234 protein-coding genes and 3 tRNA genes (1 of these 237 running past the window's edge) are annotated in these 227144 nt (G+C 60.8%); 87 read left to right on the top strand and 150 right to left on the bottom strand.

Going from position 1 to position 227144, the window contains the following annotated elements:
• The 32 genes from F1002_RS09960 to F1002_RS09810 form a co-directional block, all read right to left on the bottom strand.
• Nucleotides 1–238 carry the 5' portion of a hypothetical protein gene (locus F1002_RS09960; protein ID WP_150428882.1) on the bottom strand. It extends 71 nt beyond the left edge of the window, so only the first 238 of its 309 coding nucleotides appear in the window; it begins with the start codon at nt 236–238; its stop codon lies beyond the left edge, outside the window.
• 43 nt (nt 239–281) lie between these two features.
• Complete coding sequence (locus F1002_RS09955) at nt 282–1475, bottom strand: hypothetical protein (protein WP_150428881.1); 1194 nt, start codon at nt 1473–1475, stop codon at nt 282–284.
• Nucleotides 1472–1795: a hypothetical protein gene (locus tag F1002_RS09950; protein ID WP_150428880.1), complete on the bottom strand. Its 324-nt coding sequence runs from the start codon at nt 1793–1795 to the stop codon at nt 1472–1474. Before F1002_RS09950 ends, F1002_RS09955 begins: the two co-directional genes overlap by 4 nt.
• Nucleotides 1792–2184, bottom strand: coding sequence for a hypothetical protein (locus F1002_RS09945; protein ID WP_150428879.1), 393 nt, complete (start codon nt 2182–2184; stop codon nt 1792–1794). The genes F1002_RS09950 and F1002_RS09945 overlap by 4 nt, the downstream gene beginning before the upstream one ends.
• The gene (locus F1002_RS09940) at nt 2184–4073 is read right to left on the bottom strand and encodes a hypothetical protein (protein WP_150428878.1); all 1890 of its coding nucleotides are present in this window, start codon (nt 4071–4073) and stop codon (nt 2184–2186) included. Before F1002_RS09940 ends, F1002_RS09945 begins: the two co-directional genes overlap by 1 nt.
• Nucleotides 4073–4501 (bottom strand): hypothetical protein, encoded by a 429-nt coding sequence (locus F1002_RS09935; protein WP_150428877.1) that lies wholly within the window; start codon nt 4499–4501, stop codon nt 4073–4075. Before F1002_RS09935 ends, F1002_RS09940 begins: the two co-directional genes overlap by 1 nt.
• Before the next feature lie 2 nt (nt 4502–4503).
• The gene (locus F1002_RS09930) at nt 4504–4944 is read right to left on the bottom strand and encodes a hypothetical protein (RefSeq protein ID WP_150428876.1); all 441 of its coding nucleotides are present in this window, start codon (nt 4942–4944) and stop codon (nt 4504–4506) included.
• A complete protein-coding gene (locus F1002_RS20965) occupies nt 4945–7143 on the bottom strand; it encodes a hypothetical protein (protein WP_191090361.1) in 2199 nt (732 codons plus the stop codon).
• A 72-nt stretch (nt 7144–7215) separates the two neighbouring features.
• The gene (locus tag F1002_RS09920) at nt 7216–7560 is read right to left on the bottom strand and encodes a hypothetical protein (protein ID WP_150428875.1); all 345 of its coding nucleotides are present in this window, start codon (nt 7558–7560) and stop codon (nt 7216–7218) included.
• Between the two features lie 3 nt (nt 7561–7563).
• Nucleotides 7564–8307 (bottom strand): hypothetical protein, encoded by a 744-nt coding sequence (locus tag F1002_RS09915; protein ID WP_150428874.1) that lies wholly within the window; start codon nt 8305–8307, stop codon nt 7564–7566.
• 2 nt (nt 8308–8309) lie between these two features.
• The gene (locus F1002_RS09910) at nt 8310–8783 is read right to left on the bottom strand and encodes a hypothetical protein (protein WP_150428873.1); all 474 of its coding nucleotides are present in this window, start codon (nt 8781–8783) and stop codon (nt 8310–8312) included.
• A complete protein-coding gene (locus tag F1002_RS09905; protein ID WP_150428872.1) occupies nt 8783–9061 on the bottom strand; it encodes a hypothetical protein in 279 nt (92 codons plus the stop codon). The genes F1002_RS09910 and F1002_RS09905 overlap by 1 nt, the downstream gene beginning before the upstream one ends.
• A 3-nt stretch (nt 9062–9064) precedes the next feature.
• Nucleotides 9065–9331 carry a hypothetical protein gene (locus F1002_RS09900; protein WP_150428871.1) on the bottom strand — a complete coding sequence of 89 codons (267 nt, stop codon included), beginning with the start codon at nt 9329–9331 and terminating at the stop codon, nt 9065–9067.
• Nucleotides 9332–9415: 84 nt separating this feature from the next.
• Complete coding sequence (locus tag F1002_RS09895; protein WP_223879531.1) at nt 9416–10492, bottom strand: hypothetical protein; 1077 nt, start codon at nt 10490–10492, stop codon at nt 9416–9418.
• Between the two features lie 36 nt (nt 10493–10528).
• Complete coding sequence (locus tag F1002_RS09890) at nt 10529–10873, bottom strand: capsid cement protein (protein WP_150428870.1); 345 nt, start codon at nt 10871–10873, stop codon at nt 10529–10531.
• A 12-nt stretch (nt 10874–10885) separates the two neighbouring features.
• The gene (locus tag F1002_RS09885; RefSeq protein WP_150428869.1) at nt 10886–12169 is read right to left on the bottom strand and encodes a S49 family peptidase; all 1284 of its coding nucleotides are present in this window, start codon (nt 12167–12169) and stop codon (nt 10886–10888) included.
• 78 nt (nt 12170–12247) lie between these two features.
• Nucleotides 12248–12469, bottom strand: a complete 222-nt coding sequence (locus F1002_RS09880) for a hypothetical protein (RefSeq protein WP_150428868.1) — start codon at nt 12467–12469, stop codon at nt 12248–12250.
• The gene (locus tag F1002_RS09875) at nt 12469–13002 is read right to left on the bottom strand and encodes a hypothetical protein (protein ID WP_150428867.1); all 534 of its coding nucleotides are present in this window, start codon (nt 13000–13002) and stop codon (nt 12469–12471) included. The genes F1002_RS09880 and F1002_RS09875 overlap by 1 nt, the downstream gene beginning before the upstream one ends.
• Nucleotides 13003–13010: 8 nt before the next feature.
• The gene (locus tag F1002_RS09870; RefSeq protein WP_150428866.1) at nt 13011–14492 is read right to left on the bottom strand and encodes a hypothetical protein; all 1482 of its coding nucleotides are present in this window, start codon (nt 14490–14492) and stop codon (nt 13011–13013) included.
• A 5-nt stretch (nt 14493–14497) separates the two neighbouring features.
• Nucleotides 14498–16288: a hypothetical protein gene (locus tag F1002_RS09865; protein WP_150428865.1), complete on the bottom strand. Its 1791-nt coding sequence runs from the start codon at nt 16286–16288 to the stop codon at nt 14498–14500.
• Entirely contained in the window at nt 16289–16666 is a 378-nt protein-coding gene (locus F1002_RS09860; protein ID WP_150428864.1) for a hypothetical protein, read from the bottom strand.
• Nucleotides 16659–16955, bottom strand: coding sequence for a hypothetical protein (locus F1002_RS09855; protein ID WP_150428863.1), 297 nt, complete (start codon nt 16953–16955; stop codon nt 16659–16661). The genes F1002_RS09860 and F1002_RS09855 overlap by 8 nt, the downstream gene beginning before the upstream one ends.
• On the bottom strand, nt 16955–18916 hold the full coding sequence (locus F1002_RS09850; protein ID WP_150428862.1) for a phage portal protein: 1962 nt from the start codon (nt 18914–18916) through the stop codon (nt 16955–16957). The genes F1002_RS09855 and F1002_RS09850 overlap by 1 nt, the downstream gene beginning before the upstream one ends.
• A gap of 2 nt (nt 18917–18918) precedes the next feature.
• Nucleotides 18919–19146, bottom strand: coding sequence for a hypothetical protein (locus F1002_RS09845; RefSeq protein ID WP_150428861.1), 228 nt, complete (start codon nt 19144–19146; stop codon nt 18919–18921).
• 67 nt (nt 19147–19213) lie between these two features.
• A complete protein-coding gene (locus tag F1002_RS09840; protein ID WP_150428860.1) occupies nt 19214–19486 on the bottom strand; it encodes a helix-turn-helix domain-containing protein in 273 nt (90 codons plus the stop codon).
• A complete protein-coding gene (locus tag F1002_RS09835) occupies nt 19483–21720 on the bottom strand; it encodes a terminase gpA endonuclease subunit (RefSeq protein WP_150428859.1) in 2238 nt (745 codons plus the stop codon). The genes F1002_RS09840 and F1002_RS09835 overlap by 4 nt, the downstream gene beginning before the upstream one ends.
• Before the next feature lie 23 nt (nt 21721–21743).
• On the bottom strand, nt 21744–22160 hold the full coding sequence (locus F1002_RS09830) for a hypothetical protein (RefSeq protein WP_150428858.1): 417 nt from the start codon (nt 22158–22160) through the stop codon (nt 21744–21746).
• Complete coding sequence (locus F1002_RS09825) at nt 22160–22624, bottom strand: terminase small subunit (protein ID WP_223879570.1); 465 nt, start codon at nt 22622–22624, stop codon at nt 22160–22162. The genes F1002_RS09830 and F1002_RS09825 overlap by 1 nt, the downstream gene beginning before the upstream one ends.
• 114 nt (nt 22625–22738) lie before the next feature.
• Nucleotides 22739–23383 (bottom strand): phage tail protein, encoded by a 645-nt coding sequence (locus tag F1002_RS09820; protein WP_191090360.1) that lies wholly within the window; start codon nt 23381–23383, stop codon nt 22739–22741.
• A complete protein-coding gene (locus tag F1002_RS20960; RefSeq protein WP_191090359.1) occupies nt 23380–23658 on the bottom strand; it encodes a hypothetical protein in 279 nt (92 codons plus the stop codon). The genes F1002_RS09820 and F1002_RS20960 overlap by 4 nt, the downstream gene beginning before the upstream one ends.
• A 288-nt stretch (nt 23659–23946) precedes the next feature.
• Entirely contained in the window at nt 23947–26484 is a 2538-nt protein-coding gene (locus F1002_RS09815) for a virulence-associated E family protein (RefSeq protein ID WP_150428855.1), read from the bottom strand.
• A gap of 2 nt (nt 26485–26486) precedes the next feature.
• Entirely contained in the window at nt 26487–26975 is a 489-nt protein-coding gene (locus F1002_RS09810; RefSeq protein ID WP_150428854.1) for a phage regulatory CII family protein, read from the bottom strand.
• A 198-nt stretch (nt 26976–27173) separates the two neighbouring features.
• Between F1002_RS09810 and F1002_RS09805 the strand changes: the two genes are divergently transcribed.
• Together F1002_RS09805 and F1002_RS09800 are read left to right on the top strand one after the other, a co-directional pair.
• The gene (locus F1002_RS09805; RefSeq protein ID WP_150428853.1) at nt 27174–27470 is read left to right on the top strand and encodes a hypothetical protein; all 297 of its coding nucleotides are present in this window, start codon (nt 27174–27176) and stop codon (nt 27468–27470) included.
• 96 nt (nt 27471–27566) lie between these two features.
• Nucleotides 27567–27782, top strand: a complete 216-nt coding sequence (locus F1002_RS09800) for a hypothetical protein (protein WP_150428852.1) — start codon at nt 27567–27569, stop codon at nt 27780–27782.
• An 89-nt stretch (nt 27783–27871) separates the two neighbouring features.
• On the opposite strand, the gene F1002_RS09795 is transcribed toward F1002_RS09800, so the two are convergent.
• A complete protein-coding gene (locus F1002_RS09795) occupies nt 27872–28096 on the bottom strand; it encodes a hypothetical protein (RefSeq protein ID WP_150428851.1) in 225 nt (74 codons plus the stop codon).
• Nucleotides 28097–28149: 53 nt separating this feature from the next.
• On the opposite strand from F1002_RS09795, the gene F1002_RS09790 reads away from it, so the two are divergent.
• From F1002_RS09790 to F1002_RS09715, 16 genes are all read left to right on the top strand, one after another.
• The gene (locus F1002_RS09790) at nt 28150–28512 is read left to right on the top strand and encodes a helix-turn-helix transcriptional regulator (RefSeq protein ID WP_150428850.1); all 363 of its coding nucleotides are present in this window, start codon (nt 28150–28152) and stop codon (nt 28510–28512) included.
• 116 nt (nt 28513–28628) lie between these two features.
• Nucleotides 28629–29087: a DUF4124 domain-containing protein gene (locus F1002_RS09785; protein WP_150428849.1), complete on the top strand. Its 459-nt coding sequence runs from the start codon at nt 28629–28631 to the stop codon at nt 29085–29087.
• Nucleotides 29088–29296: 209 nt separating this feature from the next.
• On the top strand, nt 29297–29872 hold the full coding sequence (locus F1002_RS09780) for a hypothetical protein (protein ID WP_150428848.1): 576 nt from the start codon (nt 29297–29299) through the stop codon (nt 29870–29872).
• Between the two features lie 77 nt (nt 29873–29949).
• Nucleotides 29950–30147, top strand: a complete 198-nt coding sequence (locus F1002_RS09775) for a hypothetical protein (protein WP_150428847.1) — start codon at nt 29950–29952, stop codon at nt 30145–30147.
• 9 nt (nt 30148–30156) lie between these two features.
• Nucleotides 30157–30363, top strand: a complete 207-nt coding sequence (locus tag F1002_RS09770; protein ID WP_150428846.1) for a hypothetical protein — start codon at nt 30157–30159, stop codon at nt 30361–30363.
• Complete coding sequence (locus tag F1002_RS09765) at nt 30351–30776, top strand: hypothetical protein (RefSeq protein ID WP_150428845.1); 426 nt, start codon at nt 30351–30353, stop codon at nt 30774–30776. Before F1002_RS09770 ends, F1002_RS09765 begins: the two co-directional genes overlap by 13 nt.
• A 64-nt stretch (nt 30777–30840) precedes the next feature.
• Nucleotides 30841–31200, top strand: coding sequence for a DUF1566 domain-containing protein (locus F1002_RS09760; protein WP_150428844.1), 360 nt, complete (start codon nt 30841–30843; stop codon nt 31198–31200).
• A gap of 24 nt (nt 31201–31224) precedes the next feature.
• The gene (locus F1002_RS09755; RefSeq protein ID WP_150428843.1) at nt 31225–31704 is read left to right on the top strand and encodes a DUF1566 domain-containing protein; all 480 of its coding nucleotides are present in this window, start codon (nt 31225–31227) and stop codon (nt 31702–31704) included.
• 18 nt (nt 31705–31722) lie between these two features.
• On the top strand, nt 31723–32097 hold the full coding sequence (locus F1002_RS09750) for a four helix bundle protein (RefSeq protein WP_150428842.1): 375 nt from the start codon (nt 31723–31725) through the stop codon (nt 32095–32097).
• Between the two features lie 223 nt (nt 32098–32320).
• Complete coding sequence (locus tag F1002_RS09745; RefSeq protein ID WP_223879530.1) at nt 32321–33442, top strand: RNA-directed DNA polymerase; 1122 nt, start codon at nt 32321–32323, stop codon at nt 33440–33442.
• Nucleotides 33439–35841 carry a ParB/RepB/Spo0J family partition protein gene (locus F1002_RS09740; protein ID WP_150428841.1) on the top strand — a complete coding sequence of 801 codons (2403 nt, stop codon included), beginning with the start codon at nt 33439–33441 and terminating at the stop codon, nt 35839–35841. The genes F1002_RS09745 and F1002_RS09740 overlap by 4 nt, the downstream gene beginning before the upstream one ends.
• Nucleotides 35842–35858: 17 nt before the next feature.
• Complete coding sequence (locus F1002_RS09735; RefSeq protein ID WP_150428840.1) at nt 35859–36140, top strand: hypothetical protein; 282 nt, start codon at nt 35859–35861, stop codon at nt 36138–36140.
• Nucleotides 36141–36142: 2 nt separating this feature from the next.
• Nucleotides 36143–36754 (top strand): hypothetical protein, encoded by a 612-nt coding sequence (locus F1002_RS09730; RefSeq protein ID WP_150428839.1) that lies wholly within the window; start codon nt 36143–36145, stop codon nt 36752–36754.
• Nucleotides 36751–37215 carry a hypothetical protein gene (locus F1002_RS09725; RefSeq protein ID WP_150428838.1) on the top strand — a complete coding sequence of 155 codons (465 nt, stop codon included), beginning with the start codon at nt 36751–36753 and terminating at the stop codon, nt 37213–37215. The genes F1002_RS09730 and F1002_RS09725 overlap by 4 nt, the downstream gene beginning before the upstream one ends.
• Nucleotides 37216–37230: 15 nt before the next feature.
• Nucleotides 37231–37452, top strand: coding sequence for a hypothetical protein (locus F1002_RS09720; RefSeq protein WP_150428837.1), 222 nt, complete (start codon nt 37231–37233; stop codon nt 37450–37452).
• Between the two features lie 50 nt (nt 37453–37502).
• The gene (locus tag F1002_RS09715; protein WP_223879529.1) at nt 37503–37778 is read left to right on the top strand and encodes a helix-turn-helix domain-containing protein; all 276 of its coding nucleotides are present in this window, start codon (nt 37503–37505) and stop codon (nt 37776–37778) included.
• On the opposite strand, the gene F1002_RS09710 is transcribed toward F1002_RS09715, so the two are convergent.
• From F1002_RS09710 to F1002_RS09685, 6 genes are all read right to left on the bottom strand, one after another.
• Nucleotides 37779–38801, bottom strand: a complete 1023-nt coding sequence (locus F1002_RS09710) for a tyrosine-type recombinase/integrase (protein WP_150428836.1) — start codon at nt 38799–38801, stop codon at nt 37779–37781.
• 143 nt (nt 38802–38944) lie between these two features.
• A tRNA-Leu gene (locus F1002_RS09705) sits at nt 38945–39030 on the bottom strand.
• Between the two features lie 66 nt (nt 39031–39096).
• Nucleotides 39097–39172 (bottom strand) — tRNA-Gly (locus F1002_RS09700).
• Between the two features lie 53 nt (nt 39173–39225).
• Entirely contained in the window at nt 39226–39804 is a 579-nt protein-coding gene (pgsA, locus tag F1002_RS09695) for a CDP-diacylglycerol--glycerol-3-phosphate 3-phosphatidyltransferase (protein ID WP_150428835.1), read from the bottom strand.
• Nucleotides 39805–39807: 3 nt separating this feature from the next.
• Nucleotides 39808–41619: an excinuclease ABC subunit UvrC gene (uvrC, locus tag F1002_RS09690; RefSeq protein WP_150428834.1), complete on the bottom strand. Its 1812-nt coding sequence runs from the start codon at nt 41617–41619 to the stop codon at nt 39808–39810.
• Nucleotides 41620–41625: 6 nt separating this feature from the next.
• Entirely contained in the window at nt 41626–42273 is a 648-nt protein-coding gene (locus F1002_RS09685) for a uracil-DNA glycosylase (protein ID WP_150428833.1), read from the bottom strand.
• A 15-nt stretch (nt 42274–42288) separates the two neighbouring features.
• Between F1002_RS09685 and earP the strand changes: the two genes are divergently transcribed.
• On the top strand, nt 42289–43383 hold the full coding sequence (gene earP, locus F1002_RS09680) for an elongation factor P maturation arginine rhamnosyltransferase EarP (RefSeq protein ID WP_223879528.1): 1095 nt from the start codon (nt 42289–42291) through the stop codon (nt 43381–43383).
• A gap of 38 nt (nt 43384–43421) precedes the next feature.
• Complete coding sequence (gene efp / locus F1002_RS09675; protein ID WP_150428832.1) at nt 43422–43979, top strand: elongation factor P; 558 nt, start codon at nt 43422–43424, stop codon at nt 43977–43979.
• Between the two features lie 57 nt (nt 43980–44036).
• Here efp and nagZ read toward each other — a convergent pair whose 3' ends face one another.
• Genes nagZ through rpoE form a run of 13 tightly spaced genes read right to left on the bottom strand, consistent with a single transcriptional unit; the run spans nt 44037 to nt 54198 of the window.
• Nucleotides 44037–45029 carry a beta-N-acetylhexosaminidase gene (gene nagZ, locus F1002_RS09670; protein WP_255584483.1) on the bottom strand — a complete coding sequence of 331 codons (993 nt, stop codon included), beginning with the start codon at nt 45027–45029 and terminating at the stop codon, nt 44037–44039.
• Between the two features lie 23 nt (nt 45030–45052).
• Complete coding sequence (acpS, locus tag F1002_RS09665; RefSeq protein ID WP_150428830.1) at nt 45053–45430, bottom strand: holo-ACP synthase; 378 nt, start codon at nt 45428–45430, stop codon at nt 45053–45055.
• Entirely contained in the window at nt 45427–46182 is a 756-nt protein-coding gene (locus F1002_RS09660) for a pyridoxine 5'-phosphate synthase (protein ID WP_150428829.1), read from the bottom strand. Before F1002_RS09660 ends, acpS begins: the two co-directional genes overlap by 4 nt.
• On the bottom strand, nt 46179–46907 hold the full coding sequence (gene recO / locus F1002_RS09655; protein ID WP_150428828.1) for a DNA repair protein RecO: 729 nt from the start codon (nt 46905–46907) through the stop codon (nt 46179–46181). Before recO ends, F1002_RS09660 begins: the two co-directional genes overlap by 4 nt.
• Nucleotides 46904–47788, bottom strand: a complete 885-nt coding sequence (gene era, locus F1002_RS09650; RefSeq protein ID WP_150428827.1) for a GTPase Era — start codon at nt 47786–47788, stop codon at nt 46904–46906. The genes recO and era overlap by 4 nt, the downstream gene beginning before the upstream one ends.
• Nucleotides 47785–48453 carry a ribonuclease III gene (gene rnc / locus F1002_RS09645; protein ID WP_150428826.1) on the bottom strand — a complete coding sequence of 223 codons (669 nt, stop codon included), beginning with the start codon at nt 48451–48453 and terminating at the stop codon, nt 47785–47787. The genes era and rnc overlap by 4 nt, the downstream gene beginning before the upstream one ends.
• 4 nt (nt 48454–48457) lie before the next feature.
• Complete coding sequence (locus F1002_RS09640; RefSeq protein ID WP_150428825.1) at nt 48458–48811, bottom strand: DUF4845 domain-containing protein; 354 nt, start codon at nt 48809–48811, stop codon at nt 48458–48460.
• A 10-nt stretch (nt 48812–48821) separates the two neighbouring features.
• A complete protein-coding gene (gene lepB / locus F1002_RS09635) occupies nt 48822–49610 on the bottom strand; it encodes a signal peptidase I (RefSeq protein WP_150428824.1) in 789 nt (262 codons plus the stop codon).
• A gap of 13 nt (nt 49611–49623) precedes the next feature.
• On the bottom strand, nt 49624–51414 hold the full coding sequence (lepA, locus tag F1002_RS09630) for a translation elongation factor 4 (RefSeq protein WP_150428823.1): 1791 nt from the start codon (nt 51412–51414) through the stop codon (nt 49624–49626).
• A 59-nt stretch (nt 51415–51473) separates the two neighbouring features.
• Nucleotides 51474–51698, bottom strand: a complete 225-nt coding sequence (locus F1002_RS09625) for a glutaredoxin family protein (protein ID WP_150428822.1) — start codon at nt 51696–51698, stop codon at nt 51474–51476.
• A 10-nt stretch (nt 51699–51708) separates the two neighbouring features.
• Complete coding sequence (locus F1002_RS09620) at nt 51709–53133, bottom strand: DegQ family serine endoprotease (RefSeq protein ID WP_150429262.1); 1425 nt, start codon at nt 53131–53133, stop codon at nt 51709–51711.
• A 24-nt stretch (nt 53134–53157) separates the two neighbouring features.
• A complete protein-coding gene (locus F1002_RS09615; protein WP_150428821.1) occupies nt 53158–53592 on the bottom strand; it encodes a SoxR reducing system RseC family protein in 435 nt (144 codons plus the stop codon).
• Between the two features lie 6 nt (nt 53593–53598).
• Nucleotides 53599–54198: an RNA polymerase sigma factor RpoE gene (rpoE, locus tag F1002_RS09610; protein WP_150428820.1), complete on the bottom strand. Its 600-nt coding sequence runs from the start codon at nt 54196–54198 to the stop codon at nt 53599–53601.
• Between the two features lie 170 nt (nt 54199–54368).
• Between rpoE and nadB the strand changes: the two genes are divergently transcribed.
• Nucleotides 54369–55952 carry an L-aspartate oxidase gene (gene nadB, locus F1002_RS09605; RefSeq protein ID WP_150428819.1) on the top strand — a complete coding sequence of 528 codons (1584 nt, stop codon included), beginning with the start codon at nt 54369–54371 and terminating at the stop codon, nt 55950–55952.
• On the opposite strand, the gene F1002_RS09600 is transcribed toward nadB, so the two are convergent.
• From F1002_RS09600 to F1002_RS09560, 9 genes are all read right to left on the bottom strand, one after another.
• Nucleotides 55921–56358: a protein YgfX gene (locus F1002_RS09600; protein ID WP_150428818.1), complete on the bottom strand. Its 438-nt coding sequence runs from the start codon at nt 56356–56358 to the stop codon at nt 55921–55923. The two genes, nadB and F1002_RS09600, sit on opposite strands and share 32 nt — an antisense overlap.
• A 27-nt stretch (nt 56359–56385) precedes the next feature.
• Nucleotides 56386–57621: a beta-ketoacyl-ACP synthase II gene (fabF, locus tag F1002_RS09595; RefSeq protein ID WP_150428817.1), complete on the bottom strand. Its 1236-nt coding sequence runs from the start codon at nt 57619–57621 to the stop codon at nt 56386–56388.
• Between the two features lie 75 nt (nt 57622–57696).
• Nucleotides 57697–57933: an acyl carrier protein gene (gene acpP, locus F1002_RS09590; RefSeq protein ID WP_027458475.1), complete on the bottom strand. Its 237-nt coding sequence runs from the start codon at nt 57931–57933 to the stop codon at nt 57697–57699.
• Nucleotides 57934–58006: 73 nt separating this feature from the next.
• A complete protein-coding gene (gene fabG, locus F1002_RS09585) occupies nt 58007–58747 on the bottom strand; it encodes a 3-oxoacyl-ACP reductase FabG (protein WP_150428816.1) in 741 nt (246 codons plus the stop codon).
• A 3-nt stretch (nt 58748–58750) separates the two neighbouring features.
• A complete protein-coding gene (gene fabD / locus F1002_RS09580; protein WP_150428815.1) occupies nt 58751–59677 on the bottom strand; it encodes an ACP S-malonyltransferase in 927 nt (308 codons plus the stop codon).
• A 17-nt stretch (nt 59678–59694) separates the two neighbouring features.
• Nucleotides 59695–60654 carry a beta-ketoacyl-ACP synthase III gene (locus tag F1002_RS09575; RefSeq protein ID WP_150429261.1) on the bottom strand — a complete coding sequence of 320 codons (960 nt, stop codon included), beginning with the start codon at nt 60652–60654 and terminating at the stop codon, nt 59695–59697.
• A gap of 1 nt (nt 60655) precedes the next feature.
• Complete coding sequence (gene plsX / locus F1002_RS09570) at nt 60656–61681, bottom strand: phosphate acyltransferase PlsX (RefSeq protein ID WP_150428814.1); 1026 nt, start codon at nt 61679–61681, stop codon at nt 60656–60658.
• A gap of 57 nt (nt 61682–61738) precedes the next feature.
• A complete protein-coding gene (gene rpmF, locus F1002_RS09565) occupies nt 61739–61918 on the bottom strand; it encodes a 50S ribosomal protein L32 (RefSeq protein ID WP_150428813.1) in 180 nt (59 codons plus the stop codon).
• 18 nt (nt 61919–61936) lie between these two features.
• Nucleotides 61937–62425: a DUF177 domain-containing protein gene (locus F1002_RS09560; RefSeq protein ID WP_223879527.1), complete on the bottom strand. Its 489-nt coding sequence runs from the start codon at nt 62423–62425 to the stop codon at nt 61937–61939.
• Nucleotides 62426–62536: 111 nt separating this feature from the next.
• On the opposite strand from F1002_RS09560, the gene F1002_RS09555 reads away from it, so the two are divergent.
• Together F1002_RS09555 and F1002_RS09550 are read left to right on the top strand one after the other, a co-directional pair.
• Entirely contained in the window at nt 62537–63118 is a 582-nt protein-coding gene (locus F1002_RS09555) for a Maf family nucleotide pyrophosphatase (RefSeq protein WP_150428811.1), read from the top strand.
• Nucleotides 63118–63825 carry an SAM-dependent methyltransferase gene (locus F1002_RS09550; protein WP_150428810.1) on the top strand — a complete coding sequence of 236 codons (708 nt, stop codon included), beginning with the start codon at nt 63118–63120 and terminating at the stop codon, nt 63823–63825. The genes F1002_RS09555 and F1002_RS09550 overlap by 1 nt, the downstream gene beginning before the upstream one ends.
• A 1-nt stretch (nt 63826) precedes the next feature.
• On the opposite strand, the gene F1002_RS09545 is transcribed toward F1002_RS09550, so the two are convergent.
• From F1002_RS09545 to F1002_RS20955, 5 genes are all read right to left on the bottom strand, one after another.
• Nucleotides 63827–64789 (bottom strand): S49 family peptidase, encoded by a 963-nt coding sequence (locus F1002_RS09545; RefSeq protein WP_150428809.1) that lies wholly within the window; start codon nt 64787–64789, stop codon nt 63827–63829.
• 2 nt (nt 64790–64791) lie between these two features.
• Complete coding sequence (locus F1002_RS09540) at nt 64792–65142, bottom strand: Rieske 2Fe-2S domain-containing protein (protein ID WP_150428808.1); 351 nt, start codon at nt 65140–65142, stop codon at nt 64792–64794.
• Entirely contained in the window at nt 65121–65771 is a 651-nt protein-coding gene (locus tag F1002_RS09535; protein WP_150428807.1) for an HAD-IA family hydrolase, read from the bottom strand. The genes F1002_RS09540 and F1002_RS09535 overlap by 22 nt, the downstream gene beginning before the upstream one ends.
• Nucleotides 65768–66772, bottom strand: coding sequence for an RluA family pseudouridine synthase (locus F1002_RS09530; RefSeq protein ID WP_150428806.1), 1005 nt, complete (start codon nt 66770–66772; stop codon nt 65768–65770). Before F1002_RS09530 ends, F1002_RS09535 begins: the two co-directional genes overlap by 4 nt.
• 250 nt (nt 66773–67022) lie before the next feature.
• Nucleotides 67023–67181 carry a hypothetical protein gene (locus F1002_RS20955; RefSeq protein WP_191090358.1) on the bottom strand — a complete coding sequence of 53 codons (159 nt, stop codon included), beginning with the start codon at nt 67179–67181 and terminating at the stop codon, nt 67023–67025.
• Here F1002_RS20955 and F1002_RS09525 point away from each other — a divergent pair.
• The gene (locus tag F1002_RS09525) at nt 67171–69810 is read left to right on the top strand and encodes an Rne/Rng family ribonuclease (protein WP_150428805.1); all 2640 of its coding nucleotides are present in this window, start codon (nt 67171–67173) and stop codon (nt 69808–69810) included. The two genes, F1002_RS20955 and F1002_RS09525, sit on opposite strands and share 11 nt — an antisense overlap.
• A gap of 69 nt (nt 69811–69879) precedes the next feature.
• Here F1002_RS09525 and F1002_RS09520 read toward each other — a convergent pair whose 3' ends face one another.
• Nucleotides 69880–70362 carry a low molecular weight protein-tyrosine-phosphatase gene (locus tag F1002_RS09520; RefSeq protein ID WP_150428804.1) on the bottom strand — a complete coding sequence of 161 codons (483 nt, stop codon included), beginning with the start codon at nt 70360–70362 and terminating at the stop codon, nt 69880–69882.
• 1 nt (nt 70363) lies between these two features.
• Entirely contained in the window at nt 70364–72430 is a 2067-nt protein-coding gene (uvrB, locus tag F1002_RS09515; protein ID WP_150428803.1) for an excinuclease ABC subunit UvrB, read from the bottom strand.
• A gap of 76 nt (nt 72431–72506) precedes the next feature.
• Between uvrB and F1002_RS09510 the strand changes: the two genes are divergently transcribed.
• Nucleotides 72507–73715, top strand: a complete 1209-nt coding sequence (locus F1002_RS09510) for an amino acid aminotransferase (protein ID WP_150428802.1) — start codon at nt 72507–72509, stop codon at nt 73713–73715.
• Nucleotides 73716–73766: 51 nt separating this feature from the next.
• Here F1002_RS09510 and F1002_RS09505 read toward each other — a convergent pair whose 3' ends face one another.
• Nucleotides 73767–75470, bottom strand: coding sequence for an AsmA-like C-terminal region-containing protein (locus F1002_RS09505; RefSeq protein ID WP_150428801.1), 1704 nt, complete (start codon nt 75468–75470; stop codon nt 73767–73769).
• Between the two features lie 79 nt (nt 75471–75549).
• Between F1002_RS09505 and F1002_RS09500 the strand changes: the two genes are divergently transcribed.
• Nucleotides 75550–75625 (top strand) — tRNA-Asn (locus F1002_RS09500).
• Nucleotides 75626–75713: 88 nt separating this feature from the next.
• Here F1002_RS09500 and F1002_RS09495 read toward each other — a convergent pair.
• A complete protein-coding gene (locus tag F1002_RS09495; protein WP_150428800.1) occupies nt 75714–75962 on the bottom strand; it encodes a hypothetical protein in 249 nt (82 codons plus the stop codon).
• A 231-nt stretch (nt 75963–76193) separates the two neighbouring features.
• On the opposite strand from F1002_RS09495, the gene F1002_RS09490 reads away from it, so the two are divergent.
• From F1002_RS09490 to moaA, 3 genes are all read left to right on the top strand, one after another.
• Nucleotides 76194–76652 carry a DUF2846 domain-containing protein gene (locus F1002_RS09490; RefSeq protein WP_150428799.1) on the top strand — a complete coding sequence of 153 codons (459 nt, stop codon included), beginning with the start codon at nt 76194–76196 and terminating at the stop codon, nt 76650–76652.
• A 227-nt stretch (nt 76653–76879) separates the two neighbouring features.
• Entirely contained in the window at nt 76880–77194 is a 315-nt protein-coding gene (locus F1002_RS09485) for a hypothetical protein (RefSeq protein WP_150428798.1), read from the top strand.
• Between the two features lie 169 nt (nt 77195–77363).
• On the top strand, nt 77364–78434 hold the full coding sequence (gene moaA / locus F1002_RS09480) for a GTP 3',8-cyclase MoaA (protein WP_150428797.1): 1071 nt from the start codon (nt 77364–77366) through the stop codon (nt 78432–78434).
• 222 nt (nt 78435–78656) lie between these two features.
• On the opposite strand, the gene typA is transcribed toward moaA, so the two are convergent.
• A complete protein-coding gene (typA, locus tag F1002_RS09475) occupies nt 78657–80498 on the bottom strand; it encodes a translational GTPase TypA (protein WP_150428796.1) in 1842 nt (613 codons plus the stop codon).
• A gap of 360 nt (nt 80499–80858) precedes the next feature.
• Here typA and F1002_RS09470 point away from each other — a divergent pair, with 360 nt between their 5' ends.
• The 6 genes from F1002_RS09470 to F1002_RS09445 all read left to right on the top strand — a co-directional run bounded on the left by F1002_RS09470 (nt 80859) and on the right by F1002_RS09445 (nt 89088).
• Nucleotides 80859–82262 carry an MFS transporter gene (locus F1002_RS09470; protein WP_150428795.1) on the top strand — a complete coding sequence of 468 codons (1404 nt, stop codon included), beginning with the start codon at nt 80859–80861 and terminating at the stop codon, nt 82260–82262.
• 63 nt (nt 82263–82325) lie between these two features.
• Nucleotides 82326–83771 (top strand): pyruvate kinase, encoded by a 1446-nt coding sequence (pyk, locus tag F1002_RS09465; protein WP_150428794.1) that lies wholly within the window; start codon nt 82326–82328, stop codon nt 83769–83771.
• Nucleotides 83772–83867: 96 nt separating this feature from the next.
• Nucleotides 83868–85208, top strand: a complete 1341-nt coding sequence (locus tag F1002_RS09460; RefSeq protein ID WP_191090357.1) for an ABC transporter substrate-binding protein — start codon at nt 83868–83870, stop codon at nt 85206–85208.
• Nucleotides 85209–85317: 109 nt separating this feature from the next.
• On the top strand, nt 85318–87081 hold the full coding sequence (locus tag F1002_RS09455; protein WP_150428792.1) for an iron ABC transporter permease: 1764 nt from the start codon (nt 85318–85320) through the stop codon (nt 87079–87081).
• Entirely contained in the window at nt 87062–88195 is a 1134-nt protein-coding gene (locus tag F1002_RS09450; RefSeq protein WP_150428791.1) for an ABC transporter ATP-binding protein, read from the top strand. Before F1002_RS09455 ends, F1002_RS09450 begins: the two co-directional genes overlap by 20 nt.
• Nucleotides 88196–88203: 8 nt before the next feature.
• Nucleotides 88204–89088, top strand: a complete 885-nt coding sequence (locus F1002_RS09445) for a LysR family transcriptional regulator (RefSeq protein ID WP_150428790.1) — start codon at nt 88204–88206, stop codon at nt 89086–89088.
• Between the two features lie 40 nt (nt 89089–89128).
• Here F1002_RS09445 and F1002_RS09440 read toward each other — a convergent pair whose 3' ends face one another.
• Nucleotides 89129–89527 (bottom strand): group II truncated hemoglobin, encoded by a 399-nt coding sequence (locus F1002_RS09440; RefSeq protein ID WP_150428789.1) that lies wholly within the window; start codon nt 89525–89527, stop codon nt 89129–89131.
• A gap of 15 nt (nt 89528–89542) precedes the next feature.
• Nucleotides 89543–91765, bottom strand: a complete 2223-nt coding sequence (locus F1002_RS09435) for a YgiQ family radical SAM protein (RefSeq protein ID WP_223879568.1) — start codon at nt 91763–91765, stop codon at nt 89543–89545.
• 173 nt (nt 91766–91938) lie between these two features.
• On the opposite strand from F1002_RS09435, the gene F1002_RS09430 reads away from it, so the two are divergent.
• The 3 genes from F1002_RS09430 to F1002_RS09420 are packed head-to-tail and all read left to right on the top strand — an operon-like array spanning nt 91939 to nt 95371.
• Nucleotides 91939–92286 (top strand): STAS domain-containing protein, encoded by a 348-nt coding sequence (locus F1002_RS09430; protein WP_150428787.1) that lies wholly within the window; start codon nt 91939–91941, stop codon nt 92284–92286.
• Nucleotides 92283–93245 carry an MBL fold metallo-hydrolase gene (locus tag F1002_RS09425; RefSeq protein WP_150428786.1) on the top strand — a complete coding sequence of 321 codons (963 nt, stop codon included), beginning with the start codon at nt 92283–92285 and terminating at the stop codon, nt 93243–93245. Before F1002_RS09430 ends, F1002_RS09425 begins: the two co-directional genes overlap by 4 nt.
• A gap of 14 nt (nt 93246–93259) precedes the next feature.
• Nucleotides 93260–95371, top strand: coding sequence for a CHASE2 domain-containing protein (locus F1002_RS09420; protein WP_150428785.1), 2112 nt, complete (start codon nt 93260–93262; stop codon nt 95369–95371).
• Here the strand turns inward: F1002_RS09420 and F1002_RS09415 are convergent.
• Together F1002_RS09415 and F1002_RS09410 are read right to left on the bottom strand one after the other, a co-directional pair.
• Nucleotides 95368–95949, bottom strand: coding sequence for an OmpA family protein (locus F1002_RS09415; protein WP_150428784.1), 582 nt, complete (start codon nt 95947–95949; stop codon nt 95368–95370). The genes F1002_RS09420 and F1002_RS09415 overlap by 4 nt on opposite strands.
• On the bottom strand, nt 95942–96400 hold the full coding sequence (locus F1002_RS09410) for a FecR domain-containing protein (protein ID WP_223879526.1): 459 nt from the start codon (nt 96398–96400) through the stop codon (nt 95942–95944). The genes F1002_RS09415 and F1002_RS09410 overlap by 8 nt, the downstream gene beginning before the upstream one ends.
• A 22-nt stretch (nt 96401–96422) precedes the next feature.
• On the opposite strand from F1002_RS09410, the gene F1002_RS09405 reads away from it, so the two are divergent.
• On the top strand, nt 96423–96821 hold the full coding sequence (locus F1002_RS09405; protein ID WP_150428783.1) for an ATP-binding protein: 399 nt from the start codon (nt 96423–96425) through the stop codon (nt 96819–96821).
• Between the two features lie 8 nt (nt 96822–96829).
• Here F1002_RS09405 and F1002_RS09400 read toward each other — a convergent pair whose 3' ends face one another.
• From F1002_RS09400 to F1002_RS09380, 5 genes are read right to left on the bottom strand one after another with little or no spacing between them, the layout of a single operon-like run.
• Nucleotides 96830–99319, bottom strand: a complete 2490-nt coding sequence (locus F1002_RS09400; protein ID WP_150428782.1) for an ABC transporter permease — start codon at nt 99317–99319, stop codon at nt 96830–96832.
• The gene (locus tag F1002_RS09395; protein WP_150428781.1) at nt 99316–101403 is read right to left on the bottom strand and encodes a bifunctional diguanylate cyclase/phosphodiesterase; all 2088 of its coding nucleotides are present in this window, start codon (nt 101401–101403) and stop codon (nt 99316–99318) included. Before F1002_RS09395 ends, F1002_RS09400 begins: the two co-directional genes overlap by 4 nt.
• A 27-nt stretch (nt 101404–101430) precedes the next feature.
• Nucleotides 101431–102792 carry a DNA repair protein RadA gene (gene radA / locus F1002_RS09390; protein ID WP_150428780.1) on the bottom strand — a complete coding sequence of 454 codons (1362 nt, stop codon included), beginning with the start codon at nt 102790–102792 and terminating at the stop codon, nt 101431–101433.
• The gene (gene alr, locus F1002_RS09385; RefSeq protein ID WP_150428779.1) at nt 102793–103902 is read right to left on the bottom strand and encodes an alanine racemase; all 1110 of its coding nucleotides are present in this window, start codon (nt 103900–103902) and stop codon (nt 102793–102795) included.
• Complete coding sequence (locus F1002_RS09380; protein WP_150428778.1) at nt 103899–104801, bottom strand: LysR family transcriptional regulator; 903 nt, start codon at nt 104799–104801, stop codon at nt 103899–103901. Before F1002_RS09380 ends, alr begins: the two co-directional genes overlap by 4 nt.
• A gap of 263 nt (nt 104802–105064) precedes the next feature.
• On the opposite strand from F1002_RS09380, the gene lplT reads away from it, so the two are divergent.
• Nucleotides 105065–106330, top strand: coding sequence for a lysophospholipid transporter LplT (lplT, locus tag F1002_RS09375; protein WP_150428777.1), 1266 nt, complete (start codon nt 105065–105067; stop codon nt 106328–106330).
• 53 nt (nt 106331–106383) lie between these two features.
• On the opposite strand, the gene F1002_RS09370 is transcribed toward lplT, so the two are convergent.
• From F1002_RS09370 to F1002_RS09355, 4 genes are all read right to left on the bottom strand, one after another.
• Entirely contained in the window at nt 106384–107166 is a 783-nt protein-coding gene (locus F1002_RS09370; protein ID WP_150428776.1) for a uracil-DNA glycosylase family protein, read from the bottom strand.
• Entirely contained in the window at nt 107163–107591 is a 429-nt protein-coding gene (rimI, locus tag F1002_RS09365) for a ribosomal protein S18-alanine N-acetyltransferase (protein ID WP_150428775.1), read from the bottom strand. The genes F1002_RS09370 and rimI overlap by 4 nt, the downstream gene beginning before the upstream one ends.
• A gap of 32 nt (nt 107592–107623) precedes the next feature.
• Nucleotides 107624–108313, bottom strand: coding sequence for a tRNA (adenosine(37)-N6)-threonylcarbamoyltransferase complex dimerization subunit type 1 TsaB (gene tsaB, locus F1002_RS09360; protein WP_150428774.1), 690 nt, complete (start codon nt 108311–108313; stop codon nt 107624–107626).
• Nucleotides 108314–108376: 63 nt separating this feature from the next.
• Nucleotides 108377–108658, bottom strand: a complete 282-nt coding sequence (locus tag F1002_RS09355; protein WP_150428773.1) for a hypothetical protein — start codon at nt 108656–108658, stop codon at nt 108377–108379.
• Nucleotides 108659–108820: 162 nt separating this feature from the next.
• Here F1002_RS09355 and ompR point away from each other — a divergent pair, with 162 nt between their 5' ends.
• Both ompR and F1002_RS09345 read left to right on the top strand, forming a co-directional pair.
• Entirely contained in the window at nt 108821–109546 is a 726-nt protein-coding gene (ompR, locus tag F1002_RS09350; RefSeq protein WP_150428772.1) for a two-component system response regulator OmpR, read from the top strand.
• 4 nt (nt 109547–109550) lie between these two features.
• Nucleotides 109551–110852: an ATP-binding protein gene (locus tag F1002_RS09345; protein WP_150428771.1), complete on the top strand. Its 1302-nt coding sequence runs from the start codon at nt 109551–109553 to the stop codon at nt 110850–110852.
• Here F1002_RS09345 and F1002_RS09340 read toward each other — a convergent pair.
• The 6 genes from F1002_RS09340 to ispD form a co-directional block, all read right to left on the bottom strand.
• Entirely contained in the window at nt 110842–111684 is an 843-nt protein-coding gene (locus F1002_RS09340) for an HDOD domain-containing protein (protein WP_150428770.1), read from the bottom strand. The two genes, F1002_RS09345 and F1002_RS09340, sit on opposite strands and share 11 nt — an antisense overlap.
• Entirely contained in the window at nt 111681–111995 is a 315-nt protein-coding gene (locus tag F1002_RS09335) for a hypothetical protein (protein ID WP_150428769.1), read from the bottom strand. Before F1002_RS09335 ends, F1002_RS09340 begins: the two co-directional genes overlap by 4 nt.
• The gene (locus F1002_RS09330; RefSeq protein WP_150428768.1) at nt 111992–114988 is read right to left on the bottom strand and encodes an EAL domain-containing protein; all 2997 of its coding nucleotides are present in this window, start codon (nt 114986–114988) and stop codon (nt 111992–111994) included. Before F1002_RS09330 ends, F1002_RS09335 begins: the two co-directional genes overlap by 4 nt.
• Before the next feature lie 106 nt (nt 114989–115094).
• Entirely contained in the window at nt 115095–115691 is a 597-nt protein-coding gene (thpR, locus tag F1002_RS09325; protein WP_191090355.1) for an RNA 2',3'-cyclic phosphodiesterase, read from the bottom strand.
• Nucleotides 115666–116148 carry a 2-C-methyl-D-erythritol 2,4-cyclodiphosphate synthase gene (ispF, locus tag F1002_RS09320; protein ID WP_150428766.1) on the bottom strand — a complete coding sequence of 161 codons (483 nt, stop codon included), beginning with the start codon at nt 116146–116148 and terminating at the stop codon, nt 115666–115668. The genes thpR and ispF overlap by 26 nt, the downstream gene beginning before the upstream one ends.
• Complete coding sequence (ispD, locus tag F1002_RS09315; protein ID WP_150428765.1) at nt 116145–116831, bottom strand: 2-C-methyl-D-erythritol 4-phosphate cytidylyltransferase; 687 nt, start codon at nt 116829–116831, stop codon at nt 116145–116147. The genes ispF and ispD overlap by 4 nt, the downstream gene beginning before the upstream one ends.
• 41 nt (nt 116832–116872) lie before the next feature.
• On the opposite strand from ispD, the gene F1002_RS09310 reads away from it, so the two are divergent.
• Genes F1002_RS09310 through F1002_RS09290 form a run of 5 tightly spaced genes read left to right on the top strand, consistent with a single transcriptional unit; the run spans nt 116873 to nt 121165 of the window.
• Nucleotides 116873–118129 (top strand): MgtC/SapB family protein, encoded by a 1257-nt coding sequence (locus tag F1002_RS09310; protein WP_150428764.1) that lies wholly within the window; start codon nt 116873–116875, stop codon nt 118127–118129.
• 10 nt (nt 118130–118139) lie between these two features.
• Nucleotides 118140–118943 carry an AmmeMemoRadiSam system protein B gene (gene amrB, locus F1002_RS09305; protein WP_150428763.1) on the top strand — a complete coding sequence of 268 codons (804 nt, stop codon included), beginning with the start codon at nt 118140–118142 and terminating at the stop codon, nt 118941–118943.
• Entirely contained in the window at nt 118936–119484 is a 549-nt protein-coding gene (gene amrA / locus F1002_RS09300) for an AmmeMemoRadiSam system protein A (protein WP_150428762.1), read from the top strand. Before amrB ends, amrA begins: the two co-directional genes overlap by 8 nt.
• Entirely contained in the window at nt 119481–120575 is a 1095-nt protein-coding gene (gene amrS, locus F1002_RS09295) for an AmmeMemoRadiSam system radical SAM enzyme (protein ID WP_191090354.1), read from the top strand. The genes amrA and amrS overlap by 4 nt, the downstream gene beginning before the upstream one ends.
• On the top strand, nt 120572–121165 hold the full coding sequence (locus F1002_RS09290) for a hypothetical protein (protein WP_150428760.1): 594 nt from the start codon (nt 120572–120574) through the stop codon (nt 121163–121165). The genes amrS and F1002_RS09290 overlap by 4 nt, the downstream gene beginning before the upstream one ends.
• Before the next feature lie 301 nt (nt 121166–121466).
• On the opposite strand, the gene F1002_RS09280 is transcribed toward F1002_RS09290, so the two are convergent.
• Nucleotides 121467–121664 (bottom strand): hypothetical protein, encoded by a 198-nt coding sequence (locus F1002_RS09280; RefSeq protein ID WP_150428758.1) that lies wholly within the window; start codon nt 121662–121664, stop codon nt 121467–121469.
• Nucleotides 121665–121944: 280 nt separating this feature from the next.
• Here F1002_RS09280 and F1002_RS09275 point away from each other — a divergent pair, with 280 nt between their 5' ends.
• Together F1002_RS09275 and arsC are read left to right on the top strand one after the other, a co-directional pair.
• Nucleotides 121945–122628: a DUF3334 family protein gene (locus tag F1002_RS09275; protein ID WP_150428757.1), complete on the top strand. Its 684-nt coding sequence runs from the start codon at nt 121945–121947 to the stop codon at nt 122626–122628.
• Between the two features lie 8 nt (nt 122629–122636).
• Entirely contained in the window at nt 122637–122987 is a 351-nt protein-coding gene (arsC, locus tag F1002_RS09270; protein ID WP_150428756.1) for an arsenate reductase (glutaredoxin), read from the top strand.
• A gap of 78 nt (nt 122988–123065) precedes the next feature.
• On the opposite strand, the gene F1002_RS09265 is transcribed toward arsC, so the two are convergent.
• Nucleotides 123066–124715 carry a nucleotide sugar dehydrogenase gene (locus tag F1002_RS09265; RefSeq protein ID WP_150428755.1) on the bottom strand — a complete coding sequence of 550 codons (1650 nt, stop codon included), beginning with the start codon at nt 124713–124715 and terminating at the stop codon, nt 123066–123068.
• 200 nt (nt 124716–124915) lie between these two features.
• On the opposite strand from F1002_RS09265, the gene F1002_RS09260 reads away from it, so the two are divergent.
• The 5 genes from F1002_RS09260 to serB all read left to right on the top strand — a co-directional run bounded on the left by F1002_RS09260 (nt 124916) and on the right by serB (nt 131298).
• Nucleotides 124916–125494 carry a hypothetical protein gene (locus tag F1002_RS09260; protein WP_150428754.1) on the top strand — a complete coding sequence of 193 codons (579 nt, stop codon included), beginning with the start codon at nt 124916–124918 and terminating at the stop codon, nt 125492–125494.
• Between the two features lie 136 nt (nt 125495–125630).
• Complete coding sequence (gene mfd / locus F1002_RS09255) at nt 125631–129071, top strand: transcription-repair coupling factor (protein WP_150428753.1); 3441 nt, start codon at nt 125631–125633, stop codon at nt 129069–129071.
• The gene (locus F1002_RS09250; protein ID WP_150428752.1) at nt 129068–130138 is read left to right on the top strand and encodes a 3-deoxy-7-phosphoheptulonate synthase; all 1071 of its coding nucleotides are present in this window, start codon (nt 129068–129070) and stop codon (nt 130136–130138) included. Before mfd ends, F1002_RS09250 begins: the two co-directional genes overlap by 4 nt.
• A gap of 13 nt (nt 130139–130151) precedes the next feature.
• Nucleotides 130152–130451 carry a helix-hairpin-helix domain-containing protein gene (locus tag F1002_RS09245; protein ID WP_150428751.1) on the top strand — a complete coding sequence of 100 codons (300 nt, stop codon included), beginning with the start codon at nt 130152–130154 and terminating at the stop codon, nt 130449–130451.
• Nucleotides 130452–130458: 7 nt separating this feature from the next.
• Nucleotides 130459–131298, top strand: coding sequence for a phosphoserine phosphatase SerB (gene serB, locus F1002_RS09240; protein ID WP_150428750.1), 840 nt, complete (start codon nt 130459–130461; stop codon nt 131296–131298).
• Nucleotides 131299–131426: 128 nt separating this feature from the next.
• Here the strand turns inward: serB and F1002_RS09235 are convergent, their stop codons facing one another.
• The 5 genes from F1002_RS09235 to F1002_RS09215 form a co-directional block, all read right to left on the bottom strand.
• Nucleotides 131427–132434: a hypothetical protein gene (locus F1002_RS09235; RefSeq protein WP_150428749.1), complete on the bottom strand. Its 1008-nt coding sequence runs from the start codon at nt 132432–132434 to the stop codon at nt 131427–131429.
• 62 nt (nt 132435–132496) lie between these two features.
• Nucleotides 132497–134323: a DUF2235 domain-containing protein gene (locus F1002_RS09230; protein ID WP_150428748.1), complete on the bottom strand. Its 1827-nt coding sequence runs from the start codon at nt 134321–134323 to the stop codon at nt 132497–132499.
• Nucleotides 134320–134871 (bottom strand): DUF3304 domain-containing protein, encoded by a 552-nt coding sequence (locus F1002_RS09225; protein WP_150428747.1) that lies wholly within the window; start codon nt 134869–134871, stop codon nt 134320–134322. Before F1002_RS09225 ends, F1002_RS09230 begins: the two co-directional genes overlap by 4 nt.
• A complete protein-coding gene (locus F1002_RS09220) occupies nt 134868–135806 on the bottom strand; it encodes a DUF4123 domain-containing protein (RefSeq protein WP_150428746.1) in 939 nt (312 codons plus the stop codon). Before F1002_RS09220 ends, F1002_RS09225 begins: the two co-directional genes overlap by 4 nt.
• Before the next feature lie 8 nt (nt 135807–135814).
• On the bottom strand, nt 135815–138676 hold the full coding sequence (locus F1002_RS09215; protein ID WP_150428745.1) for a type VI secretion system Vgr family protein: 2862 nt from the start codon (nt 138674–138676) through the stop codon (nt 135815–135817).
• A gap of 303 nt (nt 138677–138979) precedes the next feature.
• On the opposite strand from F1002_RS09215, the gene tssA reads away from it, so the two are divergent.
• The gene (gene tssA, locus F1002_RS09210) at nt 138980–140065 is read left to right on the top strand and encodes a type VI secretion system protein TssA (RefSeq protein WP_150428744.1); all 1086 of its coding nucleotides are present in this window, start codon (nt 138980–138982) and stop codon (nt 140063–140065) included.
• A 36-nt stretch (nt 140066–140101) separates the two neighbouring features.
• On the opposite strand, the gene F1002_RS09205 is transcribed toward tssA, so the two are convergent.
• From F1002_RS09205 to F1002_RS09180, 6 genes are read right to left on the bottom strand one after another with little or no spacing between them, the layout of a single operon-like run.
• Nucleotides 140102–140896, bottom strand: a complete 795-nt coding sequence (locus F1002_RS09205) for an OmpA family protein (RefSeq protein ID WP_223879525.1) — start codon at nt 140894–140896, stop codon at nt 140102–140104.
• Between the two features lie 2 nt (nt 140897–140898).
• Complete coding sequence (gene tagF, locus F1002_RS09200) at nt 140899–141882, bottom strand: type VI secretion system-associated protein TagF (protein WP_150428742.1); 984 nt, start codon at nt 141880–141882, stop codon at nt 140899–140901.
• Nucleotides 141879–145676: a type VI secretion system membrane subunit TssM gene (gene tssM, locus F1002_RS09195; RefSeq protein ID WP_150428741.1), complete on the bottom strand. Its 3798-nt coding sequence runs from the start codon at nt 145674–145676 to the stop codon at nt 141879–141881. Before tssM ends, tagF begins: the two co-directional genes overlap by 4 nt.
• Nucleotides 145677–145692: 16 nt before the next feature.
• Nucleotides 145693–147114 (bottom strand): hypothetical protein, encoded by a 1422-nt coding sequence (locus F1002_RS09190; protein WP_150428740.1) that lies wholly within the window; start codon nt 147112–147114, stop codon nt 145693–145695.
• A 16-nt stretch (nt 147115–147130) separates the two neighbouring features.
• Nucleotides 147131–147397, bottom strand: a complete 267-nt coding sequence (locus F1002_RS09185) for a PAAR domain-containing protein (RefSeq protein WP_150428739.1) — start codon at nt 147395–147397, stop codon at nt 147131–147133.
• Nucleotides 147398–147441: 44 nt separating this feature from the next.
• A complete protein-coding gene (locus tag F1002_RS09180) occupies nt 147442–148290 on the bottom strand; it encodes a M15 family metallopeptidase (RefSeq protein WP_191090353.1) in 849 nt (282 codons plus the stop codon).
• A gap of 198 nt (nt 148291–148488) precedes the next feature.
• On the opposite strand from F1002_RS09180, the gene F1002_RS09175 reads away from it, so the two are divergent.
• Nucleotides 148489–149067: a hypothetical protein gene (locus F1002_RS09175; protein ID WP_150428738.1), complete on the top strand. Its 579-nt coding sequence runs from the start codon at nt 148489–148491 to the stop codon at nt 149065–149067.
• A 204-nt stretch (nt 149068–149271) separates the two neighbouring features.
• Here the strand turns inward: F1002_RS09175 and F1002_RS09170 are convergent, their stop codons facing one another.
• Genes F1002_RS09170 through mltG form a run of 6 tightly spaced genes read right to left on the bottom strand, consistent with a single transcriptional unit; the run spans nt 149272 to nt 153710 of the window.
• Nucleotides 149272–149931 (bottom strand): ankyrin repeat domain-containing protein, encoded by a 660-nt coding sequence (locus F1002_RS09170; RefSeq protein WP_191090352.1) that lies wholly within the window; start codon nt 149929–149931, stop codon nt 149272–149274.
• A 2-nt stretch (nt 149932–149933) separates the two neighbouring features.
• Entirely contained in the window at nt 149934–150710 is a 777-nt protein-coding gene (locus tag F1002_RS09165; protein WP_150428736.1) for a TatD family hydrolase, read from the bottom strand.
• Between the two features lie 8 nt (nt 150711–150718).
• Nucleotides 150719–151081 carry a PilZ domain-containing protein gene (locus tag F1002_RS09160; RefSeq protein ID WP_150428735.1) on the bottom strand — a complete coding sequence of 121 codons (363 nt, stop codon included), beginning with the start codon at nt 151079–151081 and terminating at the stop codon, nt 150719–150721.
• Between the two features lie 6 nt (nt 151082–151087).
• Entirely contained in the window at nt 151088–152047 is a 960-nt protein-coding gene (holB, locus tag F1002_RS09155) for a DNA polymerase III subunit delta' (RefSeq protein ID WP_223879524.1), read from the bottom strand.
• Between the two features lie 56 nt (nt 152048–152103).
• The gene (tmk, locus tag F1002_RS09150; RefSeq protein ID WP_150428733.1) at nt 152104–152718 is read right to left on the bottom strand and encodes a dTMP kinase; all 615 of its coding nucleotides are present in this window, start codon (nt 152716–152718) and stop codon (nt 152104–152106) included.
• Entirely contained in the window at nt 152715–153710 is a 996-nt protein-coding gene (gene mltG / locus F1002_RS09145) for an endolytic transglycosylase MltG (protein WP_223879523.1), read from the bottom strand. Before mltG ends, tmk begins: the two co-directional genes overlap by 4 nt.
• Before the next feature lie 92 nt (nt 153711–153802).
• On the opposite strand from mltG, the gene F1002_RS09140 reads away from it, so the two are divergent.
• Together F1002_RS09140 and F1002_RS09135 are read left to right on the top strand one after the other, a co-directional pair.
• Nucleotides 153803–154819 carry a folate-binding protein YgfZ gene (locus tag F1002_RS09140; RefSeq protein ID WP_150428732.1) on the top strand — a complete coding sequence of 339 codons (1017 nt, stop codon included), beginning with the start codon at nt 153803–153805 and terminating at the stop codon, nt 154817–154819.
• 8 nt (nt 154820–154827) lie between these two features.
• Nucleotides 154828–155577, top strand: a complete 750-nt coding sequence (locus tag F1002_RS09135; protein ID WP_150428731.1) for an NRDE family protein — start codon at nt 154828–154830, stop codon at nt 155575–155577.
• Here the strand turns inward: F1002_RS09135 and F1002_RS09130 are convergent.
• The 3 genes from F1002_RS09130 to F1002_RS09120 are packed head-to-tail and all read right to left on the bottom strand — an operon-like array spanning nt 155547 to nt 157581.
• Nucleotides 155547–156029: a L,D-transpeptidase gene (locus F1002_RS09130; protein ID WP_150428730.1), complete on the bottom strand. Its 483-nt coding sequence runs from the start codon at nt 156027–156029 to the stop codon at nt 155547–155549. The genes F1002_RS09135 and F1002_RS09130 overlap by 31 nt on opposite strands.
• Nucleotides 156026–156484, bottom strand: a complete 459-nt coding sequence (gene tadA, locus F1002_RS09125; RefSeq protein ID WP_150428729.1) for a tRNA adenosine(34) deaminase TadA — start codon at nt 156482–156484, stop codon at nt 156026–156028. The genes F1002_RS09130 and tadA overlap by 4 nt, the downstream gene beginning before the upstream one ends.
• Nucleotides 156481–157581: a trypsin-like peptidase domain-containing protein gene (locus tag F1002_RS09120; RefSeq protein WP_150428728.1), complete on the bottom strand. Its 1101-nt coding sequence runs from the start codon at nt 157579–157581 to the stop codon at nt 156481–156483. Before F1002_RS09120 ends, tadA begins: the two co-directional genes overlap by 4 nt.
• Nucleotides 157582–158147: 566 nt before the next feature.
• Between F1002_RS09120 and F1002_RS09115 the strand changes: the two genes are divergently transcribed.
• From F1002_RS09115 to F1002_RS09095, 6 genes are all read left to right on the top strand, one after another.
• A complete protein-coding gene (locus F1002_RS09115; protein WP_150428727.1) occupies nt 158148–158981 on the top strand; it encodes a WYL domain-containing protein in 834 nt (277 codons plus the stop codon).
• Nucleotides 158963–160459: a Wadjet anti-phage system protein JetA family protein gene (locus F1002_RS20950; protein WP_191090351.1), complete on the top strand. Its 1497-nt coding sequence runs from the start codon at nt 158963–158965 to the stop codon at nt 160457–160459. Before F1002_RS09115 ends, F1002_RS20950 begins: the two co-directional genes overlap by 19 nt.
• Nucleotides 160456–161118, top strand: a complete 663-nt coding sequence (locus F1002_RS09110) for a DUF4194 domain-containing protein (protein WP_191090350.1) — start codon at nt 160456–160458, stop codon at nt 161116–161118. Before F1002_RS20950 ends, F1002_RS09110 begins: the two co-directional genes overlap by 4 nt.
• Nucleotides 161115–164558 carry an SbcC/MukB-like Walker B domain-containing protein gene (locus F1002_RS09105; RefSeq protein ID WP_150428725.1) on the top strand — a complete coding sequence of 1148 codons (3444 nt, stop codon included), beginning with the start codon at nt 161115–161117 and terminating at the stop codon, nt 164556–164558. Before F1002_RS09110 ends, F1002_RS09105 begins: the two co-directional genes overlap by 4 nt.
• A gap of 20 nt (nt 164559–164578) precedes the next feature.
• Nucleotides 164579–165742 (top strand): Wadjet anti-phage system protein JetD domain-containing protein, encoded by a 1164-nt coding sequence (locus tag F1002_RS09100; protein ID WP_150428724.1) that lies wholly within the window; start codon nt 164579–164581, stop codon nt 165740–165742.
• 82 nt (nt 165743–165824) lie between these two features.
• Nucleotides 165825–167414: an LA2681 family HEPN domain-containing protein gene (locus F1002_RS09095; protein WP_223879522.1), complete on the top strand. Its 1590-nt coding sequence runs from the start codon at nt 165825–165827 to the stop codon at nt 167412–167414.
• Nucleotides 167415–167574: 160 nt separating this feature from the next.
• Here the strand turns inward: F1002_RS09095 and F1002_RS09090 are convergent, their stop codons facing one another.
• The 14 genes from F1002_RS09090 to F1002_RS09025 form a co-directional block, all read right to left on the bottom strand.
• Nucleotides 167575–167877: a DUF2274 domain-containing protein gene (locus tag F1002_RS09090; protein ID WP_150428723.1), complete on the bottom strand. Its 303-nt coding sequence runs from the start codon at nt 167875–167877 to the stop codon at nt 167575–167577.
• On the bottom strand, nt 167874–169163 hold the full coding sequence (locus F1002_RS09085) for a TrbI/VirB10 family protein (protein ID WP_150428722.1): 1290 nt from the start codon (nt 169161–169163) through the stop codon (nt 167874–167876). The genes F1002_RS09090 and F1002_RS09085 overlap by 4 nt, the downstream gene beginning before the upstream one ends.
• Nucleotides 169164–169165: 2 nt before the next feature.
• Nucleotides 169166–170170, bottom strand: coding sequence for a P-type conjugative transfer protein TrbG (gene trbG, locus F1002_RS09080; RefSeq protein WP_150428721.1), 1005 nt, complete (start codon nt 170168–170170; stop codon nt 169166–169168).
• On the bottom strand, nt 170167–170871 hold the full coding sequence (gene trbF, locus F1002_RS09075) for a conjugal transfer protein TrbF (RefSeq protein ID WP_150428720.1): 705 nt from the start codon (nt 170869–170871) through the stop codon (nt 170167–170169). The genes trbG and trbF overlap by 4 nt, the downstream gene beginning before the upstream one ends.
• Before the next feature lie 24 nt (nt 170872–170895).
• On the bottom strand, nt 170896–172272 hold the full coding sequence (gene trbL / locus F1002_RS09070) for a P-type conjugative transfer protein TrbL (protein WP_150428719.1): 1377 nt from the start codon (nt 172270–172272) through the stop codon (nt 170896–170898).
• A gap of 11 nt (nt 172273–172283) precedes the next feature.
• Complete coding sequence (gene trbJ / locus F1002_RS09065) at nt 172284–173012, bottom strand: P-type conjugative transfer protein TrbJ (protein ID WP_150428718.1); 729 nt, start codon at nt 173010–173012, stop codon at nt 172284–172286.
• On the bottom strand, nt 173009–175459 hold the full coding sequence (trbE, locus tag F1002_RS09060) for a conjugal transfer protein TrbE (protein WP_150428717.1): 2451 nt from the start codon (nt 175457–175459) through the stop codon (nt 173009–173011). Before trbE ends, trbJ begins: the two co-directional genes overlap by 4 nt.
• Before the next feature lie 10 nt (nt 175460–175469).
• Nucleotides 175470–175739, bottom strand: a complete 270-nt coding sequence (locus tag F1002_RS09055) for a VirB3 family type IV secretion system protein (RefSeq protein ID WP_150428716.1) — start codon at nt 175737–175739, stop codon at nt 175470–175472.
• Complete coding sequence (locus tag F1002_RS09050; protein WP_150428715.1) at nt 175736–176113, bottom strand: TrbC/VirB2 family protein; 378 nt, start codon at nt 176111–176113, stop codon at nt 175736–175738. The genes F1002_RS09055 and F1002_RS09050 overlap by 4 nt, the downstream gene beginning before the upstream one ends.
• A complete protein-coding gene (gene trbB, locus F1002_RS09045; protein ID WP_150428714.1) occupies nt 176110–177150 on the bottom strand; it encodes a P-type conjugative transfer ATPase TrbB in 1041 nt (346 codons plus the stop codon). The genes F1002_RS09050 and trbB overlap by 4 nt, the downstream gene beginning before the upstream one ends.
• Nucleotides 177147–177611, bottom strand: coding sequence for a ribbon-helix-helix protein, CopG family (locus tag F1002_RS09040; RefSeq protein WP_150428713.1), 465 nt, complete (start codon nt 177609–177611; stop codon nt 177147–177149). Before F1002_RS09040 ends, trbB begins: the two co-directional genes overlap by 4 nt.
• Nucleotides 177608–179611, bottom strand: coding sequence for a conjugal transfer protein TraG (locus tag F1002_RS09035; RefSeq protein ID WP_150428712.1), 2004 nt, complete (start codon nt 179609–179611; stop codon nt 177608–177610). The genes F1002_RS09040 and F1002_RS09035 overlap by 4 nt, the downstream gene beginning before the upstream one ends.
• A gap of 222 nt (nt 179612–179833) precedes the next feature.
• Nucleotides 179834–180109, bottom strand: coding sequence for an EexN family lipoprotein (locus F1002_RS09030; RefSeq protein ID WP_150428711.1), 276 nt, complete (start codon nt 180107–180109; stop codon nt 179834–179836).
• The gene (locus tag F1002_RS09025) at nt 180106–181050 is read right to left on the bottom strand and encodes a LysR family transcriptional regulator (protein WP_150428710.1); all 945 of its coding nucleotides are present in this window, start codon (nt 181048–181050) and stop codon (nt 180106–180108) included. The genes F1002_RS09030 and F1002_RS09025 overlap by 4 nt, the downstream gene beginning before the upstream one ends.
• Before the next feature lie 217 nt (nt 181051–181267).
• Here F1002_RS09025 and F1002_RS09020 point away from each other — a divergent pair, with 217 nt between their 5' ends.
• The 13 genes from F1002_RS09020 to F1002_RS08960 all read left to right on the top strand — a co-directional run bounded on the left by F1002_RS09020 (nt 181268) and on the right by F1002_RS08960 (nt 193157).
• The gene (locus F1002_RS09020) at nt 181268–181876 is read left to right on the top strand and encodes a TetR/AcrR family transcriptional regulator (RefSeq protein ID WP_150428709.1); all 609 of its coding nucleotides are present in this window, start codon (nt 181268–181270) and stop codon (nt 181874–181876) included.
• On the top strand, nt 181873–183024 hold the full coding sequence (locus F1002_RS09015) for an efflux RND transporter periplasmic adaptor subunit (RefSeq protein ID WP_150428708.1): 1152 nt from the start codon (nt 181873–181875) through the stop codon (nt 183022–183024). Before F1002_RS09020 ends, F1002_RS09015 begins: the two co-directional genes overlap by 4 nt.
• A complete protein-coding gene (locus F1002_RS09010) occupies nt 183021–184226 on the top strand; it encodes an ABC transporter permease (protein WP_150428707.1) in 1206 nt (401 codons plus the stop codon). Before F1002_RS09015 ends, F1002_RS09010 begins: the two co-directional genes overlap by 4 nt.
• 1 nt (nt 184227) lies before the next feature.
• Nucleotides 184228–184938, top strand: coding sequence for an ABC transporter ATP-binding protein (locus F1002_RS09005; RefSeq protein ID WP_150428706.1), 711 nt, complete (start codon nt 184228–184230; stop codon nt 184936–184938).
• Between the two features lie 25 nt (nt 184939–184963).
• On the top strand, nt 184964–185554 hold the full coding sequence (locus F1002_RS09000) for a hypothetical protein (protein WP_150428705.1): 591 nt from the start codon (nt 184964–184966) through the stop codon (nt 185552–185554).
• Between the two features lie 46 nt (nt 185555–185600).
• Nucleotides 185601–186020, top strand: a complete 420-nt coding sequence (locus F1002_RS08995) for a hypothetical protein (RefSeq protein WP_150428704.1) — start codon at nt 185601–185603, stop codon at nt 186018–186020.
• On the top strand, nt 186017–186898 hold the full coding sequence (locus F1002_RS21210; protein ID WP_223879521.1) for a hypothetical protein: 882 nt from the start codon (nt 186017–186019) through the stop codon (nt 186896–186898). The genes F1002_RS08995 and F1002_RS21210 overlap by 4 nt, the downstream gene beginning before the upstream one ends.
• Nucleotides 186895–187626 carry a type 1 glutamine amidotransferase gene (locus F1002_RS08985; RefSeq protein ID WP_150428703.1) on the top strand — a complete coding sequence of 244 codons (732 nt, stop codon included), beginning with the start codon at nt 186895–186897 and terminating at the stop codon, nt 187624–187626. The genes F1002_RS21210 and F1002_RS08985 overlap by 4 nt, the downstream gene beginning before the upstream one ends.
• A complete protein-coding gene (locus F1002_RS08980) occupies nt 187623–189059 on the top strand; it encodes an MBL fold metallo-hydrolase RNA specificity domain-containing protein (RefSeq protein ID WP_150428702.1) in 1437 nt (478 codons plus the stop codon). The genes F1002_RS08985 and F1002_RS08980 overlap by 4 nt, the downstream gene beginning before the upstream one ends.
• A complete protein-coding gene (locus tag F1002_RS08975; protein WP_150428701.1) occupies nt 189046–189918 on the top strand; it encodes a TIGR00730 family Rossman fold protein in 873 nt (290 codons plus the stop codon). The genes F1002_RS08980 and F1002_RS08975 overlap by 14 nt, the downstream gene beginning before the upstream one ends.
• Nucleotides 189919–189995: 77 nt before the next feature.
• Nucleotides 189996–191123: a lipid A deacylase LpxR family protein gene (locus F1002_RS08970; protein WP_223879520.1), complete on the top strand. Its 1128-nt coding sequence runs from the start codon at nt 189996–189998 to the stop codon at nt 191121–191123.
• 74 nt (nt 191124–191197) lie between these two features.
• Nucleotides 191198–191662, top strand: a complete 465-nt coding sequence (locus tag F1002_RS08965; protein WP_150428699.1) for a cytochrome c — start codon at nt 191198–191200, stop codon at nt 191660–191662.
• Nucleotides 191649–193157, top strand: a complete 1509-nt coding sequence (locus tag F1002_RS08960) for an efflux transporter outer membrane subunit (RefSeq protein ID WP_150428698.1) — start codon at nt 191649–191651, stop codon at nt 193155–193157. Before F1002_RS08965 ends, F1002_RS08960 begins: the two co-directional genes overlap by 14 nt.
• Nucleotides 193158–193218: 61 nt before the next feature.
• Here the strand turns inward: F1002_RS08960 and F1002_RS08955 are convergent, their stop codons facing one another.
• From F1002_RS08955 to F1002_RS08905, 9 genes are all read right to left on the bottom strand, one after another.
• Nucleotides 193219–195177, bottom strand: coding sequence for a relaxase/mobilization nuclease and DUF3363 domain-containing protein (locus F1002_RS08955; protein ID WP_150428697.1), 1959 nt, complete (start codon nt 195175–195177; stop codon nt 193219–193221).
• A 448-nt stretch (nt 195178–195625) separates the two neighbouring features.
• The gene (locus F1002_RS08945; RefSeq protein ID WP_150428695.1) at nt 195626–196234 is read right to left on the bottom strand and encodes a S26 family signal peptidase; all 609 of its coding nucleotides are present in this window, start codon (nt 196232–196234) and stop codon (nt 195626–195628) included.
• A complete protein-coding gene (locus F1002_RS08940) occupies nt 196231–196776 on the bottom strand; it encodes a DUF2840 domain-containing protein (RefSeq protein ID WP_150428694.1) in 546 nt (181 codons plus the stop codon). The genes F1002_RS08945 and F1002_RS08940 overlap by 4 nt, the downstream gene beginning before the upstream one ends.
• Nucleotides 196773–197033 (bottom strand): chromosome partitioning protein ParB, encoded by a 261-nt coding sequence (locus F1002_RS08935; RefSeq protein WP_150428693.1) that lies wholly within the window; start codon nt 197031–197033, stop codon nt 196773–196775. The genes F1002_RS08940 and F1002_RS08935 overlap by 4 nt, the downstream gene beginning before the upstream one ends.
• The gene (gene parA, locus F1002_RS08930) at nt 197030–197668 is read right to left on the bottom strand and encodes a ParA family partition ATPase (protein ID WP_150428692.1); all 639 of its coding nucleotides are present in this window, start codon (nt 197666–197668) and stop codon (nt 197030–197032) included. Before parA ends, F1002_RS08935 begins: the two co-directional genes overlap by 4 nt.
• Nucleotides 197669–197933: 265 nt before the next feature.
• Complete coding sequence (locus F1002_RS08920; protein WP_191090385.1) at nt 197934–198800, bottom strand: replication initiator protein A; 867 nt, start codon at nt 198798–198800, stop codon at nt 197934–197936.
• 26 nt (nt 198801–198826) lie between these two features.
• A complete protein-coding gene (locus F1002_RS08915; RefSeq protein ID WP_150428691.1) occupies nt 198827–199120 on the bottom strand; it encodes an AlpA family transcriptional regulator in 294 nt (97 codons plus the stop codon).
• Nucleotides 199121–199245: 125 nt separating this feature from the next.
• Nucleotides 199246–200001, bottom strand: a complete 756-nt coding sequence (locus F1002_RS08910) for a DUF2285 domain-containing protein (RefSeq protein WP_150428690.1) — start codon at nt 199999–200001, stop codon at nt 199246–199248.
• 365 nt (nt 200002–200366) lie between these two features.
• Nucleotides 200367–200717: a DUF2958 domain-containing protein gene (locus F1002_RS08905; RefSeq protein WP_150428689.1), complete on the bottom strand. Its 351-nt coding sequence runs from the start codon at nt 200715–200717 to the stop codon at nt 200367–200369.
• 298 nt (nt 200718–201015) lie between these two features.
• On the opposite strand from F1002_RS08905, the gene F1002_RS08900 reads away from it, so the two are divergent.
• Nucleotides 201016–201306, top strand: a complete 291-nt coding sequence (locus tag F1002_RS08900; RefSeq protein WP_150428688.1) for a helix-turn-helix domain-containing protein — start codon at nt 201016–201018, stop codon at nt 201304–201306.
• A gap of 65 nt (nt 201307–201371) precedes the next feature.
• Here F1002_RS08900 and F1002_RS08895 read toward each other — a convergent pair whose 3' ends face one another.
• From F1002_RS08895 to F1002_RS08870, 5 genes are all read right to left on the bottom strand, one after another.
• Entirely contained in the window at nt 201372–201686 is a 315-nt protein-coding gene (locus F1002_RS08895) for a DUF736 domain-containing protein (protein WP_150428687.1), read from the bottom strand.
• 738 nt (nt 201687–202424) lie between these two features.
• Nucleotides 202425–203177, bottom strand: coding sequence for a hypothetical protein (locus F1002_RS08885; protein WP_150428686.1), 753 nt, complete (start codon nt 203175–203177; stop codon nt 202425–202427).
• A 270-nt stretch (nt 203178–203447) separates the two neighbouring features.
• On the bottom strand, nt 203448–203654 hold the full coding sequence (locus F1002_RS08880) for a hypothetical protein (protein WP_150428685.1): 207 nt from the start codon (nt 203652–203654) through the stop codon (nt 203448–203450).
• Between the two features lie 64 nt (nt 203655–203718).
• Nucleotides 203719–205773 carry a ParB N-terminal domain-containing protein gene (locus F1002_RS08875; RefSeq protein WP_150428684.1) on the bottom strand — a complete coding sequence of 685 codons (2055 nt, stop codon included), beginning with the start codon at nt 205771–205773 and terminating at the stop codon, nt 203719–203721.
• 69 nt (nt 205774–205842) lie between these two features.
• Complete coding sequence (locus tag F1002_RS08870; protein WP_150428683.1) at nt 205843–206670, bottom strand: DUF932 domain-containing protein; 828 nt, start codon at nt 206668–206670, stop codon at nt 205843–205845.
• Between the two features lie 624 nt (nt 206671–207294).
• Between F1002_RS08870 and F1002_RS08860 the strand changes: the two genes are divergently transcribed.
• Nucleotides 207295–208527 carry an SIR2 family protein gene (locus F1002_RS08860; protein ID WP_150428682.1) on the top strand — a complete coding sequence of 411 codons (1233 nt, stop codon included), beginning with the start codon at nt 207295–207297 and terminating at the stop codon, nt 208525–208527.
• A gap of 149 nt (nt 208528–208676) precedes the next feature.
• Here the strand turns inward: F1002_RS08860 and F1002_RS08855 are convergent, their stop codons facing one another.
• Nucleotides 208677–209072, bottom strand: a complete 396-nt coding sequence (locus F1002_RS08855; protein ID WP_150428681.1) for an ATPase — start codon at nt 209070–209072, stop codon at nt 208677–208679.
• A 277-nt stretch (nt 209073–209349) separates the two neighbouring features.
• A complete protein-coding gene (gene radC / locus F1002_RS08845) occupies nt 209350–209856 on the bottom strand; it encodes a DNA repair protein RadC (protein ID WP_150428680.1) in 507 nt (168 codons plus the stop codon).
• A 454-nt stretch (nt 209857–210310) separates the two neighbouring features.
• On the opposite strand from radC, the gene F1002_RS08840 reads away from it, so the two are divergent.
• The 5 genes from F1002_RS08840 to F1002_RS21495 all read left to right on the top strand — a co-directional run bounded on the left by F1002_RS08840 (nt 210311) and on the right by F1002_RS21495 (nt 217269).
• On the top strand, nt 210311–211084 hold the full coding sequence (locus F1002_RS08840) for a Hachiman antiphage defense system protein HamA (protein WP_150428679.1): 774 nt from the start codon (nt 210311–210313) through the stop codon (nt 211082–211084).
• Nucleotides 211071–214475 carry a DEAD/DEAH box helicase gene (locus tag F1002_RS08835; protein ID WP_150428678.1) on the top strand — a complete coding sequence of 1135 codons (3405 nt, stop codon included), beginning with the start codon at nt 211071–211073 and terminating at the stop codon, nt 214473–214475. Before F1002_RS08840 ends, F1002_RS08835 begins: the two co-directional genes overlap by 14 nt.
• A gap of 308 nt (nt 214476–214783) precedes the next feature.
• Complete coding sequence (locus F1002_RS08830; RefSeq protein ID WP_150428677.1) at nt 214784–215479, top strand: helix-turn-helix domain-containing protein; 696 nt, start codon at nt 214784–214786, stop codon at nt 215477–215479.
• 13 nt (nt 215480–215492) lie between these two features.
• On the top strand, nt 215493–216773 hold the full coding sequence (locus tag F1002_RS08825; protein WP_150428676.1) for a hypothetical protein: 1281 nt from the start codon (nt 215493–215495) through the stop codon (nt 216771–216773).
• 91 nt (nt 216774–216864) lie between these two features.
• On the top strand, nt 216865–217269 hold the full coding sequence (locus tag F1002_RS21495; protein WP_370452137.1) for a helix-turn-helix transcriptional regulator: 405 nt from the start codon (nt 216865–216867) through the stop codon (nt 217267–217269).
• A 32-nt stretch (nt 217270–217301) separates the two neighbouring features.
• Here F1002_RS21495 and F1002_RS08815 read toward each other — a convergent pair whose 3' ends face one another.
• From F1002_RS08815 to guaB, 5 genes are all read right to left on the bottom strand, one after another.
• Nucleotides 217302–218249 carry a nucleotidyl transferase AbiEii/AbiGii toxin family protein gene (locus tag F1002_RS08815; protein WP_150428675.1) on the bottom strand — a complete coding sequence of 316 codons (948 nt, stop codon included), beginning with the start codon at nt 218247–218249 and terminating at the stop codon, nt 217302–217304.
• A complete protein-coding gene (locus F1002_RS08810) occupies nt 218233–219198 on the bottom strand; it encodes a type IV toxin-antitoxin system AbiEi family antitoxin domain-containing protein (protein WP_223879519.1) in 966 nt (321 codons plus the stop codon). The genes F1002_RS08815 and F1002_RS08810 overlap by 17 nt, the downstream gene beginning before the upstream one ends.
• Nucleotides 219199–219210: 12 nt before the next feature.
• Nucleotides 219211–220467 (bottom strand): tyrosine-type recombinase/integrase, encoded by a 1257-nt coding sequence (locus tag F1002_RS08805; protein WP_150428674.1) that lies wholly within the window; start codon nt 220465–220467, stop codon nt 219211–219213.
• Nucleotides 220468–220768: 301 nt separating this feature from the next.
• A complete protein-coding gene (gene guaA / locus F1002_RS08800; RefSeq protein WP_150428673.1) occupies nt 220769–222403 on the bottom strand; it encodes a glutamine-hydrolyzing GMP synthase in 1635 nt (544 codons plus the stop codon).
• A 61-nt stretch (nt 222404–222464) separates the two neighbouring features.
• Nucleotides 222465–223928 carry an IMP dehydrogenase gene (gene guaB / locus F1002_RS08795; protein ID WP_150428672.1) on the bottom strand — a complete coding sequence of 488 codons (1464 nt, stop codon included), beginning with the start codon at nt 223926–223928 and terminating at the stop codon, nt 222465–222467.
• Nucleotides 223929–223984: 56 nt separating this feature from the next.
• Between guaB and F1002_RS08790 the strand changes: the two genes are divergently transcribed.
• Nucleotides 223985–224488 (top strand): DUF4124 domain-containing protein, encoded by a 504-nt coding sequence (locus F1002_RS08790; RefSeq protein ID WP_150428671.1) that lies wholly within the window; start codon nt 223985–223987, stop codon nt 224486–224488.
• Nucleotides 224489–224500: 12 nt separating this feature from the next.
• On the opposite strand, the gene F1002_RS08785 is transcribed toward F1002_RS08790, so the two are convergent.
• On the bottom strand, nt 224501–224827 hold the full coding sequence (locus tag F1002_RS08785) for an RnfH family protein (RefSeq protein ID WP_150428670.1): 327 nt from the start codon (nt 224825–224827) through the stop codon (nt 224501–224503).
• Nucleotides 224820–225263, bottom strand: a complete 444-nt coding sequence (locus F1002_RS08780) for a type II toxin-antitoxin system RatA family toxin (protein ID WP_150429252.1) — start codon at nt 225261–225263, stop codon at nt 224820–224822. The genes F1002_RS08785 and F1002_RS08780 overlap by 8 nt, the downstream gene beginning before the upstream one ends.
• Before the next feature lie 58 nt (nt 225264–225321).
• On the opposite strand from F1002_RS08780, the gene smpB reads away from it, so the two are divergent.
• Together smpB and F1002_RS08770 are read left to right on the top strand one after the other, a co-directional pair.
• Nucleotides 225322–225771 carry an SsrA-binding protein SmpB gene (gene smpB / locus F1002_RS08775; RefSeq protein ID WP_150428669.1) on the top strand — a complete coding sequence of 150 codons (450 nt, stop codon included), beginning with the start codon at nt 225322–225324 and terminating at the stop codon, nt 225769–225771.
• 83 nt (nt 225772–225854) lie between these two features.
• Nucleotides 225855–226490: a response regulator transcription factor gene (locus F1002_RS08770; protein WP_150428668.1), complete on the top strand. Its 636-nt coding sequence runs from the start codon at nt 225855–225857 to the stop codon at nt 226488–226490.
• A gap of 12 nt (nt 226491–226502) precedes the next feature.
• Here the strand turns inward: F1002_RS08770 and F1002_RS08765 are convergent, their stop codons facing one another.
• A complete protein-coding gene (locus F1002_RS08765; RefSeq protein WP_150428667.1) occupies nt 226503–226904 on the bottom strand; it encodes an Hpt domain-containing protein in 402 nt (133 codons plus the stop codon).
• Nucleotides 226905–227144 lie beyond the last annotated feature (240 nt).

The following is a 227144-nucleotide window of genomic DNA, read 5'->3' as shown; positions in this document are numbered from 1 at the left end:
AGGCCGCGACGCCGATCTGTCCGACGAGCGGCAGATCGGGAACCAGGACAAGCACCGCGCCGGCCGCCATGGCAATGCCGGCAGTCGACAGCGAGCGGCCGATGATGATGCGTAACGTCAGCACCTCGCCGCTGGCCAGCAACTGGCCGACGCCGATAATGATCCCGACAAAGGCAAACAGCAGGGGCGACGCGAATGTCTGTATCCAGTGCCACAAGGATGAGATTCGTTCCGGCATGGTCTTCTTCCTTTCTGCCCTCTGCGGGGCCGATGCTAAGCTACTAAAAAAAATGCCCTGCTAACGTGATTTCGCCGGTGATCGGATGCTGACACCATTCACCGCTCTGGTATTCCTGAAGCGTCACGGAATTGATCTGCTGACCAAGCCCTCCAATGACTCGAAAAACGCCATTGACCTCGAATTTCTGGACTGCCCCATCAAGCGATGAGGCATGTGATATTCCAAATTGCGCCTGTGTATTGGTTGTTGTTCCAGGTGGCGTTGAGGTAGTTGTGGTTGACAGATAACCGCCACTTCCCGATACGGTGGCATTTGACGAAAGGGTGAGAATCTGGACCTCGCCACTGGGCATGAAAAGCTTGCCGACAACATTGACCCCTGTCAGGGCGGACCATGTTCCATTCCCACTCAGTGTCCTGGTGATATCAACATCGAGATATGTCCTGGCAACCGTTCCGTCCGGCCGCATCCAGGCACCGACCATCCATTTTGCGTGATCTCGCACGGTGGCATTGCTGTGCGCTGAATAGGATTGACGACTGAACTCATCGGCGCTGCTCAGAAGGCTGACCGATACGGTCGGAGGATTGGTCGAGTCGCCGCCGCTAACATTGATCTCGGCAAACTTGGCGCTCGTCGGCTGGAAATTTATCGCGTAGGTATCGATCCAGTTCGGATTCGATGTGATTGAAATCGAGGCCGTATAGATCTGGCGAAGATTGACAATTGCCGTTGCGCCAGTCTTTGAAGCAGATAGCGCAGTGATCTGACTATTGGTTATCTGACGTATGACTGACTTGTAATCATCCAGACCGGTGTAGACGGTCTGGAACATATCGCCATTCTTGTTAACGTTTCTTGCCTGGATAACTACAGGATCATTGATACCTGAGCAATACAACCGCAAGCACCACACTGTTCCGTCGGCCGTTCGATAAAGCCAGGTGTTAGCCCCGAATTTGTAGTCGATCAGTGGCAGATACTGCCGACTGTTTCCGGCCAAAATAGCCCAGTTTTTCCACGATGCACCCTCAGCTATATCGCATGCACGATCAACCGGAACAGGGAGTCCGTCAAATTGCACCAGCTGCGCCTGTCCTCCATTTGGAATATATGAACTGATCTTGGTCTTCCCGCCGCCGAGGTCGAGAACCCCGGCCTGATCCATTAGGCCATGCCAAGGCTGCCCCCAGACTTCGATGCGATCAAAGATCGTTCCGCGCAAAGTAGTCATTGCGGCGCCTTGAATTCATAGACGACCTGATTTCCCCCTGCATCTACGAACTTAACCGTCTTTGCCGGCACAAGGCGCGCAAACAGGATACCGTCAGTACTCGGCATTAAAACAGCATCGTGCCAAGTCCTGCTTGCATAGGAAAGTTCTGTCAGGTCAGCACCTGACGACCCGCCACGACCTGTAGCAGCACCACCAGGCAACAATGCAGATGACTTCGTAGAGGTGACTGAACCGCGGGGTACCATGGGCTCCTTTTTCGAGGAAACACCCTGCTCCGTCAGGGCCGCTAAAGCCTCTGTCAGATCCTTGCTGCTCATTGAGACCACTCCTCAAAAATCGCCGTGCTGATAAAAAAACTGCGCTCGCCGGAAACGTGGGTGCTATCGAGCGCGCGGATATAAATGGGGACAACGCCAGCGGGACCGCCATCCACCCGGGCCGCGATCGGCAATGCAGCCCCTGGGTTCCTGACGCCAAGATCAGCTTCGGACAAGGCCAGGGTGACATTGGAGGCCGCCGGGCCACTGATCGATGCCGTGATGTCGCTATCGTCAGCCATCACCGCAAACCGACCAGCCAGCGGACTGCCAAAGTAGACGACACGCTTATCCGGTGACGGATTGGATATCGCCTGAACAAACTGGACCGATGACACGATGGGCGTGGTGCATGCCGGGTCCAGGAAAAATCCGAAGCTGGTTTCCATCAGAAAGTAACCTCGACGCCGCTGCCGGCGATATTGATGGTCGCCGTAATGGTCTGGTCGATTACAAGCGGGTCCCTGACATTGGCCGGAATTCCAGGCATCACGATTCTGAATTGCTGGTTGTACACCGGTGCAGCCGCGTCATAAGTGCTGTAGGCCGGGAAAGTTGCCTCGGACAACGGCTGCACGTTGAACAGGAAGCCGACCAGCTGGTCTTCCGGAGGATTTGGCAGCGTCCGCGTACTGGCGCCGAACCAGTTGCTCAGCGGATACATGCCAAAATTGTGCTGAACATCTGGCAGCGGCAGCACGATGCTGGAAGAAAAATTGGTCTGGCTTGAATTTCCCTTGGGGCAGGCCAGCACAAACTGGCTGACAGCCTCTCCCGAGTCGTGATCAAGTGAATCTTTGAACGATACCAGCTGACCTACGCCTGAAACGCCATATGCATGGGCGCCGATGACACTACCGATTTCCCAGCGAGGATCGAGCGGTCGCTCGAACTGGATTGTTTGCTTTCGGGCTCCAGCCGCCGCCTTGTGTAACGCCTTCGCGACGACATACTCGACACTGATCGATATATCAGCCGGTGTCAGATCGGCATAGTGATCCAGCGCCCGGTTGATCTGTGGCCAGGGCGCCTTGAGCCCTTCATACCCGGTCTTTTGAACGGAGACGACCGGGGCATTGGCGGCATAAATGCCGTTCGACGTTTCTGCAGTCGGAGTGGACTCCCAGGAGGCTGCATCGAACGTCGACTCAATATTGGCAGTGATCGACTCATCGCGCTCCGACGCGCCACCCGTTGCGACGGTGACACGATAACGAACCTCAACCTGCTGATACCACCTACGGTACATCCAGGCTGTAAAGGACTGGCAAGTCAAGGCGGCCTGCTGTGAAGATGTCAGATAGGAGACAGAATGCGGACCAACCTGAACGAGCGATCCGCCAACAGGCGGCTCCGTCATGGCGACCTCGCCTTTTACCAGCCAGCCACTCGCGTTATTGAGTGCCGACATGATCATTGATTTGGGCGCCGCCGGAAGTCCATCGATGACCATGTCGTACCGACTAACACAGGACCAGTCCAAATGAACCGCTGCAGCGTGCAGGCGGTAAAAACGATGGTTGAGCGTTGCCACGATCGACTCAGGGACATCGGCACGATCTGGCCGGCTTAGCGTCATGCTGCTGTCCATGATTTCGCTGTCATCGAACGACACCGATGGCGTGCCGATGTTCCATGGAATGGCTTGCCATAAACCGGACGAATCAATCGCGACACAACCCCGCATGGTCTGCAGGAGGTTGTTGAAATATCCGACGGGGTCAGGATCGCTATCGATCCACGCCATGACCTTCTGATCGGAAACGGCCAGCCCGCCCGTCAATGCCGCGGCCTCCGCCGCCGACCTGATGGCCTTGATGCGTTCCTGATAGCCATCCCGACAAGCGATGCTTGCAAGGCGCTCCGCCGGATTGAAATTGACCGTCTCAACGCGACCAGTAAAGCGACGATAAGTCGCTGTCTGACCAGGCCTGAATAATGTCAGATCAATGGTAACCGGCGCCGACTCAAACGAATCAAGTTGCGCGACTGACTGCGGTATCAATGAGAACGAAGCAACTCTCGACTCCGACTCGCCGCCACTGATCTGAACCTGCCCGCATAGATGGCTTGACACATCCAGACCACCGACCATAACCGTCGCATACCAACTCACTGCGCCAGCTGACGAGTCGAACAACAGCGGATTAACAACTGAAATTCGACATTGAAACGAGACAGATAGCGACCCGACAAGAACTGGGTCAGGAACAACTATACCGCCGCCACCGGACGCGACATCAAACGACGAATCGAATGCCGAGTCGAACGCAGACATCAGACAACCTCGGCAAATAAAGCGCCTTCAACGCGCCATGTAAAACCAGGGTCAGCCGGGTCATTGTTATACAAAAACTGGAAATCAATTGCCCCGTCTTCGGCATAACAATCAAATGACCAGCCGGCCGGCAAAGGCAATGGAAAAATAGATGCAACGCCGGAAAACCTCACTGTCGCGCCAATCGGAACCGGCAATTGGTCACGATCGACAAGCAACTTATAGCCGCCATCCTGTGTTTTATTAAAATAAAAAAACGATGAAGACTGGTTTTTTGCCAGCGTCGAACCATCGAAAAAGGCTGAGAAGCGACCAGCGACAAATGGCGTACCGGCCGTGTATAGATGGTTATCATCCCAGTCTCCGCCGCCTATATGCTGGAAATCAACATTCGGCGCACCGGATACCTTCTTATGCTTGATTGCCATGACTATATTTCCTCGCAAACGAGTTCCCACGACCGCGTCGCGCTCTGATCGCTGGATTTGATCGGACCGTCTGTGATCACGGTCATTTTTGGCCAGACCAGGCGCATAGCGACGCCAGCCTGGTCAGTCACAAACTTTTCATCCCATGGCGCAGCACGTTGAGACCATCCGGCCGGCAATTGCTCGCCAATCCGGAAAGACTCGGGATACGGTAATTCGATCTCAAACGACTGACCGTAATCGATGGCATTAAGCGGCGCTGGAACCCAGCCGGCAGCAGACAGGGTGATGCGATGCTTACCCCAGTGCTTCATCTTGAACGCCGCGCCATTCGCCATGCGACGCGTAGTTGATCCACCAATCGGTTCGATGCGCTGGGAGAATTCGAGCCAGCCAATGATGGACAGATCGATGCCAGCGATTATCAAGGACGGAATCGCCATTTATCTTATCCCCGCAGCCAGAGCAGCCTTCTTGAATACATTGACGATCCTCTGGGCATCGTCGACCTTTGCCTCTGCCTGGTAGCGGCCCTGCTTCCCGAAGTCGAATACCAGTGTGGTGCTGGACTTGGCGGCGACTGGATCCGACACGGCAGGCAGATTCATACGCGTCACCAGGCCGCCATCGGCATACCCGGCCAGCGCCTTCATGCCGATCTGGTTGAAACGCGCCAGGAAGGCCAAGGCGCCCGGCTGGCGAACGACTTCCTGCCGATGGACATACTCTCCGGCATGCACGATGCCGGCGACCTGATACTTGCCGCCGGGCCCGGTGTAACCGCCGGATGACAAGCCGGGAAGGTCAGCGGCTGATATGTTTGAAGTCTTCGCTGCAGCAATCGCCTCTGGCGATCCGACCGGATTGAATTTGATGGGCATGGTGGCGCCCTTCTCGATCTCGGCCCGGATCTTCCCGATATCTGATTCCAGGTTGGTGATGTCAGCTTTGATCTCGAAATTCGTGGCAGCCTTCTTGAGATCACTGATCTTGGCTTCGACGGCATTGAGCGTCGCCATCTGATCGGCGGCACGTTTCTCGAGATCCTTAGCCTCCTGTTCCTTGGCCTTGGCCTGCGCATCGATCGCGCGGGCCTGTGCCTCACCAATCTGGGCCATCAAATCAGTATTTCCTGATTTATCGGCATACGATTCGGCCCGCGACAGGAATTCGTCAGCCTTCTTGGCGTACTGCTCCATTTGCTTGAGACGGCCGTCCAGCTGGGCAGCAGCGGCTGCAGCGGCGTAGTATCTTCCCTCGTCGTACAGATTCTGTGCCTGCTGGGCATTCGCCGCGGCCTTTTCTTCTTCAGACAGGCCATTGAGCGACTTGTCATAAATCTTGTCCGCCGTGCTGTTGCGTTTTGCGCGGGCCTTGTCCGTGAGCCTGGAAGCCTCATCGGATGCCTTTCGTGCCTCCTCGACCGACGACTGGTAAGCAGCGCGCAACGCATCCCGCAGCGACTCCGCCTCTTTTAGCCGCGCCGCATTGAGTTCCTTGTCGGACTTCAGAATATCCGCTGAAGCTTCGCCAGCCGCGATTGCGCGCAATTTCTCGAGCTTCTGCAACTTGAGAGCCAGCTGCGCCTGTTGGTTCAGGCGCTTATTGTTCAATGCATCCTGGTCGCCATCGATCAGCTTTTGCTGGTCGCGCAGGTAATTCATCAGCTTCTGCTGCTTGGCGATCTCCGCATCGATATCGGCATCGGTCATGCCGGAGAATGCTTGTTTCGTCTTGTTGCCCTTGGTGGAATTGAGACTATCCAGCTGGGCCTGAACTTTCTTGATCTGTTCGGCAATCGTCGCGCCCTGATCGGGCAGCACATCAAAAAGAATCTGCCCAATAGACAGCTTGTTCGACCGGGCAAAGACCAGTTTTTGCAGGAATGTATTGACCGCAGGGACCAACAGCGTACCGATGGACACACCGGCAGCCTTCGACATCGCAGCTAGTCGATCGAGGTTGTCATTGAAATCTGCGGCCGCCTTTGCCTGTTCCGGTCCAAGAACTAGACCTATACGCTCCGCCTCGTCACCAAGCGCCTTTAATCCTGCGCTTCCTTGATTCAACAGCGGAATAAGTTCAGCCCCCATCTTCTTGCCAAAGAAGTCGACGGCCAATGCCGTTTTGTTCGTGCCATCGGGAAGAGCCGCAAAAATATCCGCCAGGTCGTACATGACCTCATTGATATCGCGAACAGAACCATCGGTATTACGGACAGCAATGCCATACTTTTCAAATAGGGCAGCTGATTCTTTGGTTCCATTGGCCGCTGAAACAACCAGACCAGACAGGTAGGCAAGTCCTTTTCCCAGCGACTCAGTCGTTGTATCGGAAAGCTTGGCGGCATATTGCAGTTTGGCAAGCTCCTCAACAGCCACCCCTGTACGCTGGCTCATGTTGTCCAGCTGATCACCGTAGTCGGCAGCAACCTTTACTAGAGTAGCGAGCGATGCGGCAGCAACAGTGGCAATTCCAGCAACGGAACCTAAACCAAGCGAAGGAAATGCCGTTGCTGATAATGCCTGCAAGGCTGATAACTGCTTTTGCAGCTGGCTCAGCGACCCTTTGGCAACGGCGACAGCCTTGGTGACACCCGTGGCGTCGGCGCTGATAGTGATGTTGGCTTCAGGCTTTGCCACGGTTACGAATCTCCAGTGCCGCTATGTAGAGTCGATAGGGGTAGCCGAGCAGATTGGGATGCCCGGCCGTGGTCATGATTGCGATGTCGCGGTCGAATCCAGCGAGGCGAGACCGGCCGTGATCTGGAGGGAGACGCGGGCAAGCGCCTCCCTCACCCTGAAAAAATGGGGATTCAGTGCCCTTGCCTTGTCGCGGATGGCGAGCAGTTCGGCATGCGTGAATTGCTCGAGATCGTCACCACTGAAGTCGCACATGCGCGCCAGATCATCGAGCGTGCAATCGTCGAGAACCAGTGCGCGCAGGGGGTCGACAATGTCGCCGGCCTCCACTGCGGCAATCCATTCGCGAACCTGCAAAACGGTCAGTTCGATGACATTGACCGTTTTGCTGCCGACCGGGACGGGAAACGAGGCCATCGCTTAAGTCTCGATTTCCAGCTTCAGGAACTGGCTGATGCCGGCGCCGGTGACGGTCGTATCCTTCTGGACCGTGAAACTTATATCGAGCGACGCGAAGTCATCGCCGATACGCGAAATGTTGCTGGCCGTGCCGAGCTTGATCTTGAACAGTCGGTCGGTGCAGTACTTGCCGTCAACGGCGTTGACCCCTTCGAAGAAGAGCGACATGTCGGGCGCGCTGCTGACCAGGGCCTGCACGTCGAGCGAGGCAAGCGGGGTGTAATCGATCGTGATCGAATCGCCATTGACAACGCCAGCCGTGCCAATCGTTGCGGCAATCGTGATACCGCCCTTCGAGACGGTGTAATCGCCAGCGGCGACAACCGTCGCACCTTTTTTGACCACCGGCGCGACGCTGGTGTTGATCAGGCGGTTGGTCGGAATGAAGGAATCCGCATTGATGACATGCGCCTCACCGGTGATCGCCGTGGTGTTCAGCACGCTGCTTGTTCCCCACAGCGCCATCGCCAGATTGGCCGCGCTGATCTTGCGCAGCGTCATCTTGCCTTCGACCTTGTCCACCTTCGAGACCGATGCCGCCACGCCGCCGGCCGGATCCTGATAATCCTTGAGCTCCTTCTTTTCTTCGGAGAAGGTGTATTCGAGCGTCGACGCATTGCCGGTATCGATGAATTTGCGCAGAGCGAACGATACGCCGGAAGCGTAGGCGGCAAGCTTGATCTTGCCGGTGCCGATAAAACTCATGATTAAAGCTCCTTCTCGGTTTTGCCCGGCTGGTCCGAGCGCAGGTTGTAAGTGCAGGTAACGGGAATTCGCCAGCCGCCGACCGGCTGCTGCAGCGATTCGGAATCAGAAAACAGGGAACCGCCATGGACCATCAATCCACGGGTCAGCAGCCCATTGAGGCTGACAGCGGATTCGGAGCCGACCAGAGCCAGCTCAACAAGCTCATGCAGGCCGCCGATCAGCAGCTTGAAATCAGTGGCGGCTGCCATCAGGCAAACCTTCACGACGAATGACAGCTTGCGGGTTGTATCGACGGGGAAATGACCCGGCAGGTAACCGGACTGCACTTCATCGTCGATCTCGTCGATCAGTACCGCCGGCAGTTGATCTTCCTCGAGAAGATCCAGCGGCTTGATGTCGACGGTTGCGATGCCAGGAATACCGGACAGATTGTTCAGAACGGCGGCAAGAATGCGGTCGGCAACGTGGGACATCAGACCTTCTCCAGGTCAAGCGACACGAAGCCCTGCCCATCCGGACTCCTTCCGGCGACCCGATAGGTAACCGAGTCAATCACCAGGGATTCGTTGCGAAGCGGAGCGGGCGACTCTTCGCAGAAAAAGACCGGGTTGTTTCCCCGAACGATGCCAAGGGCGTCGGAAGGGGTACGGCGAAACAAGCCGGCGACCACGCTCAGATCGGTCTTGACGGCGAGCGCGTAGCCCGGCAGGTCCGGATCGATCAGCGCAGCGCGGTCGGCGGCATTCCACATGCTCTATTGATCCTGCCCGGGTTCGTTCGATTGATTGCGAGCAGCAGCTTCAGCTTCAGCAGCAGCGGCGGCTTCAGCGGCAGCGGCGGCTTCAGCTGCGGAATCCGTTTTTGCTTTACTCGCCACCTTGACGACTTTTCCATCCGCGACGGCGCCATCGGTCAGCAGATAGTGATCGTCTGGAATGTCGAGATCGATGGATTCGCCCGGCGCGTAATCCTTGCCATCGTGGCGTACAGGCGTCTGCACTACGTATTTTTTCTTGGCCATTGAATTCTCCTTGATCGCCCAACCGGCCGGCAGTGCTTCCCGGCCGGGGCGATGCGGTGCGGGCGAAATGCCCTTCAGGGGTTATTAGGCGACGGCGTTGCTGATCAGATAACCGGACAGAGCCGCCGTCAGAACCGGTGCGACTTCATCCGTCACCGGATAGATGTCGGACTTGGCATTCTTGTCGGCGTAGCCTTCCTCGACGAATGGCGCGCCATCCAGACGGTAGGTGTAGCCATAGGTTGGCTCACCGAAATCCGCCACGCCACTGAGGTTGGTATAGGCAACGACCACAAACTTGCCCCAGACATCGGTCAAGGTGCCGCTAGCGTCCGCATAAACGGCATCGCCGACCACCACGCGATCGACATCCCACAGCGCAGCAAGCATTTCGGCAGTAATGACATCGCGACCGGTGTACTTGATCCGGTCAATGATGGACGGATGCTGCTTGGCCGCCTTGAAAGCCTGAGCGGACAGCACGACGGTATTGCCACGGCGACCGATCTGGGAGCGAATGGCTTCCTTGCCGGTCTCGATATCCTTGGAAGGATTGGAGGTGCCGGAGTAGTCAGACCACTGGCTGGCACCGGACAGGGTTATCTTGTTGGTAGCGGCGTAGCTGGCGGCCGTGGTCGCGATATCGGCCTGAGCCTTTTCCAGACGCAGAGCGATGATGTTCTGCACCTTGCGGACGGCCATGTTGGCCAGATTGACCTGGGCAACGACCGAGGCTTCCTGCTGAAGCTCCCACGGAGCGACCGCCTCAAGGGCATGCTGCTCGAGGGTATAGTTTCCGGCCGCATAGCCAAACTGAATACGCTTGGTGTTGGCACCCGGCGCACGTTGCGTGTTGTACAGCGCGAAATCTTCCTTGCCGAAGGCAATGATCTTGCCACCGCGCGAGGTAACCGGCACATACGGGAAGAGGTTGAGGCCGACCATGTCGGCATTGCGATAGCCCTGCGCAACTTCCGACAGGATCGGATCGATGACGCGGGCCTGGCTGTTGCTCATCTGCGTGGCGCCGATGGCACCGAACGCAATGGCCATGTTCGGATCAACCATGTTCGGATCAATCCAGCCCGCGTGAGCGGAGAGAGCCGCGACGACAAGACCAACGGCCAGCCACAGATTGCGGCCAGTAAGAATTTTTTGCATTTCCATTCTCCTTGTGAACTCGGATATCCGTCGCGCTTAGGCGACGTTGGGGATGAGCAAGACTTCGATGGCCTGACCCGCTGCAGTGGCAGCTTCGAGCGCCAGGGCAACCTTGGCTCCAGAGGCCCAGGTGACGGCGCGACCGGTGGCATCAGAGGCGATGGTGGCCCCCGCCGCAACAGCACCACCGGATTCGAGCGTCGCGGTACCCAACACATCGATGGCGGCCATGTCACCGGCAACCCCCGATTGACGGCTGACGCCGAGGGTGTTGGCACCGGCGCCGGCTTGTACGCCAGCCGGGGTGACAAAGCGATTGTTAGTTACCGTACCCGTCAGCTTCAGGGACAGCGAGAGAACAGCGAGGTTTTGATTTGACATGGGACTGTCTCCTTATTGAGCCTCGACGGCACGCAGGGCGGCCATCAGGTCAGTTCCGGGATGGGCGGCCTGGTAGGCCTTGGCTTTGGCATGCAAGGAGGCTCGATCATTGCCCCCGGCATTGAGTTCGTCCTCGACGGGCGCAGCGGCGTGTTGCACCGGATTCGGCGCATCAGACGACAGCCTGGAAGCCATGGCACCGAGCTTTTCGCGTTCGGAAGACAGAATCTGCATGGCAGCATCGGCAGGGGTGGTTTTGCCGTCAGCCTTCAATGAGGCGATCAGCTTTTCGTGGCCGGGCATGGCCTGCGCTTCGATGCCCAGGATGCGCTCGCGCTCGGCGGTCGCACCTTCGGCACGGAAGGCGTCGGCAATCTCGGGATGAGACGCCAGGATGGATTCACGATCCATGATTTCTCCTTCGGCTTTCGGGGAGGTTGTCGAGTTCGCTACAGCACCGGCAGCGAGTTGCTTGACACGGGCAATCGCGCCGTCCAGCGTGGAAACACCGTCCACGAGTCCGGCATCGATGGCCTGTTGTCCAATGAAGACGCGGCCATCGGCCATGTCTTGCAAGACCTTTTCCTCGGAGACGCCGCGCGCCTGGGCGACAGCGCCGATGAAAAGGGAATAGAGGTAATCGGCTGTTTCCTGCATCGTGGCGCGGCCGGGTTCCGACAGCGGCGCATAATTCGAGGCGATGCGCTTGAACTTGCCAGCAGTGACTTCGGTGGTCTTGACGCCCTGCATGGCCTCGGCGGCCGAGATGTCCTTGTGGGCGAAGACGATGCCGATGGAACCGACCTGATCGGTTGCCGAAGAGATGTAGACTTCCTGAGCCGCAGCGCCAATCCAGTAAGCGGCGCTACACATGGCGCCATCGACAACGGTGACGACCGGCTTTTCAGCGCGGGCACCGCTGACGATATCGGCCAGGGCCTGCGTGCCATCAACCGTGCCGCCCGGTGAATCGACAACCAGCACAATGCCGGCGACGGAGCCATCGGCGGCAGCCTGGCGAATATCGCGACCGATGATCTCGGTACTCGCCATGCCGGAAACTTGCGTAAACAGGTTGGCTTTCTTGGAGAGGACACCTGAAACCGGAATGACAGCCACGCCATCAACGATCTGGTAGCCCTTCGGCTCATTGTTCAGCGGGCGGCCGAGGCGCTTTTCGACGGCCTCGATGTCGATCTTTTCGCCACGCAGATGAGTGGCGTAGATCGCCTGGATCTCGACCAGCTTGTCCGGTTGGATGGCCCAGGGGCCGGTGACGACATCGATCAGTTTCATGGGCTATCCCCGAATTGAACTGATCGCAGATTAGGGAGTTGGGTGTCTCATTTTTAGGGAAAACTGAGACGAACCGCGCTAGAGCAGCAGCAGTTCCTCTTCGCGGCGCTTTTTGGTACGCCGCTTGAACGGGCTGGAAATGGTCGACGAGGCACGCGACAAGGGAGCAAACGCCCCGGGCTGGATGGGCTCAGCACCGCCCGGCTGTTCGACGATACCGACCGGCCACAGGCCAAGCCGGGCCACCGCGGCGGCACCATGGCCGATGCCGAGCGTTGCGATGGCGCGCGATGAGAGCATTACTGCCGCGTCACGGTAACCGCACCACCTGCCTCGCTCAGCGCCATGAGCACCGCACCGAAGCTGATCTGCGTTTCGTTCTGCATCAAAGGCCTTGACGGATCAAGGCCAAGGCGCGCCCAGGCTTCGGCAAGCCGGTTGGCAAGTTCCACTGCCTGCGTGTGCGACCAGACTGCGGCAGCGATATCTTCAGCGTTGGGGCCGCTGCCACCGACTGCCGTGGTGACATAGGCCACACTGCGATTGCGCTCGACATAGACGCCGGGAGCCGGGACGATGACGGCATTGAGATTGCCGCTGATCGTGTAGTTTCCGGCATTCGGAAACTTCAGCTGATAGCCGTTGATCAGGTCCAGCTGGTACATGAATGCGCCGCCACCGAGGTCCAGCGCCTTCCAGGTGTGAGTCACCGGGTAAATCGCGCCGGTCGCGTCATCCTCAAGGTCGCGCAACACGGCGTGAAATGCCGGCAGATCGGGAATGGAAGCCGTGCTGTTGATGATCCTGGTCTGCCAGTCGACAGTGATCGTCATGACATCCCTTATTGGTCGGCGTTGCGCACGGCCGTGCCGCTGCCACCGTTGGACGTGACGGCCAGTGTCGACTCAAACGGTACGATGGGCGAGCCACCGCCGTTCCGCACGCGATAGCGACAGGTGAAATTGCTACCGAACTGCATCTGGGCGGAGTTGATCGTCGGACCGGATGCCACGGCATCGATCAGCGGAATGAACGCCGGGCGGTTGGTATAGGTCTTGGACAACGCGGGTGCCAGGCCGGAAACGGTCGTTCCGCTCCACCCCGTGTAGATGTAGCGGTCACCGTCAATACGGATCACGCCGGATGCCGGGGTATCGGCCTTCAGGCCGGTGACAGTGATCGAGGTCGCGCCAGAGGAACCGCTGACCGTATATTCAGTATCGAGGATTCCTCCTGAGCCGTTGTCACGACCAACCAGCACATAGTCACCCGCCACCACGCCACCGATCTGGACCGCGATGGAAGTCGGCGGTGTTTCGGTCACGCCGGTATGCGAGACAAGCTGGTAGTTTTTCGAGTCAGCCGCCTGAACGCCAGTCAACCACCAGCCTTGCGCGACGAACCACTTGCCACCGGCGAATGTTCCGAACGGCGCGGCGATGTTTTCGGCGTAGGCCTGCCCCGGCAACACCCGGTATCGCCAGCCAGGAATCGCGTTGAAATTGATCGTGCTGGATTCCGAGCATGCCCACATCAATGCCTGATAAGCTTGTGCCAGCGTGATCGAACCGTCGAGCGTGATCGTGCCCTTGTGCAGCAGCGCTCCTTGCCCTCCGCCGAGGTCTTGTGTGGTGTCGCCGTAGGCCAGCGTGATTTTTGGCGTGCCACCCCCCGTACCACCGATAGCCGTGGCGAAGTAGCTGGCGCAGACTGCCGGGGTCATCGTGCCGGTATCGACGTTGCCATCGATCGACGTGGAAAGCGCTGCAGCCTGTTCGCCACCAGCCGCCAGATTCACATCGAAATGCGAATAGGTCTGGCCGTACTTTCGAGAAAAAACCGTGATGTTTCCCGAATCGATCAGCGCGCCGCCGGACTTCGCCTTGACCAGAATCTGGAAGTTTGCCGCGTCGGCATCCTGCCAATATTTCGTGATCTTGGCCGCGTTCTGAATGATGTAGATCGGGCTGGAGGCCACCAGCGAGCCCAGAACTTTCAAGCCGGTATAGAGATCGTTTCCGCTGTTCTGCTCGATGGATCCGAACTTGAACCACTGCGCCGTCGCATCGTTGATATTGAAATTCGGCAGCAGGGTCAGTGCCATCGGGCGGGAAGCATTTCGCTTACCGGCCAGCTCGGAAGGATTGTTACCGAGGATGGATACCAGATCGTCACCGGCCGGCGCCGAGTTGTCCGCCAGGTCTTGCAACCAGGCATGCAGCTCGAGCGTCGAGTAACGAGAATGCGTTCCCGGCACGAATGCGGTCGCTTGCCGGATGTTTCCAGAGGCGTCGATTGTGAAGTCAGTTGCGTTGATTGCCATGGCGGTCACTCATCAAGTTGCTGCAGACATTTAATGGTCGTGGTCTGGTCGGCAACCGTCGTACCGGATGCCTGAAACTCACGATAAAAGGGAGAAGCGGTTGCCTTGCGCACGATCACGTTGAAATCGCCGATGTGCGACGTGTTGAAACTGAGCGAAGTACCCGGAACGTCGTTGTACAGCACGGTTCCGCCGATTGCCTTGGTGATCAGAACCCGCGATCCGCTGATGATGTTGGTCAAGGCGATCGTGCCGGACGCGGGCCTTGGACCATACCCACGGTCGTATTCGAACGGTCCGGCATCCTTGTACTCGGCGCCGCCGTTGTTGTAGTTCGGCCGCTCGTTGTCGCCGATGTCTGATGCCAGATTAACCAGCGCCGTGACAATCGAATAGTCGACCATCTTCGCTTGCGCGGCCGGGGTGGCACCGGTCCCGGCTGGCCGGAAATCGTTGTTCGCGTAATCCTTGAAGACAAGCGACGGGTCCGTCATGTCAATCCATGCGTTCACGGCCTCGTAGGTTGCCCACACCAGACGGAGATTGTGCGTTCCAGTACCAGCACCATTGAACGTCAGCGCAACGCCGTTGTAGGTCGTTGCAATCGTGACGTTATTTCCGGTCACCGAGCGGATGTAATAGACCTTGCTAGGATCAAGGGCAACGCCGCCGACGGTCGGCAGCGATCCGGTTGTGTCGAACATGACCGGCTGATTGATAGCGAGGTTTGGTGTTCCTCCGCATGTCATCGTGGTTGTACCGGGCGTAACCGCGAACGACAGCTTGTCGGTCGTCTGGCCGATGTTTCCACGGAATCGGCTGGCCGTGTAGGTCGGCGAAGCCCCCCAATTCAGCGTATTGCCGACAGACACCGTGTTATAGACAGACGCGGAACAACTCGCAGAGCCGGTGATACCCGTTCCGCCCTTGACGACCAGGCAATGCGCAATGGTCGATCCGCTATTGCCGTTCCAGTAGATTCCGCCGTAGGTTCCGGTGAATCCAATGACGATGCAGTTCAGGATGTAGCACGGGCCACCGACGTTGATCCCCTGACTGCCGCCGCTTCCAGTCTGCCTGACGATGCACTTTTGAACGTAGCTATTCGAGCCGGATGGCGCGATGCAAAACGTCGCGGCAGAAGTCGCGTTGTTGCGGCAGAACTCAAGGCCGTCTGTCGTGATGTTGTTGCCGCCGTGATACCAGCAACCTGCACCGGTTGTCGTCAGAGTGTAGCCGAGGCCTGGAAATCCGCCGTGAAATGCCTCGGTGCGCACGCCATCCATCGTGCTGGTCCAAAGCGTGGTATCGGCCAGGCCGTAGGAAAGATTCATCGCCGCCGTGACGAAATCGTCGAAAGCCTCAATGAACTCGATGACATCTTCGTCACCCGGCAGGGAGTTCGTGGAGCGGGCTAAATTTGCGGCCGCCATCGAAGCGTAAGCACGCTCAGACCCCGCAGTACCATAGCGAGCTTTTTGCGCCGTTGAGAGCCCCATCCACAAGGCCGACTTGAGAATCAGCCCAGCACCGGTCGACGTGAAATCGATCTTCGAAGTCAGGCTAGCGTCGTAATACAGCTCGAATGTGGATGTGCTGATCCACTTCGTGTAGTAGGTCGTGTTGAGCGCAAGCGCAGCACCGGCGACACTCGGCAATGTGCCCGACGCGAACTGAAGGCCTTTACCGTTCCGTGTTCCGTGGTCCGTCAGAGAGACGAGGTCGGTTGTCGCGTTGATCGTGACGGATTTTCCCGTCAAGCCGCCCCAGACAACGCAGGAATAGACCTTTGCCATTTAGGCAAGCACCTCGGCGGCTCGACCGGGCGCCAGAAGACCGGACTGCTCAAGCAGGTTGACGGCGGCAACCGTGTCGGGATCATCGAGATTGATGACGCCTCCCTGTGCAATTGTGGCATCGAGCAGCTTCAGGTAGTCGTCAAGCACCGAGCTTGTTTTAGCCGCGTCCCGGATGGCGATCCGCTCTTCCTGGGAAAAACGGCGCAGGTAAGAAACGCCAGTGATTTCACGCTGCGGCGCCGGTGCGTCTTCAGGTTTGTGCGGAATGTGGTTGTATCGCGAGAACGGGAACTGTTCGAAATCCGTCGCGTCATCAGCCGGATAGACATGCACGACTTTGCCGGTTTTACGATCCTGAACGATCCATTCAGCCACGGCGGTACTCCCGGGCATTTTGGTCGCCGCGCATCTCGCTCACATAGGCCAATGCGCAGTGGTTCGGATCGCGAAATATCCAGTTGATGAAGCGCTCCAGGCGATGATGCTGGCAGCGATGCGCCCAGGCGCTAATGGTCTCGTCGGCCATGTGGCCTCGCCGCAGGCAGGTACCGACGAACTGATCGAGCGAAATAGCGCACTGCTTTCCGTTCATCAACAGGCCAGCAATCAAGAGCACGATAAATCCCGCACCGATAATGGCGAGCGCATTCGAAATATAGGTCATCAGCCATCCCCATTCGGAATGTCAGGCAGCCCATCGAACTGATAGGCCGTGACGGTTGCAACGATTTCCTGCGAGGCCGCATCGCGCTCTACGGTCTGGCGAGCGGCGACCGGATGCTGCACGACTACTTGGGCCGGCGGCGTCTCGATGGTGGCTTCAAGCGTGACCGGTGTCGGCGATACTTCGACAGTGATACTCGGCGCATCGGCCTTCGGCATTACGGCTTCGACCGTGACGTTCGGCGTCGGCTGCTCCGGCATGATGGCCTCGACGGCAACTTCGACCGACGGCGCGGCCACGCTGATCTGTGGTGCAGCGGCAGGCGGAAGATGATTGTGCAGATGAAGCAGCATCTGCGGCTTGTCGGTTTTTGTTTTCTGATCAGCCTGGTCATCGCTGTCCGGTTCGACGGCTGGCGCGGCTGCAGGCTGGCCAACGGCATCGAGGCCATGTTCGCGACGGGCATCAACCTCGACGACGCGCTGCTTGTGCTTGACGCGCCAGTCGATACCGTCATGCAGCAAGCTCTCGGCCGCGACGGTGCTGATGCCGACATTGATGCGCTTCTCGGCGGCATTGACTTCCTTCTCGGGATCGATGCTGCCGGGCCCGTCGCCGATCCACAAAGCATGACACCAGGCCTTTCGAATGATCGGGTCGGCAAAGAAGCCGGGCGCCCGGATGCGGCCGGTGGCGACGGCTTCTTCCAGCCAGGTCTCGTAGATGGGCTGGCAGAAATAGGTGGCCAGCCATTCCCGACGCTTTTTGAAGAATCGCCAGGCATCGAGCAAGGCGGCACGGGCAGCGGAGTAGCTGGAGGTGAAGTGCTTGATCAGCACCTCGAAGGGCATTTCGAGCGCGACGCCGATCTGGCGGATGATGGCCTGCACGAAGGGATCGAACAGCGCATTCGGGCGGCCCGGGCTGGCGGACTCGACAGACTCCCCGGGCAGCAGGTTGATGGCCTTGCCGGCGCCGTCGAGCGAGCCGTCCATCGAGCCATCCCATTTCATGCTGTTCTGAAGGTAGGTGTCCTTGCTGTCGGCATCGAACATTTCATGGAAGGCTTCGCTGTCCATTTTGATGAACACGGCGAACATGCCGGAGATCACGGCGGCCTGCAGCTCGGCATCGGTATAGCGCTGCAATTGCTTCAGCGGCTCAATGACCGGTGCCAGCATCGGGATGCCGCGTACCTGACTGATACGGCGACGGTCGAACAGATGCACGACATTGCGCCGGCCGGTGCTGCTGCCGTAGTAGGCCACGCGCGACCAGCGCCAGGTGGCGCGGTTGGTGATCGAGCCTGGGTGATGGCTGCAGATATGGGCGGCGACCGCCGCTCCCCACTCGTCCATCTCGACGCCGGCGGTCAGCCGGCTGGTATCCGGTTTCAGATACGGGTTGCTTATGCGATCGGCCTCGACCAACTGAATGGCCAGCTTGTACGGAACATCCGGTCGTTTCAGTTCCGGCAGCACGGCGAAAGTGTCGCCGGACTCCAGGGCCGAGCGGAAGGCCAGGTCCTGCAGGCCGTAGAAATTCTGATGTCGGGTGACATCGCAGGTGATCGATTCGGCAAATATCTTGAACTGCTGATCGGTATGGCTCGCCCAGGCGGCGGCCTCTTCATCGCTCAAGCCAAGCAGCTCCTGGTTCGGAGATGGCTGCACGGCCAAGCCGGTACCGACAACATTGGTGACTTGCGTGTTGATCGCGCCGCCGGCGAGCGGCGAGTTGCGGACCAAATCACGCGAACGGGCGCGCAGGGTCGGCAGGTCGCGCAGGGTGTCGCTGTCGGAATCGCCGGAGCGGGGAGACCAGCCGGCCAGCCCAGGCCGCATATTGCTGGCGCCGTGGTAGGCGCCACCCGACAGGGCCATGGCCATTTTTTGCATGGCCTGCGTGCGGATCGCCAGATTGGCAGCCTTTTCGTGGCGTCGCGAGGTGCGTTTTGCCATGGTCAGCCTCGAGGAGTAAGGGTGCGCATGCGGCCGCGCCCGGATGCCTTGGCGGAAAGTTCCTTGACCTTCGCATCCCAATACGTGACGGCATTCTGGACATCGGCAAGATTGGCCCGGGTCAGCGCCTGGCCGTCGATTTCAACCTTCTGCTTCAGGACGATCTTGTCCAGGGCGTCCAGATACAGGGTGAGTTTTGCTTCGGCTTGCGCAAGCGTGATACCGGCCATGGAACCTCCGTGTGATGGCCGGAGATTAGCGACGGGGCTGTCTCATTTTTAGGGAAAACTGAGACGATCAGCGCTTCAGATAACGGTACAGGGTTGCCCGGCTGATACCGTTTTCCTTGGTTATGCGATCCACTGGTTCGCCAGCGAGGTAAGCACTGACCACAGCTTCCTGCTTCTTCACTACGGTAACTTCGGTCCGTTCCTTGATGTAGCACTCGGCGCCGTTGAATTCGCGACGGAATTCCTGCTCGATGCGCAAGGCGTTTTCGCGGGTCAGCCTGCCTTCCTGATGAGCAGCCAGCATGCGGTTGATCAACTCGCTGATCAGATCGCCGCTCATTGACCACGTCTCCAGCCGGACAACGAAATACCGCTCCCGGCAAAAGAAACCGCAGGAGCAGGCGCGGGGGGTTTTGGCGAAACAATTGGCGAAGGCACGGGAGTCGCCACCGGTGCAGACGTTTGCACCGTCTCGACAGCCTCGTCGACCGCCTCGGTTTCTGGCGAATCCTCGTCCGCCGTCTCGTTCATTGAACCCGATGAATCAGCTGGCGCCGGGGAATCGATCAGCGTGCCCTGCCGCAGCCGCAGCTCGTCGAGGTCCCATTGCCCAGGGCGGCGCAGGTGCAGGCGGAGGTGACGCGACAGGTAGAGCGCATACACGGCGCAGTCGAGCGCTTCGTTGCGGCGGTCGGTGCGCGGCTTCCATTTCCGCAGCTTCGGATTTCTACGGTCAGGGATCTTGATCTCGGAAAGCATCTGCTCGTAGAAGTCATCGCGGATGCCGTCGTACCAGTGCATGCGCCCTGCCCCGCTGCCCGGCAGGCGAATCCGGCCGCCTTCCTGCGCCCAACCGAGGATGAGGTCCTTGGCTTTGGCGGTACCGACCTGATTGATCTGGATGCCGAACTTGCTCGCCTTGGTACTCTTGCGATTCGGGTCGATCTTCTTGGGCGGGGTCCAGATTTCCACACGACCGACATCGTCCGGCGCGCCCTTCAGTGCCAGCACCGGTCGCGACTGGCGGTTGTGCTTGCGAACGAAGGCATAGGAGGCATCGCTGGTCTGGCCGTCCGAACAGTCAATGCCGCAAGCGGCGATCATCAGCCGAACGCCGCTCGGCGTACCGACGGTCTGGGTCAGCAGCTGCTCGAGCTCGAGCCACGCGCCCTGATGCGCAACGACTGTCTGGCCGTAAACCTCGCCCCAGTAGGCGCACCACATTTCCTCGCCGCGACCGATGACCCAGCAAGAAACAGCCAGGCGATCGTGCTGCACGTCGACCGACAGCAGCGGAACCATGCCGCCGGCCGGAACAGTCCATTCGGCGTACTTCTCGGCACGCTTGCGCAGTTCCTCCTCTTCCGGCAGTTCACCGGAGTATTCCCAGCAACGGCCGCGCGTGGAGTTTTCGAAGGCGACCATTTCCGTCGGGTCACCATGCTCCATCAGGTGCAGGGCACGTAGATATTTCTCGGCAAGCACCGGCACGCGGCTGCCGTCGAAAACGCTCTGCAGTTCGTTGCAGTAGAAGCCGGGGTCCGGGCTATCGGCGGTCGGTTCCCAACCGTAGTACGGCGCGACGCGAGCAGCGGTGCGGATGTTGGCAATGCGCTCGTCGTCAGACCATACCGAGCCGCAGTGCGGGCAAACGTAGTAGGCATCCTCATGCCGGGCCCGGCCATACACTTCGCGCTCGGGAAAACGGGTGTCGATATCAGAAGTGGCCAGTTCCTCGGCGGTCAGGTTCAGTCCGGGGATAACGACCTGCGCCCACTCGACCTCGTGGCGCTCGCCGCAGTCGTGGCAGGCGACCATGAAGCGGCGCTGGTCGGTGGTGCGCATCTCCTTCTCGATCTCGGAGGCGCCCTTCGCCGTCGGCGAGCCACCGATCAGCTCGAAGTTGTTGCGGATGGTCTTGCCGCGCTCCCGCAGCAGGGCGATCGCGTTGCCCTGCCCCTTGACGTCCTTGTTGGTATCGTCCGGTTCCTCGACGATGCGGATCTTGGCCGAGGTGGATTTCACATCCGAGGGCGAGTTCGACGCCACCAGCTTGATCAGGCCGCCCGGGTAATGCTTGCGGGTGGCGCTGTTACCATCGCTGCGCGACTTCAGGCGAATGCGACGGGCCAACTCCGGCGTCGACCGCACCATCGGCGAGAACTTCTCGGCATCGAAGTCCTTGGCCGACTTCTCCCGCGGGAACATCACGACCTGGACGCAGGGTTCCCAATGGACGTGATAGCCGAGCACGTTGCACACCACGCCGGCCGTGTAGCCAAGCTGAGCCGACTTCTGCACGATCACCCGCCGATTCTTCGTCGGATCGCACTCCGCAAGGATGCCGCGTAGCGCCGGGGTGTTCTCCAGGTCATACGCACCCGCGTAATCGTTGGTCTCTTCCCGGCTCAGGACCCGGTACGTCTCCGCCCACTCGACAATCGACAGCGGCTTCGGCGGCTCCAGCTCAGCAAACACCCGCTCCAACATCGCATCCAGCGCAGCCGCCGCCCAGCCATGATCACCAGGCAGGTCGTAAGCATCGCGGGTGCGAAATTGGACGGCGGAGGTCATGGTTTTTCGGATCTCAATTCAGATCAATTGCAAACGAGATCGCCTTCGTTGTTTTCATTCCGCCGGCCACCACGATCAAATGTCTGGTCAGCAGCCTTCAGCTTTTCTACTCGATCAATGCGCTCGATCTCGGCCAGGATCAGGGCGCCGGCTTTGACCAGGTCACGTCGGCTATTGGTCGGTTTCCACCATTTTTCGTCCCAAGGCCAGCCATACGGAGCGGTTTCGCAAATCGAGGTGTCGGTAGTACCGAAGTGAATAGCAGCGCCAGCATTGAGCGCATAGCTTCCAGCCGCTCTGGAAAGTTCTCCTTGGCTATGCTGATCGTCATGCTCCGGAGTCCATCCCTCGACAATCTGCTGGCGAGTACGCTCATCCAAGACATCAGCCTCAGCCTTTGAGAGCACGCGCGCCTTGCCCAACATTGAATCTCGACTCATCACTCTTCTCCTTCCTCTTCCACGACCTGCGCACTCTGCCAATGCGCCAGCTTGATGAGGAAGGCCTCATACGACTTGGCCAGCAGATCCTCGATTTCCTTGATGGGCTTCCCCGGCACTTCGCGCGCCAGGCGCGACGGCTCGTTCCGCCACATCTCCCGGGCCGCAACCATGGCCGCCCGTAGCTTCGGCTCGATCTGATCGGCCGGCAGCAGAACGCCGCGCTTCTCCGCCAGCTCGAGCTCGATCTTGTCGGCCTGGACGCGCGCCAGACGATCCTGCGGGCGCTCGCCCTGGACCTTCTTCACCTCGCGATCGACATACCAGCGGATGCATTCGTCTGTCTCATATTCCGACGGCACGCCAGGCTTCCCGCGTTGCGCGATCGGCATGCCCTGCTCTTGCCACTCCACGATAGTCTTCGGCGCCACGCCGAAAATCTCGGCAATCTGTTCCTGCCCCACGATGCGCAAGTTACTTACCTCCTAAGGCAACAGAAAACTGGCGAAAAACTGCGGTCGTTTCGCGCCGTGTGGAGAAGTGCTGGGAAGGACCCGTGACTGTATGGAGGGCTGGGGTCACTTGAGGAATCCCCTTAGGACTGAGCTCACCTCGCGCCGCAGGTTGATATCGAATCGCTCGATCATGACCTTGCGGATGACCTCATTGATTCGGCGCGCGTTGAACATCTGGGGCACGTCGATAGTGTTCAATGCCAGGATGGGCAGGCGGGCCTTGCCGTCGCGAATAAACACGGTACGGCCCTTGTTGCCGACGAACGCCCCGGGGATCATCTTCTGCCCGCCACTACGCTTGATCTGGAATCGAAGCTGCAGCGCCTTCTTGATGATCGCTCCATTGCGCAACGCATAGCTGCCACCCTCGCCCGCCTTCATACGCTTCCTCGACTGAGCCAACGTAATGCTTCTTTCGAGGAAGGCAATCAGGTTCATCGATCGGCCGAAGTCACGCTGGCTGGCTTCGAGGGTTGCCGACAGGTACAACGTGCCGCGAGAGAAAGCCTTGCGGACGGTCAGGCGCTCCTTGACCTGAGCAACCGTCAGTCGATACGTCTGACTGATCTCGCGAGCCATCTCGATCTTTCCCTGCTCGACAGTCGCATTGAGCGCGCGGGCAGCGGCCTTGTTTCCCAACTCTTCCGGCAGCCCGCCCAACTCGCGGATGATCCGTTCGAAGTTGGTCCGCACCTTGAGGCTGATCACTTGGCGCCCGCCTTGGCCGCCTTGTCGGCCTCGATACGGGCGCGCATCCCGGCCTCGACACTGCGGATGACCATCTCGCTGTACAGGATGTGGTTGGCACGGATCGCCATATCGCGGGCCCACAGGATCAGAACGGCCAGGTCATTGCTATCGGCCGCGGCCTTGATGGCGGCGCCGAACTCCTTGAAATCGTCCTGCGACCATTCTTTGCGATCCAGGGCGTGCTCGGCGACCATCTCGAAATCGGCACGCAGCTTCTTGAGGATCTCGCTCATGCATTTTCTCCTTTGGGTTCCATACCTTGATCAGGTATGGCAGAGGTGTGGAAGCTGAAAACCATTGTGCTGCGGCCTTCTTCCATACCTTCCATACCTTCCATACCTTTTTGTAGCCCTGTACGGAGGTGCGAGCGCGCGTGTACACGCGGGTGTGCGCGCCCGCCTACGTGTGCGCAGGAAAAAACGGTATGGAAGGTATGGAAGGTATGGAACAGCATTGCGACACAAGGCTTTCCGGGCTCCATACCTCGCGGCGAGGTGTGGAACAGGTATGGAACTTTGGGGTCAGAAGGGCGCACGAATTTCCCCCTCCTTGGTCGCCTGTTCGGCTTGTGAAACCGGCGCGCCACTCGACGATCCTGCCTCATTTCTTTCGGGAGGCTTGTACCAGAACCGGGTCATTCCGTTTCGCTTTTCAACTTTGGTGCACCCCAGCTTGCGCAGGGCCACTCCGATACGTGTCTGCAGGTCGCGTGTCAGCTTCGAAGCGTCGAGCATAAGACCCTCCATAGCAGCCGTCGCGATACTGAAATCCGCCACCTGCGAATACACCCAGTCATGCAGTGCATCAACGTAGCTTTCCTGCTGCTCACGCTTCAGCTGTTCGGGGTCGAACAAACTCTTTTGTTCAGCCTTTTCCGGCCAGTAACGCTTACCCGCTTCGTAGTACGCCATCGCCTCAGAAAACAGCTGCTCACGCGCTTCGACGAGGCCTTCTACATCGAGCGTACCAACTGAAACCGGCCAGAATCGCCGACCGCCAGTCGGGTCTTTGTTCCACTCCCATTCGTTCGTCGTGCCCGAGAAAACCAGCCGTCTCGGCAGCTTTACGAACGATGTGGCAAACGGTATGCGGAATTCATCAAACCTGCGGGAAAGGAAGGCTTTCTGCCGTTTTTCGTCGGATCTGGCCATGGCGCCCATTTCCTGAATCTCAAACAGCCATTTCCCTTGAATAGCCATCATCGAATCCTTGTTGTGGAGATCGAGCTCAGAATCACCAAACCAATCGTCGCCGACCAGCGCCGCCAAAATGGTGGATTTCCTCTCCCCTTGCTCACCCTCAAGAATCAAGCTGTAGTCGAATTTGCAGCCCGGCTTCAACGCCCGTGCCACCATCCCCATCAAGAACCATCCGCCTGCGAGGCGCAGGTATTCCTTCTGGTCTGCCGATGTCGGCACCGCACCCACATAGCGCTCCAGCCAACTGCCGATGCGCTTGACGCCATCCCACGCAGGAAGGCCGCGCAACCACTGCACAAGCGGGTTGAACATGTGATTCCGCGCCACGGCATCAACCGCCTGCGCCACGATCTCCTTGCCGGGCGCAAAGCGGTACCGGCGCGTGATCCAGATCGCCAGGTGCGTCGTATCCTGGTCGCCCCACTCCCCGGCCTCGCCCGTCACATAGGGCGCAGGTCGCAGCTTGACGACCTTCTGCGCGAACTCGTCGAAGGCAATGATGCCCTGCCACGCCGCGTCGTTCGTCAGCACGTCATAGACGTTCGCCACGCACCGCTCGATATCCCCTCGCTGCGTCGTCAGCAGCCGCCGATACCAGTCGTTCGGCCCCTCCTCTTCCCGCCCTGCGGCAGCATTATTAGGGGGGGAAGTGGTTTCGGGAGGTGAATCGGCAGGCGGTTCCCACAGCGTCAGATTGCCACGCAGCCACGCATCGTCCGTTTCCCGATCAACATGGCCAAGCTGGCCTGCCCCGACCATATCGGCAACATCCCAGCCGTTCGGCACCTCGCCCGGCTGGGGTATCTTCACCAGCCAGACCTTGCAATCCAGTTCGTGCAAGCGCTCCGCGATCTTCAGCGCCGCCTTCACGCCAGGCTGCTTTGACTCCGGCAGGAAGGGCTTCGAAAGCGGATCGACGCCCTGCGCCTTCTCGTCCTTGCTCAGCTTCTCTCGCTGCGCATCGCAATCGGGCCAGATGATGACCTTGCGGCCGGCCAGCGGAGACCAGTCCGCCTTATGCTCCGAGTTCGTCCCACCCGGCCAGGTCACCGCCACCAGCCCGGTGAACATCGAAGAAGCGATTTCCTTGCACTTCTCACCCTCCACCACCAGCACCGTCGCCTCGGGGCTCTCCGCCAGCACATCGAGGCCATACAGCGGCCGCGGCTCACCGAAGTGCATCCAGCGCCACATGCTCTTGCCGGTACCGGCGTGCGTGGCCCAACAGATCGGCAACACCGCCTTGCCGCCATCGCTGGTCTTGAAGCGATAGACATAGCCCAGCGTTGCGCCATCCGCGTCGCGGTAATGCCACACGCGCTCCGGCAGGCCGCGCTTGACGTGGGCCGCATCCACCGAAGGCGCATCGGCCGGCGCCGTGCGTTGCGGTACCCACTCCGTCACGGGCTTCCTGGGCGCCTCTGCATCGGCTGCAGCCTTGGCCGATTTCGAGGTCTTCTCTGCCGGGGGAGTTGCAGAGTTGGGTGGCATTGCGGCACGGCTGCCGCCACCCATGCGGGGGGGTAACTCAATGCCCAGCTCGCCGGCCACTTCGTAAGCTGCGGCGATCTGGTCACCATCATGAAACAGGTAGGCACACAGCGAAATCAGGTCATTGCCGGCCGCATCGTCGGCAAAATCGCCCCAGCGGCCGGTGACGGTGTTGATCGAAAACGACCCTTCCTTGCTGTCGCTGCGTGTCGGATTGACCGACTTGTACTCCGGTCCGTCATCCTTATGCCCATTGGGCAGCCACTTGGCCAGCAACGTATCGACGGCGCCGAGCGCGCGATCAGCAAGCAGCGCAAAATCGATTTTCTCTCGCCGGCCCCCGCCGGCTTTTCCTCCCCTTGAAGCCATTATCAGGATGCCTTCTTGACCGACACCAGGGGTTGGGACGGCAGTTCGCGAACCGTCGTTTCAATCTCGGCCAGCATGAGCTGAATCGCCGAAATCGTGCGATACCCTCGCAATTTCAGAGCGCTGAACTCCTTCGGGTCAATAAGTCCATCGGCACGGGCATCGGAAAATTCTTTCGACAACTCACCCATCTGTTGAATGATTGCCAGGTAGGACTGCAACACATCGTCATCACCTGCCGGACCGGTCGGCAGCACGATGAAAACGCCGCCGAAGTGCTCGCAGACCGCTTCGGCATAAACCGTTGTCTGCGCGTAATCCGCCAGAGCCAACGCCTCGCGGGCAGTCACCTCATTTGTTGTTATTGCCTCGGAAAACTTGTTGTGCATTGTCCCAGGAGAACGGCCGATCTTCTTTGCTGCGGCGGCAATTCCGCCAGGAAGACCGAGCAAAACTGCGTGGAGCGCATCGATAGGATCACGGTGAGTCATGACAAACCTCCTAACTAAACACCCAGCCCGAAACAAGGCAGACTAGGCACATGGAATAAAAAGCCCGGACCCGAAGGCCCGGGAAAGCGGTGGAGACAAACCAACGCGGGGATAAAGGAGGCCAGCCCATGACCGCTAGAATGACGATGCGACTCAACACCCGAACGGAAAGGACCAGCCGTGAAACTGGAAAGACGCGTGCGCGCCCTTGAACGCACCATCGAAAGGCAGCAGGAAAGGCTGCAGGTCGTCATCGCCGACATGCTGGCGCTACGGGCCATGGTCGTCTCCAGCGCGCCGCTCATCGCAACTTCCTCAGCTGAGCAATACGCTGCATTGAAATACCGAGCGCAGGACCGATTAACGAATCACCTTCTACTCGCTGGTCTATCTGATGCACTGGCGGCAGAAGCGAGCACATCGCTCGAAGGCATGTTTTATGAAATCGACGCGGCGCGAAACGAAGCGGATCAGCCATCACCGAGGGTTTCTTGATGGACGCCATATCACGCCACCCAACCACAAAAAGCGGCCGGCCACATTCCGATAGAATGAAGTTTCCACACGTCATTGCCATCGAAAGGGCCGACCATGACCTTCACACTCGATTCACAGATCATCACGATCCCCTGCCCCCAGTGCGGCAAGCAGCTGAAGGAAAAGATCGGAAGGCTCAAGCGAGAGAAGAAAATCGCCTGTTCCGTCTGCGGGCCGATGACTGTCAATGCGGATCAACTCTCCGCCATCGAGCGATCCATCAACGAACAACTCGCGCAACTGAAGCGCAAGATCACCCTCAAGCTCTAACGATCCCGATTCAAGGGCCACACTCAAGGCGTCAAGGGCGCTCTGCAAGGGCGCTGCGTCGACTTTCAAACGGATCTGCGCAGGCGCCATCACGCCACCCTTCTGGCTTCTTCCTGCCCGGCAGGCGAATTGCCTGCGACAACGACTTCTCGATGCAACGAGCGGATTGCCTCGCCATCGGTCCAGCCGACATCACGATATTTCCCGGAAACCACGGCGGATACCCAAGCCTGGGATCGACCGAGGCGTTTACCGATATCGACCTGAGAAAGCCCTGTCGAGAGGATTTCAGAGATAAGTTTTTGCCAGTTCATGAGTCGATTATCGCGATTGCGATTTATCAAGTCAACGCCTTTGCGATACCCGCATGAATAACAGTTGCGATATGGAAACGATCGGCCAACGCGTCAAGCGCATTCGTAGTGACAAAGGGTGGAATCAGAGCGACCTTGTTCGGCATTCAAAACTCCCTCAATCAACTGTCGCATCAATCGAAAACGATTCCAGAACAAAGGAATCAAGCGCCCTAATTGACGTGGCGCACACTTTAGGGGTCTCTGCATATTGGCTAAAAACAGGTAAGGGCGAACCAAGCGCTCACAAACTGAGCCAAGAAGAGCAGACCATTATTGAGGGTTACCGACTCCTTGAACCCGCCGCAAAGGAAATGTGGCTGTTGGTTGCGCATAGCAAAATTTCAGAAGCAGAAACTAAAGCAAAGGCCGCGTGATTTCGCTAGCGGACTTCCGCAGCCGATTTGTATGACAAAGATCATATGACTTATAGGTGATTTTTCACGATCACTCTTTGCTGATAGCATATGCGAAGTTTATACAAGGAGATTTCATGCGCCTTATTCCCCTCCTCGTTCTATTGATGCCTGCGGCAGCGTGCGCCCAATACAAGTGTACGATCAACGGGAAAACACAATATTCGGACCAACCATGCGCCGCCGGCGCGCGTTATGTCGGCGCCCTGGAAGACAACGTCAGTGAGCGAGCCAGAATTGACGCTGAACTGATCCGGCGCGGCGAAAAAATTCAACGCAACAACATAGAACGCCGTGAAAACGATGCTTTTCGCGGCCAGCAACGCGCCATCGAAAACCAGATTTCCGCTGAGCACGCCCAGCAGGCCGCTGCCGATCAAGCAAAGAAAAGCCGGTGCGGCAATCTGGAGTATGACATCAGGTCGAACCAGCGCGGCGTGGCCCGCTACCAAGATTTCGGATGGCAACGTAGCCTGACCCAGCAAGAGATTGAACTGAAGCGCAATCGCGAGGCCTACGAACGCGACTGCCGATAGTCCAGTAAAGCCCCGCCCGATTGCAAGCCCGGCATAGCCCGGGCTTTTATTTTTGGCGACATATCGCATTTGCGTTGACATTAATTATCGCGTATGTGATATTTGCTCCGAACATCACTCGGAGGCCACCCATGATCAAGCTACTCATCACCCTGAACTGCGCTGCAGCCGCCGCCTTCATCTCCCTCTTCTTCATCTAAGGAAGCGATATGACCAGCCGCTACGACGTCAGTGCCGATTGGGCGGATCATTTTCCGGAACAAGCACCGTCCGACCTTCCCGCCAAGCTATTTCAACTCCCTTACGCTGACCAGTTTTACGTCTGCACATGCAGCGCTTCGGTCCGAACCGAATGCGTTTGCGATCAGGAAACCATCGTCACCACCTGCCGCAATCGGCACACAGTTGATCCGGAAACCATTTCCTGGCTCTGCAAGCAAAACGGGACGGTATCGATGGAGCAAGCTGCCCGATATTTCGGCTTTGGCAGCGAGAAAGATCACGGCTCCGCATGGACCGCGATCACGCTCAGAATCATTACGGAACTGATGCGCTACGGATGCAAATACATCCGCGGCACCGGTTTTTCTATTCCCGCCGCCGAAACCTTTGTTGATCTACATCGGCGGCGGCTTGCAGATAGTCGATCACGAACCGTATCACCTCAATCGTCTTCGGTGGCGCCAGACCGTCATCCCGAACTGTCGCCAGCACTGCGTGCAGATTATCAATCAGAGCCTGGCGATTCGGTAATTGATCCGCAATTGCCCCAACGATCAGCTTGACCGCCTGAATCATCGCGTCGTCCTTAGCCATTTTTCATCCCCCGTTAATGAAACCGTCATCCTATCAGGAGGCAACCATGGCAGCCGCCCGTAACCCCATCCAGGTACTCAAGGAAGCCAAGCAGATCGCCCGCGACCACGGCTGTTTTGTGGTCGAGAAGGACAAGCGCTACCTTGTCTATCGCAAAACGCCGACCGGCAACGTGTATGTCGGCTTCCGCACCGATGTCAGCGCGCTGCGTGCACTTGTCTGCACCGTCACCAACTTTCACTGAGGGGCGGCCATGACGACCGCCACCATCCTCCCCGTCACCGATGCCACCACCATGGACGAGTGCATTCAGGCCGCCCGCTCCGCCGGCATGTACCTGATAACCAACGGCTTCAAGGTCGTGGTTTCGCCGATCGTCCCGCCCGGCTTCTGGCGCGTTGCCGTCAAGGTCAAGAACGCCGAATCCGCCACCCTGGAGCATCAGCCATGCGCCGCCTGATCGAGTGGATTTACCGCGTCGCGTTCGGACTCTACATCCGTAGCCTCGAACAACATATCAATGATCTGACGGCAATCCTGCGGCAGCAGCTGGCCGAACGCGACAAGCTGAACGTTGATATCGACATCACCAATCGTCGCCTGCTCTTGGCCACCTGCGCACAAAACACCGCCAGGCAAGCCATCGGGCCGGGTGTTGGCATACAGAAATCGGGTAGTGCTCGAGAAACCCAAGCCGTGAGTGGGGATGTAACCACGGCAGCCGCTGCTGACAGCTGCCCGTCGGGCAAGCACGACCTCCCTGTCAGTGAAGCGGCCAACCAGGCGCAGGCGGGGTGTCATGGCCCCGAGGAGGTGCCGGCAGGCGCCTCCGGTCCTGCGGCCTCTGCACCGTTGCGGGCGGCCAATCCATGAGCGCCGCCCTGCTGCTCGCAATTTTCGCGTTGATCAATCTTTTCACCGACCCATAGGAGTCATCATGCAACAACTGCAAATCCCCCCGCTTTCCGAAGGCGAAACCTACATCGGTGCCATCGGCGACGCCACCGGCAACCTGCACCACGTCATCCTGCTGCCGGGAGACAACGATGATGCCACCTTCGAATCCGCACTCGAATGGGCCAAGAGCATCGGTGGCGACCTGCCGAACCGCATCGAGCAGGCCATGCTGTGGGCCAGCCACCGCGACCAGTTTCAAAAGGACTGGTATTGGAGCAACGAGACGCACCATTCCGAGTCCGGCTGGGCCTGGTATCAGCTCTTCGGCCTCGGCTACCAGGGCCTCGACCCCAAGGGCTACGAGCTCCGTGCTCGTGCCGTCCGCAGATTGCCCATTTAATCATTTAGTCATTTCGAGGACGCTATGACCCCCATCACGCTTGATCAGATCAAGGCTGATGCCGACGCATTGGCCGCCAAGATTGCTACCTTCGAAGCCCAGGAAAATCAGTCGGCCGCTGAGTTCTACTTCCCCGAAGCCACCATCCATCTTCGCCCTGGCGAACACTATGCCGGGATGATCGTCGGCAAGGATGGCGAACCGAGCCACCACATAATCCTGCTGCCCGGCCAAGCCGACGATATTAGCTGGGATAAGGCCATGGAGTGGGCGGCCAAGCAGGGCGGTGAATACGTTGCCAGCCTTCCCACCCGCCGCGAACAATCGCTGCTGTTTGCCAATCTCAAAGACCAGTTCGAAGAGCGCTGGTATTGGTCCTGTGAGGCTCACGATTCCGAGTCCGGCTGGGCCTGGTGTCAGAACTTCCGCAACGGCTTCCAGAACGGCCACTACGAGCTCACCGAGCTCCGTGCTCGTGCCGTCCGCAGATTGATCATTGAGTAATTCGATCATTTAATCAGCATGTCCATCCATACCTCCCTCCCCATCTACAAGGCCGCCTACGACCTGCTCGGCCTGTCATCTGACATGGTCAAGAATATGAATCGCGACTACAAGCGAACCATCGGCGAGAAGATCGCCATGGAGTGCATCGAAATCATCGTGCTCGTATTCCGCGCCAATGTCGCCCAGGACAAAGAACCGCACCTGATGGAGTTGCTGGAACGCCTGCAGGTTGCCGAGCTGCTCATTCGACTGGCCAAGGACAAGCAATTGATCTCCCTTGGGGCCTACGCCCAAGCCATCGAAAAGAGCACCAGCATCGGAAAACAGGCCAATGGATGGCGCAAACCCGCTTCGCGCCCGCATCGTGGAGGCCACGGCCGTCATGACTGAGCGCACATTCAATCTGGTCGTGCCGCTGGCTCACAAGGCTACCGACATGCGCACCACGGAGACCTCCTGCAGCGCGCAAGAAAGGTCCGGCGCAGTTTCCCTACCGAACAATCGGCAGGGCGATGTGGAAAGCACGATAGGTCCGAGTCCGGCTGGGCCTGGTATCAGAACTTCAACAACGGCAACCAGAACAACAACCACAAGAACAACGAGCTCCGTGCTCGTGCCGTCCGCAGATTGGAAAGCACCCGCTGATTTCACCTTCACCGAACTGACACAGGCCTACTTCGACTGCCGGCGCACCAAACGCAATAGCGCCAGCGCGCTGGCATTCGAAGCCAACCTGGAACACAACCTGCGCACTCTGCATGACGAACTCGAGGACGGCCGCTATGAACCCGGCCGCTCAATCTGCTTCGTCATTACTCGACCAAAGGCCAGAGAGGTATGGGCCGGACAGTTCCGCGACCGCATCGTTCACCACCTGTTGCACAACCGTATTGCGCCTCGCTTCTACGCACGCTTCATCGCCGACAGTTGCGCCTGCATTCCAGGTCGCGGAACGCTCTACGCCGCCCAGCGGCTCGAGGCCAAGGTGCGCAGTATCACCCAGAACTGGTCCAAGCCTGCCTACTACCTCAAGCTCGATCTGGCCAACTTTTTCGTCAACATCGATAAGCGCATCCTCTACCGCCTGCTTGCCCGGCATATCCCCGAGCACTGGTGGATGCAGCTGACGGAGACCGTTCTGTTCCACGATCCACGTCAGAACTACGAACTGCACGGCGCCGCCGACCAGCTCGCCCTCGTTCCCACCCATAAGCGACTGACCAACCAGCCCGGCCACATGGGCTTGCCAATCGGCAACTTGAGCAGCCAATTCTTCGCCAACGTCTATCTCGACGTGCTCGATCAGTTCATCAAGCACAACCTGCACTGCAGGCACTACGTCCGCTATGTAGACGACTTCGTACTGCTGCATGAATCGCCGCAATGGCTGAATGCCGCCAAGGCCGATATCGAGCAGCTGCTCGCTGACAAACTGGCGGCCAGGATCAATCCGCGCAAGACCATCTTGCAACCCATTGAGCGCGGCATTGACTTCGTTGGCCAGGTCATCAAGCCATGGCGCCGCACCCTGCGCCGCCGCACGTTCAACGACGCCCTGAGCCGACTTTCGCAAGCCGACAGTAGCGACCTGTTTGAAACCGGCAACAGCTACTTCGGCCTGCTGCGTCAGGCCTCGCACTCCCACCACGACCGCGCCCAGCTCGCCAATGTGATGCGCGCTCGTGGTCACAGCATCAAGGCCGATCTCACCAAAACCTACCGGAAATCGACATGACCACCACCCGAATCAACCCCCTGGTCAGCGACATCGCACCCTCGCCGACCAACCCGCGCAAGCACTTCAACGAAGCCACGCTCAAGGAACTCGCCGCCAGCATCAAGGAACACGGCGTCGTTTCGCCGATCCTCGTGCGCACCAACCCGAACACCGGCGCCGACCAGCCGTTCTACGAACTCATTTTCGGCGAACGCCGCTGGCGTGCCAGCCAAATGGCCGGCTGCACCAACATCCGGGCCGATCTGCGGGACGACCTCTCCGACGCGGAAATCGTCGAAATTCAGCTGATCGAGAACCTGCAGGGCGAGGATCTGCACCCGCTCGAAGAAGCCGAAGGTTATGGCCGCATGATGCGTGAGCACGGTTACACGGCGGACCAGCTGGCCCACAAAATCGGCAAAAGCCGCAGCTACATTTTCGGGCGCCTCAAGCTGCTCGACCTGGACGAAGACGGCCGACGCCTCTTCTACGCCGGTGCGCTCAACGCCTCGACCGCCCTGCTCGTCTCGCGCATCCCAAGCCACAAGCTGCAGGCCAGGGCCATCGAAGACCTGACCCGCACCGACTTCTACGGCGACACCCAATCCGTACGCCAGGCGCAACGTCACATCCGCGACCGCTACATGCTCAAGCTGGACGATGCCCCCTTCCCCAGCGAAGACGGCGAACTGATCGCCACCGCCGGGCCTTGCAGCGCCTGCCCCAAGCGCACCGGCAACAGCCCCGATCTGTTCGACGATATCGACAGTGCGAACGTCTGTACCGACCCCGACTGTTTCACCGCCAAGAAGATCGCTGCTGCCGAGCGCCGCGCCAAGGCCGCCGGCCCGAACGTGAAGGTCGCCACCGGCGAAGAAGCCGACAAGATGCTCAGCTACGGCGGCGGCGAAACCCGCACCCACGCGCCGCTTGACTCCACCTGCTACGATGACCCCAAGCATCGCACCTACCGCGAAATCCTCGACGGCGACGACAAAGCGGTCACCCTCGTCGAAAACAAGCTCAAGGGCGAATTGGTTCCCGTGGTTGCCAAGAAGGTCATCACCGAAAAGCTCAAGGCCGCCGGCGTCGTCACCGAGGCTCAGAAAAACCGCGACGAGAACAAAAAGATCAAGGCTCAGGTGACGCTGGCCAATGCCTTCCGCGAACGGCTGTTCGTGATCCTGCGAGAGCAAGCGCGCGACGCAACTCATACCAACGATCCGCATGACTATGACTTCGGCTCGCTGATGGTCGACGCGCTGCCCATCATTGCTCGACGCTTCCTGATCGATGCCGGGCATACTCGCGCCGAAAACATCGCGGCTCTATACGGCGCGATCGGCGCAAACAGCTTCGACCGTACCGAGGCCTTCCGCAACGGCCTGTCGAACTACGACACCGAGGAAATGCTGCTCATCTGCCTCGATCTCACGCTGCTCGCCGAGCTCAAAACCGACGAGTTCAATCTCAAGCGCGAACCCGAGGGCATGCTGGCCTTGGCCAAGGCCATGAAAATCGATACGGCCGCGCTGCTCGACCACGTCAAGGAAAGCCTGAAACCCGCCCCGAAGGCCTCGAAAAAGGGCAAAAAATCATCCCCGGCCACCTCTGAAGACCATTCCCACCCCTCCGAAGCTGCGCAGGCGGCGGGAACTGACCGCGCGGAAGGCGAAGGCGCGGCGACCGAAGCTGCGCAGGCGGGCGGGAAAGAGTCGTCCGAAGGTCAAAACCCTGCCCCGGCTAACGCCGAGGCAGATTTATCGAGTGCAGCTGGCGCTGCGGTGGAAAAACCATCCCTGGATCAACCTACGTTCCGCGTAGGGGACTGTGTCCGTGTCGTTGCTAAAGATGAAGACGTGGATATATCTGGTTGCACAGGAATCATTTTGTCCCGGGGCCAATACCCTTCCGGTGCCGAATTCTTTGATATTTTGATTAAAGACGGACCGGAGACAGGCGAACGGCTGCAATTCTTTGGTTACGAGATTGAACGGGCAGAATGCCTATCGAGCGGCTCTAACGAGCCGAACGCAAAACCATCCGAGACCAGCGACCACTCCTTCGGTATCGACGATACGGTTCGCGTCAAGCCTGATCTGGAACTGGACGGATTTCGGCACGGCGCCGCCGGCAAGGGCGGGGTCATCCAGACCATCTATATCGACGGCCGCAGCAAGCCCATCGTCGTCATGATCGACGGCGACGAGCTTTGCTTCGACCCTCAGGACCTGATTCTCATCGGCAGCGGCGCACGGCCATCCAGCGCAGCAGGTCGGCCCCCCATCCAGTACCGCCACCCGGACAACGCCGAGCTCGAATGGACCGGTCGCGGCCGCAAACCCAAGTGGGTCGAACACTGCCTCGCCGGCGGAATGACCCTCGACGATCTCAAAGTACAAGGAGCAGCAGCATGAATTTCACCGGAAAACCAATGCCGCTACCGCTTGACTCCACAATCAACCGCTGCCTGGCACACGGCGACAAGGAAGGCGAATGGTGCGAGCGGCGCTATCAATGCGCCTGCCATGAAACCATCAAGCACGACCACGGTAACGAAGCACCGGCCGCCTATCGCAAGTGCAGCAGCAGCCTTTTCGTGGCCTTCCTTCCGATCGAAGGATTTCCGATCGAAGACGACAACCCGGCATGCGACGACGCCAGCACCGGCCACATCATGGCCAGGATCATCAACGCGAATCCGGCGGAGATTTGAGAATGAAGGAGCGACCGATCCTTTTCAGTGGCCCGATGGTGCGGGCGATTCTCGCAGGCAGGAAGACGCAGACGCGGCGGGTAGCCATCAAGACATCACAGCCAGACAACGTCTACATCACGGATTTCGATGCTGAACAATCCATGATTGAGATCGAAAACAAGCACCTTGGCGCACGCTATTGGAAGCAGTGCCCCTATGGTCAGCCGGGCGATCGGCTGTGGGTACGCGAGAACGGATGGGAGCGCCCAGAACGCACTGCCAAGATGATGCGCGAAGGCGCAGACACCTGGCCTCAATATACCTACGCGGCAGACAACTGGAGCAACCAGGATCGCGCAGACTTCAAGGCATGGGGCTTCAGGAATCGCCCGTCCATCCATATGCCACGCTGGGCAAGCAGGATTTTGCTTGAGATCGTCGACATACGTATCGAAAAGCTACAGGACATCAGCGAGGCCGATGCCGAGGCCGAAGGGCCGCCGAAGAACTTCAATTTGTGGCGCGACAATTTTTGCGCCCTGTGGCAGCAGATAAACGGCGGCGGAAGCTGGGATACAAACCCGTGGGTATGGGTTGTTGAGTTCAAGCGTCTGCAAGGGATCAATCCGTGAACCCCTTTGACCGTATTTGCTCCCTATCCGCGCACGGCCTGATTCCGCCGGCCAGCTACCTGAACAACGGTGCGCAGGGAAAAATTCTCATGTGGAGAGCACTGGCCTCCGGCGAGACCTTTCACAAACACAGCGCAGCCGCTCGCTTCGGTTGGCACCGCTCGTCATCCGATCGTGCCATCAACGAACTGCATAGCGCTGGCCTGGTACATATAGTCGGCTGGACACGCAACGGCGATCGCGGTCCGATGACCAAGATTGTGGCCTTCGGCCCGGGTATCGACATTGCCCGGCCGTCCAGGCTGGGAAACGCGTTCAACTGCCACCGCTGGCGCTCCCGCCATTACGAACAAGCCCTCGCTATTGACCGCCGCACGAGGATAAAACGCCTCGCGCGCCAGGGAAAACTACCCACGGGAAACGATCCGCTGCTATCGGCAATTATGGGATTCAGGGTCTGAGCAGAGGGCTGATCAATGAACTATGCAATCGAGCAACGCCTGCGCCTGATTGACTTCCTGCTGCACCACTACGGAAGCGTTAGCCGGGGCGAAATTGAAGACTATTTCGGCATCGGCCCGGCGACAGCAACGCGGGACTTTGCGCAGTACGCAGAGAAGGCACCTGGCAACGCCCTGCTGAATCAGTCTTCGAAGCGCTATGTGAAGTCGGACACATTCAAGCGGGCATATCCCTAACACAGAGAAAAAAATAATGACCAACCGGGCAAGAACCAAAAGAGGAAGACATGATCGCCACCACTGAACCGGTCGTCATCATGACCCAGGCCGAACTGAATGCGATGATCACCAGGGCGGCCGATGCGGCCGTTCAAAAGGCGATGTCGGCGCTACCTAAGAGCAACGGATTGAGACCGCAGAGCGTCACGCAGGCCGAGGCCGCCAGAATGCTCAAAAAGAGCCGCCCGACTATTTCGAAAATGGTCAAGGCCGGAACATTCAAGCTCAACAAGCTGGGTCATATCCCCATAGATCAGATCGATGCGGCCATTTCCGGCCACTGATCACAGAATTCTTTTGGCGATATCGCGCGGATCTGGATTGAAGTATGTCAGCGCCTGGTCGAGCTTTGTCCACCCGAAAATCTTGCACAAATCGAGCAAGGCTTGCTGCGCCGGCAGGTTGTTCGATTTCATCCGGCCGGCGATCCAGGTCGCGGCTGTGTGCCTCGAATCGTGGAATGTGAAACCCGACAGGCCGGCACGGTTTCTGAACTTCCTGAACATCGCATCCAGCGATGCCGTTTTCAAACCGAAAACCAACTTGGGGTCATAGCCCCGCATGAGCTCGATAGAGGCCAGCGCCTTCGCTGTCAACGGCACATCACGCAACGACTCTTCGGTACGCCCTGATTTATGTGGCGTGCGACAGTAGCCATCGAATACACGATCCCACGTCAGTCCGCACAGTTCGCCGGCACGCATCCCCGTTCTCAACGCCACAAGGAAGCACACTGCAACAGCCTGGGCAACCGAGCGTACTGGCGTCCGCTTGGAATAGCCAAGCTCTCTCAGCATGGCCTTGACCTGCCAGCGTGCAATGACAATCTCGCGGTGATCCGGAGCACGCGGCCGACGAACATCTGACAGAGGGTTCACGAGGATCCATTTCCACTCGCGCCGCGCTTCCTCGAAGACAGACGACATCAGACCGAAGTCACGCAGGACGCTGCCGGCTTGGACAACACGTAGCCGCGCATCGCGCCACGCCGCAAGGTGTGATGGCGTGATTTCCCCAATGGGGAGATCGACCGGCAACGACGGCTCGGCAAGAAACGCTTTCAAGCGAATCTGCTCCTTCAAGCAGCCGCGTTTCTTTGGGGAAACCTCTTCGCTATACCTGGCCAGCGCGTCACGCAGCGTATGGCGCTCCCCCGGCGCCTTCTTTTCATCCGCACGAATCTCGGTCTCTCGCGCCGCAGCCCAGGCATTTGCCTCGCGTGCAGTCCGGAACGACTTTGAGTCACGAACGCCAAGCACATAGACCTGCGCCCGATATCCTGATTTGGTCGGCTTGATAGACGCCATGGATGGGGAACTCCGCGCGTAATAAATGGGGAGTCAAGCCTAACAAACATTGCCTAAAAGTGTAAAAGAAATTTACTCAATGCGGCAGTAACCCGCGTGGCTACGTTGTTTTTTCTATGAAAGGCAGATGTGAAAAATATTGATGGTGCCCGGGACGGGAATCGAACCCGTACAGCCAGAGGCCGAGAGATTTTAAGTCTCTTGTGTCTACCAATTTCACCACCCGGGCCGGTGCAGCATTTTTGCGCCCCGATACGAAAAAGGGAAAGCGACCAGCGCTTTCCCTTTTCGATTTTGGAGCGGCAGAAGAGTCTCGAACTCTCGACCTCAACCTTGGCAAGGTTGCGCTCTACCAACTGAGCTACTGCCGCGTCAAACAGAGCGCGCATTATAGGCCACACAAGGGATTTGTCAACATCCCCTTCTATTTTTCTGCACTTCTTTTTGCAATTTCCGGCCAGGCCATACGCAGGTAATAGCCCATCGACCACAAGGTCAGCAAAGCTGCTATCCAGATCAACCAGTTACCAATCACCTTCATGTCGAACCCGGCGAGCGGTGCGTAGTAGAGAAGCATGGGAAGCGCCAACATCTGGGCGGTAGTCTTGATCTTGCCCAGCATCGAAACGGCGACGCTTTTCGAGGCCCCGATCTTGGCCATCCATTCACGCAAGGCCGAGATGGTGATTTCGCGGCCGATGATAATCATGGCGACAATGGCATCGGTTCTGCCAAGTTGAACCAAAACAATGAGCGCAGCGGCCACCATCAGCTTGTCGGCAACCGGATCCAGAAAAGCCCCGAAAGCGGAGGTCTGGTTCAGTTTGCGCGCCAGATAGCCGTCAGCCCAGTCAGTCAGCGCTGCAGCACAAAACAGGATGGTTGCAGCCAGGTCGCGTTCGTAAGGCGTAGCCCACGCGGTGGGCAGGTAGTAGACCGCGATCAATAGCGGAATCGCAACGATACGTAGCCAGGTAAGAAGGATGGGCAGATTGAAAGGCATGCTTCAGTGTAATGCGGAATATATGTTCTCGGCCAATTCCCTGCTGATTCCGGGAACGTCGGCCAATTGATCGGCGGTTGCAGCGAGCACCCCGGGCAAACCGCCAAATCGGGCAATCAGGGCTTTCCGTCGGGCCGGTCCTACGCCAGCCAACGACTCCAGCTTGGAGGTCTTTCTGGCTTTGCCGCGTTGCGCCCGATGTCCTGTAATCGCAAAGCGATGAGCTTCGTCGCGAACTTCCTGAATCAGGTGCAACGCAAAATAGTCAGGAGCCAGGTGTAGTGGTTCGCGCCCATCCGGAAAGATCAGGGTTTCCATACCGACCTTGCGTTCCTCGCCTTTTGCGACACCTACCATCGGCAGATGCGACAAACCAAGGTCGGCGAGCGCCGAAAAGGCCGAGGCAACCTGCCCCTTGCCACCGTCGATAAGGATCAAGTCAGGCGCCCTACCCTCACCCGAGGCAAGGTTGTCGTAGCGTCGGCTGACAGCCTGACGCATGGCGGCATAATCGTCACCGGGCTGGATATCTCGAATATTGAAACGGCGATAATCACTTTTCTTCATGCGATTGCCTTCATAGACCACACAAGAGGCAACTGTTGCCTCGCCCATGGTGTGGCTGATATCGAAGCATTCGATTCGCGAGATGGGTTCCGCAAGCTGCAGCACCTCCTGGAGTACTGCCAGACGGGCTTCTTGCTGGGCGCTGGCCTGGTTTCTGGCCAGGATGGCAAGGCGTGCGTTTTGAATCGCCATTTCGACCCAGGTTTTTTGGGCGATGGTCCGTGGCTCCTGAATGGGGATGGCACGGCCGGCCAATTCCGCCAGCAAAGCTTCGCTGCCGCCCTCCTCCTCTTCCACCGGTAAAGGAAAGGAGAGGATGCGTGCGGGGGCGGGATGCACCGCATAGTGCTGACGAATGAAGGCTGCCGAGGCGTCCGCCGCATCAGAGTCACCTGCATTACTGGGGAAGAAAGGGCGATCGCCCAAATGCCGTCCACCGCGGACCATAGCCAGGTTAACGCACAGCTGCCCGGCCTCCTTCAGCGCGACGAGGATATCCACGTCCTCCCCCTTGCTGCTGGAAACGAACTGTTTTTCCTGAACCTGGTGCAACGATTGAATTTGGTCGCGAAAAATAGCTGCCTGCTCGAAGGCCAGGCGACTCGAGGCTTCTTCCATGGCCTTGGTCAGGCGGCGAGTAACTTCCTGCTGCTTACCGAGCAGGAACATGGCTGCCATCTGGACGTCTGCCGCATAGTCATCCGGGGCGATATACCCGACGCACGGGCCGCTGCAGCGCTTGATCTGATAAAGCAGACACGGCCGCGAGCGGTTGGCAAATACGCTCTCCTCGCAGGTCCGCAGGCGGAACATCTTCTGCAGCAACTGGATGCTGTCGCGCACCGCCCACGACGACGGATAGGGGCCGAAGTAGTCGGCCTTGCGATCCGGATTGCCGCGAAAGAATCCCAGTCTTGGATATTTTCCTTTGCTCAGAACAATGTAGGGATAGGACTTGTCGTCACGGAACAGGATGTTGTAGCGCGGCGAGAGCGACTTGATCAGGTTGTTCTCGAGCAGCAGCGCTTCGGCCTCGGTACGCGTCGGCGTTGTCTCGATGCGCGCAATCTGGCTGACCATGTGCGCGATACGCGGACTCGACAGGTTTTCCCGGAAATATGACGAAACCCGCTTCTTCAGGTTTTTCGCCTTGCCGACGTAAAGGACTGTTCCATCGTCGCCGAGCATGCGATACACGCCCGGCAATTCGGTCAGGGAGGCCAAAAAGGCCTTGGCGTCAAAACTCATGACAGATCAGGCGAGCAGCGACTTGGCTCCGGCAAACACCGCTTCGAAACTTTCACGCGTCAATCGGCCCGTACGCCAGTTGTAGCCGCTGCAATGGTAGCTGTCGATCAGCGTGCGGCCATCGGGCAGCTCGTGGCGGACGTTGTGGCCGAACGGATACTCCTTGACCTTCAGGCCATAAGACCACAGCAGCGCTTGGTGGGCGATGGCGCCCAGCGCAACGATGACCTTCAATCCGGGCATGGCAGCCAACTCTGCATCCAGATAGCGATTGCACTGGCGAATCTCGGCGGTCGTCGGCTTGTTGGCCGGCGGCAGGCAGCGCACCGCGTTGGTGATGCGGCAATTGCTGAGCGACATGGCCGTATTGGCCCAGCCATCCTCTCCCAGCGCTTCCGGGCGGCTGGCAAAACCGAAGCGATGCAGTGCCGGATAAAGCAACTCGCCTGCCACGTCACCAGTGAAAGGACGCCCGGTTCGATTGGCGCCCTTTTCTCCCGGGCCAAGCCCGACCACCAGCAATTGTGCGTCGAGTGAACCAAATGCGGGGACCGGCAAGGCGTGCCACTCGGGATCACGCCGGCGAATACCGGCAAGGTGTTCAGCCAGACGCGGACAGGCCGTGCAGGCGATGGGGTCTTCAAATCGTGACATGGCAGGGATGTTAGCATGGCAGCCATGCAGCTTCATTGGGACATCTTTTGCCGGGTTATCGACAACTACGGCGATATCGGGATTTGCTGGCGCCTCGCCCGGCAACTGGTGGCCGAACACGGATGCCATGTCCGGTTATGGGTAGACGACCTGGCCAGCCTGCGCCCGCTTTGCCCGCTGATCGATCCGTCGCTCGATGCGCAGTCGGCAGAGGGCGTCGAGATCAGGCGTTGGGGCACGGAGATCGCCGCCGAACGTTCAGCTGACGTGGTGGTCGAGGCCTTTGCCTGCGAATTGCCGGACACCTATCTAAAAGCGATGGCAGCAGCTACCCGTAAGCCGTGCTGGATCAATCTGGAGTACCTGACCGCCGAATCGTGGGCCGAGGATTGCCATGGCATGGCCTCGCCCCACCCTGTTCTGCCGCTGACCAAATATTTCTTTTTTCCCGGATTCACCGCGAAGACCGGAGGATTGTTGCGGGAAGCCGATCTCTTGTCGGATAGGGAACACTATCGGAAGCAAATCCCGCCACACGATCACCTCAAGATCAGCCTGTTCTGTTACGACACGGCGCCGGTGGGTGATCTCCTTGCCGCATTGGCGAACATGCCCCAACCGTCCATTGTCCATGTGCCGCCCGGCAAGCCCTTGGCCGCTGTCATGCAGCACTTGCCGGGTCCAGGCCCCTGGCAGCACGGCAAGGCGCGGATCGAACCGCTCTCCTTCCTGCCGCTGGACGATTACGATCGCCTGCTCTGGCAATCCGACATCAATTTCATCCGTGGCGAAGATTCCTTTGTCCGAGCGCAATGGGCAGCCAAACCTTTCATTTGGCAAATCTATCAGCAGGATGAAGGCGCCCATCTGGTCAAGTTGTCGGCGTTTCTCGATCGCTACTGCACGACAATGGGTGCCGCGCAGGCGCAAGCCGTCAAGGCTATGTTCACCGCCTGGAATGGCGGCGCACTGGAGCTTGCCAAGGCATTTCAGAATTTCGTCGACAACCGTCAGGCCATTACCGAGGCCAATCGAGCCTGGTGCGACCACCTGGCCTCGCAAGACGATCTGGCAACGGCCCTCGTCAACTTTTGCGCCGCCAAGGTATAATTTAACGTTTATCTTTTTCCGATCGTAGAGAATCCCGTATGAAAACCGCAATGGAACTCCGCTCCGGCAACGTCATCATGGTTGGTGCCGACCCGCTCGTCGTCCAGAAGAGCGAGTACAACAAATCCGGCCGCAATGCCGCCGTGGTCAAGATGAAGCTCAAGAACCTGTTGACCGGCGCCGCTTCCGAAGCGGTTTACAAGGCCGACGACAAGTTCGAGGTGGTCATCCTCGACAAAAAGGAAGTGACCTACTCCTACTTCGCCGACCCGATGTATGTCTTCATGGACGCCGACTACGAGCAGTTCGAAGTCGAAGCCGAAAACATGGTCGACGCACTGAAGTACCTGGAAGACGGCCTGGCTTGTGAAGTCGTTTTCTACAATGGCAAGGCCATTTCCGTCGAACTGCCGAACAGTGTCGTGCGCGAAGTCGTTTACACCGAACCCGCCGTCAAGGGCGACACCTCGGGCAAGGTCATGAAGCCGGCCAAGCTGGCCACCGGCTTTGAGCTGCCGGTTCCGGCCTTCGTCAGCATCGGCGACAAGATCGAAATCGACACCCGTACCGACGAATACAAGAACCGCGTCAAGTAAGCAATACGCCGTTCCCGCTTCACATCAATCGGGCAGCTTCGGCTGCCCGATTGCATTTCAGGCCATCAAGTCAGCAATAGTCTGTAGCGCCGCCCGATAAAACGGATCAACCTGTAACTGCTCCCAGGATTTGACCGGTGCATTGGGAATCAAGGATTCGATGCGCAGACCACGGCGCAAATCGACGTCAGGCTGCCAGTTCGTCAGCACGCTCCCCACCGCATCCGGAGCATTGCAGACGAGCAGCATGTCGCAACCTGCGGCATAAGCCGTTTCCACGCGCGCCAACATGTCGCCAACAATACCGGCGCCGGCCATCGACAAATCATCGGTAAAAACAACGCCATCAAATTTAATGTCATTTCTCAAATAGTCAATCCATCTATTTGAAAATACTGATGTATTGCAATCCATGCAATTGTAAATTACATGCGCCGCCATCACTCCGCCAAGGGGTAACAAACGATAGGGCTCGATGTCTTCCTGCATGGCGTCGAAAGCCCGATCATCGACCGGCAGTTCGACATGCGAATCCGGAATGACGTAGCCATGCCCGGGAAAATGCTTGCCACAACTTCCCATACCGGCTTGCCGCAAGCCTTTGCCAAGCGCATCGGCCAGCTGGATCACGGCTTCGGGGCGACGATGGAAAGCGCGATCGCCGATAACGCGCGAAGGACCATAATCGAGATCGAGAACCGGCGTGAATGAGTAATCGACTCCCCGCGCCCGCAGTTCCGCTGCCAGCACGTAGCCAACTTGCCGGGCAGCCGCACATGCACCGGCCGGATCGCGATCCCACAGCTTACCCAGCAGCGCCATCGGCGGCAGGCGGGTAAAGCCGTCTCGGAAGCGCTGCACCCTGCCCCCCTCATGATCGACCGCGATCAACAAGGACGGTGTGCGCAAGGCATGGATGGCAGCGGTCAGTGCGGATAGCTGCTGCGGATCGGCATAGTTGCGGGAAAACAGGATGATTCCACCAACCAGCGGATGGCACAGGCGTTCGCAATCCAGGTCGGTCAGTTCGGTACCGGCGATGTCGATCATCAGCGGCCCGAGGGGAAGGTGCTTCATGCTTGCTCCAGAATGACATAGGCAACGGCATAGTCGGCTTCGTCGCTAATCGAGAGATGGGCTTTCAGATTCTTTTCCTGCAGCAACGCGCTCAGCGCGGGCGCGAAATCCAGCGCCGGTTTTCCCAAGTCGTCGTGGGTGACGGCAATGGCCGGCAGCGTTGCCGGTGGGCGCACCCCCGTACCAAGGGCTTTGCTGAATGCTTCCTTGGCAGCGAAGCGCTTGGCCAGGAAACGCCCCTTGTCCGCAGCCCTGGCAAAGTCAGGCATTTCCTGCGGCGCGAGAAGTTTTTCCAGCACCTTGTCGCCGTGTAGTTCCCACATGCCGCGCAGGCGGGCGACGGCTGCGATATCGGTGCCGATACCGTAAATCATTCGCCGCTCTGTGCCGCTTCGCGCATCAAGGCTTTCATTTCCCGCACCGCTTCGCGCAAGCCGACGAACACGGCGCGGCTGACGATCGCATGGCCGATATGCAGTTCACGGATACCAGCCAGCATGGCTACCGGCTGGACGTTGTAGTAATTCAAGGCATGTCCGGCGTTGAAACGCATGCCCAACTGGCGAATCACTTCGCCGGCCTTGCGGATCTTGTCCAGTTCGGCAAGGACGGCCGACGCTTCCGCATCGCGCCCGCGATCATGGAAGGCGTGGGCATAAGGGCCGGTGTGAACCTCGCAGACACGGGCTCCGATACGCGCTGCCGCTTCGATCTGTGCGGGCTCGGCATCGATGAATACGCTGGTCGTGATACCGGCGTCGGCGAGTCGGGAAATGACGTCCGTGAGGCGGCTTTCCTGCGCCAGGATATCGAGACCGCCTTCGGTCGTGACCTCATGCCGCCCCTCGGGAACCAGCATGGCCATTTCGGGTTTGAGTGCGCAGGCGATGCCGACCATTTCGTCGGTTGCCGCCATTTCCAGATTCAGCTTGATCTGCGTCGTTTCGCGCAGCCGGCGGACATCCGCATCCTGAATGTGCCGACGATCTTCGCGCAAATGCACGGTAATGCCATCCGCACCGCCCAAATGCGCCTCGACAGCGCCCCAGACCGGGTCCGGTTCGTAAGTCCGGCGGGCCTGGCGGATGGTGGCAATGTGGTCGATATTGACGCCCAGTTCGATCATAGCTCTTGCAACTCCTTGAATATTTTTCGTGTTTCCAGTTCCTTGCCGGCCAGGTAATAGGCCATCAAGGTCCGCATGAGCGCTTTCGCTTCCTGACGCGACCGAGGATCGGAAAAATCCTCGGCTTCGAGATCATGCAAGGTTTTGCCGCTGACCACCTGCGAGGCGCCTGCGTCATGTTCCAGCCGAACCGGCCCCTGCTCCATGCGATAAGTGTAATGGGCATCCGCAACGATAGGGGCACCGTCGCTATCGTGATTCAGGGTCAGGCCGTAGCCGAGCTCCTGCAGGAGTGTTTTCTCGAAGCGGCGCAGATCGGCTTCGCGAACCCTGCCCTGCGGATCGTCTGCCAGACGCGCCAGCATCTCGGCATAGCGCTCGAAAAGCCGCTCGTGGGCATCTTCGCGCGGCAGCAGGTGGATCAACAACTCGTTCAGATAATAGCCGCAGAACAGCGCCTCGCCCGCCAGGAGCGGTTGTCCGCCTTGCCACTCGGCCTTCATCAGGGTGAGCACCTCGCCCTTGCCCGCCCAGCCTATTTCGAGTGGCTGGAAGGCCATGAGCAGACCGCGGATGGCAGAGCGCGGCCGACGCGCGCCGCGGGCGAGCAAGGCCATTCTCCCGAAATCCCGGGAAAAAACTTCGACAATCAAACTGGTTTCCCGAAAGGGATAGGTGTGCAGAACGTAGGCCGGCTGGCCGTCGACCTTGCTGCGCAGACTCATTCGTAGCCGAGGCTCTTCAGCAGACGCTCATCGTCGTTCCAGCCGGATTTCACCTTGACCCAGATTTCAAGGTAAACCTTGCCGTCGAAAAGCCGCTCCATGTCCTGCCGTGCCTCGCTGGCAATGCGCTTGAGCGATTCGCCACCCTTGCCGATAACAATGGCCTTGTGGCCTTCGCGGTCGACGACAATCGCGGCAAAGATCCGGCGCAATGCACCTTCGACCTCGAAGCGCTCGATTTCGACAGCTGTCGCATAAGGCAGCTCATCGCCCAGCAGGCGGAAGACTTTCTCGCGAATGTATTCCGATGCCAGGAAACGCTCGCTCTTGTCGGTCAAATCGTCTTCCGGGAACATCAGGCCCTCGTTGGGCAGATGCTTCCGTGCTTCAGCGAGCAAATCGTCGGTTTGCTTGCCTTTTGCGGCGCTGATGGGCACAACCGCCGAATAGTCGAAATCGGCCGACACGGTTGCCAAAAACGGCAACAGCGCGTTGCGCTCCTTGAGCTGATCGGTCTTGTTGACCACCAAAATAACCGGCCGGTCCTTGGGCAAGAGGCGAACGACGGATTTGTCCTTGGCATCGTAGCGCCCGGCTTCGACCACGAACAAGACAACATCGACGTCGTTCAGCGTCTGTGTCACGCCGCGGTTCATGGCGCGGTTCAGGGCATTGGAAAACTTGGTCTGGAATCCCGGCGTATCGACGAAGACGAACTGCGCATCGTCGTTGGTCAGGATGCCGGTGATACGGTGCCGCGTTGTCTGCGCTTTCCGCGAAACGATACTGATCTTCTCGCCGACCAGGCGATTGAGCAGAGTCGACTTCCCGACATTGGGACGGCCGACGATGGCGATATAGCCGGAACGGATTTTTTTCATGCTTGAAGTTCTTTCAGGGCCTGTTCGGCGGCAACCTGCTCGGCAATACGCCGGCTGGTGCCATGTCCGATGGTACGCAAGGTGGGAGCATCGATCTCGCAAGCCACCTCGAAACGCTGGCTGTGTGCCGCACCGGTTGTTTCCAGCAACAGGTAGCGTGGCAAAGGTTTCTTCCGCCCTTGCAGCCATTCCTGCAGGCGTGTCTTGGCATCCTTCTGGAACTGACCCGGCTTCAACTCATCGAGCATGGGCGCGTAGAGCTGCTCGATGACCTGTTGCGCCACCGGAAAACCGGCATCGAGATAGATCGCCCCCAATACCGCCTCGAGCGCATCGGCCAGTATCGACGGGCGCTGCGCCCCGCCACTTCTCAGTTCTCCTTCGCCGAGACGAAGAACATCGCCAATTTTCAGCTCCTGCGCCAGCCGATGCAGCGACTCCTGGCGAACCAGGTTCGCCCGCAAGCGCGACAAATCCCCTTCGGGTAACCCGGGGAAACGGTGGAACAGCGATGCGGCGATCACGAAATCCAGAATGCCGTCACCCAGGAATTCCAGGCGCTCATTGTTGGGAGTGCCGTAGCTCCGATGCGTCAGCGCCGTTACCAGCAGCGTCTCATCGGAAAAAACATGACCAAGTGTCCTGGCAACAGCCTGCGCAGTCATGGCCTTATGACCCAGCGGTCGAACCCTTGTAGTCGATCAGCAGGCTGACATTCCAGAACAGATGGATGCGCTTTTCGTAACCAAACTCGATGACAATCCGCCCACCATCCTTGGTGACATCCAATTGGGAAGAAGGAAAATCCAGCATGTCGATTTCAGCGAACTTGTCGAAGGTACGACGCACATCGGCTACGGTTGAATCGGGAGCCACCTTGGCAACGGTTGCCTTCGCATCCTTCAGAATTTTGGCGTATTCGATATAGGTAGGCAGTACCTTCATCCCAAGCACGGCAACCAAAACCAGAACAACACTCCAGAACAGCAAACCGGAGAGAGCCACCCCACGTTGATTTTCCATCGTTTTCCCCTTACCTGAAGGAACCAACCCGACTGATATCGCTGAAATTCAGCCAGATGAAAAACGCCTTGCCGACAATATTCTCCTCGGGGACAAATCCCCAGGCGCGACTGTCTCGGCTATTGTCACGGTTGTCACCCATCATGAAATAGTGCCCCTCCGGCACCTTGCAAATAACGCCTGCTGCATTGTATGTGCAATTCTCACGGTGCGGAAAGCGTGCTGCATCGGGTATGAAGGCCGGGGCGTCGGCATCGTTCAGTGCCCGATGTTCGACATCACCCAGCTTTTCCTGATATTGCTCCGAGTAATACAAGCGCTCAGGGTGCAAATAATCGCCAATCTTCTGCGTCGGAACCATGACGCCATTGATCGTCAGCTTCTTGTTCTGGTAAGACACCGTATCACCCGGCAGGCCGACAACGCGTTTGATGTAATCGAGTGAAGGGTCCTCCGGATACCGAAAGACCATGACATCACCGCGCTGAGGGGAATTGATGGCAATGATCTTTTTGTTGATGACCGGCAGGCGAATGCCATAGGTGAATTTGTTAACCAGAATGAAGTCGCCGACCAGCAGGGTCGGGATCATCGATCCGGACGGAATCTTGAACGGCTCGAAAAGGAAGGAACGAAGAACGAACACGATCAGAATGACCGGAAAGAAACTGGCGCCCCACTCCACCCAAAGCGGCTCCTTGGCATCCTTGGCACGCAGTTTGCGGAACTTCAGGACATCCACCGCATAGAGCGCACCGGAAACCACCAGCAGGACGAACAGGATCAGGGCAAAGTTCATCGTCAATTTCTCGTCAGTTATCCACGCGCAGCACGGCCAGGAAGGCTTCCTGCGGAATCTCCACGGAACCGACCTGTTTCATGCGCTTCTTGCCGGCCTTCTGCTTTTCGAGCAGTTTCTTCTTCCGCGAGATATCACCGCCGTAACACTTGGCCAGCACGTCCTTGCGCATGGCCTTGACGTTCTCGCGAGCGATGATGTGCGACCCGATGGCGGCCTGGATGGCCACGTCATACATTTGCCGCGGAATCAATTCGCGCATCTTGGAGGCCAATTCGCGACCGCGATATTGCGAATTCGAGCGGTGCACGATCAGGGACAGGGCATCGACCTTTTCACTGTTGATCAGGATGTCGAGCTTGACGACATCGGCTGCGCGGTATTCCTTGAAATCGTAGTCGAGCGATGCATAGCCTTTGGAACAGGATTTCAGCTTGTCGAAGAAATCCATCACCACTTCGGCCATCGGCATTTCATAGACCAGCTTCACCTGGCGACCGTGATAGTGCATGTCAACCTGGTTGCCGCGCTTCTGGTTGCACAGCGTGATGACGTTGCCGAGGTAATCCTGCGGCACGAAAATCGTTGCCGTGATGATCGGTTCGCGCACTTCCTCGACCTTGGAAACCTCGGGCAGCTTGGCCGGATTTTCCACCTGGATGACGCTGCCGTCGCGCTGCACGACCTCGTAAACAACGGTCGGTGCAGTGGTGATCAGGTCCTGGTCGAATTCACGTTCCAAGCGCTCCTGCACGATTTCCATGTGCAAAAGTCCCAGGAAGCCGCAACGGAAGCCGAAACCCAGCGCCTGCGAAACTTCAGGCTCGTATTGCAGCGACGCATCGTTGAGCTTGAGCTTTTCCAGCGATTCGCGCAGCGAATCGTATTGGTTCGATTCGACCGGGTACAGACCCGCAAAGACCTGTGGTTTGATTTCCTTGAAGCCAGGCAGCGGCTCGGCGGCCTTGCGGTCCACCGTGGTAATGGTATCGCCGACCTTGGCCGCCTTCAACTCCTTGATGCCGGAAATGACGAAGCCCACCTCGCCTGCACGCAATTCGCTGCGCTGCACCGATTTCGGCGAGAAGACACCGACCTGTTCGCAAAGCTGCTGCGCCTCGGTGGCCATGAAATACAGCTTGTCCTTCGGACGCATCACGCCATCGACAACCCGTACCAGCATGACGACGCCGACGTAGTTATCGAACCATGAATCGATGATCAGCGCTTTCAGTGGCGCTTCCGGGTCGCCCTTGGGCGGCGGCACGCGGGCGACAACAGCCTCCAGGATATCCTGCACACCCAGTCCGGTCTTGGCCGAGGCCAGAACCGCCTCGGTCGCGTCGATGCCAATGACATCCTCGATTTCCTGGCGGGCATTGTCCGGGTCGGCTGACGGCAAGTCGATCTTGTTCAGCACCGGGACAACTTCGACATCGAGCTCGATGGCGGTATAGCAGTTGGCCACAGTCTGCGCTTCGACGCCTTGCGACGCATCGACGACCAGCAAGGCCCCTTCGCAGGCCGACAAAGAGCGGGAGACTTCATAGGAGAAGTCCACGTGCCCCGGCGTGTCGATCAGGTTCAGGTTGTAGACCTTGCCATCCCGAGCCTTGTAGTTCAGCGCGGCAGTCTGTGCCTTGATGGTAATACCGCGCTCACGTTCGATATCCATCGAATCGAGCACCTGCGCCTCCATTTCGCGATCGGACAAGCCACCGCACAGGTGGATGATGCGATCGGCCAGCGTCGATTTGCCGTGGTCAATGTGCGCGATGATGGAGAAGTTTCTAATGTGATCCATTGCTGCCAGTAAAAAAGGGCGCTGTCCGGCGCCCTTCCCTTTTCAGAAGACCCTGAATTCTAGCGGATTCCGGCCAAATATTCACGGGTTTTGGCTTCGTCCAGAAAGTAATGACAGAGCTCGGTATCGCCATGCAGCAAGACCGGCACCAGCTCATCGTATTTGGCCTCCAGGTCCGGATCGGCATCAACATCGACAACGACCACTGCGGCTCCGAATTCCTCTGCCAGCGGCGCCAGCGCCACCTCCATGTCGTGACAGAGATGGCAATAACCACGACTCATCAAGGTCAACTCAATTCCCACCGTTCAAACCCTTGATCGTGATGAATGTCTGCATTTCGCCACGCCGGACGAGCAAGGTCACGTTACTGCCTTTCTCGAACTGGGCCAACAGTTTGTTGAACTGATCAACCGACTTGACCTCTGTCGTCGCTCCCTTGCTGATCACGGCAATGATCACATCGCCGGCCCGCAGATCGGAGCGGGCTCCGATACCGCGTACATCCTCGACCAGAAGGCCGGAATTCATTTTCAGTTCGCGTTTTTGCTCTGCAGTCAATTCACTCACCACCAATCCGAGACGATTGGGTGCCTGTTCTGCAGGCTTTGCGCTCTTGGAGGGTTTGCCGCCCGCCAGCTTTTCGTCGGGCATTTCACCAACCGTCACCTGAATATCGCGGGTCGTACCCTTGCGCCACAACTGTATCGTGGAACGCGCTCCCGGACGCGTGGCAGCAACAAGACGCGGCAAATCCGCTGAGCTATTGATCGCCTTGCCATCAAATTTGAGGATGACGTCGCCCGCCTCCACGCCAGCCTTCTCGGCCGGTCCGCCCTTTTCCACGGAATTAACCACCGCGCCCATGGGACGAGCCAAGCCCAGCGAATCAGCCAACTCCTTGCTCACCTCCTGAATAACCACACCCAGACGACCGCGGCTGACCTTGCCGGAGGCACGTAACTGGCTCTGGATATCCATGGCCACATCGATCGGGATGGCAAAGGAGACGCCCATATAACCACCGCTCCGACTGTAGATCTGGGAATTTATGCCGACAACCTCTCCCCGCATGTTGAACAGCGGCCCGCCCGAATTGCCGGGGTTGATTGCCACATCGGTCTGGATGAAAGGCACATAATTTTCCTGAGGCAGCGAGCGTCCCTTTGCGGAAACGATGCCTGCCGTCACCGAATTATCGAAACCGAACGGCGACCCGATGGCTACCACCCATTCGCCAACCTTCAGTTGCGCCGGGTCGCCGAGCTTCACGACCGGCAGCCCCGATGCCTCGATCTTGATCAGCGCCACATCCGTCCGCTTGTCTGCACCGATGATCTTTGCCTTGAATTCGCGCTTGTCGGTCAAACGAACCGTCACCTCGTCGGCTCCATCGACAACGTGGGCATTGGTCAAAATATAGCCATCGCCACTGACAACGAATCCGGAACCAAGCGACTTGTTCTCGAAGTCACGCGGCATGCCGCCACCTGGAGAACGAGGAATGAAACGCTTGAAGAACTCGAAGGCTGGATCGTTTTCGTCAAACGGGAACGGCATCATCTGGGCCTGGCCGCGCACAACATGCGTCGTACTGATATTCACCACGGCCGGCCCCTGCTTTTCCGCCAAGTCGGAAAAGTCAGGCAAACCGCGCGCCTGCGCAAAAATGCCGGTAGACAGAAACCACAGGACAATGAGGGCTGCAAAACGTTTCATAGTCAACATGACCTCCTGGCTCAACTAGGAATGGGACACAAGACGGGGGCGGCTGCGGACACCGCCCACGTCGAGGCGCGAGCGAAGGCGCACATAGCCAAGCGCGGCAACCAAACCACAAATCGCACCCACCACGGCGCCCGGATCGCCGCCAACCGGTGTCCCGATCAGCGCACCGCCGATGGCTCCCATCAAAGGCACGCCGTACGCGAGATTTGCCGTACGACGAACACTCCCGGATGGCGTGGCAACCACGACACGGTCCCCAACGTCGGCACCGATGGTGTTTTCAGCACGATAGGACTTGGGGCCGCTACAAAACATCTGGGTCAGTTGCTGCCCGCCGCAGCCGCCCTCCTCGTGACAGCGGCCGCAGCCGCCCTGCTCCACTTCAACCAGGGCATCGCCACCCTCCAGCGCACGGACCACGCCGCGAACAGTGATCAATTCGTCATTCATCAAGAATTACCAGCGCCTATCGGGTGCCGTGTCGAGTAGCGGTCTGAGCTTGGCGGCAACCGCCTCACGCGCGCGAAAAATTCGCGAACGTACCGTGCCGATCGGACAGTGCATGATGTCGGCGATCTCTTCATAGGAGAGTCCTTCGAGTTCGCGCAGGACAATCGCCGTACGCAACTCGTCAGGAAGCGAATCCATGGCGGCATTGACCGTATGGCCGATCTGCTTCGACAACAACAGACTCTCCGGCGTATTGATGTCCCTCAACTGGGAGGCATCTTCGAAGTTTTCCGCCTCTTCCGAATCGAACTCGGTCGTGGTTGGCGCCCTTCGTCCCTGGGAAACGAGGTAATTCTTAGCCGTATTGATACCGATACGATAGAGCCAGGTATAGAAGGCACTTTCTCCCCGGAAGGACGGCAAGGCGCGATAAGCCTTGATGAAGGCCTCCTGCGAGACATCCTCGACTTCTGCTTGATCGCGAATGAAGCGCGACAGCAAACGCCCCAGCTTTCTCTGGTATTTGCTCACCAATTGGTCGAAGGCGTGCTGATCTCCGCCTTGCGCCTTTTCGACCAGCACTTGATCGATTTCGCGCTCAGTCATGGCTCTACTTTCCCTGAGGGTAATGATTTGTATGTTTATTAAGCGCAGTATAGCGCAGCGATTTTCCAGCTGAGGAGACGGATTTATCCTTATTTGTGACCATGTGTAACGAAATCCGCATCGCCGTGCGTGCTATATTTCGCGCAAAACTATTCCCCTAGAGAACAGCCGTGCAGAAATTCGATGTACTGATCATTGGTAGCGGGCTCGCCGGACAATCGGCAGCCCTTAGACTAGCCCCTCATTGCCGGGTGGCCCTGATCAGCAAACGCAACCTAGAAGACTCCGCCTCGGGCTGGGCCCAAGGCGGGATTGCCGCCGTTCTGGACAGCCAGGATTCCATCGAAGCACATATTCGTGACACGCTAGTTGCCGGTGCCTGGCTCAACGACGAAGAAGCCACGCGCTTTGTCGTCGAAAACGGGCGGCGCGTGATCGAATGGCTGATAGATCAAGGCGTACCCTTTACCAAGGATGCAGCCAGTTACCACCTGACCCGCGAAGGCGGCCATAGTGCCCGGCGCGTCATTCACGTCGCCGATGCCACCGGCCTGGCCGTTCAGGAGACGCTGACTCAAAAAGTCCGCAACAATCCCAACATTACCGTTCTCGAACACCACATTGCAATCGACCTGATTACTGGCGAGAAACTGGGCAAGGCCGACAAACGCTGTTTTGGCGCCTACGTACTGAACAACCGGACAGGCGAAGTCATTACGATTGGGGCCCCCAATACACTGATCGCGACAGGCGGCGCCGGAAAGGTCTATCTGTACACGACCAACCCGGACACCTCGACTGGCGATGGCATTGCGATGGCCTACCGTGCCGGTTGCCGCGTCGCCAATATGGAATTCATCCAATTCCATCCGACCTGCCTCTACCACCCGCAAGCCAAATCCTTCCTGATTTCCGAGGCCGTTCGAGGCGAAGGCGGTTTATTGCGCCTTGCCGACGGCACCCGTTTCATGCCTGAACATGACGAGCGTGCCGAACTGGCGCCGCGCGACATCGTCGCCCGTGCCATCGATTTCGAAATGAAAAAACGCGGCCTCGACTGCGTCTTTCTGGACATCTCCCACAAGGGCGAGGAGTTCATCCGCAGCCATTTTCCCAACATCCATGCGCGTTGCCTGGAACTGGGTATCGACATCACCCGCGACCCGATTCCGGTTGTCCCGGCAGCACATTACACCTGCGGCGGCATCGTCAGCGACCTCAAGGGGCGCACCGACCTGGAAGGGCTCTATGTGGCCGGAGAAGCATCCTGCACCGGCCTTCATGGCGCCAACCGGCTGGCCTCCAATTCGCTGCTCGAGTGCCTGGTCTTTGCAGAGGCGGCCGTTTCCGACATCCTCGGCCACAAGGCGATGGATATTCCTGAATTGCCCTTATGGGACGAGAGCAGGGTTACCGATGCTGACGAGGAGGTGGTGATCTCGCACAACTGGGACGAACTGCGCCGCTTCATGTGGGACTACGTCGGCATCGTGCGCACCACCAAGCGACTGAAGCGGGCCAAGCACCGCATTCGGCTACTGATGCGCGAGATCGACGAGTTCTATGCCAATTTCCGGGTCAGTCACGACCTGATCGAATTGCGCAACCTTGTCTTCACAGCCGACCTCATCGTTCGCTGCGCCATGCAGCGCAAGGAAAGCCGTGGACTCCACTTTTCCCGGGACTACCCGGAAATGTCCAGCAAGGCAAAAAACACCGTTGTCAGGCGTCGCCTGCCAGTTCGGCCAGCTTGAGACGCCAGCGTAGAAATATCCGGAATCGCCTGAAATCACTTGGTTCCATGGAGTCGACCGTAGCAACAACGACGTGGCGGCGACCACGGGAATCCTGAAAGCGCACAACAGTCAACCACGGATGAACGATAGCCCCAGGCAAGGCCCGCAGGGCCTCCAGCACATCGCCGCTCCCTGAAGCGCCGGAAATACCGCCGGCACCATCCATCCTGATGATGCGCAACGCCGGCTCCAGTTGCAGTCGAATCAACCGCAGCCCAGCGAATATCAGCACTATACCCACCAGCCGCACAGCAAGAAGCTGCGGCCAGAAAGACCATCCGATGATGGCCAACATGCCGGCCAGGAACAAAACGCCATCCCCAATGCGAGAACGGCGCAGTCCGATGGTTATCGGAAGCTGCACCGTTCTTTTCCTTACGGGAAGGGTAGCTTAGACGCGCTTGAAAACCAGCGAGCCGTTGGTACCACCAAAACCGAAGTTGTTCTTCAACGCCACGTCGATCTTCATCGGGCGTGCCTTATTGGCACAGTAGTCCAGATCGCATTCCGGATCCTGATTGAAGATGTTGATAGTCGGCGGCGAAATCTGGTGATGAATGGCCAGTACCGTGAACAACGACTCGACGCCACCGGCACCGCCCAGCAAGTGGCCGGTCATCGACTTGGTCGAATTGACAACGATCTTGTAGGCAGCATCGCCAAAGGCCGCCTTGATGGCATCCGACTCATTCTTGTCGCCCAGCGGCGTGGACGTACCGTGGGCATTGACGTACTGCACATCGGACGGCGAAACGCCGGCATTCTTCAGCGCATTGACCATCGAACGACGCGGGCCGTCCATGTTCGGTGCGGTGATGTGGTAAGCGTCGGCACTCATGCCATAGCCGGACACTTCAGCGTAAATCTTGGCACCCCGTGCCTTGGCGTGCTCGTACTCCTCGAGAACCAGGACGCCGGCGCCCTCGCCCAGCACGAAACCATCGCGATCCTTGTCCCACGGACGGCTGGCAGTTGCAGGATCGTCGTTGCGTGTGGACAGCGCACGGGCCGCACAGAAACCGCCCATACCAAGCGGCGAAACCGTCGATTCGGCACCACCGGCCACCATGACATCCGCATCGCCGTACTCGATGATGCGCGAGGCCTCGCCAATCGAATGGGTACCGGTCGTGCATGCTGTCACGATGGAGAGGTTCGGTCCTTTGAAGCCGAATTCGATCGACAGGTTGCCGGAAATCATGTTGATGATCGAACCCGGAACGAAGAACGGCGATACCTTGCGGACACCGGCCGCGTTGTATTCGTCCTTGGTTTCCTCGATCAGCGGCAGGCCGCCGATGCCTGAACCGATGGCCACACCGACACGCTCTGGATCGGCAGCACCTTCCTTGTCCAGACCGGCATCGCGCACCGCCTGAATGCCAGCTGCCAGGCCGTAATGGATGAACTTATCCATGCGGCGGGCGTCCTTGGCCGAAATGTACTGGGTGATATCGAAATTCTTGACCTCGCCGGCAAACTGGACCGGGAAGGTGGACGTATCGAAACGGGTAACGGGAGCGATACCAGAAACGCCGGCAATGATGTTCTGCCAGCCTTCTTCAACGCTGTTGCCGACCGGGGAAATCAGACCCAGGCCAGTAATGACGACTCTGCGACGTGCCAAGATGTGCACTCCGAAAGCAAATGTAGCAAGGCCGGCCCATAAGGCCGGCCTTGCCTGGTTCAAACCGGAATTGGCTTACTTCTTGTTAGCGAGGATGTAATCGACAGCCTGCTGAACCGTGGTGATCTTCTCAGCCTGGTCGTCCGGAATTTCGCACTCGAATTCCTCTTCCAGAGCCATGACCAGCTCAACGGTGTCCAGGGAGTCAGCGCCCAGATCGTCCACAAAGGAGGACTCGTTCTTGATGTCCGCTTCGTTCACGCCCAGTTGTTCGGCGACGATCTTCTTGACGCGCTCTACGATGTTATCCATTCGAAAAACTCCTTCCCCTCAGGGGTACGAAAAAAAACACAGGGATTTTACCAAAAGCCGGAGCTTCGGGAAATCAATCCATAAACATACCGCCATTCACATGCACGGTGGTACCCGTAACATACGAGGCGGCGGGAGAAACCAGGAAACCGACGGCGCCGGCGACATCCTCCGGTGTACCGGCGCGAGCCAGCGGAATGGATGCCAGCATGGCGGCCTTCTGCTCTTCGGTCAAGGCATGCGTCATGTCCGTGGCGATAAAGCCCGGGGCAACGCAATTGACCGTGATGTTGCGACTACCCAGCTCGCGGGCCAGCGAACGACTGAGACCGGCGACGCCGGCCTTGGCTGCGCAATAGTTGGCCTGCCCGGCATTGCCGGAATAGCCAACCACTGACGAAATATTGACGATGCGGCCGAAGCGGGCCTTCATCATGCCGCGCATGACACCGCGCGACAGACGGAAAACAGCCTTCAGGTTGGTATCGATGACCGCATCCCACTCTTCGTCACCCATGCGCATCGTCAAGTTATCGCGTGTAATGCCGGCATTGTTCACAAGGATGGTGATGGCACCAAACTCCTTGGCCACGTCAGCCAACACGGCATCCGTCTGGGCTGCATCGGTGACGTTGAGCACAATGCCCTTGCCCTTCACGCCGGCTTCCGTCAAATAGGCAGAAATCTTCCCGGCGCCCTCTTCGCTGGTCGCCGTACCGATCACGGTTGCCCCCTTCAGCCCGAGATCGAGCGCGATGGCACGACCGATGCCGCGGGTGGCACCGGTAACCAATGCAATCTTGTCGTTCAGCATGAATTACTCCAGTCCGAGATTGGCTTCGATTGATGCCGCATCGGCCAGCGCGACACCCGCAACACCATCGGCGCAGCGCTTGGTCAGACCAGCTAAAACCTTGCCTGGGCCACATTCGGCAACCGTGGTAATCCCCAGGGAGGCCATAAACTGAATGGTCTCTACCCAGCGCACCGGATTGTAGGCTTGGCGAACAAGGGCATCCTTGATGCGGCCGGGATCGTTCTCGATCGCGACATCCACATTGTTGACCACTGGAATGGTGGGTGCCTGCAGGGTCAGCTCAGCCAGTCGTGCAGCCAGCTTATCGGCCGCTGGACGAATCAATGAGGAATGGAACGGAGCGGACACCGGCAGCGCCTTGGCCATCTTGGCGCCACGCGCCTTGCAAGCTTCCATGGCACGCTCGACGGCGGCCTTGTGACCGGCAATCACGGTCTGGCCGTTGGCATTGAAATTGACCGGCTCGACTACCTCTCCCTGCGCGGCTTCGGCACAGGCTGCAACAATGCCGGCATTATCGAGGCCTAGCACGGCAGCCATGGCGCCGGTGCCCAGCGGCACGGCTTCCTGCATGGCGGCGGCACGCAAGCGGACGAGCGGTACGGCATCCTTGAAAGCGATGACGCCTCCGGCAACCAGCGCCGAATATTCACCCAGGCTGTGACCGGCGACCATGGCCGGCGTCTTGCCGCCCTTCTCGCACCACAGGCGCCAGGCAGCGATGCCGGCGGTCAGCATGACCGGCTGGGTATTGACGGTCTGGGTCAGCGCTTCGGCCGGACCTTGGGCGACCATCTGCCACAGGTCATCGCCCAAAGCGGCGGACGCCTCATCGAACGTAGCGCGAACCACCGCGGCATCGCCGTAGGCGGCCATCATGCCAACGCTCTGCGAGCCCTGGCCGGGAAATACGAAAGCAAAAGACATCGTTCAGTCTCCTGATATCAGAATTCGAGCAGGGCTGCGCCCCAGGTAAAGCCGCCGCCAACGCCCTCGACCAGAACCTTCTGGCCGCGCTGGATACGCCCGTCGCGCACAGCCTCGTCAAGGGCCAGCGGCACGGAGGCAGCGGAAGTATTGCCGTGGCGATCGACGGTGACAATGACCTTCTCGCGATCAACACCGAGCTTCTTGCCGGTCGCCTCGATAATGCGGATATTTGCCTGGTGCGGAATCAGCCAATCGATATCGGCCGTCTGCATACCCGCGTTGGCGCAGACCTCTTCGGCAATATCGGCCAGAACGCGAACGGCAAACTTGAAGACTGCCTGACCATCCATGCGCAGGAAGGGATCGCCCGTCACCTGGCCGCCGCAGACCTGCCCTGGAACATTGAGAATGCCAAACTGGCTGCCATCGGCGTGCATGGCTGTCGACAGGATGCCCGGCTTGTCGGAAGCCTCAAGCACCACTGCACCAGCGCCATCGCCGAACAGCACACAGGTGCCGCGGTCGTTCCAGTCCAGAATGCGGGAAAACACCTCGGCCCCGATGACCAAAGCCTTCTTGTGGCTGCCGGAGCGGATGAATTTCTCGGCGATGCCCAAGGCGTAAGTAAAGCCGCTGCATACGGCCTGTACGTCGAAGGCGGCAGCCCCCTTGTTGCCCAGCTTGCCCTGGATCAAGCAGGCAGTACTCGGAAAGATGAAATCCGGCGTCGACGTGGCGACGATGATCAAATCGATCTCGGCGGCAGCAACACCGGCCATTTCCAGCGCGCGCTGTGCCGCGACCAGACCCAGTTCGCTCGAAGTCGTACCCGGCTCGGCGAGATAACGGCTGCGAATTCCGGTGCGCGTAACGATCCACTCGTCGTTGGTATCGATGCCGCGAGCCGCCAAATCGTCGTTGCTGACGGGGTTGCCCGGAAGATAACTGCCGGTACCGATCAGGCGTGCATACATTTCAGACATTCTCCACTGCAGCAGCGGCCGGCATCATTTCGGCGATCCGGCTGGAAATGCGCTCCAGAACACGGTTTTCAGCCGCTTCGTAAGCACGGGAAATGGCATTGCCGAAGGCCAGCACATCGGCCGAACCGTGGCTCTTGACCGAAATGCCCTTCAAGCCGAGGAGAATCGCCCCATTGTAGCGACGATGATCGAAGCGGCGTTTGAAGTTGTTGAGCACGGAAATGGCGATCAACGCAGCCAGTTTGGTCAACCAGTTGCGCTTGAACTCTTCGCGCAGCGATGACGCCAGCATCTGAGCCAGACCTTCAGAGGTTTTCAGCGCAACATTGCCGACAAAGCCGTCACAGACGATCACATCGGCATCACCCTTGTAGATGCCGTCACCTTCGACGTTACCGACAAAGTTGAGACCGGATGCACGCAGTAACTCGGCTGCCGCCTTGACCACTTCGTTGCCCTTGATCTCCTCCTCGCCGATATTCAGGATACCGACGGTAGGTTGATCCTTGTGCTCCATTGCGGCAACCAGCATGGCGCCCATGATGCCAAACTGCAGGAGATGCTCCGGACCGCAATCGACGTTGGCACCAAGATCCAGCATATGGGTGTGACCATTGACGGTCGGCAGTGGCGCACAGATCGCCGGCCGGTCGATACCAGGCAGCATTTTCAGCACGAAGCGGGAAATAGCCATCAGTGCACCGGTATTTCCGGCCGATACGCAGGCGTCGGCCTCACCAGCCTTGACCTGGTTGATGGCGACCCGCATCGACGAATCTTTTTTGTTGCGCAGCGCGAGGGCCGGCGACTCATCCATGCCAACCACTTCCGAGGCATGAACGATGCGGATACGGGAATCAGAGGCATGACTGCCGAGCAACGGACGCAAGACCCCCTCCTGACCGACCAGGACGAGATTGGCAGACGGATGCTCCGCAAGAAACTGAATGGCCGCCGGCACCGTCACTGACGGACCGTGGTCACCCCCCATGCAATCGATGGCAATGCGGGTTGTCATATAGGCAAAAGAAAAGGCAGGCGGCTCTTCAAGAACCGCCTGCCTTTCATTGAACGATTACTCGCCCTTGGCCTTCAGGACTTTCTTGCCGCGGTAGAAACCGGTCGGAGAGACGTGGTGACGCAGGTGAACCTCGCCCGTGGTCGATTCGACGGCCAGCGGCGGGTTGGTCAGGAAATCGTGAGCGCGATGCATGCCACGCTTGGACGGGGACTTTTTGTTCTGTTGAACGGCCATGTTGTTACTCCAAAAAAATCAGTTCGGCTTGCCTTTAAGCCCGGACAATGCTGCAAACGGATTGATCCGCTCGCCCGCATCGGCCGCACCAGGCAAACCACATTTTTCGTGCCGCGGCGCCACCGGCAGGGCCAGGAGGATTTCGTCCTCCACGAATTCGGCCACATCCAGTTCCTTCGCCACCGGCATGAAATCCCGGGTGTCGTCTTCCAACTCATCTTGCGATAGCTCGGCACCTTCGGGAACAAGTTCCAGCAGGTTGTCGACATCGAGATCATAAGACACGGCTTTCAGGCAGCGCTGGCAAGCCAACGGGAGAGTCCCCGTCACCACCAGTTGCAGCAGACACTCCCCTCGCCCACCTTGAAATCCTTCGATGCGAAAGGAAACCTCTCCCTCCACAACGGCCAGCAGGTCATGCAGGCGTTCAAGCACCGAAACAGGCAGCGTTCCTTCGAGAACACGCCCATCTTTGGCAAAGCGGAATGCGTCCGTAATTCTTTTCAATCTTGAGCTGTTGCGACTTAAACATTGAATGATATTATTTTTAGCTTTCCAAGTCAAAACAAAGTGTCGCCTCAAGAGTTCGATGCAAGACTTTGTTGTATTGAGCCTTTCATGTCACAAAAACTGATTCTGGCCTCGACGTCGCCCTACCGTCGCGAGTTGTTGAGCCGCCTCGGGCTGCCTTTCGAGGTCGCCAATCCACAAACGGACGAAACCCCTTTCCCTTCGGAGCCTCCTGAAGCCCTGTCGCTTCGCCTTTCGGAAGCCAAGGCACGTGCCGTCGCTGGCATTTACCCGGATGCGCTCATTATCGGTAGCGACCAGGTCGCCACCGTCAATGGAAAAATCTACGGAAAACCCGGCAATCACGAGCGCGCCGTCGATCAGTTGCATCAACTGTCAGGCAAAACCGTCAATTTCTTTACCGGACTATGCCTGTTCAATGCCCGGACCGGCTATGCAGACGTGCGCGGCATCCCGACTCTGGTGACCTTTCGTAATCTGACCAGCGCCGAAATTGAAAACTATCTGCACCGCGAACCCGCCTACAACTGCGCTGGATCGGCCAAATCCGAAGGGCTTGGCATCGCGCTGCTCACCAGCATGCGCGGCGACGATCCGAACGCTCTGGTTGGCCTGCCACTGATTGCCCTCTGCGACATGCTCCGCCGCCAAGGCATGCCGGTACTCTGATGGCCGGAACGCTATACCTCATTCCGGTCCCCCTGGGCCCGACATCACCACAGGATTCGCTGACACCTGCGGTACTGGCGACCATCCGTCCATTAAGCCATTTCGTCGTCGAACAAGCCAAGACAGCGCGCGCCTTCCTGAAAGCCGCCGGCACCGACAAACCCCTACAGGAGCTGCAGCTCTCGGAACTCAACGAGCACACCAAAGCCGACGCGCTCAGCCAACTACTTGCCCCACTGCTTGCCGGAAACGATGTCGGCCTGCTTTCGGAGGCCGGCTGCCCTGCAGTCGCCGACCCCGGAGCCAATCTAGTTGCCCTGGCGCAAAAGCAAAACATCCGGGTCGTACCGTTGATCGGGCCATCCTCGCTCTTGCTGGCACTGATGGCGTCCGGCCTGAACGGACAGCGTTTCGCGTTCCAGGGTTACCTGCCCGCCAAGGAAGTCGAACGCACCAAAACCTTGCGCGAGCTCGAAAGCGAATCCCGCAAACGCCACCAGACCCAGCTTTTCATCGAAACGCCCTATCGCAACCGTGCGATGTTCGATGCCATTCTCGGCAGTTGCCAACCCGGAACACGACTGACCGTAGCCACCGACCTCACCCTGCCAGGCGAAACGGTACGCACGCTAAGCGTTCAAGAGTGGAAAAAACAAACGCCGCCCGATATCGAGCGGCGTCCGACCGTTTTCCTGCTGCTGGCGTGAGTCAGAAAAGGCGCACGCTCTGTGCGCTTTCCGACACACCCCGCCAGAAACTCGCTGCCGTCCCGGCCCCCAGGCGCTTGGCAAAACGCTCCGCAATATTGTCTTTGACCGAATAATCGAAAATTTTTTCTGCCTTGATGACATCCCGGGCAACCGAATCAACACTGCCGTAACCGTCAGCCAAACCCAGCTGGATACTCTGGGCGCCAGTCCACATCAAACCGGAGAACATGTCCGGCGTTTCCTTCAGTCGCTTGCCACGCCCGGTTTTGACGACATCGATGAACTGCTTGTGAATATCGTCAAGCAGCAGTTGGGCATGCGCCTTCTGCTGAGGCGCCTGTGGCGAGAAAGGATCGAGGAAGCCCTTGTTTTCCCCGGCAGTCAGCAAGCGGCGCTCGACACCGAACTTATCCATCGTTCCGGTAAAGCCGAAACCGTCCATCAGCACACCGATCGACCCGACGATACTGGCCTTGTTCACGTAAATGCTGTCGGCCGCGGCCGCAACGTAGTAACCACCCGATGCGCACATGTCCTCGACAACAGCATACAGCGGCTTGTCCGGAAATTTTGTGCGCAAACGGCGAATCTCGTCATTGACGATCCCCGCCTGAACCGGGCTGCCACCCGGACTGTTGATACGCAGGATAACGCCGGCGGCATTTTTTTCCTCGAAAGCGCTGTTCAGCGCAGCCACCAGATTCTCGGCACTCGCATCACCCTTGGCTTCGATCACGCCAATCAGGCTGACCATAGCCGTATGCCGCTCCTGGTGTTCGGTGCTGGCCCCCCAATCGACGACCGCAAGCAGCACCGCCAACAGGTAACCAAATCCGAGTATCTTGAAGGCGATCCCCCAGCGCCGCCGGGCCCGCTGTTCGTCAAGGGCGGCGAAAACCAGTTTTTCCAGGGTTTTTCGCTCCCAGTTGGCATCGTTGTTCGGGGGTTGGGGGGTATCCATAGTTATCTTTCTTGCTCCAGCAAAATCTTTCCGTCAATCTCTCGGACCTTCAGCACCCTCAGACCTCTACCCTGACAACGCCCACCGAGACATCGGCCCGAATCCGGAGCATAAAGCGCGCCATGGATCGAGCAAATCAAGTATAGCTTGGAATCGTCGAAGAATTCGCCTGGCATCCAGTCCAGCTCGGCCGGAACATGGCCACATTCATTGAAATAGCCATAAACCACTCCACGAAAGCGAATCACGAAAGCCGGAGTCTGACGACCATAGCATTCCACCGTAAAGCGAAACCCCTTGCCGGCCTCGACGACATCGTCACTGCCGCAAATCAGGCGAAATCCTTCAGCCATCGATCCAATTCAATTACGTCGCGGAGGCACGCAACAGGCTTGTGCTCCAGCAAATGATCACGAGGATGAGCACCATACGCAACTGCCAGACCGTCTACGCCGGCGTTGCTGGCCATCAACAAGTCATGCGACGTATCGCCGATCATGACTGTGGTCGCCTGCGCCACACCAAACTCTGCCATCAATTCCTCGAGCATCTGCGGATGCGGCTTCGAATGGCACTCATCAGCACAACGCGAGGACTGGAACAGCGGACGTAAACCCGAATGATCAAGGGCCCGCTCCAGTCCCACCCTGCTCTTGCCAGTAGCCACGGCCAGGATGTGGCCGTCGCGCTTGAGGCGCGCCAGCATTTCGGGAACACCGTCGAACAGCGTCAACTCATGATCCCCTGAAAGGTAATGAAAGCGATAACGCTCGACCATGGCCTGATAGCGCTCCGCCGGCAGCTCCGGGACGGCGTGACGCATCGCATCGACAAGACCGAGTCCGATTACGTGCCGGGCACGCCCATCCTCGGGTACCGGCAAATCGAGATCCCGGCAAGCCGCCTGAATGGCGTGTACGATGGCCCCTGCCGAATCCAGCAGCGTGCCATCCCAGTCGAAGACAACCAATTCGTATTTCATGGCGCAGTCAATATCTGTCCGTAATTTTCAGCGGTGAATTCGCGACTTAGTTTCGTATCGACGACAGCAATATAGCCTCCAATACCATTCGGCAAGGGCGCGACGCACTCCAGCGGTGATGCCGTCAGCGGGTGGCGGAAAGCCATTCTCCAGGCGTGTAGCGCCATGCGTTTCAATCCATCGCGCTTCAATTGCTTATTCAGCGCGAAATCGCCATATTTTTCATCGCCCAGAATCGGAAACCCCAAATGAGCCAGGTGAACGCGAATCTGGTGGGTACGGCCGGTTTTCAGCTGCGCCTCAAGCAGGCTCATTTCTGGCCAGCGTGCCAGCAGACGGAAAACCGTATGCGACGCCTTACCCTGGGGATCGACAGACACACGCCGCTCTCCCCCCTCCGTCAGGTACTTGTGTAGTGGCAGCTTCACGTGCTGCGTATTGTTCATCCACCGCCCCTTGACCAGGACGAGATAGCGCTTGTCCGCCCCGGCACCGTGTTCTCGAAACATGTCGTGCAAGGCGGTCAGCGCCAGACGCTTCTTGCCGACCAGCAGCACACCCGAAGTTTCACGATCCAGCCGGTGCGCCAACTCAAGAAACTTGGCCTGCGGCCGCTGGCGCCGCAGCGCCTCGATGACACCGAAGCTGACGCCACTCCCACCGTGCACCGCCACGCCCTCCGGCTTGTCGATAACCAGCATGGCCTCGTCTTCATAAATGACGGGCAAGTCGACACGTTGCTTGGCTGCTTCATCTACCTCGTTCTGCGGCCTTTCGGCGATGCGGATCGGTGGAATGCGCAAATTGTCGCCGGCACGCAAGCGATAGGTCGCATCGACCCGTTTGCTGTTCACCCGCACTTCGCCGCTACGCAAAATCCGGTAGATGTGGCTTTTCGGAACCCCTTTGCAGCAGCGGATCAGAAAATTGTCGAGACGCTGGCCCTGCTCTTCGTCGCCGATCACGACATATGCGACTGAATTGTTACCTACGCCATTCATTTTTCTAATATACTGCCCACGTTTTGCGTCCCGGTTTGCAAGAGATACTGAACCGTCAGACCGTTCGCCCTCGCGCCACTGGCGCGACCGCCAAACGGCAGGTTTCCAAGTCTTTCCTGCGCCAACTGCTCAGGCCAGACCAACGCAAAACGACTGGTTAAGTTCACTCACCAAAAGTAGTGATGTTAATGGATAAGCCCACGGTAAGCACGCACGATTGCCTGTGGCAGGAATTTTCAGGTCGCGCATTTCAATAAAAAACACGCGACCATTTGTTGATCAGCACCTTCGAATCGCCTTTGCCCTCATCACCTACATGAACGCAACCCGATAAAGAAAACGCTGCCTGCCAAGGCGTTTCGTTGCCGCGCGCTACTGTGCGCTGGAGCCCGAAAACAATGAAACGCATGCTCTTCAATGCGACACAGGCGGAAGAACTCCGTGTCGCCATTGTCGATGGTCAGAAATTGATCGATCTCGACATTGAATCCGCCGCCAAGGAACAACGCAAAAGCAACATCTACAAGGGTGTCATCACCCGGATCGAACCGTCTCTCGAAGCCTGCTTCGTCGATTACGGTGCCGATCGCCACGGCTTCCTGCCCTTCAAGGAAGTCTCCCGCTCCTATTTCCAACCGGGCACCGAAGTCGGACGCGCCAAGATCAACGAGGCGCTCAAGGAAGGCCAGGAGCTGATCGTCCAGGTCGACAAGGACGAACGAGGCAACAAGGGCGCCGCCCTGACCACCTACGTCTCGCTGGCCGGTCGCTATCTGGTTCTGATGCCGAACAATCCGCGCGGCGGCGGCGTCTCCCGTCGCGTCGACGGTGACGAGCGCGCCGAACTTCGTGAAGTAATGGATCAGCTCGAGGTGCCCAATGGCATGAGCCTGATCGCTCGCACCGCCGCCATCGGCCGCCAGGCTGAAGAGCTGCAGTGGGACCTGAACTACCTGCTGCAACTGTGGACCGCCATCGAAGGCGCCGCCCAGCAGCAGTCCGGCGCCTTCCTGATCTACCTCGAAGGCAGCCTGGTCATTCGCGCCATCCGCGACTATTTCCAGCCGGACATCGGGGAAATCCTGATCGACACCGACGAGGTCTACGAGCAGGCCCGCGCCTTCATGGGCACGGTGATGCCGGGCAACGTCAATCGCGTCAAGCGCTACCGCGACGACGTGCCGCTGTTCTCGCGCTTCCAGATCGAGCACCAGATCGAAACGGCCTTCGCCCGCCAGGTCAATCTGCCCTCCGGCGGCGCCATCGTCATCGACCACACCGAGGCACTGGTCGCCGTCGACGTGAACTCCGGCCGCGCCACCAAGGGCTCGGACATCGAGGAAACCGCGTTCAAGACCAACCTTGAAGCTGCCGAAGAACTGGCCCGCCAGTTGCGTCTGCGCGACTTGGGCGGCCTGATCGTGATCGACTTCATCGACATGGAGAATTCCAAGAACCAGCGCGAAGTCGAAAATCGCCTGCGAGATGCGTTGCGTTTCGACCGCGCCCGTGTCCAGATGGGCAAGATCAGCCGCTTCGGCCTGATGGAACTGTCCCGTCAGCGCCTGCGCCCGGCCCTTGCCGAAACCAGCTACATCCCCTGCCCGCGCTGTACCGGTACCGGTCATATCCGCTCCACCGAATCGGCTGCGCTGCACATCCTGCGCATCCTCGAAGAGGAGTCGATGAAGGAAAACACCGGCGCCGTGCATGTCCAGGTGCCGGTCGATGTCGCCACCTTCCTGCTCAACGAGAAGCGGCCGGACATCCAGGCCATCGAGTTGCGTCACAAGGTCACCATCCTGCTGATCCCGAACGTTCATCTCGAAACGCCGCAGCACACCATCACCCGTCTGCGCCACGACGATCTGAACCACGACGACTCTCGCGAACCGTCCTACAAGATGGTCGACATGCCGATCGAGGACGCGATCAAGCAGGCCACCCAGCAGGAAGCTGCCAAGCCGCGCCAGGAAGCTGCCATCAAGGGCGTCTCGCCGGAGCAGCCGGCGCCCATCGTTCCCGAAAAAGCCGAGACGCCAGCCCCTGCGCCCGTCGCCGCCAAGCCGGAAGCAGGCCTGTTCTCGAAGATTTTCTCCTGGTTCCGCTCGGAACCGCAGCCGACAGAGCCCGTCGCCGCTCCGGAACCGGCCAAGAAGCCGCGTGAAGGACGTTCGGAAAACCGTCGCGACCGTGACGGCCGCCGTGGTGGCCGCAACAACGGAAACCGCCGCGATGAAGAACGCGGCGAGCGTGGCGAACGCAACAAGGATCGTGGCAACCGCAACGAACGCAATGCCGAAAAGCCTGCCCCGGAAGAAACTGCCGGCAATTCGGGCGAACGCCAGGAACGCCGCCAGCGTGGCGAGCGCAAGGAACGTCGCGAGCGCCAGCAACCGGAAGCGGTTGAGATGAAACTCACCGCAGTCGCAGCCGACGCTTCGATTGCTGCGGCACCGGCCAACAACAATGACGCCACCGACACCGGAAACGGCGAGGAGCAAGGCAGCCGCCGTCGCGGTCGTCGCGGTGGTCGCGGTCGTGGCGAGCGTCGCAACGAAGCGGAAGCCGTCGCAACGACCGTTGTCGCAGAAGCGCCTCCCGCATCGGAATCCCTTGAAGCCGCTCCTGCAGCTCAGGAACCGGTTGTCGTGGTGATCCCGGCGATTGAACCCGCAGCAACCGTTGCAGAGACCGTCCCGGAACCCGTTGCAGCGATTGTCGTCGCGACACCGCCGGAGGCCCAAGCCGTGGCAGCGCCGGAAGCGCCCCTCGCTGTGGAAACGCAGGCAGTAGAACTCGCCCCCTCCGTCGTCAAGGAGGAAGCACCTGAGGAGAAAGTGGCAACCATCGCCGAAGCGCCGGTCAACCTTGATGCCGTCCTGGCAGATAGCGGCCTCGTCATGGTGCAAACGACCTCTACACCGATCATCGTTGCCCAGGCTGAGCCGCCGGCCAAGCTGGGACGCCCGCGCAAGCAGCAGCCGCTTGCCCAGGCTGCCGATGAGCCGCTGGTCATGGTGGAAACCGCCAAATAGGCCGGTCGTCCGACCCAATGAAAATGGCACCCGATGGGTGCCATTTTTTTGCCTGCGGGAAGCGGATATTCAGGAACGCCCGAGTTTCTTCCGAATATCCTCGATCAAGCCAAGCGATGCATCCTCGACCATATCCAGCACGAGGTCGAAGCCGTGCCCCAGTCCGTAGTAAGGATCGGGCACTTCGTCATCATCGAAATTTCTGGCGTAATCCATGAAGAGCTTGATCCGTTCCTGCTGCTCCGGCGAAGCCATACGTTTGAGATTGTCCAGATTGCTCTTGTCCATGGCCAGGACCAGGTCGAAGTAATCAAGATCCTGGCGCGCGACCTTGCGCGCCCTGAGCTGCGAAAGGTTGTAACCTCGCGCAGAAGCGGCTCGCTGGGTTCGCGAATCCGGCGCTTCGCCGACGTGATAGCCGTGCGTACCCGCAGAATCAACTTCAACTTTATCGCCGAGATTGTTGATTTTAATGAAATAACGAAGCACCCCCTCTGCAGTTGGGGAGCGACATATGTTACCCATGCACACCAGAAGCACGCGGTAAGTCATTTTATTTATCTCCGTCCGCGTCGTGCCGTGCCGCACCGAATACACGCTCCTTGAGCAGGAACAATTCGTCGCGGGCCGCCGCCGCTTTTTCGAATTCCAGGTTCTTGGCGCACTCCATCATCTGTTTTTCGAGACGCCTGATCTCCCTGGCCACCGTCTTTTCATCCATGGCCTCGTAGGCCGCTTGCTGCTGAGCAGCTTTCAATTCGTTCTGGACCGAGGCCGTATCGTAGACGCCGTCGATGATGTCCTTGATCTTCTTCGACACCCCGCGCGGCGTGATGCCATGCTCCACATTAAAGCTGACCTGCTTTTCACGCCGGCGTTCCGTTTCGGCAATGGCGCGCTGCATGGATTGCGTTACTTTATCAGCATAGAGGATGGCTGTGCCATGGATGTGACGCGCCGCACGCCCAACGGTCTGAATCAGCGAACGCTCCGAACGCAGGAAGCCCTCCTTGTCCGCATCCAGGATAGCGACCAGCGACACTTCTGGAATGTCCAGCCCCTCGCGCAACAAGTTGATGCCGACCAGGACATCGAACTCGCCGAGACGAAGGTCGCGAATAATCTCGACCCGCTCGACGGTATCGATATCCGAATGCAGATAGCGAACCTTGATGCCGTTGTCCCCCAGGAAATCGGTCAAGTCCTCGGCCATGCGCTTGGTCAATGTGGTGACCAGAACGCGCTCTCCGAGCGACACCCGCTTACCGATCTCGACGAGCAGATCGTCAACCTGTGTCGACGCCGGCTTGACCAGAACCTCAGGATCGATCAGGCCGGTCGGCCGCACCACCTGTTCTACGACCTGCCCGGCGTGCTGCCGCTCGTAGTCCGCCGGTGTCGCAGAAACGAAAACAGTCTGCCGCATGTGTGCTTCGAACTCGTTGAACTGCAAAGGCCTGTTATCCAGCGCCGAAGGCAATCGGAATCCGTAGTCAACCAGGTTCTCCTTGCGCGAGCGATCCCCCTTGTACATCCCGCCGACCTGACCGATGGAGACGTGGGACTCATCGATGAACATGAGGGCGTCGGGCGGCAGATAGTCGATCAGCGTAGGAGGTGCTTCACCGGCCTTGCGTCCGGAAAAATGGCGAGAGTAGTTCTCAATACCCTTGCAGAATCCGATCTGGTCCAGCATCTCGAGGTCAAACTTGGTCCGTTGCTCAATTCTTTGTGCTTCAACCAGCTTGTTGTTTGCCGTGAACCAGACAACCCGCTCCCTGAGCTCCTCCTTGATGGCATCGATGGCACGCAATACCGTCGCCCTCGGCGTAACGTAGTGCGACGCGGGGAATACCGTGAAGCGAAGCGCCTTGTGCAGCAGATGCCCGGTCAATGGATCGAAGAATTGGAGCCCCTCTATCTCGTCGTCAAACAGCGAGACACGAATGGCATGCTCGGCGTGCTCCGCCGGAAAGATATCGATGATGTCGCCGCGCACGCGGAATGTTCCTCGATGGAAATCCATCTCGTTGCGCTCGTACTGCATATCCGTCAGACGCTTGACGATGGCCCGCTGATCGAGTCGATCGCCGACGCGCATGGTCAGAATCATGTTGTGATATTCGTCCCGGTCACCAATGCCGTAGATGCATGACACGGTCGCCACAATTACCACATCGCGGCGCTCGATCAGGCTCTTGGTGGCCGACAGGCGCATCTGCTCGATGTGATCGTTGATCGAACTGTCTTTTTCGATAAACAGATCCCTCGACGGCACATAGGCTTCCGGCTGGTAGTAATCGTAATAAGACACGAAATACTCGACAGCATTTTCGGGGAAGAACTCCTTGAACTCCGAGTACAGCTGCGCCGCAAGCGTCTTGTTGGGTGCCAGAACGAGCGCCGGCCGCCCTGTACGGGCGATGACGTTGGCCATGGAATAGGTTTTTCCGGAACCGGTTACGCCCAGCAAGGTCTGGAACGACAGGCCATCTTCAATCCCTTCGACCAACTGGCAAATTGCCCCCGGCTGATCGCCGGCCGGAGGGAACGGCTGATGCAGTCGATAGGGGCTGTTTTCAAAGGTGACAACCGGCGTGGAGGTGTTGGTTTCGGTCATGCTAGAATTCTTCGGTTTTCTCTCGCGTGGCAGGCATGCTGCGTGATCATCATTCGTATTATTCCACGGAGTTCTTATGTCCTCTTCGATCTTCGCTGCGGTGGAAATGGCCCCGCGCGATCCTATCCTCGGTCTGAACGAAGCCTTTAACGCTGACACCCGTACCACCAAGGTCAATCTGGGCGTCGGCGTGTACTTCGACGACAACGGCAAGATTCCGCTGCTGGCCGCCGTCAAGGCCGCCGAGGAAACCCGCGTCAAGGCCGGCCTGCCGCGCGGCTACCAGCCGATCGAAGGCAACCCGGCCTACAACACCGCTGTGCAGAACCTGCTGCTCGGCAAGGACTCCGAACTGTTGGCCAACGGCCAGGTCATCACGGCCCAGGCACTGGGCGGTACCGGCGCACTAAAGATCGGCGCCGACTACCTGAAGCGCCTGAACCCGAACGCCAAAGTCTACATCAGCGATCCGTCCTGGGAAAACCACCGCGCGCTGTTCGAGTCGGCTGGCTTCGTCGTTGAAAACTACCCGTACTATGATGCCGCCACCCGCGGCGTGAACTTCGCCGGCATGAAGGCTTGCCTGCAAGGCCTGGAGCCGGGCTCGGTCATCGTGCTGCACGCCTGCTGCCACAACCCGACCGGTGCCGACCTTTCCGATGCCCAGTGGGCCGAAGTCGTCGCCATCTGTCAGGAGCGCGGCTTGGTTCCGTTCCTGGACATGGCTTACCAGGGCTTCGCCGATGGCATCGATGCCGACGCCGTCGCAGTCCGCGCCTTCTCCAAGTCCGGCCTGCAATTCTTCGCTTCCAGCTCGTTCTCCAAGAACTTCTCGCTGTACGGCGAGCGTGTCGGCGCCCTGTCCGTCGTCACCGCCTCCAAGGAAGAGGCAGCCCGCGTCATGTCGCAAGTCAAGCGCGTTATCCGCACCAACTACTCCAACCCGCCGACCCACGGTGGCGCTCTGGTCGCCGGTGTTCTCGCCTCGGCTGAACTGCGTGCCCAGTGGGAAGCCGAACTGGCCGGCATGCGCGATCGCATCCGCGCCATGCGCTCCGGGCTGGTAGATGCCATCAAGGCAACCGGCTGCGCCCAGGACTTCTCCTTCGTTGCCCAACAACGCGGCATGTTCTCCTACACTGGCCTGACGGCTGCCCAAGTAGAGCGGATGAAAGACGAATTCGGCATCTACGCGGTCTCGACCGGCCGCATCTGCCTGGCTGCGCTGAATACGAAGAACATCGACTATGTTGCCAAGGCGATCGCAACGGTCACCAAGGCCTGAATCGGAAACACTGCTTGACCAAGGAAAGGCGGAACTCCGGTTCCGCCTTTTTTATTTATGACCGGCCGCTGTCAAATCCGGCAACACCCCAAAGATCCGAACCGGTACATTCGTCCTTGCGACGGATGATTGCAGGGCAACCACCATGTTTCCCTCCAGCTGTCCGTCACGCTCTGCCACGAACTGCCCGGCGGCAGTCACCATCCCGGCATCCATGCGCACATCCCTCGAAACAATTTGTTTCGGCGTTAGCTGCAAGGTCGCGCGCAACCAATCGAACTTGGTCGCCCCGCCGCGTACATCCGACGTGCCATTGCGCCGGGCCGCCTCACCGAGATCAAGACCGTGCAGCGTACCCCGGGATACCTCGGCACTCAGGGACGCTTCCATGTTCCGCCACAGCCCTTCCCAACTGCGACCGTTGGCACGCACTTTGAACGCCCCGCTCAACTCCCCTTCCATCTTCAAGGATGGAGCAAACGCAGCACTCAGCTTGCGCACATCAATTCTGCTTAGCGTGCCATCCCCGGCCATGGACAGACCCTTGCTCCAATCCAGAAGCCAGTTGCCGCGCAGAAGCCCGCCAAGAAAAGTCGTATCAATGTTCTGAACAAGCAGCTTGTCGCCCTGCAGCACACCATTGGCTTGCAACGAGGCAAAAACAGCCGATGTGCCCGCCGGCTTCCAGGCTCGACCTTCAATATTCAATCCGATTCCGAGCGACACCGGCTTCGCTTCAATCAACAAACTCCGGTCGTTGCTTTCAAATGTCGCCTTTTCCAGCTCCCCATCAGCACGGAAATTGATTTCGCCATATATATCGGAAAATGACAGGGTTTCCGCCACAAGTACCTCGGAATGCTCGAGGCGCAATTTGCGGATCACCCCTCCCTCCGGCTTTCGCTCGCCAGCCTGGAAAAACGCCAAAGCAGAAAGTTGCTTTGGCGGCAAGTGAGCGCCACTCACATCAACGCGCGAGATATGGACCGGCGCATGACTCAATAGAGCCCATGGCGAAGAAATACGGACTTCATCCACCCGCCCCTCTCCATTGCGCCCCAGATTAATCCCCGTCAGCTTTAAATGAGGTACGGGATAGAGCACCAGACCAACACGACTGATGCTGACCGGCATGCCGACAAATTGACTTGCTGCCGCCTCAAGCTCTGACGTAAACCGTTCATACGGATAAAACAGAAGCGTCCCAATTCCTAGCAACCCTATGGTCAAAAATGCGAGTCCGAAGTGCCGGGCCCTCAGACGCACGGGTTGCCGTACCTCCGACACAGCCTCCTGTTCGACCTGGAACGGAGGCGGCATCATGGAGGGCTTGAAACCGCCGCCAACCCCGCTTCCACTCGTCGGCAAAATGGGTTTTCCAAAGGATGAAAAATTGCTGGCCGCGCTGGGCAGCTCTTGTGACGTCGGCGGAGCGGAGGGCTTTGCACCAAAAACCGAGAATTGCGACATCGGTTGTTGTAGCTCCTGATGCCCGCTCCCCTCCTCCGCCCCTAGCCGCTCCATCCAGACCGGATCATCCGGCTGCAAGGGAACGATATATCCGCCCTCCGCCAATTCGCGCAATGCAGCTTCAACAAGACGGGGATTGCCAATCTTGGCCGATAGCTCCTGAACACTCATCTTCCCGTCAACCTGAACCAGAACCATGCGCAGGTTTCTTTGGACAACGCGCGTGCTTTGCCGAACCGCTTCGTCACCGGCCAGCGTTTTTGCGTAGATCAGATTGGTGTTCATATCCGTATATTATTGTTGTTCAAAAAGGCACAAACGGCTTGACCAAGAGGGATTCTACTCCTATAATGCGCACCTCTGTTCCCCGATAGCTCAGTCGGTAGAGCGCCGGACTGTTAATCCGTAGGTCCCTGGTTCGAGCCCAGGTCGGGGAGCCAAAGAATTAAGCACTTAGCCCAGTTTTCGAACTGGGCTTTTTGCTTTTCTAGTCCACCGTAGCTGAATCGTAGCTAGGCAGGACAGAATTCAACCGGGAGGCCGCTTCCGCCAGATGATCGGGAGCCAGGTGAGCATAACCGCCTCAAAGGGCCGTTCGCTGCGCTGCACGAGTTCCTTGCGCTCATCCCGCAGGACTTTGATCTCATTGGTTTCCGTGGCCTTAGCGGTTTTCCGTTGCTGCTGAAGCCGACGGAGCATGTCTTTCACCCAGTCAAGCTTGAACAGCTTGTCGCCCAGTAGATCCTGCACCGCGGCATCCGTCTTCGACCTCGACACGGCGGATTTCCAATGTATTTATAGCCTTCCGCATTACCTGGACGGGTGAGAACTGTCGACCACAAGCAGTCAGTCGAACTGACCCATACAACAAAATTGAAACGCCCGCATTTGCTGGCCTAGCGGAACACGCGACATGATGAATTACTATTTTCAAACAATATCAAATGACATACAATTAAAAATAATTTACAATTTTTGACGATTCATCAACACTTCAAGGGGGAATATATGTTTTATAAAATTTCGGTTGTTGCGATCCTCGCTGCTCTCGTTACAGGCTGTGCATCTGTTCCGATGGAAAGCAAGGAGGCATCTGACCAAGCGAAACGTTTCGCAGCTCCTTCACAAGGACAAGCCGGGCTTTACATTTATCGCACCGCCGGCGTGGGCGCTGCACTCAAGAAAGATATTTGGGTAAACGGCAAATGTGTTGGTGAATCGGCGCCGAACGTCTTCTTTTATGAAGAGGTAAAAGGGGGTCAGGAGCACACTATTGCCACTGAGTCAGAGTTTTCTCCGAATGAAATCAAGCTTGCAGTAGTAGAGGGCATTAATTACTTCATTCGGCAGTACATAAAAATGGGGGCTTTTGTAGGCGGAGCAGATCTGGAGGTCGTAGGTGAGGCCGACGGAAAACAAGCTATCAATAGTCTTCAAATGGCTAAAAAAGGAACTTGCGGCGATTAACACAAAGACGATCATTGACGACTGATTAGCCGCCTCTCCACGGCTAATCAGAAGCCGGATTAAGCTGCAGAAATGTAAAAAGCCATCCATTTGGGTGGTTTTTTGCATTTCTGGGCTCAAGTAAAGCGAACATCAATCACACAAGGCGTGAAATACTTCGCTGACAGGGCGCCTCAAGGGCTATAGCGTGTCAATCGTCTATTGGAAGAGCACTCCGGGAGTGCAGAATGACCTACACGTTTGGCAGATCGGCCCTCAGAGCACTCGCTGCGACCGCCAGCACAGCGGCCGGATATCTGGATGCCTGCGATGCAGGCGCACTGCACACCCGCCTGGACCCTGCTCACTACCAGACCTGCGGAACGCTGCTTTTGCATATTTTCTCGATGCTCGATGCCAAGGACGCCTTTCCGGCGTTGATCGAACAGTCTGCTGCGGCACGCGACATTCACGATTCGATCAAGATCGCTCGTCACCTGGAAGTCAGCCAGTTCATTTACTACCCGCAACTGAGCGCCTTGTTGCAAAAAGTTTCCGCATAAGCGACCAAACCCGGGCTTCCAATCGCGCCCCTTGTCTCCATCCCGGAAGATATCCAAAGAACTTTTCGGATTTTGATCTATCTACTTGTTCGGTAGATATCTCGCGCCGATAATCGGCGTCCAGACATTCCCCGCCGTGCGGGGCAACCAGGTCAAGCCAACGTCCGCCATGCATAACGAAACACTCAGACCAGAAAGCACCCCAGCCGGACTGTCAGATTTCTCGCCGGTGATTGCACCATCGGCCACGACGCACCAGGCCGGGACACTTCTCGACAAATATGGCCGGCGCATCACCTATGTACGCTTGTCGATCACCGACCGCTGCGACTTCCGCTGCACCTATTGCATGGCCGAGGAAATGACCTTCCTCCCGCGCAACGAAGTCATGAGCCTTGAAGAGTGCTTGCGCGTTGCCTCGGTATTCGTCGGGCTTGGCGTCAGCAAATTGCGCATTACCGGCGGAGAACCCCTGGTCCGCAAGGATGTCATGTGGCTGATCGAGCGCCTGGGAGCACTTCCCGGGCTGGAAAACCTGGTGTTGACGACGAACGGATCGCAGCTCGACCGGTTTGCAGCCCCACTGCGCGCAGCAAAGGTGAAGCGCATCAATATCAGCCTGGATACCTTACGACCCGACCGCTTCAAAGCCATCACCCGGATTGGCGATCTGGACAAGGTGCTGAACGGGATCGAGGCGGCACGCCAGGCCGGCTTCACCCGCACAAAGCTGAACACCGTGATGATGCGGGGCGTAAACGATGACGAGTTCGTCGATCTGGTCCGCTTTGCCGTCGACAATGAGCTGGACCTGTCGTTCATCGAGGAAATGCCGCTCGGAGCGATCAACGGACGAAACAACACCTTCATTTCCTCCGAGGAAACACGCACCCTGCTTGGCAAGCACTTCGAATTGATCCCCTCGACCGAAAACTCCGGCGGACCGGCGCGCTACTGGCGCATCCCGGGCAGTGAATCCCGCATCGGGTTCATCTCGCCGCACAGCCACAATTTCTGCGACACCTGCAATCGTGTCCGGATCACCGCCAAGGGGGAACTTTACCCGTGCCTCGGCCAGAACGATGCCAGCAACCTCCTTCCCGTGGTGCGCGCCGGCAACGATGGGGCCGTACGCCAGATGATCGTCGACAGCATGGGCATCAAGCCGTTCGGCCACGATTTCACGCAGCAGATGGATGCACCTCACGTCGTTCGTTTCATGTCGATGACAGGCGGCTAGATCGGCGTATAGCGGCTCAGCCTCGCCAAGCCATCCTGATCCTCCGCGCTGCGAATCAGCCGCTTCGCCCCCCCTCTCACGGCCTTGCTCAGTCTGTTCGCTGAACACCCTTAGGGAAAGAAGCGGAAATCAACCGCGCAGCAAAAAGGCGACCCAACGGGCCGCCTTTTTTATCCTGCCTTCCAGACCCCCAAGGGACCGGAAGGCATGCCTTCATATCAATTACAAACCGCGCTGGGCACGCTTGCGTTCGATTTCCGTCAGGAAGCGCTTGCGCAGGCGGATCGACTTCGGCGTCAGTTCGACCAGTTCGTCCTCGTCGATGAATTCGACGGCGGATTCCAGGCTCAGCTGGACCGGCGGCACCAGGCGGACTGCCTCGTCGGTGCCGGAAGCGCGGACGTTGGTCAGCTGCTTGCCCTTGATCGGGTTCACGACGAGGTCGTTTTCGCGGCTGTGGATACCGATGATCATGCCTTCATACAGCTTTTCGCCCGGGCTGACGAACATGCGGCCGCGATCCTGCAGCTTCCACAGCGCGTAGGCCACGGCTTCGCCGTTGTCCTGCGAGATCAGCACGCCGTTGCGGCGCTCGGCGACGTTGCCTTCCTTGACCGGAGCGTAGTCGTCGAAAACGTGGCTCATCAGGCCGTTACCGCGTGTCAGGTTCATGAATTCGCCCTGGAAGCCGATCAGGCCGCGGGCCGGGATACGGTATTCGATACGCACGCGACCACGACCGTCCGGAACCATGTCGACCAACTCGCCCTTGCGCAGGCCGAGGCTTTCCATGACGCCACCCTGGGTGTCTTCCTCGACGTCGACAGTCAGCTGCTCGTACGGCTCGCACTCGACGCCGTCGATGATCTTCTTAACGACGCGCGGACGACCGACGGCCAGCTCGTAGCCTTCGCGGCGCATGTTCTCGAGCAGGATGCCGAGGTGCAGTTCGCCACGGCCGGCCACGTCGAACACGTCGCCGTTCGGGGTGTCATGCACGCGCAGCGCCATGTTGGTCAGCAGTTCCTTGTGCAGGCGGTCACGAATCTGGCGGCTGGTGACGAACTTGCCTTCGGTACCGGCCAGCGGGCTGGTATTGACCATAAACTGCATGGACAGGGTCGGCTCGTCGATTTTCAGCAGCGGCAGCGCTTCCGGCTGGTCCGGGTCGGTCACGGTGCAGCCCAGCACGAGGTCTTCGATACCGGTGATCTGGACGATGTCGCCTGCCTGGCCTTCGGCCATCTCGACCTTGTTCAGGCCCTTGTAGCCGAACACCTGGCCAATCTTGGCCTTGATCGGGGAACGATCGTGCTCGGCGGCTTCCTCTTCGGTACCGAACATGACCATGACGTTCTGGCCGGTCTTGACGCGGCCGCGGATGATCTTGCCGACGCCGATGCGGCCGACGTAGGAGGAATAGTCGAGAGCCGAAATCTGCAGCTGCAGCGGCGCATCGATGTCAGCATCCGGGGCCGGCACGTGGCGCAGGATGGTATCGAACAGCGGCTTCATGTTTTCGCGCGGCTGATCGAGTTCCATGGCCGCCCAGCCGTTCAGGCCGGATGCGTACACGATCGGGAAATCGAGTTGCTCGTCGGTGGCGCCCAGCTTGTCGAACAGGTCGAAAGTCAGATTCACGGCATTGTCGGGATCGGCACCGTCGCGATCCACCTTGTTGACCAGCACGATCGGACGCAGGCCCTGGGCCAGCGCCTTCTTGGTCACGAAACGGGTCTGCGGCATCGGGCCTTCTGCCGCGTCGACCAGCAGAACCACGCCATCGACCATGCCCAGCACACGTTCGACTTCACCGCCGAAGTCCGCGTGACCCGGTGTGTCGACGATGTTGATGTGGATACCTTCGTATTCCACCGCCGTGTTCTTCGACAGAATCGTGATGCCACGCTCTTTTTCCAGATCGTTGGAGTCCATCACGCACTCGACCAGTTGCTGGTGGGCGGCGAAGGTACCGGATTGGCGAAGCAGTTGGTCAACCAGCGTGGTCTTGCCGTGGTCAACGTGAGCAATGATGGCGATGTTGCGAATGGGGCGTGCGGACATGGAGATAGGAATAGTCAGAAAAATCAAAGGCGTGATTCTACCACCCCATGCTGCGGCGCAGCATCCTGCGTAAAAAAAAACACCCGGCCGCGGGGGCACGCAAACAGCCGGCCCAAACCAAAAAACTCGTTGCCCCCGACCTGGCGGGGATTCTCCCCTTGCCACGCCGGCACGGCACGGATACGCCTCTCGCGGATAGCCGCAACCCCGCAAGAATGCGTTATCGGGGACATCATAAATCATGATTTGCCCGCCTCTCCCGCCCTGCCTAGAGTCACAACCGGAGATCCTGCGACAGGCCATAAAGTCTGAAAAAAAAGCTGTCGCGGCACCCTTTCTGACACTATGAGGAGCGTTTCAATGCTGAATTTTCTGCTATCCCGGCCGGGTGCCACGACAATAGCCCCGGATCAAGTCGAAGCACGCTACTACGCCATGCGGATGCGTGCCCTGTTCGGCGTCTTTATCGGCTATGTCGCCTATTACCTCGTTCGATCCAACTTCACGCTGTCAACGCCGTACCTGATGAAGGCGCTCGAACTGACCAAGACCGACATCGGCCTGCTTTCCAGCGCGATGCTCATCACCTACGGCATCAGCAAGGGACTGATGAGCAGCCTGGCAGACAAATGCAACCCGAAGTACTACATGGCCTTCGGCCTCTTCCTGTCTTGCATCGTCAACGTCCTGATGGGCTTCAGCACGGCCTACTGGATGTTCCTCGTCCTGATCATCGCCAATGGGCTGTTTCAGGGTATGGGCGTCGGCCCCTCCTTCATCACCATTGCCAACTGGTTTCCGCGCATGCAGCGCGGCCGCACCGGTGCCGTATGGAACATTTCCCACAACCTGGGCGGCGGCCTGGTCGCACCGATTGCCGCAGGCGCCTTTGCCGTATTTGGCACCGAACACTGGCAAATTGCCAGCTACCTGGTCCCGGCCGTGCTGGCCCTGCTGGTCGTGTGTATCGTGCTGAAATTCGGCTTGGGCACCCCGTACAACGAAGGCATGCCGCCCCTGAAGCAGATCCTGAAGGATGAGGAAAAAGCAGCGCTCATTTCGACCGACAGCACCCATGCGCCCGAAAACATGAGCGCCTTCCAGATATTCGTGACCTATGCATTGAAGAGCAAGCATGTCTGGTACGTCTCGATGTTCGATGCCTTCGTATATCTGGTGCGCTTCGGTGTCATCACCTGGTTGCCGATCTACCTGCTCCAGGTCAAGGGCTTCACCAAGGGCCAGATGGGCCTGGCCTTCGCCATCTTCGAGTGGGCGGCCATTCCGGCCACGCTGATGGCCGGCCTCCTGACGGACAAATACCTGAGAGGGCGCCGCATGCCGGTTGCCATCGGCTGCATGCTGGTCATCCTGGTCGCACTATTTTTCTACTGGAGCAGCAACGACCTCGTCGTCGTCATCGCCGCAGCCGGTGCCATCGGTGCCTTCATCTATGTTCCGCAATTCCTGGCTTCAGTCGTCACCATGGAGGTGGTACCAAGCTTCGCCGTCGGATCTGCCGTCGGCCTGCGCGGGTTCATGAGCTATATCGTCGGTACCACGATGGGGACAGCTCTGATCGGCAAGCTCGTCGATCTCTATGGCTGGTCGGCCGGTTTTTACACCCTGGTGGCCGGCGCCATTCTCGGCATCGTCTTTGCCACGCTTTCCCACCTCGGCTCGCTCGAGCTGGAGGCCAGGAAGAATGCTGGCAAGGCGAAGGATGACGATCTCGCGCTCATTCCCGCAGAAGCGCGCACCTGAGTTCTCCACACCCCGGGCGTATCCGCATTCAGGATACGCCCGCGCTCATTTTTAAAGGCCACCATGCTCCGTCACACAAAAATCGTCGCCACCCTCGGCCCCGCCTCCTCAACGCCGGAAACGGTGGAACGCATGATTCAGGCGGGCGTCGATGTCGTCCGCCTCAACTTTTCCCATGGCGTCCCGGAGGATCATCAACGGCGCGTTGAAATCGTTCGCAGCGCGATGGCAAAACTCGGACGCCCCGTTGCCATCCTGGCCGATCTGCAAGGGCCGAAAATCCGCATCGGGAAATTCAGCCAGGACAGCGTCAAACTGACACCCGGCGACCGATTCATCCTCGATGCGGATTGCGTGCTGGGCGATGAAACCCGCGTCGGACTCGATTACAAGGCCCTCCCGGGCGATGTCGAAACAGGTGCCGTGCTTCTGCTCGACGACGGGCGCATCATTCTGGATGTGGAATTCATCCGGGGCAACGAGATACATACCGTCGTCAGACACGGCGGCGTGCTTTCGAACAACAAGGGCATCAACCGCCAGGGCGGCGGGCTCTCCGCACCGGCGCTCACCGCCAAGGATATCGCCGACATTCGCACGGCAGTCGCCCTGCAGGTCGACTACATTGCCGTCTCATTCCCCAGAGGCGCGGAAGACATGTACATGGCGCGGCAGTTGATCCGTGCCCAGGGGGGAGATGCGCTCACCATCGCCAAGATCGAACGCGTCGAAGCCGTCGCGGCCCTGAATGAAATCATCGATGCCTCCGACGGCCTGATGGTGGCCCGCGGCGACCTGGCGGTGGAAGTCGGCGACGCGGCAGTGCCGGCCTTGCAAAAACGCATGATCGCCAGCGCCCGGGCCAAAAACAAGCTGGTCATCACCGCGACGCAGATGATGGAATCGATGATCCACGCGCCGATACCGACCCGTGCCGAAGTCTCCGATGTCGCCAATGCGGTGCTCGACGGCACGGACGCGGTCATGCTTTCGGCCGAGACGGCGTCTGGCCACTACCCGGTAGAAACGGTCGCCACGATGGCCCGCGTCTGCCTGGCAGCCGAGCAATCGGCCGAAGCAACCCTGGACCGCGATGTCTTCAACCGCCTCTTTTCCCGCATTGACGAATCCATAGCCATTGCAGCGGTGTGGACAGCCCATCACATGAACGGAAAAGCCGTGACCGCATTCACCGAATCGGGCTCGACGCCGCTGTGGATGAGCCGCCTCAATTGCTGCATGCCGATCTATGCCATGACGGCCATTTCCGGCGTGCTCACGAAGATGTGCATGTACCGCGGCGTTCATCCCATCTTCATGCCACAGGCGCCGGCAACGCTGGACGAACTGCTCAAGGCCGGCGAAGCTGCCATCCTGGCCACTGGCACGGTGAAAAAAGACGATGTCGTGGTATTTACAGGCGGCGAGCAGGTCAATACGGCCGGAGGAACGAATCTTTTGAAAATCAAGCGTGTCGGACAGATGCAGTCCGCCCCCGCAGCCGCCTGACACGCTCGCGGGCCGCAGCGCTCCGGTAGAATGGAAAACTAGTCAATCACCGCCCTGACCATGCGACAGCCCTGGATCACCCACTCCGACAGCACGATGACCAGGCGCCTCTTGCGTCTCCTGGCGCTCGTCGTCGCGCTGCTGGGCGCAGTCAGCGCACATGGCGAGGTGATCACGGTCGCCTCCTCGCTTCCCAAGGACTTTCTGGCGATCTACAAGCACGCCATCGAAGCCCAGTATCCCGGAACGCGCATCCAGTACGTCAATTTTCCGGCGACCCATACGGTCTCCTTCCTGCGTGACCGGGCACCAGGCAATCGCCCGGACGTATTCTGGGGCTCGGCTCCCGATATCTTCCTGATGCTGCGCCGCCACGACCTGCTGGAGCCCCTGGGCAAGATCGGCGACCCCGGCATTCCCGAATACATCGGGCACCTCCGAATCAACGACGAGAACGGCTTTTTCAAAGGGCAGGCCTTGTCCGGATACGGCGTGATGTGGAACGCGCGCTACCTGCAAGCACGCGGCATCCCGCCGCCCGGCAATTGGCAGGATCTCGCCCAGGCCGCTTATTTCGGCCATGTCGTCATGTCCTCTCCGGCGCGCTCCAGCACGATTCACGTGATGCTCGAGGCCATTCTCCAGGACAAGGGCTGGCAAGAGGGATGGGCCCTGATCCTGCGCATCGCGGCCAACTGCGGCCTGATCGCCGAACGCAGCGCCGGCGTGCCGAGCTCCGTCAGCAACGGTCGATTCGGGGCCGGCCCGGTCGTCGACTTCCTGGGCCTGTCGGCCCGCCAGGCCGGCAATCCGGTGGCGTTCACCTATGCCAGGCCGACAGTCGTCTCGGTAGCCAACATCGCCCTGATCAAGGGCGCAAGGAATCCGCTCGGCGGCAAACGCTTCATCGACTTCACCTTGTCCGCCGCCGGGCAAGCCCTGCTCCTGAGGCCCGAAATCGGCCGCTTGCCGGTGCGCCCCGCGACCTACGCAAGCCTGAAGGATGCCGCATCCTACCCACAGATCGATGATGTGCTGGCGCAAGCCATTGTCGATTACGACCCCCAGGTTTCGGAAACACGCTATCGGATTGTCGCGGCCATCTTCGATCAGTTGATCACCTATCGTCACCAGGACCTTGTCGACCTCAACCGGCTCATCCAGCAGACCCGGCAGATCCTGGCCACGCATCCCGACCCGCTTGCCGAAGCCGATATCGAAAACGCACAGGCCTTGGTCTTCAGCCCGCCGATATCCGAAAAGCGCCTTCCGGAGCTACAAAATATCAGCGACGCGCCGGCCGACATCGCTCGCCTGGCTGCCTACGAAGCAGCGTGGGGAACGCTGGCAAAAACCCGCTACGCCCAGGCGCGTCTATTGGTCGAACAGGCCCAGACCCGTATTCGCCAGTCGAAGTCCGAAATCAAACGACCGTGAGCGCCAGCTTTTTCATCCCTCGCCAAGCCACCTACCCGATTGCGAAAAGGAAGCCCCGATTCGCATTCGGCGTTGGCGATGCCGCTATGCGGCACACGAGGCCGGTGACATGAACCGGGCGACTCCTGTCTTCCCCCTGCTTTTCTCCCGCCACAACTGGCGAAACGGCGTGCTGCGCTGTCTGCAAGCCGGCGTTGCGCTCTACCTGCTCGCTTTTTTCCTGCTTCCCGTCGGTTTCCTGTTTCTGAAAGCGCTCCAAAACCCCGACGGCACGATCGGCTGGGGGATCATCACGCTCCTGTTTGCCAACCCGGTGTCCTGGGAAAGCCTGCAGAACAGCCTGATTGTCGGTGCGGGAGCGGCCTGTCTGGCCGGTTTTCTCGCGCTTGCCGCCGCGGCACTGCTCTGGAAAAGCCACATCCGCCCCTCGCCATTCGTCGAATTGTGCGGTTTCCTGCCGCTGTTCATGCCGGCCTTTGTGCTCGCATCGTCGCTGGACATCGTCATCGGCCAGCATGGCGGCCTGCCGGTTGTATTGCAGCAGCTGCTCGGCCTGTCGCGGGCGAGCGCCAGCCTGCTCGGCCTGATATTGATCGAGGCCATCCACTACTTCCCGTTCATCCTGGTCGCGCTGCACCTGAGCACCCGTGCATCGAGTTCCCAGGCCCACGCCATGGCACGGCTGGGAACCCCGTGGCGCCGGTTGATCCGCCAGGTCTTCATGCCGCTTTCCCTGCCCGGACTGGCCTTTGCGATGGCACTGACCTTTCTCAAGGTCATCGACGACCTCGCCACCCCGCTCGTGCTGGGCGTCACCAATCTGCTCGCCCCCCAGGCCTACCATCGCATTGCCGCCTATGGCGCCCAGGACCCGCTGGCGGCGCTCATCGCCGCGATACTCTTCGTCATATCCGGACTTGCCTGGTTTGCCTCGCTGGGATTCATTCGCCAGAACGTCAACCTGTTTCCCGCTGCCTTCAGCGACAGCAGATTGCCGTCGACAGGCAGTTCGCGGGGCGGCCACGTCTTCATCGCTTTCCTGGGCCTGTTCTACCTCGGATGCTATGCCGGGCTGACGCTCTCCTCCGTGGCCGGTGTCTGGAGCCATAGCGCGCTCCCGGAAACCTACGGACTGACCCACTACCTGAGAGCATTCCAGTTCGAAATGAGCAGCCTGTACAACACGCTGATCTACTGCGGTTTTGCCGCACTCATCGACCTCCTTGTCGCCCTGCCGCTGGCCCACGCCATTGCCAAAGCGCCGGCACACTGGAAACAGCGCCTCAACTGGCTGGTCGCGGGGGCGCTGTGCATTCCGGGCGTGACACTGGGCATCGCCTACCTGGCCCTGTTCCGTGACATCCAGCTACCGCTCGGCAATCTTCCCCTGGATGCGACCGGACTCCTGCTCACGCTGGCTTTTTCCATCCGCGGCCTGCCCTTCGCCCTGCACATTTGCGGCCTTGCACTCAATAGCGTGCCCGCCAGCTACGTCGAAGCCGCCAGCACGCTCGGCTGCGCACCGGCCAAAATCGTCCGCCGCATCGTTTTCCCCATGCTGCGCTTCGGCCTTCTGCTCGCATTCACCCTCTGCTTCAGTCTGGCGGCAGTTGACCTCTCCCTGGCCGCCTTGCTCGTCCCCAACGAAAACAACGCCCCCCTAGCCTACAGCATCTACCTCCGTATCCAATCCCCCTCCGGCATGAATGTCGGCTCTGCCTTGGCCATGATTTCGTTCGCACTGCTTGCCCTGATCCTCTTTGGCATCATCCATCGCCTGCATCGCCGCCGGGAATCGCAGCGCCCGCTATCGTCCCTCCTCTTTCCAACGCATCGAACCGCCGGTTTTTCCCATGAACCCAGTCACCATTGAAGCGCAGCGGCTGGCCTTCGCCTATGACGACAAGCCAGTCCTCCGCGAGATCAATCTCAGCATTGCCGCCGGCGAGCTGTTTACCGTCCTGGGCCCCTCGGGATCGGGGAAAAGCACGCTGCTCCGCCTGCTCGCCGGACTCGATCGCCCCTCCGCCGGCAGCCTGCAGGTCAACGGCATCAATATCTGCGACACCCTACCCGCCAATCGGTCGGTCGGCATGGTTTTCCAGAGCTTTGCCCTGTGGCCCCACATGAACGTCTTCGCCAACGTCGCCTTTGCACTGGACGAGGCGCGACTGGATACGGCGGCGATACGCAACCGGGTCGAGGCCATCCTCAAGCTGCTGGAAATCGGGCACAAGCGGGATGCACGCCCCGATCAGCTTTCGATCGGCGAGCAACAGCGCGTCGCCCTGGCCCGCGCGCTGGTGATCGAACCGCGCGTCCTGCTGCTCGACGACCCGTTTTCCAACCTTGAGCCGGAACTGCGTTTGCACATGCGGCAGGATCTGCGGCGCCTGCAACGGCGACTGGGGATTACCACCATCCTGGTCACCCACGATCAGGATGACGCCCTATCCATTTCGGACCGGGTGGCCGTACTGGCGGACGGCCTGATTCAACAGGTCGGCACCCCGGCTGCAATCTACGATTTTCCCGCCACCATCGCCGTGGCGCGTTTTGTCGGCGTCACCAACTTCCTGCCGGGCCACCTGCAGCGGGCAGACGAATTCAGCCTGCGTTTCGATTCCCCCCACATTGGCAGCCACAGTTGGCCAGGCGCCCGGTCGGGCCAGGAAGGGGGCCCGACCCTCCTCGGTATCCGGCCCCATGCCCTCAGGATCCAGCCGGCGGACAGCTTTCGCGACGGCCGCTACATCTGGCTCGAGGGGCACATCCACGGCAGCGAATTTCAAGGCGAAAGCGTGCGTTATCACGTCGAGGTCGGCGGCATCCTGCTCTCCGTCAAGCAGGCGCATTTCACGGGCTGCCCGGCCATTCCCGCCGGCACACCGGTGCTGACCGGCTTCGATCCCAGCCAGGCGCGCCTCTACCCCTATCACGGCGGCGATTTCCCGGCGACCCATTTCGCCCCATCCTGGAGAGGCTGAACCCCGCCATGGATATCCTCAAGCTGCGCTCATTTGTCATGGTGGCCCGTCTCGGCCACCTGACGCGCGCGGCCGAAAAGCTCTTTCTCACCCAACCGGCGGTAACCGCGCACATCAAGGCCATTGAACAGGAAATCGGCCTTTCCCTCTTCGACCGCGCCCCGGGCAAAATCACCCTCACCCCGGCAGGCGAGATTCTCCTGAGCGAGGCCGAACATGTCCTGACCGTGTTCGAGGGATTTTCAAGCAAGGCCCGTCAGCTCAAGGGGGAAATTTCCGGAAACCTGACCATTGCCAGCATCGGCGATACCGACTTCACGCGCCTGAACGGCCTGCTGGGCAGCCTGCGCTCGACCTTGCCGCTCCTCCAGTTGAAGACCCGGCTGATGCTCGCCGACGATGTGCTCGACGGTCTCGTGAACGGCAGTATCGACGCCGGTTTCTACATAGGCAACATCGAGCACCCGGACCTGACCTCGCTCCGGCTGCGCACACTCACCTATTGCATCGTCGCCCCGCGTGGGCTGGCCACCCAGGTGGCCGGCGCGGGCTGGCAGGATATTGCCGCCCTGCCGTGGATCGCAGCCCCGCGACGTTCCCATGTGGCGCGCCTGCTGCGGGAGCTCTTTGCGCAGCAAGGCGTCCTGCCCAACGAAGTGGTTGACTGCGACCAGCTCCCGTCGATTCTCGACCTGGTGCGCTCCGGATTCGGCCTGGGCCTGGTCCGTGAAGATCTCGCATTCGAAGCCGCCGAGCGCGGCGAGGTCACGTTCTGGCCGCACGGACGCATCGACTGCACGCTGTCGCTTGCCTATCGCCTGGCCCGTGAAAACGATCCAGGCGTCGTCGCCCTGCTTTCGGTAGCCCGCTCGCTCTGGCAGTTGGCCCAGTAGGCGGCACGCCCTCCGGTGCCAGCGCCGTTTCGTCCGGCGCCTAACCTTCCCGGTTGCGCATGAAGTCGGCGGTATTGAAGAAATTGCCGATCAGGATCTTGCGGATGTTTTCCTCGATGCCGACGTCCTCCATGGCCAGGACCATGCAGGCAACCCACTGGTCGCGCTCCTTGACGCCGATGGCGAAGGGCATGTGACGGGCACGCAGGCGCGGATGGCCGAACTGCTCGACGAAGAGATCCGGGCCGCCAAACCAGCCGGACAGGAACATGTAGAGCTTGTCGCGAGAGCCCTTAAGGTCTGCCGGGTGCATTTCGCGAAGTTCCTTGAACTGGGGCGTGGTGCCCATCAGTTCGTAGAAACGGTCGCAAAGGCGAGCGACGGTCGGTTCGCCGCCGATTTTTTCGTAGGTTGTAACGGTCGTTTGTTGTTCTTCCATGGTGCTCTCCGTGAATCAGGGCTTGCGCTTTTTGTTTTGCTGGCCAGATGGCTTGCCGAAACCGCCCGGTGAGCGCCGGTCGGCAACCGCCGGACGGCTGCCCGGACGCTGCGGCCCCGGCGTGCGACGCTCGCCCGTGCGCCCCGTATTGGCGGCAGGTTTGCCGACAGTCGATGCACCGGCGGCGGGTGTCTTCGCGGCACGTGCGTCGCGGGCAACCATGGCGGCCGCCTTGAGACCTGTACCGGCGGGCTGCCAGGCCGGCACCAATTGCTTCTTGCCGTTGCCAATCAGGTCATTGCGGCCCATTTTCTTCAGCGCTTCGCGCAGGAGCGGCCAGTTTTCCGGATCGTGGTAGCGCAGGAAAGCCTTGTGCAGCTTGCGCTGGGCGCCGTTGCGCACCGAACCGACGACCTCCCCGCCTTCGCGTTGCAGCTTTTTCAGCGGGTTCTTTTCCGTGTGGTACATCGTCGTCGCCAGCGCCATCGGCGTCGGCAGGAAAGTCTGCACCTGATCGAGGCGGAAGTTGTTCTTCTTCAGCCACAGCGCCAAGTTCATCATGTCCTCGTCTTCGGTGCCTGGGTGGGCCGCGATGAAATACGGGATCAGGTACTGCTCCTTGCCGGCTTCCCGCGAGAAACGGTCGAAGAGCTGCTTGAAGCGGTCGTACGTGCCGATGCCCGGCTTCATCATCTTGGAAAGCACGCCCTCCTCGGTGTGTTCCGGCGCGATCTTCAGGTAGCCGCCCACATGGTGCTGGACCAGCTCCTTGATGTATTCCGGCGAGCGCACGGCGAGGTCATAGCGCAGCCCGGAGCCGATGGTGATGCGCTTGACGCCCTTCACGGCGCGGGCCCGGCGGTAGAGCGAAATCAGCTGCGAGTGATCGGTGTTCATGTTCTCGCAGATGTCCGGATAGACGCAGGACAGGCGGCGGCAGGCCGATTCGATCTTCTCGTCCTTGCACTTCAGGTGATACATGTTGGCCGTTGGGCCACCGAGGTCGGAGACCACGCCGGTGAAACCCGGCGTCTTGTCGCGCATTTCCTCGATTTCGCGGATCACCGAGTCTTCCGAACGGCTCTGCATGATGCGCCCTTCGTGCTCGGTGATCGAGCAGAAGGTGCAGCCGCCGAAGCAGCCGCGCATGATGTTGACCGAGAAGCGGATCATCTCCCAGGCCGGAATCTTGGCGTCGCCGTAGCTCGGGTGCGGCCGGCGGGCATAGGGCGACTCGTAGACGCCGTCGAGCTCTTCGGTCGACAGCGGGAATGGCGGCGGATTCAGCCAGACGTCGCGCTCGCCGTGGGCCTGCACCAGGGCGCGGGCGTTGCCCGGATTCGATTCCAGGTGGAAGGTCCGCGAGGCGTGGGCGTAGAGCACCGGATTGTCCTGCACCTGCTCGTAGGACGGCAGGCGGACGACGGTGTGGGCGCGCAGGGCGCGCCGCGCCGCGAGGCGCTCGGCGCGCGGCAGCAGGCGGATGGTCTGCTCGCTCGGCTTGCCGGCGGCCGATGCGCTGGCGCAGTCGGATTTCGCCGGGCTTTCTTCCATCGCGTACGGGTCCTTGTGCTGCATCAGCGGTCCCGGGGTATCGACCTCGCTCGAATCCATGACGGCCCATTCGTCACTGGGCAGCCAGCCGGACGGCACCATGAAGGCCGTGCCGCGCAGGTCGCGGATCTCGGACACCTTCTCGCCCTTGGCCAGGCGGTGGGCGATCTCGACAATGGCGCGCTCGGCATTGCCGAAGACCAGCAGGTCGGCCTTCGAGTCCGGCAGCACGGAACGGCGCACCTTGTCCGACCAGTAGTCGTAGTGCGCGATGCGGCGCAGGCTGGCCTCGATGGAGCCGATGATCACCGGCGTCCCGGGAAAGGCCTCGCGGCAGCGCTGGGCGTATACCGTTACGGCACGGTCCGGACGCTTGTTGGGCTCGGCGTTCGGGGTGTAGGCGTCGTCAGAACGGATCTTGCGGTCGGAGGTATAGCGGTTGACCATGGAATCCATGTTGCCCGCCGTCACGCCATAGAACAGGTTGGGCTTGCCCAGCCGGCGGAAGGCATCGGCCGAGTTCCACTCCGGCTGGCTGATGATGCCGACGCGGAAACCCTGGGCTTCCAGCAGGCGGCCGATCAGCGCCATGCCGAAGCTCGGATGATCGATATAGGCATCGCCGGTAATCAGGATGATGTCGCAGGAATCCCAGCCCAGCAAATCCATCTCGCCACGCGACATAGGAAGGAATGGCGCCGGCCCGAAGCGATGCGCCCAGAATTTGCGATAACCGAAAAGCGGACGCGGCATTGGGGAAGAACGAGGGGGATTCGAATTCATACACTATTTTACCCGAGTGAGCCGACGGGCATGGCATACTCGCCGTTCCGCAGTATCCGAACCCTTGCGCGATCATGAATCTACCTACACGCGAACAGGCTGGCGTCCTGATTGTTTCCGTCAGCGGCCGCATAGACCACATTGCCAGCGAAGAGTTCACTCGGGCACTGGAACCTCTGCTGACAGGCTGCGTAAAAGGCAAGGCGTCGCTGCTCCTCGATTTTTCGGCGGTGGACTACATCAGCAGTGCCGGATTGCGCGTATTGATGATGGCCTCGCGCCGCGCCAAGGCACAGCAGGGCACCTTCGCGATTGCAGCCCTGCAGCCGCTGGTTCAGGAGGTCTTCGCGATCAGCCGCTTCAATCTGATCGTTCCCTGCTACGCGTCGGTCGACGCCGCCTGCAAGGTCGTCGGGGCATGAACCACGTCGTTTTCTGGGGGACGCGCGGCTCCCTGCCGGTATCCCTGACCCACCGCGATATCCGCGAAAAGATCACCGCCGCGCTGTTGGCAGCCAACGGCAAGGCGTTCAAGACCCGCAGCCTGCTCGATGAATTTGTCGATCAGCTGCCTTTCGCCATCAACGGCACCTTTGGCGGCAGTTCGTCCTGCGTCGAAATCGTCGGCGACGGCCCGGCGCACTTCATCTGCGACATGGGCAGCGGTGCCCGGGCGCTCGGCCAGGCCAAGATCGCCAAGTATGGCGTCCCCAACCCGCAGACCTACCACATCTTCATTTCCCACCTGCACTGGGATCACCTGATGGGGTTCCCGTATTTCGCACCGATGTACTACCCCGGAAACCGGATCGTGGTCCACGGCTGCCACCCGCATCTGGAAGAATCGATTCGCCACCAGATGCAAGCACCCAATTTCCCGGTGGATTACGCCCAGGCCGGCGCACGCATCGAATTCGACCTGATGACCCCGGGCAAGGCGCACTACATTTCGGGCATCAACGTGACCCCGAAGTTGCAGCACCATGCCGGCGATTCGTACGGCTATCGCTTCGAAAGCCTGGATCGTACGGTCGTGTACTCGACCGACTCCGAACACAAGCTCGACAACCCGACCGAATACGACGCGTTCGTGCGCTTTTTCGCCAAGGCGGACCTGGTCATCTTCGACGCCATGTACTCCCTCGCCGAAGCTGTTTCGGTCAAGGCAGACTGGGGACATTCCAGCAACGTGGTGGGCGTCGAGCTCTGCCAGGCCGCCGCAGCCAAGCGCCTGGCACTCTTTCACCACGAGCCGATGCACGACGACAAGCAACTCTCCCGGCTGGTCGCAGAAACCCGCCGCCTTGAGCAGATCACCCGGGGCAGCCGCCAGCCGCTCGACATCATTTCCGCCTACGACGGACTCAGCGTCGCGCTGTGAGGCGCCTGCCGGCCATGTTCCTCTCCGTGATACGTGCCGGTCGCGGACGAGCCTTTCCCCTGTTGCTGCTGATCCTTGCCGCCGGCCTGCTCGCTTACCCGGACATGCAGCCGCTGCTCGGCATCCGCGAGGCACAATTCGACCACTACCAGCGGGTATTGCCCAGGGAACGGGACAGCGAACCCGTGGTCATTGTCGGGATCGACAGCCAAAGCCTGGTTAAACTCGGGCAATGGCCCTGGTCGCGCGACCTGATCGCCGCCCTAGTCGACAAGATCCAGGCTGGACGGCCGCTTGCACTGGGCATCGACGTCGTGTTTGCCGAGCGCGATCGCTACAGCCCGGAAATTCTGGCCAAGCACATTCCCGGCATGACTGCCAACACCCGGGCCTCCCTGCCGGACCCCGACGAAAAGCTGGCACGTGCCCTCAAAGGGCCGCCCACCGTTCTCGCCGTTGTCGGACTGAGCAAGGCCCTGCCGGGAGGGCGGCACCCCTCGAAACCGCTGCCCGTCTTCGATCAGGATGCGGCACGCGACCGCTTTCTGCCCCACTTCGTCAGCGCCCTCGCCAGCCGGCCCGTCATCGCCTCCGGAGCAGCCGGCGAGGGGCTGATCAATGCCACGCCAGAACAGGGGCAAGCCGATAACCAGCGCGGCGTGTTGCGGCGGGTGCCGACACTGGCCTTCGTGCATGAGCTTCCCTTCCTCTCCTTGCCGCTTGAAATGGTCCGCGTGGCGCTCGGAACGGAAGGCAGCGTGCAGACCGAGGAAGGGCCGCAAGGCATGCAGGCCATCCGCATCGGGGATTACCGCTTGCCGGTCCAGCGCAACGGTGAACTGCTGCTGCACTTCGGGCGTTCCAGTTCCAATTACTACCTGTCGGCGGCGGACGTTCTGGCCGGAATGCACGATCCGGAGATTTTCCGGTCGCGCTTCGTGATCATCGGCTTCAACAGTACCGGCCTGCAGGATCGTGTCGTCACCCCGCTGGGTGAAAGCCTTCCCGGCGTCGATATTCACGCCCAGGTGATCGAAAGCGTACTCGCCGGCCAGGCCCTGCAACGCCCATACTGGCTCCCATGGGTCGAAATGGCCGTGCTGCTGGGCGTCGGCCTGTCACTCATCGCCTTCATACCGCGCCTGAGGGCACGCTATGCCGTTCTGAGCTTCGCGCTGGCGTCCATTGCCATGCTGACCGGCGGCTATCTGGCCTTTTTTGCCGCGCGCTACCTGTTTGACGGGGCGTCGCTGCTGCTCCTGCTCTGCCCGCCGTTCATCTCGTTGCTTGGCAACACCTTGATCACCGCGGAAACCCTGCGGCGCAACGCCGAAGCACAACTTCAACAGAGCCGGGAAGAAGCGGCGCGCATGAACGGTGAACTCGACGCGGCCAGGCGCATCCAGATGGGTCTGCTCCCGGATACCGCCAGGCTTTTCCCGGATGAACGGCGATTCTCGGTAAGCGCCCTGCTCGAACCGGCACGCGCCGTCGGCGGCGATTACTACGATTGCTTCATGCTCGACGATCGCCGGCTCTGCGTCGCGATCGGCGACGTATCCGGCAAGGGCGTCCCGGCCAGCCTGTTCATGGCCATCTCGAAAACCCTGACCGGAACGCTGACCCGCCGCCACGCCGAACTCGGCACCGCCCTCCGCGACATCGAAGCCGAGCTCGACCGCGAAAATCCGGAATACCTCTTCGTGACGGCCTTCATCGGCATCCTGGACGTCGAGAGCGGACACCTCGACTATGTCTGCGCCGGCCACGATGCCCCGCTGATCGTTCGCAACGGACAATTGCTGTCCATCGACACCCGGGACATAGCCGGCCCTCCGCTGTGTGCCGCGGGCGGCTATCCTTTCGAATCGGCCGGAATGCAGCTGCAAGCCGGCGATCTGCTCTGCCTGTTTACGGATGGCGTGACGGAAGCCACAAACGGAACCGACATGTTCGGCAGCGACCGCCTGCGGGCAGCGATCGCGACCTGCGGCACGGTCCCGGTGCAAGATTGCGCACCGGCACTGCGCAACGCGGTCAGGCGTTTCGAGGCGGGCCACCCGCCAGCGGATGACCTGACCCTGCTGTTTTTACGCTGGCATGGCCCGACAGGGGCCCAGGATTAGCGGACATTGATCTCGACACGCCGGTTGCGTGGCTCATCCACCTCGTCGGCAGTCGGCACCAACGGGTCGCGTTCGCCGCGGCCGATCGTTTCCAGCTTGCCCGCATCGACCCCGCTCTCGATCAGCACACCGCGGATCAACTCGGCGCGCTTGAGCGACAGCTTGTCATTTCCGTCGACGCTGCCAACGCGATCCGTATGCCCGATCACCAGGACTTCCGAAGCGGGCCGCTCGGCAATTTCCGTGCGGAGGGCTTTCAGTGCGACCGTGGATTCAGCCGTCAGTACGTTGCCCCCGGTTTCAAAATACAGGATGTAAGCATTCGGGCGCTGCGGCAGTACCGCCAGGGTCGGGCCATAGCGCTCCGACACTTCCTGCGGTGACGATTGGTAAACACGGTTGCTGTCCAGCGTCCGCTTGACCGCGGCATAGGGTTGATCGAGGCGAATCTCGCCGGCCTTGTCGCGAATGACCACCGCCCCGGGCGCGCCGTCGGCAGACGGCAGCAACACTACCCGCTCGCTGGCGCAAGCACCCAGAAAAAGGCTCGCCATACCGAACAAAAGCGCCTTATTCATCGCCCTCGCCCTCCACTTCGATCACGAACTCAGTACCCCGGACACCGAGAATGGAAGTCGGCGTATGAAAATCAACCGACTCCGGCGTGCGCTTGGCAATCCGCCCGGATGCAACGGCCAGCGTCCCCTTGCGTACGCCAACCGACATCTTTCCATCCTGCGTCACGCTGTCGTAGGCGAATTTGTCGATGACGATGAGGGAATTGGGGCCCGCGGACAGCAAGGTGTTGTCGCGCAAGGTAACGCCGACCGCGCCATCGGCACCGGTTCGCACACGGTCCGCCACCTGCACGGGCGCTCCCACGTCGGCGGCCAGTTTTTTGCCGTCCCGTTCGATACTGACAGCCCCCTTGCTGACCTTGATCATTCCGGCCTGTTCTGCGCACAGCGGAGAAGAAGCAAGGATCGATACGGCCGCCATACCGGCAAGCGCCCAATGTGATCTAATCACGCTCTACCCCCTGGTTAATTCGATGGCTGCCAATTCTACGGATATTTCAGTTTGCGCGCGCCTGTCCGAGCTGCCCCGGCTGATGCTAGCGCTCGCCGCAGAAGCACGGCAACTCGGCTGTTCGGAGGATATTACGCTTCGACTGCAGCTGATCGTCGAGGAATTATTCACGAATACCGTCACGCACGGCCATGGTAGCGGGAACGATGCCACCGTAACCTGCCGGATAACGCCACATCCATCGGGCATCCTGCTTCGCTACGCCGATGCCGCACCCGCCTACGACCTGACCCGCGCACCGGAACAAACGGCCTCCGAAGCCGTGATCGGCGGTCTTGGCATCGCGCTGGTTCGCGGCCTCAGCCAAGATGTGCGTTACGCAAGGCAGGACGGCTTGAACGTGTGCGAAATCCTGATCTGAACACTTCCTTACGTGCCATTGCGCAGCGCAAGCAGCGGCGGTGCGCGCAACAGTCTGCGGAATCCCTGCCAGCCGATCGCAACGGTCAACAAAGCCCCTCCCGCCGCTGAGAGGAAGGGAAGCCAGAGATTAGGCGTCAATTCGAGCTGGAAAGCCTGCTGGCTGACAACGGCCCCCAGTACCATGGCGCCCGCTGCGGCAAACAGCCCGGCGAGCCCACCGACGATGGCCAACTCGACACGCATCGCCTGCACCAGTTGCTGTCGTTGCGCCCCCAGGGCACGCATGACGGCCAGTTCGTAGCGCCGCTCGTCGAAGGCGGTGAGCATGGCCGAATAAAGCACGATACCGCCAGCCAGCAGCGCGAAAACGAAGACGAACTGGATGGCTCGTGCCACTTGCCCGATCACCGATTGCAACTGGCGGACCACTGCATCGACATCGATCAGAGTCAGGTTGGGAAAATTCTTGACCAGATCCGCCATGGCTGCGGCGCTCTCCGACGGCAAATGAAAACTGGTGATGTAGCTGGCCGGCGCATCTTCGATAACCCCCGGCGGCGCCAGGACGAAGAAATTGACGCGCATCGAATCCCAGGAAAGCTTGCGCAGACTGCTGACCCGCAGCGTTTTTTCGACGCCGGCGACGACGAAGGCAAGCTCGTCGCCCATCCGGATACCGAGAGTCTTGGCCAGCCCCTCCTCCACCGAAGCCAAGGCCTGGCCGCTCTCGTCGGACCCGAACCATTGCCCGGCAACGACCCGGTTGCCGTCCGGCAAGTCGCTACGCCACGAAAGATTGAACTCGCGCTCGATCAAGCGCTGGGCGCGCTCATCCTCCGGATAGCTGGCCGGGCTGACCGTTTGCCCGCCGATGCGCACCAGGCGCGCACGCACCATGGGCAACAGATCGGCCTCGATGCCCTGTTTGCGCAGTTCGCTCGCCAGCGCCTCCCGCTGTTCAGGCTGGATGTTGATGATGAAGCGATTCGGTGCATCGGCGGGCATCGATCCCTGCCAGGTCGCCAGCAGATCGCCACGGATGACGGTGAGCAGGAGCATGGCCATCAAGCCGATCGACAACGCCACGACCTGGATCGCCGCCGACGGGGCATGTCGACTCAGGCTGGCCAGGCCCTGCCGCCAGCCGAAGCCCGCACCGCCTCGCCCCCGCGAGACGACAGCGATAAGCAACCGGGCAATCGCCCAGAATGCCGCCAGCGCCCCGGCAAACCCGGCCACGGCGAGCAAGCCGAGGCGAAGATTTCCGGCCACCCAGACGATCAGCCCGGCCAGCAGGAGCAGGCCGAACAGGTAGCCGCCTAGCAGCGAGGCCTGCGGGGCGCCAAGCTCGCGTCGCAGGACGCGCAAGGTCGGCACGCGCGCCAGTTGCAACAAGGGTGGAAAGGCAAAACCGAACAGCAGCACGGCGGAAACCCCAAAGCCGGCGGCCAGGGGCAACCAGCCGGCAAAGGGCAAATCGATTGCCAGCACGTCGCGCAGCCACTTGATCAGCATGAAATGTGCGGCAAAGCCCAGCGCACAGCCCAGCAAACCGGCGAGCAGGGACAGCCACAGAAACAAGGTGGCGTGCAAACCGAGCAGGCGCGCCTGCGTCATGCCCAGGCATCGCATCACCGCACAGGCATCCAGATGGCGTTGCATGTAGCGACGCGCCGCCAGGGCCACCGCCACCGCTGAAAGAATCACCGTCAACAAGGTGGCAAGGCCGAGAAAGCGCTCCGAGCGGTCGAGAATGCTGCGTATCTCGGGGCGGGCGTTGCCGGCATCCTCGACGCGCTCCCCACGCGCCAGTTGCCTATCGAGCCATTTTCGGTACGCCGCGACATCGCGCTCGTCGCCCGCCAGCATCAGCGTGTAGCGGATCCGTGCCCCGAACTGGATCAGTCCGGTGGCTCCGATATCCTCCAGATGCATCATCAGGCGGGGCGCGAGACTGAAGAAATTGACCCCGCGATCCGGCTCGCGCGTCAGTATGGCCGCGACCGGCAGCATCGCCCCGCCTACGCCGAGCGTTTCACCGGCACGGACACCCAGTGCCGAGGCCAGGCGTTCGTCGAGCCACACCGTACCGGCCTCCGGACCGCGTCCGGTTTCGCGGCTGGTCTCTTCGCCATGCAGAATGCGCCCCAGGCTACCGCGCAACGGATAACTGCCGGAAACCGCCTTGATATCGGCCAGCTGAGCCTGCCCGCCAGCCATCACCATGCTCGGAAAAACCAGGGTTTCAGCGATTCGCAGGCGATGGCGGCGCGCTTCCTCACGATAGCTTTCCGGCAAGGGATGATCGGAGGTGACGAGCAGATCGCCTCCCATCATCTGTTGTGCTTCGCGCTTCAAGCCTTGCCGTACCCGGTCGCCGAAGAAGCCGACGGCCGTTACGGCAGCAACCGCCACGACCAGCGCGGCAAAGAGGAGCCTGAGCTCGCCGGATCGCAGTTCCCGGCCGAGCAGCCGCCAGGAAAAAGCAGCAATCATGTCGCCTTGGACCAGCGCGTACGGAATTCGGCCGGCGCCACTGCCCGGCCATGCAGATAGCCTTGCAGTTGCTGGCAGCCAAGTTCGGCAAGGAATGCCGCCTGCTCCTCGGTCTCGACGCCTTCGGCAACCACTTCGAAATCCAGGCTCCGGGCCAGCTCCATGATCGTACGGATGATCGCTTCGTCGCCCCCGTTGCTGCCGATACCTTCGACGAACGAGCGGTCGATCTTGAGCTGCTGAATCGGCAGCATTTTCAGATAGCTGAGCGATGAATAGCCGGTGCCGAAATCGTCGAGCGCCAGACTGATCCCCAGGCTGCGCAGCTTGTCCAGCAAACCGAAGGAGTCGCCAACTGCCATGACCACCGATTCGGTCAGTTCCAGCTTGAGATGGCTGGGGATCATCCCGGTATCGGCCAGAATCGTATCCAGTACGTCGATGAACTCGGGTCGCTCGAGCTGCTTGACAGACAGGTTCACCGACACCTGGGGCAGTTCAAAACCGCTTTCCCGCCAGTTCATGAACTGCCGGCAGGTTTCGCGCAACACCCAGTTACCCAGGCCGACGATCAGGCCGGAATCTTCGGCGATCGGGATGAAACGACTCGGCATGACCAGGCCCAGCTCGGGGCTTTCCCAGCGAACCAGCGCCTCGGCACCGACCAGCTTGCCGGTCCGGGTATCGACCTGCGGCTGCAGGTGCACCTTGAATTCCCCATGTTCGAGCGCCCGCCGCAACAGGTTCTCCATCTGGATGCGTTCCTGCGCCAGCAAGGTCATGTCGGGCGTGTAGAAATGGTAGTTTCCGCGCCCGCTGAACTTGGCGCGGTACATGGCCGTATCGGCATTGCGCATCAGCGCCAGCACGCTGTCGCCATCGCCCGGGAACAGGCTGATACCGACCGATGCCGTGAGGAAGAGTTCATGATCCCCGAGCTGGAATGGCTGCTCGAAGGCATCAATGACTTCCTGAGCCAGCACCTCGACCTCGCGCTCATCGCGTACCGCCTCCATCAGGCAGATGAACTCGTCGCCACCAAGCCGGGCGAGCATGTCGATCAGACGGACATGCTCGGCCAGACGAGAGGCCACCGCCACCAGCAACTCGTCGCCGACCCCGTGGCCGAGCGAGTCGTTGACCTGCTTGAACTGGTCCAGATCGATGAACAGGACCGCCAGACGCTCGCTGCGCTGGGCGGTTTCGCGCAAGCTCTCCTCAAGACGTTCGATAAAGCAGCGGCGGTTGGCCAGGCCTGTCAGCGGGTCGTGATAGGCGAGGTAGTTCAGCTTGCTCTGCGCCTGGCGCCGCTCGGAGATTTCGCCCTCGAGCTGCACGTTGGTCCGTTTCAGTTCCTCGGTGCGTGCCGCTACCTGAAGCTCCAGGGTGTCGCGCGCGGCCTTTATCCGCCCTTCCTGATCCTCCAGAATACCCTGTGCCCGGCGAACCACCAGGAACTGCATCAGGTAGAGGAACGCGAAGGTGAGAATGATGCCTGCCGTCACCCACCACAGGCTGTGCTCCAATTCCTCGACGAAGGGCGTGACGTTCTGATACAGCTCGAACACCCCTTCAACCGCGTTGTCCTTGCCGCGAATCGGAATGAAACTGGCCAGCACGTCCATTTGGGCGAGCGCCTCCTCGAAGCTCTCATGCGTATTCCGATAGCTCAATTCGCTGAGGACCGAACCGTTGATCGCCTGCTTGAACCCTGGGCTCGCCAGCCTGTTTTCACCAATCTGGCGGGCATCGGTCGAGAAAATCACGTTCCCGACGCGGTTATACACCTTCACCCTGATGACCGAGGTTCCCTGCATCAGAATTTCCGCGCTGCCCTGAATGTGGGCAAGGCTTGTCGATTGGGCAAGCGCGCTCGCATCGCGCCCGGTCGATTCCGCCAGCAAGTCGAGTAGCGGTTGGTGCAGCGAGTTCTGGAAAACCTGCGCCATGGCGACGTTCCGCCCTTGGGCAAGATCCTTCATCTGCTGCAGGGAAAGCTTCTGGTATAAAGGCCCCAGCACACCGGCAGCCAGCACGATGAGAATGAAACTGACCGTCGAGAAATAGCGGGACAGGTTGAACATATAGGCCGAAAGTATTATTCCGAAAGCTTATTCCATCTCGCGTATTCGCGCCACCGCCTCTTCCACACGCCTGACCGCGATGACCTCCATACCGGCTATCGCCTGTTTCGGTCGATTGGCCTCCGGTATCAAGGCCCTGGTGAAACCAAGCTTGGCCGCCTCCTTGAGACGTTCCTGGCCGCGGGGTGCCGGACGTATTTCCCCGGCCAGGCCAACCTCGCCAAAAACGATGAGTTTCGATGGCAGCGGCTTGTTCTTCAGCGACGACGCAATCGACAGCAATACTGCCAGATCGGCCGCCGGCTCGGTGATCTTCACACCGCCCACCGCATTGACGAATACATCCTGGTCGAAGCAGACGATACCGGCATGCCGATGCAGAACAGCCAGCAGCATGGCGAGACGCTGCGCTTCCAGTCCGACCGTCAGGCGCCGCGGGTTGCCGTGCGCCGTATCGACCAGGGCCTGGATTTCGACCAGCAGCGGCCGCGTGCCTTCCTGGGTGACCATCACGCAGGAACCCGGCACATCCTGCGCATGTTGCGACAGGAACAGTGCCGACGGGTTGCTGACCCCCTTCAGGCCTGTTTCGGTCATGGCAAAGACACCCAGTTCGTTCACCGCCCCGAAGCGGTTCTTGAAAGCGCGCACCAAACGGAAACTGGAATGGGTATCGCCTTCAAAATAGAGAACGGTGTCGACGATATGTTCGAGCACGCGCGGGCCGGCCAGCGCCCCTTCCTTTGTCACGTGCCCGACCAGGATGACCGTGATGCCGAGCTGCTTGGCCAGGCGCGTCAGCTGCGCAGCGCATTCGCGCACCTGGGCTACCGAGCCGGGAGCGCTCGACAACTGATCGGACCACAGCGTCTGGATCGAGTCGATCACCGCCACCGCCGGTTTTTCAGCCTGCAAGGTCGCCAGGATGCGTTCCAGGTTGATTTCAGCCATCAACGGTAAACGCCGGGACTCGAGCCCCAGCCGGCGGGCTCTCAGCGCCACCTGCTCCCCGGACTCCTCGCCGCTGACGTAGAGCACCTTGTGCTCCGTCGAAAGATGCGCCAGCGCCTGGAGCAGCAAGGTACTCTTGCCGATACCCGGATCGCCGCCGATCAGCACGACACCGCCGGCGACCAGGCCGCCACCCAGCGCCCGGTCGAACTCGCCAATCCCGGTCGGGATGCGCTCCGCCTCGCGCGCCTCGATTTCGGACAGGTTCTGCAGCCTGGCCGTCGGTGCCAGCGACTCGAAGCGGCTGTTGGTCGCCGCTTTCTCCGCCACGGTCTCGACCAGCGTATTCCAGTCGTTGCATCCCGGACATTGTCCCTGCCACTTGGGGCTCGTGGCACCGCATTCGGTACAGGTATAAACCGTTTTCAGCTTGGCCATTCAGCGCCTTTCACTGGTCGCCGTGTCGGCCAGCACCACCGGAACCCGCGCCGCGAGCGCGCAGAACAGTTCGTAGGCAATCGTTCCTGCCGCCGCCGCGACTTCATCCGCCGGCACCGTCCCCGCAGCCCCGTTACCCCACAGGGTGACCTGGGAACCGATCCCCGCCTCCGGAATCCCGGTCAGATCGCAGGCCAGCATATCCATGGAGACCCGCCCGATGGTACGCGTCCGCTGTCCCATCACGGCGATCGGCGTACCCGTCGGTGCGTGGCGCGGGTAGCCGTCGGCATAGCCGCAGGCCACGATCCCGATACGCATCGGCCGATCGGCGGTGAAGGTGCCGCCGTAGCCGACCCGTTCGCCGGCTGCCAGTTCCTGCACGCCGATGATGGCGCTTTCCAGCGCCATCGCGGGCTGCAGGCCGAGTGTTGCGGCATCCCGGTCGGCAAAGGGGCTGGCGCCATAAAGCATGATGCCGGGACGCACCCAATCGCCGTGCGTTTCCGGGTGTTCCAGGATCGCCGCGGAGTTGCCGAGACTGACCTTGCCTTTCCAGTCGCCTGCCATGTCCTTGAACCGGGCCAATTGCCAGGCCACACCGCGTTCGCCGTCGGCTTCGGCAAAATGGGTCATCAGCGTGATGTCGACCGGTAGCGCCCGCAAGACATCCAGCGCCCGGGGTAGCGTCGCGGCGGAGAAACCGAGGCGATTCATGCCGGTGTTCAGCTTCAGATAAACCGATACGGGCGCCGAAAACTGTCCGCTGCGTACGAGCAGCTCAAGCTGGTCGAGACAATGGATGACGCAGGTGAGCCGATGTCCGATCACCGAGCGCACGTCGCGCGCGCTGAAAACGCCTTCGAGCAGGAGAATGGGCTGGGTTACCCCGGCTTCGCGCAACGCCACGGCATTTTCGCATTCGAGCAGGGCAAAGCCGTCGGCCTCGCCGCGCAGGGCGTCGACCGCGCGCCACTGCCCGTGGCCGTAGGCATTGGCCTTGATGACGGCCCAGGCTCGCGCATGCGGCGCCTGCTGCCTGGCCAACCGGTAGTTGTCAAGAATTGCGGCGGGAGTGATACGTGCCCGTATCGGGCGAGAAGTCTTCATAAAGCCAGTTCTTTCAGCTTGCTCTTGGCAAAATCGATAAAGGTGGCGCTGAGGCGCGACTGGAAACGGTCCTGCGGGAAAACCAGGTAAAGACTGCGCGTCAGCGACGGCTTGAGCGGTATGGCCACCAGGTCGCCCAGTTGCAGTTCCTTCTCGACCACCGCCCGCGATACGATCGCATAGCCGAGGCCGGTGGATACCACACCCTTCAGCGCCTCGGGACTACCCAGTTCCATCTGCATTTTGAGGCTTTCGGGCGCGACGCCGTGGCTACGGAAATAGGCATCGGTGATTTCCCGCGTGCCCGACCCCGGCTCCCGCGAGATGAATTCATATTCCGTCAGCACCTTGGGGGTCACCGATTTCATGTCGGCGAGAGGGTAGTCCGGCGCACAGATGACGCGCAGTTCGTCCTCGCAGCAAATATGGCTGGTCAGGCCAGTCACTTTCGCGGGGGCTTCGATCAGCCCGATATCGATCGTATGCTCGGCAACGCGGGTCTCGATGCTTTCCGAATTGGCTACGATAAGCCGCGCCCGAACCTGGGGATACAACGCATTGAATTCCCCCAGCACGCGCGGCAGCATGAATTCGGCGATGGTCGTGCTGGCCCCGACCAGCAGCGGACCGCGCATTTCCCCGGTCATCTCCGAGAGCCGGGTATCCATCTCGTCCGACAGCGCCAGGATGCGTTCCGCATACGACAGCACCAGCTCCCCGGCCGGTGTCAGTGAAATGCTGCCATGCCGGCGCTCGAAGAGGCGGGTGCTGTACTGCTCCTCCAGCTGCTTGATCTGGAACGTGACGGCCGGTTGCGTCATGAACAAGGCATCGGCAGCCCGCGTAAAACTCAGGTGTTTGGCCACGGCATGGAAAACTTGTAGACGCCGATCAGCCATGTTGATTCTCCCGGATAGTTTGCGGACGATATTTCATCACATTCCCATGAAGTTCCGGGCGGCCGTATCCCTACCGGAAGAAAATATTGATGGCTCGCCAAAAATCCGGCGAGTCATCAGGGCGTCATCGCCGCGACACAGACTGCATCTTTTTTTTCCGGTGCGACGGGTACATGCATAAGACCGAAAAACGCGCAAGCCTTGCGCCCAATTCTGAGCGTGGTATAAACCTCGCCCAAAGTTATATAAGAGACAAGACTTTCGTGCCATTCGGCTTCTACATCATCATGGCAGCGCAATTTTTTTCCGCGCTGGCCGACAACGCCCTGCTTATCGCTGCCATCGCCGCCCTGCGCGAGATGCAGGCGCCCGCCGAATACGAGCCGCTGCTCAAGACCTTCTTCACCGTTTCCTACGTGGTCCTGGCTGCCTTCGTCGGCGCCTTTGCCGACTCGATGCCCAAGGGGCGCGTCATGTTCATCAGCAACACGATCAAGATCGTCGGTTGCAGCATGATGTTCTTCGGTGCCCATCCGCTGGTCGCCTACGCCATCGTCGGCCTGGGTGCCGCCTGCTATTCGCCGGCCAAATATGGAATCCTCACCGAATACCTGCCGCATCGCCTCCTCGTCGTCGCCAATGGCTGGATCGAAGGCCTGACTGTCGGCGCCATCATCCTCGGCGTCCTCATCGGCGGCATGCTGATTCGCCCGGAGATCGCACAGCACCTGCTGTCCTTCGACTTTCCGCTCTTCGAAACCGGGATCGACACCGTCGGTGAAATGGCCCTGTCGGTCGTTGCGCTGCTATACATAGTGGCCGCCCTGTTCAATCTCTACGTCCCGAATACCGGGGTTGACCACAAGCAGCTCAAGAAAAATCCCTGGTTCCTGATCCACGAATTCAACCACTGCCTGGCCCTGCTCTGGCGCGACAAGCTCGGTCAGATTTCCCTGGCGGTCACCACCCTGTTCTGGGGAGCTGGCGCCACGCTGCAGTTCATCGTGATCAAATGGGCCGAAGTCGCCCTCAACCTGGGACTCTCCAAGGCGTCCATGCTGCAGGGGGTGGTAGCCGTCGGCGTTGCAGCCGGCGCCATCATCGCCGCCAAGTACATCACCCTGCGCAAATCCGTCCGTGTCATTCCCCTCGGCATCGCCATGGGCCTGATCGTGCTGATCATGAATTTCGTCGACAGCATCTGGCTGGCCGTCCCCCTGCTCATTCTCATCGGTGGGCTCTCCGGCTTCTTCGTGGTGCCGATGAACGCACTGCTGCAGCATCGCGGCCATATCCTGATGGGGGCCGGGCATTCGATCGCGGTGCAGAACTTCAACGAAAACATCTCCATCCTGATCATGACCGGCCTGTATTACCTGATGATCAAGATGGATGTGTCGATCTATTGGGTAGTCACCTTGTTCGGACTGTGCGTCAGCGGCCTGATGTACCTGATCCGCCAGCGCCATATCGCCAACCAGGCGATTCAGGACGACGTCCGGCACCTGGACGACACGACGCACCACTGACGGTTCGGCCCGGATACGCCAAGGCCCAGCCTCGAAACTGGCGGAACAGTCCGCTAGAACGGCAACGCCGGTGTCAGCTGTTCACACAAGGTACGACGCGCGAACAGCAGATCCTCCCAGGCCTTGGCCTTGTCCGGAAGATTGCGCAACAGATAGGCCGGATGGTACGTCACCACCACCGGAATGCCGGAATGCTCGAAACGCTTGCCGCGCAAGCTGGCCAGCGACTTGTCGTCGTGCAGGACGGCATGCACGGCCGCCTTGCCCAGCAAGACGATGATTTTTGGCTTGAGCAGCGCGATCTGGCGCTCCAGATACGGCCAGCAAGCTGCCATTTCGGCTGGCTCCGGCGTCCGGTTGCCGGGCGGGCGGCACTTGACGGCATTGGCGATGTACACACGATTGCCCCGGGCGATATCGAGTGAGGCCAGCATGCTATCCAGCAGTTTCCCCGCCTGTCCGACGAACGGTTCTCCCCTGGCGTCCTCCTCTGCCCCCGGCCCTTCGCCGATGAACAGGTAGTCCGGACTGGTATCCCCGACACCGAACACGGCCTGCTTGCGCTGTTCGCACAGGGAACAGGCGCGGCACCCGGCCACCTGTCGGGCGAGCGCCGGCCAATCGAGCGTGCCGATATCGACTGCTGCGGACGGGGGCATCTCGCTTTTTTCAGCAAATTGCCGGGTAGCGGGCGGCGGCACCTCGGCTACGGGTGCAGACGCTGCCATCTCCTGGACCCTGCTTTCCTCGATAGGCGTGGTCGCCGGTGCGTCGCGCAATACCCAGATCGGCGATATGCCCATCTCGACGAGCATCTGTTCCCGGCTCAAGCTCATGCCACCAGTTCCTTGTCAAAAATCAGCGCATCCTCGCGACCGACGATGGCGGGATAATAGCCCTTGCGTGTGCCGATCTGGCGAAATCCAAAATGCCGATACAAATCGACCGCCCGTTCGTTGGAGGGCCGGACTTCGAGAAAGAGCCTGGTCGCTCCCCCCAGGCGCGCGCACTCCATGGCATGACGCAGAAGCCGGGCGCCATAGCCCTGCCCATGGTAGCGCTTGCAGACGCCGATGTTGAGCAGGTGGGCCTCGTCGATCACCGACATGACGACCGAAAAACCGATCAGATCACCCCCCAGGCGTAAAACCCAGACGCTATAGCCGCTCGCCAGGGAATCGGCAAAGTTGCCATGCGACCAGGGGAAAACCTGCAGCGTTGCCTCCAAGGCCGCCACCGCCGCGAGGTCGCTTTCGTTCATCGGAAAGAATTCCGCTGAAATGTTCAGGCCGTTCACGCCTTTCCGCCCTCCCGCATGCGCTCGGCCACCGTCTTCGCCACCTTGTCGCGAACATAGAGGGGCACGGCATCGGCAGCATCGATACCCTCGCCGCGTGCGGCCTTCGCAGCCGCAATGGCCGCCACCGTGGCTGCGCCGGGCAAACCGCCCGGGGCGACGGCGAGGCCGGCCTCACGAACGCGATCGAGCAATACGGGATAAGCCGCCAATCCGTTGCCGCACGCCAGCCAGCCAGCATCGGCAGGCAGCACAACGTCGGCAGGCGCTGAAACACGGATATCCCCATTCAGAACATAAGCTCCCCCTGCCCGCTCGTAACAACCGGAATACACCTCGCCCATGCGAGCATCGAGCAGTGCCAGCACGCGATCGCCCCCCGCCTCGGTCGCCAGGGTCTCGAGGCTGGTCACCGGAATCAAGGGCAAGGCGGCAACGACCGCCAGCCCCTGCGCAGCGCCGCAAGCCACACGCAAGCCCGTGAAGGCGCCCGGCCCGACACCGAAGGCTATCGCGTCGAGATCGCCGATACGCACGCCAGATTCCGCCAACAGGTCGCGGACGAGCGGTAGCAGGGTTTCGGAATGTGGCCGTTTTTCCGGGCAGCGGCGCTCGGTCACTGCCCCATCGCGCCAAAGCGCACAGGAACCGAGTTCGGTGGAGGTTTCAAGAGCAAGGATCAGCATGGACCGGCATTTTACCGGAGCCTCGCCGGTTCAGCGATTCAGTCTCGCCGCAAGTCCCGCCCACTACCGCCTGCCGTGGAAGCCGTGAGTCTCCTGAAGGCCGCGCTGCTCGCGCATGTCGTCGCGCAGACGCCGCCGGTCTTCCGGCGGGATGTCGCGCCAGCGCGGCGGCGGTTCGTCGCGGCGGACCTCCCGCTCCTGTTGCCAATGTTCGCGCATCTGCTGACGCATCTGCCGCCGTTCATCGGGAGGCAGGTCGCGCCAATAGCCCTGCTGCGCCAACACGCCACCCACCGGGCCGAGCAGGCTCAGAAAGAGGAGGGAACAGGCGAGCAGACGTTTCATGGTACGAATTGTAGCGACCGGACGAGGGGACGGCACCATTGTCCCCCCACGTAGATACGGCAAGTCGGTCCAGATGTAAGAATATGTTTCCCGGCCGGGCGGTGTAAAAGCTTGTTACCATTTGATGCGCTTCATTCATCGTCAGCCCTTATCCTTGCCAGCATGAACGAACAACACCATCACATTCTCGTCGTCGATGACGATTCACGCTTGCGCGACCTGCTGACGCGCTATCTGGGCGAACAGGGTTTCGACGTCAAGGCGGCCGCCGACGGGCAGCAGATGGACAAGCTGCGTGCCCGGGAACACTATCACCTGATCGTCCTCGACCTGATGATGCCCGGCGAAGACGGGCTCTCGATCTGTCGCCGCCTGCGCGGCCAGGGCGACCAGACGCCGATCATCATGCTGACCGCCAAGGGTGACGAGGTCGACCGTATCGTCGGGCTCGAAATGGGGGCCGACGACTACCTGCCCAAGCCCTTCAATCCACGCGAACTGCTCGCCCGCATCCATGCCGTGATGCGCCGCCAGGGCACCAAGCCGCCAGGCGCACCGGAAGGCGAAGTGGAAACCATTCGCTTCAGCAACATCGAAGTCGATCTCGCTGCCCGCACCCTCAAGCGCGGCGAAGAACTGCAACCGCTGACCACCGGCGAATTTGCGGTCCTCAAGGTGTTGCTCCAGCACCCGCGCCAGCCGCTGTCGCGCGACAAACTGATGACCCTGGCGCGCGGCCGCGAACAGGGCCCTTTCGACCGGGCCATCGATGTCCAGGTATCCCGTCTGCGCAAGCTGATCGAAACCGACCCGGCACAGCCGCGCTACCTGCAGACCGTCTGGGGCTTCGGCTACGTCTTCGTGCCGGACGGCGCCCCCCGGGATTGACCCGATGCCCCGTACGCTGCTGGCGCGTACCTTTCTGCTGCTGGCCATTCTGGTTCTGCTCACGACGGCGGCCTGGCTCAGCCTGTTCCGCTATATGGATGCCGAGCCGCGCGCCCGCGAAACGGCCCAACTGGCCGCTTCGGCCGTCAATCTGATCCGGGCCTCGCTGTTCGCCGCCGCACCCGAGCGCCGCTTTGGCCTGTTTGCAGAATTTTCCAGCCGCGAAGGTATCCGCCTCCTGCCGGCCGAACCCGGTGACAAGATCGAGGCGATGCCCGATTCGCGCTTCTTCGCCCTGCTGCAAAATGAGCTCAATCGACGCCTGGGCGATCACACGCGGATCGCTGCCAGCGTCGATGGCGTGCCGGGGTTCTGGGTCAGTTTCAGGCTGGACGACGCCGATGACGAAGAGTACTGGCTGGTTCTGCCGCGCGAGCGGGCAACCCGCAGCTTTGCCCGGCACTGGCTAACCTGGGGACTGCTCGCCGTCGTGCTGGCACTCGGCGTCGCCTGGCTGATCGCCTCCCGAATCAGCAAACCGCTCAAGGCGATGGCCAGCTCGGCCGAAATGGTCGGTCGCGGCCAGATGCCCGAGCCACTGCCCGAGGATGGCGCCGATGAACTGAAACGCCTGGCCGCCGCCTTCAATGCCATGGCCAGCGACCTTCAGCGCAACGAGCGCGAACGCTCCGAAGTGCTTGCCGGCATTTCGCACGATTTGCGTACTCCGCTGACCCGCCTGCGGCTGGAGGCGGAACTCAGCGTATCGGACGAAAAGGCCCGCCAGGGTGTGGTGTCGGACATCGAGCAGATGGAAAGCGTGATCTCCCAATTCATGGATTACGCCCGCGCCGAATCCGGCGAACCCCCCTCGCTGACCGACCTGCCGGCGCTACTGGCGTCCATTGCAGCCCGCCAGAAGCACGTAGGCCGGCATATCGACGCCGATCTGCCGACGCTGGATGAAGTCAGCCTGCGTCCAAAGGCCATTGCCCGCGCCGTAACCAACCTGATCGACAACGCGGCCAAATATGCCGGCGGTGAGATCAGTCTCCGCCTTTCGGCCGATGCGCGGGAAATCCATATCGAAGTCGGCGATCGCGGTCCTGGCGTGCCGGAAAGCGAAGTGGACCGTCTGAAGCGTCCTTTCACGCGGCTGGAAACGGCCCGTAGCAACGCAACCGGAACGGGGCTGGGCCTGGCCATCGTTGAACGCATTGCCCGCCTGCACGAAGGCCGCCTGGCGCTCCTGAACAATCCCGGCGGTGGGCTGCTCGCCCGGCTGTCGCTGCCGATCAGGCGCTGAAAGCCTGGCTGGCCTCGTCCAGGCCATCGACCACGCGCGGCAGGATTCTGGCCAGCTTGTCCTGATCCAGGCCCAGCCTCTGCCACGCCGTGAAATCGACCGGCATCACCAGATCGTAGTCGTCCCCCGCCAGCCCCAGACCGTGGGCAATGGCATCGGCGACGTGAACCAGGTCGGCCAATGAATCCGCCGTTGCCGCGGAAGGCGCATGGTGCCCGGCAATGGCCGAACGCAAGGAAGCGGGAAAATTCCAGGTATCGGCCAACAGCCCACCGACAAGGACATGGTCGGTACCGAGGACATCCCGCTCGGCGATGACGAGCGGGATGTCGTGTTCACGGCGATAAGCCAGTGCTTGGGCGTAAGACCCTCGAAAAATGCTGGCCAGCGCCAACTGGCCCATGTCGTGCAATACGCCGCCGGCGAAGGCCAGATCGGGGTTGCGCCCCGTGGTTTCGGCGATGGCCCTGGCGGCCAGCCCGACACCGACGCAATGCCGCATATAGGCTCGCGGCTCAAAGCCGGGGCAATCCTGCTTGCCGAAAGCGCCGCTGACGCCGAGCGTCAGCAGCATGCTGCGAACCGCCCGAAAGCCCAGAACGACAACGGCTTCATTGATCGTCGCCACGCGGCATTGCAGGCCATAGAAAGACGAATTTGCCACCCGCAGCAAACGCGCGGTCAGCGACTGATCGCGGGCAACTTGCCGGCAGATCAGGCCGATGTCCGCCTCGTCATTGCCAAACGATGACAGTACCTCGCTGATCACGGTAGGCAGCGCGGGCAATTGCCGCAGTCCATGAACGATTTCGTCGTGGGAAAGCTTGTTCATTCCCCGCGCCCCATGCGAAACGTCAGTATCGCCTCTTGCAACGCCAGGCTCCCCACCCCATCGCCGGCCTGGCGAAAATAAACCGCAACCGACCGTGAAATCCGGGCGCGCCTGATTTCACGCTCCGCCGGATCTTCTTCCGTCGCCTGATCGACGCACAGTTCGGATACACCGCGACGCAGCAGGCTTTGAATCAGGGATTCAGTCAGTACAGCGCCTTCCGGCACCAACACCCGTCCTGAATCGTCAACCACCGCTTCGCTCAGGCACATGCCGGGAAGCGCAGCCTCTGTCCGTATCATGCCCTTCATGCCTCACCTGCCGTTTCATTCAGCAAGAAGAGACGGCCCTCGGCGCGGGATGATGCCCCCATCTGCTGAGAGCTGCAATCATAGGAAATACCGTCGATCACGACGTGCGACCCCGAGCGGGATTCGCCGAGTTCCGGAATGATCGCGGCAAGCTCGACACCTGGCGCGATACCCCGTCCGGCAAAACGGCGGATGGCCGCCTCGTTGAGCAGCGCCACCAAGCCGCCGGCATCGACCCCGATCACCGGGATCGGCAGCGCCGACAATACCTCCTGCAGAATCAGGTAACCCTGCCGCTCTTGAGCCTGGAGCGCCCGGTTTTCGTCAGACAGCCGGCGACGATCCTCTTCGGCCTGAAGCAATTGTCGTTCGACCACTTCCACCTCATGCGACAAACGGCTGTACTCTTCCGAAATGTGCCGGCGGTTCAGGGCGTCGTCAACCACCCGGCAGAAAGCATCCGGTTCGACCGGCAGATGAATGACGCGGTGCACCAGGCCGGAACCGCTCAATTCGGCAACCGACTTGCGACTCCACTGGCGGCTGTCCGCAAGCAATATCCGTTCGCAGCGCGGCTGCAATTCACTGGCAAGACGAATCAGCGCCGCCGAATCGAATCCCTTGCGCGGCGCGCCGCACACCAACACATCGACCAGGTTGCCGGACAGCCACTGCGTTGCACCGGCCAGGTCAGGAACGACGCATACGCGATGCCCCTCGCGGCCGAGCCACGAAATGACCTCATCGAACCCGCTGACCGCGACGAACAACGCCATCGGTTTGCGGCTACCGGTATTGAGATGATTGCTCGGCAACCTTTGGTCGGCCAGCAGCAAGCCGGTCATTTCATCGGCCGGCAAGGGCCTCGAGAAAAAATAGCCCTGGATCACGTCGCACTGGTGCGATATCAGCAGGGCCAGCTGCTCAGGTGTCTCCACCCCTTCCGCGACCACCTTGAGTTTGAGATGGTGGGCCATGGTGATCACCGCCCGGGTAATCGACGCATCATCCGAATCGGCAGCGATATCCTGGACAAAGGAGCGGTCGACCTTGACCGCATCGAGCGGAAAACGCTTCAGGTAGGCCAGGCTGGAATAGCCGGTTCCAAAATCGTCCAGGGAAATCGTGACCCCCATCTTCTTCAGCGCCGACAGGGTGCGAATGGCCGTATCGGCATTGTGCATCAGCATGCTTTCGGTGATTTCCAGGTCGAGACAAGCCGGAGGCAATCCCGTTTCCTCCAGAGTCGTCGCCACGTCAGCCAGCAATGTCTCCGACTGCAGTTGCCGTGCCGAGAGGTTCACCGACACACTGGGCATGCTCAGCCCCGCGCGCTGCCACTCCACGGCATGCCGACAGGCTTCCTCCAGCACCCAGCGCCCGACCTGGACGATGAGACCGGTCTCTTCGAGCAGGGGTATGAACTGGTCCGGAGAAACAATGCCCCGCCGCGGATGCTGCCAGCGCAACAAGGCCTCGACGCCGGTAATGCGGCCGTCGGCACAGCTGACCTTCGGCTGGAAATGCAGAACGAACTCTTCGCACAGCGTGGCGTTGCGCAGGTCGATTTCGAAGAACATGCGCTCACGCACCTGATCCTGCATATCCGAGGAATAAGCCTGGTAGCTGTTGCGTCCCTGCTGCTTCGCGTGCACCCCGGCGAGTTGGGCATTGCTCAGCAGCTCATGAACCTCCTGCCCATCCTGAGGGTAAAACCCGATGCCGATACTGGCCGTGGCGAATACATCCTGCCCGGCAACCCGGACCGGCATGATCAATGTCTCGATAATGCGCCGGGCCACCACGCCGGCCTGCTGGCTATCCACCAGTTCGGGCAGGAGAATCCCGAAGACGTCGCCCTCCAGACGGCACAGGTAATCCGATTCGCGCAACGATCCAGACAACCGCCCCGCCATCTGCCGCAGCAGTTCGTTACCGGCGGAATAACCCAAGGCCTGGTTCACTTCATGAAAACGGTCGACGTCCACAACCATCACGCTTAACGGCAAGCCGCTGCGCTTGGACAAGGCGATCATGCGCTGCACCTGGTCGTAGAACATCCACTGGTTGGGCAGCGCCGTCAGCGCATCGAAATGGGTGTAATACGACAGGTTGAGCTTGGAGGCGAGCTGCCCGGTAATATCCGTCGCCACGCCGCCGACACTCAGCACCTCCCCCCCTTCGTTGGGAACCGGGAAATTACGGGCATGCAGCCAGCGCAGCCCATCGCCCGGCCGCAACACACGGAACCGGATGTCCAGTCCGCCCTGGCGATGGACGTTCATGGCGTCGGCAACGCGCTCGCGATCCTCGTCGTGGACATACGTCAGCCAATCCCTATGGTCGGCATACAGCGCGTCGACATGCCGACCCCAGATGTGTTCGTAACCGGCACTGATGAAGGTAATCGCTTGCGTCTCCGCATTGGCCAGCCAATAACACTCGGGAAGATTGCTGGACAACTGCTGAAAGCGGGCGATGCCCTCGCCCAATGGCAGCGCATCGATCGTCCCGGCGACATCCTCCCGCCCCGTGCGCAAAAGGCTGCTTTTCGCGCATTCGCGCTCGATCACCGCCGGCAGACGCGACGGATTGCTCTTGAACACAAAGTCGCACGCGCCGTTCTCGAGCAGTTCGAAGGGGAAATCCATGGCGCCGCGTTCGATGCTGAGAATGACGGGAACCGCGGGCGCCTGCTCGCGAAACAGGGCCATGGCTTCAACGGCAGGCAGTTCCGGCATGGTGCAGGACAACACGAAGGCATCCCAGCGCTCGGTTTGCAGCCGCGAAGAGAGCATATCCGGGTCGGCAGCGAGGCATCCTTCCATGGACGCAGTGCCACCCTGGATCGCATCCAGCAAACGCTGCCCGTCCCTGCCTGCCGACTCGACAATCAGGACACGCAATACGGCCGTATTTTCCGAACGCCCGACAACCCCCAAAAATTCCCCCTTTGCCTGGCCGGCATCCCCGATCCATCCGGAGCCGCCCATAAAATCATTTGTCAGCCTACCTAGGCATTACCGACACTTGACTGAAAAACTTTAGCCTTCAGGCCAAGCGATGCCGAATTTTTCCGACGATTCCAGGCCAGCGCATTCACGCCAGGGAATACTTCCGAAGAATACCGTAATCCGGGCCAGACGAACGCAACTCCGACTTGAACAGCAGGAAGCTTGAACAGGGCCAGTCAAGCGGATGCAGATTGCCAGCACCAGTCACCATCGAATCAGCTTCCCCCGAGGGCATGTGGCGCACCAGCGTGATGTGCGGGGCGAATCCGTGCGCCGCCGTATCGCTCCGATACCCCGACGCAGCAAGCGTCCCCTGCAGCTGGCGATGCAGATCGCGCAAGCCGTCCGGCACCTCGGACATACCCGCCCACAGCAGGCGCTTGTGGGGCCAATAGCCCAACCGGTCGATCCGCAGCGCAAAACGCGAGCACTGGATGCCGTCGCCGATGGCTTGCAGCACGGGTAAATCGTCGACGGGAACGTCCCCCAGAAAAGCCAGCGTCAGGTGGATCGTGTTGCATCGCGTCGGGCGCCCCCCCAAGCGTTCGGCCGCATCCCGCGCTACGTCGGCCAGCGTCCCGGCCAACGCATCGGGAGGCCGCAAGGCAAAAAAGACCCTGGCCGTGGGCGGCCGTTCCTGGTCAGCCTTCCGTAATTCAGCCGACACGCTCGACCAGGACAACGGCCTGGGCTTCGATCGCTTCCTCTCGCCCGAGGTAGCCCAGCCGTTCGTTGGTCTTGCCCTTGATATTCACCGCATCGACCGGGATGCCGAGATCGGCGGCAATATTGGCCACCATCGCTGCGGCGTGCGGCGCCAGCTTGGGTTGCTGGGCAATGATCGTCGCATCGACATTGACTGGCCGCCACCCTTTTCCGGCCAGCAGGGTGACCGCGCCGCGCAGCAAAGCACGACTGTCGGCACCTTTGTAGCGCGGGTCGGTATCGGGAAAATGGCGCCCGATATCGCCCAACGCTACCGCACCGAGCAAGGCATCGGTAATGGCGTGCAGCAGCGCATCGGCATCCGAGTGGCCGAGCAGCCCGGTGACATGCGGAATCTCAACGCCCCCAAGTATCAGCTTGCGGCCTTCGACCAGCTGATGGACATCGTAGCCCTGTCCGACGCGGAAATTCATTTGCGTGCCCTCAAAATCATGGCGGCCAAGGCAAGATCGGCCGGATAGGTTACTTTCAGGTTGGTGGCGTCGCCGCGCACCAGCTTCGGTTTGAGACCCAGCGCCTCGACGGCACCCGCCTCGTCGGTCACCGCACGGCACTTCGCCAACGCCTCGCCAAGCAGCCCATAGCGGAACATCTGCGGCGTCTGCGCTTGCCACAAGCCATCCCGCGGCTCGGTGGCCGCCACACGCTGCTCAGCATCCGCGCGCTTCACGGTGTCGGCGACCGGTACGGCGAGGATGCCGCCAACCGGATCGTTGGCCAGATCGGCAAACAAGGCATCGAGCTGGGCCGCCGAAAGGCAAGGCCGTGCGGCATCGTGCACCAGAACCCAGTCATCGTCGGCAGCGACCATGGAAGCCGCCTGCAGTCCGTTCGCCACGCTTTCAGCACGCGTTGCCCCGCCACAGCGCACCGTTTCCAGCTTGGCACCCAGCTCGGACCAGTCGTAGCGCGGCCACCACGGATCGTCCGGCGCGAGAACGACCCACACCCGCTCGATATCCGGGCAGGCGACCAAGGCCGACAGGGTATGAAAGATCAGCGGGCGGCCGAGGAGATCGAGGTATTGCTTCGGCCTCTCGGCACCGAAGCGGGAACCGCTGCCGGCAGCGGGAACGATTGCGTAATGGCGTGGCATGGCTTAATTTTACTGAAGAACACCTGAAAATGAGGAATGGCATGAGTTTCGTCGTCCCCGAACTGGTCGAACCGGTCAAGGCCTTTGCCACCGCGCTGGGTATCGGCCTGCTGATCGGCATGGAGCGCGAGCGCCGCCCGGACTCGGCCGCTGGCCTGCGTACATTCTCGCTGGTCGCCATGCTCGGCTGCCTGTTTGCCCTGCTCGACGAGCGCTCCGGCAGTCACTGGCTGCTCGCGCTGGGACTGCTGGTGGTGGCCGGCGCCATGATCGCCTCCAACTTCTCCTCGCAGCAGGAAGAGCAATATCGCGGCTTCACATCGGAAGCAGCCATCGTCATGACGTACGGCCTCGGCGCAGCCGTCTGGCTCGGCTACGCCACGCTGGCGGTCATGCTCGCCATCACGACCACCATCCTGCTTTACTTCAAGGCCGAACTGAAGCAAATCAGCCAGAGCACGACGCCGAAGGACATCAACTCCATCCTCCAGTTCGCGGTTTTGTCGTTCGTCATCCTGCCCATCCTGCCGAGCGAGGATTTCGGCCCCTACAACGCCATCAATCCCCGCCAGATCTGGTGGATGGTGGTGCTCATTTCCGGCCTCGCACTGGCCGGCTATCTCGCCCTGCGCATCATCGGCGCCCGCCATGGCGCTGCCGTGCTTGGCATTTTCGGCGGCCTGGCCTCGTCCACGGCAACGACCATGATGTTCTCGCGCCATGCCCGCAAGCATGACGACTTCGTCCGCATGTCATCCATCGTGATCCTGATCGCCAACGTCATGGTGATGATCCGCCTGTGGCTGGTCGCTGGCGTCGTCGCTCCCCATCTGGCCAAGCCGATTGCCGTGGTTTTCGCCTGCGGCATCGTGCCGGGCGTCGCCATGGCGCTGTACAGCTGGAAAATCCTCAGTGCGGCAGACAATCTGCCGATGCCGGAAGTCAAAAACCCGACCGAACTGAAAACCGCCTTTTCCTTTGGCCTGCTCTATGCGGCGGTGCTGCTGGCCTCCGCCTGGCTCCAGGACAGGGCCGGCAACAGTGGCCTCTATATCGTCGCGCTGGTTTCCGGCCTGACCGATGCGGATGCCAGCGTCCTGTCGACGCTGCGCATGTTCAACCTTGAAAAGGTCGCCAGTGCCGAGGCAGTGATCGCCGTCGCGCTGGCACTGCTGGCCAACCTGGCCTTCAAGATCGGGCTGGTCGTCAGTATCGGGGGACGCACGCTGGCCCGCCATGCCTTGCCCGGCCTGTTCGCCATCGGCGGCGGCATAGCCGGCGGACTGTTGCTCGTCTGAGGAGCAGGCTGTGATCAGAACCCGCCCAGCTGCCGTCGCCGGTACTTTTTACCCCGGCGATGCGGCAACGCTTTCGCTCACCGTGGACCGGCTGCTCGCCGCCGCCCGGCACGAAGCATCCCATCATCCCAAGGCGCTGATCGCCCCGCATGCCGGCTACGTCTATTCCGGGGCGATGGCGGCCGCAGCCTACGCGGCCCTGGCACCCTGGGCCGGCCAAATCCATCGCGTCATCCTGCTCGGACCGACCCACCGGGTTGCCGTCAATGGCATTGCGCTCCCCGAATCCGAAGTGTTTTCCACGCCTCTGGGCAGTGTCCGGCTCGACACCCAGGGCGTCGCCAGCATCGCCGAGCTGCCGCAGGTCGTGTTCAGCGAACAGGCACATTCCTTCGAACACTCGCTTGAAGTACACCTCCCTTTCCTGCAACGCCTCCTGCCGCGCTTCACGCTGGTGCCGCTGGCTGTCGGCCACGCGTCGCCAGAAGTGGTGGCCGATGTGCTGGACATCCTGTGGGGAGGGCCGGAAACGGTGATCGTCGTCAGTTCCGACCTTTCCCATTTCCTACCCTACGGCACGGCCCAACAGGTCGACTGCAACACCTGCAGACACATCCTGCAGCTCGATACCCATATTCATCCGGAGCAGGCCTGTGGCGCCTACCCGATCAATGGCCTGTTGCTGGCCGCCGCCCGCCGCGGCTTGAAGCCTACCCTGCTCGGCCTGTGCAATTCCGGCGACACGGCCGGGGAGCGCAGCCGCGTCGTCGGCTACGCGGCATTTTCGTTCGAGGAGTCGAACGCCCATGGCTGATCTAGGCGATACGCTGCTGACCCTGGCCCGCAATGCGATTGCCGCCCGACTGGGGCAATCGACACAGCCGACCGGTGATCAGCCCGCGCTGCAGGACCCCGCAGCGACCTTCGTCACCCTGACTCAGGGCGGCCAGTTGCGAGGCTGCATCGGCAGCCTGGAAGCCTGGCGCCCCCTTGGGCAGGATGTCCGGGAAAACGCACTGGCTGCCGCTTTTCGCGACCCCCGCTTTTCGCCCTTGTCGGCCGCCGAGTTGCCCCTGACCCGTGTCGAGGTTTCGCTGCTGACACCGGCCGTGGCGCTCTCCTTCACCGATGAAGCCGACGCCCTGGCCCAACTGCACCCCGGCCGTGACGGCATCATTCTCTCTTGCGGCAGCCGCCGGGCAACCTTCCTGCCCCAGGTCTGGGAACAACTCCCCAGCCCGACCCTGTTCATGGCCCACCTGAAGCAGAAGGCGGGGTTGCCCGCCGACTACTGGAGCCCTGACATCCGGCTCGAACGCTACACCGTGGCGAAATGGAAGGAGGCTCCGCCATGAACGAAGTCCCGACGCTGCATCCCGGTCGCTGGTGGCATCCCTTACCCGACGGCCGGATCCAGTGCGACCTGTGCCCGCGCGACTGCCAGCTGCACGAAGGCCAGCGCGGCGCCTGCTTCGTCCGCCGGATGATCAACGGGCAGATGCAGCTGACCACCTACGGACGCTCGTCCGGATTCTGCATCGACCCCATCGAGAAGAAGCCGCTGAATCACTTCTACCCGGGCAGCGCCATCCTCTCCTTTGGCACCGCCGGCTGCAATCTCGCCTGCAAGTTCTGCCAGAACTGGGATATCTCCCGCTCGAAGGACATGGACCGGCTGATGGACAGCGCCAGCCCGCAAGCGATTGCCAATGCAGCCAAACGCCATGGCGCCGACGCCGTCGCCTATACCTACAACGATCCCGTCATCTTTGCCGAATACGCCATCGACACCGCACTGGCCTGCCGCGAGCAGGGAATCCGCAATGTCGCCGTCACGGCAGGCTACATCCATCGCCAACCGGCACGGGAATTCTTTGCCGCGATGGATGCTGCCAATGTCGATCTCAAGGCCTTCACGGAAACTTTCTATCGCCAGCTGTGCGTCGGCCATCTGCAGCCGGTTCTCGATACCCTGGCTTTCATCCATCACGAAACCGACTGCTGGCTGGAGATCACCACCCTGCTGATTCCCGGGCATAACGACAACCCCGCCGAAATCAACGCCCTGGCCGCCTGGGTGATGAAGGAACTGGGGCCGGACGTTCCGCTGCACTTTTCGGCCTTCCATCCCGACTGGAAAATGGCCGAGCTGCCGCCCACGCCATCCTCAACGCTGACCCAGGCCCGGCGGATCGCCCAAGATGCCGGCTTGCGCTACGTTTTCACCGGCAATCTCCACGATACCGAGGGCGGCACGACCCGTTGCCCGACATGCAAGGCCCCGCTGATCATCCGCGACTGGTACGCCATCGATCGCTACGACCTGACTGCCGAAGGCCGCTGCCCGCATTGCCAGACCGCCATCGCCGGTCGCTTCGGAACTACCCTGGGGCGCAACGGTCAAGCCTTTGGCCCCCATCGCATACCTGTCCGCCTGTCTCCATGATCCGCCATATCGTCTTTCGTACCCCGCACGGCTCGCTCCACGGCCAGCTTGAGCATCCCGAGAACCCCAGGGGGCTCATCCTGGCCATCCGCTCGCACCGCAGCCCCGAAGACGACGCCATGCTCGCCCCATTGGCGGCAAGCGGATTTGCCATTCTGGCCATGGATCTACTGACCGCCCATGAACTGCAGTTTGCCGATGCCACGCAGAACGTCCCCCGCCTGGCCCAGCGACTGCTCGACGTGCTCGAGCTGATACGCAACGACGGCGACATGCAGGATCTGGCACTGGGTATCCATGCCCGCAGCGATACAACGCCGGCAGCCGTTCGCTGCGCCGCACAACGCGACATTCAGGTCAAAGCGCTGGTCTGCCATGGAGGACTGGTCGACCGGGCAGGATTGCAGGCACTCGAGCTGCTGACTGCCCCCTTGCTGATGCTGGTCGACCAAGACGATATACCGGCATCGGCCGCCTACCAGCGCGCGGCTTCGCATCTGAGCGGCAAGCACCTATTGCGCCTGCTCGCCGCAGGCGATCATCGGCAGGCCGAGGTCGCGGCATGGTTCGCGGAACATCTGTCCGCATAGGCATGGACTACTCCCGCGATGGACATTCCCGGAGGAGCGGCTATGCTGAATTAAGTACGGAACACTCAGGGAGAAAGCGCAATGTCCTACTTCGACTCACCTCTCGCCCGTTGCGAGGCGGTTCGTGAACTGGTGCTAACCGATGAAACACAGGCCGAGTGCGCTCGGGAACACAATTGCCCACCCGGTTTCAAGTGCCCGCTCTGCGGTTATTTCACCGAACAAAGCGGGTTGAGCGAGACAAGCGCCAGCGATACCGCGAAGGCCTGCGACGCAAGGCACTGAGCGTATTGGGCGGCAATCAGCAGCCCGTGGTGGAGTTGCCGCGCGAACCGGCCGAAGTCGTTGCAACACCCCAGCCGCCCGCGCTATCGAAGGCAAGATTGAAGAGCCGCCGCTCGATATTGATCCGGCGCTCCGTCAGGCCTTTCGGCGGCCCGAAATCTGACAGGCGTCGTTGCGCTTCCTTGCGCCGCTCCGTGTTCAATTTCGTATCCATTTCTCTACCTTTTTTTCAATACTTGGCGGGGTCAGACCAGACCAGGCAGAAATCGCTTCCTGCATGGTGGTGGCGATTCTACCACCTCGAAATACCCATGATTCATTTCCCTGCCAACAGGGCAAAGGCGGGAGTGGTATAGCCCAATTTCATAGGGTTTGCCGCTTCTGACCCATCGAATACGCCGCTACCCCCGAAGATTTCCGATCACGGCCTGCGATCGAAGCTGATAACTGTGCTATATATGCCATTTATTCAATTACTGGCTTGATCCGGAACCATGAACTCATCCGATACCCCCACCGTCTACGGCACCGAAGATATCCTCAGAAGCCTGTGCAATTCGGTCACCAAGGTTCTTTCGATCGCCACGCAAAACCAGATTCATTACTCCGGCATGGTTCAGCGCATTTCCAAAACCTGCCTGAAGCCGGATATCGGATGTTTCGTCCTCTTCGACGGCGGCTTCTCCGGCTTGGTGGTCATCAATTTTTCTGCGTCGGCGGCCATGGAGCTCTATTCGAGCTACATGCTGCACATGGGCATGGACAAGGACGGATTGGCAACCACCCATACTTCCGATGAAGTCGGCAACGTCATGGGCGAACTGATGAACCAGATCGTCGGCGATTTCACCGGCAAGGTTGCCCGTGAGTTGCAGACGCACATCACCCAGAACCAGCCCAAGATGCTCGCCCTGAACAAGCAGGTCATGCTCAGCGTCGACACCAACCTGGACAAGCCCGAATCTCGGCGGGTGACTTTCTACACTGGCAGCAACAACATTTTCTATCTTGAACTGGCGATGGACCGCACCGAGTTCATCAAGATGAACGATTTCGAAGCTGACGAAGCACCCGATCCGGACGAACTGCTCGCCCAGGTCAATGGGCAACCGAAAAAGGCCGCAGACCAACCGGCCTCGAACGACCACGACGATCTCCTCAACGCACTCGGCATGTAAGACAGGCAATGACCGTCACCCTCTTCCATAACCCGCGCTGCTCGAAAAGCCGTGAAACCCTGTCGTTATTGCAGGGAAAAGGCATCTCGCCGACCATCGTCGCCTATCTGGATCAAGCCCCTACGCCGGCCGAATTGCGCACCCTGCTCGCCCGGCTGGGTTTCGCCGATGCCCGTCAGCTGATGCGCAAGGGCGAAGACGAATACAAGGCACTCGGCCTCGACAATCCCACGCTGGATCAGGACGCCCTGATTGCCGCCATGGCAACCCACCCGCGCCTGATCGAACGTCCGATCGTGATCAATGGTGACAAGGCCGTCATTGGCCGGCCGCCGGAGAATGTGCTGAGCATCCTGTAACCCCGAACCCCAAGCAAACGTTCTTGCCAAAATGAAGCCCCCGTTTCCGGGGGCTTTTTCATGGACGCGTGATCCGGCTCAGACCCTTCGCGAGGCTTGCTTGATGCGCTGGATATGCCCGCGCCCCAAGCCTTTCACCTCACAACCCAGCTCGAAGTAACGGGCGATGGTCGCATCATCGAGCATGCCGAAACAGTCGATCACCGCTATCGGCTTGCCAGCCCATGCCACAACCTCTTCAGGCGTCAGCCGGCGATAGGCGTCGTGCGGTACGGCAAGGATCAGCGCATCGACACCCTTGAGCGCCTGTGGCAGGTCGCTTTCGACCTTGAGCGATGACAGTTCGTCCTGATTGCGGAAAAAACGCTTCCACGACAAACCGGAAGTCGGATAAGCATCCTGTTCGGCAAATTCCCACCATTGGTCGACATACGGATCGTGCGCCCGCATCTCGGCGCCCATTTCGGTGAGTTTGCGGACGACCAGCTCGGAGCCGCTGTAGCGGGTATCGCCGACATCCTGGCGATACGATGCGCCGGCGATCAATACCTGCGATGCGGCGATATAGCGATCCATGTTGCGCAGCGCGTCGCGGGTCAGTTCGGCGACATGCAGCGCACGCGTGTCGTTGATATCGACGGCCACCGGGGTAATCCGGAATACCTTGTCGCCATCCTCGAAGCCAAGGATGTGTTTGTACGCCCAGTAGCCCAGCCCGCCGTCCTTGGGCAGGCAGTACCCGCCGATACCCGGACCTGGAAAGATCATGTTGCTGTGCGTCGGTCGCATCTTGATGGCATCGACCACCTTGACCAGGTCAACGCCGTTGCGCTCGGCGAACAATGACCATTCATGCAGATAGGCCAGGATGGTTGCCCGATAGCTGTTCTCGACGATCTTGGCGGTTTCCGATTCGATCGGCCGGTCCATCACGGTCAGCGGGAACTTGTCGGTATTGAGCACCTCGCGCAGGAACTTCTGCACCCGCTCCCGGGCCGCCCCGTCGCAACCGGCGCAGACCCGCCAGAAATCGCGAATGCTCGCCACGTAGTCACGCCCGGGCATCACCCGCTCATAAGAGTGCGCCAGCAGCGGAACCGATGCGATGCCGCGATTGGCAAATGCCTTCTTCAGAATCGGCCAAGCGACGAACTCCGTCGTTCCCGGCGCCACGGTCGTCTCGATCAGCACCAGGCATTCCGGCCGGACATGCTGGCCGACCGTTTTCAAGGTCGCTTCCAGCGCCGCCATGTCGCATTCGCCGCTCCTCATGTTGCCCAGTTCCTGCTTCAGGAAATCGCATTGCACGTCGATGACCACGCAATCCGCCAGATCGAGCACCTGGCTGTTATAGGTTGCGGTCAGCGTCTTCTTGTCGCGCACACAGCGGCCGATCAGGACATCGACCTGCGGATCTTCAGCCTTGACCGGCGATACACCGCGATTGAGCAGAGGAATCTTCCAGTAAGAGCGCGGCGACGGGCGCTGGCAACCAATCACGAACTTGCCCGGTTTGCCATCAGCGCCTTCGCAATCGGCAACGATGGCCGCCATCACGGCGCCTACGAACCCGACCCCCATGACGACGACGATTTCCTGGCCGCCCGCCCGGGCAACCTCGGCAAGAGCCCGGACACGCTCGTACTCGGCAGCATACGCCGATGGCTCCGGCAGAGAGAACGACTCGCCGTCCGGCGAAATTGACAGCTTGCTTTGCAATGCAGACATGATTCCTCCCTCGATCGACGTATTTGACGAAACGTTTCATGGAAGATTATTCCACGTGCACAAACCATGGAACATCGAATTTGCCACACGCTCAGGACTGGCGAAGCAAGCCGGGGTGTGAAATAAGCCCGCATTCAGGCTCGCGCCGCCATATAGAATCCCCCGCATTTCAAAAAGAAGCAGAACTCAAGGGGAGCGGTATGAAAAAACTGGGGCTAGTGCCGGCAATTCTTGCCATTGCGGTCTCGCTATCATTCGACGCTGACGCCAAAGGGCGCGTGCATTCGTCGCACACTCACGCATCATCGGGGTCGCCCTCCCACGCCAGCGACAGCCACGCCAGCGACAGCCATGTCGGCAGTACCGTCAGGAGTTCGATCTCCCGCCACCGCACCGACGACAACCAAGCGGGCACCGCAACGGCAAACGGCACCGCCGGCAGTTCGGCCAACGCCGAGGACGACGCCAAGCTGCGACGCATTCGCGAGGAGCGCGCAGCTGCCCGCGCCAAGGCGGAGGCCGAAAACACAGCAGCCCGCAATGCGCAAATCGCTTCCGACGAGGAAAAGCGGCGCCAACTGCTTGAGCAGGCTGCCCTCCGCGCCGAGGAAGAGCAAAAACGCAAAGATGCCGCAGCGGTCCTCAAGAATCGCGAACTCGCCATGCTCGAACGCCAACAGCGCCAGGCGGCCTGGGAGGCACGTTGCCAGATCAAGCCCGTGATGAGCGACGAAGAAATCGCCACCTGCAAGGAAGTCTGGGGCAGCGCCGCGCGCTGAACGCTTCCCGCCGGGATCGCGCGCACTTCAGGCGGGCAGCGCGCGATGCCGCCCGGCAAGGCCGGTTCCGAACATCGTCCGGCCGGTGGAGTCGAAGCGGCTATAATCCCAGCCCCGCAACACCATCCACCCCGCAGTGTCCGCGTCATCCTCCCTGCTCACCGTTCCCGCCCTGCCCAAGCCCGGCGCACGTATCGACCTGCCCGCGCTGGTCGGCTCTTCCGATGCACTGGCGCTAGCTGAAATCGCCGGTCGCAATCGCGGCAAGCTGCTGGCCGTCGTCACCGCCAACGCCGCCGATGCGCAGCGCCTGCTCGACGAGATTCCCTGGTTCGGCCCTGACCTGCGCGTGCGCCTGCTGCCGGATTGGGAAACGCTGCCCTACGACACCTTTTCGCCGCACCAGGATTTGGTTTCCGAGCGTTTGGCGACGCTGTGGGCGGCCATGCAGGGTGAGCTGGACATTTTGCTGGTGCCGGCCTCGACCGCCGTCTATCGGCTGGCCCCGCCGGAGTTCATGGCAGCCTATACCTTCGCTTTCACGAAGGGCGAAAGCATCGACGCCGAGAAATTTCGCAGCCAGGTCACGCTGGCCGGCTACGCCAACGTCACGCAGGTGGTGTCGCCCGGCGAATACTCGATTCGCGGCGGCCTGATCGATCTCTTCCCGATGGGCTCGGCCGTCCCTTACCGGCTCGACCTGTTCGACGACGAGATCGAAAGCATCAAGACCTTCGACGTCGATACCCAGCGCACCATCTACCCAGTGCCGGAAGTGCGCCTGCTGCCGGCGCGCGAATTCCCGATGGACGACAAGGGCCGTACGCGCTTCCGCCAGAAGTTCCGCGAGGCCTTCGAAGGCGACCCGGCCAAGTCGGGCGTCTATAAGGATGTGTCGCAGGGCATCGCCAGCGCCGGCATCGAGTACTACATTCCGCTCTTCTTCGAGGAAACGGCCACCGTTTTCGACTACCTGCCGAAGGATGCCGTTTTCGTCACCCATGGCGATGCGCCGGGGGCGATTGCCGCCTTCTGGAAGGAAACGCGCTCGCGCTATACCTTGCTGCAAGGCGACAAGGCACGCCCGCTGCTGCCGCCGGAAGAGCTTTTCCTCTCCGACGAAGCCTTCTTCACCGCCGCCAAGGGCTATGGCCGGCTGACGCTGGAAAACAAGGCTGGCGCCGCCACAACCGCCCTGCCCGACATCGCCGTCGACCGCCGGGCCGAAGACCCGCTGCATAAGCTGAAGAACCACCTGGCCGGCTTCAAGGGTCGCGTGCTGCTGCTGGCCGAATCGGCCGGCCGGCGCGAAACCCTGGCTGCCATGCTCGGCGAGCACGGCGTCAAGCCCGATGTCAGCGCCGACTTTGCCGGCTTTGTCGCGGGCGGCACGCCGCTCGCGCTGGGCGTGGCCCCGCTGCATGCCGGCTTTGCACTGCCGGGCATCGCCTTCATTACCGAAACCGAGCTTTACGCCGGTGCGCCGCGCCGCACCCGGCGCGAAGCCGCGCGGAAGGCCAGCTTCGACAACTGGCTGAAGGACCTCACCGAGCTCAAGGTCGGCGATCCGGTGGTGCATGAAAGCCACGGCATCGGCCGCTACCAGGGCCTGGTGCGCATGGACCTCGGCACCGGCGAGCAGGAATTCCTCGAACTGCACTACGCCAACGAGGCCAAGCTCTTCGTGCCGGTGGCGCAGCTGCATGTGATTTCGCGCTATTCCGGCGCCGAGCCGGATGCCGCGCCGCTACACACGCTCGGCTCCGGCCAGTGGGAAAAGGCCAAGCGCAAGGCAGCCGAGCAGGCGCGCGACACCGCAGCCGAACTGCTGGCGCTCTACGCCGCCCGCGCCGCCCGCCAGGGCCATGCCTTCGCCTTTGAGGAAAACGACTACGAGGCCTTTGCCGACGGCTTCGGCTTCGAGGAAACGGCCGACCAGGCCGCCGCCATCGCCGCCGTGATCGAAGACATGAAGTCGGGCAAGCCGATGGACCGCCTGGTCTGCGGCGATGTCGGCTTCGGCAAGACCGAGGTGGCGCTGCGCGCCGCCTTCTGCGCCGTGGCCGGTGGCAAGCAGGTGGCCGTGCTGTGCCCGACCACGCTGCTGTGCGAACAGCATTACCAGACCTTCGTCGACCGCTTTGCCGACTGGCCGGTGAAAGTGGCGGAAATCTCCCGCTTCAAGACCGCCAAGGAATCGGCACAGGCCTTGAAGGAGCTGGCCGAAGGCAAGATCGACATCATCATCGGCACGCACAAGCTGATCGGCAAGGAGGTGAAGTTCGACCGCCTGGGCCTCGTCATCATCGACGAGGAGCACCGTTTCGGCGTGCGCCAGAAGGAAACGCTGAAGGCTATGCGCGCCGAGGTGGATGTGCTGACCCTGACCGCGACGCCGATCCCGCGCACGCTGGCCATGTCGATGGAAGGCCTGCGCGACTTCTCGGTGATTGCCACCGCGCCGCAGAAGCGCCTGGCGATCAAGACCTTCGTCTCGAAATTCTCCGACGGCATCATCCGCGAAGCCGTGCTGCGCGAACTGAAGCGCGGCGGCCAGGTGTATTTCCTGCACAACGAGGTCGACACCATCGAAAACATGCGGGAGAAACTGGAAAAGCTGGTTCCCGAAGCGCGCATCGTCATTGGCCATGGCCAGATGAACGAACGCGAGCTGGAGCGCGTAATGCGCGACTTCACCAGCCAGCGCGCCAACCTGCTGCTGTGCACGACCATCATCGAGACCGGCATCGACAACCCGCACGCCAACACCATCCTGATCAACCGCTCGGAGAAGTTCGGCCTCGCCCAGCTGCACCAGTTGCGCGGCCGCGTCGGCCGTTCGCACCACCAGGCTTATGCCTACCTGCTGGTGCAGGACGAAAAGGCGATGACCAAGCAGGCCAAGCAGCGCCTGGAAGCGATCCAGATGTCGGAAGAGCTCGGCTCCGGCTTCTTCCTGGCCATGCACGACCTGGAGATTCGCGGTGCCGGCGAGGTGCTCGGCGAAAACCAGGCCGGCGACATGCAGGAAGTCGGCTTCAACGTCTTCACCGACATGCTGAACCGTGCCGTGGCCCACCTCAAGCAGGGCAAGAACCTGGCCAATATCGATCTGACGCAGCCGCTCGGCGTTAGCAGCGAAATCAACCTGCGTACGCCAGCCCTGCTGCCCGACGCCTACTGCCCCGACGTGCACGAGCGCCTGACGCTGTACAAGCGCCTGGCCAATTGCGAAACGGCGGAAGAGATCGACGCCATGCAGGAAGAGCTGATCGACCGCTTCGGCGAATTGCCGCTGCAAGGCCAGTCGCTGCTGGCCACGCATCGTCTGCGTTTGTTGGTAAAGCCGCTGCTGATCCAGAAGCTCGATGCGGCAACCGACCAGATCACGCTGCAGTTCGGCCCCGAGTTCGCGAAAAACCCGCCAATCGAGCCGATCAAGATAATTCATTTGATCCAGAACAACCGAAACTATAAATTAGCCGGACAGGATAAAATTTCCCTCTTACGCCACTGCCCATCCTTGAACGACAAGGTGCAGGCGGTCAAGGACATGATTCGCGAGCTGAGCAAATGACCCAAAATACCGAGAACCTGAACGTAGGCGCCTTCGACGCCATGCCCACCCCCGAGGAAATCCACGCCAGGCTGCCGATTTCCGACAAGGCGACGCACACCGTCACCCACGGCCGCAACCTGCTGCGCAAGATTCTCGACCGCAAGGACCCGCGTGTATTCGTAGTCGTCGGCCCCTGCTCGATTCATGATCCCGTGGCCGGCCTCGACTATGCGCGCCGTCTGAAAGCCTTATCCGACGAGGTCGGCGACGTGCTGCAGATCATCATGCGCGTCTATTTCGAAAAGCCGCGCACCACGGTCGGCTGGAAGGGCTACATCAACGACCCCTTCATGGACGACAGTTTCCGCGTCGACATCGGCATGCAAAAGGCCCGCGAATTCCTGCTCCAGGTCAACGAACTCGGCCTGCCCACCGGCACCGAGGCGCTCGACCCGATCTCGCCGCAATACTACGGCGACCTGATCACCTGGACCGCCATCGGCGCCCGTACCACCGAGTCGCAGACCCACCGCGAAATGTCCTCCGGCCTATCCACCCCGGTTGGTTTCAAGAACGCCACCAACGGCGACCTCAGCGTGGCCGTCAACGCCATCCTGTCCTCGTCGCGCCCGCACTCCTTCCTCGGCATCAACGGCTCCGGCAAGGTCGCCATCGTCCGTACCAAGGGCAATGGCTACGGCCACGTCGTGCTGCGCGGCGGCGATGGCCGTCCCAACTACGACACCGTCTCGGTTTCCATCGCCGAACAGGCCCTGGTCAAGGCCAAGCTGCCAGCCAACATCGTTGTCGACTGCTCGCACGCCAACAGCTCCAAGAAGCCGGAACTACAGCCGCTGGTCATGTCCGACGTCGTCAACCAGATTCGCGGCGGCAACAAGGCGCTGGTCGGCCTGATGATCGAATCGAATATCGAAGCCGGCAGCCAGCCCATCCCGGCCGACCTGAGCCAGCTCAAGTACGGCTGCTCGGTCACCGACGGCTGCGTCGGCTGGGAAACCACCGAAAAGATGATCCGCGACGCCGCCGTGCTGCTGCGCGATGTGCTGCCGGAACGCCTGGCTTAAGCCTGAAACAGCCATGAACCCGGCCAAGGTCGTCCGCAAACACGTCAAGGCCCTGACCGACTTGCCCAATATCGGCAGGGCCATGGCCGAAGACTTGCGCCGGCTTGGCATCGACGACCCCGCCCAATTGAAGGGGCGCGATCCCTATGCGCTGTACAGCGATCTGTGCATCGTCAGCGGGCAGCGGCAAGATCCTTGCATACTCGACACCTTCATCTCGATCACCCGCTTCATGGACGGCGGCGAAGCCCTCCCTTGGTGGGCCTATACCACCGAACGCAAGGCGGCCACGCAGCAACGACTCGACCACTGACATTCGAATGAACCTGATCATCCAGGGCGGAGCCCTGCCCACCTTCCTGCTCGAACGTATCGTATCCGCTACCGGCGCATCCGCTGTCGAACCGCGCCCGCCACAAGTTGTCTGCCTGAAGAATGCCAGCCGGACCGCTGAATTCGATGCGCTCATCCCGCTGATCGAAGCCGAAAAGCTGGACTGGGCCTTCGCACAGCCCGGCAAGAAACTCTCCGATTTCGGCCTGATCTGCTTCGACATGGACTCGACGCTGATCACCATCGAGTGCATCGACGAACTTGCCGATTTCGCCGGCAAGAAAGCCGAGGTTTCCGAGGTGACGGAAGCTGCCATGCGCGGCGAGATCGATTACCGCGAGAGCCTGCGCCGCCGCCTGGCCTTGCTCGCCGGTCTCGATGCCCGTGTGCTCGCCCGTGTTTTCGGTGAACGCCTGCTTCTCTCCCCCGGCGCCCGCGAACTGCTCGAAGCCTGCCAAAACGCCGGCTTGCGCACGGCCATCCTGTCCGGTGGCTTCACCTATTTCACCGAACGCCTGCGCATAGAACTCGGCTTCGACTTCGCCACCTCGAACGAACTGGAAATCGCAGGCGGCAAGCTGACCGGCAAGGTCGTCGGCGACATCGTCGACGCCGCCGCCAAGGCCCATCACATCGCACGCCTGACCGACGAACTCGGCCTGCGCAAGGAACAGGTCATCGCCTGCGGCGACGGTGCCAACGACCTGATGATGATGGCCCAGGCCGGCCTCTCCGTCGCCTTCCACGCCAAACTAGCCACTCGTGCCAAGGCGGATGTCGCGATCAATTTCGGTGGGTTGGACTCACTGCTGAACCTGTTCGAGTAACGTACGCATTAGCCTTACCGGAGCAGTGGGCGCCGAAGGTGTTTTCGCCCACCAACCGGACCTCGCAAGAGGCGTAGTCGCTTTCACCATGCTTCACACAGAAGCCACGCGGACGGGTATCTCTTCACCTAATGCTGTATCTCCGTGCTCGCAATGGGCGAAATCCCCCAGAGATACGCCGTAGCCTTACGATGCTGATCCGCGAGAGCATGTTTGTTTTGCGTGGCTTCCAGATTGTTGACGGGAGCTTTGTCAATGCCACATTCGACTTCATGCACATCGAATGTGGCGAAAAGCTCCTGCTCCTCCGCGGAGTATTTCCAAAAGGGTTTTTCCGGCAACGTAGCAAGCCCGCGAACCAACAAAGTTTTCGATTCCCCCACCGTACGCGGGAATACACGCCAATTGCTTTCTGGCTCCTGGTTTCCTGCGGGCAAGCAGTCTTTCGGGGCTGCTAACAGATCAATGTCCCAGGCGATTCGAGCCACAATGACTTGCCTAACACCTGCCGGCATAACTTTGTTCAAACTGGTCACGGTCAGAAAGGAAACAAAAAACAACAAGCCGATAGCGACCATTCGTAGCCATGGCTGCGCATACCTTGCTTTCCGATAGCGGTACCGGGAGTTGGCGGCGGCGAAAATTGCCCAAAGCTCAAGCAACAGACAGGCTAGCATTCCAGCCGCCGCCAACCAGTCACTCATTGCCAAAAAACTTGCCGCAGCCAACGCACTACTGAACTCACCCGGTGCCACGTGAAAAATATCTTTCACCATGGCCCGCCCCGACATGCCGGAAAACCAGACCATGACTACGCCAAAAATGGCCAGGTACTTGAAGGCAATCGATTCGCTCAAGTCCGGCATCAGGCGGTTGATCAGCTGTAAGGCCAGGAGTGGCACGGTCAGCGCCAGCAACATGTAATACATGAAGCTATCCCACGCACTCCCGTCAGCCTTGAATACCCAAACAATGGCCCCGGCAAGAACCAGGCTTTCCACGATCAAGGCGATACAAAAAGGCTTGCTCACCCTGGTACTGAGCGCCAAAAGCCATGGTTCAAGTAGTTGAGCGAGGAAACGTCTGATTTTCAATGTGCGGTGCTGCGAAATCATGGAATCGGTTGGCAAAACCATGGCAAATCAAGGACAAGCGTCGAGCCGTTCAAACACAGCAGCCATTCAACGCGGCAAATCGTTCAGCTCTTGTCAAACACCACGCGCCGCCGGACATGGCCGTCGCTTTCCCGGCGGGTCGACGTCATGATCTTGACTACCCCGCCTGTCGCAGCACCCTCCATGTCGAGAATGTCTCCGACATCGCTATCGCGCATCACCGGAAAGCTTCCCGGCTTTTGCGCGTCCTGTCTCAAAATCCGCTCCTCGAACGGATTGAGCTTCTTCCCGCGACGTTGCTTTTCCTTGGCTTGTTTGACCTTTTCTTCCTTGTCGTAATCCGTCACCGGACCAGCGAGGTAGAACGATGCATGGGAATCGTGAATATGTTCGTCAAAGAACAAATGAATCGATGGCGGCACCTGATCCAGCAGCCGCGCCTCCTCAAGCGCCTCCTTGTCCAACTCGGTCGGCATGTTGTACGGCATTTGAGAACGCGAACGGGTATCGTTGGCGGGTAGGCTATCCAGCCAGCGTTTGCGCTTGATCGCCCGCTCCATGTCTTTCTGAAAATCGAGTTCGCTGGCGTACAAATCCTCTTTGTCTTGCGCATCTGCCTTTTGATAGCTGTTCAGTTCCTTGAATTTCGGCGCCACCTTGAGCCGCCAGCGCCAGTACAGGCGCATGTGCTTGTGGATCAGCGTTTCAACGGCAGCTGCCGAAGCCTTCGACCAGATGGCGTACTCGCGGAAACGGGTGCGAAGCTCTGGGGCTAGTTGCAACTCGTCGGAAGTATCCTGTCGCTGCTTGCCTTCAAGCTCTTTTTCGGTGAGTAACGGAACCCCAGATGCTCTCGCCTCCAAATACATATTCACCAGCGGCACCTGCGAAGCCAGCAGGGATCGGCTGCCCACGGCCTTGCCCTGCGCACCGGGGCCATAGCCGCCGCCGACATCCGAATGCGAACCGGGGTACACCACCTCCAGGCAATTGGCCGGGTAGCTTTTGCCATTTCGCGCTGCTGAGAGCGGAAACGATTTGCGGATTTCATGCGCCGCCACGTAATGCACGCAGCGCTCGACCGCCTCGGGAATTTCCAGGGTGCCATCGGCCCAGTCCATCAGGCCGTCGCCACCAATCGGCGACGAATCGGCCAGCCCGACCGACGCCACCGTGTCGAACAGGCCAAGGAACTGGAAGCGGATGGGAATGCCGCAAAAGGTATGGCCGCCATCCTGCTTCTTGCAGCATTCGAGTATCCAGTTGCAATACGCCCTGGCCTCTGCTGCGCCGCGCGAGAAACCGAAAACAGAGAGGTTGATAAGCACGGGTTTGGGCTTGGGGTCCTTGCCCAGCGACTGTTTGAGGCGGGATTCCAAGCCCTGGAAATAGCTGCGGCGCTTGCCGGAGAACAGAGTCCAGCCGTTTTTGAGAACGTCGGGGTTGTTGATCGTGGAAAGGGCCTCGCTGCCTGGAACCAGATCACGTTTGTTAACCGAGAAATTGACCGCGTTGTAGAGTTGGATCATGGCCCAATGAAGCCGTGCCTCACCTCCCTTTGCCATGGATTTTCCATCGGCGCTTTCGGTCATCTCGCCAATTTTCTCAAACTTCGTACCGACACCGGGGACGTAATAGGAAAAATAGCCATTTTTCCGATCATCCTTAAAGGCATCGTGCAAGACCACCACATTTGAGTGGCTACGCTTACTCGGGTCAGTGACTTTTTCCTGATCCCTTTCTTTGTTGTTGTTTGTGCCATCGAAGAACATGCCAACCCAGATCGTTTGTTGGCAAGTGGGTTGCTTGTTGTCGGCCAGGCAGCCATAGGCAGCGGCGCGTTGCGCTTGTTCCTTGGCTGATAGGGGACGCAGTCCGGGCAAGCTGGTAGGTGGCGTTTGAACAATCATTTTTTCATCAACCTCTGAAACTCTTCTTCAGTAAATGGATGTGGCCCTACGTCACCAAGTTTGGACGGATGATCAGAGTGCCAAGGAGCCATATCGCTCACATAAACCCTGATTTCATCGTGCGGCAGAAAGAACACTTGAACCGTATCGGGGTCGCTATACGGTTCGATGGGAACGGTTTTTTTAAGGGATTTCTGTGGCCGCCGGGGTTCGCCAACACACTTACTATTACCATCGCTATCGACGCCTCTCCCGCAATCGCTCCGCCGCCACTCGACGGTGACTTGCAGCTTGTCATGCCACTTTCGGGGAATGCTGACACAACAGACCTGCCCGCCGCCCGAGCCGATTCCCACGCCGCCACCCCAGGCGCCATCGACAAAATATTCCTGTATGCCTTCCGCCGAGAAGTTGTAGGCCGACAGCGAACTCCCCGCCATGTTGTCCGGCGGCGTGAAATTGGAATCGCAGGCGGCAAGGGCCATGGCCCCCATCCAGATCAGGCATCGCAGCCATGCGGGTTTCAGCGTTTTGGAATGGTTTTTCATGCGTGCTCCCGATGGGCGGCAGGATTCAAGGCATCAATCTGCTCCCAAATGTTGTCGTCCCAGGTTTTCAACACATCGGAAAAGCGGGCTTGCCGGTTGCGAATGACTTCCCAACTCGGCGCCAGACAGGGCAACTGGTAAAAGGTCTCCGATGAACTCCAGGCGATTGCAACGAACTGGAGTTGATCTGGTGCGTCAACAACACCCCGTTCTCGTCCGGCATCGAGCAAATTAGACAAGCGTTGATGAATATCGGACGGCGTGGTGTCGGGAATGATTTCAGGTGACGATTCGCGCAGCATGCCGAAGATCAGGTCAGCCTCCGCAGCCTGCATCATTTCCGCAAACTGTCGCTTGTCCAAAGACAAGGGAGGCACAGGGGCATCGCTGATTTCCTCGGGCGTTGGGAATGATTTTTTTTGACTCAGTTTCCCTTCGCGGTTGATCCAGGCCCAGCGGCGAACGGTGCTGCCCAGGGTCGTCGTTTGATTCTCCGTGAGTTGGTCGAGAAGTGCCGGAAGAATTCGCGTATCGGTGTAGCGGCAATACAGATGCACGTCGTCATCGGTTTTTGTTTCAGCCAGCCAGACCAGCGATTGGCGTCGAGGGGAGCCTTCCGACACTTGAAGTTCCACGAACGACAATGCAGGTACTCCATCGGATGCGCCGAGAAACCATTTCAATTTGTCAGCTTGCAGCCTTTTCATGGGTATCAGCCGTGGTCCGAGCTCTTCGTATGCAGCATAGCGGCTGGTTTCAAGTAATTGAATGCTTGGTGAGGCATGTCGCTCCATGCGAGCGAGCATTTGGGCATTGAGCATGCTCATGTCAACAATCGCAAAGCATTCGTAATTTGACGACCTGTCCGCGCCCAGCCAGTCTGCCAATTCGTCGGCAAGCCCGGCAGCGTGTTGATTTTGAAGAAACGTATTCAATTTTTCCCCTATTGCGCGGCAGCAAACGGAGAAGCTGCTTTCATCGCCGCCAACAAACACTCCTTGCACACACTTTCGGGAAACTTGGGCAACCCGTAGTTCTCACTCGCTGGCCCGCTAAAACTCTTCTTGGAGGCATGCACGGTAATCGTCCCCGGGCACTGCACGGTGATGCCGCCATCGATGGTAATGCTCGCCCCGCCTTCCAGGGCGAGGTGAACTTTCTTTGCGGCGGCGAAGTCGATGTGCTGGGTGGCTGAGACGAGTTTGATATCTTTCTTCGCCATGAACTTCATGTCGTCGCGCTGCGCCTGCAGGTCGATGTCGTCCTTGGCGGCGATGAGCTTGATGCCGGTGTTGCCCTCACCGGCCTTGATCGCCCCTGCCAGGAGGCCGATGGCTTGGCCACTGTGGATTCTGGCTTTGCCGGCGATGGCGAGGTTGGTGTCTTCTCCGCTTTCGAGGATCAGGGTCTCGCCGTTGGCGACATGGAGGTTCTGCCCGGCGACCGTGGCGATGCCGGCCTTGCCGGCCTGGATGATGGCGGGGTCGGTAAGGTGCGGGAGTTTGTCGGCGGTCTGGATGTTCTTTTGTTGGGCGTCACGCTGGGCGACGTCTTGATCCTTGGGGTCGACCATGCCGCTGGCGATGGTGTGCAGGGCTTTGAGGGGGGCGGCTTTGTCGTCGGCCCTGGATTGGTCTTTGCCCTGGGTGCCGAGGTGGCTGGCGAGTTGAACGGTGCGGTGGGTTTGGGTGGCCTGGTTGAGTGTCTTGGCGAGGCTGCCGGCCTGTTTGAGCAGCGCCATGGCGGGCGCCATGTCGCCGGCGGGTTGGGCCGGGGTGATGGGCCAGGTGCTCATGACGAGGCCTTGCCCGGCGCGCAGGGCACCCCAGGCGTCGGTTCTGAGTTCGACGCCGGTGCCGCGGAAGGAGCCGCGGTAGTTGTCGGCCTGGTGGATGAGGTGGCCGAGGTTGAGTTCGCTGGCGTACTGGGTGGTTTTGAGTTGCAGGCGCTGTTGCCGGTCGGTGTCGTCGAGGGCGAGCTGGGTGTAGCCGGCAGTTGGCCCATGAGCGCCGAATTCCTTGCTCTTGAAGCCGCTGAGGGCGGCGGGATGGCGGTGGCTTTCGGGGGCCGCGCCGTGCCAGGCGGGATGGTTGCCGCCGGCGGTGTTGCCTTGGCCGCTGGGGCTGTGGTCGCTGGCGGGGTCGAAGACGTTGTCGCGTGCGGATGGACCGGGGTCGCCGCCCGGTGTGGCGGCAATGCCGCCTTCGCCCTGACCGTTGTAGAGAGCGCCTAGGATGACGGGGCGGTCGATGTCGCCGCCGAGGAAGTCGACGAGGACTTCCTGGCCGATGCGGGGCAGCCATTGCCAGCCCATGCCGGGGCCGGCTTGCCGATTGAGGACGCGGACCCAGCAGGAGTCCTTGTCGTCCGCTGCTTCCGCCAGTTGCCAGTGGAAACGAACCTTGACGCGGCCGAGCGCATCACACCAGAGTTCGTCGGGGCCGTTGGGGGTGGTCTGGCCTTCGGGGCCGACGACGAGGGCGCTCATCGGGCCGGGTGCCGTAGGACGGGGGTTGATGCGGGCGCCGGTCCTGTCATCGAGTTGCGGGCGCCAGGGGGTGTAGTGGCGGTGGGCTTCGAAGCGGTTGCCGTAGCCGCGTTCGGTGGCGAGCTTGAGTAGTTCGGAGGGGATGGCGGCCGGGGCGCTGACCGGGGTGATGCGGTCTCCCGTGTCGAGTCCTGCGGCGGGACGGGTTGGCGCTTGCGCCAGGCGTCGGGCGATGGCGGCGATGGATTCGCCGCCGAGGTTGTTGATGCCGAGGTGGGTGATGCCGGTCGGGGCGTAGCGGTGTTCGGCTTGGGGATTGGCCCGGTCAAGCGGCAGGCCGATGAGGTCGAACCAGGTGCCCGGACGCAGGCTGCGTACGTTGCTGCGGCCCAACCAGCCGGTCTCCTGGACTTCCCGGGCTTCCATGGCGAGCCGACCGTAGCGTTCGGCTTCGGCAGCGTTGGCCCAGGCGTAGAGACCGGGGTCGTCGTAGCTTTCGAGTGGATGCTTGCCGCCCACGGACGAGGTGCCGGGAATGCTGAGTGTGACGCTCTTCTTGGCCTTGTAGTCGTAGCTGATCGCAGTGATCCGGTTGCTGGTCAGCCGCCGTTGCTGGCCGAAGGCAACGATGGCGTCTTGCTCTTCCTGCGAGTCGGCGCGGTGGTAGCGAAGACCTCGGCCACCGTTGCTGGACTGCGAGAGCGTGTCTTCGGGAAAGCCGAGGCTGTCGGCGAAGAGGCGCAGGCGGTGGCCGGCCGGGGCATCCGGGTCTTCTTCGACCGTCCAGCCGATGCCTTCTTCGGCGAGCAGACGGGCGACAAAGGCGTAGTCGCTTTCGCCGTATTGCACGCAGTAGCTGCGCGGACGGGTGTCGGCGAGGAAGCCAGCAACCTCGTCGGTCCATTGCCAGGCCGCGACGTCGCTGTAGTCGGCGAAGATGGCTTCAACGATCTGGATGATCCCCTTGTCCTGAAATACGCGGTTGTGCCGGCCGCGACCGAGCAGCCAGATCCAGGGGACGACGGTAAGGTGGTAGCGGGCGAAGCCGCCGTCCGAACCCAGCTTCTGTGCAGCGCGGACGAGGCCGCTGCGGGCCGCCTGCCTGCCATCCGAAAGCCGGGTGTTGAGCGTGACTGAACGGCCGAGCAGGCGCTTGAGTTCGAGGTGCGCGTCGGTGGAGAGGAGGTCGATGCACAGTTCGAATCCGGCCGATAGTTCTTCCCTGCCCCACCAGGCTTCGACCGGCATGTCCGGGCCAGATTTGTCGCGCCAGACGAGTTCGTATAGGCGGGTCGCGGAGAGGAAGGGGATATCCATGGTGTCGGACTGAACGGATCGGTTGCACGGGCGGAAAAAATCACCGCCAACAATTCAAATAGCATGCAATTTTACGTGACGATCACGCATCGCTGAAAGAAAATTTATTCATTTAGGATGCCAACAAAATTGACAGACCATCACAGCAGCATGGTGAGCCGTCTCCCAAGCTATTAAAACGCATGGTTTTTTTGATTGGCTAACGGCCGGCATCTGCAGGATTTTCGAATCGCCATTTGGGTACCGGAGCATTTCAATCAATATGCTATTAAACTATGCCATTTTCAAATACAGCCCCGAAACATGGATCCTTTCTCTATTGCATCTCCCTTGACGTCAAAGCATGGCTCATGCGGAGAAGACCTCATCTATTCCTCGGATTTCGATCAAATTCAGGAGGCTCGTCGCTTCGACGACCCTACGCTATCGCAAGGAGAGTGGGTTACCGATGTCAAGGAAGCCGATTGGCCCGGCGTTGTACGGATTTGCGAAGATGTCCTGACCAACAAATCCAAGGATCTGCGCGTTGCGTGCTGGCTGATCGAGGCGCGCTGCAAGATTGCCGGCCTGAGTGGCCTGACGGATGGCTATGTCTTGCTTGGTCAGCTCTGCGAGGTATTCTGGAACGATATTCACCCGCTGCCGGAAGATGGAGACATCGAACAGAGAACCGGAGTGCTTGATTGGCTTGCCAATCAGACACCGCGTCTTTTACGTGAAATAGCCTTGACCCGTTCAGCGAAGGGCAACTTCTCGCTACTGGACAACGATACAGCGCGCGCCACGGCCAAACAGATGGAGCGCAACCCAGGCCACGCAGAGGATATCGCGCGCAATGCCTATGTATCACTCGAACAGTTCGAAGCAGCTGTCAGGGAAACACCCAAGGCCTGGTTTGCCGAGAGCTTGCGCAATACGGAACGGGCGCGCGAAGCCGTCAAGCATTTACAAGCCCTCCTCGACGTGCGGATGGGTGAATACGCCCCGGCCTTTGGGCAGACATTCGAAGTGCTCGATGATCTCGCCCACTTCTACCAGCGCCATGCCGGCAGCAGCGTCCCCGCCGCGCCGGAAGCCGCGCCCGGCGAACAGGCGATTACCGGCAGTTCCCGGACGGAACGGCGCGAACCGACCATAGGCGAACCGGTCGACATGGCTGCCGGCCCGATCCGATCACGCGCCCAGGCAATTGGTCAATTGCAGGAGATCGCTGCGTTTTTCCGGCGCACAGAACCACATAGTCCCGTTGCCTATCTGGCTGAAAAAGCCGCCAAATGGGGCACGATGCCCCTGCATGAGTGGCTGCGTACCGTCGTCAAGGACGATAGCGCCCTGTTGCGCATGGAAGAACTGCTCGGGGTCGAACCCGACCGGAATGAAATGAGCTGATGCTGTTTCGGTAGTGACTACGCGCTACCGAACAATCTAGCGCCCGGCCAGGCGGAACTCGATTCGACGGTTTTTCGCCCGACCTTCGACAGTATCGTTCGAAGCAACGGGCTGATCCGGACCAGAGCCGGACGCACTGAGCGCTTCGCCCGGTATTCCCTTGTCGATCAGGTAAGCACGTACCGTATTGGCGCGCGCCAGACTGAGTGCGACGTTGGCCTGGCGATTGCCCTGGCTGTCGGTGTGACCGATCAATTGAATCTTTGGCGCGCCGATCTGTTTGATGGCGCCCGCCATTTCATCCAGGATGGCCCGCCCCACCGGCGTCAGGGTAGCCGCACCGCTCTCGAACTCGACAACGCGATTCGAAAGGGTTTTGTCGAGTATCACCTGAGCTTCGCCTCCGGCAACGATCAGCCCGTTGTCGATGGAATACGTCGGATTGAGCGAGGTGGCAATTTCGCTGACCACCTGTTGCCGCAACGCTTCGTTGGCTACGTTGCCCTTGAGCGCGACCTGCGTGCCGCTCACCTGCAGTTGCCCCTTATGCACCTGCTTCAGGTTGGGCGTCAATATCTTGGTCATGTTCTCCGACCAGTTGGGAGGCGGCACCACGCCACCCACTTCCAGCCGGTCCACAACGTTATGGGCGCCATAGAGCTCGCGTAGCCGTGCGAGGATCGCCGCACGCGATGCTTCGTCGGGCACGCTGCCGCTGGCGACCACTTTGGCTGGCTCCTCGGCAGGCTTGGATGTTGCCGGACTGGCTTGTGCAAAAGCCGATACGTGAAAAAACAGAGTACTGGCAATAAGGATTGGAGAGAGTTTCATGATCATTCGCCCAGAAATACTTCGCGGAAGGTAGAAACAGCCTGTTCCAAGGAAACATGCGGCTGGGCCAGATAGGAGGAAAGTTTGGCAACACCGTAGTCGTTGACGATCTCCGCCTGATCTTCGATCCACTCCGGATCGAACAGGGCAATGACCCGGTCGGCCGAGGTATCGGGCGACAAGGCGGCCACCAGGGTTGCCGGAGAGGAACCGTTGAACCCGATGATCAGCCTCGGCTTGTCGGCACGCCGCTCGATGATGACCTGCAACTCGACCATCGTACGGCGCAGAAAGGCCGTTAGCAGGTAAAGCCATAGGCCGGCCACCAGATTCCGGTTGCGCTCGTCGGCAGGCAAGGGGAAAACGATTTCCTTGTCGATGGCAAGATCGCCCTGTCCGAGTGCGGGACGCATCAACAAGCCAATGGCCAGAATGATCCGGCGCACGGAATCAACGTCCGGTGCGCCGATCAAGCTGGCGAGCGATTCCAGGCTGTTTCTCCGGACGAAATTGCCAAGCGGATCGCTTTGCATGGCCGTTTCGAAATCGGCGGCGCAGTTGACACCGTCCAGTTCGCCCATTAGGGCGGCAACCTCGCCGCCGCGAACGCCGGTCTCCGAAATGGCTGCCAGCGCCCCGAACGAATGGGAAAGTCCTGCCGGGGCACAACGAAAAATCAAGGCGTCGTCGCGCTCGATGGTTGCAGCCACGATGAAGGGAAAGCGACGCCCCGAAGAATCCAGACTTGGCCGCAAATGCCCGACGACCGAAAGCCTGCTGCGCGCACCGACAAAGGCAAAATCGATAGCACAGGCGTTATCGTAGGCCGTTTTCCAGCGCGGATCCTCTGACAGGCGCTCCATGCCCTGGGATACCCAGCGGTCCAGTACGGTGATCAACTGGTGTTGCCCTGACCCTTTGACGAAATCGCCACGCGAGGGAATCTTGCCGAAGCAGGTCGCCGAAGAATTCGCCATGCCGCTCATTGCATGCCTCCGGCAAGCTTGGCGGACTGACTGTCCGTCGCCTGCGGCCCGGCCGACTCGGCTGCCTGCTCGGCCGGCTTGCCGACCTTGCCGACCGCCACGCTCCGTGGCAGCACCAGACCCGCCAGACCGCGTGCGCCCGAACCGCTCTCGCCGCCGCCCGATTGAACTTGAGCACTGCTGACCACCTTGAGGTCAATGCCGACTTCGACCCCTTCCGCCAACCACGTCAAGTGGAACGAACCATCCGGCAAGCGGGTACGCTTGGCGGAATTGATCATTTTCTCAAGTCCGAAACGTCCCGGAATATTCACGACTTCGACAATACGTCCTTCGAACGTGGTGGCTACGATCTTGGCACCGGGGACCCCTGCTGCATTCGGCCAGACGAAATTGGCCCATTGCGCCACGCCGTTACGGTAGTTCAGTTTCTGGCCATCGATTTCGATGACATACCCGGTCGTTCCCGGTGCCGCTTGCGGCCGGAGCATGAAAACCGTCTGCGCCTGGGCCGCGGCGCCTCCACCGGAATCGGCCGCCGCGCCACCATCAAGCGGCGACACCCAGCGGGCGAAATCGTTCATGAACTCAGGCTGCAGGGTAATACCCAGATCACCCCATGTGCGCGGCGTGATGGTGTTGCCACGGCGAACGACCAGCGCCCCCATCGAGGATTCGACGTACTTGGATATCGCGCCTTCCGGACCGAACATCTGGGCGATCTCGGTGGGCGAGGCCTCGATATTCGACTTCGCGGCAAAGGGGTACTTGATTGCCAGTTTGCGGTTGAAAGGCTCGAACACCTGGGCCTCCCAGGTCTTGTTCAGCTCCTCCGATGCTGGCTTGATAATCGCCGCGTAGGACTGAAGCAAGGGCCTGACCAGCAGCGGACGCAGAACGGCGCGCTGATTGTCGGGAAGGCCGGTCAGCATCTGCTCATCGACAAAGCGCAGCGTCTCGGCCATTTCGGACCCATTGCCGTCAATCGTTTCACGCATCAGCTTCAGCGAACCCGGCCCCGGATCCCCTTGGTTCTTGAGCTGATTCAGGCGAGTTCTGACCCGGGAAAGCTGTTTGAGGTATGTGTCGACCAGAGGGTCCGCCTTGTCGCGCGGAATAACCAGGCGCCCGAAGCCGGCAAACTCCTTGCCAATCGGCCCCATCGGAATCTCGGTCTGCTTGGCTGAAACGTTGACATCCAATTGAACGCGACTCGGCGACATTTGCAGGATGGAACGCTTGAACCACTCGACAAAGCCCTTCTGCGCACGCTCCAGTCCGAGGTTTGCCATGGCCGGGTTGTCCCATGCCGTTTGGTCGAAAACCACCTTGATCAGCGTACCCACCGGCGACATCTGGGGATCGCCCAGGCGATCCATGGCCGCAACGGCTTCCGGAAAGGTTTCGAAAGACGCCACGCTGATGCCTTGGACGAACAACTTCCACTCTTCGGTGTAGTCGCGTTTGTACATGGCGACCAGAGACTTCTGAATCTGCTCGGGGCTGCCTTCCAAGGTAAGGTCGTCCTTCGTGGACGTCTGAAGCACCCAGTCGGCATTGCTTTGCTCGTTCGTCGCCGCATCCTTGATCGCGTTTTGCACGTACTCGCGCCACGCCTCGACGGTAAATGCGCCGGAAACCACGTGGCCGCCGGCCACCAACGCCGCATTGTCGGGGCCGACGATGTTGGCGACCGTCAATGGCGCAAAGCGGGTCGAGGCACGCGCCTTGATTTCGGCATAAACGCGCTCGGCTGCGGGCATCCCGCGCACTACCTGACGCAACTTGTCGCGCACCTCGTCGACGAGAACCAGATTATTGGCGATGGTCGGCCAATCGGGATGCGTTGCATGCTCGAGATGGAAGGTGAGAATGCGGCCAGCCGAACGGATCATCTGCTCACGCGTCATGGTTCCACGATTGGCCTCGAGCCAGCCGCGCCAGAAACGGGTGACCTGGTCGGACAAATGCCCGACATCGACATGGTCGCGACTGGAGAGCATGAGATAGGTCTTCAGCGCGTTGTACCCGTCCTCGACATCGGCCGGCGAAGCATCCTTGTACTGCTTGTTGCGCACCGGCTTGGCGGCCCCGGCAGGCTGCGGCTTGAGACGATCGCCCTGGGCGTTGACCTCGTTGAGGAAGGCCTCGAGATTTTCCTTGACCGGCAGCAGCATGACATTGCCGACCCCGGAGAAATACTCGCGGCGCAGGTGATCGGCTATCCGCTCTCCTTGATAAATGCCGAGTCCGATGGAGACGGGATGTTCGCTGTTGAATTGCTCGAGCTGCGCCAGGCGATCCTGGATGATTTCCAGGGCCTCTAGGCGGGATTGCAAGTCGATCCGCCCCTCCTGCAGCTTGATCGCCTTGGCTACGTCCTGTTCGACGTTGGCGAGCAGAGTGCGGTTGTTGACGTATGACCAACTCCAGCCTCCCAGTGCCAGTCCCAGGCAACACAGCGCGCCCAGCACGGCGAACTGGCGCAGGCGTGCCTTGTTCCGGGTCGTATGCTGGCGAACCAGATTGCGATCCGGGAAGATCACCTTGGAGAACAATTCCTTGAGAAAGTACCCGTGGCTAAGCGCGGTACGGACCTGACCGTTGCCGGCGCCCTGCAACGAGAATTTCCGCAGGATGCGGTCGTTGACCGCCGGCTTGATATCGTTGGTCTGCGTGGCGGAGGTAATGTAGAAGCCGCGGAAAATCGGCTTGAACTGGAACGGATTGTCTTCGAACAAGGTGGCAATGAATGCCTTGAGCGCTGGCTTGACCGCCGCGAATTCAGATGGGAAGGTGAGCAGCCCGGGCGGTGTGTTTTCGCTTTGCAGTCGGGACATCTGGGCCACGCTCATCGCGCGCAGCCCCTCGTATAGCTCGTCGAAGTGCCGGTCGAATAGCGCGATCAATTCGTTGCCGCCGGCCTGCTCGTAGGGAATCGTCGCTCCCCAGACACGGTCGCGCTCATTCCAGTCGAGGTCCAGGAAAAACTCGTGAAAGCCGGGGATCAGATCGACCTTGGTGAAAAGCACATAGACCGGTGCAAACACCTCCAGCTTTTCCGTCAGCTCCTGCACCCGCTGGCGAAGGTTTTTAGCCAGGTTGATCGCGAAACTCGGCGAATTCCCCATCAACTCGCCAATGCTGACCGTCACGATGATGCCGTTGATCGGCGCACGCGGCCGGTGCTTTTTCAACAACCCAAGAAAGCCCAGCCACTCTTCGCGATCCTCCTCATGCACGGAATAACGTCCGGCGGTATCAAGCAGGATACCCTCCGTGGTAAAAAACCAGTCGCAGTTTCGTGTCCCCCCGATCCCCTTGATGATGGCATCGCCGCCGTCGTCGAAAGGAAATTTCAATCCGGAATTCACCACCGCCGTACTCTTTCCGGCCGCCGGATTGCCAATGGTCATGTACCACGGAAGCTCGTAAAGCGCCTCCGCTCCCGACATCTGACCGAGCTTGGAAGTCTTGATCGTCTTGACCGCCTCCTGCATGCGTTGCTTGAGTGCCTGAATCTCCGCCACTGCAGCACCAGTACCCCGCTTGGCTGCCGAATCGGCCTGCTGCTCGAGCATCGAACCGATGGCTTCGCTGGCCCTGCGTGATTTGTGGCGACGGTAAAGCCAGACGCCACCCCACAAAGCCAAAACCACCAGGCTGGCGAGTACCGCCCAGATCATCGCCACCTTGAGCGTTGTTGCACCCAGAAAGAAGAAGGCTGCTACGGCAGCCACACCCATGAAGGAAAGAAACCGGGAATCGGTCAGTAAGTTGCGGAGCTGGGACATCGTGATTGTGCTTTACTCAAATGCTGTGGGGATTGGCTTCGGCCTCTATCGGGACGGGTAGCGCGAGAAGCGCAGCGCGTCCGAGGTGATGTTGATTGCTGATGCATAATGCGGGCGCCTCGGTGGCAAGAACCCTTACCTTGGCGCAGGCCAGGGCCACCAGCCCGCCAATGGGTGACAGATCGCCTGTACTCGCACCGATGGCCAGGCAATCCTTGACCGGATCAAGGTGGTCGAAATCCTGCCCCAGCCCGTCCAGGGCTTCCATCAGGTTATTGGCGCGATGATCGGTATCGAGAAGAGCCGTTTTGATGGCCGAATGCTCTATCCCGGTTACATCAAGCAAGCCGGCCGTCAGTTGACCGATCAGTTTGCCGCTCACCCGCCCTCCGGCATCGACGGGTTTGTCGCGAGATCCCATGCTGACCCGGGAAATCATGGCGCAATTCTCCAGCCGGCATCGATCTATCAGTGTTTTGCCGGCGAGCAACAAAGCGACCCCGCCCTCGCCGGGTATCTGCCGCTCCTGATGCTCGGACGTAAACAGCCGATTGCCGCTGAGTCTTTGTGCAACGCTCTGCTCATCGACACCCGACACAACACCAAGCAGCAGGGTCAACTCCTGGCTTGATGGATCGCGATTGATGCGCAGATTGATCTCATCCAATACCTGCATTGCCTCGAGTTCGTTGCTTACCGGCACGATGGAGATATCCGGCGTGTTCTGTTCCGATAGCGCAGGCACGCCAGCCTGCAGCCAGGCCTTGATGGCCGTCAAGTCCATACTTTTCCAGGTAGCGGGCACCACCAAGGCCACCCTGAGGGTGGGCGAAACACCCACTCGTTCGAGAGATTCAGGCAGCCTGTCGTTCACCATGTCTAACAACCGTTCGAGCAGCGACAACGAACGCATGATCTGCTCGTGAGCAGACAAGTCACCCAACGGGAGGGCATGATTCAAGCTACGTTCAATCGTCGCATCGACATCGAGATCCGGCACCTCGGCCAGGAATACCGGAAAGCCCGACTCGTCGGTCAAGCGCGCACTGGGTTCCGGCCGCTTGCCTTCCTCGGTGGCGCTGAGTGTCTCATCGGCCGCCCCACCTGCCGAAGTAACGACAAAGCCATCAATGACGCCGATCATGAAGCTGCGCTCCGCCGCCTCGGATTTCGCCGTCGCCAGCACCAACGGATCGTCGTCACGCAAGACCGGAGCCGCGGGCAGTGAAGGCGCCGACGGCGACTTCAAATGATCGATGAAACCTCGCAACAGGAGATAGCCGCCAACCAGCGCCAGAGGTAACGCAACCAGGTACAGGCCGAGATCAAGCTTGCTCGGCTCATAGTCGTTGGACTGCCACCAGCCAAGCACCAATGCCCAGACCAATGCCAGGGTCAGCAGGCTGCCCCCCAAAAGCTTCAATGCCGTAGGCCACATCTTGCCGCCTGCCTGATCAATCGGTCGTCAGCGACTGGCTGGCAATCAGCGTCGCTCCACAGGCGGTCTTGTCGCCATGACGAGCCGCCGGACGACCATCGATCAATGCTGTCGCATCACCGGTAACGATCGTGGTCACGTTGCCGTGCCCTTTCTTGGGACAAGTCACCTTGTCGCCTACTCTCGCCACGCCTTTGCCGTTGCAATCGCTGGTTTCGGAAGCCGAAATGACGACCCCGCCATGATCGGTCTTGTCGCCCAGCACAATAAACGGTCTGCTCATCAAATGCCTCTCGGTTTACATCAATGCCCATTGCGGCAGCGCACTCATTGCGCCGCTGCCCGACCAAGAACCCCAGGCCGTCGAAGTTCGACGTGCCCGTAATCCTGCATCTTCCAGTTGCCGCCCCAGGTCAGCCCCACCTGCGCGGCGACTTCACCGTAAAGCTGGTAACCCCGCATGACCCAGGGATCGCGCTCGGATATCAAAACCTTCCCGTCCTTGAAAAAGGCTGAATCCGCGGCCAAGCCATATTGGTGGTAGCTCATATTCGCCCCGGCCTGCGTCACATGCGCCCCCTGTTCAAACAGTCGAGCCTGGCGCTCCGGACTTCGATACCCTTCGATGAGAACCATCTCGTAGCCATGGCGCTCCTTCATCAACTTGTAAACAACCAGCAGGCGCTGCGTAAACTCCGCATCGAGCAAGCCCCAATTGCGACTGGCATGGATCGCATCCGGACGAACCATTTCAACTTCGCGGGTTGTAAAAACCTCTGGCGGCAATGGCGGCGGCGGAACAAGCTGCTCACCTTCCAGCAGCACAGCAATCTGGCGATCGGTTGTACGGCCAGCTTCGTAAAAATCAAATACCGCCGGCCGATGCACTGCCAGAGCCAGCAACGAAGGAGCCCCCAACAGGAACAAGGCGCCAGCAGCCAGAACAGGATTTTCTACTGCAAAGCGCCCGACCCCGCGAAATGAACCCCTGGCCTTCCGACCGACATCCATAACCCCGACAATGCAGCGGCCGGCCTTCCGTGCAAAAGGAAGCACCCCGACGCCGAGCATCAACGAGAACAACGCAAGCATGCGCTCTCGCTGGGCCGGAAAAACAACCAGCACGACCCCTAGCACCACAACCAGGAAATAGACAAATACCGTAGCAGCGACCACGCACAACCTTCATAAACCGCCATGCATCGCGCGCCCCAAATGCAGCGCACAAATCGTGGCATTAGTCATCTGTACTATTTTAATACAAATGGTTTTCTTTATGAACTTATGAAGGTCTGTTTATAATTGTTGATGCAATCGACAATAAATCACTTAACAACCGATTTAGATATTCCCTGAACATACCAAAGAGCCACGATGAGCATCCTGAAAGACCTGGACCCTCAGTACGCAAAATTGCACTCCGAGCCCTTGCTGCGCAAACCTGTCATTTGGAGTGGGGTGGCATTGCTCGCCCTGGGAAGTGCTTACTGGATCGCCACTCGATCAGCAACGCAACCGGCGCCAGCCGAAGCAAAACCCACCTCGACCCAGCAAGCCTCAACACCACCGACCGGAGCGGCAGCCCCCAAGGAAACCCCTGCGAATTCCTCGACGGACAGCATAAGAACGCCTGCTTCGCCGGCCATGCCAGCAACGCCTCTTGCCGCGACAATTCGCGAGGAGACCCAAAAAACAGGCACCACCGACCAGAAAACCGCGCAACCCGCGGCAAATGAAAAACCACTCCGAACCGGCCTTGCCGACGCGAAGCATCCGCAGCTGCCGCAAAGCCCATCCAACAAGGCAGCCTCGACCTCGACACAAAAGACTGAGCAGGCCAAGCGCAAACCTTCTGTAAACCAAACGGTTGCGACGAATAAAAAAACACCGGGAGCCAACGAAAAAAAATCCAGCGAGCGTGACATCGACATCATCACGGCAATCGTCCGCTAGACTACTAGCCCCCGGCAGTTTCGATACAAACAACGGAAATTTTGGAACAGGCGAAGGCGGCCCATTCGCACCTAGCGGCAACTATGATGCCTGCAACATATCCCGCGACACGGAATAGCAATCCACCAGCTGGCGAAGACAGAAACACCAAGATACGCCCCCGGAGCACGCCCCGGGAAGCCCCCTTGACCAACATCAAGGTCGCTAGCGTACCTCGATCGTTACCGTGCGACCCGACATCGCCCCAGCCTGGCGAAGCATCGATGCGATATCTGTATTGCCGGCCTTGAGGGCAATATCCAAGGCTGTCTCACCAGTATCCAGCTTCAATGCAACATTGGCCTTTTTCTCAAGCAACAGCTTGACCACACTGGCATGACCACTGCGCGCCGCGGCAATCAGCGGTGTCGTGCCGTTTTCACTCGGCAGATTGATATCCGCACCCGCCTCGATGAGGCGTTTGACGATATCCAGGTGGCCGCTGAAGGCTGCATAGGCGACGGGCGTCCAGCCGCTCATATTGACGGGGGCTCCCGCCTTGATCAACAGATCGACCACCTTCAGATGGCCGCGAAAGGCAGCAAGACGCAACGCCGTATCGCCGGCCGAGTTACGCGCATTGAGCTTGGCACGCTGACCGATCAGGTAGCCGACCAGTTCATCGTGACCATCACGTGCAGCCAGCATCAACAAGGTATTGCCATCGATATCCGTGGTATCGACCGACGCCCCTCTGGCCACCAATTCCGCAACCCCTCCCCTGTCACCCATTTTTGCAGCACTGATCAAATCGTCATAAGTTGCCGCATGAGCACTCGAAAAGAATGCCAAAGCCAGCAATGCGCTCAATAGTGTATTTTTCATGTTCATCGGGGAGTACAGGGAATTTTGAACAGACGAGAAAAATTTTCTGTCGTCGCCTGCGCAACCTCATCCAGCGAAAGGGAGCGCAAGCGGGCTATTTCCTCAGCAACGTAACGAACGTAGGCCGGCTCGTTTTGCTTGCCGCGATAGGGAACCGGCGCCAGGTATGGGGCATCGGTCTCGACCAGCAAACGATCGAGCGGGCATTTTTGTGCAACATCCTTGACGGTCTGCGCATTCTTGAACGTGACGATGCCCGAAAAGGAAAGATGAAACCCGAGGTCCAGCGCCTGGGTTGCCACCGTCCAGTCTTCCGTAAAGCAGTGCATCACCCCGCCCACCGTATCGGCACCTTCTTCCGCCATCAGACGCAGGGTATCGACCGCCGAATCGCGGGTATGCACCACCAAAGGCTTCCCGCACGTCCTCGCAGCGCGGATGTGGTTCCTGAAACGCTCGCGCTGCCACTCCGGCTTATCCTTGTGCCAATAGTAATCCAGCCCAGTTTCACCGATACCAATCACCTTGGGATGGGCGGCCAATGCAATGAGGCGCTCAACCGTCGGCTCCTCGACCTCGGTAGATTCAGGATGAACGCCAACCGTCGCATACAGATTGGACTGACTCTCGGCGAGCGCCAACACTTTCGGAAAATCTTCCAGATTGACGCCGATGCAGACAGCAGCGGCAACCCGATTCTCGCGCATACGCTGCAAAACTTCGGGCAGCCGCCCGGCCAAGTCGGGAAAATCCAGGTGGCAGTGAGAATCGACCAGCATGCAGTCGATCAAAGCGTGTGCGTCGGGCGCGAAGACTGCATGACGCCACCGAGCAAGCCTTCGATCTTGCGGCGCGCTTCCTGGCCGCTTTCGTCATTGTTGAAGTGAACGCCGATACCCTGGGCCCGCCCATTTTGAGCACCAGCGGGTGTCACCCAGACCACTGTACCAGCAATCGGCAACTTGGCGGGATCATCCATCAACGACAAAAGCATGAAGACTTCGTCTCCGATCTTGTAGCTGCGCGTCGTCGGAATGAAGATGCCGCCGGCTTTCAGATGGGGCATGAACGCCGCATAAAGCGCCGACTTGGAATTGATGTTCAGCGAGAGAACGCTCGGACGCTGCGGAGCGGGTTTGGCTTCACTCATTGTTGATCAATTGGCAAACAGGGCTCGATATTCCAGAAAGAGGCCTTCCAGAAACAGGCGGGCATTGAGAGGCTGCTCTGCTTCCTGACGACGGTTGATGGCTGCGCGATACGACTGTATCAGGCGTGCAGGCGGAATCATATCAGCCAGCCCCGAAATTTTGGCCTGATGTTGCAGAAAATAACGCACCGGCAAGCCGTTTCTGGCGAGATTCAAATCAACCATCCATTTCTGAAACGCCTCGACCACCTGCTTCAACAACAACCTCCCCTTGCTGTCCTTGAGCGCCTTTTCAAGCTCGGTGGCCATACCCAGGGGATCGGCCGCACGCCCAGCCCCCAGCCGGCTGACCAGCAAATCCAGCCAGGCATTCTGTCCGGAATTGGCCATGTCGACCGCCAATCCCGGCGCCCCGCCCGCCAACGCCAACCAGTGCTCGGCTCGCTCGACACCTTCGTCGGCGAGAACCCTGGCAGCCACCTTGACAAGCGGAACCGGTACCGGCACGACCTGACAACGACTACGAATCGTCGGCAACAAGCGCATAGGCTCACTTGAAACCATTAAAAACAACGTACTTGGCGAAGGTTCTTCAAGTGTTTTAAGAATTGAATTCGCTGTATTCCGATTCATCGCCTCAGTCGGATTGACGAGCACGATGCGCAAGCCGCCACGATGAGTACCGACATTGAAGAATTCATCGAGACTGCGCACCTGATCAATGGTGATCTGCTGGCTGGGTTTTTTCTTTCCGTCTTCAGCCTCAACGTCTTCGCTCAACGCTTCAGGCTGCAAAAGGCGAAAATCCGGGTGATTCCCCTGAGCAAACCAGTTGCATGCCAAACATTTCCCACAGGCCATGCCATCGGCCAGGGGCGATTCACAGAGCAGGCTGGCCGCAAAGCAGCGGGCAAGATCAAACTTTCCCAAGCCTTTCTGACCAATCAACAGCAAGGAGTGCGGCATGCGCTGCCGCCGCCCCTGCAGCCCGGACCATACTTTGTGATGAAGCTCAATAACATTCATAAACAAATAGTTGAAACAATTTGTTCAAGTTGTTTTCGAATATCATGCATAGGACGATTGGCGTCCACCACCCTGAACCTGCCCGGACTGACGTGAGCCCGCTCAAGGTAGGCCTGCCGTACCCGCTCATGGAAATCGGCACGCTCCTGCTCGAACTTGTCGAGCACGCGATTGGCCAGGACGATACGCTCACGCGCCACATCGAGCGGCAGATCGAAGAGCAGGGTCATATCCGGCTGCAGGTGATCATGCACCCAGTGCTCCAGCGTCAGGAACTTGGCGCGATCCAGTCCGCGCCCGCCCCCCTGGTAAGCATAGGTTGCATCGCTGAACCGATCGCACACCACCCATTCGCCTCGCGCCAGTGCAGGCTCGATTAGCCGTGCAAGATGCTCACGCCGTGCCGCAAACATCAGCAGCGTCTCGGTTTCCAGATGCATCGGCTCACTGAGCAGCAGTTCGCGCAGCTTTTCACCCAGCGGCGTACCTCCGGGCTCGCGCGTCACATGCACGACATGACCTCGCTGCCGCAGCACCTCCGCCAGCCATTCCACGTGACTGCTCTTGCCGGCTCCGTCGATTCCTTCGAAAGTGATGAATTTGCCCTTCACTTCCCACCTCTCTGATATTTGTTGACCGCCCGGTTGTGCTCGTCGAGCGTCCGGGAAAATTCACTGCTGCCATCGCCGCGCGCGACGAAATACAGCACATCGGTTGCCGCCGGATTCAGCGCGGCCTTCAGCGATGCCAATCCCGGCATGGCGATCGGCGACGGCGGCAGGCCGGCTCGCATATACGTATTGTAGGGACTGTCGCTTTGCAGATCGCGCTTGCGCAAGTTGCCGTCGAATCCATCGCCCAGCCCGTAGATGACCGTCGGATCGGTCTGCAGCAGCATACCCTTGCGCAAGCGATTGACAAAGACTGCCGCCACCAGAGACCGATCTGCCTCGCGCCCGGTTTCCTTCTCGATGATGGAGGCCATGATCAACGCCTCCTGCGGCGACCTGTAGGGCAAGCCTTGCGGCCGCTGCGACCACTCGGCATCGAGTTTGCGCCGCATGGCACGATGCGCTCGTGCGAGCAGGTCGAGATCGCTGGATTGCTTGTCGAAGAGGTAGGTATCCGGGAAAAGCTGGCCCTCCAGCGACGAGCTGCGAATTCCCAAGCGATCGAGCAACTGCGCTTCGCTCAACCCGGCCGTGTCGTGGCGTAAATCCGGATGCCGGTCGAGCCTTGCTCGCCACTGACGGAAGGTCCAACCTTCGACCAGTGTCAATTCACCCTGGGTCACCTTGCCCCTGAGCAATTTATCCAGCAGTTGGCGCGGAGTCGTCCCCTCGTTAATCGAATAGCTCCCCGCCTTGATCGCGGTATCGGCCCGGCCGGCGCGCGCGAGCAGGGCCAGCAGGATCGAATTCACCGCAACACCGGACTCGCGCATGTCGACGATAGCCGTGCGCAGGGAACTGCCGGCGGCAACCCGGAAGTCGAGCGGAGAACTCCGCAAGGTCATCGGCTGGCTGGCCCACCACCACAGGCCGCCCGCCGCAGCGGCAAGCAACAACAGGCAGGCCAGGAAAAACTTGATCAGTAAGCGCACGGGAACTCGTCGGCAGCTAGCAGGTCTTGCCCGTGAAGAACGAGCACGTTGGAACGAGCGATATAATATCCGAAACCCCACCTGGAGCCCCCATGAATCCCCACTGGCGCAGCTTTCTCGAATCAGCCGAAGCGCTGTTCGACGGCGAATCAAACGAACTTCTCCATTTTGGCGATGCCGCTGCCGAATTACAGGCGGCAAGCACGCGGACGGTCGTCGTCCCGTTGACCCACCTCGCCCTGATCGAGGCCTCCGGCGAAGACGCCAAGGCCTTCCTGCACAGCCAATTCACCAGCGACGTCAACCACCTCGGCGAGTTGCAGGCGCAACATGCGGGGTGGTGCACGGCCAAGGGCCGCATGCAGGCCAGCTTTCTGGTCTGGCGCCAGAACGGTCGCTATCTGCTGACACTCTCCTCCGACCTTCAGGAAGCCAGCCAAAAACGCCTGCAAATGTTCGTTCTGCGCAGCAAGGTCAAGCTGACCCCCCTGACCGACAGCGCGCTCATGTTCGGCCTTGCCGGCCCACAGGCCGGCGAAGTGCTGGCCGATGCAGGCCTCCCCTGCCCTGGCGAGCCGATGAGCACTGCAATGCAGGGCGATACGGCGGTCATCCGACTCGATGCATCCCGCTTCATCATCGTCGCCCCTGAGTCCGAGATGGCTCCGCTATGGCAGAAGCTGACCGTCAAGGCACGCCCGGCCGGATGCTCCGCCTGGCGCTGGCTCGATATCCAGGCCGCCTTCCCGCTCGTCACGCTGGCCACCAAGGAAGAATTCGTGCCGCAAATGGCCGATTTCGAAAAGATCGGCGGCGTCAGCTTCCACAAGGGTTGCTACCCCGGCCAGGAGGTAGTTGCCCGCACGCAATACCTCGGCAAGGTCAAACGGCATTTGTATCGACTCGACAGCCAGGTGCCGCTCAAGGCGGGCGATGCCCTGCATTCACCCGACAATCCCGACCAGTCCTGCGGCACGGTCATGACCGCCGCGCCTTCCCCGGCCGGTGGCTATGCTGCACTGGCGGTGGTTCAGTCGAACTATTCGGGCAACGTTCGCCTCGGTTCGCTGGAAGGCCCCGCCGTCAAGGCAAACGCGGTCAATCCTTAAGCGCCGGCATGTGCCTGATTGTCGTCGGTTGGCGGGTACATCCGGACTATCCGCTGGTTGTGGCCGCCAATCGCGACGAATTCTACGCACGTCCCAGCGCGGCAATAACGCGCTGGCCGGATGCCCCCCATGTCATCGGCGGGCGCGATCTCGAAGCCGGCGGAACCTGGCTCGGGATGACGAACACCGGACGCTTCGCCGCCGTTACCAATATCCGGGAACCGGGTGCGGAGAAAGGCATGCTCAGCCGCGGCGCCCTGACCCGTAACTTCCTGACCTCCGAACAACCCGCCAGCGACTATGCCGCGATGCTCGACAACCGGCAATATTCCGGCTTCAACCTCTTGCTGGCCGATGGCGAGGAATTGGTCTACTGCACCAATCGCGACGGACCGCCGCGAAGCCTGCCACCGGGCATTTACGGCCTGTCGAATCATTTGCTCGACAGCCCCTGGCCCAAGCTGGTGACGGCCCGTCGCTGCTTCGCGGCTGCTCTGCCAAGATTACCGGACATATCGCCACTTTTCGAATTGCTGGCCGATGCGGAAATCGTTCCTGACCACGCATTGCCCAATACCGGCGTCAGCCTCGAATGGGAACGCCTGCTGTCCGCCATCTTCGTCCGGTCAGCGGAGTATGGTACGCGGGCATCCACCGTGACCTGGCTACGCCACGATGGCATCGTTTTCATCTGCGAAAAAACCTTCGGCCCCAACGGCCAGGCGATTCAGTCTTCGGTGATCTCGACCGGCGTGTAGCAGGGAACCAGATCAAACAACTCGACGATGTCGGCGTTGCGCATGCGGATGCAGCCGTGCGAGCCCGGCACCCCCATCTCGGCCGTATCCGGACTGCCGTGTATGTAAATATAGCGCCGCATAGTATCGACGCAGCCCAGACGATTGTGTCCGGGCTGACAACCGGACAACCACAATATGCGCGTCAGTATCCAGTCCCTGCCCGGGAATTGCTCGCTGAGCGCTGGTGTCCAGAGCTCGCCGGTCGGCCGGCGCCGGACGAAAACCGTATTTCCCGGCAGTCCGTTACCGATCTTCGCCCGAACGACGTGCAGGCCCCGCGGCGTCTGAAAGCTCCCGGAAACCTCCCCAACACCGGCCAGCGCTGTCGACACCTGGTATTCCCGCAGCAAGTTGCCCCGGTCGTCCACCAACTTCATCTGCTGCCTGGCAACTGATATCCGTAGTTTCATGACGCTTTCCGGCGGCGGCTGGCGAAGAAAGCCGATAGCAGCGTACTGCACTCCTCAGCCAGCACCCCCCCCTCAACCGTTGCATGGTGATTCAGGCGCTCGACACCGAACAAGTCAACAACACTGCCGTGCACCCCGGTTTTCGGATCTCTTGCCCCGTAAACCACGCGACTGATCCGGGCATGCATGATGGCGCCGGCGCACATGGCGCATGGTTCCAGCGTCACGAACAATTCGCACCCCGGAAGCCGGTAGTTGCCAAGATTCCGTGCCGCATCGCGCAACGCCGAAATTTCGGCATGCGCGGTCGGATCGCTTTCCCCGATAGGCGTGTTGAAGCCACGCCCCACGATGACGCCCTCACGAACTACAATGGCACCGACAGGCACCTCTCCGAGACATTCCGCAGCACGCGCCAGGGATAGCGCCTCGCGCATGAAAAATTCATCGTTCATCGTCTGAGCATCGCCGGGTCGTATTGCGTCGGTGCCAGCCCAATCGGCACCATGGGCTTATAGAGAACCTTCTTTGCCGTTTCGGCGGTCAGCGACATGCATTCACTGCCCCCTCCACGATACATGCGCCCGGCCGAGGTGATACCCACCAAATGACCTGCGTCATCGAAAAGCGGGCCACCCGATACGCCTGGGCGACAATAGTTGGAGGTCAGCAAAACCTCCATACCGAGAGGCATTTCACGCCGGATGAGCTTCCCGGTCGACCAGGTCAGCCCTTCGTTGCCGGGGAAGCTGACCGTATGCGTCACCGCTCCGGGGTCCAGTGCTTCCGAACGCCCCCATTCGGCAATATGCGATGGAGCACCCGGCGCACTCAGAAGGCAAACATCCTCGTCATCCTCGAGCTTGGAATACTTGTCGACCTTGACCCGCTCATGTGTCGCGCTATTGATGACCATCAGACCACTCATGGCGTTGCCAGCCACCACATGGCAATTGGTCATTATCCGATCAGGGGCAACCATCACTCCCGACCCTCTGCTCCGCCCTCCCACGACCAGATAGGTCGTCCAGGAAAGATACTCGGCATCGAAACCCGGTTTTTTGGCTGGCCGCTCGAAACGGGTCGTGCGCGTCAGCGTTTGCTGAACCACCACCGTTTCTTCCTGCTGTTTATCGGGTGCAGCTCCCCTCGCTAGCGCCGGTGAGGCGACATCATCACTCACTGCGTGCGGCTGCCCGAGTCCTGGCTCAACCACCGGAACAATCGACGGCACTGCCGACGGCTCCGGCATGGGACGCGTCGAATAGTAATAACCCAGAACCGCCACCCCCGAACTGAGCAAAGCAAACCATTTCAGTCCGCCACCTCCCGTGGCACGGACCTCCTGGCCTCGCAACTCGTCACGCAACAGCCGCTTGTCGTACTCGGCCCGCCGCTGCGGATCGCCCAGGCAGGCATAGGCCTCGCCGACCGCTTTCATATAATCGGCATTGCCTGAGAATTCGTCCGCCAGACGACGATGAGCCGCCTCGATTTCTTCAATCGTCGCCTTGGAAGAAGGCAATCCGAGCACTTGGTAGTAGCTTTTCATCGCATTCCCGACGGAAAAATCCTGGGTCAGGCCATGGCGCCTGACCCATTGGGCCTCATTCCCACTCGATCATCAACAGGTCGCCTAAACCCGCGTGGTTAAAGGGATTGGCTGTGATCAACATAAGGCGTTACCGTCACTTTTACCGTAAGAAGCGCGCATCTTTTGCTGGCGCGGGAGATGGAGCGATTTGCGGGGCGGCAACTCTGGCAACACCATTGTCAACCGACGCTCATCATACCGAATACAGGACCAAACTTCAGCCCTTCTCAGCGTAGCGCACGCTACGCACACCATCTTGCGAGGCCAAGACAGAGCGATCTGTCTGCCGAGACCTAGACGCCCTCAACTGCGAACGCGCCTCGTACAACGCATGCCGTGCACGTTCTTCGGCACAGCGCGCCATCGCCACCAATCGTTCGTAACTGCCTATTTGGCTGCACACGTTGGGTGGAGCGCTTATTCCAAGGGACAGCCGTCGCCGTTGGCTGCAACAGAAACATATGGCTGTACATATCATATGTTTTGCCATATCATTTTGCCAGCCATAACGAGGTGACATATTCATGTCTATTGAGAGGCGTCAGGAAAGAGATGCCAAAGTGGGCCGGATCCTTCTCTGGGAGGGCCGGGTCAGCCGCAGCCGACTCATCGCTGAGTATGGCCTGAGCCCCATTCGGGCCAGCGAATGGCTGCGCGACTTCCGGGAGTCGTACCCGGAGTGGGTAGCCTGGGACAGCAAACTCAAAGCGGATCTGGCAACTTCTAGGGCCTACGCGGATGCCGAGCGCACTGCGAAGGCATCGCGACCCAACGCCATCAGCGCCATGCTGGTCCCGTATGTACCGGACGCGCCCGGCAGGCCGCTTTCCATCTCCTGGGACTTCGTCCACACCTCCCCGCGCACCTTCTCCCGACTAAACCTGGCGATCGTTGATCGCCTGCGGGTGAAGTTCCTCTACTGCTCCATGAACAACCCGGAACCGCACGAGCGGATCATCGAGCCGCACAGCCTATTGAGGGCTGGTCGGCGATGGCACGTCCGCGGCTACTGCCTGCAGCGGAAGGCTTTTCGCGACTTCGTGCTAGGACGCATGAGCAAGGTTCAGTTGCTGTTGGAACCCTCCGAGGTGGACATCGCGACCGACGACGCCTGGTCCACGGTCCTGCAAGTCAAGCTCATCGCTCACCCTAGACTCAGCACTGCACAGCAACTGGTCGTTAGAAACGAATACTTCAACGGGGCCTCAGCACGCGTCGAAAGTTGCAGGGCCGCCCTCCTGAACTACATGGTGCAGGAGCTCATGGCGGCGACGGACGTGGATCGGCAGATTCCCCCCGACTATCAGCTGGCAGTTGAGAACACGGAGGAGTGCCGGCAATGGCTATTCATGACCTGACCGACCAAATTCGCCAAGAGAAGGTGGCCGAGCGCTATCCGCCGCTCTTCAAACGCCTGCCCGACAGACTGTTCGCGCCGCTCGCCTCGGCCAACCGTTTCCAGTATTGGTCACTGCTGTGCGTGCTGCATGCCAAGCGCTTCGGACCCGAGGCACCGCTACCGCCCAGCACCGGCTTCCTGATGCGCGAGATCACGGCCGACATCGCCGAGGAACTTCAGTATCAGGACTGGACCCCGGAGGGTGACGATGTGACACCGGCCACGCCGTTGGCGATCCGGGCCATCATGGTCTTCAATCGCCTGCGCGATGCGGGATGGATCCGCGTGGATCGGGTGGGTGTGCGCGAGATGGTGACGATGGCGCCAGCTGTCGCCCATTTCATGAACCGCCTAGTCGAGTTCGCCCACACCGGCCCGGAATTCGTCTCCGGCAAGATTCGCAGCATTGAGGCCAACCTGAAACTACTCTTGGACGAAAGCACGGATGGCGCTTCGCTGCATGAGGCCGCCCAGCAGTCACGCGCCCTTCTCGAACACGTCCGGATAGCTGGCACCAACGTGCGCGATCTAATGCTGGAGATTGGCCGAGTCGACGCCACCGGCGAATTCGTGCGGCGATTCTTCGACGACTATGTCGAGCGCATGTTCATTGGTGACTACAAGGAGTTGCGCACGCGCGAGCACCCCCTGGCCCGGCGGCAGGAGATCCTGCGCCTGGTGGCACATGTGCAGCAGACGCAGGAACTGCGCGCCCGACTGATTCAGTGGTACTTCGAAAAGCAAGCCGGGCGGGATCCCGCCCGCGCCGAAGCCATGTTCGAGCGCGACATCCAGAAGGTGGAGGATCTACGTCGGATCGACGAGTACCTGGACCGCCTGGACGACGAGATCCGGCGCGCTAACAAGCTGGCGCTGGCCTACCTGGACTACCGGCTGCGTGCCGCTCGTCCCCTCGACGAGCTAATCGGCCATGCCATCGACGCTGTCATCAAGCACGGCAGCAAGGCCGCCACGCTGGCGCCATTTGCGCCCGGTGACTGCATCGTCGGCGAGCGTCTAGCCTCGCCCCGCATCGAAACCAAGCGCCCCCCGCCCAGCGGGCTACGCAAGCAGGTCATGTCTGCGGAACAGGAGGCCAGGGCCCGCCTAGCCCTGATGGCACGGGACCGGCGCACCATGTCACTGCCAAAGCTCGCGGCCTTCGTTCGCCAGCAGCTCGGCGAGTCGGATGCGGTTCCCAGCGCCTCTCTCGAAGTCGACTGCATCGAGTCGGTTCGAGCGCTGCAGGTCTTATGCACCATCGCTGCGGCAAACGCGACGCCCAGCAGGCTACTACGAGCCAACGCGCGGGCAATGAGCAGCGGATTCACCACGGTCCGTATGGAAGGCGAAGAGATCCAGTGTCAAGGCATCTCCCACCTCCCCTTTACGATCGCAAGAACAACCAAGCCAGCCAAGGGAGGGGGCAGCCAATGAGTTTCTGGACGGATGCGGCTGAGGCCACCAAGAACGTGGTCACGGAGGATGATTTCGAGGCGGCGGCCAACCGACTGGTCACTGAGCAGGTTCTATATGCGGCGGATCGGGGCAGCAAGGTGGCCTACGGGCTAATCCGGGACTTCGAACGAGAGTTTAAACGGGCCTTGGAGCCGTTGGGCTACGTAGTGCGGGTCAACAGCCAGTTGCGCTATGCCTACGCCATTCCCAAGCACGCCAGGACGTCGCCGGTCACCGTGGACCAGACACTGCTCGCATTAGTGCTGCGCAAAATATTTGACGAGGAAACGCGATCCGGACACCACGACGAAAATGGCGAGGTCGCCTGCGATCTGGTCACACTGGAGGTCAAGTACAAGCAGACGACGGGCGGCCGCGAGCTTGCCACCGGGGGCAAGCTCGTTGCGCTGATGCAGTGGATGCGGCGCTGGGGCCTCGCCCGGATGTCGGAGGAGGACGCCGATCAGTTCGGTCACGATGCAGACCAACCCTACGTGGTCATCATCCGTCCTGGTATCGCCGAGGTCCTGGGTGAGGCGGCGCTGGCCCGCATCGCCCTCTTCACTAGCCCGGACGCCGAGATTGACCGTACGGCCCATGCAAGCGCCTCCACCAATGACGAAGGTGGTGCCGCATGAAGAAACTGATCCGAATCCGGGTAGTCCAGTTCTTTTTGTACGAGATGCGCGACGTCGACGTCAGCATGAACTGCGGCATATTCGGCGCCAACGGCAGCGGCAAGTCCTCTCTCCTGGACGCCGTGCAAATCGTCATGCTTGGGGCCAACGAGAGCCGAGGCAGCGCAGGCGTCGCCTTCAACGCACAGGCTGACGAGTCAAACCACAACAGCCGCAATATCCGTAGCTACTGCCTTGGCCAGTACGGCGACTCCCCGGATGCCCGCGTGCGCGACAGCGCCAATACCTACATCACGCTGGTTTGGGAGGACACCGCGACCCGAGAGATCGTCTCCACGGGTGTGAGCATCTACGTGAGCGCCGACCGCGAGAAGTCCGACGTGCAAGGTCGCTACATTCTCCCAGCGGACCTCGCGCTCAGTGACCACCTGGAACTCGTCGACGGCGAATACCAGCCGCGGCCATGGGCGAGCTTCAGGCAGATGCTCTCGCAGCGTGCTCAGGGCGAGGAAGTGCTATTCCACGACTCCGAGCGCTTCGTCAACGCGATGCTGTTTCGACTGAGGGGTGCGCGCGGGGCACCGCGCTTGGATGCCTACCGCCAAGCATTCCGTTTCGGGCTACGCATGAAGTTCGACAAGAGCGTCGACGACATCGTCCGCCAACAGGTGTTGGAGACTCGGCCGACCAACATCAAGCGCTTCAAGGAGGTGTTGCATACCTTCCAGGAGATGGCTGCCCTAGTACGCAGCGTGCAGGCCAAGCTCGACGAGGCCGAGTTGATCGAAACGGATTTCGCCGATGCGCACCGGCGCAATATCCACTCGGTCTCGCTCGCTGCCTTGGCCCAGGCGGCTGAGCTTGAGGTCGCCAACGAGGCGGTGACCGCTGCGGAGGAGGCCGAAGGTCGGGCAGCAGCAGATCTGGAAGTCGCCATCGTCCGGCGTAACGAAGTGAACCGTCAGGTCGAGGCAGCCGAGCAGCACGCACGCGACAGCGCCTCAGACAGGGACAAGCACACGTCCCATGCAGACGCTGCGCTGCTGCGCGAGAGCCTCGTCGGGATACAGAACCGGCTCACCGAACAAAGAATGGGGCTGCATCGCAGCATCAAAGCCATCGGCAAGGCCATCGATGCACAGATACCCGGCAAGCTCGTCGCCGACAGCGCCGAGGCCACTACGCTAGCGTTCAGGGACATCCATGCCCTGTTGGAAGGCGAGAAGCTCGGCAGCCGCGACGCAGTGGAGTCAACCGTCCGCAAGGCGCTGCGCGCGGCCAAACTGCTCAGCAACGAGGTGTTCGAGGAAATGCAGTCCGTCGGTCGTGCGCAGGTAGCGGCCGAAGCCGACCTGGCTGGTGTGCGAGAAAACCAGGAGCGCATTGCCAAGGGAAAGCCACCTCTGGAAGGACCGGCTGCGGCGCTCAAACGTGTACTGGCGAACGCTGGCGTGGACGCCACCCCGGTTTGCGACCTTGTGCGCGTCGACGACGCGGACTGGCAACCAGCTATCGAGTCCTATCTGGGCACGTCGAATATGCAAGCGCTGCTGGTCGACGAGGCCGACGAGCGCAAGGCATTTCGGGTGTCGCGCCAGGCCGGGGTCTACGAGGCGAAGGTCGTGATGCCGAGCAAGTTCTCCAACCGCGGCAGTCCCAGGCGAGGTGCAGTGGCCGAGCTGATCAGCGGCAATAGCGCAGCGGCGGTGAACTACCTGCGGTCCAAGTTCGGCGACACACAGCGGGCGGATACCGAGGACGAGTGCTTTGCCCATCGCTTCGCGATGACCAAGGACGGTATGTTGCTGGCCGACGGCGAGATGGTGCGCAAGAAGCCGATTGATCCCGCCTTCTTCAAGATCGGCCCGACCTCAACGGCAACGCGTACCTCGATCGCCGAACGAGCCCGCAAACTCGAAGAGCAGGTTGAAACGCTCAAGGACCGCTACGCCAAGCTCAAAGTCCTTTTGAACGACCTCAGCCCATTCGTGGGTGGGGAGCAGGACAAGGTCCTGGACATCCTAGAAGCCTTTGATCGGCTTTCCAGGGAAGCCAGCAACGAGGTGGATCTGACGCAGCGCCTACAAGCCTTGAACACTGAGGAGTATCGACAGCTGGTGCAAGTAGCCGAAGAAGCAGACGCGGCAGTGATCGAGTTGCGCAAGCAGCACCTCGATACGGTTCAGGCCGTCGGCGCCGCGGAGACTGAATACCGACAAAAGACCGAGGACACAAAGAAGAAGCAGGCTTTGGCTCTCACCCAGAAGGAGATCGCCGATGCGGCGCGTGCGGCTGAGGGCTTCGACGCCGGCTACGCGTCGGACCAGTGGGAGAGGCTGCTGACGCGCCAAGGCTTGTCGTTCCGCGAGATCGTCACTGACTGCACTCGCCGCAGCAATGGTGCCAAGGACGACTCTCGCCAGAAGGCGTCGAACGCCATGCAGAAACTGTCAGCCTTCCTCGTCAGGCACAACGAGTTCATGCCGGCAGGCACGCAAGACGACTGGCGCAGTGCGCGTGCTTGGCTGGAGGCGAGGGTCATAATCCTGACTGAGACTGGCCTACGAGAGAACAAGGCCCGGATGGAAGACGCCTTGAGCGCGGCAAAGAGCACTTTCCGCAACGATGTTGCGGTAGCGCTGCACGAGCACCTTGAGTGGTTGAGCGACACCATCAACCGGATGAACGAGGCCTTGCGCCTGGCGCCGATGTTTACCAACAACGAGCGCTATCAGTTCCGCGCGCATGTGCGACCGGCCTTCGCGGTGCTGCTGAAGTTCATCAAGGACGTTGCCCAGTACGGCCCGACTGAGGACTTGCTCGGCGGAGCTGGAGAACTGCCCAAGGAGTTCGAGGAGTTGATGCGTGAAAAGGCGGTCACCGGCGCTGCCGCAATCAAGTCCCCTCTAGACGACTATCGCGAATTCTTCGACTTTGATATCGAGGTGCTCCGCGAGGAAGCCTCCACAGGCACGATCAAGCACATCGGCTGGCTCAGCAAGCGCGTCGGGTCCGGTTCGGGCGGCGAGCATCGTGCTCCACTCTACGTGATCGCAGGCGCCGCGCTGTCGTCGGCCTACCGGCTGGAACGTGGCGACGACACCGGCATCCGCCTGCTGGTCATCGACGAAGCTTTCATCAAGATGGACCCGAGGAACATCGTGGCCACCATGCGTTACTTCGAGGAGCTGGGCCTACAGGTCTTCATGGCCAGCACGGGCGATGCATTGGGCAGTTTGACCGCCTTCCTTGATAGGTACTACGACATCATGCGCGACGCCGAGAGCAACGTGGTGGTGCTTGAGGGCCACGACGTATCCCCTGAGACGCGCGAGATGTTCCGCGCCGACCTGCCGGAATTCAACCCGGAACTGGTTGAAGCGGAGATCAGGAGACAATACCAGCCGCAGGCGCTCTCGACGGAGGGTATCGCAACGTGAGCCGGCGAGACCAGACCGAGATGGATCCGCTGGCCAGAAAGGTCCTGGAGCGTCTACTGAGGTCCGCCGATAAGCACGAGGCCGGCACCGTGGTCCGACGCCCTGTCCTGACGAACTCAGCATTGTCCGAGTATCGCGAGTTACGCAGCCTGAAGGCCAAGGAGAACTTCGAAGCGGTGTTGGCATACGCTCAGGCGGAGGGAGCGATCATGGTCCAGCGCCCTCGGCATGACCCCCAAGGCCTCGTCGAGCGCGTCGAACTAATTGACGTCGTCCAGCTGGCCGCAATTTTGGGAAAACTACCCCATGCGATGCGGGTCCAGTCCGCGAGACAGACCCTCACCGCACGATTCGACGAGCACCCGATATTGAACGACGTCCTGTCCAACTGGGAGAAGCTCAAGAAGGTCCGCGGCACTGGGCCTGACGCCGCCGACAACTGGGCCATGGCCTGTGACGTCATCTCCTACTGCCAGGCCCAGGTGGCGCTCGGCGCCACGGAGACGCCGGTGCGGGATGCTAGCGCGCGCCTGTTCAAGGACAGCAAGCGCATCGAATCCTTGGTGCCTTGCCTGGATGTGTTGCTGGCAGGGAACGTTGAGGATGATGCACGCCCGGAAGCTGAGGTACTACAAGAGCTTGGTCTCTATCGCGAGCCACAGCCAGCGCGTCTGGCCGGTAACATCGTGGTCCGTCGGGAGCGTGGCTCGTTCCCGTTGGACTGCCCCTACGGCGCCCTCCCCCCGTCCACGGTGCTGGGCCTTGAATCCATGCCCAGCCAAGTGCTAACCGTCGAGAATCTGACCACGTTCCATGTGTGGGCACGCCAGCACTGTGACTCCGATGTGCTGTGTCTCTACACCGCAGGCATGCCATCCCCGGCCTGGCGGGCAATGTACATCCGGCTACTCTCCGTGCTCCCGATATCAACTCCAGTGCTGCACTGGGGCGACGTCGACGAAGGGGGATTTCGGATCGCGGCTTATTTGAGCCGGTGTGCAACCGAAGCTGGCCATGTCCTTCGACCTTGGAAGATGCGTCCGGCGGATGTTCCCGATTCGCAACGCAGGGTGGCGCCGACGCGCACCGTGGATCGAATGGTCAAATACGCCTGTGAGGCCGGTTGGAACGACATTGCGCACGAGTTGGCGGAAGCCAAGCTCGTCGCCGAGCAAGAGGGTTGAGGTTACGACAGTTGGCAACAACCAAACTCTATTTGCTCAAGACCACCCAGGCGCTGTTCCGGGCCAAGAAACGATAAAGGCGATGACCACCAATCCTGGATTCGACAACCTCAACAAGCAGTGTGAACGCAGCATCACGAAAATGAGCGATGCCGAGGCGCTCGCACACATCGGCCAGTTGGTCGACGATGCCTTCGACGCATCCTTCGAGCGTGGCGCCAAACGCGCGCTTTATTTGCTCGACGAATTATCTAAACGAGAACTCATCGACACGGATGGTGCCCTGGTCGAGTATTTCCGAGCCAATGCTTGGGCGGCGCTGTCGCATATAGCGAATGTCCGACGATCCTGGTCTTGGGAAGCACCAGAACGGCAGGCAGAACTGCTTGCACTATCGCGCGCCTCAAACCATGCCGGCTTTGCGAGCCTCGATAAGGTTCGTCAATGCCAAATCCTTACCAACCACGCGAACCTTCTAAATACCGTCGGTCGCACGATTGACGCGATCGCCGTTTGGGACGCTGCTCTGAAGATCATTCCAAGCTTTGCGCTGGGATGGGGTAACCGTGGCTGCGGGCTTGGAGCTTATGCCCGCATGGTGTTTGATGACTATGAGCGCGCGATCCTGGCTTTGCATGCTTTCGACAGTCTTCGTTCCTCAATTGAGGAGAATGCATTTTTCGATTCCGGCGATCCACAAGGGGCGGTAACCTATTTCGCTGGTCAGGCGACTGAACTCGCTGGTGCCATCAATATTGACGCAGTCCGGGGTATCCAGAACCTCGATCATGGCAACGCTGGCCGGTCTAAGACCGAACGCGCCTATCGTCGCTGGAGCCTTGAACGCCGTCTCTTCCTGTGCCCCCTGAACGATCTTGGACCGCATCTTGCGGCAGCCACCGACGACCTAATGCTGCCGCCTCTGATCGAAGGGTTTAATGACCGTCCCGACGGACATCTGCCCCCACCAATCGTTGGCTTCTTCAGTCAGATGAAGCAGGAGTATGCCTCAGCGCGCTTCATGCTGTTCGAGGGAATAAGCAGCACACAGGTCCACTTCTCGGATCGCGGGGTCGCGCTCACCGACACGCTCGACTATCCACTCTATTCGTTAGCGAGCGAGCGGGTCCGCACGGCCTTCCGCATAGCCTACTCCCTGCTCGACAAGGTCGCCTTTCTTGTTGATCGATACTGGAACTTAGGCAAGATACCGGACAGAATTAGCTTTAAGAACGTCTGGATGATCGAGAACAAGGCGCGCCTGCTCCCACTGTTCGAGAAATGCGACAATCTGCCACTGCGTGGCTTGTTCTGGTTGTCGAAGGAGCTGTTTGATGACCAGCTCAAGCAGACAACCGCGGCCGATGCTCGTGAACTGCACAGTATCCGCAATGCGCTGGAGCACACCTATCTGCGTGTAAACGAGGGCTGGGCCAAACCGTTCATGATAAACGGGACGAGCAACGACAGCTTCGGCATCGCCATTGGCAGCGACGAACTCGAAGCCAAAGCGATCCGAGTCATGCAGATGGCACGATCCGCACTGTTCTACGTATCCTTCGCGATCGGCATCGAAGAGCGGAAGAAACAACTCGTGAATCCCGGTCAGTTTATCGGATCGATGCCGCTCTATAGCCTTGACGATAAGCGGAAGCGACGTGATCCATGCTAAGCCAGTGCAAAACGACCACCTCGCCCCAGAAACTGCTGGCCCGCGTGAGTCCGAAGCACCGATTCGATGAACAGCAGCAGAATCTGAAGCATTGGCCCTGCCCCATCTGCTTTTCCGATTTATCGCCCCAATTGGAATAATCTATTCAGTCGTAGCCAGACTACGACGGCGATGACTTTTCAAAATCCCCAGACTGACCCTCTGCTTCCTTTCGGCTCCGTGGCGCGGGACGAACTCCGGCCCCCTCCCCCTTGCTTCGCCGGAATCCTCTATCACGGACCATGAACGCCTCCAGCATGTGCGGAATCAGCGCTGCCGCATCAATAGTCTCGCCATAGGTCTGCGCATGCAGCGCGGCGTAGCGATCAAGGTCCGCCTTGAGGCTGGTCGGGCAAATGAAGGTCAGCTTGATACTCTCAGTCTTGGGTAGCGGCCCCAGTCGTAGCTTACGTGCAGTGCTCATCGTGAAGTCCCCCGGTTGAAAAACAGCGGCTGATAGGGCCGCAGCACCAGATCACGATTGACGATGATGCGCACGGGCAGGCCCGGCCGCTCGGTCAAGGTGGGCTGGATGTTGAGGTTGCGCCGGGTCATCTCTTGGCCGACCTGGTTCACGCTGTCCTGCAAGCTGTTGCGTCCGGCATTGATGACCCGATCGCCGTTCTGGCGGTTCTCCGGCGCGGCCAGTTCGGCACCGACACCCAGCAGCGTCGTCAGTGCCGCGCCGGCAAAGATGCGATCCCAGTGCCAATCGACACCATCCTCCAGGCCAGAATTGCCAGCGGGGTCGGCGCCGGCCAAATTGTCCAGCGTCAGTGAAGACGTGTCGGGCAGGATGATCCGATTCCACACTACCTGAACCCGGCTTTGCCCGTAGCTCACCTGGCTGTTGTAGCGACCGAGGATGCGCGAGCCTTGCGGGATCAGCAGAAACTTGCCCGTGGCCGTGTCATAGACCGGCTCCGTCACCGTGGCGATCACGTCGCCCGGCAGATCGGACTTGATGCCTGTGACCAGCGCGCCCGCGATCACCGTCCCGGCCATCACCTGATACGGCGAAGCTGGCATCTTCAGATTCGCGGAATTACGGGTTTCCGTGGAACCGGCTTTCAGGAATGCCTCTTTCTGGTCCTGCCGGTTCTGCACGGCGGTCGGATCGGCGGGTTGTGCTGCTGTCGAGGCCGGCCCGGCGGCCATCGGGTCGAAGCCCGACAGGCCGGACGCTGGACTGGCCGTGGCCACCTGCGTTGGCGTAGGAGCGGCGCGCTGGTTGCTGGAACGGAAGAACACCGAGGCCCCCGCCGCCGCTTCCGCTTCCTTGCTGTATGCGCCGTGCTTAGCGGTAGCCGGAGCTTGGCCTGGAGGCGTGTAGGTGCGAGCCACTGGCTGCTGCGATTTCACGATGGCTGGCCCCAAGTCGCCCGGCAGCGGCGGCCCCAGCTCGGGAACTTGAGGAGGCAAAGCACGCGGCAGCTTGGAGTAATCGGTCGGAAGCTGATCCAGGCCCTCCGAGCGAGACACGCGATCCACGTTGTAAAGCTCGGCTTGTTCGCCTGCACTGCGCTTGCGCGATTGTAGCGACCACATGGTTGCACCCAGCACGGCTACGGCGAGGCCACCTGCCAGGATCGCCAACGTGCGCCGGTTCAGGCGTGTCACCGGGCGCGGCTGTGCGCGCAGCGTTACCGCCTCGGGGGCTACCTTGCCAGCCTGTGGCGCCGCAAGGTCGGGAGTGTCGTCCTGGCTCATGGTCAGTTCCCCCGTGCAATGCCATCCGTGCGTTCGATGCGCACCACGTCGCCTTTGTCGCCGCCCAAGCGCAGTTCGGCCGCACCGAACAGCCGATCGACGATGTAGTACGGCGGACGGAAACGGTAGTTCACCAGTTGGCCATCGCCCCGCGCACCGATTACGAACAGCGGCGGCAGCTCGCCTTGCGCGATGCCGGGCGGGAACTGGATGTAGACCTTCTCGCCGTCATCGAAGGCACGCAGCGGTTTCCACGGCGGCGTGTTGCCGCTGATGGCGTAGCGGAAGCGAATCTTCTCCAACGACAGGCCGCTATCGACCGGGGCGGTCGCCTGCGCGGCCTGCGCCTGACGTTGCAGGGCCAGCATCCGATCTTTAGGGTATTCCCACGACACGGAAGCCATCCAGGCGCGTTCGGTCGAGGTCAGTTCGATCAGGTAGGTGCGCCGACTGGTGGTGATGACCAGATTGGTTTTGAGGCCCGAGCGGATCGGCTTGACCAAAACGCTGACGTGCAGCGCCTCACCATTACCACTGGAGGTGTCCCCGACGATCCAGCGCACCGTATCGCCGGCGGCGACCGTCACCAGTTCCTCGCCGGATTGGAGAGAAATCACCGTCACCCGTCCAGGCGCAGCATAGACTTGGTACAGCGCGCCATCGGTGAAGGGCCAGACCTGAATGGCGTTGACGTAGCCCTCGCGCGTGGGCGCAATGCGCGCCTCGGCATTGGCCCGCGAGACCCGGAGCTTCTCATCGGCAGGCTCAGGTGCCGTCTTGGCCTCGATGCTCTCCGGCAGCGGCTTCATCTGAGCCAGCATCGGCAGCACCTTCGGCACCTCCACCACTTCAACCGGTTTGGGTGGTTCGGGCAGCGGCTGGGCCTGCACCGGCTCATCGAGCGAGATGGTCGGCGGCGGTGTGCCCTGCGTGGCGCAGCCCTGCAACGACAGCACAGACGCTGCAAGCGTCAACACGAAAGCGTAAAAGCGGAAAGACGGGTTCATGGCTTGGCTCCTTCGGCGGCATCGAGTTCGCGGCTCCACGATAGTCCGTTGACGTAGATGCCCAATGGGTTCTTGCGCAACCGCTGCTCGGTCCGCGGGGTTTGCAGGACGGTGGAAATCACGGCGTTCCAGCGCTCGGTGCCGGCCGGCGCGCCATTGACGAAGCGCTGCTCGCTCCAGCGCACGTTGAAAGATGCGTCGCTGGCGCGCACGACGCTGGTGATCTGCACCGTGACCGACTCCTTGCCGACGCGCGCGAACGGGTCATGGGTGCGGGCGTACTCGTTGAGCACGCCTGCGCCGCGGTCGGTGGTGTAGTCGTAGGCGTCGAGCCAGTTCTGCCGCACGACGATGGGATCGATGGACAGGGAACGAACCAGCACGACGAAGTGCGCCAGGTGGTAGGCGATCTGCGCATCGTTCGGCCGGTACGGCGTGGCGGCTTCGCCGACCGCCCGAACCTGGCCAGCCTGATCCACCTCCACCACATAGGGCGTGACGATGGACTGTGCCGAACGCCAGACCAGGCCGCCGGCCATCAACAGCGCGAGCACCAGACAACCGAAGGCCATCAGCCGCCAGTTCTTGGCCTGTACGCGGGCCGAGCCGATACGCTCGTCCCACACCTGGGCGGCGGATTGGTAGGGAGTGGCAGGCTGCGGCGTATCGGCATAGCGCACCTGCGGGCGTTTGAATCGCATGGCTTGTTCTCCTTGTGAATCGGTTCAATCGTCGGAACTGTGCAAACTCGGGCCGCTGCTCGAACCACCGCCGTCGCCTCCACGCAGCGTGTGCGCGGTAGTCGCGGCGGCATGGCTGATCTGCTGTCGGCGGTGCAGGCGCTTGGCCCAGGCGGGTTGTGTCTGTTGCTGGTCGGCAGCGCCGGCATCGGTTTCGTTGGCAGTGGATTGACCTGATGCGGCGGTTCCACCGGAAACCGGTCCCGCCTCGTCGGAACGGAAGGCGGCTGCCGCCCGTTCCTTGAGCGAACGCATCCCAGCGGCGGCCTTTTGGCCGACGGCTTGCGCGCCGGTCTTGGCAACGTTGCCCACACCGGTAGCCGCGCCCTTGAGACCACCGCCCGCAGCAGCGGAACCCGTTTGATAGGCCGTTCGCGCACTGCTCGCGGTCGAGGCCGCGGCACGCACACTGCTGACAGCCATCTTGGCGGCGGCGGGCGCCATGCGCGCGCCGGCCGCCACCGCACTGCCCACGCCGGTTGCGGCAGCGCCGACCGCGATAGCTGTACCGGCTGCGCCCATCGCTGCACCGGCCATCGCGCCCGCGCCAAGCTGCGGCGCCCCGGACACCAGGCCCGTGGCGATGCCGGGGCCGAAGATGCCGAGTGCCAGCATGGCGAGCGAGGCCAGCATCACCACCAGAGCGTGGTCAATGGATGGCTCACTGGGCGTGACCTGGAATTCGGCGAACAGGCCCGTGCCGATCCCGACGATCACGGCCAGCACCAGCACCTTGATGCCCGAGGACACCACGTTGCCGAGCACCTTCTCGGCGAGGAAAGCGGTCTTGTTCCAGAGCGCGAATGGCACCAGCACGAAGCCGGCGAGCGTGGTCAACTTGAATTCGATCAGCGTGACGAAGAGCTGTACCGCCAGCACGAAGAAGCTGATGATGACGATCAGCCAGGCGAGGAACATCACCACGATGGGTGCGATGTTGATGAACACCTCCGGGAAGCCGGCCATCTCGCTGATCTGTTGCAGGATGGGCGCAGCCGCGTCGATGCCGGTCTTGGCCAGACGCCCCGGCTGCAGGAAGGTTGCCATGGTCAAGGTCGAACCGGAAGCCGTCAGGCCAAGGCCGGCGAAGGACCGGAACACGATGCTCGCCAGCCAGTTGAAGTTGCCGATGATGTAGGCGAAGGCGCCGACGTAGAGCACCTTGCGCAGGAGCTTGGCCATCACGTCTTCGCCCTGGCCGGTGGCATGGCCCAGTGCCCAGTAGAGGCCGGCCAGGGTCATGTCGATCGCCACCAGCGTCGCGGTCAGGAAAGCGACTTCACCGTGCAACAGGCCGAACCCCGAATCGATGTACGTGGAGAAGACGTTGAGGAAACGGTCGATGACGGAGACGTCGTTCATGGCCGCATCCGTCAGTTGCCGTAGAAGTTCACGGACTGCGGCGTGTACGCCGTGCCACCGCCGAGGAAGCGGCGCGTCACCTCGCGTCCACGCTCGACGGCGGCAGCCTGCCGGGCCAGCTCCAACGAGGCCGCGCGCCCCTGCGTGAGCTGGAGCTGCTGGGTCTGGATGGACTGCTTGGCTTGCAGCGCCAGGAGCTGATTGGTGGCCTGCATCGCCTGCAAGGCGCCGGTGGCCGATTGACTCTGGTCGACCAGATCGGCCAGCACGCCCTCATCCTGGTTCAGGTTCTGCGACACCTGCGCCTGCATGCGCATGGCGGTCTGCAAGCCCTGGAGCGTGTTCTGCCAGCGCTGGTGTGCATCCTGGAACATCCGGTTGCCACTCACGGTGGCGGCGTACTGCTCCGGGTACAGTTGTGCGAATTGCTGGTCCATGTTCTGGATGTCAAAGGCCAGCCCCCGTGCTTGGCCGATCAGTTGCCGCGTCGTATCCAGGTTGCTCCGCAGGCGATTGACCACGTTGAACGGCAGGCTCGCGAGGTTGCGAGCCTCGTTCATCAAGGATTGCGCCTCGTTCTGGAGCTGCTTGATCTGGTTATTGATCTGCTCCAGCGTGTGCGCGGCGGTCAGGATGTTCTGGGCTAGATTCGTGGGGTCGATGACGACCCATTGCGCTTGGGCGACGGGCATGGCACCGATCAAGGCGGCAACAGCGATGGCAAAAAGACGTTTTTTCATGGCGAAACCTCCAGAGGTTGGGAAGCAAGGAAAGACTCGGCCGAGGGAGCGGACGGCAACAGGTCGGCCGCCCAATCGAGGCCGCGGTGACGCAGCCAGGCACCGGCGAAGCCCGGCGTTCCGGCATCGCGCAGCACGCTGTCGATGGCGCGTTGGTCTTGGGGCGTTGAAGCGCCCGCAAAGGCGAGCGTGACCGGTCCGAGGTCCAGGTCGAACAGGCGGTTGCCCAGGCGCGACTGGTAGTAGTAGTCGCGCTTGGGCTGCGCGGTGGCGACGATCTCGATCTGCCGGGCATTCAGCCCGAAGCCCTCGTAGATAGCTCGAATCTGCGGCTCGGTGGCCTGCGGATTCGGCAGGAAGATGCGGCTGGCGCAGCTCTCGATGATCGCGGGCGCGATGGTCGAGTCCTTGATGTCGGCCAGCGACTGCGTGGCGAAGATGACGCTGACGTTCTTCTTGCGCAGCGTCTTGAGCCACTGGCGAATGCGCGCCGCGAAAACAGGGTCATCCAGGAACAGCCAGGCTTCATCGAGGATCAGCAGCGTCGGCGCACCGTCGAAACGCTCATCGAAGCGCGCGAACAGATAGCCCAGCACGGCCAGCACTGCGGCCTTGCTGTGCATCAGCTCCTCCATCTCAAAGCCCTGAACGTCGCCCCGGCCAAGCCGGTCGCGGTCGGCGTCCAGCAGCTTGCCGTGGGCGCCACCGAGCACGTAGGGTGCGAGCGCCTGGCGCAGCACGTTGGATTGCAGCAGTACCGACAGGCCGGTGAGCGTGCGCTGTTCCACGGGCGCACCCGCGAGACTGACGAGCGCCGACCAGATGGCCGCCTTCTCGTCCGGGCCAACCGCAATGCCTTCATGCCGCAACCGACCTTCGACCCATTCGCCCGCCCAGGTGCGATAGCCTTCCCGGTCGATGCGCGCGAGCGGCTGGAACGCGATCGCACCATCTGCACCGAGGTCGTAGTGTTCGCCACCCAGCCCGAGAATGGTGGCGCGCATCGAGCGCCCCATGTCGAAGGCGAAGATGCGCGAGCCGGGATAACGGCGGAACTGCATCGCCAGCGTGGCGAGCAGAACCGACTTGCCCATGCCGGTCGGGCCGGCCACCAGCGTATGCCCGACGTCGCCGATGTGCGTCACCAGCCTGAACGGCGTCGCACCCTCGGTGCGCGTGACGATCAGCGGCGGGCCATCGAGGTGGTCGTTCTTCTCCGGCCCGGCCCACACCGCCGACACCGGCATCAGGTGCGCGAGGTTCAGCGTCGAGACGATGGGCTGGCGCACATTGGCGTAGGCATTGCCCGGCACCGAAGACAGCCAGGCCTCCACGGCGTTCAGCGTTTCCGGGATCGTCACGAAGCCACGGCCCTGAATGACGCGCTCCACCATCCGCAGCTTCTCATCGGCCGCGTTGGCGTCGACATCCTGCACGGTCACGGTCGCGGTGACGTAGCCGAAGGCGACCTGATCGCTGCCCAGTTCCTGCAAGGCCGCATCCGCGTCCGCGGACTTGTTGCTGGCATCGGTATCGACTAGCGGGCTTTCCTGCTGGAAGATGGTTTCGCGCAGCAGCGCGAGGACGTTCTTGCGCTTGGCGAACCACTGTCGGCGCAAGCGGCCCAACTCCTTTTCTGCTTCAGCCTTGTCCATGCAGAGGAAGCGCGTGCTCCAGCGGTAGGCGAAGCCCAAGCGGTTGAGGTCGTCCAGAATCCCCGGCCAGGTCGAGGTCGGGAAGCCACGCACTGTGACCACGCGCAGGTGCTGGTCGCCCAGCATGGGCGCGAGGCCGCCAACCAGTGGCGCATCGGCCAGCAGCGCATCGAGATGGAATGGCACTTCCGGTACGCCGACGCGGTAACGGTGTGTTGAAACGGTCGCATGCAGGTAGGTCAGCGTCTGGCTGTCGTCGAGCCAGGCGATCTCCGGCATCACGCCGTCCAGCAGGTCGTAGATGCGGTCGGTCTCCGCGACGAAGGCCGACAGACGCTCGCGCCAGTCCACGCCTTGCGTGGGCGTGTTCTCGTAGAGCATTTTTGCCGCCCGTGCGCGGGACTCCTCGGGCGGCAGGTATTGCAGCGTGAGGTGATAGCCACTCTCGAAGTGGTTGCCCGACTCTTCGAAAGTCGCGCGTCGTTCCTCGTCCACCAGCCAGGACAAGGACTCCGGGAAATCCGAGTGCGGATAGTCCGCTGCAGGCCGGCGTTCGGCTTCGACGAACAGCGCCCAGCCGCTGCCGAGCCGGCGCAGTGCGTTGTTCAACCGTGCCGTGGTGGCAATCAGCTCGCCCTGCGTGGCACTGTCCAGATCCGGCCCACGAAAGCACGCCGTGCGCTGGAAGCTGCCATCCTTGTTGAGCACGACACCCGGCGCGACCAGACCGGCCCAGGACAGCCAGTCGGCAAGCAAGGCCGGACGCTGGCGGTATTCGGCGAGGTTCAGCATGGCTTGGTCCTCACACGTCCAGCAGCGGTTTGTGTTTCAGGTGCGTGGCAAACACCTGCATGAACTGCGGATCAACGCGCGCGCCCCACATCGCCAGCGAGTGGCCGACGATCCAGAGCACCAAGCCAGGAATCCATAGTTGCAGGCCCAGGCCCACGGCGGAGGCCAGCGTGCCGTTGGCAATCGCCACGGTGCGCGGTGCACCGCCCAGCAGGATCGGCTCGGTCAACGAGCGATGCAGCGGAATCTCGAAGCCCGGCAAGTCGTTGGCCGTGCTCATACGACAGCCCCGCCGGAGAAGCTGAAGAACGACAGGAAGAAGCTCGAAGCCGCGAACGCTATGGACAGGCCGAAAACGATCTGGATCAGCTTGCGAAAGCCGCCCGACGTGTCGCCGAAGGCCAGCGCCAAGCCGGTCGAAATGATGATGATGACCGCGATGATCCGAGCCACCGGCCCCTGGATGGAGTCGAGGATGGATTGCAGCGGCCCTTCCCAGGGCATCGAGGAACCTGCCGCCTTCGCGGTGCCTGCCGTCATCAGCATCGCGGCGGCCAGCAGCAGGCCGTGATGGGTCGGCTCGGCCAAGCGGCGCAGGCGAGCGAGGATCGAAGCCAGATTTACGGAAAAGCGGAAAGCATGGGTGTGCGTCATGGCAGTTCTCCAGAGTGGTTGAGGGACAGGGAAGGAACGATGGAAGACAGCGGCAGCAGCTCCGGAAACGGCGTTTCCAGCATGTCCGCCAAGCGATAACCCGTACCGTCGAAGCCGGCGACACGGGCGATGGTGTCGATGCGGCGCTTGCGGCCACGGCCGACGATGAACACAACGACGTTCACGGCTTCAGCGATCAGTGCGCGCGGCGGATTCACAGCGACTTCGAGAACCAACTGTTCCAGGCGTAGCAGCGCGCCCAGTGCGGAGCCGGCGTGAATCGTGGCGATGCCACCGGGATGGCCGGTGCCCCACACCTTGATGAGATCCAGTGCCTCACCGCCGCGCACTTCACCGACGACCACGCGGTCGGGGCGCAGCCGCATCGTGGCGCGCACCAGTTCGCTCATGGAGACCACACCGGCGCGGGTGCGCAACGGCACATGGTCGCGGGCGGCGCATTGCAGCTCAATGGTGTCTTCGAGCACCAGCACGCGGTCGCCGGTGACGGCGATCTCGGCGAGCAAGGCATTGGCCAGCGTGGTTTTGCCAGTGCTGGTGCCGCCTGCAATCAGGATGTTCTGCCGCTCGCGCACCGCATGGCGCAGGAACTCAGCCTGTGGCGCGGACAAGATGCCGTCAGCCACGTAGCGATCCAGGCCGATGATGTTCACGGCACGCTTGCGCAGCGCGAAGGCTGGCCCCGGTGCTGCGGGCGGCAGGATGCCTTCGAAGCGCTCGCCCGTCTCGGGCAGTTCGGCGGTCAGGAGCGGCTGGCCGCGATGCACTTCCGCGCCGACGTGCGCGGCGACCAGCCGGATGATCCGCTCGCCATCCTCCTCGGACAGCTCCACGCCCAGCGGTGCGCGGCCGGAGGACAGGCGATCCACCCACAGTGACCGGTCGGGGTTGAGCATGATCTCCACCACGTCCGGGTCTTCCAGCGCGGCGGCGATCACCGGCCCCATGGCCGTGCGCAGCATACGGATGCGGCGGTCCAGCGACGTGGCGATGGGCGACTGCGGAACGGCGCTCATTGGGCGCGCTCCTGGGCTTCAACTTGCACCGCCGCTTCGTCCAGCCGCGCAGTGTCGGGTTGAAGCTCCTCCACCACGTCGCGCACCAGACTGCGCCCGCGCAACAGGTGACGGCCGAGCTGTTCGACGAACTGCTCGAAGCGCGCCTTGCCTTGGGCGCGGGCCGCTTCCTGGTGGGCCTCGGGCACCGGCGTGCTGACGGTCAGGAAGTAGCGAACGAACAGCGCCAGCGTCTCGATCTCGATATTCTGGTCGCGCTCCAGTCGCTCGAACTGACGTGTAAGCCGGTCGAGCCGCTTGGCGATGGCCGCCTCGCGCTGATCGCCCGCGTCCGGCGACAGCCAAGACGCCAGTGCCGCGGCGACGATGGACGATTTGGACACGCCTTTCTTGGCGGCCAATTCGTCTAGGCGCTTGGCGTGTTCGGGCGGAATGAACAGGTTGAGGCGGTATTGGCTCATAGCTGGATTCCGTCGTCTGGATCGAGGGATGCCAGCCGGGCCGTGCGTTGCATGGCCGGGTCGAGCTGGCGGGGAAGCGTGAGCGGCAAGTCGTCGTCATCGAGCAGAGCCAGGTCATTGTTCGCTGGCTCCTGTTCGGGGTGGTGCTCGGCGACCTCGGACAACTCCGGCTGACGGCGTGGCCCGCCGTCATCGGTGGTGCCGGTTTCGCTGTCAGTCAATGCGGCGGCGACGGGCACGGCTGGTACGACGGGGATCACCAGGCCGCTCCAATCGTCGGGCCGCAACGGCGGCGCATCGGCGTAGCGCCCGGCCGCGAGCGCGGGCGGCGGCAGCACGCGCCGCTTGAAGTTCACGTCGGCGAAGTAGCGCAGCTTCTTGGCCTTGATCGGAGCCACGCTGGACACCATCACCACGGCCTCGTCGGGCGGGAGCTGCATCATCTCGCCAGGCGTCAACAGCGGGCGCGCCGTCTCTTGCCGCGATACCATCAGGTGGCCCAGCCACGGTGCCAGCCGGTGGCCGGCATAGTTGCGCTGCGCGCGCAGCTCCGTGGCCGTGCCCAGAGTTTCGGAGATGCGCTTGGCCGTGCGCTCGTCGTTGGTGGCGAACGTCACCCGGACGTGGCAGTTGTCGAGGATCGAATGATTCTGGCCGTAGGCCTTGTCGATCTGGTTGAGCGACTGCGCGATCAGGAAGCTGCGAATGCCGTAGCCGGCCATGAATGCCAGCGCCGTCTCGAAGAAGTCGAGTCGGCCCAGCGCGGGAAACTCGTCGAGCATCAACAGCAGCTTGTGGCGGCGCGCGATGCCGTCGCTGCCGTCGAGCGATTCGGTGAGGCGCCGGCCGATCTGGTTGAGGATCAGCCGCACCAGCGGCTTGGTGCGGCTGATGTCGGACGGCGGGACCACCAGGTACAGCGACACCGGATGCTCTGCCGAAATCAGGTCGGCGATGCGCCAGTCGCAGCGAGAGGTGACTTCGGCCACCGTGGGGTCGCGGTACAGGCCGAGGAAGGACATGGCGGTGCTCAACACGCCCGATCGCTCGTTGTCCGACTTGTTGAGCACTTCGCGCGCGGCGGAGGCGACGACAGGATGAGGAGCGTCGCCCAAGTGCCGCGTCGTCATCATCCGGTGTAGCGTCAGCTCGAACGGACACGCCGGGTCGGACAGGAAGTTGGCAACGCCGCGCAGCGTCTTGTCTTCGCCTGCGTAGAGCACGTGCAGGATGGCGCCGACCAGCAGCGCGTGCGAAGTTTTCTCCCAATGGTTGCGCCGCTCCAGCGCCCCTTCGGGATCGACCAGGATGTCGGCGATGTTCTGCACGTCGCGCACTTCATGCGCGCCGCGCCGTACCTCCAGCAGCGGGTTGTAGGCCGCTGACTTGGCATCGGTGGGGTTGAACAGCAGGCAGTGCGAGAAGCGCGAGCGCCAACCGGCGGTGATCTGCCAGTTCTCGCCCTTGATGTCGTGGATGACAGCGGAGGCAGGCCAGGAGAGGAGCGTGGGCACCACCAGGCCGACGCCTTTGCCGGAGCGCGTCGGCGCGAAGGTCAGGACATGCTCTGGGCCTTCATGACGCAGGTACTGCCCGTCATGCAGGCCGAGGAAAACGCCGGTCGGCTGGGTCAGCCCGGCCTTGCGGACATCGTTGGCATCGGCCCAGCGCGCTGAACCGTAGGTCGTGACCAGCTTCGATTGCCGCGAACGCCACACCGACATGGCGATGGCGACCACGACGGCTATCAGCCCGCTGCCGCCGGCAATCGCGCCGCCGACGTCGAAGACGTGCGGCGCGTAGGCATCGAAGAAGAACCACCACTCGAACAGCCGCCAAGGGTGATAGACCGGCGTGCCGAAGAAATCGAACCAGGGCGAGCCAAGGCGTAGTTGGTAGCCCAAGGCGCCGGCTGTCCACTGTGTGGCTCCCCACACACCGGCGATCACGATACTGAAAACAGCGGCGATCTGCCCGAACAGCACACCTTGACCTTGCATCCAGACCTCCCGATTTCTCCCGCGCGGCAAGTGGCACGAAAACGTGCCGCATGCGCGAGATTCAGGGCTGGATCAAGGACGGTCAAAGACCGTTATCGGGACAAAAATCTCCCAAAATGCATTAATTCATGCTGGAAGCAAGAAAAGGAAAACGCCGCAAGCAAAGGCGCGTTGTGGCGTGTTGAGAAAATAAACGCAGTTTTTGCTACAAGCCGGCCGCAGTTAGAACTTGGGCTGCTCCTTCGGCGGCGTGTAGGGCGTCTTGCCGTCACCGAGAAAACGTCGGTTCGTCGCCTCGGCTACTCGGTTGCAGAGTTCATCGCCGAGTTTCGCGCGTTCCATTTTGCACTGCTGGCGCAGCGCCTTCAACCGTTCTGGATTGGCTACAAGCGACTCTACCGTTTCGGTTGACGCAGCGCCGCTGCCCGTCGCTGGCGGCTCGGATTTGCCGCACGCCACCAGCGCTGCGGCAAGCAAGAGTGGGATGATCTTCTTCATGGCTCGATTTCCTCCGGCGGATCAGTTCGTTCAAGTGCAGCAGAGGTTTTTCCTCTTGGGGGATCAATGGCATGGACTCGTTCAACGAAACGAACCAAGGCATCTGACGGCTCGCTATCCACGCGTAACAGGTAAGTCGTGAGCATGTGCGAACGGCCAGACAGCGGCCGGGCCACCACGCTGGGTTCCCGGCTGGCGGCAATCTGCGATGCCCCCGCCAGCCCGAGTGCGAAACCTGCCGACACCAGGGTCATCATCAGATCGAAGGACGCGACTCGTTCGGCGATCAACGGCTCCAGGCTCGATTGGCGCAAAGCGCGATCAATTTGGCGAGCGTGCCCTTCGCATGCATGCGCATCGCCGAGTGCCAGGGGATAGCGCAACACCTCGTCCAGCGGTATACGCTTGTAGGCGAGCAAGGGATGGCGTGCCGGGACCGCGACCATCAATGGATCGTGCCAGATAGGCTCGGCAACAAGTCCGTCGCCGGCTTCATCCAACTGAGCAAAGCCCACGTCGTAGAGATCGTCATGCAGCCCCTTGATCTGCTGGCACAAAGGCACCTCAATCAAGCGAATCTCGATTTCAGGCTCTTCCTGCCGGCAAAGTGCCAAGAGGGCTGAGAAGCAAGTCGGCGTGATGCCGTCAGACAAAGCGATGCGCAATTGGCCGTGGAAGCCGTTGGCGGCGGCTTTTACGCTGTCCCGAGCCTGCTGCAAGGAGACGAAGACGCGAGGCACGTGTTCCAAGAACATTCGGCCCGCGCGCGTCAGTCGGGTGGTGCGGGTGGTGCGCTCGAACAGCCGCACACCCAAGTCTTCTTCCAGTTCCTTGATCGCGCGCGACAGCGGCGACTGCTCAATATGCAGCCGCTCTGCCGCTCTCGCGAAGTGGAGTTCTTCGGCAACGGCAATAAAACAGCGTAGATGCCGCAGTTCCACCTATTCACCCCTGAGTGAAGCACATCCGCGCAGATCCTCACCTGAAGCGGTTGTTTGGTGGGAGCGCCTGATCACGTAAGCGCTCAACTCATGCTTGGCATTTGCGACGGACCTGTTGCTCATCTGTGTTCCTTCCAGTGCTTAGGCGGCCCCTCTTGCGCGGGGAGTATATTTTGATAAGATAGTAATAGATTACTCACTTTTAAGGGCCGCAACAATGAGCACCCATGTAAAACATCTCCCCGCAGACGAGCGGCGCGCCGTTACCGTTGAGGCGGTGGTCGAACTGGCTGCCGAACAGAATCCCAACGACATCACGACCTCCGCCATTGCCAAGCGTATGGGGTTGACGCAGGGCGCGCTGTTTCGTCACTTCCCAACCAAGGACGCCATCCTGCAGGCAGTCATGACCTGGGTGGCGGAGCGCCTGCTCTCACGGGTGGACAAGGCCGCGCAGTCCGCTGCGTCTCCGATTGCCGGGCTGGAGGCAATCTTCATGACCCATATTGATTTCGTGGCTGAACACCCCGGGGTGCCCCGGATGATGTTTGGCGAATTGCAACGTGCTGACGAGACAGCCCCCAAGCGCATGGTGCAGACGCTCATCCGGCACTATGGCGAACGTTTGCGTCGGCTGATTGAGGAAGGCAAAGCACAGGGGGAACTGGATGTCGCACTCGATACCGAGGCAGCCGCTACCCTCTTCATCGGCACCATTCAGGGGCTGGTGATGCAATCGCTGCTGGCCGGCGATGTTGCCAACATCCGCCGCGATGCGCCGAGGGTCTTTGCCATCTACCGGCGTGGCATCGGGAGCGCGCAATGAAACGCCTACCGCTGCAAGGCCGTACCTTGGCACTCCTGGCCGTCATCGTCCCATTGCTGGCACTCTTCATCTACGTTGGCCTGCGGTCCGGCCCGCTGGCGCCGGTCTCGGTGACGGTGGTGACAGTCGAATCGCGAGCGGTCACGCCGGCGTTATTCGGGATCGGCACGGTGGAGGCCCGCTACACCTACAAGATCGGCCCGACGTTTGCCGGGCGCGTCAAACGTCTGGATGTGCATGTGGGAGACCTGGTCAAGGCCGGACAGATACTCGGTGAAATGGATCCGGTCGATCTCGACGATCGGGTCCGCTCTCAGGAGTCGGCATTCAAGCGTGCGGAAGCGGCTTTGCGCGAGGCGGAGGCCCGGCAAGCCTACGCGCAAACCCAGGCGCGCCGCTATGAGCAATTGTTCACGGTGCGCTCGACCAGCGAGGAAATCGTCACTACGAAGCGGCAGGAACTGCAGATCGCCGATGCCGCCCTATCCGCCGCTCGGGAAGATATAGCCCGGGCACGCTCCGACCGCGAAGCGCTGGTTGCCCAGAGGAGCAATCTGCGCCTGATCGCGCCGGTCGACGGCGTGGTCGCCGTGCGCGATGCCGATCCCGGCACGACCATCGTCGCAGGTCAGGCCGTGGTGGAAGTGATTGACCCCAAGAGTTTGTGGATCAACGTGCGCTTCGACCAGATCAGCGCATCGGGGCTCGCTGGGGGGCTGCCGGCTCGTATCGTCCTGCGTTCACGTGGTGGCCAGACGTTGAAAGGTCGCGTGCTGCGGGTAGAACCCAAGGCCGACGCAGTAACCGAGGAAACGCTCGCCAAGGTGGCATTCGATAGCAGACCGGAGCCTTTGCCGCCGGTGGGCGAACTGGCCGAAGTCACGGTTGACTTGCCGGCGCTCCCGCCCGCTCCTCTGATCCCCAACGCAGCCGTCCAGCGTGACGGCAATAAAATTGGTGCCTGGCAAATCGTTGATGGTGATCTGCATTTTGCCCCGGTCAAGCTAGGTGCTTCCGATCTAAATGGTTACGTGCAGGTGCGCGAAGGGCTTAACAACGGGGACCAGGTCGTGACTTATAGCGAAAAGGCACTGACGGCCCGCAGCCGCGTTCATGTAGTCGACCACATCCCGGGAGTCTCAGAATGATCAGCCTGGCCGGCCGCGACATTCTGCATGCGTGGGGAAAATTCGTCTTCACCGGCATCGGTCTGGGTCTACTGATTGGCGTCACCTTGGTCATGGCCGGGGTGTACCGGGGCATGGTGGACGACGGCAAGGCGCTACTCGACAACAGCGGCGCTGACCTTTGGGTCGTGCAAAAGGACACGCTGGGCCCTTACGCGGAATCGTCCAGCCTCAACGACGATGCATATCGCGCCATCCTCGCGATGCCGGGAGTCGCCCAGGCTGCGAACGTGACCTACCTGACCATGCAGGTGCGGAAGGGCGAGAATGATGTCCGCACCATGGTGGTCGGCATCGCGCCCGGCGAGCTGGGAACTACACCCGGCTGGCCGCCTTATCTCGTCGCCGGACGCCAGATCACGCGAGGCCACTACGAGGCGGTGGCCGATATCGCTACGGGTTTCAAACTGGGGGATCGTCTAGCCGTTCGCCGCAATCATTACACCGTCGTCGGGCTGACACGGCGCATGGTGTCGTCCAGTGGCGACCCGATGGTATTCATTCCGCTCAAGGATGCCCAGGAGGCACAGTTCCTCAAGGACAACGACGCCATCTGGCAAAGCCGGCGTCGCACCGAAGCCAATCCGGCGCTCAACCGGCCTGGTGTGCCAGGCCTGCTGGATGCGGTGATCGCATCACAAAGCACCAATCCGTTTGTCAATGCCGTGCTGGTTACGTTGAAGCCAGGTCATGCGCCCGAAGAAGTGGCCGAATCCATCCGACGCTGGAAGCGTTTGACGGTCTATACCCGGGCACAAATGGAAGGCATCCTCGTCGGGAAGCTGATCGCCACCTCGGCCAAGCAGATCGGCATGTTCCTGGTGATTCTGGCCATCGTCAGCGCGGCCATCGTTGCCTTCATCATCTACACACTGACGATGGACAAGATCCGCGAGATCGCGGTCTTGAAGCTCATCGGCACACGCAACCGCACCATCGCCGCGATGATCATGCAGCAGGCGCTCGCCTTGGGCGTGATCGGCTTCGTGGTCGGCAAGATCACGGCCACTTTCTCAGCGCCCCTCTTTCCCAAGTATGTACTGCTGATGCCGTTCGACTCCATCGCCGGCTTTTTCGCAGTGCTCGTGATTTGCGTGCTGGCAAGCATCGTTGCCATCCGCATGGCACTCAAGGTCGATCCGGCCGAAGCCATTGGAGGTTGAGATGAGTGGCAAAGGCATTCGCATCGAAGGTTTGAAAAAACGTTATGGCGAGGGCGACACCGCTGTCGATGCCCTGAAGGGCGTGGACATGCAGGTGGCGCCGGGTGAGGTGGTAGGCCTGATCGGTCCGTCCGGCTCGGGTAAGAGCACTCTGCTCAAATGTCTGGGTGCTGTGATTGATCCGACCGCCGGTCGCATGATGCTGGGCGATGAAGTGATCTTCGACGATGGCTGGAAAGTCCGCGATCTGCGCGCCTTGCGGCGCGACAAGATTGGCTTCGTATTCCAAGCGCCGTACCTGATTCCGTTTCTCGATGTCACCGACAACGTGGCGCTGCTGCCGATGCTCGCAGGTGTCGCGAATGGAGAGTCGCGCAGGAAGGCGCTGGGATTGCTCACGGCGCTTGATGTGCAACACAGGGCTCGCGCCATGCCCTCGCAACTCTCCGGTGGCGAGCAGCAACGGGTCGCCATCGCGCGCGGATTGGTCAACCGTCCGCCGGTGATCCTGGCGGATGAACCCACCGCGCCTCTCGACAGCGAGCGCGCCATGGCTGTGATCCGCATCCTCAATGACATGGCCCGGAAGTTCGAGACCGCCATCATCGTGGTCACCCATGACGAAAAGATCATTCCCACTTTCAAGCGCATCTACCACATCCGCGATGGCGTGACCCATGAAGAGGCCGGTGAAGGGCGAGGGTTTGATTGACTTTTAAAGTAAAGGAGCGGGCACCATGACGAGCGACAGGATGAATCGGTTCGAGCAGCAGCACCTCAAACGATGGTGGGAAAACACGCGCTACTACCTGTTCGCGGATATGGAAAGTCTACTTGGAGCCGCCGCCGCGGCCGAGGATGGATGGTCGCCTCCGCAGACGGACAGCCACGGTGGCCGAAAAAGGTTTATTGCCAGAGTGAGAGGCCGGCTCTTGCGCTCAGTCAAGCGCGGGTGGAAAAACGACCCGCTGCGGGAACTGGAGGGCGTGTTCCAACAGCAGATCGCGTTCATCGCCAGGCACCCCGACGTCCCCAGGCGCCTGTTGTCTTGGTTGGCACAGGATTGTGATCCCGGTCTTCAGCGGCGCGTACGGATGCTCATCGCTTACTACGCCACCCGCCTGGCGCAAATCATCACTCGCGCCAAACAGCAGGGCCAGGTCAGAGCCGACATCAAACCGGATGCGGCGGCAATCTCCCTAGTCGGCGTCATCCGGAAACTGGTGGTCGAAACCCATGCCATCCCACAGCAGCGGGAATCGTTCCTGCGGAAGGCTGCCGAGCTTTTCGCCCTTTACCGGACCGCACTGGCTGTTCCTTCGAAATGAAGGCCGCCGGGAAGTTTCTAGGGGATGGAAAACCGTGAGGATATCTATGCAAAAAAACGGATTCCGTATCTGGGCAATATCCTTGGTTGCTGTCGGCTTCGGCCTGCTGACCATCAAGGAAGGCGGCGCGATCCTGTTTGGTGGCGAAGCGGCGCGAGCCTCTGCCGGGAACTATGTGCCGTTCGTGCTCTGGTTCAACTTTCTGGCCGGCTTTGTCTACGTCATCGCTGGCGCTGGACTGTGGCTGCGGCATCGATGGGCGGTGTGGCTGGCCGTCGTCATCGCCGCAGCGACTGCGTTTGCCTTTGCGGCATTCGGCGCACACGTCTATGCCGGCGGGGTCTATGAAATGCGCACAGTCATCGCGATGAGCTTCCGAACGCTGGTGTGGGTGGCAATCTCAGCCATTTCCTGGCGCGGTCTGTCGCGCGGAAAGCCCGCCTTAACGGCGAGAGATATGAAATGAACCTGAAGAAGTGTCTCGCCACCGTGCTGTGGCTCGGTTTGGCATTGGCGGCCAGCGCCATGGCCGCGCCGTCTTTTCCGGCGCAAGGCCATGTCGGCGGTGGAGTCACGAGCCTCGCCACGGGGGATGCACAGGAGGATGGGGACGTATTCGCGGCTCAGGCGATCCTTGATGCGGAATCGCAATGCGGGACGCCTGGTGCGGCTCACTGGGCGCTGTATCAGCGTCTTAGAGATCGGAGTACTCCTGCATCGCCGCCCAAGCCGGATTTCTCCGGCGACTGGCTTCTCAACACCAAGGCCAGCGACGACCCGCGGGAAAAGGCCAAGGAAGCCGCGCAGGCGTCGAGACAGGCCAGGGACGGAGGGCGCAGGATGGGCAGGATGGGCGGCGGCCCCGGAGGAATGGGCCGGGGCGGCGGGATGGACGGCGGACGCCAGGGCCGTGGGGGTGGCATGGGTGGAAGCGACGGCCTGTCCTCCCGGGAGCTGTCCGCACTGCTGGCCCTTGCGCAAGAGCTTCATGTCATCCATCAGGATCCAATGCTGCTGATCGCCGACGAGAGCGATCGACGTCAGCGTCTCTTCACCGACTTTCGCGGCGCCAGCGTTTCCGCCAACAGCGGGCTGCAGCAGCGGGTAGCGGTCGCGGGCTGGGAAGGCGCCGTGTTGGTGGTCGAGACGACGGCACTCGGAATGAAATTCGTCCAGAGCTACCAGATCGATGGCAGGAATGGACAACTCGTCATCTCCTCCGTGGCACAGGTTTCGGAAGGGCAGCCGGTTTCATACCGCCTCGTATATGACCGGCTCAAACCTGACCTAGGTGAGAAACAGGCGCGTCGGAACGTCAGCGCTGGTCAAGGAGGAACGCGATGAACATACATTATCTGCAGCACGTGCCGTTCGAAGGACTCGGAAGCATCGAGGAGTGGATTCGGCGCGGTGGGCACGCGCTCGGCGCAACGCGCCTCTACCGTGGCGATCCCCTGCCAGGCATCCATACGGTGGATCTGCTAGTGGTATTGGGCGGCCCCATGAACATTTACGAAGAGGCCGACTACCCCTGGCTGGTAAACGAGAAGCGCTTCATCGAGCGGGCCATCGCCGCCGGCCGGCGCGTGCTCGGCATCTGCCTTGGGGCGCAGTTGGTTGCCGATGTGCTTGGCGCAAGGGGCTACGCCAACGCCGACAAGGAGATCGGCTGGTTTCCGGTCGAAAAGACAGAGGCCGCCTCTGGCGACGGTCTGTTTGAAGCCTTCCCACGGCAAATCGATGTGTTCCATTGGCATGGCGACACCTACGACATTCCGACCGGCGCGGTGCATGCCGCTCGCAGCGCTGGCTGCACGAACCAGGCCTTCGTCTATGACGGACGGGTGGTCGGCTTGCAGTTTCACCTGGAAACAACCCTGGACAGCGCACGACAGCTACTCGTTCACGGCGCCAACGAACTCGTCCAAGGTCGCTACATCCAGACGTCGCAGGAAATGCTTGCGGACGCAAGCCGGTTCGACGCCATCAATCGTGTCATGCATGACCTGCTCGACAGGCTGGCGACGGACAGCCCGGACCGGATCGCATGCGCGGGCGGGAACACGAAATGAACATCACCTTTCTCGGCGCGGCGCGCGAAGTAACCGGCTCATGCTACCTGGTGGAGACAGCGGACACGCGCTTCCTGGTGGACTGCGGCATGGTGCAGGGCGGGCGCGAGGCACCGGCGCGCAACCGGAAGCCGTTCGCATTCGACCCGAAATCAATCGATTTCGTATTGCTGACTCATGCGCACATCGACCACAGCGGCCTGCTGCCCAAGCTCACCCGTGCGGGCTTCCAAGGGCCGATCTATACCACCGCCGCGACCGCCGATCTGCTCCAGGTGATGCTGCCCGACAGCGCACATATCCAGGAGGGCGATGCTGAGCGGGCCAAGCGTTACACCAGGTCAGCACCTGGTAGGAGCGCGGAGTTGCCCCCTCTGTACACGCTGGAGGATGCGCAGGACTGCCTGCGTCAAGTGCGGTCGACCGCCTATGACCAGGAATTCATGCCTCATACCGGAGCGCGTTGCCGCTTCCGCGACGCAGGCCACATCCTCGGTTCGGCCATCATCGAGGTCTGGATCAGCGAACACGGCCAGACCGCGAAGCTCGTTTTCAGCGGCGATCTTGGCCAGCCGGGGCGCCCGATCCTGCGCGATCCGACGCCCATCGAGGACGCGGACATCCTGGTCATGGAGTCCACCTACGGCGACCGCGTGCACAAGGACATGGCGTCGAGCGAGGGCGAACTGATCGAGATCGTCGACCGCACCTTGCACGAACAGGGAGGCAACGTGATCGTGCCCGCGTTCGCGGTCGGTCGCACCCAGGAAGTCTTGTATCACCTGCACCGCCTCACCCGCGAAGGCCGGTTGCGCAATCTCAAGGTGTTCGTCGATTCGCCCATGGCCACCGAAGCCACGCGCATCACCCGACAACATCTGGAACTGTTCGATGATGCGGCGAAACACCTCGCAGGCTGGCACGCCCTGGGCAAGGACGTGCCCTATCTCCATTTCACCGCGAGCGCCGATGAGTCCAAGGCCCTGAACCAGATTCGCTCGGGCGCCCTCATCATTTCCGCAAGCGGCATGTGCGACGCCGGGCGCATCAAGCACCACCTCCTCCACAACCTCCCCCGGCGTGAATGCGGCGTCCTGATCACGGGATTCCAGGCGCAAGGCACCCTCGGCCGGCGTCTGGTTGATGGCGCAAAACGGGTGACTATCTTCGGTGAGGAGATCCCCGTGCGCGCGGCGATCCACACCGTGGGCGGGCTGTCGGCGCATGCCGACCAGCCCGCATTGCTGGGCTGGTCGGCCAACTTCCGCAAGCCGCCAGCCCGAACTTTCGTGGTGCATGGCGAGGCCAGCGCCGCGCTCGCTTTTGCCGAGCGGCTGCGCGCCGAACGTGGCTGGGACGTAGCAGTGCCGGAGCCCGGCACGCGCGTGCGATGGGTCGGCCGGGCCGGAGGTGGCGGACATGACCGATTCTGACCAACACAAGGCGCTGCGCGAGGCGATCATGAACGGGCCGGCGTATCGGCTGGCTCACGAGGACGTCGAATTTCTCGCCCAGAGCGACTTGCGTCCGCTGCGTCTGCAACTGGAACTCCTCAAGCCAGAGCATGAGCTGCGCGAGCAAGGGATCGGTTCAACCGTCGTCGTCTTCGGCAGCGCGCGCGTCGTTTCCCACGAGGAGGCGCAAGCAGGGCTTGCCGATATCGAGGCGCGCATTGCAGCCGGACAGCCCGACCCGCTGCAGGCACGCGATCTTGCCACGGCCAAGCGCCAGTTGGCCCATGCGCGTTACTACGAGGAGGCGCGGCGCTTTACGCACCTCGTCTCGTCTCGTTTCCAACAGGAGGGCCGTCGCGACTTCGTCGTCGTCACCGGCGGCGGACCCGGCATCATGGAAGCGGCCAACCGCGGCGCATTTGAGGCCGGCGCGCGCTCCATCGGACTCAACGTCACCCTGCCGCACGAACAGGAGCCCAATCCCTTCATCAGTCCCGAGCTTGCATTCCGGTTCCGCTATTTCGCTCTGCGCAAAATGCACTTCCTGCTGCGTGCGCAGGCGCTGGTCGCCTTCCCGGGCGGATACGGCACGCTCGACGAGCTGTTCGAGGTGTTAACTCTGGTGCAGACCGGCAAGATGGCGCGCATTCCCATCGTGCTGGTTGGCAGAGAATTCTGGCGGCGCGCAGTCGACTTCGACTATCTCGTGGAGGAGGGCTTCATCAGCGCGCAGGACGTGCGGCTGTTCACGTGCGTGGATGCCGCAGAAGAAATCGTGGCCATCCTGGAAGCCTTCTATGGCGGAAAACCGCCAGCCCCCGAGTGGGCGCAGGGGTGAGCATGTGCGCGCCCCGTCCGCCCTCCGCGAACTCGTTTGCCCGGCATAGCCTGGGACGAACCGCACTGGCGCTGGCGATGAGTGTTCTCTTCCCCTCGCCGGCCCTGGCGCAAGCTGTCAATGAAGGCGTTGCTGACGCCGGTGATTGCGCAGCGGAAGAAACACTCAGATTCCGCGGCGGCACGGCAAGACTGGAAAACGACCTATTTACCGGCACCGACCAAAACTACACGAATGGCGTGGCGTTCACCCTGATTTCGCACGACATCCCGGGCAGGCTGCGGCCCGAGTGCTTCCCGGCGCCAATCCGGCTGCACGCGCAACTCATCCAATTCATGAACCCCGGATTCTGGTCCGATGCGAATAATTCCGCAGCTACGCAGAACGTAGTGGTCAAATTCGGCCAGTCCATGTACACGCCGGGGGATTACACCAGAACAGACTTGATCCCCGACGATCGGCCCTACGCGGGATTGCTCTACATGGGATTGGCGTGGAACCGGCGAAAACACGAACCCGAGTCGAATCGTGAAATTCTTGACACGCGAGAGATCACTCTCGGCGTGATCGGCCCCTGGTCACTGGCGGAGCAAACCCAAAACCTGGTGCACGATGCGCGGGGTATCGACAGGTTTCAAGGCTGGCAGCACCAATTGAAGAACGAGCCGGCCTTTCAATTGGCCCTGGACCGCAAGTTCAGGGAGTTTCGAGGGGCCGGGGCAATCATCCCAGGCTTCTCCGCTGATTCAATACGTTCGTTGGGGCTCAGGCTCGGCAACATCGAGACGTCGGCCACGTTGGGCATCGAGGGTCGCATCGGATGGAATCTGCCGAATGATTTCGGAAGCTATCCACTCAGGCCGGGCGCCGAGAACCGCCCGCCATCGGCGGCCTCCATCCACGGCAAATCCAGCGATTCCGCCTCAGCGGCCAGTCGGCCGCGCCCTGGCGTTCACCTCTTCGGGATATTGGAAGCGAAGGCTGTCGCCTACGATTTTTCCCTCGACGGAAACCTCTTTCGGTCCAGCCACAGCGTCTCGCGTCGGCCATGTGTTGCCCAAGCGGCGGTGGGGGTCAGCGCTCAAGGCATTCTGGCAGGGCATGGCGTCAAATTGGCCGTGATGCGTGTTTACCGCTCGCGGGAGTTCGAGGAGCAGAGCACGAATCAGGCTTACGGCTCCGTCGCCCTGAGCATCGAGTTCTAGTAGGGCGCAGGAATCGCTAGCCGAACCGAATACGCCCTCAAGAGACACTGACCAACTATTTCAAGGAGATTTCCATGCAGCACCGACATCGCTTCAAAGCTTATTTCACAGCCACAGTCATCGGCACGCTTCTGGCGAGCACCTGCTCGCAGGCTTGGGCTGATGACGTTGGCAAGGCCAAGCCGCTGGCGCTACGCAAGATCATGCAAGACTTAGGCAAGAACATGCAGGTCATTACCGATGGCATTTCCCGAGAGGATTGGGAAACGGTGGCAAGAGTGGCGCCCTTGATTGCCGATCACCCTCAGCCTCCGCTGGCTGAGAAGATGCGTATCCTGAGTTTTGTCGGCTCCGATGCCGGCAAGTTCAAAAGCCACGACGAAAAAACGCACCAGGCGGCGCGGGCACTGGAGCAGGCTGCCGTGCGCAGCGATGGGCAAGCCGTGATCTCGTCCTTCGCGACGCTGCAAAGCAGCTGTCTGGCCTGTCATCAGAGCTTCCGTAAACCGTTTGTGGAGCATTTCTATGTGCAACGCTGAAGCGACGCGCAGTCTCGGCGTTCATCGCACGAAGACCGACTACAACCCCGTTCGCGTACTCGCGGCATTGATCCTTGCCGGATTGCTGGCCGGCTGTGCCGTCGGACCAGATTTCAAACGGCCGGCGGTCCCAGATGTACCCGGCTACACAGCGGTGCCTTTCCCGGCGCAAACGGCTTCCGCACCCACGACCTTGGGAGACGCGCAGCACTTCAGCACTGGTGCGAACGTGAGTGCGCAGTGGTGGCATGGTCTGGGTTCATCCAAGCTCGATGCACTGATCGAGCAGGCTTTTCAGGCCAGCCCAACACTGGCTTCCGCCAAGGCCACCTTGCGGCAGGCGCAGGAAATCTATGCGGCGCAGGCGGGATTGACGCTTTATCCCCAGGTGGATGCCGGCATCGGCGCCCAGCGCCAACGTCTAAATCCCAGCACGTTGGGGCAAACCGGCGATGCGCGGGAATTCAGTCTGTACAACGCCAGTATCGGCGTGCACTACCAACTTGACTTGGCCGGTGGCAACCGGCGCGCACTGGAAGCACTGGCCGCCCGCGCCGAGTATCGGCGCTACGAATTGGAAGGTGCACGGCTGACCTTGGCTGCGAACGTTGTTACCACTGCCATCACCCAAGCCAGGCTCGCCGGGCAAATCCAGTCCACGGAGGCCATCCTTCGCGCCCAGGACGAACAATTGCACCTCACCCGAGAGCGGGTTCGCCTCGGCCAGGCTGCGCCGGACGATGTGCTGGCCTTGCAAACCCAGGTGGAGCAGACCCGCGCTGGACTTCCCTTGCTGCGCAAACAACTCCAGCAGAACGAACATCTGCTGGCCGTGCTCGCCGGTCGGGCACCAGGAGCGGGGGGCTTACCTACCTTCACCCTGGAGGAGTTCACTCTTCCGTCTGACCTACCGCTGGTTCTACCGTCCGAATTGGTGCGCCGCCGCCCCGACATTCAGGCCGCAGAAGCTCTATTGCATGCCGCCAACGCAGAATACGGCGTCGCGGTCGCCAAGTTGTACCCGCAACTCAACATCAGTGCCAGCCTCGGTTCGCAAGCATTGAGCACGGGCGCATTGTTCGGCGGCGGCTCTGCGGTATGGAGTCTCATCGGGCAGTTGACCCAGCCGCTTTTCAATCCCGGACTGCCCGCCGAAAAGCGCGCGTCATTGGCCGCATTCGATGCGGCGGCGGCCAATTACCAAAGCGTCGTGCTCGAAGCCCTGCGCAATGTGGCCGACGTATTGCAGGCACTGGACAACGATGCGCAGACACTGGCTGCGCTGGCAGCCGCCGATATCGCGGCGCAGGGCTCTCTGGAGTCCATGCAAAGGCAATATGCACTGGGCGCCGCCAGTTACATCCAGTTGCTCACTGCACAACAGCAGGCGCAACAGAATCGAATCAACCTGATTGCGGCTCAGGCACAACGCCTCGTCGATAGTGCCGCCTTGCACCAGGCATTGGGTGGTGGAGGCTGGCGCAACGCCAGTTGAAAACTTGTTTGAAGGATGACCTTGCTCGCACGTTCATTGGGCTTGACGACGAACGAACAACTTACCCCATTGATATCCCGCGTTGCCGTTCGAGCACCCATGACGCGTTATTCCCTCGAATGACAGCCGTCATCGTTTTCCCCAGCCGCTGCTCAATCACCGGCTTCCACGGCACCAAGCTGAACCCTATGCCGTCATCGAGCATCGCGAAGCGGCCGCTGGCGAGTTGAACGCTGCGTCGGTAGACGCCGGTGACGGGCTCGCCATCGGTCACGGCACGGTGCGCCAGGCCGGTTTCGGCCGCGATGCGCCCGCCCGCAGCGTCCACCTCCCGACCGCGTAGTGTCGCCAGAAGGTTGCGCGCCAGGACCACGCGCTGGCCACGACGCTCGGCCAGCCCCTGTTCGGTCAGGAAGTCGGCGCGCTGTTGCAGGGCATCCTTGACCTCGCCACCAAATCCCAGGTCGCCCAGACCCTTGCCGCCGCCGATCAACTGCTGATCCAGCCAAGTCGCACCGATCACGCGGGTCTGCCGCTCGATGGGCAGGTGCGATTTCAGTTCCACCGCCACACCTCCGCCCAGGCGCTGGGCATCATATTGGCGGCCTCGTTCGGCCAGGTCATCAGGTACGCGCCAGACGCCTTCGGCCATGCGCTCTACGATGCCACTGCGGCGCAGAGCTTCCAGCCGGCGCACATGCGCCGACACTACCTCGCGCGGGTCACGGTCAGGCGTGGCCTGGCTCTGCGCGAGCGCAAGGTGATAATCGGTGCGATAGATGCCGTCCACCGACAGTGCAGCGATGTTCCGGTCGGACGAGCGCACGTCGGTCGAACCTTTCACCTCCACCACGGCGCCGGTCGGGTATTGCTCCAGTTCCGACCGCGGTGGCAGAGCGACGTAGTGCGCCTTGCCGTCGGTCCCGTCGATGACCAGATAGCCCTTGTCGTACAGCTCGTCTGCCAGCCCTTTGGCGGCGACGCGGCCAACGATGGCACGACCTTCCTCCCCGGGCTGGAACACGGCCAGCTCGCGTTGCCGACCGCTCATGGCGCGCTGCATGGTACGAATGATGTCGCCGCGCTCGCCCATCGCCCGCAGGGTCGGCTCAGCCTCGGCATGAATGGCCCACATGCCGGGTTGTTGCTCGGTCGCCAGTCCCATGTGTTGCAAGCGCTGCAGGCGGCCGATCAGCATCTGCCGCTGGCGCTGCAACCGGGGCTCGGCCAGCGTCTCCGGCAGCACCAGACCGTCCTTGGCCACGCGCTGCAAGGTGCGATCCAGCCCCGTCCACCGCTCCTGATCGACTTCGCGCTGCATGGCGCGCTGGATCTCCAACTCGGTGCGCGGCCCCAGCCACTCGGTCGTCAGTTCGGCGGCCCGGCGGCGCATCCCTTCGGCGATGTAGTCTCGGGAGATGATGAGGTCTTTGCCGGTGTCGTCTTTGCCGCGCAGGACGACGTGCGTGTGCGGGTTGTCGGTGTTCCAGTGATCCACTGCCACCCAGTCCAGCCGCGTGCCCAGATCGGCCTCCATTCGCGCCATCAGGTGCCGGGTATAGGTGCGTAGGTCGTCGAGCTGTTCGGCGTCCTCCGGGGAGACGATGAAGCGGAACTGGTGCCGATCCTCGCGCCCAGGCTCCTCGAAGGCAGTGGTATCCGCCGCGTCGGTCGTCGGGCCGTAGGCTTGGCCCGGCCCGGCCTGACGATCCACCCCTTCGCGCTCGATGTAGCGCAGGTGCGCGACGCTTGAACGCGGCCCGCCCTTGGCCAGATTGACCAGTCGCGCTTTGATCGTCACGCGGCGTGCGTTGGGAGTGAGCGAGGCCCCGGCGAAGCGGGCCGCGACGTGGCCACGCCCCAGCCGGGAACCGGGTCGATGGCCAACTTTGCCGACAGTCTTGCCGAGCTTGGCGCCGGCCTTATTGGTCTGGCGCAGCACCTTGTTGATGAAGGCGTCGTCGCGCTGTTTCGGTGCGCCAGGCCGTACCCGGAAACGGTCTTCGTCTTGGTTGCTCATGCTGTGCTTCCATCCAAGACCAGCGCAGCCGGGCGGGCAAAGCACGCGCCTTCACCAATGCTGATGCGGCATTGCGCACTCTCGCGGCACGCTGCCGCTCCCTGGCGCGTGCCGCGCCACCCCCATGTGCAGACAGGGTTTTCAAGCGGCTGAGTGTCGCGACCTTTTATCTTGCCTTCCGCCTTTGCCCCTCGCTTTCGCTCTGGGCGTCGGCGGTTCGGCGGTGCTGCGCTGTCCGCAGTCAGCCCGCCGGCGAACGCAACCACGGCCATAGGCCAGGCACGTTCGAGGCAAGACGCCTGCACGTAGGAGGACGGTGCCGGAGGTTGCGCGAAGTGTTGCGCAAATGCACATGCACTGCACGCGTAATGACACGGCGACGACCAGCGGAACGACATGCCGGATGGCACGATGAAGTGCACGGAAATGTGTAGCGAATCGGCGGCCATCATGGACGTGCCTCCAGCCAGACCGGATGCGCTACACCGATCACGGTGGATGCGCTGACCGGGCCGAAGTAGCGGCTGTCGAACGACGCCGGGTTTGTCGTGCTAAGCAGGAACAACTCGCCGGGGTGAAGCGGCCTGCACTGCTGCCAGGATGGCAGCGGCCGGCCCATCCGATCGGCAGGCAAGACGGCAGCCACCGGCACACCGTCGATGCGCACGCTGCGACTGACGATGCAGACTTGCTGCGGCGCCACCGCGCCCACACGTTTGAGCAACGGGACGCGCGCCGGCAGGTAGCCGCGTTGTGCGGCCTGTGCGGCGGCCTCGGCCGGAAGCTGGGCCAGCACGATGCTGCCCACGGACAACGGACGGGGCAGCGAGTCGGTGCGATGGTCGAGCGGATCGATGCGATACCAGCCGACCGCCACGCTGTCGGATGGGTTGTAGATCAAGCGCGGCAGCGGCCGCATGTGCTCAGGAAGGAAGGGCGTCCAGGCCAGCGCAGCGAGGCCGCAGGCGGACAGGCCAGCCAATGCGATGCGAGCGCGCAGGCGCGAGCGAGGACGTGGCGCCGTTCCCGTGGCGTTGGCGGACCTGGAACCCGTCATGGCTGCACCCTCCCGGCCAGCCAGGCAGCGTCCCGCTCGGCGGTGTATTCGGGCAGCGCCAGGCGCGCAGCGAGCCGGTTGCCCAGCGTGCGCCAGTAGGCGGGCGACACGTCGATGGCGGCGATGCCCAGCGCCTCGATGGCGTCGATTCGTGCCAGCACGGCGCGCACCGCCGACTCGCCTTCTGCGTGCAGCAGCAGCCGCGCACCGGGCAGCACGCCGGGGATGCGCTGTGCCGCGTCCAGCGGCGTGCAGGCCTGCATAACCATGAGCTGCCAGCGGATCGTGCCGTAGTCGTTGGCGTGCCAGCGAATGCGACAAAACACCGCGCCGGGCGGGAACATCGCAACGCGCCGCCAGCGGTCGAGCCGGATGGTGCGCGCCGGTTCGCCAAAGCGCAGGTAGAGGTCGATGCGCCGCTCAACGTAGGCAAGCGATACGCGGGTCAGCGGCGCGGCGCCGGCCCGCTCGGCGAGCACCGCAAGAGGCGGCGAAATTGTGGATGACGTGGCAGTCATGGCCGCCAAAGCGTGAGCGTTCATGGTGTGTTCTCCGGGAACTCGCGTTCCAGCAACGCGCGCAACAGTTCGGCCACCGTCACGCCCTGCGTGAAGGCCGAGACCTTGATGCACGCGCGCATCGCGGGCGTGATGTCGAGGGTCAGGCGCGCGGTGTAGAGGTCGCCCTTCTGGAGGTTGTTGGCTTCGCCCTGGCGAACCCACGCCTCGGCGTGCGGGTCCGCTGGTGGCCGTACTCCGATGCCGACACGCTTGCCGCGCGTAGATCGTTCTGTGGTCATGTCGGCCACCGCAGCAGTTCATCGACCAGCGCAGTGACCTCGCGCGCGGCGGCGCTGTCAGGTGCCGTTTCGCGGGCAAGCCGACCAGCGGCCACGCTGTCGGCGAAGACGATGCGTTGGTGTACTTCCGAACGCAGCGCGGGCAACGGCTGGTCGGCCAATGCCTGCCGCGCTTCGCGGCCAATGATGGTCGTGCTGACGCGCCGATTGATGGCAAACGCTGCGCGCAGCGCTGGCCGGAATACCTGTGCCTCGCGGATCAGCGCCACCATCTCGTCAGACGCCCACAAATCGTAGGGACTGGGCTGTACCGGGATCAACACGCGCTCGGCTGCCAGCAGCGCAGAGCGCGCCAGGGCGGCGATGCGCGGCGGGCCGTCGATGACGACGTGATCGGCCCGGCGCGCCAGCTCGGGGGCTTCCTGGTGCAACGTCTCGCGTGCGAGACCCACGGCGCTGAACAAACGCGGCAAGCCCTGTTGGGCGCGCCGTTGCGTCCAGTCCAGCGCCGAGCCTTGCGGGTCGGCATCCAACAGAACGACTTGCTGGCCGCGCATGGCCAGCTCGCCTGCGATGTGTGTGGCAAGCGTGGTCTTGCCCACGCCGCCTTTCTGGTTCAGCAAAGCGACGATCATGGCGCGGCCCTCCTTCCTAGAAAGCCGGCTTTTCTTTGCCGTGCGAAACGCTGCGCGTCGTGCTGTTTGGCGGTTTTCCACCGAAACGGCGCACTGTTTTTATTAGTTAAAGAATTTAAGTTAGGGAAGTTAGAGGGGCCGGAAACCCGCGCCGTTATTGGGTTTTCGGCGGTTTCGCACGCCTGATAGCACGATAGGGACACGCCCGATAGCACGATACCCTGCACGCCTGATAGCACGAGGCCATTCACAGTTTTTCCACGAGTTATCCCCGTGCCGTCCGCAGCACGGGCCGGAAGGTCAGCAGTTCGGCCCCGTCGTCCGGCATTCGCTCGATGCCCAGGACGTAGCCCGGCATCGACTGCCGTGCCACTAGCGCACGCAGGTCGCAGGCGAAGTCGTAGGGCTTCGCCGTGCTGCCCGATTTGCGGTGCAGGTGCTTGAAGTCGAACTGCCAACCGCCCGGCTGCTTGCCGCCGTGCTTGCGCACCAGGCGGTACAGCCAGCGCTCGATGCCGCCCGTGAGCTTGAAATACGCCGGGTCGATGGTCAGCACCAGCGCTGCGTCCATGACGCCGACAAAGAACCAGTCCGGCAGGATCAGTTCGATGCCCAGCGGCGTGCCGCGGGCGTCGGCCAGTTCCTTCCATTCGTTGATCCAGGAGAAGCGATGCAGGCGCCGTCCGGTCGTCTCGCGGATGGAGGTGGCCACCGTGGTCGATTGCAGCCGATCCAAGGCGGCCTTGAGGCGCTGGTAGTCGCGCAGCGACGTACCGCGCCCAATGAAGCGCAGGATCTCGTAGGGTGTGGCGCGCATGAGGCGCGACGGGCAAATGCCCGCGTCGCGCGCTTCCACGATCTGGCTGGCTGCCCAGATCAGAATGTCGGCATCCCAGATCGTGGCGATGCCATGCTCCTGCGTTCCCTCCACACGGATCGTCACGCCACCGGCGCGGAAGTCGATCGGCTGGACGCGTTTCGACTTCGCCAGCGAAAAGAACGGAAAGGCCATCAAATCCTGGCTGTCGCGCGGCGCCATGTCGCCCGGCAGCGCGCGGAACAGATCGAGCTGTTCCCGCTCCTGCATCAATCGCTGCCCCGATGATCGGGACGGCAGCGACGGGTTGGACATGGCGATGGCCACCGGCGAAGCGCCGATCAGCGCGCACGGCTGTCGGCCGAGTGGTGCTCGGCGTATTCGGGATCGGACGTGGCCTCGAAGCTGCGCTGGTCGGCCCAAACGTCGAGGTCGGCCACCGCGTACATGACGCGACGGCCGAACTTGCGGAAACGCGGACCGCCGCCGATCACGCGCTGCTTTTCCAGCGTGCGTGGCGACAATCGCAGGTATTCGGCGGCCTCGTCGTTCGTCAGGTAGCGTTGGGGTTGTGCAGCAGCAGGCTGCAGCGGAGTGGCGGGCGCGGCAGCAGGCCGCAAGGGAGCGGGTCGCATCGGATAAGCCTCCATCGGTCAGGACAGCCCGGCCGCACCGTGCGGCCAGATGGAGGCAGTCTCAGGAAAGCGATGCGTCCCGTTGAGGGTCGTTTTGCAGGGAAGGCAAAACGACCCTGCTCAAGTCATGGAACTCGGGCCAGACGGCGATAGCCGCCGCGCATCAGCGTCAAGCCGCGTCGCACCAAGCGGCGCACGCGGGACCGCAGGCCACCATCGGCATACCAGCCATGAACGACGGCATCGGTGCCGAACAGCCCCTCGGCGACTTCACGCAAGGACGCCCCTGCCAAGGTGGCGTCGAGCGCCTGCAGGGTGTGCAACTCCTGCAGCGCTGTCGGCGCGGGCCGTGGCCGGGCCACTGCCGCAGGCGTGCCATCGGTGACCACGGCCAGCTTGTCCAGTTCGGCCCGGAGCGTGCAATGGCGTGCGCAAGGCATGTCGCACACGCGGATGGCATAGACGTAGGCCATGCCATCCTCCAAGCCCTGCGCCAACGTCAGGCGCAGGCAGCAGCCCGGCCAGCGCGTGGCGAGCATCAGGCGGCGGCCGTCATGGACCAGGTGCTTGTGACCGGGAACGCGCCACAACTCGAACGCGATGGCATCCGGTGGCGGGTCGATGTCCGGGTGAAGCTGCGCCGTGCAGGGATGGCCTGGAAGCCAGGCCGGATGCGCGTCACGCGCATCCAAGGCCGGGTCTTCCAGCATGCGCAGCCCCCAATCTTGAGCGGTTTCCGGCGCGCGGTGACGGCGCAGCCAGTCGCGGCGGTAATCGGGATGCCGGCGCAAATACTCCCAGGCCAATGCCAAGTCATCCAGATGCAGCACGTAGAGATACGCGGCGGTGGGATACCAAGGGGCGGCGCTTCGATCGGCCATGAGGCAACCTCCTGTTGACAGGGATCATCGCCACGTCGGCACGCTGGAGCTACGCCATCAAAACCTCCACGCTCTACCACCAAAGGAATAAACTCAAGCTGTAACGAGCGGTGTCAAGACAGATGGACTCCGAAGTCTTGCAGGGATCGTCCGAATGCGACGGCTGCCCCCGAAAAAGGGCGCAGCAGTGGGCACCCTGCCGCAAACCGTGCAATGCATCATGCCCCTTTCGATCAGGGCCGCACCGCCGTGGCGCAAGAGTGGCGATTCAGATTGCCACCGTCATAAGCCAGACCGAAATAGACACAATGCACCGCAACGGCCTGTGTCTGGATGGCCCGCCTTGGCAGGGTCATGGGGCTCGATCAGTCGGGAATCGAGCCATCGATCTGTGCCAGCCGGACATACTCCGATAATGGCCGCGATGCGCGGAAATACTGGTCGCGCTGGATGGGCCGCTGGCGCGGCCCGACGATTGTTGCCAGATCGGAAAGCTTGACCGTCCCCAATTCCGGCATGCCAATGCCGAGGTCGATGAGGCCCCAGGCCGAATCGCCATCGGCTGGGTCGAGCGCAGCCAGCAGCCAGGTCGCGTGCGCGTCGGGCGTGAATAGGCGCACAACGGGCATCGGGTCGATGCTCTGACCAGCGGCGCGTGCTACGCCGTTGGCGAGTAGTTGCGCGCGCTCGTCGACGGTGGTGAGAGGCTGGGTCATGGTCAGGAACCCCACGGAACCGAGGATGCACGAATCCGTCTTTCCGCGAAAGCGTGAAACCACCGAACCGGAAGAGTGCTTTTGTGTGAAAGCGCGAAAGCGCATGCCATCGAATCCGTACATGCACGGAAGCGGAAAAGCGGAATTGAACAGGTCAGTGAAGGCACGGATACGGCTTCCCGCTTCTGTCGGAATCCACAAATGCGGTTTTCCGTAAAAGCACGGAAGCACGCGAAATCCGGCAAATGAGTTAAAGATAACGTGGTTTTAATTGTCTCGAAATTGGACGCTTCTGTCCATGCAGAAGCGTCCAATTCAACCCGGCCGACCGGCCGGCGTTACCACTTTCGATGCCGAGTTGGCGCAAGCCTTCGGCGCGGCAGTGCGGGCGCTGCGAGCTGAACGGGGAATCGCGCAGGAGTCGCTGGCGAATTTGGCCGGGATCGAGCGTTCCCACGTCGGCAAGGTCGAACGCGGCGAGCACATGCCTACGCTGGCGATCATCTTCAAGATCGCCGGCGCGCTTGAATGCAGTACCGCCGTGCTGATGACCGAGACCGAGAGCCAGCTCGCGGCGGCCAGGTCGTAGCGGTTGAAGTGCCGCGATGAGCGGCACAAGGCCCCGCCGCAGTGGGCGGGGCGCTTCGGAGGCCGTCAGGCCGCCTGCGGTTTGCTGCGCGACCAGATGAGGTCGTGCGTGCCGTCCTCGCCTTCGATCAGGCGGGCATAGACCGTTGCCGGGAACGAAGGATCGTCGAGGGTCACGGACAGGTACTCCCGCCCGGCCTCGCTGGTCTTCTTCCACGCCGCGCCGATGTCGTGACTGGCTGCCTGCAGGCGGAAGTCGGGGGCGTTCTCGCTGCTGCCCTTGTCGTTGGGAAGCAGCTTGACCTTGACGTTGAGCGTCAGGGTGCGAAGCGTGCCGGTGAAGCTGTCTTTGTCTGCGGTGAAGATGCCGATGTTAGCCATGATGATTTTTCCTTTCGGTTGAACAAGGTTCGCGCCCATCGCGTCCTTGTTGTGATCCGGCCGGCGGGGGACGGGCGGGCTGCACCGCTTGCGATCGCAACGCAGTGGAGAACCGGAAGGCGAAAAGAATTTGTCCCGCGAGGAAGCCGCGCAGCGGCGGGGAAATTGTTTGCGCCGGACGGTTGCAGCCATGAAGCCCGAGGCGCAGCCATGCCCCCGCCAGGATTCACAACAAGCCAAGGACGCCTTGGGCCGAACCGCTCCGAAAGGAGACATGGCCGGCTCGGCATCCCCGCACGGAGGCTTCGGCGGTGCGTTTCCAGACGCGGGCCAGGTCAAACTCCCGACGACAGGTGATAACGTCCCCACTTCACTCAGCGGTGCCGGTCTTGAGGCGTGGTGTGGAAACTCCATGGCGAGGCTGGGCGGCGCGTCCGTGAACCGTCCTTCGTGACGTGATGGGCAAGAACCGCCAGCGTTGGGGACGGCACGCATTTGCACAACCTGCCGCAGCAAGCCATGGCGTATCTGTCATGCCCGGCCATTGCGGCGGGGATGGGCCTTGCGGCCGATCCCCTGGAGGCAAGCGAAGCGCGCAGCGCCGCCGGCGCGAAGACGTGAGGGATTGAAGCCGAATGGCCGTGACGGCAACGGCGGCACGGGGCGCAGCCCGAAAGCCCGACGGCGCATCGCGCCGATACGCCCAGGCTCCGAGACTGCTATTACGCCGCAGGCCAGCTACATGAAGAAGCTGCCCTGATCGGAGTAACCCGCAGGCTCGATCCCAACATCCGCAATGCGCGACTGCAAAGCACGCTTGCAGTGGACATCCTCGCCACCGTCCTGAAGCCAAGCCCCCAAGCGCCGCTCTACCCAACCAGAAGCCACAGCGTCCCCACTGCTCAAATCGCAATACCACTCCGGCTGGATGTCAGTTTTCCGGGGCTTGAGAACAACATGGATGGAAAGCTCACCGCCGCTGATCGCATCCACACTGGCGACCGCCGGCAGGTCTCCATCGAACACGAAGCGATAGGTGCTGCGCTCGCAGTGATGGCTGTCCTCGGCGCCACCGGGCCACCAGTTGTCACCCTCCGACAGCCCGAACAGGCGCTGTTCGAGACCAGCGTTGACAGCAGCCACCATCAGATTTCGCCAGACTCGCCAGCGCGCGCTGCGCTGCGTTCTCAGCGGAAAGGTCTTGAACGGCGAATAGGAGTGCTCGAACTCCGGCAGCAGCCGCAGGTCGTCGGGTGCGGCGTAGCCGAATTGCTGCAGGCGTTGCACCAGCCGGGCATTGCTTGGCTTCTGCGCCTCTGCGGTCGCGCGACCGGCAAGGGCAGCACGCAGCGCCGCATGGGTCTTGAATCCCAAAGCTGCGGCAACCGCTTCGCTCAGGTGGGACGAAGAAACACCTTTCACGCCGCGCTGTGCCCTCTGTTTGAGGGTGCGCAAGGCAGCTTCGGAAACGAAAAACGTTGAGACAGTCATGCCAAATTCCTCAGTGACTGGTCGATGTCTGCCGATTACGCATCGACCGGGGAATAGGCACGGTCAGCGAAGGGGAAGCGTGGAAACGTCGTTTAACCCGGCAGCAGGTTCAGCGTGACGCGGCTGTAGTTTTCATCATACCTCAAGGCCGCCAGTACAGGCATGGCATTTTGGTGTGGGTGTTGAAACCGGGCGCGGCCACTGCCGCGCCCGGACTTTTGCGTCCACCGCGCCCAGGGCCGAACGGCCTGGGCGCGGTACTGATCGCGGTTATTCCTTCGTCTCGATGAGCCACCACACGGCACGTGGCAAGGTGCGGCCTGTGATGGGGTGAATGTCGGTAAGGTCGGCGCGGGCTGACCAGCCCGAGGGCGGGCGGTAGCCGCGCACGTCGCCGTCGCCGTGCCAGCGGCGGGCGCGTATCGTACCGGGCGCGTAGATCGCCGCCATGCGCAGGCGGCTGGTGGTGCGGGCCATGGACGGTTCTCCTTCCAAGCGAAGCGCCCCGGTCGAGGCCGGGACGCTTGCCTTTCAGCGTGGGTCAAGCGGCCAGCGCCTCGGCGGGATCAACTGCCATTGCGTCGGCATCTTCCGGGGCGTCCCGCTGCGGGGCATCTTCCGGCGTGGCGTCCTGCGGGCTTTCGGCCTTGAAGATGGCGGGCATCCAGCCCGTACCATCGGCCAGCCGTTCGGCTTCGCTGGCAATGTCGGCCTTCTTGAGCTTCGCCAGCCGCGAGACGTGCTCCGGCGCATACTCGGCCACGGCTTTCAGAATCACGGCCTTCGGAACGTGCTTGAAATATCCCTCTGCGGTCGGCATCCACCACGCCGCCATGTCGAGGCCCACGGCCTGCGCCAGTTCTTCGCCGGGCTGACGCTGCGTGGTGCGAGGCGTCACCACGTCTACCGCGGAGGCCATGCACACGGCCAGCAGCTTGACCAGTTCGCCTTGCTCCATCGCCAGCAGCGCGGCGAACAGTTCGGCGCTGTCCTCGGGCAGCTTGCCCGCCCATGCCCGTTGCAGTTCGCGCAACGCCACGGCGGCGGATGATTCCGGCCAGTCCGGGGCCATGCTTTCCAGCCGGTCTTGCTTGGTGAGGCGCACGCCCAACGGCAGAGAATCACGATTGAAGCCGTAGCGGCTTTCCTGCAAGACGGTCTGCACCATGCCATGCACCAGCGCGGCCAGCGCCGCTTGCGGATGCCGGGCGACTTCGATTTGTAGCGCCGCCGTGCGGTGCGCGCTCAAACGCTGCGCCAACCGGTCGGACATGGCTGGGGCTTGGTCTTCTTCTGTCGTGTCGCCTTCGTCGTCGTTCGCTGCCTCACCATCCGCGACACCCTGCCGCAGACGTTCCAGCGTGCGCAGCGCCTTTGCTTCGGCCTCGCGCAACAGCCCGCGATGAATCACGGCCTCGCCGTTGCGGTCGACGGTGACGACTACACCGGCTGCGGCCTTCACGTTCGGGCTGTAGTATTGCAACCCATCTTCCAGCGCCTGCAACTGTTCGCCCATGGCTTCGCCTTCCTCTTGCAGCGCGTCGGCCTTGTCCTCGTCCTCGGCATCCAGTGCGGCGTCGAGCGCTTCGCCCACTTCCTGCATCTTGGTTTGCAGCTTCTCGATGCGCTGCGCCTCGCGCTTGCTCGGTTCGCGCCGCTCCCTCGGCGCACGCTGGAAGGCGTGCAGGTCGGCATGGGTCACGCCGGGCGTGGCATCCACCCATGCCCAGCCTTCGGCCTTCACCTCGGCGGCGAGGCCTGCCAGCTTGTCTTGCGCCAGCCGTTCCAGCAGCGCGGCATCGGTCAGATACACGCCCGCATCGCCTTCCGCGAACAGGTCGCGGCGCACGCCACCGCCAGCGGACTCGTAGGCATCCAGCCCGACAAAGCGCACCAGTGGATGCCGGTAGGCGTCGATTTCGCGCTCGGTGAGACGTTCGCGCAAGTTGGACGGGTGGCGCTGCCACGTCGGCGTATCGTAGAACGCAGTTTCCTGTGCGGCGTGGTCGTCGGTGATGGCAAGCGCCATCAACTGATCGAGCGTGACGGCATCGGCGCGATAGTCGGCCATCAGGCGCGGCGAGACGTTCGCCAGCTTCAAGCGGCGCTGCACCACCAGCGGCGTCACGCTGAAATCCGCCGCAATGTCCTCAATGGGCCTACCTTCGGCCACCAGCGCCGCGAAGGCCTCGAACTGGTCTGCCGGGTGCATGGCTTCGCGCTGCACGTTCTCGGTGAGGCTGGCGGTGCGGGCCGTGCCATCGGCCACCAACAGGCAAGGCACCTCCCATTCCTTCGGGATGCGGTGCTTCTTCGCCAGCAGCTTGAGGGCTGCGAGGCGACGGCCACCGGCCACGACTTCGTAATGCGCGCCATCGGCGGCGGCAATCACGATCAGGTTTTGCAGCAGGCCCACGCGCTGGATGCTCGCGGCCAGTTCAGGGATGGACATGCGCGGGGTCTTGCGCACGTTGCGGCCCGTGGGGCGCAGCACCAGCCGCGACAGCGGAACCAGAATCAGGTTCTTGGTCGGGTCGGCGGCTTCCAGCGTGGCGGCTTGGATGGCTTGGGTTTCGGTTTGGGTAGTGGCATTCATGGTGTATCTCCAATCGAATGAAACAAGGAATGGAGGGGAAACCGCCCCTCCGGCGGGAGAGAAAACGGTTCAGGCCTTGAGGGCGCGCATGCCGTCGGCCAGCAGCCACAGGGCGCGGTTCAGTCGGATGTTTTGGTCAATGCCCTGCACCGGGCGTGTGCTCTGCCTGCGGCCATTCGCGGCGCGGCCATGCAATCCGCCCTTGGTCAAGTTCTCCTGCGTGCGGTTGAACACGCTCCACAGGTCGGGGCGGCGGTCGTCGAACCGGCGCGGCATCAGGATTTGCGATTCCGTGATGGGCGCGGGCTTGTCCAGGTCGTCGTACTTGAGGGACAGCGCGGCGCGGGCGAACACTTCGGCCTCGCCATCGTCCAGCGTGATGCCGCGCATCAGGTCGCGCGATTCCTTCACTTGCTCGAAGCCGCCCAACACCTGATAAGCGCCTTCGATGACGTGCCCGGCCACGTCGCCTTTGTGGGGTACGCGCACGTCCGCCACGGTGTCGCCGCAGACAAGGCCATTGCTGCAAACAAAGCGGAACATTCCGGCCAGCATCTGATAGCTGCTCGTCCCGTCATGGGAATTGAGCAACACTATTTCATTGGCTTCCGCGCCGTTGATCTGGCTGGCGTGGCGCAGCCGGATCATGTGTTTGGTGTGTTCCCGCTTGCCTTCATCGCGGACGCGGGTCTGCGTCACCATGAAGGGCTGAAAGCCTTCCTTGCGCAGTTCGGCCAGCACGGCGGCGGAGGGGATGTAGCTGTATCGCTCGGAACGGCTCTCATGCGGGGCGTCCGCGAAGATGGACGGGGCCACGCGGCGGATTTGGTCATCGGACAGCGGGTGATCGCTGCGCAGCGACGGGGAACGGGAAGCGAAACGGGATGCAAGTTGCATGGTTTTTCTCCTGACAAAAAAGGGTTTGCTGTTCACACCGCACACCGGATTCCAAGATTCGGAGCCCAGCCTTTCGGCTGTTCGGTGCGGTCGGCACGAGGAACCCGGTTGGCCTCGTTGCCACCGTCTTTCCTGAGTTCATCGCCCGCGACGGTCAGGAGCGCGCGGACGGGGGCCGTCAAGGAGACAAGCGCAGGGTTGGTGCGGCCCGCAGGCGCAGCCGAGGACACGGCCCTGCGCGCCTTGACGGCACATGGCCGCGGGCTACAGTCGCGAGCAAGGTGATGGAGTCAAGGAAGACGGCTGAACAAGGCAACGGCCATACCTGTGTGCTGACCGCACGGCAAGCGAAGCGCGCAGGCCCGGATCTGGAAGCCGGGCCGGAGGCGTCAGCCGAGCGGAGCGAGGGAACGATGGAAGCCCGAATGGGGCGAGACGCCGCAGGTGGCTTGATGCGCAGCACGACAGCGCGACCGGCCATGTTGCTTGGCCGGGGACGCACAGACTTCAAGGTGGAACAACAGACGCAATTCAGGCCAAGATTTGGCGGGCCGGACAAAATCCCAGATAAGAACTTCAAGTGCCCTGTACTATGAAAGCTTGTTTTGCTCCGACTCGATTTTCATGAAAAAGAAACTACTGATAACCGTCGGTGCTGGCGCTTCGCTGGATTTCGGCCTGCCCTCCGTCAGTGCTGTTGACACGTTTTTCGACGGCTGCGCGAGTAAGAGTCACCCTTTAGCGGACGATCCCACTTCCAACCTGTACCGACATTGCCGGGATGCCATCAATGCGTATTACGCTTGTGCGCCGAAGCTGGAGTTGCGCAAATGGGCAAATTTTGAGGAAGTGCTTTACCAGCTCAACCTGTTGATCCCCTACCTGTCCGACCTCCATCGGGTGCACGGATCAAATGCACTGCTTACGGCCAATTCGTTGCCCGAGGTGATGCATTTTGGACGAGATAGGAAAGCTGTCGATGGGGCGGTCTTGGGAAATCTGACCAGTACGCTGATGAGTGAATTGGTCAATCACTTCATCGACGCTTGCGCTACTGCCAGCACGGCGAAGGCAGCAGAAATCGCCGAACTCGGGCAATTCTTGGCTGCACTACAGGACGAGTTCGAGATCGGCATCATCACGCTGAACTACGACAACCTTTTCACCCAAGCGTCGCCGGGACTTCAAACCGGTTTCGATGCGGCTGGAAAATTTGATCCGATGTCCGTCATAGCCCGGACAGACTGGAATTTCATCTACCACCTTCATGGTTCGGTGCATTTCGCGATGACTGGCGTTGCACACGACATGCACGGCATCACCTGGGTGGCTACGCCATCGAAGGATCATACGGTCCACGCGACTGGTCGTAACAGTCAGGACTCAATGGAAGGGACGACCTATCCGATGTCCCCCTTCGTGGCCGGTTACGGAAAAACCCAACAGATTCTGCGACAACCGTTCCGCACGTACTTCGCGCAGGTCAATCGTCTGGTGCATGAAGCCGATAGTCTGCTCTTCCTCGGATACGGTTTCGGCGACCTACATCTGAATGCGGCATTCTCCGAAGTGCGGGACCGCCATCGCCCAATCGTTCTGGTCGATTGGGCCGACGATAACCAAGACCCGCTTCCGTTCCGAAACGATACCTGGTCTTACAACCTCTTCAAGGCCCTACCGGGCGATGCGCATGCCATGAGTTCGATTGGTCACTCGGCCCCTGCCGATCTCGGTGATCTGCGTGCAGCGCGTGAGCTGGAGGTCTCCAACAACCCGACCTATCCATTGGCTGTTTGGTACAACGGCATGCTCGAAGCCTGTCGGCATCCGCAAAAAATCCTGAAGCATCTTCGATAACTGCTGCGGACAGTCGACGCAGATGGCCCGCAGGGTTTTGCCCTGAAGCCAAGCACAGCGCCGGAAACGCGAAGGATTCGGCACCCGGCGCAGCAAAAAAATGTGCGCCGTCCCGATAGGGACGACGCACCGAAGCCTGCGCGGCGCGATCAGTTCGCCGCTGGCACCACCATCGACTGCAACTGATCGATCACGCCAGGCTCAACGAAGACGCAGGCTTGCTTGTCCTCGATCGACACGTTGAACACCTGGGCGAACACCGTGCGCCGCACGTGGGCCAACCGGCCCGTCCGGTACGCCTGCTCCGGCTTCATGCGGGCAGCGCCCGCCGGCGTGCCGCTGCGCTGCGGGTCGCATTCGACCAGCGCGACGAAACCATCGTCGGCCAGCTTCTGGTGCTCGGCGCACAGGCCCCAGCCCGTCGTCGTGTGGCGCTCCATGCTCGCGCGAAGGCGCTTGTCCAGCAGGATGGCGCCTGTATCGAAGGCCAGGCCGCAGACCAGGCAGACGTGTTGTTCCATTGAAACGTGTGATTTGTCGTTCATGACGATCTCCGGTTGCTCGGGTGGAATTGCCCGGAACCGTGGCCAGCACGGCGCAGCACAAGCAGTCAGGGGTCAAGGACGGCCAGGGGCCGCAAGCGTGCCGGCACGCGCAGCCCTTGACGGCGAGAACGCCGTGATACGGTGAAGGGAACAGCAAGACCGCCTCATACCACCACCTACGCACACCTGCCTTCGGCAAGTGCGCAGCACGCGCAGGCCCGAGAGGGCCGTAGCTGCGCCGCCGGACGCAGCAAAAAAGGGGCCGAAGCCCCTGGGTTCAGAGCAGGCCACGCTCGGCGAATGACGTCGTGGCCTCGCCGCCGACGACGATGTGATCCAGCGTGCGCACGTCCACCAGCGCCAGGGCTTCCTTGAGGCGCTGAGTCAGCAGCTTGTCCGCCTGGCTCGGCTCGGAATTCCCGCTCGGATGATTGTGCGAAAAGATCACGGCTGCGGCATTGAGATGCAGCGCTGTTTTCACGACTTCGCGCGGATAGACCGATGTCTGGTCGATGGTGCCGCGGAACAGTTCCACGTACTCGATCAGACGGTTCTGACTATCGAGGAACAAGGCAGCAAACACTTCGTGTTCGAAGCTGGCCAGCTTGGTGCGCAGGTAGTCCTTGACCAGCGCCGGCGACGTGAACAACGTCCCGCGCGGGATCTTCTGGTCGATGACGTACCGGGCTGCTTCCAGAATCTGCTCAGCAGTCGCCAGCAGGTAGCGCCCCTGGTCGTCACGCACCAGCAGCGAGGAATCGAGAGACAGAGAAAGTTGCGACATGATCGTGCTCCGGTTGCTCGGGCGGAATTGCCCGGAACCGGCTTCAGCACGGCGCAGCGCAAGCCGTCACAGGGTCGAAGACGGCCACGGCCGCAAGCGCCAACGGCGCGCAGCCCTTGACGGCGAGAACGCCGTGATACGGTGAAGGGAACAGCAAGACCGCCCTACCCTCCCATGCCGGCAAAACCGGGCAAGCACAGCGCGCAGGCCCGGATCGCAGAACGGGGCCGGAGGCGTCAGCCGAGCGCAGCGAGGGAACGATGGAAGCCCACAGGGGCGAGACACGCGCGGCGGGGCTCGATGCGTAGCACGACAGCGCGACCGGCCAGTATTGGCCGGGGATGTCCGCGACACCCATTGAAGTTCATCTTTACCCGCATTGCGTAATGAGTGCCCGAATCCCAAAGTCTCCGGCACAATGTGACAAAACGTAGCAAACAAGAAGGGAGAGGACGTGCTGTACCAACCTTGGTGCGACAGACATGTCGAGGAAGAAGACAACAAGCAGTTGTGGCGACTGGCCGAACGCAATGGGGGAAGAGCCGCCATTGAAGCGGATCTCACAACTTGCATCCGATCCCACTACGACAACCTGGATCAAATAGCGGAAGACGTTCGCGAACTGGGGTATCCAGGTGCAGCGGCCATTTTGTCCGAGCGCATGCCTCGCTCAGCACGAGCGCGTTCAGGGGAACTTGGCGAAATCCTCGCAACGGAGTTGGTCGAGGAACATCTTGAGTTCAAGGTTCCGGTCCGTCGACTGCGTTACAAGGATGGCAGGGAAATGGCATTGCGCGGCGATGATTTCGTCGGAGTCAGGCTCGATGCCCAAGCCAATCTGCATTTCCTGAAAGGCGAGTCGAAAAGTCGTGCGAACCTCGCCAAGACCACCATTTCAGAGGCCCGCGAAGCACTATCGAGGGATGATGGAAGACCCACGGCGACATCTCTACTTTTCGTCGCGGATCGGCTCATGGAAGGTGTAGGCGAACGCCGGGAGATGGGGAGGAGGATTCGCAACGAAGTCGCCAGCAGAGCCGCGCCCCCCGCGCGAACCAGCCACATGTTGTTCACTATGTCAGGTAATGCCACCCCTCAGGCGCTAGCTGACGATCTGGCAGCGGCAGACGGGATTCGTCCTCATCTCTCTGCGCACCTGCACATAGAAGATCACCAGGCCTTCATCCAGGCCTGCTACGAAAGGGCTCTGGCACTTGGAAACGATTGAAGAACTGACAGGTTTCCTGCACGAAACGACGCAAGACGGATATCGAGGTCGCCTGCAGGCCCGTGGTCAAGCACGGGCGCTGATCCGCCATGACGGACACCTGCCACCGGATGCCCCCGCTTTCAGCGAAGGGATCGACTCAGACCTCGCTGACTATGGCTTTTCGGTGCTGCGCGCCTCACTGGCATTGCGCGAGCTTGGAGGCGATCAGAAGACTTGGCGAAGGGGCTTTGTACACGCAGGAGGGGCTTTCGAGGCACTGGTCCAGAACGGCCCGCAGGACGACGCATTCAGAGGTTTCTACCGAACAGTCGGGGCCGCCTCCTATCACTTGGCCAACTACTCCGCGCTGGCATTTTCTCTTCTGGCACAAGCGCAAACCGACCAGAACCGCTCACCTGCCGAGGATGCACTCGCACTCCTGATCGTACGCGATCTGCAAGGACTTGGACAACGTGCAAGGGAGTGGCTACGCGATCCAGCGAACCGCGATGAGGGCATCAGCCAGGCTGCGGCCGACGGGGAGATTGACCCCGACGAAGTAGTCTCCCGCGTGGCGACATCAACGATGTTCAAGGCGCTGGTGTTCTTCGAGTTTGGCCTGCAGACCGGCCATGACTCCCTCGTCGTGGAAGCGCGCAACCTGCTGAGGCGAGCGATTTCGTTGACCAAGGCTGCCAGCGCAGTTTCTCTTTGGTGGATTCTTCGAATCACTGCAAACCTCATCGACGACCTTTGGTCAAGCAGCCTGCACAAGGTCTTGCCCCTCGAAGGCCCACCCGGCTCAGGAGACTATGCCCAGCTCAGGAAGCTGTTTGTTTCCGAGTTGTATAGCCGGCGCTCCTCCGAGGTAGAGCTGTGGCCTTCTCAGTTGCTGGCAGCACAACGAGCTGCCGACGTATCCGACGACTTGGTGGTCGCCCTCCCCACTAGCGCGGGCAAGACGCGAATAGCAGAGATCGCGGCATTGATGGCACTGGCTTGTGGACATCGGGTTTTGATCGTGACGCCACTGCGTGCGCTTTCCGCACAAACCGAGCGGTCCTTTCGCAAGACATTCACGCCCCTTGGATTCTCTGTCTCGTCGCTTTATGGAAGCAGCGGCATAGCCGGAACAGACGAGGATGCGCTGCGGGAACAGAACATCGTCATCGCCACGCCAGAGAAACTGGACTTTGCTCTGCGAAATGACCCCGACATCATCAATGACGTCGGGTTGATCGTCCTCGACGAAGGGCATCTGATTGGCCCCAGCGAGCGCGAGATCCGCTATGAGAACCTGGTACAGCGATTACTGCGGCGCCCCGACCATGTAGATCGACGAATCGTCTGTCTTTCGGCGATCCTGCCGGCAGGGGATCAGCTCAACGATCTGACTGCATGGATTCGTAGTGATGCTCCCGGCGATCCAATCCAGTCCAGTTGGCGACCCACGCGCCAGCGCTTTGGCACGTTATCTTGGCTCGGAAACTCTGCACGCCTGAGCTTCGACCTTGAGCCAGATGGCCCGTTCATTCGACATTTTGTGCCGGAGGTTCCGCCTATTCGCCCCCGTCGAACGCCGTTCCCCAGGGACAACAAGGAATTGACGCTCGCAGCGGCGTGGAAATTCTCCGAGCAAGGAAAACGAGCACTCGTCTTTTGCACCCAGCGCGATCATGTTGAGGGATTTGCAGAAACCGCCCTGGATATGCAACGACGGGGCTTTCTGCCGTCTCTGCTTGCCAACGTCCAGGAAGTCGAACGTGCCATGGCCGTGGGTCGGGAGTGGCTAGGAGCCGAGCACCCAGCAGTCCGCTGCTTGGCTATCGGCGTTGCGATTCATCATGGGCGTCTCCCAGGCCCCTTCCTGCGAGAAGTGGAGGCACTGCTTGCCGCAGGCGTTCTGCGCGTTACTGTGGCCTCGCCGACATTGGCCCAGGGCTTGAATCTCAATGCTGCGGTACTTCTGATCCCCAACCTGTACAGGGCGGGCACGCTGATCACGGGAGAAGAATTCGCCAACGTCGCTGGCCGTGCCGGCCGCGCATTTGTGGACCTTGAAGGGCTGGTGATCCATGTGATGCATGAACCGGAAGCCTGGCGTCACCAGCGGTGGCGAGAGTTGGTCACGTCGGCCAAGGCCCGCTCACTTTCGAGCGGCATCATCGTCGTAGTCAATGAGGTCATACGGCGCCTCTCCACTTCGGGAGTATTTGCGCGTGGGGATGCCATGGAGTACCTGTCTAGCACACAGGGCGCTTGGTTCCCAGATGCCGCAGGGGACGACCAAGATTCAGATTCAATGGAAAGTCTTATCGAGCGGTTGGACGCAACCGTGCTTGGCCTGATCGAAGCGCTTGATGCGGAAAGCGCGGATCTTCCACGGTTGTTGGATGAGGCCCTTGTGGGCTCGCTGTGGGCAAGGCAAATCGCGCGCCTTGATGCCCTCGAAAGGCAAAAGCAGCTCTGGATTCTCGTCAGTAGAGCGCAGCTCATCTGGAACAAGACAACGGTCGAGCAGCGCAAGGGGCAGTTTGCAATGGGCGTGGGTCTGGAATCGGGGCTTGCCATCGACGCATTGGCGGCCGAACTGACTGAGCTTCTTGATCTCGGTGATACGGCTGCCCTCGTTGGAGATGCCGATGCCTTGACCGCCGCACTCGTTGGAATGGGAGAGAGGCTTCTTGCGATTCGTCCCTTTGTTTCAGATGATCCGCTGCCTGCGAACTGGAAAGAACTGCTTGGAGCCTGGATTCGTGGTGAAGACGTGGCGGCCATCGGCCAAGAGGGCATGCGCGTGGTTGACGATGCGTTCGTCTATCGTCTGGTATGGGCGATTGAAGCCGTGCGAATGAATCGGCGAATCAATGGCGGCGAATCAGAAATGCTTGTTGAGGGAGCCGCCGCAGCGTGTCTGGAAGCCGGACTGCCATCCAACGCCATGGCCATGCTTGTTCGAGCAGGCCTTCCCTCGCGCGTTGCCGCCAAGACAGTCATTGAGCAGATGACACCCGGATTCACGAATCGCGCAGAGATGAAGGCTTGGCTACGATCGGCAGAGGTGGCGGCCTACGACCACGCCCCTGGTTGGCCCACTCTCGAAACGCATTCAATCTGGCAGCAGTTCCGGCGCGACGTTCTTTCGAGCGAGGACGGGAAATGGGCGTCACAGGAATGGACGATGCAATGGCCCTCTCGCTCCACTTTTCCTATGCGGGTTGAGGTTGATCCGCAAAGTGGCCAAGTGTCTATTGCGACGCCTGACTTTGCCCAGCTTACGACGATCAGACAGAAGCTTCAGGCGGAATCACCGAGCCTGTTTGAAGTCGAGCCGCTGCAGGACGGAACGAGTGTCAGCATCCGCCGCATTGGTCGAGGCGAGGCGCGTTGGGTGGAACAAGGTGCGTAACCTGGCGCGGGCGCGTAGATGTGCTACGAAAGTTGCGACATGATCGTGCTCCGGTTGCTAGGGCGGAATTGCCCGGAACCGGCTTCAACACGGCGCAGCGCAAGCAACATGGGGCAACGACGGCCGCCAGGACGCAAGCGCGCAAGCCCGACGGCGGAACGCCGAGATGCCCAAGGGAGGCTTCGTTAAAATGATGGAAGCAATCAGGGTTGATGGCTATTCTGTCGCTTGTCGGGTTCCTGTCGTGTTGCCTTTGTCTCTGGCTCCCCATACTTCGCCACATCGGTTGAAAACAAAGGAGCTACAAAATGAGCACTGCTGAAAGCACTCAACAAACCCGTCTGCTGACGCCGGCTGAACTGGCCGTTTGCATCAGAATGTTCCGCGAAATGCGTCAATGGTCGCAGGAACAATTGGCTGAGATTTCCGGCCTCAACGTGAGAACGGTCCAGCGGGTTGAACAAGGATTGTCCGCCAGCCTCGATACCCGCCGCGCCCTTGCCAGTGCGTTCGAGTTCGAGGACATCGATGCGCTCAACAAGCCTTTCACCATTCCATCGGAAGAAGAACTCAAGGCGGCAAAGGAAAAGTTTGATCGTGAGCACGTCACCTTGACGGCGATTCCGCTGACCACCGGCAAGCAGTTGGCCAAGCTCGCGGAAATCTGCTCAATGGACTTGTCGGAGCCTGGTTTCGAGCTGAACCGAGAAGCGGATGAGACGTTCGCCGCCCTGGTGGACTATTTCAGAGACTACCGGGATTGCGCGGATGTCTATAGCGAAACGCAGAAGTTCGATGTGTACGACGAGATGCAATCCCATATCGACGCGCTCAAAACGCTCGGCGTGTCGCTGCGCTACGCCGAACGCAAGATGCAGGTGAAATGGGGGACAGAGCCGGACAGCAAGCCGATGTCAGTCAATGTGCTGTACGTGGTCGCCTTTCCACTCGGCAAGGAACCCGAACAATTCGCCACACCGAAATCTGGCGGCATCCGTTTATGACAAGGACCAACCCATGCTCGATATCCCAATCATAGACGCCCTATTTTCTGCGCTCATCAATAACGACAAGGACGCACTCGACGACATCGAGTCTCAACGCGCGGCGGAGTGCGCGTTCCTGCGTGCAGTCATTTGTACCGATGCGCCAGGCGCAATCGACCTCGAACTTGGCCTCAGCGTGGCCTCCAGCGAGTACGTTACGCCGTTTTTCGAGGGGCCGCGAGCGTTCTTCATGTCCGCCGGGGCCAGCCTCCAAGCACGGCTCACGGGCGGCCGATCGAATGCACTGATCGATTTTTCGCTGAGTTTCGATTCGAACTTCGCGGAGAAGATGCGTGCGGCCATCGCTGGCGAGAACATCCAGCAGGTCGATCGCGATCGCGTCAACGAGGTCCTCATGCTCAAGGCCCGTAACCGCAACGTGCAATTCGATGTGCTGCCGTTCCTGATCGAGAACACCCGCCTGACCCGCGACAATCCGCGCAACGAACGTCCCTTGAATACGTTGATCGCTTTCCGCATGCTCGATCACCTGGACTGGGATGCCTTTCGGGATGATCCCAGCCACTTCGTCTTCGATGTCCCATGCGAAGAACTAAAGGCTTCACTTCGTCCCGAAGCCGTGGCCTTTCTGTCGGAATTGCAGACCAGTGGGGAGGTAATTCGGCACGAAGCCAGGAGCGCCGGAACACAGGTACTGCTCTTGCGTTTCGCCCGGCTGTGGCACGAGAAACGCAAGCCGGATAAGAAACGCATCCTGCGCGACTTACTCAGTTTCAACATCCATCACCTGGGGTCCATCCCGCTCACCGAGTTGCACCTCATATGGAGCGGCATGACTTCCGAATCGGGGGCGCCGTTTTTCGGCCCGATTACAGGTATATCCAAGACCATGTTAGAGGATGTTCGCGGCATGGCTTGGGACATGACGCTCCTCCGCGTTCTGGAGAAGAATGCTACGGCCAGTCGGCTCGGTTCCTTCTTCATTCCATATTTCGTATCGATTGACCAGCGCTGGCGTCACTTGCTGCGCTTGAATCCCGTCACGATGATGCTGATCGACGATTCCGATCGACGCGTACTCTTTGCGCGAGCCGATGAACTGGCGTTCCAGCATATTCTGGAAGAATGCGTGAAGACCGAGTTGCAGGCAGAGATGACGCCTGAGAAGGTTGAAGCCCGTCGCAGGGCGGCGCAGACCGCTCAGTTGGGCGCGATGCAGCAACTTGTCGCCGAAGAGGAAGATCTCTGGCTTGAACAAGCCTCGCAGCAAATGGCGAGCAAGACTAGGTAGTCCAGCGGAATGGCTGTAACGATCCGAAGATCACACCGAGTTCGCTGTTCTACGCCCCAGCAAGTTGTCCCGATAGGTGTCGAGCTTCATCATGCCTCCATGCAGTGTGCTGATGGAGTCCGAGGTGGAATACTTACCGCAAACATCCGACGCAGCCGGCGTCGACACCGGCCGGTCTCTTCCCTTGCCGGGCACGGAAGCCTATGAGGCGCTGCCACAGTTCCCGAAGCGCAGCCCACTTCCTTTCCGGCGCACGATCCGCCGCCACGAACTGCGGCAGATCGTCCCCCTGGCTGAAACGACGATCTACGAACTGGAGCGACGGGGTGAATTCCCCCGGCGCTTCAATCTGACGCCGCGCTGCGTGGTATGGGACCTGGCCGAGGTAGAAGCCTGGATCGAGGAACGCAAGCAAGCCCCTCGAATCAACGCCGCCAAACCCGATGTCCACCTACGAAAAACCCGCCCTGTTCGGGCGGGTTCGGGCCAGGATTGAGACCGGAGGCAACCTCACCTAAGTATCTCACCTCATCTGGCAGCAACGATCCGAGCCAGCGTTTCTTCCAGCAGGCCCCGGTCCGCCGTGCGCTTGGCGTCGGTGCGCTGTGCCAAGTTGTGTAACTTACGCCGCACAGCCGGTAAATCGCCCGCATGTGGAAGTCCGATCAGATCGAAGTCCGGTTGCTGGTCTTCAATGGATCGCAGGAACGCACACGATGGCTCATCCAGCCAACCCCCCACACGCGCCAACAGGCGCTCATGAATATCCAGTAAGACTTCGGCTTCAATGGGCTCAGCCGTCATGCCTTTGAAGTGCGCCTCGAATGTCACTGCGAAATCCGCAGGCACGCGAGGCGCCAGCATCTCCCAGGCAGGCTTGGGGCTACAGGTCAAGTAGACGAGAAAAGTCCGCCAGAGCACCTGATCGGCCCGTTCGTCTTCCAGCAACAAGCCAACATCGAAAAGATCGCGCGGATGCTGACGCGAGAGTGCCGCAGCCAGCTTGCCGGCATAGAGATCAGCAAAATCCAGCACCTGCACCGAGGCGAAACCGAACACGTCCTCCACTCTGGGACGCACCACCATGTTACGCACTGGATGTACCGTGCCGCGCATGACCGGCGTTGTCTCGATCTGCACACGCGCGCGACCGCGACTGGCCACCAACCGCGTGACGCCTGCGCCCTCGCCGGCCGACAACTGCACCTGTAATTGCAGGGGCCGGGCACGCAGCCTATCGGCCAGTCGCCCAAGCGCTTCGGCGATCAGCTTCGCATCCTCGGCATAGTCATGCACCGGCAACCAAGCCAGATCAATGTCCACCGACAAGCGTGGCAGGTCGTGCTCGAACAGGTTGATTGCAGTGCCGCCCTTGAGTGCGAAGCTCGGCTCCTGCGCCAGTACCGGTAGTATCTCGACCAACAGCCGAACCCGGTCGGTGTAGCGGCGATCCCAGTGATCAAGCCAGGTGTTCATCAAGGTCTCCCGGCAAGGTGATCTGGTAGGTCGGATGCAGGCGACCGCCTGGCACCAAGGCGCGCTTCCCCCGGCCCAGATCGACACCCTCCAGTGACACATGCGACAGCCACGCATGCCGATGGCGCTCGGCCAGCGCCAGGAACACCCGCTTGGCCTTGATGCTGCGGCAGTGCCGCAACAGCAGGCTGACCCGCTGCGGCCGCAGCGTTGTCATGGCCTGCATCAGCGCATCGGCCTCATAGACCAACGTTGCGCCCGCGATGCCATCGCACAACTCCAGCATGGCCCGCTCGGGCGTAGAGCAGACCAAGGCATCTGTGCCCGGCGCGGCCTGATGCCAGGCCAGTCCTTGCTCGGACAGCGTCTTCTCGGACACCTCCGATGCGAACGACAAGAGGGGCAGATCGAACGCCCCTTTGCCCAAGAACTCGAAACGCTGCTCCAACGGCAGCTTGCCGAGCCAACCCGGTGACCGCCCCGGCCCATACAGCGTGATTGTTCCGGCGTCGCCCAGACGCAGGTAGTGCTCGTGCCCCTGTAGGCTTAGAGCGAAACGGCCGCCGACATGCAGCGGCACCCCCTCGCCAACCTGCAAGCTGCGAACCACACCCTCCCACTGCAGGTGGCCGCCCTTGCGCATGTAGACGCCGCGTACCGGCGACACCAGCCAGCCGCTGCTCACATAGCGCGCGACGAGGCTGTTGGAGTAGCCGTGTGCCCGCAGCCAGCGACTCGATATCAGGCGTGTATCGCCAAGTTCGGCTAGCAGCAGGTTCAGTTTTCCTGTTTTTTGATCACTCATGGTGCTCAAAATACAGCTTTTATAAACTTCTGCCAAGGCCTGAAGGTTTGGTGGATGGAAGAAATGATCACTCATAGTGATCTTTTTACGACAACAATAAACCGCACGCCGTGCACCGGCGGCTCGTTCAGAGAGAACGATCATGCCGTTCTCCCTTCACAAGGCCGCGCTGAGGACGGGAACCGCCACGTTCTCCGAAAGCAGCTTCGGCACATGGGTGCGCCCGTCGATCCAGGCATCCACCATATCCGCCCACTCTTGCAGCATGTGGCGCCGTTGCTCGGCGTACTCGGCTTTGTTGTAGATCGAACGCGAGGAACGGCCGTCCTCGTGGGCGAGGCACTTCTCGATCCAGTCGCCATTAAAGCCGACCTCGTTGAGCAGCGTCGAACCTGTACGACGCAGGTCGTGTACCGTGAAAGGCTCCAGCGGCAGACCGGCGGCCTTGGCGCGCTCGGACACGATCTGGGTCACGCGGTTGAGCGTCGCCTTGGACATGCAGCGGTCGGCGTCGTAACGCGACGGCAGGACGAACTTCGACCCCGCCGCGCAAGTGTGCAGCGCGACGAAAATGTCCACGGCCTGGCGTGACAGATAGACGACGTGCGGATTGCGACCTTTCATCCGTGCCTTCGGAATCGTCCAAGTGGCATTCTCGAAATCAACCTCGGCCCATGTCGCCTCGATCAGTTCGCTCTTGCGCACCAGCGTCAGCAGGATCATGCGCAGCGCCAACCGGATAGTCGGATAGGTCGCCACCGATTCCATCTGCCGCGCCATCAGCCGGATCTCCAGCGGCGATAAGGCACGATCCTTCGGCACGAAGGTCGCAATCGACGCGGCACCCACGCTTTCGGCCGGGTTGTCCACTTTCTCGCCGTGCAGGATGGCGAAGGCATAGACCTGTTTCACGATGTCGCGGATGTGTACGGCGGTAGCGGGCGCTCCACGCGCCTTTACCTTGTTGCAGAGGGCGCGCAGGTCATCGGCGGTGATTTCGTTGAGCTGCCGGTTCTGGAAGGCCGGAAGGATGTCCCGATCGACGATGCTCTTGCGCATCGCCTTGGTGCTGTCGGCCATCCGAGCATCCGCCAGCCACTTGCCGGCCACGTCGCCAAAGGTCTTGGCGGCGGTCAGACGGCGCTTCTCGCGCTGCTTCTCCAGCGCGGGGGACTTGCCTTGGGCGACCGCCTTCTTGGCGTCGATCAGTTTTTCACGGGCCATCGCCAGAGAAATACCGGACCGCCCATACCGTCCAATGGTCAGCGTTTCGCGCCGGCCATTGAGACGGTAATCGAAGCGGAAGGTGACGGTACCGGCGGTCGATACCGTTACGTACATGCCGTCGCGGTCGGAAGCCTTGTAGGGCTTGGACTTCGGCTTGAGATTGCGTAGTGCGGTGTCGGTAAGCATCGAGGTTTTTCCTCCTGTTCGTGACGGCTTTTACCGTCAAGGGTCAGGAGACCTGCTGATGCCCGGAAAGCCGCATGAAACAAGCTTTCCTTATGAGTGTTTTACCGTCAAAGACCGGTTTGGTCCGAATAGTTAACGGCAGGGTCTTAATCCGGCCAAGGGGATCTACCGTCACCTTTACCGCCAACTTGCTCCGCTTGCTGGCGATAGTCACCGATAGTTGCCGCGACGCATTTATTTCTAAATCAACACGTTACGGCAGCTTTTCGATAGCTGGCGATAGGCCCCGAAAGACCCGATTTCACTCCCACTCGATGGTTGCCGGTGGCTTGCCGGAAACGTCGTATACCACCCGGTTCAGCCCGCGAACTTCGTTGATGATCCGGTTCGAGACCCGGCCGAGCAACTCGTACGGCAGATGCGCCCAATGCGCGGTCATGAAGTCGCTGGTGACCACGGCGCGCAGGGCAACGACATTCTCGTAGGTACGCCCATCCCCCATGACGCCGACACTCTTGACCGGCAAGAAGACGGCAAAAGCCTGGCTGGTCAGGTCGTACCAACTCTTGCCGAGGTCGGCGGCGGTACAGGCACCGGACGCGACATCCCGCTCGGTGGCGTGCGTGGCACGCAACTCGTCGATGAAGATTGCATCGGCGCGCTGCAGCAGGCTGGCCGACTCACGCTTGACCTCGCCGAGGATGCGCACGCCGAGGCCCGGCCCCGGAAACGGGTGGCGATAGACCATCTCGCGCGGCAGACCGAGGGCAACACCCAATTCGCGGACCTCATCCTTGAACAGTTCGCGCAGCGGCTCCAGGAGCTTCAGATGCATGTCTTCCGGCAGACCACCGACGTTGTGGTGACTCTTGATGGTGTGCGCGCCCTTCTTGCCCTTGCCGGCCGATTCGATCACATCCGGATAGATCGTGCCCTGGGCCAGCCATTTGGCAGCGGAGAGCTTCTTCGACTCGGCCTGAAAGACCTCGACGAACTCCTTGCCGATGATCTTGCGCTTCTGCTCGGGATCGCTCACCCCAGCCAGCTTGCCCATGAAGTCATCGACGGCATCGACGCGGATGACCTTGACGCCGAGGTTGCGGGCGAACATGTCCATGACCATGTCACCTTCGTTGAGACGCAGCAGGCCGTGATCGACGAAGACGCAGGTCAGCTGATCACCGATCGCCTTGTGGATCAGCGCCGCGGCAACGCTCGAATCGACGCCGCCCGACAGGCCAAGGATAACTTCCTCATCGCCAACCTGGCGCTGGATCGCATCCACCGCCTCGGCGATGTAGTCGCCCATCACCCAATCGGTGCCGCAACCGCAGATACCGTGCACGAAGCGCTCAAGGATCGCCCGCCCCTGCTGGGTATGGGTCACTTCCGGGTGGAACTGGACCGCATAGAACTTACGGTTCTCGTCTGCCATCGCAGCAATCGGGCAGGAAGCGGTCGAGGCCATCTTGACGAAACCGGGCGGCAGTTCCATGACCGAATCACCGTGGCTCATCCAGACCTTCAGCATGCCGTGGCCTTCGGGGCTGTAGAAGTCGGCGATGTCGTTGAGCAGCGCGGTATGGCCGTGGGCGCGGACTTCCGAGTAGCCGAATTCGCGGGCCTTGCCGGCAGCCTCTGCAGTCATCACCTGGCCGCCCAGCTGCTGGGCCATTGTCTGCATGCCGTAGCAGATGCCGAGCACCGGAATCCCCAACTCGAACACGACATTCGGTGCACGCGGCGTATCGCCCTCGGTCACCGAGCTCGGGCCGCCGGAGAGGATGATGCCCTGGGCGCCGTAGTTGCGGATGAACTCGTCGGAAACATCGTACGGGTGGATTTCGCAGAAGACCTTGGCTTCGCGCACGCGACGGGCGATCAGCTGGGTGACCTGGGAACCAAAATCGAGGATGAGGATTTTTTGATGGGACATTTTCAATGCCTTGAATGAACAAGGGCGGCTCCGCGAGCCGCCCTGAGGACCATGAGAACGATCAGTCGAGGTGGTAGTTCGGGGCTTCCTTGGTAATCTGCACGTCGTGGACGTGCGATTCGCGGATACCGGCTGAGGTGATTTCGACGAAACAAGCGTTTTCGTGCATGTGGGCGATGGTCGGGCTGCCGAGGTAGCCCATCGACGAACGCAGGCCGCCCATCAACTGGTGGATCACGGCGAGCACGGAACCCTTGTAGGGAACACGGCCTTCGATACCTTCCGGCACGAACTTGTCGACGTTGGCCGTTGCTTCCTGGAAGTAACGATCCGACGAACCGGCCTGCATCGCGCCGAGCGAGCCCATGCCGCGATACGACTTGTACGAACGCCCCTGGAACAGTTCGACTTCGCCCGGGGCCTCCTCGGTCCCGGCGAACAGGCCGCCCAGCATGACCGTATCGGCACCTGCCGCAATGGCCTTGGCGATATCGCCGGAATAACGGATACCGCCGTCGGCGATCATCGGTACGCCGGTGCCCTTCAGCGACTCGGAAACATTCTGGATGGCCGTGATCTGGGGTACGCCGACACCGGCCACGATGCGCGTGGTGCAGATGGAACCGGGACCGATGCCGACCTTGACGCCGTCGGCACCCATATCGACCAGAGCCCGGGCCGCATCAGCAGTGGCGATATTGCCGCCGATCACTTCGATTTGCGGGAAGTTCTTCTTGACCCACTTGACACGGTCGAGCACGCCTTGCGAGTGGCCGTGGGCGGTATCGACCACGACGACATCGACGCCGGCTTCAGCCAGCAGTTCGACACGCTCCTCGGTACCCGCGCCAACGCCAACCGCAGCGCCGGCACGTAAGCGACCGGAGGCATCCTTGTTGGCCAGCGGGTGCTCGGTCGACTTAAGAATATCCTTGACGGTGATCAGGCCACGCAGGTTGAAGTCGTCATCCACGACCAGCACGCGCTCCAGGCGGTGGGTACGGATCAATTCCTTGGCATCCTCGACGCTGGCACCTTCCTTGACAGTGACCAGACGCTTTTTCGGCGTCATGATCGACTTGACCGGCTGATCCAGGTTGGTTTCGAAGCGCAAGTCGCGGTTGGTGACAATACCGACCACCTTGCCGGACTTGTCGAGCACCGGCAGGCCCGAAATCCGGTATTGACGGGTAATTTCAAGCACATCGCGAACCGTCATCAACGGCGAAACGGTAATCGGATCCTTCAGGATGCCGGATTCGAAACGCTTGACCTTGGCCACTTCAGCTGCCTGAGCCTTGGCCGTGAGGTTCTTGTGGATGATGCCGATACCGCCCTCCTGAGCCAAAGCAATGGCAAGACGCCCTTCCGTCACGGTATCCATGGCGGCCGAGAGCAGCGGAAGGTTCAGGGTAATGTTGCGGGTCAGCTTGGTAGCAAGACTGACATCGCGCGGGAGGACTTGAGAATGTGCGGGGACGAGCAGCACGTCGTCGAAGGTGAGGGCTTTTTGCAGCAGTCGCATGGCCTTTAATCCAAGGTCACAAAATCGTATTATACAGAAAAGCCAAGGAAACCCAGATGACCTCGAAACCAATCATCGCATTCGCTGCCGTGGCGGCCGCCTCCGTCGCCGCAATCAATGCGGTTTACGCCGAAACCTATCAGTGGAAGGACAGCAGCGGACAAACGGTGATTTCCGACACGCCACCACCTTCCAACGCCAAAAACCGCCGCGCCATCGATGCTCGCCAACCCTCCGTAGCCAGCGAGAAGCCGACCGAAAAGGCCGCCGAAGAAGCAAAAAGCCCTGAAGGCCCGAAAACGACGGCCGAGAAGGACCTGGAATTCAAGAAACGTCAGCAGGAAAAAAAGGAAAAGGCCGACAAGCTGGCCAAGGAGCAAGCCGCTGAAGCGGAGCAGAAAGACAACTGCGAGCGGGCAAAACGAAACCTGAGTGCCCTGGAAAAGAACCAACCCATGGCGACAGTCGACGACAGCGGCCAGCACAAGCTCATGGATACATCACAGCGCGAACAGGAACTTGAGCGTGCCCGGCGAGTCATCGTCGAAACCTGCAAATAGCCCCGGCCTAAATCAGCCCTCAGAGGCGTCGGCATCGCCGGCGCCTTTTTTCATGACCTTGCCCTCCGCAGCACGCTGCCTGCGGACTTCCTTGGGGTCGGCGATCAACGGCCGATAGATTTCGATCCGATCCTTGTCCCGCAACACGGCATCGAGTTTGGACAACTTGTTCCAGATTCCGAATTTGTTCTTTCTGATATCGATTTCCGGATATTTCGCCAAAAGCCCGGATGCATCGAGCCCATGCTGCAAGGTCGCTCCCTCAGGAACCCGAACACGTACCACCTCCTGCTTGCTGTTCATGGCATAGCAGATTTCAACATTGAGGGTTTCAGCCACGGGCTGCTCCATAGACTTGGCTTGCACGCCTCACAAAGGCGTCGACAAAGGTGTTGGCAATGTGACTGAATACGGGGCCGATGACCTTTTCAAACAGTTTGCTCGAAAATTCGTAGTGCAACTTGAACTCGATCTTGCAGGCGTTCTCGGCCAGAGCCTTGAAGTGCCACGCCCCTTCTAGTCGCCGAAACGGCCCGTCAATCAAGCGAATGCTCATCTGGCGAGCGTATTCCTTGTCGTTTTCGGTCGTAAACGACGATTTGACGGCGTGGTAATTGATATGCAGCGTCGCAACCGTCTTCACCGAATCCCGATATTTGACTTCGGTATGACTGCACCACGGAAGAAACGCGGGGTAATCCTCGCAACGGTCGACCAGCTCGAACATTTGTTCGGCCGATTGCTCGATCAACACTGTCTTTTCAACCAGAGCCATGCAGTGGCAGCGTCCCTGTATCCTGTAGAATGGCAATTTTAATGGATCGCCAAGCAGCATGAGCATTACGGTCAATAAAAAAGCCTTCCACGATTACTTCGTCGAAGACAAATACGAGGCGGGCATGGTTCTCGAAGGATGGGAAGTCAAGGCCATTCGTGCCGGCCGGATGAACATCAAGGAATCCTACGTCATCATCAAGGGCGGAGAACTCTTTCTGATCGGCATGCATATCAGCCCGCTCACGACTGCCTCGACGCACAACAAGCACGATCCGACGCGCACGCGCAAACTGCTCCTGCACGGAAACGAAATCAGCAAGCTCATCGGCAAGGTCGAACGTGCCGGTTACGCTCTGGTGCCGCTCGACTTGCACTTTCTGCGCGGAAGGATCAAGCTCGAAATCGGATTGGCCAAGGGCAAAAAACAACACGACAAACGCGCAAGCGAACTGGAAAAGGACTCCAAACGGGAAGCGCAACGTGCTATGAAAGAACATCAGAGATAAAGCACGGTTTATCGACTTTTATCAAACCCCGGCCGAATCAGTTCAAGCATGATGAGCAATGTCGAACACTCGAAAGCTCGACCATGAAAGCATCCCGCATTATTCTCGCCGATGACCACCTTTTGATTCGTGCCGGCATCCGCGCTCTTTTCGAAACACTCCCCGATCACGAACTCGTCGCGGAATGCTCCGATGGCCACGAAGCCGTTGCCGCCATCCGGAAACTTTCACCGGATGCCATCCTGCTCGACATTGCAATGCCGGGCCCATCGGGAATAGAGGTCACGCAAACCATCCGCCAGTTCGACACCAATACGCGAATACTGATTCTCTCCAGCATTGACCGCCCGGAAATCATTGAACAGGGAATGGCTGCCGGGGCCAATGGCTATCTGCTCAAGGATTTCGTCATCACCGAACTCCTCGAAGCCCTGAATACCGTACTGATTGGCAAGACCTACCTGTCGCCGCGCATTCGCGGCTACGCGGCGACACCCGGCGGCAACGGATCAAGCAATGGCGGAAACCAACTCACTTCCAGGCAAAGGGAAGTACTACGCCTGGTTGCCTCGGGAAAAACCACCAAGGAAATTGCCCGCGACCTGGGTATCAGCCCCAAAACGGTGGAGTTCCACCGTGGGCGCCTGATGGAGCGGATCGGCGCTCACGATGTCACCGGGCTGACCCGCTTCGCAGTTCAGTCAGGCGTTCTCAACTAGGCAAGCGAAGGCTTAAGCCAACGGCCCTTCGAAATACGCCTTCATCTCGGAAGCCATGCAGTTCAGGCAGTTGCACAAGGTTTCGGCCATCAACACCCAGTCTTCTCCGGCGAACATCGCATCGGCCTGGGTTGGATGCTTGCGAAGAGAGTCTTCGAAGCGCCGCGCAATATCCACGCACTGATGGCCGGAAAACAGCACACAACTGCTACGAATATCGTGCAGTGCATTCTTGAGGGCAGGATGATCTCCGGCACTGAGCGCCAACAGCATCCGCTCAAGCAGATTGGGATAGTTCGTCAGAAACAGACCGGCCAGACGCTTCGCCGTTTCTTCATTACGACCAAGGTTTTGCAACAAGTAATCGAGGTTGCAATACCCTCCTTGAAATCTTGGAAAGTCGTTCTCCGACATAAAGCAGACCTGGTTTTTTGTATTATTCGGTCATAGCTTAGGTGCAACGACGAGCCCCGGGGAACTGGGCATTACCCTAGGTCACCAGGAAAAGATGGCATGTCGTCAAACGCCCCCCAAAAAACACAAAGCCCGAAAGCGTGGCTTATCGGGCTTCAAGATGACTGGCGGAGTGGACGGGACTCGAACCCGCGACCCCCGGCGTGACAGGCCGGTATTCTAACCGACTGAACTACCACT

Origin of the sequence: Dechloromonas sp. CZR5 (assembly GCF_008711155.1) — a bacterium.
Lineage (GTDB): Bacteria > Pseudomonadota > Gammaproteobacteria > Burkholderiales > Rhodocyclaceae > Azonexus.
This window is presented reverse-complemented; position numbering and strand designations above follow the sequence as displayed.

Excerpts from the sequence above, each read along its gene's own strand:
- F1002_RS21210 (WP_223879521.1), top strand. The coding sequence starts at position 186,017 with ATGAACCTGAAGAAGTGTCTCGCCACCGTGCTGTGGCTCGGTTTGGCA.
- F1002_RS09440 (WP_150428789.1), bottom strand. The coding sequence starts at position 89,527 with ATGGAAGAACAACAAACGACCGTTACAACCTACGAAAAAATCGGCGGC.
- F1002_RS09720 (WP_150428837.1), top strand. The coding sequence starts at position 37,231 with ATGAACTATGCAATCGAGCAACGCCTGCGCCTGATTGACTTCCTGCTG.
- era (WP_150428827.1), bottom strand. The coding sequence starts at position 47,788 with ATGAAAAAAATCCGTTCCGGCTATATCGCCATCGTCGGCCGTCCCAAT.
- F1002_RS09945 (WP_150428879.1), bottom strand. The coding sequence starts at position 2,184 with ATGGAAACCAGCTTCGGATTTTTCCTGGACCCGGCATGCACCACGCCC.
- F1002_RS08960 (WP_150428698.1), top strand. The coding sequence starts at position 191,649 with ATGTGCAACGCTGAAGCGACGCGCAGTCTCGGCGTTCATCGCACGAAG.
- pyk (WP_150428794.1), top strand. The coding sequence starts at position 82,326 with ATGCTCCGTCACACAAAAATCGTCGCCACCCTCGGCCCCGCCTCCTCA.
- F1002_RS09050 (WP_150428715.1), bottom strand. The coding sequence starts at position 176,113 with ATGACGCACACCCATGCTTTCCGCTTTTCCGTAAATCTGGCTTCGATC.
- F1002_RS09425 (WP_150428786.1), top strand. The coding sequence starts at position 92,283 with ATGAACCACGTCGTTTTCTGGGGGACGCGCGGCTCCCTGCCGGTATCC.
- pgsA (WP_150428835.1), bottom strand. The coding sequence starts at position 39,804 with ATGCCTTTCAATCTGCCCATCCTTCTTACCTGGCTACGTATCGTTGCG.
- F1002_RS09260 (WP_150428754.1), top strand. The coding sequence starts at position 124,916 with ATGAAAAAACTGGGGCTAGTGCCGGCAATTCTTGCCATTGCGGTCTCG.
- lepB (WP_150428824.1), bottom strand. The coding sequence starts at position 49,610 with ATGAACTTTGCCCTGATCCTGTTCGTCCTGCTGGTGGTTTCCGGTGCG.
- F1002_RS09175 (WP_150428738.1), top strand. The coding sequence starts at position 148,489 with ATGAGCATCCTGAAAGACCTGGACCCTCAGTACGCAAAATTGCACTCC.
- F1002_RS09085 (WP_150428722.1), bottom strand. The coding sequence starts at position 169,163 with ATGAGCCAGGACGACACTCCCGACCTTGCGGCGCCACAGGCTGGCAAG.
- F1002_RS09890 (WP_150428870.1), bottom strand. The coding sequence starts at position 10,873 with ATGTCAAATCAAAACCTCGCTGTTCTCTCGCTGTCCCTGAAGCTGACG.
- ispF (WP_150428766.1), bottom strand. The coding sequence starts at position 116,148 with ATGAATTTCCGCGTCGGACAGGGCTACGATGTCCATCAGCTGGTCGAA.
- F1002_RS09130 (WP_150428730.1), bottom strand. The coding sequence starts at position 156,029 with ATGAAACTACGGATATCAGTTGCCAGGCAGCAGATGAAGTTGGTGGAC.
- F1002_RS09370 (WP_150428776.1), bottom strand. The coding sequence starts at position 107,166 with ATGAGCTTGAGCCGGGAACAGATGCTCGTCGAGATGGGCATATCGCCG.
- F1002_RS09030 (WP_150428711.1), bottom strand. The coding sequence starts at position 180,109 with ATGAAGAAGATCATCCCACTCTTGCTTGCCGCAGCGCTGGTGGCGTGC.
- F1002_RS09870 (WP_150428866.1), bottom strand. The coding sequence starts at position 14,492 with ATGGCAATCAACGCAACTGACTTCACAATCGACGCCTCTGGAAACATC.
- F1002_RS09840 (WP_150428860.1), bottom strand. The coding sequence starts at position 19,486 with ATGAGCGGCGATCTGATCAGCGAGTTGATCAACCGCATGCTGGCTGCT.
- F1002_RS09625 (WP_150428822.1), bottom strand. The coding sequence starts at position 51,698 with ATGAGTCGTGGTTATTGCCATCTCTGTCACGACATGGAGGTGGCGCTG.
- F1002_RS08945 (WP_150428695.1), bottom strand. The coding sequence starts at position 196,234 with ATGACGGGTTCCAGGTCCGCCAACGCCACGGGAACGGCGCCACGTCCT.
- F1002_RS08885 (WP_150428686.1), bottom strand. The coding sequence starts at position 203,177 with ATGACTGTCTCAACGTTTTTCGTTTCCGAAGCTGCCTTGCGCACCCTC.
- F1002_RS09105 (WP_150428725.1), top strand. The coding sequence starts at position 161,115 with ATGAAGAAACTGATCCGAATCCGGGTAGTCCAGTTCTTTTTGTACGAG.
- radA (WP_150428780.1), bottom strand. The coding sequence starts at position 102,792 with ATGGCCAAGCTGAAAACGGTTTATACCTGTACCGAATGCGGTGCCACG.
- F1002_RS09940 (WP_150428878.1), bottom strand. The coding sequence starts at position 4,073 with ATGTCTGCGTTCGACTCGGCATTCGATTCGTCGTTTGATGTCGCGTCC.
- F1002_RS09520 (WP_150428804.1), bottom strand. The coding sequence starts at position 70,362 with ATGACTTACCGCGTGCTTCTGGTGTGCATGGGTAACATATGTCGCTCC.
- F1002_RS09715 (WP_223879529.1), top strand. The coding sequence starts at position 37,503 with ATGATCGCCACCACTGAACCGGTCGTCATCATGACCCAGGCCGAACTG.
- F1002_RS09930 (WP_150428876.1), bottom strand. The coding sequence starts at position 4,944 with ATGGCGATTCCGTCCTTGATAATCGCTGGCATCGATCTGTCCATCATT.
- acpS (WP_150428830.1), bottom strand. The coding sequence starts at position 45,430 with ATGATTTACGGTATCGGCACCGATATCGCAGCCGTCGCCCGCCTGCGC.
- F1002_RS09235 (WP_150428749.1), bottom strand. The coding sequence starts at position 132,434 with ATGGTTTTGCCAACCGATTCCATGATTTCGCAGCACCGCACATTGAAA.
- F1002_RS08910 (WP_150428690.1), bottom strand. The coding sequence starts at position 200,001 with ATGGCCGATCGAAGCGCCGCCCCTTGGTATCCCACCGCCGCGTATCTC.
- F1002_RS09110 (WP_191090350.1), top strand. The coding sequence starts at position 160,456 with ATGAGTTTCTGGACGGATGCGGCTGAGGCCACCAAGAACGTGGTCACG.
- F1002_RS09170 (WP_191090352.1), bottom strand. The coding sequence starts at position 149,931 with ATGAAAAATACACTATTGAGCGCATTGCTGGCTTTGGCATTCTTTTCG.
- F1002_RS09575 (WP_150429261.1), bottom strand. The coding sequence starts at position 60,654 with ATGTATGCACGCCTGATCGGTACCGGCAGTTATCTTCCGGGCAACCCC.
- tssA (WP_150428744.1), top strand. The coding sequence starts at position 138,980 with ATGGATCCTTTCTCTATTGCATCTCCCTTGACGTCAAAGCATGGCTCA.
- F1002_RS08805 (WP_150428674.1), bottom strand. The coding sequence starts at position 220,467 with ATGCTTACCGACACCGCACTACGCAATCTCAAGCCGAAGTCCAAGCCC.
- guaA (WP_150428673.1), bottom strand. The coding sequence starts at position 222,403 with ATGTCCCATCAAAAAATCCTCATCCTCGATTTTGGTTCCCAGGTCACC.
- F1002_RS08875 (WP_150428684.1), bottom strand. The coding sequence starts at position 205,773 with ATGAATGCCACTACCCAAACCGAAACCCAAGCCATCCAAGCCGCCACG.
- F1002_RS09485 (WP_150428798.1), top strand. The coding sequence starts at position 76,880 with ATGACCTACACGTTTGGCAGATCGGCCCTCAGAGCACTCGCTGCGACC.
- F1002_RS08855 (WP_150428681.1), bottom strand. The coding sequence starts at position 209,072 with ATGAACGACAAATCACACGTTTCAATGGAACAACACGTCTGCCTGGTC.
- F1002_RS09835 (WP_150428859.1), bottom strand. The coding sequence starts at position 21,720 with ATGACCTCCGCCGTCCAATTTCGCACCCGCGATGCTTACGACCTGCCT.
- F1002_RS09100 (WP_150428724.1), top strand. The coding sequence starts at position 164,579 with ATGGATCCGCTGGCCAGAAAGGTCCTGGAGCGTCTACTGAGGTCCGCC.
- F1002_RS09245 (WP_150428751.1), top strand. The coding sequence starts at position 130,152 with ATGAACCCGGCCAAGGTCGTCCGCAAACACGTCAAGGCCCTGACCGAC.
- F1002_RS09420 (WP_150428785.1), top strand. The coding sequence starts at position 93,260 with ATGTTCCTCTCCGTGATACGTGCCGGTCGCGGACGAGCCTTTCCCCTG.
- F1002_RS09290 (WP_150428760.1), top strand. The coding sequence starts at position 120,572 with ATGATCCGCCATATCGTCTTTCGTACCCCGCACGGCTCGCTCCACGGC.
- amrA (WP_150428762.1), top strand. The coding sequence starts at position 118,936 with ATGGCTGATCTAGGCGATACGCTGCTGACCCTGGCCCGCAATGCGATT.
- F1002_RS09380 (WP_150428778.1), bottom strand. The coding sequence starts at position 104,801 with ATGGCTGATCGGCGTCTACAAGTTTTCCATGCCGTGGCCAAACACCTG.
- tagF (WP_150428742.1), bottom strand. The coding sequence starts at position 141,882 with ATGAGCGGCATGGCGAATTCTTCGGCGACCTGCTTCGGCAAGATTCCC.
- F1002_RS09740 (WP_150428841.1), top strand. The coding sequence starts at position 33,439 with ATGACCACCACCCGAATCAACCCCCTGGTCAGCGACATCGCACCCTCG.
- F1002_RS09830 (WP_150428858.1), bottom strand. The coding sequence starts at position 22,160 with ATGAGTCGAGATTCAATGTTGGGCAAGGCGCGCGTGCTCTCAAAGGCT.
- F1002_RS09685 (WP_150428833.1), bottom strand. The coding sequence starts at position 42,273 with ATGTCACGATTTGAAGACCCCATCGCCTGCACGGCCTGTCCGCGTCTG.
- F1002_RS08955 (WP_150428697.1), bottom strand. The coding sequence starts at position 195,177 with ATGAGCAACCAAGACGAAGACCGTTTCCGGGTACGGCCTGGCGCACCG.
- F1002_RS09000 (WP_150428705.1), top strand. The coding sequence starts at position 184,964 with ATGACGAGCGACAGGATGAATCGGTTCGAGCAGCAGCACCTCAAACGA.
- F1002_RS09755 (WP_150428843.1), top strand. The coding sequence starts at position 31,225 with ATGACCCCCATCACGCTTGATCAGATCAAGGCTGATGCCGACGCATTG.
- F1002_RS08905 (WP_150428689.1), bottom strand. The coding sequence starts at position 200,717 with ATGACCCAGCCTCTCACCACCGTCGACGAGCGCGCGCAACTACTCGCC.
- F1002_RS09345 (WP_150428771.1), top strand. The coding sequence starts at position 109,551 with ATGCCCCGTACGCTGCTGGCGCGTACCTTTCTGCTGCTGGCCATTCTG.
- F1002_RS09340 (WP_150428770.1), bottom strand. The coding sequence starts at position 111,684 with ATGAACAAGCTTTCCCACGACGAAATCGTTCATGGACTGCGGCAATTG.
- F1002_RS09850 (WP_150428862.1), bottom strand. The coding sequence starts at position 18,916 with ATGGCAAAACGCACCTCGCGACGCCACGAAAAGGCTGCCAATCTGGCG.
- F1002_RS09490 (WP_150428799.1), top strand. The coding sequence starts at position 76,194 with ATGTTTTATAAAATTTCGGTTGTTGCGATCCTCGCTGCTCTCGTTACA.
- F1002_RS09445 (WP_150428790.1), top strand. The coding sequence starts at position 88,204 with ATGGATATCCTCAAGCTGCGCTCATTTGTCATGGTGGCCCGTCTCGGC.
- F1002_RS09540 (WP_150428808.1), bottom strand. The coding sequence starts at position 65,142 with ATGGCTGAAGGATTTCGCCTGATTTGCGGCAGTGACGATGTCGTCGAG.
- F1002_RS09205 (WP_223879525.1), bottom strand. The coding sequence starts at position 140,896 with ATGAAACTCTCTCCAATCCTTATTGCCAGTACTCTGTTTTTTCACGTA.
- F1002_RS09160 (WP_150428735.1), bottom strand. The coding sequence starts at position 151,081 with ATGAGTGAAGCCAAACCCGCTCCGCAGCGTCCGAGCGTTCTCTCGCTG.
- recO (WP_150428828.1), bottom strand. The coding sequence starts at position 46,907 with ATGAGTCTGCGCAGCAAGGTCGACGGCCAGCCGGCCTACGTTCTGCAC.
- rimI (WP_150428775.1), bottom strand. The coding sequence starts at position 107,591 with ATGAACGAAAGCGACCTCGCGGCGGTGGCGGCCTTGGAGGCAACGCTG.
- arsC (WP_150428756.1), top strand. The coding sequence starts at position 122,637 with ATGACCGTCACCCTCTTCCATAACCCGCGCTGCTCGAAAAGCCGTGAA.
- F1002_RS09135 (WP_150428731.1), top strand. The coding sequence starts at position 154,828 with ATGTGCCTGATTGTCGTCGGTTGGCGGGTACATCCGGACTATCCGCTG.
- F1002_RS09530 (WP_150428806.1), bottom strand. The coding sequence starts at position 66,772 with ATGAATGGCGTAGGTAACAATTCAGTCGCATATGTCGTGATCGGCGAC.
- F1002_RS09430 (WP_150428787.1), top strand. The coding sequence starts at position 91,939 with ATGAATCTACCTACACGCGAACAGGCTGGCGTCCTGATTGTTTCCGTC.
- F1002_RS09185 (WP_150428739.1), bottom strand. The coding sequence starts at position 147,397 with ATGAGCAGACCGTTTATTGTGCTGGGCGACAAGACCGATCATGGCGGG.
- F1002_RS09010 (WP_150428707.1), top strand. The coding sequence starts at position 183,021 with ATGATCAGCCTGGCCGGCCGCGACATTCTGCATGCGTGGGGAAAATTC.
- trbJ (WP_150428718.1), bottom strand. The coding sequence starts at position 173,012 with ATGAAAAAACGTCTTTTTGCCATCGCTGTTGCCGCCTTGATCGGTGCC.
- F1002_RS09005 (WP_150428706.1), top strand. The coding sequence starts at position 184,228 with ATGAGTGGCAAAGGCATTCGCATCGAAGGTTTGAAAAAACGTTATGGC.
- F1002_RS09280 (WP_150428758.1), bottom strand. The coding sequence starts at position 121,664 with ATGGATACGAAATTGAACACGGAGCGGCGCAAGGAAGCGCAACGACGC.
- F1002_RS09790 (WP_150428850.1), top strand. The coding sequence starts at position 28,150 with ATGAATAACAGTTGCGATATGGAAACGATCGGCCAACGCGTCAAGCGC.
- nagZ (WP_255584483.1), bottom strand. The coding sequence starts at position 45,029 with ATGATCGACATCGCCGGTACCGAACTGACCGACCTGGATTGCGAACGC.
- F1002_RS09330 (WP_150428768.1), bottom strand. The coding sequence starts at position 114,988 with ATGGGCGGCTCCGGATGGATCGGGGATGCCGGCCAGGCAAAGGGGGAA.
- F1002_RS08980 (WP_150428702.1), top strand. The coding sequence starts at position 187,623 with ATGAACATCACCTTTCTCGGCGCGGCGCGCGAAGTAACCGGCTCATGC.
- typA (WP_150428796.1), bottom strand. The coding sequence starts at position 80,498 with ATGTCCGCACGCCCCATTCGCAACATCGCCATCATTGCTCACGTTGAC.
- F1002_RS09775 (WP_150428847.1), top strand. The coding sequence starts at position 29,950 with ATGGCAGCCGCCCGTAACCCCATCCAGGTACTCAAGGAAGCCAAGCAG.
- F1002_RS09015 (WP_150428708.1), top strand. The coding sequence starts at position 181,873 with ATGAAACGCCTACCGCTGCAAGGCCGTACCTTGGCACTCCTGGCCGTC.
- F1002_RS09955 (WP_150428881.1), bottom strand. The coding sequence starts at position 1,475 with ATGACTACTTTGCGCGGAACGATCTTTGATCGCATCGAAGTCTGGGGG.
- F1002_RS09950 (WP_150428880.1), bottom strand. The coding sequence starts at position 1,795 with ATGAGCAGCAAGGATCTGACAGAGGCTTTAGCGGCCCTGACGGAGCAG.
- F1002_RS08895 (WP_150428687.1), bottom strand. The coding sequence starts at position 201,686 with ATGGCTAACATCGGCATCTTCACCGCAGACAAAGACAGCTTCACCGGC.
- F1002_RS09470 (WP_150428795.1), top strand. The coding sequence starts at position 80,859 with ATGCTGAATTTTCTGCTATCCCGGCCGGGTGCCACGACAATAGCCCCG.
- F1002_RS09770 (WP_150428846.1), top strand. The coding sequence starts at position 30,157 with ATGACGACCGCCACCATCCTCCCCGTCACCGATGCCACCACCATGGAC.
- F1002_RS09055 (WP_150428716.1), bottom strand. The coding sequence starts at position 175,739 with ATGAGCACGGCCAACGACTTGCCGGGCTTCGAGATTCCGCTGCATCGC.
- F1002_RS09405 (WP_150428783.1), top strand. The coding sequence starts at position 96,423 with ATGGCTGCCAATTCTACGGATATTTCAGTTTGCGCGCGCCTGTCCGAG.
- F1002_RS09455 (WP_150428792.1), top strand. The coding sequence starts at position 85,318 with ATGAACCGGGCGACTCCTGTCTTCCCCCTGCTTTTCTCCCGCCACAAC.
- trbB (WP_150428714.1), bottom strand. The coding sequence starts at position 177,150 with ATGAGCGCCGTTCCGCAGTCGCCCATCGCCACGTCGCTGGACCGCCGC.
- F1002_RS09550 (WP_150428810.1), top strand. The coding sequence starts at position 63,118 with ATGGCCGGAACGCTATACCTCATTCCGGTCCCCCTGGGCCCGACATCA.
- F1002_RS09395 (WP_150428781.1), bottom strand. The coding sequence starts at position 101,403 with ATGTTCAACCTGTCCCGCTATTTCTCGACGGTCAGTTTCATTCTCATC.
- F1002_RS09355 (WP_150428773.1), bottom strand. The coding sequence starts at position 108,658 with ATGAAACGTCTGCTCGCCTGTTCCCTCCTCTTTCTGAGCCTGCTCGGC.
- F1002_RS08985 (WP_150428703.1), top strand. The coding sequence starts at position 186,895 with ATGAACATACATTATCTGCAGCACGTGCCGTTCGAAGGACTCGGAAGC.
- smpB (WP_150428669.1), top strand. The coding sequence starts at position 225,322 with ATGAGCATTACGGTCAATAAAAAAGCCTTCCACGATTACTTCGTCGAA.
- holB (WP_223879524.1), bottom strand. The coding sequence starts at position 152,047 with ATGCCGCACTCCTTGCTGTTGATTGGTCAGAAAGGCTTGGGAAAGTTT.
- F1002_RS08970 (WP_223879520.1), top strand. The coding sequence starts at position 189,996 with ATGAGTGTTCTCTTCCCCTCGCCGGCCCTGGCGCAAGCTGTCAATGAA.
- F1002_RS08870 (WP_150428683.1), bottom strand. The coding sequence starts at position 206,670 with ATGCAACTTGCATCCCGTTTCGCTTCCCGTTCCCCGTCGCTGCGCAGC.
- F1002_RS09400 (WP_150428782.1), bottom strand. The coding sequence starts at position 99,319 with ATGATTGCTGCTTTTTCCTGGCGGCTGCTCGGCCGGGAACTGCGATCC.
- F1002_RS09035 (WP_150428712.1), bottom strand. The coding sequence starts at position 179,611 with ATGCAAGGTCAAGGTGTGCTGTTCGGGCAGATCGCCGCTGTTTTCAGT.
- trbG (WP_150428721.1), bottom strand. The coding sequence starts at position 170,170 with ATGAACCCGTCTTTCCGCTTTTACGCTTTCGTGTTGACGCTTGCAGCG.
- F1002_RS09115 (WP_150428727.1), top strand. The coding sequence starts at position 158,148 with ATGTCTATTGAGAGGCGTCAGGAAAGAGATGCCAAAGTGGGCCGGATC.
- F1002_RS09845 (WP_150428861.1), bottom strand. The coding sequence starts at position 19,146 with ATGGCCGGTATCACGCTTGCGCAAGCCGAAGCAAAACTCACCCTGTAT.
- alr (WP_150428779.1), bottom strand. The coding sequence starts at position 103,902 with ATGAAGACTTCTCGCCCGATACGGGCACGTATCACTCCCGCCGCAATT.
- F1002_RS09660 (WP_150428829.1), bottom strand. The coding sequence starts at position 46,182 with ATGATCGAACTGGGCGTCAATATCGACCACATTGCCACCATCCGCCAG.
- F1002_RS09225 (WP_150428747.1), bottom strand. The coding sequence starts at position 134,871 with ATGAAAAACCATTCCAAAACGCTGAAACCCGCATGGCTGCGATGCCTG.
- efp (WP_150428832.1), top strand. The coding sequence starts at position 43,422 with ATGAAAACCGCAATGGAACTCCGCTCCGGCAACGTCATCATGGTTGGT.
- F1002_RS09760 (WP_150428844.1), top strand. The coding sequence starts at position 30,841 with ATGCAACAACTGCAAATCCCCCCGCTTTCCGAAGGCGAAACCTACATC.
- trbF (WP_150428720.1), bottom strand. The coding sequence starts at position 170,871 with ATGCGATTCAAACGCCCGCAGGTGCGCTATGCCGATACGCCGCAGCCT.
- F1002_RS09275 (WP_150428757.1), top strand. The coding sequence starts at position 121,945 with ATGAACTCATCCGATACCCCCACCGTCTACGGCACCGAAGATATCCTC.
- F1002_RS09450 (WP_150428791.1), top strand. The coding sequence starts at position 87,062 with ATGAACCCAGTCACCATTGAAGCGCAGCGGCTGGCCTTCGCCTATGAC.
- rpoE (WP_150428820.1), bottom strand. The coding sequence starts at position 54,198 with ATGACTGAGCGCGAAATCGATCAAGTGCTGGTCGAAAAGGCGCAAGGC.
- tssM (WP_150428741.1), bottom strand. The coding sequence starts at position 145,676 with ATGTCCCAGCTCCGCAACTTACTGACCGATTCCCGGTTTCTTTCCTTC.
- fabD (WP_150428815.1), bottom strand. The coding sequence starts at position 59,677 with ATGTCTTTTGCTTTCGTATTTCCCGGCCAGGGCTCGCAGAGCGTTGGC.
- F1002_RS08790 (WP_150428671.1), top strand. The coding sequence starts at position 223,985 with ATGACCTCGAAACCAATCATCGCATTCGCTGCCGTGGCGGCCGCCTCC.
- F1002_RS08770 (WP_150428668.1), top strand. The coding sequence starts at position 225,855 with ATGAAAGCATCCCGCATTATTCTCGCCGATGACCACCTTTTGATTCGT.
- F1002_RS09265 (WP_150428755.1), bottom strand. The coding sequence starts at position 124,715 with ATGTCTGCATTGCAAAGCAAGCTGTCAATTTCGCCGGACGGCGAGTCG.
- F1002_RS09310 (WP_150428764.1), top strand. The coding sequence starts at position 116,873 with ATGAGTTTCGTCGTCCCCGAACTGGTCGAACCGGTCAAGGCCTTTGCC.
- F1002_RS09120 (WP_150428728.1), bottom strand. The coding sequence starts at position 157,581 with ATGAAAAGCTACTACCAAGTGCTCGGATTGCCTTCTTCCAAGGCGACG.
- uvrC (WP_150428834.1), bottom strand. The coding sequence starts at position 41,619 with ATGAGTTTTGACGCCAAGGCCTTTTTGGCCTCCCTGACCGAATTGCCG.
- F1002_RS09730 (WP_150428839.1), top strand. The coding sequence starts at position 36,143 with ATGAAGGAGCGACCGATCCTTTTCAGTGGCCCGATGGTGCGGGCGATT.
- F1002_RS09810 (WP_150428854.1), bottom strand. The coding sequence starts at position 26,975 with ATGACTCACCGTGATCCTATCGATGCGCTCCACGCAGTTTTGCTCGGT.
- F1002_RS09095 (WP_223879522.1), top strand. The coding sequence starts at position 165,825 with ATGACCACCAATCCTGGATTCGACAACCTCAACAAGCAGTGTGAACGC.
- F1002_RS09215 (WP_150428745.1), bottom strand. The coding sequence starts at position 138,676 with ATGGATATCCCCTTCCTCTCCGCGACCCGCCTATACGAACTCGTCTGG.
- F1002_RS20955 (WP_191090358.1), bottom strand. The coding sequence starts at position 67,181 with ATGCGTTTCATTGTTTTCGGGCTCCAGCGCACAGTAGCGCGCGGCAAC.
- uvrB (WP_150428803.1), bottom strand. The coding sequence starts at position 72,430 with ATGACCGAAACCAACACCTCCACGCCGGTTGTCACCTTTGAAAACAGC.
- F1002_RS09750 (WP_150428842.1), top strand. The coding sequence starts at position 31,723 with ATGTCCATCCATACCTCCCTCCCCATCTACAAGGCCGCCTACGACCTG.
- F1002_RS09415 (WP_150428784.1), bottom strand. The coding sequence starts at position 95,949 with ATGAATAAGGCGCTTTTGTTCGGTATGGCGAGCCTTTTTCTGGGTGCT.
- F1002_RS09875 (WP_150428867.1), bottom strand. The coding sequence starts at position 13,002 with ATGACGATCACTGTCGACTGGCAGACCAGGATCATCAACAGCACGGCT.
- F1002_RS09250 (WP_150428752.1), top strand. The coding sequence starts at position 129,068 with ATGACCCAAAATACCGAGAACCTGAACGTAGGCGCCTTCGACGCCATG.
- F1002_RS08780 (WP_150429252.1), bottom strand. The coding sequence starts at position 225,263 with ATGGCTCTGGTTGAAAAGACAGTGTTGATCGAGCAATCGGCCGAACAA.
- F1002_RS09090 (WP_150428723.1), bottom strand. The coding sequence starts at position 167,877 with ATGAGCACTGCACGTAAGCTACGACTGGGGCCGCTACCCAAGACTGAG.
- F1002_RS08940 (WP_150428694.1), bottom strand. The coding sequence starts at position 196,776 with ATGAACGCTCACGCTTTGGCGGCCATGACTGCCACGTCATCCACAATT.
- ispD (WP_150428765.1), bottom strand. The coding sequence starts at position 116,831 with ATGCCACGCCATTACGCAATCGTTCCCGCTGCCGGCAGCGGTTCCCGC.
- earP (WP_223879528.1), top strand. The coding sequence starts at position 42,289 with ATGGCAGCCATGCAGCTTCATTGGGACATCTTTTGCCGGGTTATCGAC.
- F1002_RS09460 (WP_191090357.1), top strand. The coding sequence starts at position 83,868 with ATGACCAGGCGCCTCTTGCGTCTCCTGGCGCTCGTCGTCGCGCTGCTG.
- F1002_RS08965 (WP_150428699.1), top strand. The coding sequence starts at position 191,198 with ATGCAGCACCGACATCGCTTCAAAGCTTATTTCACAGCCACAGTCATC.
- F1002_RS09555 (WP_150428811.1), top strand. The coding sequence starts at position 62,537 with ATGTCACAAAAACTGATTCTGGCCTCGACGTCGCCCTACCGTCGCGAG.
- F1002_RS08825 (WP_150428676.1), top strand. The coding sequence starts at position 215,493 with ATGCTCGATATCCCAATCATAGACGCCCTATTTTCTGCGCTCATCAAT.
- F1002_RS09510 (WP_150428802.1), top strand. The coding sequence starts at position 72,507 with ATGTCCTCTTCGATCTTCGCTGCGGTGGAAATGGCCCCGCGCGATCCT.
- F1002_RS09525 (WP_150428805.1), top strand. The coding sequence starts at position 67,171 with ATGAAACGCATGCTCTTCAATGCGACACAGGCGGAAGAACTCCGTGTC.
- radC (WP_150428680.1), bottom strand. The coding sequence starts at position 209,856 with ATGTCGCAACTTTCTCTGTCTCTCGATTCCTCGCTGCTGGTGCGTGAC.
- F1002_RS09785 (WP_150428849.1), top strand. The coding sequence starts at position 28,629 with ATGCGCCTTATTCCCCTCCTCGTTCTATTGATGCCTGCGGCAGCGTGC.
- F1002_RS09910 (WP_150428873.1), bottom strand. The coding sequence starts at position 8,783 with ATGTCCCACGTTGCCGACCGCATTCTTGCCGCCGTTCTGAACAATCTG.
- tsaB (WP_150428774.1), bottom strand. The coding sequence starts at position 108,313 with ATGCTGATCCTTGCTCTTGAAACCTCCACCGAACTCGGTTCCTGTGCG.
- F1002_RS09855 (WP_150428863.1), bottom strand. The coding sequence starts at position 16,955 with ATGACCTATATTTCGAATGCGCTCGCCATTATCGGTGCGGGATTTATC.
- lepA (WP_150428823.1), bottom strand. The coding sequence starts at position 51,414 with ATGGATCACATTAGAAACTTCTCCATCATCGCGCACATTGACCACGGC.
- rpmF (WP_150428813.1), bottom strand. The coding sequence starts at position 61,918 with ATGGCCGTTCAACAGAACAAAAAGTCCCCGTCCAAGCGTGGCATGCAT.
- F1002_RS09895 (WP_223879531.1), bottom strand. The coding sequence starts at position 10,492 with ATGCAAAAAATTCTTACTGGCCGCAATCTGTGGCTGGCCGTTGGTCTT.
- F1002_RS09935 (WP_150428877.1), bottom strand. The coding sequence starts at position 4,501 with ATGGCAATCAAGCATAAGAAGGTATCCGGTGCGCCGAATGTTGATTTC.
- F1002_RS08975 (WP_150428701.1), top strand. The coding sequence starts at position 189,046 with ATGACCGATTCTGACCAACACAAGGCGCTGCGCGAGGCGATCATGAAC.
- F1002_RS09795 (WP_150428851.1), bottom strand. The coding sequence starts at position 28,096 with ATGAACTGGCAAAAACTTATCTCTGAAATCCTCTCGACAGGGCTTTCT.
- F1002_RS09620 (WP_150429262.1), bottom strand. The coding sequence starts at position 53,133 with ATGAAACGTTTTGCAGCCCTCATTGTCCTGTGGTTTCTGTCTACCGGC.
- fabG (WP_150428816.1), bottom strand. The coding sequence starts at position 58,747 with ATGCTGAACGACAAGATTGCATTGGTTACCGGTGCCACCCGCGGCATC.
- acpP (WP_027458475.1), bottom strand. The coding sequence starts at position 57,933 with ATGGATAACATCGTAGAGCGCGTCAAGAAGATCGTCGCCGAACAACTG.
- F1002_RS20950 (WP_191090351.1), top strand. The coding sequence starts at position 158,963 with ATGGCTATTCATGACCTGACCGACCAAATTCGCCAAGAGAAGGTGGCC.
- tadA (WP_150428729.1), bottom strand. The coding sequence starts at position 156,484 with ATGAACGATGAATTTTTCATGCGCGAGGCGCTATCCCTGGCGCGTGCT.
- F1002_RS09710 (WP_150428836.1), bottom strand. The coding sequence starts at position 38,801 with ATGGCGTCTATCAAGCCGACCAAATCAGGATATCGGGCGCAGGTCTAT.
- F1002_RS08830 (WP_150428677.1), top strand. The coding sequence starts at position 214,784 with ATGAGCACTGCTGAAAGCACTCAACAAACCCGTCTGCTGACGCCGGCT.
- F1002_RS09040 (WP_150428713.1), bottom strand. The coding sequence starts at position 177,611 with ATGAGCCAATACCGCCTCAACCTGTTCATTCCGCCCGAACACGCCAAG.
- F1002_RS08815 (WP_150428675.1), bottom strand. The coding sequence starts at position 218,249 with ATGAACACCTGGCTTGATCACTGGGATCGCCGCTACACCGACCGGGTT.
- F1002_RS08860 (WP_150428682.1), top strand. The coding sequence starts at position 207,295 with ATGAAAAAGAAACTACTGATAACCGTCGGTGCTGGCGCTTCGCTGGAT.
- amrS (WP_191090354.1), top strand. The coding sequence starts at position 119,481 with ATGAACGAAGTCCCGACGCTGCATCCCGGTCGCTGGTGGCATCCCTTA.
- F1002_RS09335 (WP_150428769.1), bottom strand. The coding sequence starts at position 111,995 with ATGAAGGGCATGATACGGACAGAGGCTGCGCTTCCCGGCATGTGCCTG.
- F1002_RS08995 (WP_150428704.1), top strand. The coding sequence starts at position 185,601 with ATGCAAAAAAACGGATTCCGTATCTGGGCAATATCCTTGGTTGCTGTC.
- F1002_RS09780 (WP_150428848.1), top strand. The coding sequence starts at position 29,297 with ATGACCAGCCGCTACGACGTCAGTGCCGATTGGGCGGATCATTTTCCG.
- F1002_RS09435 (WP_223879568.1), bottom strand. The coding sequence starts at position 91,765 with ATGTCGCGTGGCGAGATGGATTTGCTGGGCTGGGATTCCTGCGACATC.
- guaB (WP_150428672.1), bottom strand. The coding sequence starts at position 223,928 with ATGCGACTGCTGCAAAAAGCCCTCACCTTCGACGACGTGCTGCTCGTC.
- plsX (WP_150428814.1), bottom strand. The coding sequence starts at position 61,681 with ATGACAACCCGCATTGCCATCGATTGCATGGGGGGTGACCACGGTCCG.
- F1002_RS21495 (WP_370452137.1), top strand. The coding sequence starts at position 216,865 with ATGCCTCCATGCAGTGTGCTGATGGAGTCCGAGGTGGAATACTTACCG.
- ompR (WP_150428772.1), top strand. The coding sequence starts at position 108,821 with ATGAACGAACAACACCATCACATTCTCGTCGTCGATGACGATTCACGC.
- serB (WP_150428750.1), top strand. The coding sequence starts at position 130,459 with ATGAACCTGATCATCCAGGGCGGAGCCCTGCCCACCTTCCTGCTCGAA.
- F1002_RS09190 (WP_150428740.1), bottom strand. The coding sequence starts at position 147,114 with ATGTGGCCTACGGCATTGAAGCTTTTGGGGGGCAGCCTGCTGACCCTG.
- F1002_RS08920 (WP_191090385.1), bottom strand. The coding sequence starts at position 198,800 with ATGTCCAACCCGTCGCTGCCGTCCCGATCATCGGGGCAGCGATTGATG.
- trbE (WP_150428717.1), bottom strand. The coding sequence starts at position 175,459 with ATGCTGAACCTCGCCGAATACCGCCAGCGTCCGGCCTTGCTTGCCGAC.
- F1002_RS09880 (WP_150428868.1), bottom strand. The coding sequence starts at position 12,469 with ATGCTCTCATCGCGCGCCATCGCAACGCTCGGCATCGGCCATGGTGCC.
- F1002_RS09815 (WP_150428855.1), bottom strand. The coding sequence starts at position 26,484 with ATGGCTTCAAGGGGAGGAAAAGCCGGCGGGGGCCGGCGAGAGAAAATC.
- F1002_RS08935 (WP_150428693.1), bottom strand. The coding sequence starts at position 197,033 with ATGACCACAGAACGATCTACGCGCGGCAAGCGTGTCGGCATCGGAGTA.
- F1002_RS09865 (WP_150428865.1), bottom strand. The coding sequence starts at position 16,288 with ATGGCAAAGGTCTATTCCTGCGTTGTCTGGGGCGGCTTGACGGGAAAA.
- F1002_RS09020 (WP_150428709.1), top strand. The coding sequence starts at position 181,268 with ATGAGCACCCATGTAAAACATCTCCCCGCAGACGAGCGGCGCGCCGTT.
- rnc (WP_150428826.1), bottom strand. The coding sequence starts at position 48,453 with ATGACTGCGCAGGCTGTTGCCAGGACACTTGGTCATGTTTTTTCCGAT.
- F1002_RS09615 (WP_150428821.1), bottom strand. The coding sequence starts at position 53,592 with ATGAATGACGAATTGATCACTGTTCGCGGCGTGGTCCGTGCGCTGGAG.
- F1002_RS20960 (WP_191090359.1), bottom strand. The coding sequence starts at position 23,658 with ATGAGCGAGATCCTCAAGAAGCTGCGTGCCGATTTCGAGATGGTCGCC.
- F1002_RS08810 (WP_223879519.1), bottom strand. The coding sequence starts at position 219,198 with ATGATCGTTCTCTCTGAACGAGCCGCCGGTGCACGGCGTGCGGTTTAT.
- moaA (WP_150428797.1), top strand. The coding sequence starts at position 77,364 with ATGCATAACGAAACACTCAGACCAGAAAGCACCCCAGCCGGACTGTCA.
- F1002_RS09800 (WP_150428852.1), top strand. The coding sequence starts at position 27,567 with ATGACCTTCACACTCGATTCACAGATCATCACGATCCCCTGCCCCCAG.
- F1002_RS08900 (WP_150428688.1), top strand. The coding sequence starts at position 201,016 with ATGCAGAAGCGTCCAATTCAACCCGGCCGACCGGCCGGCGTTACCACT.
- F1002_RS09140 (WP_150428732.1), top strand. The coding sequence starts at position 153,803 with ATGAATCCCCACTGGCGCAGCTTTCTCGAATCAGCCGAAGCGCTGTTC.
- F1002_RS09915 (WP_150428874.1), bottom strand. The coding sequence starts at position 8,307 with ATGAGTTTTATCGGCACCGGCAAGATCAAGCTTGCCGCCTACGCTTCC.
- F1002_RS09505 (WP_150428801.1), bottom strand. The coding sequence starts at position 75,470 with ATGAACACCAATCTGATCTACGCAAAAACGCTGGCCGGTGACGAAGCG.
- F1002_RS09765 (WP_150428845.1), top strand. The coding sequence starts at position 30,351 with ATGCGCCGCCTGATCGAGTGGATTTACCGCGTCGCGTTCGGACTCTAC.
- F1002_RS09900 (WP_150428871.1), bottom strand. The coding sequence starts at position 9,331 with ATGGCCAAGAAAAAATACGTAGTGCAGACGCCTGTACGCCACGATGGC.
- F1002_RS09165 (WP_150428736.1), bottom strand. The coding sequence starts at position 150,710 with ATGCTGGTCGATTCTCACTGCCACCTGGATTTTCCCGACTTGGCCGGG.
- F1002_RS09920 (WP_150428875.1), bottom strand. The coding sequence starts at position 7,560 with ATGGCCTCGTTTCCCGTCCCGGTCGGCAGCAAAACGGTCAATGTCATC.
- F1002_RS09640 (WP_150428825.1), bottom strand. The coding sequence starts at position 48,811 with ATGGAAAATCAACGTGGGGTGGCTCTCTCCGGTTTGCTGTTCTGGAGT.
- trbL (WP_150428719.1), bottom strand. The coding sequence starts at position 172,272 with ATGAACGACGTCTCCGTCATCGACCGTTTCCTCAACGTCTTCTCCACG.
- F1002_RS08880 (WP_150428685.1), bottom strand. The coding sequence starts at position 203,654 with ATGGCCCGCACCACCAGCCGCCTGCGCATGGCGGCGATCTACGCGCCC.
- parA (WP_150428692.1), bottom strand. The coding sequence starts at position 197,668 with ATGATCGTCGCTTTGCTGAACCAGAAAGGCGGCGTGGGCAAGACCACG.
- F1002_RS09230 (WP_150428748.1), bottom strand. The coding sequence starts at position 134,323 with ATGATTGTTCAAACGCCACCTACCAGCTTGCCCGGACTGCGTCCCCTA.
- F1002_RS09885 (WP_150428869.1), bottom strand. The coding sequence starts at position 12,169 with ATGAAACTGATCGATGTCGTCACCGGCCCCTGGGCCATCCAACCGGAC.
- F1002_RS09545 (WP_150428809.1), bottom strand. The coding sequence starts at position 64,789 with ATGGATACCCCCCAACCCCCGAACAACGATGCCAACTGGGAGCGAAAA.
- F1002_RS09535 (WP_150428807.1), bottom strand. The coding sequence starts at position 65,771 with ATGAAATACGAATTGGTTGTCTTCGACTGGGATGGCACGCTGCTGGAT.
- F1002_RS08765 (WP_150428667.1), bottom strand. The coding sequence starts at position 226,904 with ATGTCGGAGAACGACTTTCCAAGATTTCAAGGAGGGTATTGCAACCTC.
- F1002_RS08915 (WP_150428691.1), bottom strand. The coding sequence starts at position 199,120 with ATGCGACCCGCTCCCTTGCGGCCTGCTGCCGCGCCCGCCACTCCGCTG.
- F1002_RS09735 (WP_150428840.1), top strand. The coding sequence starts at position 35,859 with ATGCCGCTACCGCTTGACTCCACAATCAACCGCTGCCTGGCACACGGC.
- F1002_RS09905 (WP_150428872.1), bottom strand. The coding sequence starts at position 9,061 with ATGTGGAATGCCGCCGACCGCGCTGCGCTGATCGATCCGGACCTGCCG.